We start from the raw sequence: 184,740 nt of genomic DNA on the forward strand, positions 1-184,740 counted from the left end.
GGCTTAGCCCAGGCAACAATACACCTTAAAAAGACGACATTCATTCGCTAGGTCCGAATGAATGTCGTCTTTTGGATATGTTTGTTTCCAATCTTCCGAGAAGGCCATGTTTTTCAGTGGCCTCCCTATATGGCTGGGGTTTTTGGTGTTATATATTGTGAAAAGGGGATATCGCCTTATTGCTTCTCTCTGCTGATCTCCAGAATATCGAGAAAAAAGACGAAAATCGGGATACCGAGAATAAGGCCCCAGACCCCTATATAATGCTCGGAGAACAGCAGCACGATAAAGGTGTAGAACATCGGCAGATTCATCTTGGAGGACATCAGCTTCGGATTCAGAAAATAACCTTCAATAACATGCAGTACCGCAATCAACGCCAGTACATAGAGTGTCATGGATAGCCCGCCAATATTATAACCGATGATGCACAGTGGGATCAGCGAGATCACAAAGCCGACAACCGGAATTAAGCTCAGCAGAAAAATCATAATAGACAGCGCAAAGAGGTAGGGAAAAGCAACAAAAATCAAACCGAGTATCCACAATCCGATAACCGTAAAGCACGTATTGAACAGCGCGATGAGAATCTGCGCTTCAATCACTTTTCCGAAGGATGAGATGAATTTTCTGCCAAAGTACTCCAACTCTACATAGAACCACGAAATCTTGCTTTCTCTCAGGCGGGAGGTAAAGCTGACAATCCGATTCTTCTCCAGGATGAACACAAGGCTCAGAATGGTTGCTAATACGAAGGTAGTGCCCCAATTGCTTATCTTCAGCACATATTCTATGCCCTGATTCATATAGGACTGATAGTTTAAATCCTTGAGCATATTGAAAATATACTGAGTAATCTCGTTCTTGGGAAGATCTTCAGGGGTTAAATTGCTCAGAAAATTGGTTAATTGCTTAATCTGCGTGTACACCTTAGGCAGGTATTTAACCAGGGCTAATACGATCATGCTGATCAGCGCAAGGTATAAAATAATAATAATTACCTTACTGTTCACCTTGACGTATTTACTGATTCGCTTGCTCAATAGGACCTGAAAGCTGTTCATCACATAAGCAATCAAAAATGTCAGCAACACCAGATTCAGCATGTCTCTAATACTGTACAATAGCAGTGTAATTAGCCCCAAAATCAAAAAACGCCGGACCGTTAAATTCGCGAAGTAACGCTTGAATACTTCCATTTTCCCTCTCCATTCGCTTACATCTAGACATTAATTATAGTCTACATTAATGAAAACACTTATAGCAACTCAAGTCGTGCTAATCCTGCGAAAATTTATGTTATTTGTCAGTTTCGCGGAGAAAATCTCGCTATATTTAGAGTAAGACTGGCTTCATGCTATAATATGGGAAATATTTCTGATAAAACTATTGGAGGGTATACCCTATGAGTAAAAATAAAATCATGTGCATCACCGGCGCTTCGTCCGGCATTGGCTTGGCAACTGCTTTATCCTTTACGCGTCAAGGCTGGACCGTATATGCCGGCACACGTCATTTAGCACGTGACCAACAGCAGTATGGAGAGGAAAAAAATCTTCATTGGGTAGAGCTGGAGGTATCAAAACCAGAAAGTATTAAACGGGTTATCGATCGTATTGAGCTTGAGCAGGGAACACTGGATGTGCTGTTCTGCAATGCCGGGTTCGGCTACCTTAGATCACTGGGACAAGCCCCTGTAGAGGACATCCAGCGTGTCTTCGACACTAATGTTTATGGAGTCATGCATACCATTCAGGCGGCGTTGCCCCTTATGCGCCAAACCGGATATGCGCATATTATTGCCACATCCAGCGTAGGCGGGTTGGTCGGTCAACCGATGAATGAGATCTATTGTGCCAGCAAGTTCGCACTTGAGGGTTTACTGGAAAGCCTGGCTACCTATTACAAGCCATTGTTCAATATTGACGTTACTTTACTTCAACCAGGGGCAATTGCCACCGAGTTCAACAAAACTGTTCTGGGCCATGTAGCTAGCACTGGCGGCATTCTGGACGATGAGTATAAACCTATATTGGATGCTTACACGGCGACCTTTCTTAAACGAAACGTTGAACCACAGACCTCCGAATCCGTTGCCAACGTGATGTGGGAATTAGTGCACATGGACACCAAGCCGCTGCGTATACGTACGTCCGAGCGGGCGGAGCAATTTGTAGCCCACAAAGTAAGTACAGACCCCACGGGTCTGGAAGGCGTGCTGAGCACGCGTAAGATTCAACTGAATCTCTAATCGATTTCTTCTGGTTATTCCCACGGAGCAGGTATCATTAGAATGCCTCAATGAATAGGCTAAATAATCAAATCTATTCAGGAGGCTTCCACATGACCACTGGGAATGAATATTCGAATAGCCAAGCTTGGCAGCCAGCTTATCCATATAATCGTCAACCCGCTAACTTCCCTTACTCTCATTACTTCCATCTCAATCGCTCGTATAATCAAGCCGAAAGAACGCAAATTGCGAATGGTTATGTCAATGGAAATATAGGCCAGGGACAAGGACTTAATCTGGAGACAGGCGGAGAGCTGGGTGGTAAACATGGCCTCGGCGCGAGCGCCGATGGGCATCTGGCTCACAATAGTGTGGGTGCACATGCCAATGGACACTTGGGCGCTAAATATGGGATCAACGCACAGGGCGGGGCTGATATCAACAGCAGTCATGGGGCCGGATTTAACGGTGAAGCACAGGTCGGTGGCAAGTACGGACTCGGCGCGAACGCCGACGGGCACTTAGGCATGAGCCAGGGGGTTGGCTTCAACACCGGTGCGCAGCTTGGCGGTGAGTACGGTCTTGGCGCTCAGGCTAAGGCCCAGTTGGGCGGCGGCCAAGGGGCTGGCTTCAACACTGGGGTACAGCTTGGGGGTGAACAGGGGCTCGGGGCTAATGTCGATGGGCACTTGGGATTCAAACAAGGAGTCGGCCTCAACACCGACATGCACCTCGGGGGTGAACAAGGGCTCGGGGCTAATGTCGATGGGCACTTGGGATTCAAACAAGGGGTCGGCTTCAACACCGGTGCGCACCTCGGGGGTGAACAAGGGCTCGGCGCTCAGGCTAAGGGCCAATTGGGCGGCGGCCAAGGGGTTGGGTTTGGAATCGGCGGCCATGTAGGAGGTCATGACGGGCAGCTAAACGTTAATTTTGGCAGTAAGAATAAAAAAGAGAACGCTTCGGAATAGCAGAAATTTAGTTCTAGATCACTTCGAAATCAGCGCTTAACGAATTCCAAATACCACATGGGGTGTCACAAAAGCCATAAAATGGCTGCTGGGACACCCCTTATCTTTAGGTTGTACGTTGTCATATTTTTTGCCATAGAATAAAAATTTACATATTCTTTTTTAATTTATTTAAAATTTTAACAAATAGAGATATCGGTCGATAATCAAGCATTAGATCATGATACAGGTCAATAAACCGCTTTCTTCGTTATGTTATGTATTTGCCATAAAACATAACACATTGTTATACTCCCTTCAATAACCGCTGCTTGATGTTATTTTAAATAACATGATGCAGCGGTAATACATACTTTGGGAGGTTTGCATCTATGGTATTATCCAAATCAATATGGTTGAAAACTGCTTTCGTTGCTGGTCTAGCTTTAACTTCGCTCTTTCCAACTGTCTCCATGTTACCGATCTCAAGTTCTTATGCAGCAGAGGTAGTCCAAGGAACAATCGTGTCTCCTACAACGGTAACCAAACTGCCCAAGGTACAGGTTATTGCGACTGGTGGTACGATCGCAGGTCAATCGGTTGATGAAACAAGCTTTCAAAATTACAAAGCGGGCACTTTATTAATGGAGGATATGGTAAAAGCCCTTCCCAATAAAGATCAAATCGCAGATGTATCCACCTTTCAATTTGGCAATAAGGGTTCCGGCTCCTATACCATGCAGCAATTATATGATCTTTCCTTAAAAGTGGATGAAGTGCTCGAAACACAGGATGGAGTGGTCGTAACTACGGGTACAGACACAATGGAAGAGATTGCTTATTTCCTTGATCTCACAGTAAGAAGTCCGAAACCCGTTGTTATTACTGGTTCAATGCGTCCTTGGACGGTTATTGGTAGTGACGCTCAGGCGAATTTATACAATGCCATTAAGCTGGCTGCAAGTGGAAAAACAAAATATTTCGGAACCGTTTTGATGCTGAATGATGAATTTCATGCAGCAAGGGAAGTTACAAAAACCAACGGCAACCGGACAGATACTTTTGAAACCCCTAAGCTGGGAATGCTGGGATATATCGACGAGAAGAATATTCGATTGTATCGTGCCAATGCCAGATCACTCATGAGTACAGATACATGGGCAACACCATTTGATTTGAAAAAAATCCCCTCAACTAGCTTGGCGAAGGTGGAAATTGCTTATGCTTATCAAGATGCTGGAGCCGGAGCAATCACAGGTTTAGTCGAGGAAGGCGCAAAGGGAATTGTTACTGCAGGCACAGGATCTGGGGGAGTATCCAAAGCTATGGGTGATGCTCGTACGAAGGCTTTTAAAGAGAAAGGTATTATCTTCGTTGCAACAACTCGGACGGGTTCGGGCAGTAATTACTCAACTGGTGATGGCATTATTGCTGGGGACAACTTGAACGCTGCGCATGCTCGTGTACTCCTTCTCTTAAGTCTTTCGTTCAGTAGCGATTTCAACACGATTAAAGGCTGGTTTGATACTTACGGCTCAGCTCAAATTGTCATTCCGGAAAAATAACTAAAAGTTGCAAGGAAGAAAAACAAGCACCTATGACCCTTTGAGGTCTGAATGCTTGTTTTTCTTTTGTTTTACCGAGACTTCTTCATTATGTTCCGAGACAGCTCTGAATCCTTTTGGCTCACCCTGGAACAGCAACTGATTGCTCTGGTGGAACTTTGTCATGTTGCGGGGAAAAGCACAGCCTGCGATCAGTTGGTCAATGTTCTCTTGTTCACCGGATGCTACCGCCGCACGCATATTCTGAATATAATTCAAGCCTGCATCGCGTCTTCTTCTAATCTCATTCATGCTACTCGTCGTCTCTCCATGCCCCGGGATCATCAAGGTAATGGGATGACGGGCCATTATGGGTTCAACCTTATGTAGAGTTCCCTCATATGAGACACTGCTGTCCTCAATATAAGGGAACTCTACATCTGACAAATAATCACCAGCGATGAACAAGCCAAGCGGCTCTATTAGCGTAAACATTCCATCGTTATTATGTCCCCGAGCGCTGTACCCCGTCAGTCGTATATCCCCAAAAGTCATCATCTGACCGTCTGCCTCCATAACATGATCCACTACTGGGTAGGTTATTTCATAAGGTCTTCTGAGATAGTAGCTATCATCGAACTCACGAATTTGCTCCAGAATGCTCTCTTGCTCTGCCGTGCTTTTGTCAGCGAATGCTCTGCTTGCAATAACCTCAGCCTCCGGGAAAGCACCATGGCCGATAATATGATCAAAGTCCGAGTGTGTAAATAAGAGTAGAAGCTTTCTGCCAGCACGAATTCCCTCTACATACTGGCGAATCCCCTCCACTTCACGGGGAAGCCAGCAGGGATCGACAACTAATACATAGTCCGAAGTTTCTACGACAAGCGAATTCGTCTCATACAGATCACTCTGAAATAAGGCAATGTACCCAGCCTTCCACTTCAACATCCTAATTCCCCTCACTTTCACTGCTAGTCTGAGCTTGGTTTAAACCCGCTTGCTGGAAAATTCGCAAAATACTCGCCTTCCTGAAGCCCGTCCACAAATTGCTGCAGCCAATTGTAATACTTAACGGCATGCTGCAGTTTATCTAAATCCCTCAGACAATATTGCCGCTCCTCCTCTGGAGTGTCCTCCGCGCTGGTTAGTTCCTCGAGCTCCGGCATGACGGAACTGAGCGCCTCCTTCATCACATCGATCTCCCGCTGCAGTTTCAGCGTGAAGAAATTCCTGAAGGTCTGGAAGAAATCCGTCTCCGCAACGTACAGATCCTTTCGCTCCCGTTTCTCGTCAAGCTTGGTAACCATCTTGGAGGACATCAACGAACGGACGCCATAGCTCATATTGCTTTTGCTCATATTCATGACCTTCTTCATTTCCTCGAGTGTCATCGGCTTATCCTCAAAAAACATAATCCCATAAAGCTGCCCGAACGAATAGTTCGCTCCATATAAGTCCATCGTCTGGGCAATGGCATCAATCATCGGACGCAGCAGCTGCTCCCGTGGAGATAAATCCGCGTTCTCTTCGCCAAAGGCGGCCTGTTTCAATCGTTGCACCTTCATTTCACTTAGTCTCTATCCTCTACTTTACACAGTGTACAAGCTTGTGCACACTATTCTAAAAATTTTACACAATCTCTTATCACTGTTTACGTCCTCTTGACCACATCACTGGCAGATGAGTGTACAATTTTTTTTGTACAGATGAGCTTTCCTCAGAATTATACCGCAAAACACAAAAGATGGAATGGGGTATCCAAGAAAAAATGACACGTTCGAAATTGATAGGCGGTTTGAAGCCTGTGCTCTTTACACTGCCGGCGATGATTCCGTTCGTTGTATTTTGGCTGGCGCCATTATTGTATGTTTTTTATCTCAGCTTTACAGAATGGGACTTCATGAGCCCGGAGAAAACCTTTGTGGGCCTAACTAATTATGTGGATCTTTTCAGCAACCCGGCCTTTTACAAAGCGCTTAGAGTAACTGTGCTGTTCTGTGCAGGAAGTGTGCTGCCGGTCATTATGATTGGACTGGGTTTAGCCCTGCTGATGAACAGCAAGCTTAAGGGAGCCGCCCTTTATCAGGTATTGTTATTCTCGCCTTGGGTTACCCCGACGGTTGCCGTCTCCATCGTCTGGTCCTGGATTTATGAACCTGATGTGGGCCTGGCCAATACCGTGCTTTCCTTTCTCGGTCTAGCAGAAATCGGCTGGCTGCATGATCCGAAGTGGGCCCTTGTCGGTGTGCTTATCGTGACGATCTGGAAATCGGTTGGTTGGGCGATGATCTTCTATCTGGTAGCGCTGCGCAATGTACCTACCGACCTGCTGGAAGCGGCTGGACTTGATGGAGCGAGCCCTTTTTACAAATTCATCCGCATCACGCTGCCGCTAATCTCACCCACTACACTATTTCTGTTCATTGTGCAGATTATTGGGGCGCTTCAGGCCTACGATCAGATTAACGTGCTTACTCAGGGAGGGCCTTCCGGTTCGACGCGCACCCTGCTCTATATGTATTATCAATCCGCCTTCGAGTCGTTCCAGATCGGAGAGGCTTCTACCGTCGCCATGGTCTTAGTGTTCATCTGCATGCTGCTGTCTGTGGTTTCGCTCGGAGTCAGTAAACGGACCACCCATTATCAGTAAAATTTACTTAAAGGAGGTCTTGGAATGAGTACAATCGTTGTAATCGGCAGACTGTCCCGCCATTTGTTTTTTGCGGTAATTGCACTCTTGATGGCCTTTCCCTTCTACTGGATGGTCACCAGCGCACTGAAAACAAATGATGAAATCTGGCAGTCCCCGCCCACGCTTTGGCCGAAGGTCCCGCTCTGGGGCAACTTCGCTGAAGCCTGGCATGAGGCGCCGTTCTTCAGATATATGGGCAACAGCATCTTCGTCGCCGTGTCCATCGTGCTGCTCCAGATCATCAATTCCGGCATGATGGCTTACGCGCTTACACACATGAAATTCCGCTTAAAAGGATTGTTCGCAGGTGTAATCATGTTCGGTTATATGGTTCCAGCTACCGCGGTCTACTTGCCCGGTTATCTCGTTCTGTCAGAGCTGCATCTGCTGGACTCCTACGCCGGATTGATCCTATCCAACTGCGTAAGTGTGTTCTCCATTTTCCTGATCAGACAAGCCTTCCTGCAGGTTCCACATGAAATGGTAGAAGCCGGAGAAGTGGATGGGTCATCCCATTTGCGAATTCTATGGACCATCATTGTACCGATCACGCGTTCTTCCTTTGCAGTGCTGGCCCTGATCACCTTCATTGACCAGTACAACAACTATTTCTGGCCGATGCTGATCACGAAGGATCCAAACCTGCAGTTGGTATCTGCCGGACTGCGTAGCTTTTTCGTGGAAGGAGGTGCTTACGGATTGAAATGGCCGCTAATCATGGCCGCCAGCGCCTTTACCATCGCCCCTCTGCTGCTTGTGTTTCTGCTGGCCCAGAAAACCATTATGGGAAGTGTCAATATGACCGCCGGATCAAGCAAAGGATGAGCTTACAGATATATGGGATAACAATATATGAATAAAGAGGAGAATGATGATGAACGTATTGAAGAGAGTGTCCGCTATGTCTTTAATTGCTGGCTTTACGGTGTTGACCGCTTGCGGTGGAAATTCCACTACAAATGTTACGGCCGCAAATGGAGCATCAACAGCACCATCTGCTTCAGCAGCTCCGACACAAAGCGTACCCGTAACCATTGAGTTCTGGTATGGACTCGGCGGCAAACTTGGTGAGAATATGGATGCGCTTATCCAGAAATTTAACGCTTCCCAACAGGAAGTCATCGTCAAAGGCATCGTACAGGCCGACTATACCGAAACTGAGCAGAAATTGCAGGCAGCTATTGCTACAGGACAAGTCCCTGCTGCTGTGCTCTCCTCTAATGTAGACTGGGCGCGCAAGGGCTATTTTGCTCCGATAGACGAGCTTATGACTCTGCAGCCGGATTTCAATAAGGATGATTTTGTCCAGACCTTTATGAATCAGGGGCAGGTGGATGGCAAGCAATATTTCCTCCCAATGTACGGAACTACACAGGTTATGTATTACCGCAAGGATGCTTTTGAGAAGAGCGGCATTGATCCGAGTACGCTGAAGACTTGGGAAGACTTGGCCGCTGCCGCTGAAAAAATGACCATTAAAGACGGTGGAAAAACAACGTTCTTCGGTTGGGAACCGATGTGGGGCTCCGGCAATATGATCGATGCCACACTTAGCAAGGGTGGCCACATTCTTAGCGAAGATGGCAAAGAAGTGCTGATCGACTCCCCTGAGTGGATTGAGACTTGGGATCTGTTCCGCAAATGGATTCACGAAGATAAAACGATGCAGATTCATTCCGGTGGACAAGGCTGGGAATATTGGTACAAAACAATTGATGACGTAATGAAAGGACAGGCCGCAGGCTACATCGGTTCCAGTGGAGATCAGGGAGATCTGGACTTCAGCATCGTATCCGCGATGGAACAACCGGGCTGGGCCGGGGTTGGCGAAGGAAAGCCGGTAGCTCAGGCTATTATGGCTGGTATCCCGTCTAAGGCAAGCGACGCTGAGAAGCAAGCAGCCATGAAATGGCTGACTTACTTCACGAACTCCGCGAACACCGCTTTCTGGTCCATTAACACTGGTTATATTTCCGTCCGTCAATCTGCATTGCAAGACCCTGCATTCGTCTCATTCAGCGAGAGCAATCCGCAGATTAAGATTCCACTGATGCAGGCAGCCCATGGTTCCGAGCCTTTCCAGGACCCTACTGGCGGCAAGATCAATGATGCCCTGACAATCGCAGCAGACAAGGTGCAGATCGAGAATATTCCGGCAGCAGAAGCCCTGAAGGAAGCCAAAGAAACGGCACAGGCGGCATTGGACAAATTAAAATAAAGGTGGGCGCTTATGTCTGAGCTTATCACTCCACAAGGAAGCTGCTCCGTATCCGCCATCCTGTTCGACAAGGACGGGACACTGCTCCAGTTTGTCTCTCTCTGGGGAAGCTGGGGTGAACGTTTCCTGGGCAAATTCGCTGAGATCATGGAGCAAAAGGGACTTGGTGAGCTTCCGAAAACACTGATTCCCTCCTTATTAGGAACCCTCCATGACGCACAGGGAAGCATCACCGATTATGACCGCAATGGTCCGCTGGCCATGGGCACGATGGATGATCTCTACGCCATCTTGTCCTGGCAAGCCTACTTGCAGGGATTATCCTGGGCAGAGTCCCTGGAGCTTGTCCATCTTTGCAGGCAAGTGGCAGACGCCATGCTGGAACAGCAGCGGCCGGTTCTTCCCCTGCCCGGTCTGCAGCGATTTCTGGACGATTGTGTTGGCCAGGGCATTCCGCTCGCGGTCGTAACCGCTGATGAAACCGCAGCGGCAGAGAAGCACCTGCAGTGGCTCGGCATTCGGCAATATTTCGCAGAAGTCATAGGCACGGACCTGGTGGAGCACGGCAAGCCGTTTCCAGATATGGTCCAGCTAGCCTGCGAGCGGCTGGGTATTGACCCTTCCCAGACCGCAGTGATCGGGGACACTAACGGCGATATGCGCATGGCCAAGGCGGCGGGTGCCGCTCTGGCCATCGGGCTTACGGGTACCCATAGCGATCCTGCACCACTCAGCATTCTCGCTGACGCAGATATCATCGTGCAATCTTATGATGAGCTGCGTATTGAAGCGGATGCTCTCAGGTAGTAGTGCTCCATAAAACTTAGCTTATGCTTACGAAGTAGTTTTGTACGAAGTAATTCAGGATGTAACGCTCACAAAACTTTTAGGAGGTCCGTTACTAATGAGCATGAACAGTGAAGAACAACCCCTGGTAACCTTTCAGATTATTACGGATACGCATGTAACTGCCGATCCTGAGCATGAGTACAACCTTAACTTTGAGCTGGCACTGCAGGACATTGCCGACCATGGTGAGGGAAGCAGCGGCATCATGCATATCGGAGATGTTACAGACCATGGTTTTCCTGAGGAATACGAAGAGATGGTGCGCATTGTAAATAAGTATAAAGCCAAGCTGCCGGATATTACCTTCACCTTAGGCAACCATGATGTGGGGCTTGGACACTGGGAGTCACGCCTGGCGCTTTATGAGGCGGAAACGGGGATGACCGGTCCCTATCATGATCATTGGATCGATGGATATCATTTTATTTTTCTGGGGACAGAACAAGGTCTGCGGACCTTCTGTAACCTGTCAATCGAACAGCTTCAATGGCTGGAACATAAACTTGAAGAGCAGTCTGCAGCGGATAAGCCAGTCTTCCTCTTCCTGCATCAGCCGCTCAAAGACACCGTAGCCGGTTCGCTAGAATCTCAGGGCTGGTATGGAGTCACACAAGATGAGGAATTAAAGTCCATTCTGGCCAAATATCCACAGACTCTTTTATTTACGGGACATACCCACTGGGAGCTTGAAGTAGATAATACAATGTTCCCTGGCCAAGGCGAGACCGCTACAATGTTCAACTCTGCCTCCGTCGCCTATCTTTGGACCAATGAGGATGAAGCTAAAATAGGTAGCCAAGGTTACTATGTAGAAGTCTACAGCAATAAGGTTGTTGTGCGGGGCAGAGACTTCAAGACCGGAACCTGGGTTGAAAGTGCTGAGTATGAGATTAGCTTTCCTGGTGTCGAAGAATCTCGTGGACTTCCTACGGTCTAAGCGACAGATCCTCTCGAAAAAATAGAAGATTGCCAAAAAAGATTGTTGCCGGCATCCTGCCGCTGCAGCAATCTTTTTTTCTTTATAAATCTTCTTTAGCAAAATCGGCTCAACCACAGGTTACTTGGAAGACTTTCTTCGATTTACTATATCATCTTTGAATAGGCTCAATCCGATACACTTCGGTTGCTCCTGTTGCGGTCTGAGATCCGCCATGTATCTGCCACCCGAACGACAGTGCAGCTTCCAGCCGATTCTTCTCGGCTATTGTTAATGCTGCCTCGGCAGCTTCTTTGCCTTCTTCGAGCTCTAGTGCTGCTTCTTTGCCAAGGGCAATCGAAATCCAGCTGCGAATGCCACGGATTGTATTGTACTTGATCTGATAACCCTCATGCACAGCCTGCTCGAATTCCTCCGGCTTCTCTGCCTGCAAAGCTGTCAGCCGCTTATAGTCAAAATGGTATTTACTCTCGTCAACGGGTAAGTCTCCTTCTGTCACTCTAAGCAGCATCTCCTCATCGGACCAGCCCAAGCCCCGCAAAGATTCCAACAATAACGCGTCGCGTTGGGACAGTTTAACCCGGTTCAATGTCTCCAACATCTTATTACCTCCCATAGTTCTAATCATGCAATCCGGTCGCCAAAAAAATAAGGGTTAGTCCAGTCCTTACGTAAATATATTGAATACAGATAAATAAATAAATCCGTACAATCCTGAGGACCGGAGGAATTTTATGATACCGATAGTTCATTGTGTAGGTGGACTGCGATGAGCGAGAACAAGCCACGTATACTGCTCGGCAGCCCTATTCACCAAAAACCGCTTATTCTGCGTCAATTTCTGGATTCCTTGCTCCGCTTGAAGCGGAATGACCTGGAGCTGGACTTCTATTTTATCGATGATAACGAGGATGAGCGATCCAGCCTGCTACTGCAGGAATTTAAAGAAACCCGCAACAATATTCTTCTCCATTCCTCCGGCTTCCGTGATACGTATATTCGAAATGACAGCACCCATTACTGGAACTCGGAGCTAGTCTGGAAAGTTGCCAACTTTAAAAACACGATTATCCGGCATGCTGAAACCTTCGGCTATGATTATCTATTCCTGATCGATTCCGACCTTATCCTTTACCCTGAAACTTTAGTCCATCTTGTATCGGCGGAAAAAGATATTATTTCGGAGGTCTTCTGGACCCGCTGGCAGCCGGAAAGCATGCTGCAGCCACAAGTATGGATGCATGACGAATACAATCAGTGGGAGCTGCTGCCGGGAGAACAGCTGCGCCCTGAGGAGATCCAAAGCAGATTCCATGAGTTTCTAGCCAAGCTACAGTTGCCAGGCATCTATGAAGTAGGCGGCCTGGGAGCCTGTACACTGATCAGCCGCCAGGCCATAATCTCTGGGATAAGCTATAACCCGATCAAGAATATCTCCTACTGGGGAGAAGATCGCCATTTCTGTATCCGCGCTGCTGCGCTAGGTATCCCGCTTTTTGTCGACACTTATTATCCCGCCCTGCATTTATACAGAGACAGCGATTTAAGCAAGGTGGAGGACTTCATCAAGCAGACAACAGCCAATAAGGCTCCTCTAGTGGAGTCTATGTCAGAGAGAGAGTCAGAGTTAGCGGAATCAAATTCCATATCGGTAGATCTGGCAACGGAAAAGCAGGGGGATATTCCCATAAAATCCGATCCCGGAACTATCCAAACCGTACCTAGAACCATAAAACGTCCCAAGCTTACTCTATCAATGGTCGTCAAGAACGAAAGCCCGCGTTTCCTGCGCCAGGTTCTGGAGGAACACCGCAAATATATCGATGAGGCAGTCATTATAGATGATGGCAGCACGGATGATACGGCAGCAGTCTGTTTAGAAGCCCTTCAAGGTATCCCCGTCCATCTTGTGCACAATACGCATTCCAAATTCAGCAATGAAATTGAGCTGCGCAAGCAGCAGTGGGAAGAAGTCCTGAAGACGAATCCGGAGTGGATTCTAAATCTGGACGGGGATGAGCTGTTTGAAGCGAGGTTTGCCCAAGAGATCCAATCCATGCTGCAGGAATCGCAGGTGGATTTATACTGCTTCCGTCTATACGACTTCTGGAACGAGGAATATTACCGGGAAGACACTTACTGGCGTTCCCATTTAAGCTACCGTCCATTTCTGCTCCGTTACCGCAAAGATTTTAATTATGTATGGAATGAATCTCCGCAGCATTGTGGGCGATTGCCGCAAAATATTTTCGAGCTCCCCCATCAGCTAAGTGACTTGCGCCTCAAGCACCTCGGTTGGTCCAAGGCTGAATTTCGGCTGGAGAAATATTTACGGTATATGCAGCTTGACCCCGATGGACAGTATGGCTGGAAGGAGCAATATCTCTCTATCCTTGAGGAACAGCCCCATTTGGTGCCTTGGGTAGAATAGCGCTCTTTTTTCCTCATGTACATTGGTAACGGAATGCTGGAGATCGGCGCGGGACAGCTGCGGGGATTGTAAGCGGGTATGCGTTTATTGCTCTAATACAGCCAGTTCTGGAGACGTGGCTTCACCCTTTTGAGGTCAACCCCCTAAAGCGAAATCCACTGCAGCATCGGCATGAATCTGCGTTGTATCAAAAATCTGTATTGCAGTATCTGCTTGTTTTATTAACAATGTAATTTCGGTACAGCCCAATATCACACCTTCCGCACCGTTCATAACCAGGTTATCCATAATCTCTAAATACTGTTTCTTGGAGGCTTCTTTTATTTCGCCTTTGCATAATTCATTGTAAATAATACGGTGGACACTTCCCCTCTCATCACTATCTGGAATAACCACCTCAACACCATATTTTTCATTGAGAATCTTTTTGAAGAAATCTCCTTCCATAGTGAATTTGGTTCCAAGGAGGCCTACCTTCTTCATTCCTTTTTTAATTACTTCCTGCCCTGTTACCTCTGCAATATGAAGAACTTTAATTCCCGCTGCTTGTTCAATTTCATTGGCCATTTTGTGCATGGTGTTAGTGCATATCACCACAAAGTCTGCTCCGCCACCTTTAAGTTTCTGAGCAATATTGATCATTATACGCGTCAATTCTTCCCAGTCTTCACTATGCTGTAATCTTTCTATCTCTTCAAAATCAACGGAGTACAAGAAGCATTTTGCAGAATGCAATCCACCCAATTTCTGCTTAACCCTTTCATTGATCATTTTATAATACTCAAGTGATGATTCCCAGCTCATGCCGCCTATCAGTCCTATGGTTTTCAAGCGAATCCTCTCCCTCTTACGATATTATATCGCGGTATTTATAATTTAAAAGAGTATCATAAGACTGAACATAAAAACTAGCAAGTCTCATAAATAAGAGACTTGCTAGTTTTTTTACCCCTATAACAAATCATTAGTGATTCATCTTCCTAAAAGCTTCCTTACACAGAACTAACCGCTTCAGCGCCAACATGCTTCGTAATAGAAACGGACAGCTCGCCGCCGGATTCGTCCACTTCCATGACCGAGCCCGCTTCCGCTTCACCGGCAATAAGCGCACGCGCCACACGAGTTTCCAGCGTGCGCTGAATGAACCGCTTCAGTGGTCTGGCACCGTAAACGGGATCAAAGCCTTCCTTGGCAATAAAGCGTACCGCAGCTTCGCTAAGCACAAGTCCCACTCCACGCTCTGTAAGGCGCAGACGTAATCCTTGCACCAGCTTAACGACGATCTGCTCTATTTCATGCAATGTCAGCGGTTTGAACATCACAATATCATCCACCCGGTTCAGAAACTCGGGACGGAAATGACCGCTTAGCTCCTGCATGACTCTCTCCTTGACCGCTTCCGTAAGCTCCCCATTATCATCGGTTCCTTGAATGAGATGTGGCGAGCCGATATTGGAGGTCATAATGATAATTGTATTCTTAAAATCGACCATCCGGCCCTGCGAATCGGTCAGCCGCCCATCATCGAGCAACTGCAGTAGAATATTAAATACATCGGGATGTGCTTTCTCCACTTCATCCAGCAGGACAACCGTGTAAGGCTGGCGCCGCACCGCTTCTGTGAGCTGACCGCCTTCCTCATAACCGACATACCCTGGAGGTGCACCGACCAAGCGGGATACGCTATGCTTCTCCATATACTCCGACATATCGATACGGATCATACCGTCCTCGCGGTCGAATAACGACACAGCAAGTGCCTTAGCCAGCTCCGTCTTGCCGACACCAGTCGGTCCCAGGAACAGGAACGAACCAATCGGCCGGTTCGGGTCCTTGATTCCGGCTCTGGCCCGAAGCACCGCATCGGCCACCAGGCCAACTGCTTCCTCCTGCCCCACGACACGCTCATGCAGCGTTTCTTCCAGCCGCAGCAGCTTGTTCCGCTCTCCCTCAACTAATCTGCTAACAGGAACTCCAGTCCAACGCGAGACGATATCGGCGATTTCTTCCTCAGTGACGGCTTCGCGCAATAGCCGCGTATCCTGATCCTGGAAGGCTGCCTCTTCCGCCGCCTTCACCTGCCGTTCCAGATCAGGAATAATGCCATAGCTAAGTTCGGCTGATTTATTGAGATCGTAGGCCTCCTGCGCATCCACCAGCTCTTTCTTGGCCTGCTCCAGCCGTTTCTTGAGCTCACGAATCCCTTGGATGACCGACTTCTCCTTCTCCCAGCGCGCTGTCATTCCGAGATGCTTCTCCTTCAGATCGGCAAGCTCCCGCTGGAGTGTTTCCAGACGGCGCTTGCTGGCTTCATCGGTTTCTTTTTTGAGTGCGGCTTCTTCGATCTCCATCTGCATCAGGCGGCGTGTCACTTCATCCATCTCGCCTGGCATGGAATCAATCTCCGTACGGATCATCGCGCAGGCCTCATCGATCAGGTCAATCGCCTTGTCCGGCAGGAAACGGTCTGTAATATAACGGTTGGACAATACACCTGCCGCCACGAGTGCACTGTCATGAATTTTGACGCCATGATACACCTCGAACCGCTCCTTGAGTCCGCGTAGAATCGAGATCGTATCCTCCACATCCGGCTCGCTTACAAGCACCTGCTGGAAGCGGCGTTCCAGCGCCGGGTCCTTCTCAATATATTTCCGGTATTCATCAAGGGTAGTCGCTCCGATACAGTGCAGCTCGCCGCGGGCCAGCATAGGTTTCAACATATTGCCCGCATCCATTGCGCCCTCTGTCTTACCGGCACCGACAATCGTATGCACCTCATCAATGAATAGAATAATTCGCCCATTACTCTCCTGTATTTCTTTCAGCACGGCCTGCAGCCGCTCTTCAAATTCCCCACGATATTTGGCCCCGGCCACAAGTGAACTCATATCCAGCGAAAAAATCGTCTTATCCTTCAGTCCCTCCGGCACGTCTTTACGGACAATCCGGTGAGCCAAACCTTCCACAATCGCCGTCTTCCCTACCCCCGGCTCCCCGATCAGCACCGGGTTGTTCTTGGTCTTGCGGGACAGGATACGAATGACGCGGCGAATCTCCGCGTCACGTCCAATGACCGGATCAATCTTCCCCGCCCGTACTTCCGCTACAAGATCACGTCCGTATTTCTCCAGCACCTCATAGGTGGCTTCCGGTTCCCTGCTAGTCACACGCTGGTGACCACGAATTTCCGCAAGCACGGACAGCAGTTTTTCCCTTGTCACGCCTCGGCTGGCAAACATCCCCCGCAGCTCGCGGTTCTCACTGCCTGAATCAGATACCATCGCCAGCACGGCATGCTCCACCGCGACGAACTCATCCTGCAGCTGTGCGGCTTCCTTCTCGGCCTGCTCCAGCACGCGAATCAGCGATGGGGAGGCATATCGCCGTACGGTTCCCGCACCTGACCCACTAATACTGGCTTTACGCAGCAGCAGTTCATCCGTACTCTGCAGCAGCTCTACTACTGGGATGTTCATCTTCTGCAACAGTCTTGGCAGCAAGCCCTCATGCTGCTGAAGTAAGGCCTTCAACAAATGGAGATTATCAATCTCCGGGTGGCCGCCGCTGGAGGCCAACGATTGTGCTGCAGCCACTGCCTCCTGCAGCTTTTGCGTTAATTTATTAAAATCCATTGCACTCAACACCTTTCTATAAAGATTCGATCGAAGATGGTTTATACTGCCGTGGCCTTGCGCCGTTGTGTACCTGGGCTTTGCCGTTTGGCGCCAGCGTGAAAGCTGCCGGATTCGGCAAGCTGGCGGTAAAGCTGTAAATCCGCTTCACTGGCAGGTCCAGGAATGACAATTTCAATGGCGAACAGAATATCACCCTTCGTGCCATTCTCGCGGTTCAACCCTTTGCCAGGTATCCGCAGCGTCTTGCCGCTCTGAATCCCTGCCGGAATCTTCAATTTCATGGTACTTCCATTCGGCAGCAGTACCTTGGCCTCTCCACCTAGCACCGCCTGCCAAGGAGCAATCTCCAGAATACCGTGCAGGTCGCTCTCTTGGATCTCATAAATTCCATGCGGCAAAATATGCAGGATAATCAGCAGAGCTTCGCCCTGTGCCACTCCATTTTTACCGTCTCCAGTTATATTAATGACCGCACTGTCTGTCGATCCAGCCGGAATACTGATATTCACATCCTTACCGCCAATCTGAACCCTTACACTTGCACCTGTATAAGCCTGTTCCAGCGAGATATCAAGCTGGGCTTGCATCGTACTGCGGGCTTCGCCCCAGGGGCTGCCCCCTTGACGCGCGTTACCGGCGCCTCCGGAGAAATCGAAGCCAGCCCGATCCGCCGATCCCCGGTTTCCGAAGAACATCCCGAACAGATCCTCTTCCGGGATGCCGGACCCACCGGAAGAATAACCTCCGCTCCGGCCTGCGCCGAAAGGGGAGCCATTGCCCCCACCTCCCGTTGCTTTTCCTCGACCAGCACCATATTGCTGCTCCTCGTCATAAACCTTACGCTTCTCCTCGTTACTCAGCACCTCATAGGCTTCCGCTGCTTGTTTGAACTGCTGCTCTGCTCCAGGTGCTTTATTCACATCGGGATGCCATTTTTTGGCAAGCTTCTGATAGGCCTTTTTAATCTCTTGCTTGGAAGCTCCTTTACTTACACCCAAAGCCTCATAGAAGCTTTTTACCGCCATTTGATTTCTCTCCCTTCATAAGATTTCATAGCCTATATAGCTGAACATAAGATTTTTCTGAATCGGCTTTAATCGTAACTGCGGTAAATGTTTGGACTTCCGGCCGCTGTTGTCTCCTGATTTCTTGATTTATTCCGCTCTTAGCGGATGAAATCCGGAGACAGCCTATGCTTTCGATGCGAGCTTTCCTACGGAAAGCTTTCAGGCGGTCGCTATCGCTCCTACAGTTCCAAAATTCCCCTTCATTACTTTTGCCTTTTCTTATGTTTTTTCGTTCATCTTATATAGCTAGTAATACTTATAATTATTTGTCCAAATTCTTCGAGAAAAGACGCATCATAGCCGGAATCCCCACTACAATGCGCCTTCTATAGTACTGCTATGTGAAAAGCCCGATGGTTACGCCGTGACTGCCTAGGATAAGTTGAACTTTCGACAACATGCCCAAAAGCTCTAAGGCTCCTGTTCATCACAAGCTCACCGGACTTATACTCCCTTATTCCTGCTGTGATTCCGAGGACCCGCCATCTTGAATTTCGATCCGTTTGCTTTGCAGTTTTTGCCGTTTGGGAACCTCTAGCGTGAGCAAACCGTCCTTCAAGGAAGCACGGATACCTTCCTCCGAAATATCCTGCACATAGAATCTCCGTACATATTCCCCGTAGCGGCGTTCTCGGCGCACAATCTGGTGCTCCTGATTCTCCTCAGTATCCTCTTCCTTGCGTACCGCTTTAATCGTCAAATAAGAATTGGCATAGTCAATGTCGATTTCTTCTTTCTTAAAGCCGGGAAGCTCGGCTTCGATCAGATAAGCCTGCTCACTCTCACGGATATCCGTTCTGAAGACAACCGTGGAGCTTTTGATCGGTGCAAAGAAATCATCATTGAATACTTCATTCAAAGACTTGGTGAGCACACCAAAAGCATCTTCTCTACCTTTTCCAAAAGGAACCAAATTAAACATTTTCCATTCTCCTCTCATTGACTTTGACTTTATTTGACCTTATGGCTTAATTATAGTCCTAATTATAGGGAATAACAAAGCCGATCCAAGTCCAAAAACGGCCGAATTCCGGCGTTTCTTTGCAGTTTCCTTAACAAATAATAGGATTTTTATTGATTTGACCTTATTTGACCTTTATAGCAAATATCGCGCCCGGTACTCATTCTCTAGCATGCTCATCATGATCACATCATGGTATTCATGATTGTAATACAGCATCTGCCGACGTACGCCTTCTCTAACAAAACCTACTTTTTCATAGACATGTACTGCTCGGTTATTATACGCGTAAACCTCCAATTCAATACGGTGCAAGTTTAAGATGCCAAACCCATAGTCCAGCAGCAATAACAGTGCTTCTTGTCCGTAACCCATACACTGGTGCTCCACCTTATCGATCGCTATCCGCAGATTTGCCGTCCGGTTACCCCGGTCCATATCCTGAATTGCTATATCGCCGATGACTTTATCGTTCTCCTCTAGCGCGATCAACAGCAGCACACTGGAATCATCCCCAGCCTTGCGCTCAATATAACGGGCAATTTGCTCCTTGGTATTATGCTTCTGCGTTCCCGTAAGCCAACGGGTCTCCTCGTCATAGAACATTTGGTAATACAGCTCGCTATCTTCCCCGTTAAGTGGACGCAGATAGACCCGTTCCCCCGTCAGCAATCTAGCATGTTTATCACTCATCTTCAATCTCCTCCATTTCATAACTTTCTCTATGGTATCGAATAACTGTATACTTTAAAATAGACAGAATCGTATAATTTCAAGTGACAGATGGAGCGGAGAACATGCTAATTGTCCCTAAGCTTGATCCAAATAGTGAAGTACCTTATTATATACAGCTTTATACTTTTTTCAAAAAAGAGATTATCAACGGCGGCCTGTTAAGCGGGACCCGCTTGCCTTCGATCCGAGTGATGGCCGCACAATTGCACATTAGTACTACTCCTGTAGAACTGGCATACCAACAGCTATTATCCGAAGGTTTTCTCACTAGCAAAGCCAAAAGTGGCTATTATGTTCAGCCTATTCAGACATTCAACGGAATCGCCGCACCCAGTGACCTTCGGTCCTCAAAACCTTATCCAATCACAGCCCGCGATTCTTATTCCTATGCCTATGACTTCCATATCTCCAAAAACGACTTCTCCAATTTCCCCCACAAAATATGGCGAAGCCTTTATCAGGAGCAGCTCTCCAACACCGATCTATTGCAGTATGGAGATCCGCAGGGGGAGCCTGCTTTAAGAGACAGCATCTCCACCTATTTAAGCCAATTCCGTGGACTGCGCTGTTCAGCTGAGCAAGTGGTCATCGGCGGTGATCAATATACAATCTGCTCTCTGCTTAGCTTAATGCTTCAGGGGAGGACTACAAGCCTCGGTTTTGAAGATCCCGGGTATCATTTATTGCCATCTACCTTTAAAAGAAATGGATTCGAAGTGAAAGCTATCCCGCTGCAGGAAGATGGACTTCATGTGGAAAGCTTGTATAGGAGTAAGGCCAATACTGTTTATGTCTCACCTTCCCACCAGTTCCCTAGAGGAATGACTATGCCGATTGCGAAACGTCTGGCACTGCTAGACTGGGCCCTAAACACAAACGGTTACATTATAGAAGATGATTATGATGGTGAATTCCGCTATCATGGCCGGCCGATCCCCTCCCTCCAAGGACTTATGGAGGACAGCCCAGTCATCTATATGGGCAGCTTCGCACAGTCGGTTTCACCCGCATTATGTATCCATTATATGATCCTGCCTAAGGCGCTACTGCCTATCTATCACGAACTAAAAAGTGAGCTGTATCTAGAACATTCTGCCTCAAGGCTGAATCAAATTGCCTTGCATTATTTTATCGAAAGGGGCTACTTTGAGAAGCATCTGCGGAGAATGCGCCTGCTCTATCAACGGAAGCATGATATCGTCCTTCAAGCCATCAAGCAGCATTTTAAGAATAAGGCAACGGTTAGCGGAAAAGACGCCGGATTTCACATCCTGCTAACCCTGGAGCATAACAACACAGCGGAACAGCTTGTGTCAGTTGCTAAGGCAGCAAGTATACGCATCACTCCCATGACCTTTACCTGGTGGAGTGAGCCTGAAAAAGATGCATTGGAGTTTATCTTGGGATTCGGAGGTATAGACGAAGATCAGATTGAGGAGGGCATTCGAACGTTGGCGGAAATATGGTTCCCTTAGGCTTAAGTAAGGTGTACTTAAAAGCAGGTTAGCCTAGCCTCGTGCTAGGCTAACCTGCGCATTCAGCTGTATTTGCCCAGCAATCTGGCAAGCATCCGCTTCATTTCATCCACCAGCTCCACTGGCTCTTTTACCAGGGCCTCGTCGCCTAGGCCGATGAGAAACTTCGCAAAAAATGGAAGATCACTCGTCGGAATATCCCCTTCAAGCCTACCGGTCCCGTCCTCAAGAATATGCAGTCTGGAGGGAGACCACAGCTCTGCCTCGCAGCGCTGCACACCTTCCTTACTTAACTCCACATTGAGCTTAAGCTGCTCCTCTTCCGGCTCCATTTTGAACAAATCTTCTCTATTCCCAAGATGGATCTGCCGCAGATCCAGTGGTTCTACGCGCGAGTCGTTATAGACCGCCGAATAGATTCGATCACAGCGAAACACTCTAATCTCGCCGCGTAGAAAGCAATAGGCAGGGCAATACCATAAGCCACTGCTTGCGTAGATACCGACAGGTTGAATAAGTCTGCTGGACCTTTGCCCCTTCGATTCATAATCGATAAGAAGCACTTTTTGCTCAATAGCCCCCTCTAGCAAGATAGACAAATAAGGAGATTCGGCTAGCCGTATCGGTGTGACAAAATCTACCCGGTTCTTCATTTCATCAATCCGATCCCGCACATCACCAGACAGGTTGTTATAAAATTTCCGGAGGGCTGAAGAAGATTCGGCCTTAAAGGGCAGAACTGCATAGTGGCGCAGCGCATGACTCGCAAAAAAAATAGCGACAGCTTCCTCCTCCGTAAAAGCGATGGGTGGCAGAATTCTTTCCTTCAACACCTGATATCCGCCGTGCGGACCCACTTCAGAGTATAAAGGAACTCCCAACTCACTAAGTTCTTGCAGATCTCTGAGGATTGTTCTTGAGGATACATTGAATTCACCGGCAAGCTCATTGACGGTGAATTTCCGCTTACGATTGACGACCATCATCATTTCAAGCAGTCGTTGCGATTTATTCATAGGTTCTACTCCATTATTAATTTATTCATGACAATAGTTGTCACTATTATAGGCTATAGTAGGAAATAAGCCCAGCAAAGACTTACAAATAGATACTAAAGGAGCGGTTAATATGACTTTACAATTAAATCCCTTTATCATGCTTGATGGAAATGCACAGGAAGCGATCTCCTTTTATGAAGTGGCGCTAAACGCCAAGGTTCTTTTTAAACAAACGGTGGGTGAAGGCCCGCAGAACCCCGATGCCCCACTATCAGCTGAGGAAAAGGGGCGTGTGGCACACTCCGTCCTAAAAGTTGGCGACTCAGACCTGTTTGTGTCTGATCTGTTTCCGGGCCAAGCCCTTCAAAGAGGGAACCAGATTACCATTTGTATCACGACCGATGAGCTCGCCAAATCACAGGCCTTCTATGACTCCTTGCAGCTGGGCGGACAAGTACTCATGCCACTAAGTGAGACCTATTTCAGCCCGGCTTACGGTATGGTCACAGACAAGTTCGGTGTAACCTTCCAGATCTTCACGAAGAAACGTTAAAAAAGTCTACATCGCTGTCACATACAGCTTAACCCTGGCGGACTGTATAGCTGCTATTTCACTTTCGAGGGGTGTGGGGGAACAGGAAGCGGACTCAGGAGGCACTATTGAAGCAAAGATAGGTGCTTTAGGAGAGGAATTGGGTCAATAGCGTCCCTGGAGTCCGTCAAAATCCCAAATCACCTGATTTCGAGCAAATAGGTGCTTCTCAGTCCGGTTCACCAACTTCAAAGAACAGATCAATACAACGCCCGCCACAAATAGAACGTGGCATAGGCCTCCCAACCTTGCCAACCCTCACCTAACTGCTGAAGCTCCGCCAAGTTCGGCTTTCTGTCCATTCCGGTGAGTACCTTTACAGCATTCTGCAGGCCCACATCCCCTACTGGAAATGAGGAGGCATCCCGCAGGCATCTCATCCGCACATATTGGGCCGTCCACGGCCCGATCCCACGGATCTTAACGAGTCTCGCTTCCGCTTCTTCGGGGGATGGCAGCTGCAGCAACTCTTCCCTGCTCAATTCGCCGCGAACCATCAAGCCAGCGACTGTAAGTATCGTCAGTGCTTTATTCCTTGTTAACTGCAATGCACATAACTCTTCCATAGTTACGCTCAGAAAAGCCTCCGGACGAGGGAAACGATAATACGTATGCCCTATCCATTCCATGGATTCCCCATATTCAGCGGTCAGACGCTGCTTCAGTCTATAGGCAAAGGTCAGGTTTACCTGCTGCCCGAGAATAGCCCAGCACAAAGCTTCAAACAGATCTGGGATGCCTACGATCCGCAGTCCATAAAAGCGCTCCGCCAGCGGACGTAATAACGGGTCTCTACTAGATAAGCTGTAGAAAGGTTCAAGATCACGGTCCAGATCAAACCATTCCCTAATATAGCGGGCCAGCTTCGCCTGGTCTTCTTGACTGGGAACAGCCCCTTGCAGTAAACTCACCTGCATGAAATTCCCCTCCGGGACCGTTAACCGGATTAATACCGGTACACCTCCTAGTTCGAAGAGACGGTTCACCCCTTCATGGTCGACGATATACAGACATTCCAGTGCAGAACGTTCCATATAATCGAGGCACACGGCAAAGTTAAAGGTCTCGGGCAGCGACAGCTCAAAAAGCAAATCGTTCATGTCCAGCAGCTCCCACATGTGTGATGCCTTCCAGCTCCAGCAGTTCCTGCTTGAGCTTCAATCCGCCACGGTAGCCGGTTAAAGTGCCATTCGCACCAATGACCCGGTGGCAGGGCAGAATGACTGGCAGCGGATTTTGTCCATTGGCAGCACCTACCGCCCGAACCGCCTGTGGTCTGCCGATCTGCTCAGCCAATTGTTTATAAGTACTAACAGCACCATAAGGAATATTGGCCAGTCCCAACCATACTTCCTTCTGGAATGGAGTTCCCCATAGATCCAAGGGAATATCCGCAAAGCTCACCGGCAATCCGGCAAAATAACTTTCCAGCAACGGAGTTACCCCTAGCTTCAGAAATACACTCTCATCTTCTATGATCTGATATACAGCGGTATAACGCTTAAGCCACGGTTCCGGTATTTGCTCATGATCCTGCTCAAAATCAAAAGAAAGGCGAACTAATCCTTGATCACTGGCCCATATGGTCCAAGGTCTACTCCCCATGTTCAGGGTATGTCGATATATGAGGGTCTGGCTCATGATTAGCTTCCTCCTTGAATTGAGTTCGATATCCCGTTGGCGTGAGACCTGTCTTCCGCATAAACCAGGCTGCAAAATGAGAGGCACCACGAATCCCGACTGCCTGCCCGATAGTGGAAATTGCAAGATCTGTATCCTTCAGAAGCTGCCGGACCTTCTCTAGTCGCACTCGATCGAGCTTGACTGCCGGAGAGTAGCCCGTCACCTGTTTGTACGTCTTTTGCAGGTGAAACGGACTCACCTTCAGTGATTCAGCGATAATCTCAAGTGTTAGATGCTCACTGTAACGGGCTTCCATAATAGCATCCGCCTGCACAGCTAATACTGCATCGGGGCGAAGACATCCGCCTTCCTCCGGTCTGCAGCGTTTGCAGGGACGAAAGCCTTCTCTGAGCGCAGCCTGTAGCGATGTATAAAAAGTAACATTACAGGCGTTTGGTGTTCTCGCCCGACAGGAAGGGCGACATACGATATGTGTAGTGAGCACAGCGGTATAATAAACACCATCATATGTGGATTCGCGCCGGACTACCGATTGATAGACTAGATCGAATAATGCTTGGTTCATCTATTAATCACCTCATACCGCCAGTATAAACGAATGCCTCTGCCGTATGCAGCCTTTTGGAATAAGAAGGCAAGATTACGACAGTCTGACGACAAAAGGACTGCCCTGATGACCCGATCGGTCGTCAAGACAGTCCTTTTTTTATAACACAGTGGCTTATAAAATTAATTGTTTACGTTGTTATGCGCTGTATATTATATTACAGCCTTTTTAATCGATACTTCCACAGGTTCAACCGGTGGTTTCTTTTTTCTCATATAATCGGAATAATATGCGGTGATAATAGGAACCAGAATGGCAGTTACTATTACGGATGCCGCAACCAAAGCAGTCGCTGCTTCTGCTGCAGGCAGAAATTCTGGTTTCATGTTAGCTACAAGCATAGGGTTAGCAACGGCAGCACCAGCGGTGCTGGAAGCAGCAATCCCGGCTGTACCATTACCTTTACCAATGAATTTATCAGCCAAAATCAGTGGAACACCAGTAATGATGATTACAACTACACCTAGCAGAATACCTAACAACCCGGTATCTACAATAACTCCCAGATCAATCGAGCAACCCAGAGCAAAACCAAAGAACGGAATAAGTGCTTGTGTGGCTTTGCCGAAATACTCACGAAGATCAGAATCAAGGTTACCTAGAATAAAGCCGATCAAGAACGGAAGTACAGCACCAATAAACAATTGCGGTTCAAATACGGCTACGCCCGTACTACCCAAAATAAGCATCGTTACCAATGGGCCTGATTCAAGCGACATTAAGACAAACGCACCGGACTCTTCTTTGGTGCCGTATTGCTGCATGATGGAAGCATATAACCCGCCGTTAGTCATATCCATTGCAGAAATGATGGCTAACACCGATAATCCGGCAAAAAATCCATTCTGCACTCCGCCCTCAGGTAGAAACTGTATAGCTATCATAGCAACGACCCAGGCAACCAAAATTTTGGTCAATACCAAGGTACCTGATTTTCGAAGTACGGTTCCGGTTGCTTTCACATTAATAGCAGCACCCATACAGAAGAACCATACAGCTAGGATAGGTACTGTCCCTGTCATCAAGCCTTTAGTAAAACCTCCGAAATAATCACTAGCACCAGGAACTGCAGTATGAATAATAGCTCCCAGAAACAGTGGTACAAGCATCATACCACCGGGAATTTTATCGATCGCTTTTTTAATTTTCATAATAGTTACCATACCTTTCATCATTAGATTATTTCCCTTTATGAAGGCGCAAGAAATCAGTCCCAGGAGGTTCGGCGCTCACGATCTAGTCCAATCCGTGAGAGAAGTTCCTGTGATCCTTCTTGTATGACCGCGCTTTCACACTACTTACGACTTAGCCCCAGCTCCGGAATCATCTTGGCGAACAGATCATCACTTTCCTTTAGTTGCTGAGCAAACGCCTTGCCATCCTTGACCAGTAAGCCTAGTCCGTTCATTTTCATATAATCTCTGAATTCTTTGTCCTCAGTTCCTTTGATAAAAGCACCGGCCAGAAGCTCTGCAATCTCATCCGGAGTATCCTTGGGTACAGCAAGTCCTCTCCATGTACCGGTAAAGTTCACGTGAATCCCGGTTTGCTCCTCTAATGTTGGAACGCCAGGCAACGCCTCAGAGCGCTTATCGGCATTAATCGCCAGTGTTCGAAGCTTTCCTTCATCCACATACTTCTTCACCTCGGCAGGACTTACAGGCACTGCATCCACAAAACCGTCCATCAGGGCAGATACTGCTGGTCCTGCTCCTTCAAAAGGAATATGTGCAAACTTCACACCTGTTTCCCGTTCCAATGTTACGGCAGCTAAATGCCAAATGCTCCCCGTCCCTGCGTTTCCCATTTTCAATTCACCTGGATGCGCTTTCGCAAAGTCAAGAAATTCATTTACGGTTTGCCATGGCGCTTCGGCTCTTACGGTAATGGCGGAAGGATCAAAATTGATTTGGGCAATAGGTTTGAATTTCTCATAGGTAATAGGAAGTAATCCCAGATGCGGAAGGATCGTTAGCTCAGCCGGGAGAAAAGTAACTGTATATCCATCTCCTTTGGCATTTGCACCCTCCATCAATCCAACGGAACCACCGCCGCCAGTCCGGTTCACGACTATGATCGGCTGTCTGAGAAATTCCTCCGTTGCTTTGGCTAAAGCTCTTGCTGTTAAATCTGTTCCACCGCCAGCTGCATAAGGTACGATCAGCGTAATCGGCTTCTTGGGGAAATCAGCGCTTTCACCACTCCGGTTGTGATCACCAGACATTCGCGTTCCGATCAGAATCAATAATAGAACCATAAACACGGATGCTACCCATAACCCTAGTTTTGTTGTTCGTTTCAAAACTATCCCTCTTCTCTCATTAACAGTGATCGAGCGATTGAACGAAAGAACATCCCGTCCGCACTCGCTGCTTCACCCCCAAGTCTTCAGCATCAGCTGCGCATTTTTTCACAGCTGTGAAATTTTTCTCAAACAAAGCATAGCGCACCTGGGGGTGGCGGGGCAATCGTATTATCTTATTCTGAATCGTCAGAAACGCTGGTTTGGCGCGGTTTTGGCTGATCTGCATACTCATTGGAATATTTGCTGCTCTCACGGAACTTGCCTGGGGTGATCGATTTATTTTTGCGGAAGGCACGGATAAAGCTGTTCTCATTCTGGTACCCCACAAGCAGGGCGATATCCGCCAGCTTCATATTGCTGTCCTGAAGCAACTCGCAGGCTTTATCAATTCTTAGGTTGGTTAAGTAGTCATAGACGGTCGTTCCGGTCTCTTCCTTGAAGATATTGCTCACTGAGGAAATGCCCATACTGACATGTGACGCGATATCCTGAAGTCCAATATTATGCTGCAGGTTATTCTCCATATATTGAATCATGCTCTGGGCGAGCTGATACTCCTTCGATTGTCGATGCTGCCCGAGCTCTTTCGACAGCTGTACAACAATGCTGCAGAGCATCTCTTCAATCTCTGACAAATCCATTGTAGTTACTTGATACCAAGTATAATCCGCAAGCTCGACGGGAAGTGAATGTCCACCCGCTACAGCAATATCCAACACTTCCTCTAGCAGATCGTCAACCATACGGAAGACCCGCTGCGGTTGTATGCCTTTCTTGCGGGTATCTGCTGCCCAGCGGTGTATCCATAGCAACCCTGCATCCATATCGGACGATTTAAGCGCATGAATCACTTCCAGCTTCCAAGAATCATCCATGGCCTGAGTATTCTCATCATGCAATTTAGCTGAATATTCTCGAACGCGTCCATATCCTTCATATAAGCGATGAGACAATGCCAGCTGGGCTTCGGTGTACGAACGTGTTACTTGCGCAATACTGGAAGCAGACCGACCGATCCCGATAGATACGGAGATTTTTAATAATTCCTGCAGCATTTCGACCAGTTTCGTTGCGTCTTCATGAAGAATAATGCTTGTCTGGCCCTTGGGCTGCAGCAGAACAACCAGACCGTCCTTCTGGGGGGCTGCCGTCACCGTGCGCCAGGAGGGTTCAAAATACTCGACCAAGATGTTATTCATCGCGTACTTCAGCAGCATCTGATCCTCCTCTATATAAGGTGCCGACCACTGCGCGTGACGGTCAATCGATACAATAATCGTCTCAAAAGGACCTGCCTCCCAGCCTAAGAAATAATGCTCCCATTTAGTCTCCGTCTCTTGTGTACCGATACTCCGGGTGATCAGATCGTGGACAAATTTGGAGCGCAGCTCCGGCATACTCCACTCTGCCACACGTGATTTACTCTGAAAATCTCCGACCAGCTTACCGATAACCGGTTCCAGATCATACAGATTTCCATGCCCGGCTGCCCTTTGATCTGGGGTTAGCAGTTTATTGATTCTTTTCAAAGGCCGGAAAGCCGCGAAATTATAGTAGTAAATAGCAGAACAGCCGACAATGATCGAGATCAAAGACAGCATAAGCATCATATTTCGGGCAATCGTTACGTTCTTAAGCAGCTGTTCCATTGGAACCAGTGAAATAAGCCTCCACCCGGTCACATTCGAAAAAGTCTGATTGGCCATATACGCCTGCCCCTCCACCTTCACATGGGCAAAAGGACTGACGTCGATTGAAGACAGCACTTCGTTCATTTCCGTCAGTGGAAACGGCAGATTCAGCTTGGGGTAGATCAGATCCCCATCGAGGTTATACACAAATTGATAGCTGGATAAATGGGTATACATCTTGGAGAACAGCCAGTCGTAATCCAGATCAATCAGGATCGCACCGGTGACTTGTCCATTCTGAACAATCGGTCTGGCCAGTGAGAGCAATTCTGTATTCCCAAGCTGTGAATCCGTGCCGGTATACAGCCTTCTTTTGATTAAGAGCGGCTTCTCTTTGATTTCCTCAATCCAGGTACTCCAGGCATAATCCGGTGCCAGCTCCCATGTTGCTTTATAACCATAACTACTCGATAGAATGGAATGATCCTTAAATTTGATCACACTTATCGCATGAATATCCGGTTCCGTAGCCAAGGTTCGCAAATAGGTCTGCGGTTCAGTTGAAATCTCTACATTATCCACGGTTTTGGCATTAATGTATTTAAGGACGGCTGGATGAAAAGACAGATCTACCGCCTTATTGTCCGATTCACGGAACGCCCGGTTGGTCACGTCCAGATTAATTTGCAGCAGCTCTATATTGGGCGTGTTCAGTTCTGAATCCAGCGCATCCCTGTACTCCCCATAGGAGAATAGACCAATCATAGTAATCAATAGAGACACACTGAGCGTAAGCATCAGAATCAGTCTCGTTTGTTTGTTTTTAAGCAGAAATTTTAATTTAAATCGCAGCATTATCGCAGCTTCATCCTTCCACATATCTTTAGTTCCAAAAGCCTAGCATAATCTTTTCACTCTTACTTCATTATGGAGCATATCATATCCTCTGAGAATATGGAGATTTAGTGATAAAAGCACGATAAGATAAATGATATAATAAAGGAACTAAATGAAGACTAATATATTCACAGGAGACCGATAACCATGCAACCAACCTATGCCATGGATGATGCCCAGTGGAATAAGCTCATTCAAGATGTGGCGTATTATTTCAATGATCTGACCCTCAAGCGTGGGTTTCAATATTATAAACAGAAGCGTGTACAACCGTTCAGGATGACTGAACCCCGGAAGATTAAGGCTCTGGTCGAAGGAAGCGACGATTATAGTGTATCCATTAATCTGGACGATTTCACCCTCAGCCGCTGCGACTGTCCCGTCTCAGGCCCTTGCAAGCATATGGCCGCTGTGCTGATGAATTATGCCGAACAACAAGAACGGTCTGTGCACAAGCTTGCTAACGCCACGGCGGCATCAGCCCTGCACATTCCTTCAGCCAGTCCGTCGCCTTCCCCAGCTGCAGCCTACAATAATCGTCAAGAGCAGCTAAAAGAGCAGGCCCGGCAACTCCCTGATCAGGGGATCGAGGAATGGCGGAACTATTTTGCAGCATGTCTGGCCCCACTGGCTCTGAACACCCGAAATCCACAATATGTAGAGCGGTCCTTGTCCTCAATAGCCAAGTTGAAGCCGCAGTTGAAGCCTGTAAGCGAGAAGCTGTTCAGTCTTCATACTCACCTCTATATACTAGAAGCCATAATTCATGCATCAGGAACCCCTGCAGGTATCTATAGCCCTTCACTGGGGTATTTCACCCATCTCGCTGTAACTGAACTGCAGGATGCCATAGCCCAGTTGTTAGTTGAGGAGTTGCCGCTGGCGGCAGAACCGGACCAGTGGCTGCGAATCTCTGATACCATAGCTTATCTGCGGCACGAGATGTTGACGGAAGCACGGGATCGCTTGCGGGAGCAGCCCCGTTTCTCGGTATGTTATGACCTGCTCTGGAGAAACTGGATTTCGCCCAATACCAGTGGCACAGAGCTTTATACAGAGGAAATTGCTCAGCTAGAGCAAGCAGAGGCCGAGCTTGGTGCTGCAATTTCTCGCAATGCACTCCTGCTTGCTAAGAGCCGGATGTATTTCTATCTATCTGAAGATCAGACCGCTATGACCCTGCTGAGAAGCGCGGCAGAGCGTCCCGGCCTTCATCCGGACGAGTTCATGAGCTTCCTGACTTCTCTTTTGGTTATGGGCGATTGGCCACGAATGGCCGCATGGCTCACCGAAATCGGCCCTTTACTAAACAGCCGTATCTATAATTTGCAGGGTTATTCCGACTACTGGGAGGAAGCGGTTCAACATCTTCCTGAAGTGGAGCCCCAAATGTGGAGTACGCTATCCCTTATGCTTCCTACCTCTCGTGAGATTTACGATGAGAAGCTGTTGGCCTACGGCAAATGGCAGGAATGGATGGATTATCAGCTGTCCATTGGTAAAGAGCCCTCTGATTTCCGCGTCAAGGATCTGCAGCCCTTGGAGAAAAATGCACCGGAGATTCTATTGCCCTTCTATCATCAGGCTGCAGAAAGATATGTGCTGGAGAAAAACAGGCACAGCTATAAATCAGCGGTTAAATTACTCAAACGATTAGCCAAACTATACAAAAAGATGAAGCGTGAGGAACGGTGGGGGCTATTTATGGCCTCTTTCACCCTTCGTCACAGCAGGCTTCGCGCTCTGCAGGAGGAGCTTCGGAAAGGAAAGCTGATACCATGAATATGCAGCTGCGCACTATTACCGTTCAACTTGCCCTAACTCCATATGGGGATGCACTGATCTTTGGAACCAATAACGGACACGAAGCTGTGCCTGGCCTTTATCTCAAGCAGCGGCTATTCGCCTGGCATGAGGACTCTTTTTACGGTACTGAGCTAACCGTTCAGAATGCCGAAGGGGTAGAACTCATCATTCTTCCCGCAGAGCAGGTGATTCCTTTCTTCTCAGCACGCAAGCTGCTGACGCATATCGATTGGAACTGGGAGGGCTCAGCCGCTCAATTGATGGAGCTGGCACCGTTGCTGAGCGCATCCCTTGAAGAGAAACTATATATTCCGAGCTTCACCGCCCATCAGGCAGGCAAGCTGCAATGGACTTGGGATGAAGAAGTCCTCCGACTGGCGGCGGAAGCCAGTGCGCAAGCGCAAGCTGCACACTTAGAGCTTAGCCTGAATAGCAGCTTTGCAGACGGCCTGCAGGCGGCATTCTCTGCGGCTGTGTTTCAGCGGCATTATGGAACAGAAGCCGAGACCGGCGATCTACGCAGCGAGTATCCGCTGCTATTCGAGCGCAGTGGGGCGGCAGGTATGGATGCCGCTTCCTGGCTTATGGCGATCGGCTGGAAGGCCGACACCGCGCCCTTCCGGCCCGCGCTGCAGCTGCTGGAGCCGGACGCGGATGCGGACGACTCGCATTGGCGGCTGCAGCTGCTGCTTCAGGACAAGCGCGATGCCTCCGCGCTTGTTCCGGTAAGGCTCGCCGATGACGGCGAGCCTCATGGCTTGTGGCCGACAGCATGGTCGGCCCACGTGCACGAGCGCGCCGCAGGCTGGCTTACGCGCCTGCGGGCAAGCATGCCGACCGAGCGCTTCGCGCCGGGCGGCGATGTGCTGGCCGAACCGCTGAGCGATGAAATCGCCTGGCGGTTCTTGACCGTGGACAGCCAGCTGCTGCTGGAAGCTGGCTGGCAAGTGCTGCTTCCGGCGTGGTGGGAGGCCGCCAGCCGGAAGAAACCGCGCCTGCGCGCCAAGGTCAGCTCCGGCGAAGGCAGTCGGGGTGGCCAGTCCCTATTCGGGCTGGATTCGCTGATCGACTTCGATTGGCGCATCTCCATCGGAGACGCTGACCTCTCCGAGGCAGAGTTCGCCGAACTCGTGGCCCGTGGACAACGACTCGTTCGGTTCAGAGGCCAATGGGTCCCGCTTGATCCCGCCCTGCTGGCTCAGATTCAAAGAGCCATGGCCGGCATGGACAAGTCGCAAGGCTTGTCCTTTCAGGATATTCTACAGCTGCATCTACTAGGCAGCGTTGATAAGGCCCAGAACGACAATGCCTCCGAGGAACAGCTTCTGGAGGATGCGACGCGCGTCCGTCTTGAGGTAGAACTGAATGAGCATTTAATCGGGCTCATCGCCCAGCTCGGTCAACGCTCCCAGTGGCCGAAGCCGGCAGTACCCGCCAGTTTACAGGCAGAGCTGCGGCCTTATCAGCATGAAGGGTATGCCTGGCTTGCTTTTCTGCGCCGCTTTGGTCTAGGCGCTTGTCTCGCGGATGATATGGGACTCGGCAAAACCGTCCAGCTGATCGCTTACCTGCTCCACCTAAAAGACCAGTCAGACATAGATCCGGCGCAGCGTGAGGCGGCGATACGTTCACATAGCGCTCCACCGGAATGGCCTTCACTGATCATCTGCCCTACCTCAGTGCTTGGCAACTGGGAGAAGGAATTGCAGCGCTTCGCCCCATCCCTGAACGTTATGCTCCACTATGGAAGCAGACGCCTCGATGCGGGCTTCTTCTATGGAGCCGCTGCGCAGGCCGATGTCGTCCTGACGTCTTATTCCACCGCAACGCTGGATCAGGAGCTGCTGAAAGAATTCACCTGGGCAACCGTATGCCTGGATGAAGCACAGAACATCAAGAATGCTCAGACCAAGCAGTCGGCCGCAGTGCGCAGCTTCCCGGCTCTACACCGGATTGCGCTGACGGGAACGCCTATCGAGAACCGGCTCTCGGAGCTGTGGTCGATCTACGACTTCATAACGCCGGGTTACCTAGGCAGCTCCAGAGCTTTTAATGAACGTTTCAGCAATGCCATTGAGAAGGAACATGATGTTAAACGTACAGAAGATCTACAAAGGTTAGTCAAACCGTTTATGCTGCGCCGCAAGAAAAAAGATCCAGCGATTCAGCTGGACCTGCCGGAGAAGAACGAGATGAAGACCTATATTCATCTGACGGCGGAGCAAGCTGCTCTTTATGATCAGACCGTGAACGGACTCATGGAACGTATGCAGAAGCTGGAAGGCATTGAACGCAAAGGAGCGATTCTAGCTGCATTGACCGGACTTAAACAGCTATGCGATCATCCGATGCTGCTCACGAAAGAAGCTCTTCCCGATACAGATGCCGAGAATAGACTCGACACCAGTGCGCTGATCGACCGTTCGGCCAAGCTAGAGCGACTACTGGCTATGGTGCGGGAGCTGCGCGAGGAGAACGAGCGCTGTCTTATTTTCACCCAATATATCGGTATGGGCAAAATGCTGCAGGCCGTCCTGCAGGAAGAACTTCAAGAACCGGTGCTATATTTGAACGGCAGCTCCTCCAAGGCCGCACGTGATCAGATGATTGAACGGTTCCAGGCCCCTTTCCCGTCTGCTGCGGAATCACTGCTGCCGTCTAAGGACTCAGCCTCCGACCAGCCGAATGTGTTTATCCTTTCCCTTAAGGCGGGCGGGGTCGGTCTGAATCTGACAGCAGCCAACCATGTCTTCCATTTCGACCGCTGGTGGAATCCGGCCGTCGAGAATCAGGCTACAGACCGCGCTTACCGCATGGGCCAGACCCGTGATGTACAGGTGCATAAGTTCATCTCGCTCGGTACACTGGAGGAACGAATTGATGAGATGCTGGAGAGCAAACAACAGCTCAGCGAAAATGTCATCGCCACCTCCGAGGGCTGGATTACCGAGTTGTCCACTGATGCGCTGAAAGATCTATTTACACTGCGGCGCGAGTGGATGGGGTAATCCCTTTCATCCAAATTTCGTACGCTCAAATTCGTAAAAGGAGCAAACTTATGAATACCCTAAAAGAAACGCCCAAAGTAGAAGGCCGTAACGTAATCAGCATCCTTGAAACCATAGATGTACAGAGTGGTGAGCGTACGGTTTTGGCCACATTTGATTCCCTGATTGAGGCTCCAAACTGGACTCGTGATGGTAGAAATCTTATTTATAATAGTCTCGGCCGGATCTATTCCTTTGACCTTGCCACTAAAGAGAGTGTGGTCATCGAGTCGGCCTATGTCGATCATTGCAACAACGACCATGTACTATCTCCCGACAATGCTCACCTTGCGGTAAGCCATCACACGCAAGAGGATGGACAGTCCCGGATTTATGTCTTCCCTCTGGAGGGTGGCAACCCAACCCTGATTACACCTCTGGCCCCTAGTTATCTTCACGGATGGTCGCCGGATGGCAGCAATTTGGCTTATTGTGCCGAGCGGAATGGCCAGTATGACATCTACACTATTCCTGTAAACGGCGGCGTTGAGGTTCAAATGACTGATACTCCCGGGTTGGATGACGGTCCAGAATACACACCAGATGGACAGCATATCTGGTTCAATTCCGTGCGTACAGGACTTATGCAGGTATGGCGGATGAACGCTGACGGCAGCGAACCGACGCAGATGACCTTTGATGAGAGCAACAACTGGTTCCCGCATGTATCTCCCGATAGTGAAAGCGTGGTTTATATCTCTTATCGAAAAGGGGACGTTGCTCCAGGCGACCACCCTGCGAATAAGAACGTTGAAGTGCGGGTGATGTCTAGTCATGGCGGTGAGTTTCGTACAATAGTGAAACTGTTCGGAGGACAGGGGACACTTAATGTGAATTCTTGGTCGCCTGACAGTATGCAATTGGCCTTTGTGAGCTATCAGCTAAAAGATTAATCAACCGCATAACCCATCCACCCAAGTGGAAATTCAACAAAAAGAAGCTGCAAGCAGCCATTAGGCTTACTTGCAGCTTTTAATCGATATAGGTTCGTACCCCTATCCTGGAGAATATCGTATACTTCGCACTCCTGTTATTCTCAATAGGCGGGTCCAGTCTTGTAGATAAGCTACGAATATACTCAAAATCCGGGTGCAGTGCCTCATCTGTAAAATAGGCAGAGGTTCTGCTGCCGGGTATCCTTTCTTCATTAAGAGAATCAATGATTCCCTGCGCCGTTGTGATCCCTATCCCATGTCCATAGAACAGATCATTGCCAAGTATAATCGCATTCTCGCCCTGCCACTCCGGCTTACTCGGCGCATGATCCGGGTTCTTGAAATAGACAACATCCCCTAAAGAAATCTCCGGCTTGCTATATGTAGCAATTAACCGCAGGTTGCTGTCATAGTTCCAATCCCATAAGAACAGATCTCTGAAATGCGTATTAAATGCCCGCTCACCAATGGATTCGATTGTGGCCCTATATAACACGACTACCATTGCCGTAGCGCATTCAAAAGCATATAGATGCCCGTTCTGATAAATATCGAGCACACCCACCGAGGGCAGAACATCATTATTCAGCTGGAGTCCTCCATTATTCGTACGTGTCCAAAACCGCGGATTACCACGAGAGCCCTTGAACGTTGCAAAGTCCGCATCGCTGGCATTCAAAGCCTTCGCCGATTCCATAATGTTGTTTCTCATATATTGCTCGAAATTCTGCGCTTCGGGTGAAGGATAATAATACGCCACCATACTTACCCCCTTTTTTAAAGTTATCTACTTTAAATATAGGTTATTGTACGTGTCAGATCCTCTGTTGGTGCAGAACGAAAAATAATATACGAGGTGAACGCATATGGAGTCGTCTATCAAAAAAAGGAGTTCTATATACATCTTTTTTTTGATTTAATTACATATTTTGTGATTTTATATATAATCTAAGAAACGTGTGAAGAATGAAAATGAATGTGAAATTAGTTTGCTTATTTATTTCGATCTTTATGTTTATGTCTGGGACACGGATATAAACCCGTCCTTCTCCAAAGGTTAATCAGCAGATAAACAACACCTGTCAGCAGCATGAGCAGCAATACCTTGTGCTTCAGCAAATGCTTGTACGCCAGCCGAACCCTACTCAAAAACAAAGGGTGTCCCAGCATCCATTTCTATGGCTGCGGGACACCCTCAACATACTAATTAAGGCAATAACATTACTTGTTTTACCGATAAATCTGATTAAGGATATAAGCATCAAAAGTAGAACCCCTGGATAATAGAATAATACTCCAGAAGAGGTGATAGCCGTGACCGAGCGTCAGCGTTAGCAGAAATCCATTACCGACATTGTTGAAGAACTGAACCTACCTAAAGGGATATTGAAAAAGTGATCGAAAAAGCACCGTTACCGGCTTTTAAAGCGCATTGAACATCACTTTTACGACAACGATACAATTTACGGCAGCCCAAAATTCACAAAGAAATTGCAGGAAGAAGGAATCGTTCCACAGCATTCTTAAACGAGAACTCGTCTTAATGAAGTCTACATCGTCATTACCACCTATTAAAGTTATTTACTAGACAGCATCGACAACTCTTCTATTAAACAGACATCAAACATTCACTATAGTGAGGAAGCATACTGTTGATATTTATCAACTTTCACAGTGATTATTGGTCTGCTTGAGAGAACATAAGATATCTCCCACCGATCATTTGATAATCAAATACTTCCGGTGCTTGTGGCTTTCCATCCTTATTATATACGGTTACCTGTTTATCTGTGATAAACAGCTCTCCCAACAGATCTTCATCAGAACAGGCATAGATCAGCATGCCCCCTATCTGATCGCCAACCTGGACGGTGGGGTCAGCAAGCAAAATAACGTTATCGTAAATCCCTATAGGTACAAGATAAGAACTAGTTATAGAATTAGGAATTCGTTCGGGTAGCACGGCCTTTAGCCGTTTCGACAACTCCGGTTCAGCTACGTATCTCTTCGCTTTAAGATCAATATAGCCAGTTTCCGGACCCGTTATCGTATATAGACGATTCTTAGTCAGAATAGATGTCTGCGGAGCCGCTCCTCGGTCCCCGAAACCCAGCTCCTGAACGGGGAAACTAACTACGCTAGACTCTTTATTCAGAGTATCGAAAGTGAGGATAATAACAGTGCCATCTATTTCGGGTTGAGTACCGTAAGCGGTGAAGAGCAGACGGATCTTATCGTTCTTCTGAATATCTCCATTAGCTAGATAGGTGTGTTTTCCCTGAAATTCGGCAATCTCATTGAGATCTAAGGAATAGGTTTCCCCTTTATATGGAATCTCGAACACAGATTGCTTTTCTCCATACTTTTCAACTATTGAAATCCCATTTAGAAAATAACGGTAACCGCCGTCTACGGGCGGGTTGGTTATTTTTTCTATATTGTAATGGGAGGGCTTCCCCAAAATCTCTATCCGGTCGTTCACAACAATGGAATCTCCCATCCAACTGAGTGGAAGTATGTTTTCTATCGGGTCATTAATCTCAGAGAATTTATACAATTCGTTTTGTACACTTAATTCAGCTTGTTTCAAATTCCAAGAACCCCACTTTGCAACGGACATCTGATTGTACGCGATAAAAGGAATATCCAAATCATTGGCTACATTGTTCGTACATGATGGTAGTATCCAGAGTATTGCCGATAAAGAAAATGCAATACAGATTCGCTTAACACGCATATGTTCTCTCCTCCTCCGAGATTACGCTAAAAAATAATACTACCTGAAATGAAAAATTCAGGCAGTATTATTAATAGCCTTTCAGTTTACTCTATTCATTATATTGCAGGCGCATAAAAAGTATTAGTAGAATCAAAACTGGCGAACGAGGCCTTTAATCGGTCATTAGTGTGCGCACTATATTGCATCGTGACAGTATCGTTCGCGACTACGAATAACACATGAGAATAGCCTGACATGGCGATGAAGCCGCCAGCTGCTGTAGTGCTTTTAGTAGCCACTTTGAAGTAGCCTTTCTTAAGCATATATTGTCTGAGTCCATTGCTGATGCTGTAGCCGGTATTTACCCATGCAGTGCTTTCTGGCTTCCACTCACTGTCGGTAGGAACTCCTCCCGCATAAATAGATTGGGAAACATAATTCGCGCAATCTACACCCCCACTCTCGGTGTGGAATGCATATTTCTTATTCCAGTAGCTGGTGTTATATCCTCCTCCAGATACCTCAGAGGTATATGTATTAGCATAATCTCTGGCAGCAATTCTGTTGTAGGATACTGCGGCAAGAGCTGATTTTAGCTCGGGAGTAGTGTTCAGCAACACTCGTGCCTCACTGACCAGTTCTTGTTTTCCTTCCGTGTTTAGCTGCTCTTCCGTTTGAGGTTTGAAATATTCGGCAGGAATATAATCGATATAATTCTGGAATTCCAGAGTGGAGTTATCGTAATTCACTTCACCATTGATAATCTCAGCTGTTAAACGAAAAGAATCGTTCTGGTCCGTGGAGGCTCCAATGTATTCCTGAAGCTCACTTATTTTTTCATCCAGAATACTGCTAGAAACTTCAACCATGGCTGGATTCACACTTCTTGATTGTTTGAAAGTTTCCATTTGCTGAGTCATCCCTTGAACATAGGGCAATTGTTTAACCGATGGGGCTCTCAGCGTCTTAGTCAATGAAATGTCGACATTAGCAACTAGTGTATTACTGGCAATATCCAAGTTAGTTATATTGCTATGGATACTATTAATAGTATAGTAAGAGTCATAGGCCTCTTTCACATAGTTTTCTACAAATTGCCTGATTTCCATGGATTCCGCATTTTTTTCAATAGATGTTAATACGTCGTTTGCAGATTCTGAATTGACCTTTACATATTCGGTACTTTCGCTGGCAAAAGCAATGGATGAGCCTAGCGTTAATACAGCCAATAGAGTTATTGCTGTTTTCTTCAACATTCTTCTTTTCTCCTCTTATACAGTAAATTCAATATATATTTATGTTAATATTATGTAAATATGTATATATATATTGTATTTACAATATAATCTCATCAAGATAGATAGGTCAATATATTTTTTGAAATAATTGTAAAATTCTCAAATTTTAATAGTTTTGAAATCGATGGGTGCTGTTGTGTTATTAAAATAAATTTCATAATCCAAAATCTTACTAGGCTTAAGATTTTGGAATGTCAATCAGACAGTATCTGCCAGATATTCGGGACACTGTCGCTATCAAGAGCATCTTCTTCATTTACAAATATCCCTTCTTTTTTAAATATAAATAAATATTAACATATTATTACAAAATATTTCCTTATTTCTGTGAATATTTGGTTAACATCCACCGTCTTATAAAGCTTTATGATTAAAAGAACCCAAATTATATCCGATTCCACTCGAGGTATTTGACATTTCCAGACCAGCCTGTACGCTATCCTCACCGTCTCCGGCAGGGAGCGCAAATCCGAATTGTTTACACTCAGTCTCGCTTTCCTAACCTGATGAACCGCAGCATAAGGAAAGAGACCATCGACTGAATATAGAGCAACTCCAAAACAGCCCTTAAAGGAGCACAAAAAATCCCCATCAGTGATTTGAACTGATGGGGATGTAATTGCATCTATAACGTAGTAGCCCTTCCGCTTATTCCCGGGCACCCTGAAACCACAGATTCAACTGCCCAGTCTCCTCCGTCAGGATATCCAGATAGATGGACGTGCGGTAGGCGGTATCCTTCAGGCTTTTGCCTGTAATCTCGGCAATCCGGTTTAGTCTGTACATCAGCGTGTTGGTGTGAATATGCAGAAAAGCTGCAGATTCCTTCAGATTGCTATTCAGTGATAAATAGACGGCAACCGTCTGGACAAAATCACTTTTATGTTCGCGGTCATGCTCCTTTAGCGGATAGAGCAACGGACTTTTACGGGTCCGGCTGCGCTTCTGCTCTATAATCAGTGGAAGGTACGCCCAAAAACCGATATCCTCGTACAGCAGCAAATCACGGGCATGATAAGGTAGCAGCTTCTTAAGCTCCAGAATAGAAACAGCTTCCCGGTAGGCAATGGCTGCTGAGGTATATCCCTCATAATGAAGGCTGCAGCCAGCAACCAGCAACCAGCCCTCGCTTGCATGCATATCCTTCATCAGCTTATGCATAAACGAGGACAGGACATCCGTTCCCTGGGCAGGAAAGATTGAAGAGAACAAAATAATTAGCCGATTATGCTCTGCCGTCTGAAACAGTAGCCGCAGCCCGGTCTGCGCCGCCATCGCTTGCTGAAATCTCAGTACAAAATGCTCATCGATCACCTTGTCACTCTCAAAGACACTGATATAATAGCTATCCGGCAAAAGAATCGACCAAGCTTCTGCATCCTGTTTGATGTTCAGCTCCGTGTCATAATGCGAAGTAAGCAGCTTCCAGAAAAAATCTTCCTGCGTTTTCTCCTGCTTCATTCTCCAGCCTCGTTGCTTCAGTAAGTAACGGCTGGCAATACCGGCGGCTTTCTCCACGATACTCTCCGCATGTCCCTCAGCGAGATTGCCAGTATCAACTACCCATATATAGCCAAGTATCTCCTTCTGATGCTTTATGCAGATCGCCAACCGGGGTCCGAGCCCTACCTCCAGCACGGCCGGAATCCGAATCGGATGCACGGAATTCTCCAGATCATGCATAACGCCTTTTTTACGCAAACCAATAATAACGGCATTCGGAACTTTTTTACCGATAATGGTTGAGATTCTTGCCGGATCACTCTCAAACTGATGAGAGCTGTATCCGATGACGTGGTGGTTGCTGTCCTCAATCGTTACCTGAGACTGAAGAGATTCACTTATGGTATCCGCCAAGGACTCCATGCTGTCAAAAAAACGATCAAAGGATGAATCTGTTCCTGTCAATGTCCCCACCCCAACCTGAGAAAATAGCCGAATCTTGTATTCATAAAGTGATTTCATTATATTACGCATCGCTAGGGCTGACTATAGGCCTTATTTTTTGAATTTGCTAGATAGGCTTCACCCTTTCCGATCTCTGAATTGACCCGGAGTCTGATCCGTATATTTACGAAACACTTTATAAAAGGTCCGCTGGTTCTCATACCCTACCGTTCTGGCAATAGTATCCAGCGACAAATTCTTCATGCAGGCCATCAGCGCCTTGGCTTTCTCTATCCGCACCTGATTGATATATTGCACGAAGGTATCTCCAGTCTCACGCTTAAACATCTGACCCAGGTACACCGGGTGCAAGTTCAGATATGCCGCCGCATCTGATAATGAAATATCTTTCATATAACTTTGCTCAATATAGGCTTTCAGCAGTTTAATATGTTCATTTTGCGAAGCGCCGTCACCTTCTAAAGGGTTGTCCTCCATCGGCTGCGCTTCTCGTTCTCGGATCAGTTCCAGAGCTGTTCTTCTAAGCACCTTCACCAGCTCGGCCTGGTTGATAGGCTTCAGCAGATACTCCACCACTTGCAGCTGAATGGCCTTGCGCGCGTAATCGAATACATCATGTCCTGTCAGAATGATGAAGCGCCTTACGTTCATCTGCTGCGCCCTCCGGATCAATTCCAGTCCGTCCATCTCTGGCATATGGATATCGGTAATTAATAGATCCGGATGGATCAATTCTATTCGTTCCAGCGCTTCAATCCCGTCATGAGCCAGAATGATTTGTCCAAACGCCGTCTTTTCTTCTTCAATCATGTCCCGCAAACCTTCCAGAATCACTGGTTCATCATCCACAATCATCAGCTTCAGCATATGCGTAATCCTCCTTCAACAGCAGTCTAAGGCAGCAGACGGTTCCTTCTCCGGGGGTACTCGTGATCGTAAGCGATGATTCGTTGCCAAAATAAGCTTTGACCCGTTCGGTTACATTACTGAGGCCTATGCCGGTAGTCTCGCGCTGCGGTTCATGATTGGGTTTGCTACCGTCCAGCATCCGTTGTAGAGAAATTACCTGATCCGCAGACATCCCCGAGCCGTTATCGGCTATCTCAATCCGTGCATATCCCTGTTCTCTTCCGAACCGGAGCGCAATCCATTTAGCGCCCCTCTTCCCGGAAAGCCCGTGAATCATACTGTTCTCCACCAGCGGCTGCAGAATAAACCTCGGACAAGGTAGCGCCAGAAACGCCTCATCTAACTGAACCTCCACCTCAAGGTCGCGCATCCGGATCTGATGTATCGCAATATAGGCGTTCACGTGATCCAATTCATCGCGAAGGGTCGTATGATCCGACTTAGACAGGCTGTAACGAAACAGATTACCTAAGGAAAAAGCCATTTCCGCCACCTTATAATCTTTGTTGGATCTGGCGAGCATCCGCATCGTTTCCAGTGTGTTGTATAGAAAATGGGGTTGAATCTGCGCTTGTAGCATTTTGAAGTCGGCTTCGTTTTTGAGCATTTCCACTTTCTGGACATGATTAACCAGTTCATCCATCCGGCTAATCATTTCATTATAGTTCGTAATCAGGAAGCCGATCTCATCTTTCCCGGCCTTGCCTTTCAGCGGGTTGTTCAGAAACTCCGGCTCCACTCTGCGCATATGCCGCGAGAGCCGAACAATCCGCTTGGTGACCGAAGATATGATCCAATAATACAGAATGGACAACAAGCTCAACAGGCCCAGACCCACAGCTACCCATAACTGCTTCACCCGTAGAAACTCGATGAGCGCCGTGCGTTTGTTCACTTCGATTACAGTTAGCCCGAGCCGGGAGATATGTACAGAATTAATCAACAGCCGGTCATGGTCCGCAAGGAATGTTCCCTCGGTTTCACTGCCAAGTGTCCGCGTAATAGACCGAATTTGATCCGTCGACAGCTTCGTATTTATGACAGGGTACACCACATCACCTTGACGGTCCAACATCATGACTGCGTTATCTGGATGAACCTGAGTCAAAGCCAACACCATATTATCCAGCAGCACCGGCTGAACACTGATCTGGACAATGCCGAGATCAGTAGTATAAGAATTACTGTACAGCTTATGGTAATAATTCAGCACTGGAGCAGCGGAGTCGAAAGAGTGTTTCCATAACCCCCGGTCCGGACGCAGCTGATTCACTTCACCTGGAGTCAGCAATTGTTCAATCTCCCGGTAATCCTGAAATCCGGGTGCTTGCAACATCCGTGTCTGGGTTTTGGGGTAAACGATCAGGTTTTTGACCAGCGGGTCCGCCAGATAAGCGAAGGAAAAAGCCGGGTTGATTTCTTTGAGATACGAGTAGATCAGATCCCGGTCATCAACAACCTCCCCCTGCAGAAAATCAATCAGTGCCGCATTATTCTGATATATAGATGTAAGCGATTCCATCTTTACCAAGCTGGAGTCCAGATTGGCTGCGGCCTGCTCAATATTCTGCTGATTTGCTAACTGATATTGAGTCAGAAGCTTGTCATACAGCTGGAAATAAATGAACAGGGAGAAGAACAAGAACGGAAGCACAATGAGGAGAACATAACCCAGGAACATTTTCGTGCTGATACGCATATTTGTAGTCTCCCTGCTGTCTGAAATCGATTGAAATTGAACGCAAGGAGCTCATACAGGGTTGGCAAGACCCCTCAAGGCCTCGCATTTCCTGTATGAGCTGTATGGGAAGTGTTACTTCGTCAAATTGTCATACTTTTCCTTGAGCGGGCCGTACTGTTCTGTTGCCCAATCTTCAAGCTTGCTCATGCCGATCTTCTCAGCCTTCTTGATCAGCTCGTCATAGGCCGCCTGCGCTTCGGCTTCTGTTTTGGACAGATAGATCCTCGTCACCTCCGTCTTCACCATATTATCGATGTTCGTACGGATAATCTGTTCAGGTGAATCCGTATCTGGATTAATCATACCAATCGCCGGGTTAAACGTAGTAATCTTGGAGTATTCCTCTCCTTGACGCGTCGTTTCCGAGCCTTCTTTATAGGAGGTCAACGCCATGCCCACACCCGTCTCAGTCGGTACACCCCACCAGTAGACACCCATTTTTTTCAATAGTTCAATATCATTAATATCATAGGTGAATTCCGGATACCCGGCTTCGTTCCAGGTCCAATCTTTGCCTTCCACGCCCCATTCTGCCGTTCTCCAGCCTTCCTCAGAGTACAGATACTTCAGAAATTTCACGGTCGCTTCCACATTCTTATTGCTCTTGGAGACGTACATTCCTAGCCCGCCGGTTCCCGAGCTCATAATGGAAGCATCCGGCCCAAGCGGCTCAGCTAACTGTACGAAGCTAATACCCTTGTCTTTGTTGTCCGCGTTCAGGCGTTCTGCGGCGGAATAGGTCCAAGTATATGCGAAGCCCTTCCCGGCGGCCATCATTTGTTCCGTCTCCGTCTCATTTTTATAGGCAAAATTCTCGGACATTACATACCCTTTGCGATACAGGCTGTTCATATATAGCATCGACTTGCGTACGGCGTCTTGTCTCAGATAGTACACAATCTTGCCGCTCTCGTCCACAAAACCTCCATATGCACCGAATTGTGCATCAAAATACGGTCTTTGCCAGTTCGGGTTAAGGATCAGCGGAGCCATCTCCGGATGCTTCTCTTTGACAGCGGCAAACACTTTATCGAGATCATCCAGCGACTTAATAGACGGATTACCGATCTCCTCCAGTATATCCTTGCGCATGGCCAGACCCGGCACCATCATATTGGCATATGGATTGGCCTTCCACTCAGATTCGGACGAGAAGTCATTGCGGATCGCGTAATAATTGCCGTCGCTGACTGTATTCACCAGCTCCTTGACAGAATCGAACTTCACATCCGGCGCATATTTAGGGAAAATCTCATTATACGGCAGACTCAGATTGGCATCCGACATCAGCTTGAAGTTGAACGAGATGACGATATCCGGCAGGTTCCCGGAAGCGACCATCAGCGCGAGCTGCTTGTCATCCGTAGCAACTGTGATTTTTGGTTTCACGCCGGTGGCCTTGGTGATCATTTCCGGAATTTCACCGGCCCAGTCCTGAAAAGGGTACCATGTCGCATCCACGAATACTGTCAACTCCACCGGCTTCTCGTCGGAGCCCGGGGTGTTCTTCCCGCCCGCTTCTCCGTTACCAGCCGCCGCGTTGCCACCGTTGTCCACACTTTGTCCGCATCCGGAGAGCACTCCTCCCACCAGCAACACCGCCAGGATCAGTATGGAGATCATTCGCAAGCTTTTACCCATCATTCATTCCTCCATTAATTTTATTTGAAGACCTTTGCGGACTACCCTTTGACCGAGCCAAGCATCATGCCGGAGACAAAGTATTTTTGCAAAAATGGATAGACCCCGAGAATTGGTACAATCGACACAACCATCGCCGTCGCCTGAATCGAGAAGGGTGTCACTTGGGACCTGGACATAGATGCCGCTGCGGCATCCCCCGTTGGTACCATCGATTGGTTGATTACCTGCATCATCCGGTAGGTAAGCGTCCGCAGATTCTCGTTCTGCACGAAATAGGCGGAATCTAGCCAGGAATTCCATTGCCCGGAACCAATAAACAGGCTCATCGTGGCAATCAGCGGCATGGAGACAGGCAGAACGATTTTGGCAAAAATCCGCAATTCACTCCCCCCGTCTATCCGCGCCGATTCCCCCAGTTCCTCCGGAATTTCCCGGAAAAAGGAAATCGAAATCAACAGGAAGAACAAATTCAGCATACCGGGGATAACATACACCCCGAAGGTATTGATCAGCCCCAGGCTTTTGAGCACGATATAAAAAGAAATCAGCCCGCCGGAGAAGTTCATCGCCACCACCACGATAAAAAAATACGTCTTGCGGAACATCAAATCACGCTTTGCAAGTCCATAGGCAACCATGCTGGTGAAGAACACCGCTAGCACTGTCCCCACCACCGTCCGTAGGATCGTAATCAGAAAGGCATTTACCCATTTCGGATCTTCAATAAAGTAGATATAATTCCCCAGTGTGAACTCCCGCGGCCATAAGTACATCCCGCCCATGGTGGTGTCAGACCCCGAGTTAAACGTAATCAGAAGAATATAATAGAACGGGTATAACGTGATAAATACAACAATTAACAGAATCATCGTAATCAAGGTGTCTAGAATCCAGTCCTCCGTCGTTCTTTTTCTGCGCATGCGTTCACCGCTCTTTCTGTCGGAATAATGACCTAGGCTAGAACAATCCGGTTCCCGAGAACCTCTTGGCGATATAGTTGCTGGTGAAGATCAGGAACACGGAAATGACCGACTGCATCAGATCAATCGCTGTGGCAAAAGAAAAACGCCCTTGCGCCAGGCCAACCGAGAAAGCATACGTCTGGATAATCTGCGACTTCTCGTTGTTGAGCGCGTTCCCGAGCAGCATTGATTGTTCGAAGTTCGACCCTACCAGCCCACCGCCCAGAATGCTGCCGATGGTCAGGATCAACACGACTATGCTTGCGCTTTTCAGCCCTGGCAAGGTAATATACAGAATCCGCTTGATCCGTCCCGCTCCGTCAATCTCCGCTGCCTCATACAGCGCCGGATCAATTCCAGCCAAGGCTGCCAGAAAGATTATCGTCCACCAGCCCGCCTCCTTCCAGATCGCCGTCATGACCGCCAGACCATAGAACGAATCGGGATCAGTCAGGATTTGCACCGGTTCCTTGATAATGTGCAATGACAGCATCAATTCATTGAAGATTCCATACCCAGAGGAAAAGAAAGCGTATGCAATTCCTGTAACCACAACCCAGGAAATGAAATGCGGCAGGTAGCTGACGGTCTGCACGAATCTTTTGAAGAAGACATGTTTGACCTCACTGAGCATAATCGCGAACAGAATCGGAATCGGATACGAGAAAATGACTTTCAACACACTAAGAATCAGCGTATTGCGTACCAGACTCGGGAAGTTGTAATCGTTAATCAGTTCCCTGAAATGCGTCAGTCCCGCCCAGGAGCTGGTGAAGATGCCTTCAATACCAGTTGAGATTTTGTAATTCTTGAACGCGATAATAATGCCGAACATCGGAATGTAACTGAAAATCAGCAGGAACAGAATCCCGAGACCTACGAACACATGAAAGGGAACCTGCTTGTGAAAACGCTTTAGAAAAGCTTCTTCTTGAATAATGTCCAACCCCTTAGCGGCTGAGGATGATAGATCGCCCTCGCTCTATAGCTCAATTATAGATTTGCCAAACCGCGAAGAAAACGGTCCATTTCCAATAAAGAGATGTCCGTTTTCAAGGTAGATATAGCTTAAGGTTCCTCTAACCAAAATAAAAACAAACCGAAGCGCAGGATTCATTACGCTCTGGTTTGTTTTATTTCCGCTTACTTTGAATGAATTCCCATTCCACTTTATAATGTGAACACCACTGAAACATCCGTTTCCGAACTAAGGGTTAATTGAATATATTTTCCGAATTCATCATATTGTACTTCCACTTCACTACCGTTAACCCGGACTTGAGTCCAAGGAATGCCCGCCCTGAATTGGATTGTATTCTCATTCACACTGGAGGTCAGTGTCACGTGTACCGTTTTGGCCGATAAATCCCAGGATAATACCTTCACCTCTATCCAGGTTCTTGCCATGAGTCCTTGCACAAACCCCGTTTTCCAATCGCAGGGTAGAGCCGGAAGAACCTCTATTTCGCCGGTATTCGAGAATAATAACGCTTCATTTATGGCTCCCACAGCGCCGAAAGAAGTATCAGTGCAGTAGGTGTTGCATCGTCTATTTGAATCATGATCTGTCATTAAAGAGTTATAATAACCGGTCTCCCTCATCATCGGGAGCAGTGAAGAGAGTACCCCGTCACCATTCTTCAGCCTAGCTTGAACCAGCGCCTTGTGCATCCAGCCGTGCCCTGCTGTATCATCCCCGATATTATATTGATCTCTGTTGGCAATCGCGGTCTTGGCAGCTCCCGCCAACCCCGGATTTTTTTGAGTTTCATATGCAGGCCATGCTGCATAGAGATGGCTCAAATGCCGATGGTTGTTATTCTCTGTATATTCATTCATGGCCCATTCACGTAATGCACCGTCTGAATCGTATTTATAATCCGGTAACAATTCAAGCAAAGCTTCCCATTGGGCAGTTGCAGTTTCATACCCTTTGCGTTTGACTGCCTTTTCCATGGCGATGACCATAAACAGACCATCCCGAGCGGCTGAAATATCCATGGTGGCATTAGCTGTGATCGTACTGTTATAACCTATGGGATGGTTCTCTGGCGAATACGTTGGGATAATCATATATTTTTCGCCTGGATTTAACGCTGTTTTGCCGCTCTGATGGCATGCATTGCCGTTGAGATCAGTGAAGTATTCCGGCGTGCAGATCTGTTTCCAGAAGTTAGCCTGCTTGGTAAGAAGGGGCAGCAGGATGTCCTTGGCTAGATCCAGATAATCCTTATCTATGAGTTGTGCAAATTCCTCATCGGTCAGGCCCCCATCTCTAACACTGAGAATCAGTTTCAGATCATGGATTCGCATGTTGTCATGAATGGGAATCCGTTGATTTCCATAACACTGCCAGTATTCATAGATGGGCAAGAGACACCAGCTTGCACCAGCGTTCCAGTATTCAAAAGGATAATCATTGTCATATTCCACATGCATCCCACGGTCGCCGTCAGAGTTTACGGAAACCTGCAGCGCATCATGCATCCCGTAAGCCATCCGCGCATTGTATTCAAAGTCGGGAGTATTCCTCAAGAAGAAAGTGATATACCCGAGCTGTGCTTGTGTTAAATGGCCTGTATTCATGGAGGCTACCTGCAAATTCACATTGGCATCAAGGGTATAGATGCCGCGCCAGCCAGGATTCCATTCCCCGGTCCACATTCCATACAAGCGAGGTGCGCTTGAACCGCTGCAGCAGATCATGGCATACCGCCCCTGGTTATACACCTGCTCCACAAAAGCATGATTGACTCTTGCCGGAGTTGCTCTTTGCGCATGGATCAGGGTTAGGTTGTCCGCATTCTTATATTGCTCATCACCCTTAATGCTGAAGCTCACTGCATTAAATTCTGCCGACTGTTTCTCAGCATGGGGTGCGCGGGCAGCGTCATAATCGAATTGACCGTCTGCATCTATATATTTTTGCGCAACTACATTTGTGCTTTGTAAGAGTTCGTCTACGATAGCGTATTGCGTCGTTGCTGCAAAATCTTCGATTCTACCCATATCATAAGTTCTGCTGGAGCGCGTGATTAAATATACAGCTTCGGCATCCTTAACCAGAACCGCAGGATTCTGTTCCTTGCCCACGTTCATTGATTCATGCATGTCAGCCATTAGCACTCTTTCCTTCGTGCCATTTACGACAAGAACCCGTGTTAGGCCTGCGTATCCTCCGTGGAACAGCTCGCTCCCTGGGCAGGACGGGTAATGAGCAACTTGCGCAAGATAATCTGCATTTGGGTCCACCAGCTTTTTATATTGGAGTGCCTCCACCTCGTTGTGACCAAGGAGTGCTCCGCTCATAGCAGAGATGTCATCGATGGAGATGATCATGTTAATCTTTACGCCCGTTGAAGATGAGGTGATCTTCGTAATCGAGACATTATCCTCTCGGGAAGTAAAGGATGTGCGTACCCACTCACCATACTCATCGGTGTAGCGCACACCCGTCTCCGCCGTTTCATAATTCGTCCATCTTTCATAACCGGATATGCTTCCTTTTTTTGTTATGTTATATCTGAGTTGATGTCCCGGATGATAACTGTAGTAAAAGGTTCTAACCCTTGTTGCTCCGTTAGCATCCGGGATCTTCCATTCATCATTTTGGTTGAAGACGTTCCATCTGGCATCAGAGAGCTGCTCGGTTAATTCTCCCGGAATCACTCTTGGATCTTTGGAAGGATAGTTAAACCACATATATTGAAAAATAAAACTGTCAGTAAACGGTGAGCCCGACGTGATATACCCGTTCTCGCCGTTTCCGCTAACCATACCCTCCCGCCACGCATTTCCGGGATTGGAAGCAGGAATTTCTGTGAAGCTGTTAGCATGATTTCCTTTCTTATACATACGTTTTGTTCCTGGGACCATAGTCATTTGGCATCCTCCTGATCTACTTGGGCTGCAACAATTAACGTTCCGTTCTACTCCCCATGTAATTGAATTTCAAGTATAATTATATCAATGCGAACTGAGATTCGTTATCCATAGAGATGACAATGATGTTGGTATGATGTCGCATTTTTACAGGGGGAGATTCCGTTAGTATGAAATTGCCCAACATAAACATTGGAAATATGGATGTCAAGCTGCACCTCGGAGGTATTGTACTGAACGTATTGTATGTCAAATTCGGTTATTTCCACAGTCCCATGCCAGAGCACAGCCACAGCCAAGGAAGCTATGAGCTTCATTATATTCCCAGCGGACGGGGCATCCTTATAGCGCAAGGCAATCGTTCTTCGATCACACCCGGTACGTTGTTTATGACCGGTCCGGATGTCGTTCATGAGCAGATCCCGGATCTGGAAGATCCCATGGCGGAATACTGCATCTTCTTCGAAATTTTGCCTAGTTATTCAATCCCCCCCATAAACAAGCGTTCCTTCGTGGAAGAGCCCGCTCTCTCGGAACTACTGTTGTCCCATCCCTTCTGGATCGGACAGGACAGTGGGAATATGATGGAATTGTTTGAAATGCTTGCCAGCGAACTGTCGTTCCAACAGGTCGGCGTTCATCATATGGCTACCAACATTCTTGAGATGATTATGATCCGATTGATAAGACATTATATAGAGGATCACTCCTCTATGCAGCCCATTCCTCTGAAGACACTTGACGATAGCAGACTGCTTACGATTGAGAATAGTTTCTTGTACAATTACGAGTCCGTTACACTTAAGCAGCTTGCGGACAAATTGGGGCTAAGCACCAGACAGACGGAGCGGATGGTGCATAAGCAATACGGTATACCTTTTAAAGATAAGAAGATGCAAGCGAGGATGGGGGCCGCTTCACGTCTTTTGATAACAACGAACATATCGATCAGTGCCATTGCAGCACAAGTGGGATTTACAACGTCGGAACAATTCAGTAATACTTTCAAGAAATATTTTGGAATGACAGCCACCCAATATAAGCATCTAAATACGATGAACCTAAGATTCACACCTCAATAGGACAAAAAAAAGAACAACCCATGATTGCTCATAAGGCTGTTCTCTAGTTAACCCCTCTAGTCTCTTCTATTCCTATTAGATCAGAGTGAACTCATGCTCTAAGGCTTGCTCTACCGTGTAGCACTCTTCCCCAAGAGCTTCTGCTACAGCTTGGCAAGTGATTTTTCCGTTGGCAATGTTAACGCCGCTTCTCAGACCTGTATCTTCTTGAATAGCCTTCAGTGCACCCTTATTGGCAATTTGCAGTGCGTAAGGAACCGTAACATTCGTTAAGGCCATCGTTGATGTTTTGGCAACAGCACCCGGCATATTCGCTACCGAATAATGCAGCACACCATGTTTCACGAATACTGGATTGTCATGGGTAGTTACACGATCAATGGTTTCTACAATCCCGCCTTGGTCAATGGCCACATCGACAATAACCGAGCCCGGCTTCATCGTCTTAACCATGGCTTCGGTCACCAGTTTCGGCGCTTTTGCACCGGGAATAAGTACTGCACCAACCAGCAGGTCCGCCTCGGCTACCACTTTAGCAATATTGAACGGATTGGAGATTAGTGTATTGATCTGTGCGCCAAAAATATCGTCCAGCTGACGTAAGCGATCTGCACTCAGGTCAACAATGGTAACATCTGCGCCCAGGCCAATCGCCATCTTGGCTGCATTAGTACCTACTACACCGCCACCAATGATGCTAACCTTGCCTCTGCTGACTCCAGGAACCCCGGAGAGAAGAATGCCTTGTCCGCCATAGTTCTTTTGCAGAAACTGAGCTCCCAGCTGCACAGACATCCGTCCGGCTACTTCGCTCATGGGTGTTAATAGCGGCAACGTACGTCCATGAACAACTGTTTCATAGCCAATCGCAAAGACGCCATTGTCTTTAAGGGCTGCGGCCAGTGCAGGTTCAGGAGCAAGATGCAGATAAGTGAACAAGATCAGACCTGGGCGGAAGTATTGATATTCACTTTCCAAAGGTTCTTTAACCTTCATCACCATTTCAGCAGAACTCCAGACCGTCGCTGCATCTTCAATCAACTTAGCTCCGGCTGCTGCATATTCTTCATTGATAAATCCGCTGCCTACACCGGCTCCGGCTTCAACTAGAACCTGGTGTCCTTCAGAAATAAGACTTAATACCCCAGCAGGTGTAATCGCTACACGATTTTCATTATTTTTAATTTCTTTAGGCACTCCGATAATCATTGTTAATCTCTCCTGTCTGATGTGTTTCTCTTATGTAAAGAATGATAACATATGAAATGACTTTTCTATTTGGTGAAAAATAAAAACTTTAGCTGTCATGATTGTGTTTTAACACAATGGAGCAGCGTCCAAGCTATAAAAAATCGCAACATCCCTTGTCACACCTAACATTAATCAGAAAACGAATAAAAAAAAGACACCCGCTACGGTGTCTGAATTGTTGAATACATCCCTGAGTTCATTCTTCATACACGTTATGTTTAGTGACATCAATCACCATTTAACAAGGATAGTACAGTTTGCAAGACCACATTCACGCCTTTTTCACAGTCCTCATACGAGGTTAGTTCTTCTTCACAATGGCTTTTTCCATTTACGCTGGGTACAAAGATCATCGCGGACGGCAGGAAACTGGCTACAAACTGGGCATCATGCCCTGCGCCGCTGGCGATGGTGCGATTGGAATACCCTAATGATTCAGTAGCTTGCTTAACTAAACTGCAAATTCCAGCATCAAACCACACGGTATCGCGGCCCCAAAGCTTGGTCTTGGTCACTTCACACTCCAGCAGCACTTCCGGCAAAGCTTGGATAATAGCTTCCACTTCACGGACAATATCCATGTCCTTATGTCGTGCTTCGATAGTAAAGATAACTTTATTCGGAATGACCGTGTGAATATTGGGAAGCACATTCATTCTGCCCATCGTGTAGACCAGTTCGGAATCCAGCAGCCCAAGCTTGCTGCGCAGCGCAGTGATAATATCCGTTGCCGCGAACAGGGCATCTTTACGCATCCCCATAGGCGTTGTACCCGCATGGTCCGATTCGCCCGTCACTTCAATCTCATAGCAGGCCATGCCGACAACACAATCGACCAGACCGATCGCTAACGCTTCTTTTTCCAACACTGGCCCTTGCTCGATATGAAGCTCCAGGTAAGCAGTAGCTTCTTTAATACGACTGTCGGCTTCCCCTGCATATCCACTTGCCAATAACGCTTCTGCAAAGGTAGTCCCTTCCGGGTCTTTCTTGCTCAGCATTGCCGCCTTATCGAACTTACCGGATAGGACGCCTGAGGCCATCATTGAAGGTTCGAAGCGGGCGCCCTCTTCATTGGTGAAATTCATAATCATCACTGGAAGCTGCGGCTTAATCCCTTGATCGACCAATGTGCGTACAACTTCCAAGCCAGCGATTACACCGAGCACACCGTCAAACCGGCCGCCCTTTTTCACCGTATCCAGATGTGAGCCAATCACAACCGGGGGCTTATCCTCTATACCCGCCAGTGTGGCATACATCGTTCCCATATCATCAACCTTCACTGTCATTCCCAGTTCTTCACAACAAGAACGAAAGTAATTCCGGACCTTAACATCTTCATCGCTCAGCGACAACCGGGTCACGCCATTCTTATCTGTACGACCAAAATCAGCAAAGGACTCAATCGTATTTTGTAGTCTCTCACCATTCACGAATATATTGTGCAAGTTGTGTCCCTCCCGTTCGTCTATTCACTGCTTTCTATATATGTTATACCAATAATTATTATTTTCACTTTACACAGTGTAATAATTTTTATTATTATTATGCACTTTGTGTTACAACAGGGCTTGGCTTGAGCTCCCAGTGTGTATTCAAATGAACTTTGATAGAATATGAAAGGTAATGGATAAAAATGTGGAAAGGAAGTAAAAAAATGAATAAAATTTTAACTAGTAGATTGGCTGAAGTGGAGATAAAGGCAGTTGGAGCAGAGGTCATAAGCTTTAAGAAGCTGGAGGACGGCTGTGAATATATCTGGAACGGAGATCCCACTTACTGGACAGGTCATTCTCCAATCCTGTTCCCTATCGTGTGCGCCGTCAACAACGGAGAGATCAAGATAGACGGCAATAGCTATAAAATGGGCAATCACGGCTTCGTGAGACATGATGAGTTCGAGTTAATTGAAGAAAGTGAGACGCTCGCCGTCTATCGCCACACCTATAATGAGACCACATTAGCTATCTACCCTTACAAGTTCAATCTGTATATCACTTACACGCTCCACGCCAATAAGCTTGAAATTAACTATAAGGTAGAAAATGTAGATGATAAGGATATCTTCTTCCAACTGGGCACCCACCCTGCCTTTAACTGCCCTATTGATGATCAAGGCCAAATCCAGGATTATTACCTGGAGTTCGAACAGGCCGAAACTCTGGAACGGCTATTCATGAATAAATCCAATCTGCTGATTAGTGGCAAGTCGGAAACGATGCTGAAGGATCATAACATCTTGCCCTTATCGCATGAAATGTTTCACGAGGGCGCGCTTGTCTTCAGAAATGTGAACTCCCAACAGATTGCTCTAAAGAGCAAACAATCTGCTAAAAGTGTTGTCCTGTCTTACGAGAACTTTCCTAATTTGGGCATTTGGCAGTTCAAAGATGCTCCGTTCATCTGTATAGAACCTTGGCATGGCATCGCTGATGAAGACACCTTCACAGGTGAGCTTCAGGACAAGGAAATGATGGTCCGTCTGAGCCCGGGAGATCGTTTTAAAAGCTCGCTTTCCATTGAAATAAATTGAATGTTTCAGAAAGAAGTAAACTAAAGTAGTATATACAATCTTTTGGCTCCAATAGTACTCTAAAGATAGCTTAAACTCCCAACGTAGTCATTATATTATTATTACGCTGGGAGGAATTGAATAAAGGAGTGGAGTCTATGCAAGGATTGTCAGTAGTTATCTGCACGAGGAATCGGGTAAAGGACCTGACACGGTGCATTCATTCTATGACTGATCAAAACATGAGCAAAGATTACAACATTGAAGTCATTATTGTAGACGATGGTGAAATACCAGGAGCTGTGCTTGATGAATATGAAGCTCTTTTAAACAAGAAGGGTTATTCGTTTGTCTATTACAGCAAGACTGATCATGGACTATGGCTTTCCAGAATTAAGGCCGTAGAGTTGGCTTCCATGGATACCATATTATTCCTCGATGATGACGTAGAAATCCCCGCTCATTACTTCTCAACCTTACTCCAGACTTATCTCGACTTTCCCGATTGCGCAGGTGTCGGCGGCGTGGCCATAGGGATGAGAAACAGCTTCTTCGGCACAATCCGCTGTCTTCTGTCCTTTCAACAGTCCTTATCGAGCGGAAAACTCTCCCTCAGCGGTCAAGCCGGGTCCATGTACAATTGGCATAAAGCCAGAAAAACCTTTCGCACAGAGTTTCAGCATGGCTGCAATATGTCCTTCAAGAAAGAAGCTATTAAGGATCTCGAACCCGTACCTTGGCTTAAGAGCTACAGTGTCGGTGAGGATATTTATATGTCCCGAGTAGCCCTTAAGAAAGGCAAGCTTTATATCAATCCCGACTTAAAGCTGCTGCATCACGAATCTTCCGCCTCTAGGGACAACCTTGAGGATGTCGCTTATACCAGAGTCGTTAATCATGTGCATTTGTTAAAAGACAAGAAGTCCGGGCCGCTCGGATATCTCGCATTATTATGGACGACCTTTTATCTTATTCTCAGGGAGCGTCCGAAGAAGAATTATCCGGCGATTAATGGCTACAAGAAAGGGCTCAAACAAATATTTTCAAAAGAGCTCGCTTAAACGATGAGCTTCATGCTGGGAGAGGAGTGCCCTAATGAGTCTAAGCATTGTGGTTCCTGTATACAACATCGAAAATTATGTTAAACCTATGTTGGATTCACTTCTGAATCAGAATGAGAAGCTATTCGAAATTGTGATCGTGGATGACGGTTCTACGGATCAGACGTACAACTTAGTGGCAGAGTTCATTTCGCAGCACCCGAGCCTTCGTTGCAGGATCATCAGAACTGACAATTATGGCGTGAGTGCGGCCCGGAATAACGGTTTAGCCGAATCAACCGGGACCTATGTGATGTTCCTGGATGGCGATGATTACATCGCTGATCATTTAGTGCAAACCATTTATCCCTATCTAAAGAAGCAAGAGCCCGATATTATCTGCTGGGGCTACAGTCTCGTAAGGGAAGACAATTCAACTATAGTAAGCTTTACTTCGCCTCCTAATGAAATGTCGGGGATTGCCGCCCTTGAGCATATATTTGTGAATAAAAGCTTGCGCATTTGGACGGGGAGCATCGCTTACAAGCGGACTTTCCTATTAGAGAATGAGATTAAGTATACGGAACGATGTGTGAACGGGGAAGATCAGGAGTTCATCTACAAGACATTGTCCAGAGCAGAGAAGGTCATTACTCTTGCTGAGGTGTTATCTTTTTATTTACAAAGAACCGCGTCTATTACCAATAGCTATAATGTCCAGAAATTCGACGTTGTGGCCGCCTTTAAGCGAGTGGATCAATATTTCAAAGCCCATTCCCACGGAGAATTAGAAACTTTCTCGAATTTATTGTTAAATCGCGAACTGACCGAGAACTACTTCTTTAATCTGAAGACCTGCCTATACGGAACTGAGGGCATAAGCATTCGTACTTTACTGCAGGATATTGAGCAGAAATACCCGGGTCTAAATGGGGAAATACAGCTCATTATGAAGCGTTACAGCGGAGACGATAAGCAGCTATCTATTCATATCAAGGCTTTCTTACTCTCACCACTTCTCTATCACAGATTAATTAACATGGACCGAAGCCTGCTTTATTTGAAAAGAAGAATAAAAACGGCGATTACGGTTCAAAAAAAACACGCTTAAGGGAATTGAACCAGAAAGGAGCTTGAGCCATGAAAAAAATGATGATATACGCCTATACCGAATTTAATCTGGGTGATGATTTATTCATTAAGGTCCTTTGTGAAAGATACCCGGATACACAATTTATAATTATGGCTCCCGGCAGGTATAAGCTCTCATTCAAGACCTTAAGCAACCTCAAGGTATATGCCACGGAATCCCTTATTCTACGGGGTATTAACTTCTTGTTCCGAAAAATAAAGATCCAGTATTTCGTGCAGAGATTTCTGGTGAACCAGTCTGACGGGATTGTACATATCGGCGGGTCCATTTTTATGCAAGGGGAGCATTGGGTGGAGTATCTGGAGAAAGCCGAAGGGCTCCGGAACAAAACCAAACCTTATTATCTGTTAGGTGCTAATTTTGGTCCCTATACAGATAACGAATATTACGATGAACACAAGAAGATTTTTCGGGAATACACTGATATTTGCTTTCGAGAACAAGTTTCCTATGATCTGTTTCAGGACCTAAGTAATGTTAGATTGGCTCCCGATATCATCTTTCAGCTAGACCCGCCCAAAGTTCAGCATGTAGAGGAGCAATACATCGTAATATCCGTGATTAAGCCATCGTCCAAGGGCTTGAGTGATTTTGACCAACTCTATTATGAAAAAATAAAAGAGATTACAATTCATTTCATCCAACAAGGCTATGCTGTTCATTTCATGTCATTTTGTGAGCATGAAGGAGATCAGGAGGCCATCGAACATATCGCCAATCTCATCCCTCAGGATGTTAGGAATAGAACCAAGGTGCATTTATATACAACGAATATCGAGGAAGTCCTGTCTGTGATCGCAGCGTCCTGCTTTGTGGTCGCCTCAAGGTTCCATGCTATGATTCTGGGTTGGGTATGTAATATCCCCGTCTTCCCCATTGCCTATAGCAAAAAAATGATCCATGTGATGAACGATGCCGACTTTAACGGTTTATATGCAGACTTCAATACTTTAGCGGCCTTGCAGCCGGAGCAGGTTTACGAGTGTATGCACACCAATGCCATCAATGTATCTCTGCAAGCCACCAACGCGGAGAGACATTTCGAGAAGCTGGACTTCTATTTATCACTTTCTAACAGGAGGAGTTATGAGAGCAAAACGGAGTATTCTTAACTTGTCCTTTGGTCTGGTGAGTCAGCTGATCACCATTCTCCTCGGTTTCTTCATTCCTAGACTGATCATGGTCAATTATGGCTCGGAAGCCAATGGATTAATCGCCTCCATAGGACAAATTATTAGTTATTTAGCACTGTTGGAGGCAGGTGTAGGGGCAGCTTCACTACAAGCCCTTTATAAACCGATTGCCGGGGATAACAAAGATAATATCAACTCTATTTTGGCGGCAACCTCAAGCTATTATAAGAGAACCGGTATTTATTATTTCTTTGCGGTAGTACTGCTCGCTGTCCTTTATCCGCTTATAGTCAACTCGGAGATTAGCGCATTTAGTATTATAGCTATCATTTTGCTGACCGGTATGGGCGGAGCCATCAACTATTATTTTCAAGGGAAATTCCGGATTCTACTCATCGCCGAAGGCAAAAGCTATGTGGAAACCGTGATCGTTACCGCCACCACTATTCTGAATAACGTTGTACGTATCATTTTATTAATGCAAGGCTTCAATATCATCGCTGTTCAGGCTTCCTTTTTCGTATTGACCTTGCTGCAAATCGTTGTGTTCTATTTCTATATGAAAAAGCATTACAAATGGATTAACCTGAAGCTCAAACCGGACTTTGCAGCGATCGGGCAGAAAAATTCAGTCATGATCCATGAAATATCCTACCTGGTGTTTAGAAATACCGACATGATCATCTTGACCTTCTTTACCAATCTGAAGATCGTCAGTATCTATGTCATGTACAATATGATCTTCACGATCGTGGATAACATCGTCCAGACCGTAAACGGCAGCGTGAAATCAGCGCTTGGACAAATCTATCATGAGAGTAAAACGGAATTCCTTAAATTCTATGATGCCTATGAGGTCTATTTTATGGGCCTGATCTTCTCTATCCTTACAGTCACTTATATTCTGATCATTCCGTTTATGCGATTGTACACAACTGGTGTAACTGATGTTAATTATATTGATTGGTGGTTACCGGTCCTATTCGTCACGATTAAATTGCTTACCAATGCCCGCACCTCTTCCAATAATGTCATAACCATTGCGGGGCATTTCAAGAAGACACAAACCCGCTCGATTCTGGAATCAGCCATTAACCTGAGCGCCTCACTCGTCTTTGTGGTGTTCATAGGTATTTATGGCGTATTGGTAGGCACCATTGTAGCTCTGCTCTACCGTTCCATCGATATTGTCATCTACGCTAGCAGAGTTCTGTTGAACCGTAGCCCTTGGGTTACTTTTCGCCGTTGGTTAACGAATGCCTTCATCTTTATTGGCATCATTCTGGTAACGACAGCGATGAACATCCACATCCATTCTTATGTGGGCATTATCCTCTGGGGGATGCTGTTAGGCATAGTCATCTTACCGGCCTATCTCCTTATCGCCTCCTTGCTGGAGAGAGAGGCATTCTTGTACTCCCTGGGCTATTTCAAAGCGTATAAAGATAAATTCAAAAGTAAATTCACCGCTGCTCCTAAAGTCAAAGGTTTATCGAAATAAAGCAAAGCTATCACTTAAAGGTACAGGAGGATTGTATATGGATCATAGTGAGCGTTTGCAGCAGACCTGTTACGAATTACTACAGCAACTCAATGACGATTTGAACAATTCGCGGCCCCAAGTGGTGGATTGCACTGAGGTCCTACATCGATGCCAGACCCTAATCCATAATGAAGCGAATCCACAGATCAAAGAAGTTCTAGCAACCTTGTCTGAGGTTATTGGAGCTTATTTTCAGGGGAGAATCGCGGAGAGCGCCCTACTGTACTATCTGTCAGAGCAGTTCAAGATCACAGACAAAGACATCCGGGTTTTGGCAAAAGGTCTCGTTGAATTACGAACCCTACCTGAAAATGGACTGCCGACGGCCAGTCCTTTAATCGCCTATCCCAAAATCAGCGTCATCATTACCACTTACAACCGCAAAGCTTTTCTCCATAAGGCCATAGAGAGCATTCTGCTTCAGGATTATCCCCACAAGGAGATCACCGTTATCGATGATTGTTCTACCGATGGCACGGATGTATTAATGAAGATTAGCTATGGGGATGAGCCGCGAGTCAATTACATGCGTAACGAAACCAATAGCGGTCCGGGCAATAATCGCCGAAAAGCCTTTGCGGCTCACGCTGACGGAGAATATATTCTTTTTCTGGACGATGATGACTATCTCATTGATATGAACTATTTAAGTAAAGCCGTAGAATTCCATCAGCATCATCCGGAAATATCCTTTGTGGCCGCTAATGTATTCCTGGAATATTCACAAAGCAAGCAGCTGAAAGTATCCAGTCTACAGCTTAGTGAGATTATTAGGAAACATGATTATTTCATGAATTTCGAACAAAAAGGCTATCCCAAACCCGCTTCCACGTTGACTACTATTTTCAAACGCGAAGCTTTAATACAAATGGACATTCTGAACATGAATATGGTGAATGACGCCTCCATTTATCTGCGCTCTCTCTTAATAGGAGATGCCGGTTTTATCGATGTCATTGCGGGGGTCTATCGAATCCATGGGAACAATATTACCTTTAATCTGAGTCAAGGCTTCTTGATCGAGAATCTCGAAGAAAAAATACTCATCAAAAATATGGCCATTGAACAATATGGCTACGGCAAGCAGGAAATGAACGAGTGGTTCAACCATAATGTGTATGATACCATTTCCTACTATTTGATGAATTCAGCTAAGACTCATACCGATTTTCAATACATGTACACTTGGGCCCATCATCATTGCCCCAATATCTATTATCAATTAAGAAGCGAGTTCCGGGTCAGATTTATGAAAAAGCAATTATTAAGAGTCTCCTTCGTTCGCTCTCTCCTAAACAGATCATAATATTTTTCTCTATTAGAACGGCACCCTCTTCGGTGCTGTTTTTAATATAAAACCTTATGATAGAAGAGTTTATACCTTACATAACCATCTATTCATATTTTTTGTAAATATTTTGAACTGGAATCTACCAATTTATTTTCATTTTTATATGGATTTTACATTTAACCAATGGTAAAATCTTCTTAATCTTTTTCCTACTAGCTTCGGTGGAATAATGGTAGATTCCTTGGGAAGGAGAATTCTACAACTATTGCACTAAACAGCTGAGAAGGAGTTTTTAAAAATCATATGCCGGAGGGGATTTTTTTGGAGTGGGGCAATCTATTACGTAAACTATCAATTCTTGCACTAGCCGTGGGAGTAACTAGCAGCGCAGTACCTGGAGGAGCTTCAGCAGCAAGCTCAGTACAACCGAAATTCACCAAGAGTGCATTATCACTGATACAACAACAGGAAACCTATATTTCGCCTCAGATCAATACGAAATCCACCAAGGACATTCGCGTTATCGTTCAATTAAGCGGACAACCGGCAGCTGTCGGCAAATATGCTGCCAAGCAAGGGATCTCTTCTCTGGCCTCTACAGCTACTGAAGCTGCAGCAAACAGCCAACAGACCGATGTGCTGCAGAAAGCCGCAACCGCTGGACTGGATCTCACAGTCAACTATAAGTACAACACAGTCCTAAATGGTTTCGAAGTTACGATTCCTGCGAATGAAATCCCCGAACTCGCTACAATAGCTGGAGTAACATCGATTTATGAGAACAGTACTTGGTTTCCTATTCCTATTGAGGAAGCGGATACTACACCCGTCGGAACTACAGCCAATGGCGAAGCTCCATTAAAGCAGATTGGTGCTAACTTGGCTTGGGAAGCAGGTTATACCGGAGCCGGCCTTAAAGTAGGCGTTATCGATACTGGGGTAGACTATAAGCATCCGGACATTGCCGCCGCATACAAGGGTGGCTATGATTCCTTCTATAATGACAATGATCCCTATGAAGAGGCTCCTGACGCTACAAAGGGTTTTGAGGGTACCTCTCATGGTACACATGTTTCTGGAACCATCATTGGACGAGCTACCAATCCAACCAGTGAAATTGTACAGAGGGGTGTAGCATACGGAGCGGATCTCTACGTTTATAAAGTGCTTGGCTATAATCCAGCCAACCCTGACTCTGCGTCTGGATCATCCGCACAGGTTATTGATGGCATCGAGCGCGCGATCAAAGATCATATGGATGTCATTAACCTTTCGCTTGGATCAGATGCAGAGAAAGATGTGAACTCTCCTGATGCCATCGCCATCAACAATGCAGTTCTATCAGGGGTGGTAGCGGTTATCGCAAACGGCAATGCCGGACCTGATTATTACACGCTCGGTTCGCCAGCTACTTCCCAGTTAGGAATCTCTGTTGGTGCAGTAACCAGCAAGATCGATAAATACTGGACGACTTTATCACCAACATTGCTCACCAAATCCAATGGAGAAACGGTCAGCAGCGTTACCTATGACACTTACAAAGTTAATATTATGGCTTGGGAGGCTACAACGGAAGAAGTGAATTTCACTAATCTTATCGGTGTTAACTCTCAGGATATTGTATATGTTGGATTAGGCGCTGACGAAGATTACACGAACAAGAACGTTACTAACAAAATCGTATTGGCTTCTCGCGGAACCCTGGCCTTCGATCTGAAGATCGCCAATGCCAAGAAATATAAGGCCAAAGCTCTCGTTATCTTTAACGGAAATGCGAAAAGCGATAATTCCAAAGAGGTTGATTTAGATAACAACATTCCCGGCCGCGACGATTATATTGACGTCGACTCGGGTGACAACTACGGTAATATCACTACCTTTGATATGAAGGGTACCGAAGGCCGCGCCTTGGCCAGAGCACTGGTTCAGAATAGCGGTACTCAATTGGAATCCACCTTCGGCGCAGAGTATAATCAAAGCCTCTTCCTTGGTGATACCCTGGCAGGCTTCAGTTCTGCCGGACCTAACGTAGACAGCAAACTGAGCATTAAACCAGACTTTGTTGCTCCAGGAGTAGGCATCCTGTCTACATGGCCTACCTATGGTAAATTTAACACGAACGCTAGTTACGACGAGGCCTATAAGCGGATTAGCGGAACCAGTATGGCCGCTCCTCATGTTGCTGGACTAGCACTCCTAATCAAACAGGCGCATCCGAATTGGACTCCCTTTGATATTCGTGCCGCTCTGGCGAACACAGCAGATGTTCTCCCTGGCGACGATAACGGCACTTATGATGTTTACCAACAGGGAGCTGGCCGTGTAAATGTAGCAAATGCTATTGATACAAATGCTTTATTACAATCGATTGAACCGATTACTATTCTAGACAAGAATTACAGCCCCACAAATGTAATCAACTATAACGATTCGGCCAACTTTGGTGTTATTGCACCGGGCGCTGCCGGAACAGAAAATCTGCAATTGAAGAATACTGGCAGTGCAGATTTAACCTATGCTGCGGCAATTGAATGGCATGGGGACACTCCTACTGGAATTACAGCTACTCTTGATCACAGCGTTGTTGCTGCTGCTGCGGGCAAGACTACACCTTTTATATTGAACTTGAATGTAGGTGAAGCTGCTGTAACAGGTTCCTCTTATGAAGGGCAAATCAACCTAACGGCGGTTGGTCAACCGACACTACATTTACCATTCTCTTTATATGTAGGAACAGAGTTGCCAGATAGCACAGTAGGTATTCAGGAGATTGCCTTGACTAACTCCATCATCCATCCCAAACTGGATACTCCTATTACGACCGATCTTAGCTATAAGCTAACGGCCGACAATGCGAATTATTACGAAATCGATCTCTATAACTTAAATGATGAGCTGATTGGCTTCATGGATATCGCAGAATCGGAAGGGGCTAGTTTCGAAACAGGAGTCTATAACTTCACGGGAATTGATGGCTCCTATTTCCCTTATGATGCTAAGGGCTACCCTGTGCTAGATAAGGAGGGCAACCCCGTTATAGCCCATCTTATTGATGGAATTTATAAAATAAATGTTTTTTATGCCCATATCACCCCTGCCAATAAGGTAACCAGTGCGTACAATGGGTTCACTTCTCTACGAGTAAGTAATGAAGCTACTCCTGCTGCTGGTGGCGGTAGTGGTGGCGGTAGCGGTGGCGGCGGTGGCGGTGGTTTGAGTCCTACACCAACAGCTTCTGCTACACCTGCACCAACAGTCAACAACTCCACCAGTTCTGTCATTGAACAAGGCTTCCAGCAAGCTCCCGTTGCGGCAGCTGCAGCCTCCAAAGACGGCGTCACTACAATCACTGTGACTGATAACGACCTGAAGGCAGCATTAGCTTCCGCTGCGAGCTCCAAGACAGCAGTTGTCATTACAGTTCCAACAATTAGTGACACTACAGCTAAACTTAGCCTTACTACAGATCAACTGAAACTGCTAGCAGCTATTCAACCGCAAAGCACGTTAATTATCAGTGTAGCCGGTTCCGCAGTTTCTCTGCCAGTCTCCTTGCTGGCTAACTTACCAGCCGGTACAGGTCTTGACCTGGTGATCAAAAAAGTTGCAGATCAAGCATCGAAATTCACTACCAGTGCTACAGGAGCAACTGTAGTTGGAACACCGGTATCCTTTGAGGCCAACTGGACTACAGCTTCCGGAAGCACAGCCTTGGAAATACCAAATGATGTCTTCATCAAACGATCCTTCACTATTCCGGGAGCCATTGAACCTAATACTACCGGTGTACTCTATGAAGAAGATGGAAAAATCACACCTGTCTCATCCGTATTCAAAGCACAGGCAGACGGAACGACCATTGTTACAGTCAACCGTCCTGGCTTCTCGGTATACGCTGCGGTAAGCCGCCCTGTAACCTTTACGGATATCGCTTCTTCAACGGCCGCTGCTGATATTACCGCGCTGGCCAACAAATTAATTATTGAAGGTACGTCAGCAACAACCTTCTCGCCGAAGAGCAATCTGACTCGTGCTGAGTTCACAGCATTGCTTGCCCGTTCACTTGGATTGCGTTCAGCTTCCACATCCAGCTTCACGGACGTGAAAGCATCCGACTGGTATGCGGCCGATGTAGCTGCTGCCTATGAAGCCGGATTGATTCTGGGAACAGGCAAGGGCAAATTCGCCCCTACTGCTAAAGTTACCCGCCAGGAACTTGCTGTTATTCTGGATCGAGCACTGAAATTGACGGGCGTTGAGCTCAAAGCCTCCAACCCATCCTTCAGTACCTATGCAGATGATGCCAAGATCGCCAGCTATGCTAAGGACAGTGTACACAGCTTGTCCGCTGCCGGCGTGATCAGCAGTAATGCAGGATTAAGTTTTAACCCTACAATAGCTGCTACTCGCGAAACGGTTGCTTCTGCACTTCGTCAATTGTTGAGCAAGACGGGTCTGATCGACTAATAAATTCTTATATTTGAACAAACAAACGCCCTTCCGCTTCCCAATTGGGAAATGGAAGGGCGTTTGTTATTTCAGCTTCTTATTTCAGCTTCTCATCCAGCAATTGGATTGCTTTCCTCAACAATTCCTTAGGAATCGCAGCATAGCTGTCACCCATATTCAGCTCACAGTAAGAGGATGCCTCGCCCGTTTCCCGTAATACTGGCACTAAGCCAATCCCCGTCTCCTCGTAAATAGCAGCCAGAATAGGCTCAAGCTCGCGCTTCGAACACTCAAAATGCACATGAAACATATTTGAGACAGGTTCCACAGGCAAGGTAGCAACAGCATGACACTGATTCATAAGTGCAGCAAGCTCCTTAGCAGCTTCATAATACTGTCCCATCTTATGTTCTCTTAAAGTGAAATAATAATCTGCGGTGAGGATGTACGGATACAAGCTAATTAAATCTCCACCATGACGACGTTTCCATATTTTTGATTTCTCTGTGAATTCCTTATTACCCGCCAGAATGGCTCCGGCAATTCCACCAATTCCTTTATAGAAGGAAATATACACACTATCAAAAAGCGCACAAATTTCTGCAGCAGACTTCCCATAATAGGGTAAAGTCTCAAAAAGTCTCGCCCCATCCAGATGCAGCATAATCCCTTGTTGACGGCAATACGCAGATATAGCTTCAAGCTCTGTGAAATCCGGAAGTTGCCCACCAATCTCACGCTGTGGCAGCTCAAGCAACAAGCAGGCAATCTCATCTTTCATATTCATGACATCAGCTAATGTAATCAGCTGGTTCTTGTCAGCGAGTAAAATAGGTTCAATACGATGCAGCTCCTTCAAGCCATCCTGTTCATGAATCTCTAGATGACATAAAGGATGATAAGCCACTTTCTTGGTGCCCTTTTGATCACACCATATTCTAAGAGCAACTTGCTGTGCCATCGTTCCACTTGGGAAGAATACTGCAGCTTCCTTTCCCAGAACCTTCGCCAACTTCGCTTGAAAATCCTCGATAAGTTTGCCCGTTCCATAGACATCACTTTCAGTATTTTCCTCCACACTTTCAAAGGCTTCCTTTAATACTTGAATATTTCTTTTGCCATTACCTGATACTCTATAAACAGTTCCATTAAATGCCTCTTGCAGTGACTTATTGCCGCTCATAAGACCCAACGCTCCCTTTAGCTACATTTAATTTCATTCTGGATAGAAAAAGTATATCATTTCTGCAACAAAAAGCAGATATTCATAAATTTAATGGATTGTTTCCTTGATCCAAGGTGAAATAATGTGACTGCTGTGCTACAATATTGGAATTGCAAAGGCAATCGCTTAGGGAGGTTTATTACAACACCATGCTTATTATTGGTATCGCCGGTGGGACCGGTTCCGGCAAGACGACGGTAGCTCGCTCCGTCATTAGCCGTCTTGGTTCAGACAAGGTAACATTTATATCTCAGGACAACTACTATAAGGACCATTCACACCTCAGCATGGACGAACGCGCATCCATCAATTACGATCACCCACTTGCCTTTGACACCGAACTGCTAATTGAGCACCTCAGCTGCCTAAAAAATGGTCAGTTGGCATACGCTCCGGTATATGACTTTACTGTCCATGCCCGTTCTACGGATCTTACGGTTGAGCTCAAGCCCAATAACATCGTTATTCTCGAAGGGCTGCATGTACTCTCTGATGAGAAATTGCGGGAGCACCTGAACATTAAAGTATTCGTTGATACTGACCCCGATGTGCGTATTCTCCGCCGGGTACTCCGGGACATCGAGGAACGTGGCCGTACGATCCGTTCAATCCACACGCAATATTTGACCACGGTAAAGCCGATGCACGAGGCGTTTATCGAGCCGTCGAAGAAATACGCTGATCTGATCATTCCTGAAGGTGGACAGAATCAGGTCGGAATAGAACTATTGTCCGTATTGACCGAGAAATACTTATCGGGCGATCAGCAGTGGACCAAAGCTTAAGCTAAAATTGTATAAAACAGGCTGTCCGAGATTTCTCGGCGGCTTTTTTTATTTTATTTAACGCTGCGTCATATGTTGCGCGACACAATACTTGACATATTCACCACAAAAAATTTCATATCAATTAAATTAATACAAAAAATTATAATTTCATGTCATATTACATGACAGAAAGCGCTTTATCTCATAAAATAACTATTGATTAATTTGGTGCCATCCTCTATGATAGTCATATCGGGTCGATTTGAAAATTAAAGCGTTTAAACTTTGTCGCTTATAATCCTACATAAAAGGCATGTCTACCGTATTTTTTAAAACAAAAGTTAAAGCGCTTATACTTTACTTGAGAGGTTGGTGTGTCCGTGAACCTTCGCGAAAGCCGGCGGCAGACTTTTTACATGTACATGTTCATTTCTCCTTGGATTATTGGCTTTCTAGCATTCGCCCTATATCCCATCTTGTCATCGTTGTATTTCAGCTTTACCGATTATGACATTATCCACCCGCCCAGGTTCATCGGATTAGCCAATTATACCGAGATGTTTCACAATGATTTATTTTGGAAATCGGTAACAGTCACCCTGCGTTATACCTTTATTAGTGTGCCGGTCCAATTGCTGTTGGCTCTCGGATTTGCCCTACTGCTCCACCAAACCATTCCACTCCGCGGCTTCTTCCGTACCGCTATGTATTTCCCAAGCATGGTGTCCGGCGTGGCCATGTCACTGCTATGGTATTGGATCTTCAACCCGCAGATTGGATTGTTTAATTACATTCTCTCCTGGTTCGGCATTCAAGGTCCAGCTTGGCTGATGAACCCGGACACTGCGCTGTATGCCCTGATTATCATGACCTTCTGGACAGCAGGCTCAGGCATGATTCTTTTTCTTGCAGGTCTGCAAAGCGTTCCAGCCAGTCTGATCGAAGCGGCTAACCTCGACGGGGCAGGTCGCTTCCGGATTTTCCTGAACATTACACTACCGATAATTTCGCCCGTGCTGCTCTTCCAGCTGATTATGGGCCTAATCGATTCCTTTCAGGTCTTTACCCAAGCGTTTGTCATGACCCAGGGCGGACCGAATTACTCCACCTGGTTCTATGTTTACAACCTGTACACTAGCGCCTTCAAGGAATACCGCGCAGGTTATTCGTCAGCCCTAGCCTGGGTGCTGCTAGTCGTCGTCATGTTGTTCACGGCCATCATTATGAAGCTATCGAAACGTTATGTTCACTACGAAGGAGGAGGCCACAAATGAGTATTCTCAAAGCCACCAGCTCTCGTCCTTCGGTTTCTAGACCTCGACCTAAAGTCGAACCGGTTAAGGTGTTCAGCTTCATTACTTTAGTTGTTACAACATTCCTGATGCTGCTGCCTTTGTTCTTCATGGTCTCCACCTCCCTGAAATCGAAGCGCGAGATGCTGAAATTCCCTCCAACTTTTTTGCCAGAGAGCTGGCAGTGGAGCAACTACAAGGACATTTTTGACACGCTGCAGTTTGGCACCATGTACATGAATAGTCTGATCATCGCTGGTTTGAGCGTCTTCGGCACGTTATTGTCCTCGGCGTTAGTCGCTTACGGCTTCGCCAGATATAGGGGCAAAGGCAATCAATTCTGGTTCATCCTGCTGCTGAGCACCATGATGCTGCCCTATCCGGCGATTATGATTCCGCAGTTTGTACTCTTTTCCAAAATGAACTGGATTGACACCTTCCTGCCCCTAGTCGTGCCCGCGTTCTTCGGATCAGCGTATAACATCTTTCTGCTGCGCCAATTCTTCACCACCTTGCCTGATGAACTGTTTGATGCCGGTCGGATTGACGGCTGCGGTGAGCTGCGAATGTGGCGCACGATTGCCCTCCCACTCTCCGGACCGGCACTCGCAACTGTCGCTATCTTTGCTTTTATATACAGCTGGAATGATCTGCTGACCCCCGTGCTTTACTTAAGCTCATCTGAGAAGTTTACACTTCCGGTTGGCATGGCGTCCCTTACCTCCTCGCGGTTTCGCATTCCGCCTTGGCATCTGCTGATGGTCGCATCCGTCTTGGCTATGGTTCCGATCGTCACCCTGTTCGCTGTCGCTCAGAAGCAGTTCGTAGAAGGTATTGTGCTCACAGGCATCAAGTAATGAACCACCGCTTACGTCTAGCGGCCGAATACACTTGAAATCATGGAGGAATGAGCGGATGAACAAGAATAGAAAGACTCTGGTAACTCTAATCGCAGCGACCACTCTTATTGTTACGACCTTGTCAGGCTGCAGCGGCGGGAAATCGGTGGGAAATATTGCAGGTGAAGCGAACGGTGGAACTGCTAATTCAGGCAGCAACAGCGAGCAGGTAACGATCACCCATTACACCATTGACTCCGAAGACCGCACATTTATCGAGAAGCTGATCCCGGAATTTGAGAAAGAGCACCCGAACATTAAGGTCAAAGTGGAAAAAGCCCCGTACGAGCAGTTTGACAGCAAGCTGCAGACCCTGATCGCCGGAGGCAAATCACCGGATGTGACCAGCCATTATGGCTACGGCGGATTTGCTGAATACTACAATAAAGATATGCTGTTTGATATGACCGATCTGATTAAGGAAGAAGGCTTCAAATCGTCGGACTATAACATTCCTGATGACCTGATGAAGATCTATACCGTAAAGGATCGTACCTACGGCATTCCAGTTAATATGTACGTTACCCTGATGCTGTATAACAAAGATATGTTCGATGCGGCACAATTGTCCTACCCGCCAAGCGATTATGAGGATAAGAATTGGACATTTGCTGCAATGGTCGAAGAAGCCAAGAAAATGACCGTAGTCTCCGATAATATCGCCAAAACACAATACGGTGTCGATTTCACTTGGGCAGAACGCGATATGCGGCCGTTGTATTTTGGAGCTGAGCCTTACTCCGAGGATACGTGGACTAACGGCGGTGTGCCCTCCGAGACCCATTTTGACTCTCCCGAAGTCATAGCCGCTTACCAGAAATTGTTTGATCTTATCTTCAAGGATAAGGTGTCTCCGAACTCTGAATGGAGCAAGAGTGTAGCGGGTCAGAATGGCGATCCTTTTGTCGCTGGCAAAATCGGCATGTCCATTGGTGGCTCCTGGAACCTGGCTGGCGCCAATGATTTTCCGTTCAAAATCGGCGTAGCCGCAGTGCCCTGGGGTGGCAATGATCAGGTGCGCAGTACGCTGTACGTCGATCCGCTGCTTATTCTGAAGGACTCCAAGCATCCGAAGGAAGCTTTTGAATGGATCAAATACCTGTTAACGACTGATGTCCAGGAGAAATCCATTGAACTGAGCGGCGGCAACCCTCCGGTCAACACCGAAGCGGCGGAAGTCTACTACAAACACTTTGAGGGCATTGATCCGGCAGATGTGAAAAAAGTGTACGAAGGTGCTATCAAATACGGCTATGAATCCTACAACCATTTGATCACCAACTACTCGCAAATTAATGACATGTTCATTAATGAGATGCAACCCGTCGAGACCGGACATAAGACGCTGGAAGAGGTCATGCCAGTAATTCAGAAGAAAGTAACCGAGATCATCAAACGATAATATACACAGAGGTTGTTGGATCGCATACCGTCCCTTAGGGGACGGTATTACCTGCTTGAAATCATACGTTTAGCGGACCCTCGGCCAACCCTGTATACTAAAGGTAGAATAGAAGTTCGGAAAATCTGCCGCAAGGAGCACTAGCGATGAAAGTGAGTATTTTTGATGTAGCCAAAAGATCTGGAATGTCCGTCGTTACCGTATCTCGGGTGCTAAACGGAGCTCCCTCGGTAAGAGAGAAGAACAGGCAGAAGGTTCTCGATGCGATGAAGGAACTGGATTATCGCCCGAATGCAGCTGCCCGCAGCCTGGCCAGCGGCAAGACCGGCATCATCGGTCTGATTGTCACGACACTGCAGGATTCCTTTTTTGATGCGGTGGTTAAAGAGCTGAATGAGGTGCTGGCCTTGCACGGATATTTTCTAGCTATATCCATATCCACAGGCATCGGTTCCGATGACAACCACTACCTTATTCAAGAGGATCGCGTGGACGGCTTGATCCTGCTCTCCCCAATGGAAGAAGACAATTATATTGTGGAATTAAAACGGCGGGGTATCCCCTACGTACTGATTGATAACCAGAAGCCTGAGAATGATACCTTCTCGGTCACGATAGACAATTTCAAAGGTGGGTACACGGCGGCCAGCCATCTATTGGAGCAGGGACACACCTCCATCGCCCATCTATGCGGACAGGAAATGTTCCGGAGTACGCGGGAGCGGCGCAGCGGATTCTTACAAGCGCTTCAGGAAAAGGAGCTGATCCCGTTTGAAATTGTGCACGGTGAGTTTGACATCGGAATGGGCTACAGCACCTGCAAACGCTGGCTGAAGCAGGGAACACTGCCGACCGCGGTATTTGCCGGTGATGACAACATTGCCTTGGGCGTTATTAACGCTTTGATGGAGGAAGGCATTCACGTGCCGGAACAAGTAGCCGTCGTCGGCTACGATGATTACTATATTGCTTCACAGCTTCATCCGCATCTGACCACTCTGCGCCAGCCTGCCGACAAGATCGCGCTCGCAGCCACGAATATGCTGCTTAGCCGCATCTCGGGCAAGATGAAGCGCGGGTCCAGCACACGGATTGACCCGGAACTTATCGTACGTGAATCTACCTCTACCAAGTAGAGCTATTACCTTTTTCATATTATATACATTAGGAGTGACGACCATTGACTTACTACTTGGGGATCGATGGGGGAGGAACCAAAACCTACGCTCTGCTGAGCGATGAATACGGCAATGTGCTTGGCACAGGCAGGAGCGGCAACGGCAACCACCAGACGGGTGGTGCTGAAGCCGCACACAGTATTCAGGAGGCTACGTTCGAGGCCTTAGCTGAAGCCGGACTCCAATTGGAGGACATCCAGCATGCCTACCTAGGACTTGCGGGTGCCGACCGTGAAGCGGATTATAACATTCTCCATCCGATGATACGCAAGATCGGGTTTACCCAATACACCATTAACTGTGACACCATCATCGGTCTGCGGGCCGGTACGAACCGTTCCTATGGTATCGCTCTCATCTGCGGCACAGGCACAAATGCAGCCGGTCGGAATCCACAGGGACAGCATTATCAATGCGGTGGTTTTGATTATATGTACGGCGATTTCGGCGGGGGCGGCTCCCTTAACATTGAAGTCTTCCGCTCGGTCATCCGCGCCTGGGATGGACGGGAGCAGCCCACCCTACTGACCGGACTGCTGCTGAAACTACTTGGTTATACGCGGGTTGATGTATTGTTCAACGATTTTCTCGATCATGGCAAACAAGTGCCCGTAGATGCTGCCCGCTTACTGTTCGAAGCGGCCGCCGAAGGTGATGCCGTAGCCCTGGAGATTCTGCAGCGACAAGGTGTGGAGCTGAGCAAGTCGGCAACGGCTGTTATACACAAACTAGGCATGGAGAAGGAAATCTTCGACGTAGTTCTGGCCGGAAGCCTGCTAACCCGAGGCGACCGTGGCTGGATTCGCCCACTGATCGAGCAGGCTGTACTTGCCGCCGCCCCTCAGGCAACGGTTGTTACCTTAACCACAGAGCCGGTAGTCGGTGCTGTATGGTCTGCCATGGAGTATGGTGGGATAAGTATTAGTGAAGAAGTATATGAGAAAATGCGGGTTTATCAGGATTTCGCAGCTATTAAACCAATGATTAAGACAGGAGTGATTGATCTTGACAACTAAACAAGGACTTAAGATTGCCGTCATCGGCGGAGGCTCTTCCTATACACCGGAATTGGTAGAGGGCTTCATTCTGCACTATAAGGAGCTCCCAGTTCGGGAGCTCTGGCTTGTCGATATTGAACCAGGACAACGCAAGCTGAATATTGTAGGTAATCTCGCTAAACGCATGGTGGAGAAATCGGGACTGCCGATTGAAATTCATCTGACGACCGACCGCCGCCAAGCCATTGCTGGTGCGGACTTCGTCAGTACACAGATCCGTGTAGGGATGCTGGATGCTCGTGCCCGTGACGAGTCTATCCCGCTCAAATATGGTGTTATCGGCCAAGAAACCACCGGTCCTGGTGGGATGATGAAGGCACTGCGCACGATTCCCGTAATCTTAGGTATCTGCCGCGATATCGAGGAGCTGGCCCCCAATGCTTGGCTGCTCAACTTCACCAATCCGGCAGGCATGGTCACCGAAGCAGTTCTGAGATATTCCACCGTAAAGAGCATCGGTCTGTGCAATGCTCCTATCGGTCTAATCAAGCAGGTATCGGCCAAATACAACGTCGCACCCGACCGCGTATATGCTGAATTTGTTGGCCTTAATCATCTGCACTGGATCACACGCATTGATGTTGAAGGTGAAGACAAGCTGGATGACATGCTGGCGGATACCACCAGCTATAGTGCCAAGAACGTTCCCGCTCGGGAGTGGAACCCCGAATTTCTGCAGTCTCTTCATGCCCTGCCTTCCTACTATTTGAAATATTTCTATATGACCGATGCCATGCTCGCAGAGCAGCTGGAAGCCTTCAAACAAGGCGAGAACCGGGCCGAGGTCGTCAAACGCGTGGAAGAAGAGCTGTTCGAGCTCTACAGTGATCCTGATTTGAAGGACAAACCGCAGCAGTTGGAGCAGCGCGGTGGTGCCTTTTACTCCGAGGCCGCAGTTAATCTGATGAGATCACTTTACAACGGCACGAACGATATCCAGACCCTCAATGTCGCCAACCGCGGCATCTTGGACTTTCTGCCTGACGATGCAAGCATTGAAGTCAACTGTGTGGTCACCAAGACCGGGCCCTTGGCCCTGCCGTTGACGAAGATCCCGCCTATGGCTAAGGGACTCATCCATGCCGTCAAAACTTACGAACAACTGGCAATTGACGCCGCTGTAACCGGCGACCGCAGTCTGGCCATCCAAGCCTTGGCCCATCATCCACTCGTCCCGTCCGTCGAGGTAGCAATTCTTATGCTGGATGAGATGCTGGAAGCCAATAAAGAGTATTTGCCGAATTTTTTCGGGCAAGTGGCTAGCGTTTAATTATTGATGATAGCATGAAATAAAAAGGAGCTGTCCCATAAGTAGATTTTCTATGACAGGAGACCGTTCTCTTCATTCTTAAAACCATAAAAAGCAAGCAAAGCAGCGATTCACCTGTTATTGGGGAATCGCTGCTTTGCGTTTTTGGTCATTGGTTGCTTGCTTCAGCAGATTGTGAGCAAGCGAAAGCCACCCGACCTGGGGCGTCACTTTCTCCATGCCGCGAAGCAGAAATCGCCGGAAGCCCCAGTTGCTCTTCAGTTGTCCAAACACACTCTCCGGTTCCGTCATTCTACGCACGGTCAAGGCGGGACCTTCCTCACTTCGTAGAATTTCCCGAGCCTGTTTCTGGTATCGCAGTTGTTCCAAACTAACGACCACTTCCCGATTCCCTGCCGCTTTTGTACACACTTCCCTCAGTGGACAACCTTCGCAACTTTCGCTGCGGTAATGACGTTTTCGAATTTCATATCCACTCTCTACGATTTCCTTGCTTTCTTTGCGGAAATGCAGCGTTTGTCCGGCTGGGCACATCCATGTATCCTCGGTTTCGGTGTACGTCCAGTTCTCAATCATTCCGACATTCTCTTTCCAAGCTTTACTCTTTTCTTTGTGATAGCTGCCGTATTTCACTACCGCCTGAATCTCTTTCTTTTCCAGATAGGCGTAGTTTTCTTCACTCCCATAGCCTGCATCTGGGTCTGTCTTGCTGAAGCTGTTCCGGTCACCGAGCAGTACTTGGTACTGTTCGTACTTCAACAGCCTGGGCAGCAAATCCTTGCGAAGCTTCCGAACGACTTTCTTCAGGAGCTTGTCTTTGGGTTTCTCTAATAACTGGGCTTCAAGCTTCTGTGTCACTTGTTCGAGTTTCTCACTGCTCAGCTCGGAAGACTCCCCGAGTTCAGGGAGGTCTCTTCCGAGGCACTCATGTTCTTCTTGGTCCTCTGCTGCTTCGATGTTCGCGAACAGGGCATGTACCTGTTCTTGCAATTTCACTTTATGCTTACTGACCGCTTTGCCCCAAACAAAGGTGTAGCGATTGGCGTTGGCCTCAATCTTAGTCCCGTCGATAAAGTAATGATCCAAAGAGATATATTTTTCGTCAGCCAGAAATTCGAGTACGGTGGTAAATACGGTTTGAAGGACGTCTTTCATCCGCTGGGAACGAAAACGGTTGATCGTGCGGAAGTCTGGACGTTGCCGTCCGGCCAGCCACATGAAGGGAATGTTTTCGCGTACCGCTTTGGCGATTTGTCGAGAGGAGTAGATGCGCTGTGTGTAGGCGTAGATGATGATTTTGGTGAGCATTTTGGGGTGGTAGCTGTCGCGGCCACCACCGGGATAGGCAGCGTCAAAGATGGCGTCGTCCAGCCGGTTAACGGCGGTATTGACGACACGAACGAGATGATTTTCTGGAATGTCGTCCTCTAAATCCATTGGCAAGCAAAGTGGGTCCATGGTATATTGAATGTACAAAAGAAACCTCTCCTTGATTTAAAATGGTTGGTCGCACTTCCATTTTACCAAAGAAAGGTTTCTTTTTTTATGATTTTTAGAAGGATTGTAGATACGATTCCCGCTTAAACAGCGGAGCGGACGGAACGATTGTGGAAAAGCGATAGCGTTCGCCTTGGTCTCCGGATTTTCACCGCTAAGGGGAATGAAAAAAATCTGGAGACCACAGCGATTGGAACAACGGTCCGTTCGCGGAGCGTCCTCACAAGCGCAACCGTCTATCTGACTCCAAAAAAAGAGCTGCCCCAAGCAGCCATTTCATGGCTTATGGGACAGCCTCTTTTTGAATATTATAGATTCTTGAGTAGCCGCGAAATCAACTGCAGGCTTATTTCAGAAATGAAATCGCCTGATGAGTCCGTCCCAGCTTGGCAATGGTTTCCTCATATTGGGTAGAAGCATAAGCAAAGAATAAGATATCAATCACCACCAGCTGAGCCAACCGAGAACTGGTTGCTCCACTTCGCAGCGTAGCTTCCGGTGCCAGCGGTGTATACAGCATCATATCCGCCAATTCAGATATCTTGTGGCTGCCAAATCGGGATAGACCAATGGACCGGACTCCATATTGCTTCGCCACTCGAAACAGCTGAACTACCTCTCTGGTGTTCCCGCTGTAAGAGACACCCATAAATAGCGCCTGAGGCGGAGCACTTGCCAGCGCCGCAGCGATGACATGCTCGTCCTGCAAGGCGAATGCCTGTTTACCGAGACGCAGCCACTTCTGAGCAGCATCGGCGGCCACGATTGCCGAAGCTCCGACACCATACATATAAATCACCGAGGCTTCGTCAAAGCTCCGCACCACTTGCTCGATCATCTCTGGCTGTACATGCAGCATGGTATCTTGAATCGCCTGCAGGCTGTTCGAGACCGTTTTGCGAATGACATTAGGCACTGTTTCTTCCGGCTCGATATCGTAATAACCTGGCATTTGCGGTTTGGCATTATCGACAGAGAGGCGGACCTTTAAATCCGGGAACCCCGTCAATCCAAGCGAACGGCACAGCCGGGTAATCGCAGCTGCACTCGTCCCCGCCTTCTCGGCGAGCGCATGAATGCTCAGCTTGGAGACTTCCTCAGGCTCGTCCAACATATAGCTGGCTGCCTTGCGCTCCGATTCCGGCAGCTGTGTCAGCATACTCTTCATTTGCACCACGATGCTTCCCGTCATTTCAATCCCCCTTCTCCATGCAAAAACGGGCGGTTAATCCCCGCCCGTTCTGACAGATAAGATTAGGCGGTGTGTTACAGGAACCTACCTAATCCGTAGCAGTTATTATTCTTCTTTATTATGCTCCACAAGCATCTGTTTTGTAAAACCGAAGAAGTAGGTTAGCACAAATCCGGCGATATAAGAGATCACTAATCCTGACAAGTACACTAGCACCGTAGCCCCAAAACCCATTGGACCCTTAAGAAGAGGAATCAAGACTAGTCCCGATGGGCCTATCGCCACAGTTCCGACAAACCGCTCCGTCATGGCGAACAGACCCAATAAGGCTCCACCAAAGCCACCGCCAAGGCAGGCCGTGATAAACGGTCGTCCGAGAGGCAAGCTTACTCCGTAAATCAGTGGCTCACCAATCCCAAGAAACCCAACCGGCAGCGCTCCCTTAATCATATTACGCAATCTTGAATTATGATTCAGCTTAACATAGATGGCAATAGCCGACCCAACCTGACCTGCTCCCGCCATCGCCAGAATGGGAAGCAGCGCCGTATATCCGACCTGGGTGATTAATTCTGCGTGAATAGGAATGAGCGCCTGATGTAGGCCGAACATGACCAGCGGCAGGAATAATGAGGCAAGCACGAACCCTGCCAAAGGACCACCATGTGCTAACAGCCAGATGGTAACGTCACCGATTCCTTGAGATATGATGCCGCTTACCGGCATTAAGAAGAATACCGTCAATAGACCCACGACAAGGAGCGAAAGTGTCGGTGTAACAATAATATCAATAGCAGCCGGAACCCGTTTACGAAGGTATTTCTCCAGAACCGACAGCAGTCCTGCCGCCAGAATCGCGCCAATAATCCCGCCCTGTCCTGCGTTCAGTTTAATCTCACCGAAGAAAGGATAGATATAAGAAATATTAGCCACCGCCGGGGCAACAATGATCGCAGCGACCGCTCCGCCGAGCGATGGTGTTCCACCAAATTCCTTGGCCGCATTAATACCGGCAAAAATCGTTAGATAACCGAAAAAGGCGGAGCCGATAACCCCAAGGATAGGCTGCAGGGTAACCACCCAATCCGCGGCATTCCCCGATGTAATCAGATTGTTCAGCAGTCCGGCAATCCCATTAATAATCCCTGCACCGACAAGGGCCGGAATCAGCGGGATAAAGATATTACCAATTTTACGCAAAAAGTTTTTAAATGGCGTGTTATTTTTCTTTTTCAATTCAGACTTGATATCAGTACTTTCCTGAATCTTCGTCCCTTCGCCCGAATCATTCACAGACCCTCTTTGGATCAGCTTCCCGAATTCTTCTGCCACCTTGCTAACGACACCCGGCCCGAGAATGATTTGATAGGTCTCGTCATCTACTACGCCGAGTACTCCCTCTACCTTCTTCAAACCAACCTCATCAATCTGGCCATGGTCTTTAATCGAGACACGCAGTCTAGTCATGCAATTCGTGAATTCTCCAACATTCCCGGTCCCACCAATAGAATTCAGGATCTCTTGGGCCATTACTTCATATTTGTTCATCATCTTAGCCTCCTGTGCTCACGTTTTGGAATTACTTACGCTTGTTGTACTGCCGGCCCGATAAAGCCTTTGCTTAGCTCCAATTTCTCTTGGGCTTCCGTATACGTACAGCCTGTCAGAATCATCAGAATAGCCAGCTTTGGCTTGCGCCCCGCCAATTCTAGGGTTGTCTCTGCCGTTGAGAGGTCACAAGAAGTCGCTTCCATAATAATCCGCTTGGCCCGTTCGACCAATTTCTCATTCGAGAGCTGAACATCAACCATTAAATTTCCATAGACCTTGCCGAGTCCAATCATCGCCGCTGTGGACAGCATGTTACACACCAGTTTCTGTGAGGTACCCGCCTTCAATCGGGTGGATCCGGTCAGCACTTCAGGCCCATTTTCAATTTCAATGCTGATGTCCGCCTTGTGGCTGATTTCCGCATCTTTGTTGCAGCTGATGCTGATCGTCACCGCTCCCAAGCTTCTTGCATAGCCAAGACCCCCGATCACATACGGTGTTCTTCCGCTGGCAGCAATTCCAACAACAGCATCTTTCGCCGTAAGATTAATGCTCTGTAAATCGGCAACTCCCAGTTCTTCCCGATCCTCTGCACCTTCCACCGCTTTGATAAAAGCATTGCTCCCGCCAGCAATCAGGCCCACAACCATCTCCGGAGAGGTTCCAAAAGTAGGAGGACATTCAACCGCATCCAGCAGTCCAATCCGCCCACTCGTACCGGCTCCCATATAAATAAGACGTCCTCCCTGGCGCAGTGACTCCGTAATGGCCGTAACCGCTTGCGCAATATTAGGGATTTGTTCTTTAACCGCCCCAGCTACTTTGGCATCCTCTTCATTCATCACGGTAAGCAGCTCCGTAACACTCATCTGATCCAAATGCATCGTGCGTTGATTTCTTCTTTCGGTCGTCAGGTTCTCTAACATATTGAAAAACTCCTTTGTTGTAATAAATTCTCTATACTCGTATTGTAGTGGTTTTGATATAATATTTCAACATATATTTATTTTTTTAAAATATTATATCATTACATGACGTGTCATATCACATAGTGATTGCTGTGTTTTAGATATCCTTAACCAAAGGCGCGCCAAAAAAACAGGCCAGCCAGAAATTCTGGCTGACCTGTTTATATAAGAAGGATGGTCAATTCAACAAGTTTAAATAACCTTGTGCTGAACCCACTTTTCCCCCCAGAAACGACGGAGGAAAATAGCGCCCCTGATTCCCCATTCGCAATTCATCGCTAACCAGACACCCAAGATGCCCATGTTAAGGACAATCCCCAGAATATACCCCAGCACTACGCGAAACAGCCACATAGACAGCATGGACACGATCGACGTAAACTTGGCATCTCCCGCCGCTCTAAGCGCCGAGGGTGTAATGAAGCTTACGGCCCACAGTGGGATTTGAGCTAACGTATTGATGAGCAGGATTAGGAAGATATCTCCCACAATGTCATCCGGTGGATGAAACAACGACACGAGCGGATAGAAAAAAGGCAAAACGAGTAGGCCCATAAAGACAAAAGAAGCTGAAGCCAACACGAGAAAGGATTTGGTGAATTTCCGGGCATCCTTAACATTTCTTTGTCCCATACATTGACCCACAACCGTGATCACTGTCAAAGACAGCGCATTGGCGGGAATTTGCATCACCCCAGCCAAGGAAGAGAGAATCGCATTAGTTGCAATAGCATAAGTACCTAAGCTAACAATGAAGATTTGGGTTAGGATTTTGCCACCATTAAAGAACATTTGCTCAGCCGCAAACGGTAAGCCGATAAACATTATTCTTTTGAGCATGGACCAGTTCAGCACCAGCATATCTCGGAGCCTTACTTGCAGATTGTTGTCCAGCCGCAGCAGATAAAAGATCGCGCAGCCCGCAGCCAAATATCTGGAGACATTTGCAGAAATTGCCATACCCAGCACACTCATATGCAAAACATTAATAAAGATGACGTTTAACAGCACATAAGTCAGATTCATAATCAGAGACAGCATCAGCGATGCTTTCATTCTCCCGATTCCACGCAGGGCACCACATACCGCCTCTACGACAGCTATACCCAGATAGGACAAGCAGCTCCCGATCAGATACGTTCGGGCATGAACCATGACATCCGGAGAAGCCGCTCCAAACAACAGATTTAATAACGAATTATGAAACACAATCCCGAATACACCGATGCAAATGGCCAGCAGCGAAACCGAGGATACGGTACCTGCGGTGGCTTTGGATACCATGGGATTGTTGCCACTGCCTTTGTACTGAGCTACAACAACTGTTCCACCTGTCGACACGGCAATAAACACACTTATGAGAAAAATATTCAGCGAGTCTATCATATTCACCGCGCTGATAGCCGCTACTCCGGATGAGCTAATCATAGCCGTATTCACGAGATTTAAGCCCACCAGAAACGCTTGATCAATTAAAAGAGGTATAAACAGCGCGATAATCTGGTGATAATCAATGGATTCTCCAGAAAAATATTTTTCAAGAAAACGTTGGCTCTGTTTAATATTTAAATTTGGCTCTAGCATACCTTCACTTCTTTATGTTTGACTTTGTCGTAATATTTAAATCAGACGATGCTGATACCATTTCTCGCCCAGGAAACGTTTGAAGAAGATTGCTCCCCTAATGCCCCATTCACAGTTCATCGCCAGCCACACTCCCAGGAGGCCCATATCCAGAACAATACCCAATACATATCCGAGCACTACGCGGAAGAGCCACATGGACAACATGGAGACCATCGAAGTGAACTTGGAATCCCCAGCCGCCCTGAGTCCTGAAGGCATAATGAAACTGAGGGACCAAAGCGGGATTTGGGAAAGCGCATTGATGAGTACAATCGTGAAGATCTCACCCACAATCTCCGCAGGCGGATGAAACAACGAAAGAATGGGATGAAACAAGGGCATAATCAGCAACGTCATCAGCACGAACGAAGCCGAGGACAGCAGCAGAAACGACTTAACGAACTTCCGCGCATCCTTGATATTCCGCCTTCCCATACATTGACCAACAACCGTAATCAGCGTCAACGAGAGCGCACCGGCAGGGACCTGCATGAGTCCGGCAAAAGTTGAAGCAATCGCATTGGCGGCAATTGCATATGTACCGAGACTGACAATGAAAATTTGGGTCAGAATTTTACCCCCATTGAAGAAAACCTGCTCCGCAGCAAAGGGCACACCGATAAACATTATTTTTTTGAGCATCGCTATTTTAATCATAAATAGATCGCGAAGGCGGATATGCAAGCTGGCGTCTAGACGGAACAAGTAATACAGAGCGCATATTGCACCCAAATACCGGGCCACATTTATCGAGATAGTCATGCCCAGCACACCCATATGCAGCAGTGTAATAAACACGATATTCAACACGACATAGGCCAAATTCATAATCAGTGACAGCATAAGCGACGCTCGGGTTCTGCCAATCCCACGCAGAGCACCGCATACCGCCTGAACCACGGCAATCCCCAGATAGGAAACTGAGCTCCCAATCAGATACGTCCGAGCATTGTCCATAACCTCCGGTGAAGCGGCTCCGAACAGCAGACTCAGCAGTGGATTATGAAATAATATCCCTATCAAACCGATGGCCAAAGCGATCAAAGATACGGAAGACACTGCCCCGGCAGTTGCATTGGATACCATAAGATCATTGCCGCTGCCCTTATACTGGGCTACAACCACTGTCCCCCCCGTTGCCACCGCGACAAATATACTAATCATAAAAATATTAAGCGAATCAATCATATTCACTGCACTGATCGCCGCCACGCCGGACGAGCTGATCATAGCCGTATTCACAAGATTCAGTCCCACTATAAAGGCCTGGTCGACCAAAATCGGGATAAAAAGCGCAACAATCTCACGGTAGTCCATAGATTCCCCAGAGAAATGTTTATTCAGAAAACGGCTGCTAGGCTTCACTTTTGCAATAACAGGCTCCATCTATATTCACTTCTTCTACATTGGATTTTGATGCATGAAAGAATAGCCATATAAACAGAAAAAGACCCTTCGGGCTAAAGAGCGACAGAAGAGCTTACCTTGCAAATATCAAATTGCGTATGCGGTCGAGAGGACTCGAACCTCCACGATATTGCTACCACACGGACCTGAACCGTGCGCGTCTGCCAATTCCGCCACGACCGCAAAGTATTAAGGTGAATATAATAACATACAAAACTGAATATAGCACGATTCCTTCGAAAGGACAATATGGGCTTTGGCATTATGATCGTAAAAGATAGATATGCTAAAGCACAAGCAGGACGTGATGATCTGAGTAATATAAAGTAAATAAACAACGAGGTGAGGTACGAATGGCAAATTCAACAAAAATCCGTAAGCGGGCAAAACAACTGCACGGCAAGCCAGTCTGCATCACGCTGCACGATGGACGTTCGTATGTAGGCTATATAAGCGGATTTGAAAAAAACGCTTTGATCCTCTCCAGACCAAGACCAAAAATGGGCAAGAACACTAAAAAGAGTTCCTCCGTTCGCTTGCAGAAAGCTGACGTCTCCGGATTTATGCCGTTACTCGGATCTCTTTTTGGAGGTTCCGGGGCTGGAGCTGCTGGAGGTGCAGGATTTGGCCCCTTCCGCTTCTTCGGAATGATACAGAAAGCTATGCCAGTGATGAGAATGGGCTACGGTATGATCAAGTCCATTCGACCTTTTCTGGGTGGGCTGAAGGGATTAATGGGATAACACGCTGCTTTGATCAAAAACGAAACTAGCCAGCCTCCATTAAATCGGAGACTGACTAGTTTTTTAGCTTATAAAGCTTTGAATGAAGGTAGATATTAGTTCACAGTAATAACTACTGGATCACTTGCTTCCTTTTGGCCTTCTTTCGCAATAATCTGAATAATTTGACCGGTGATTAAGGGATTAGATCCTATATCAAGTGAGAAGGAACCATCACTCATAACAAAAACCGATTCAATCACTTGATTGTTCTCATTCACTAGACAAATGGTCGTAGGAATACCATTAATTGCTCCGCCGTAAGTCCCCTTAATTTGCTTGGATTCTGTACTAACGGTACTTGTAACTACTGGCGCAACTGCTTTGGGAGCCGGTTGTATAGTAATGTACAGAGGATCACTCGGCAGCTTCCCTACCTCATCAGTAATGATATAAATTCGATCTCCGCCTCGTAGAATTGTAGACCACAAGCCTATTGACCATTGTCCAGTATTCATGTCTGAATATACACCTGTAAAAATTTGTCGGCCATCTTCATGGAACACTTTAATTACTGTGCTCTTAGCGGCTGTACCACTTAATCCGTCCGTGTATCCATAGACCTGATCATTATTGAGCACAGGCTGACTGGACTTCTCTATGGGTGCCGTTGCTGTAATTACAAGAGCATCACTTAATAATTTGCCTAGTGCGTCGGCTTTAATCATCAGTTTTGTCCCAGGTAACACAACTGGACGAGGATAAGAGGGCATCGGAAGAGTGAAAATCCCCAACTCATTGGCTTGATTGCCATAAATAAGCGTACCATCTTCATTGTATAAGTAAACCGTTGCATAAGGTTCTGTCATTCCAGAAAATTGATAATCTTCATCCGTATATATCGGTGTAGTAACCGTTGGTACTGAAGTGATCACGGTTGGAACTTTTGCTGTGAAAAGAAACGGTACACTTTCCTTCAACCCTGGAGCAATCGCAGTCAATTGGTATTGCCCGTTAGGCACAAGCTCCAGATAATGGAAAGTAACAACTTCATTAAATGCATAACCTTCTGCTATAACTACACCGTTCATATCTTTCAAATATAACTGAACAGAGGGGAGAGGAGGGATAGTCGCTTGAATATAAGTGTAGTCACTGTAAACATCCCCAACGATCGTAGGAGACGGTGTAATAGGCCTATTCGCTACAACCACTGCCGTGGGTTTACTAATGATCCTCTCGTATCCTTTAGCGGATAGATATAAAGTCTCTCCAGCGATGGGACGTGATGATAGTTGAAGGTCGAATTTACCTCCATATTCTTGCGCACCGGCTTTCCCTTCGCCTATGACCGTTCCATCGGATCGTTTAACGATAACCTTGGAATCCCCTTCTGCTTTACCCGTAATATACCAGTCATCTTCATAGAGTATTCCCTCTATAGTTGGTGAAGCTGTCTGTACATTAGGAGCCACTACTGTAACATATACAGAGTCACTTTTCCTCTTCCGATCGGCCTGCGCATAGACTACTAGTTTCTCACCGACACTTAGCGGGTGGTTATCATATAAATAAATCGAAAAATTGCTGCCTATATTATTATAGGATTGGCCTATCAAAGTTCCATCCATTTTTGTTACCGTTAGTTGATAGGAACTGTCCTCTATCGTTCCCCTAATATACTTACTGTCGTCATATACGACACTAGTTACAACTGGAGAGTTGGTCTTCGGCCGCTCCACCACGTTGACTTCAAACCGTTCACTTGTCCACCCGCTGTCCGCATACATAGTAACATACACTTTGTCATTGTCTTTTAGTACCAAGCCGGGATTATAATCAAACAGATTAAAGCTAAAGAACATATTAAATTTACCTTGCAAACTATTCAGTACCGTTCCATCCCCCAATTCCACTTTAACCGAGAAAGACTCTTTTAAATTCATAACACTGCCGTTAAGATATGCAATATCTGTGTAGATTTCTTTATCAACCTTTGACACAGGGGCTTTTTCTTTAATAATAATATCCGGGAGAGACAGGTCTTTTCCTGCTTCAATCGTGAATTCATCCGTATAATATCTTGTCATACCAATGAAAATATCAATAATATAAGTACCTGGAACAACATTATTGAATTTAAAGTTGCCACTTTGGTTTGTTGTGCTAGTGTACGTCCATGTTGATGCATGAACTCCCGTTAAATAAACAGTCATGTTATAAATAGGAACTGGTATTGTCTCGTTATAATCCAGATGAAATAATGAACCTGTTACGACGAGACTAGATTTAGGTACTATAATCGCTTCAGATAATACCACATTTGCATTTTTGTAAGATACGGAATATACAACTAACTGATCTTTCTCACTGCTACCGATGGATGGAAAAGTTAATTTCACCGTTGTCTTGTTTGCCGACAAGCTAACCAGAGTGACATCCACGTTCTGAAAATATCCATTATCAACCTTTTCTAACACTTTGAAATCTGAAGCTGCCGGGATATCTGATAAACTCTTATTGAACAAGACTTCAATAGTTCCGTTAGCCGCCACTATGCTAGTGACCGCTAAATCCGGACTTTCAGACCCTGGATTACCAGTACCGGCACTAGGATCTGGACTGCCGCCACCGCCACCGCCACCACCTGATCCGCCCCCCCCACCAGCTATAGGAGTAGTTGACGTTTTTATGTCTGATACTGCGGAATCCTTTGCATCGTCTGACAATATAATTCCATTAATCTTACCTTCGCCTGAAATAGTCGACTTACTCTTTAGTTCAAGCTTCTGGATGATTACATCTTTATTTAGGATAATGCTCGGAATCACTACATTTTCTTTAATGAATAAGCTATTTATTGTTCCTGAACGAACAGTAAATTCATTGACACTAGCATTTACGTTTATATTATTAAAGTTGCCTGCAATTGATATATTTCTCGCTGTTGTTTCTTTTGTTTCGGGAAGTACTGATAAATCTACAAACCCCTGTCCGGAAATATTATTCTCTTCGATGATGGCACTGGACAAAATTTGCGTGTCTTGTATATTTGTTGTGCCCTCTGCCACGATTCTGACCGCATTGTCTAATCTATTTACAGATACCGTTCCTAACTGGCTATCTTTGATATGAATACTATTCGTGCCGCCACCTTCAATACGAGTCACGCCATCTACTTGAACCTGATCAAGATAAGCATCACCATCGCCAATCTCTTTAGAAATAATCAGTTCTCCTAAAATATGCATGTTCTTAAGAGTGACATTAGAGGATTGAATAATCACATCACTATGCACAGTATTTATAGCAGTCTCACCAAAGACACCGGCTTTATCGTAAACGACCGTGCTTGCAGCTAGCGCTTTCTTAATCACCACTACGGACTCTGCACGAGTCATTTCGCGTTGAGGTTGAAACGTTCCATCCGGATTACTACTCATAATACCTTTATCCAGAAGATTGTTGATTGCCGACTTACTCCAAGAAGGAATGAGACTCGAATCTTTTACAGAAATTAAATCTGTAACATTCTTCAACTTTAATATCTTCGACAGAATGACTGCTGTTTCTTGTCTTGTTATTTGTTTATCGGGGCGGAAGGTATTATCGTTAAAACCACTAATATATCCTTGTGCGATAGCCTTTTGCACTTCTATGTATGCCCAGTTTGTTTGTTTTAAATCTTTAAAGCTAATTGAACTTTTATCAGAATACTTAAATACCCTGTTTACAAGTGCTACGAATTCACCTCTGGATATAACGTGTTCAGGTCGGAATGTATGATCTGGATATCCCGTTATCAAGCCTTTATCAAGCCAGTCCTGTATATCTGTTTCAGCCCAATGTCCCTTAATATCAGTCACTTGGTCTGTACTAGCGTAAATGTGAGCAAAGGGTAAGAGGATAAACAACATCACCGTTAAGCAAATATTTTTTAATATCCGATTCGTAAACAATAGATTTGGTCACTCCCTATTATAATTTAGTAAAACCATTTTCCGAATTTATTCAGTTGACCTCTCTCTCATTACTGTTTTAATTTGTAAATATTATACCATATACATTATTGTTAAATTTATGAATTCATGTAGCTGCAGATATTTTTTAATACTCGGGAATAAAAAAAGGTGCTCCGCGCTCATCCGAAGATGAAAGCAAAGCACCATAGGAATATCTAAAGAATTAAGACACTTGTTGCAGCGTACGGTAGATAATGACCGCCGCCTGAGCACGATTCGCTATGTCCTTTGGAGCAAATTTCGCGGCCTCTACTCCGCTAATAATTCCCAAATTAGTCAACTGCGCAACAGCTTCCATTGCGTAGGGGGCGATCTTAGATTTGTCTGCAAACTTGATCAGCGCAGCACTATTGTCAATCGGCTGCAGTTGTCCTTTCAGAGCGTTCGCAACCATAATAGCCATCTCTTCTCGGGTAATTTCACGCCCCGGTTCAAACTTGCCGTTCCCGGAGCCTTTTACAAAACCAGCCTTAACGGCAATAGCTATAGAATCCGTATACCAGACGTTTGATTTAACGTCACTAAACGCGCTTGCTGCGCCGGAATCGGTCAGATTCATGGCACGGACCAGCATGGTCACGAATTCTGCACGAGTTACGTTTTTAAGGGGTGCAAAGTCATTACCGTTAAACCCTTTAATGATACCTTTGGCCGTCAGAGAATCGATAGCCTCTTTTGCCCAAGCTACCTTACCCAGATCATTGAAGCTCGGAACCGGATTTCCAGTAGGGACTGGTGTAGCCGATGGTGCAGGTGTAGCACTCGGCGCTATAGTCGCACTAGCTGTCGGCGTCGGTGTTGGAGTCACAATGCCTTCTGGATTTCCTGAAGGTGTCGAAGTCGGTTGTTCCGTCAGATTATTGTTGATACGCCCTTCGATTCCCGCAGTAATCGCTCCGTAGTTAAACTTTTTCACAATATAAGCGTAGAATACATCCAGATCGATGGGCCCAGCTAAGGAAGCACTGGCTTCGGTCAAGACTTTGTAGTTATCTCCGCCTGCGGCCATGAAGTTGTTGACAACAGCCGTATAATTCTGGCTTGGGTTAATCGGTGTTCCGTCAGCCAATGTGAGACTGGCGAGACGTCCAGCAACCGGAAGATACATATTAGCGGTATATTTCAAGCCGGAGATTTGCAGTGTTTTGGTATCTGCAGTTCCGCTGGACGTAACATTCCATTGCTGCTGAAGAAGGGTTTTGATCTGCGCTCCGGTTAAGGTCAGTTTTACCAGAGTGTTGCCGAACGGTTGAATTTTGGCTAGATCGCCAAACGTAACGTTACCTTTCGGAAGATCCGCACGGATGCCGCCTGGATTCATGAACGCGAAATCGGCAGCACCTTTACCATCACCGAAATCTGCGCTAAGCATAGCATCGGCAATCAGATTGCCAAGAGCCGACTCTTTGATGTACGTGTCTGTACGAGTAATGGTGCCGTCTGTCGTGCCTACAGGATTGGTCAGCTCTGGGTGCTTTTCAAGATATTTGTTAACCAGAGCGACGGTATCCACATCAGGTGTTACCCCTTCCTGGAAGGTAGTTGTAACGACAGCTGACTTGCTCTTAACGTCACCCGTTACAGGATCAATCAGCAGCTTGATGTCCTCAAACGCAGTACCGTAGGAATATGCCTGCACAATCAACTTGCCATTCACAACACCGTTGGCCAACGCGTGGTTATCACCGGCAACAATAACATCCACCGGAGAGTTCGCTGGAAGCGCATTGGCCAGATCCGCCGCTTCTCCTGTTGTAACATCGGCTTTGGTTGAAGCTGGATCATGGGCCAGAACGATAATCGTCTCTACTCCCTTATCCTGAAGTTCCTTGGCATATTTCTCAACTGCTATGACTTCCTCCTCAGCGGTCAGGAATCGCACGCCTGCCGTACCGGCAGGAGATACCTTGCTCGGAGTACTCTTGGTTACGAGACCTATAAAGCCGATACTCACGCCACCCACTTCTTTAATTACATAAGGAGCAATGATGGGTTGGCCAGTCGCAATGCTAATCGCATTAGCATTGACGTAATCAAAGTTAGTCCCTACGTGAGTGACATTGCCGTCCTTCGGATCAACACCGCCATCAAGCTGTGTCATCAGCGCTGAGACACCTTGGTCAAACTCATGGTTCCCCAAGGAACCCACATCAAATCCCATCATATTCATCCACTCGATAGTAGGCTCATCACGCTCAAGCGATGATACAGGAGCCGATGCGCCTACGGAATCTCCATTATGGAAGAGCAGGGAATTATCGTATTTGGCACGAGTTTCTTTCAAATAAGTTGCTAGAATCGCCGCTGTGCCTGCAGGCTTATTACTAACTGTAGACACGGTGTCTAGTTGGCCATGGAAATCATTGATTCCGATCAGATGGACCTCCACTGGCAGTTTCAAATTATAAATACCGAAACCCTTAATATCTTTCTCACCGGTATCGCTCATATTTGCTGGCAGCACTTTGGCTGCATCGGGTGAAGAGGTAAAGGTAAGATTGACATTACTCAGAATAGGGGCCAGGGACCAGTTGCCATCCGCTGATGGATCAATGGTACCGACTTCACTGATGTAATCCATCAGCACCTGGCGGTTCTCATCCTGTGAATCCACTATCATCTCAGACCCCTTCACGCCTGGGAAGTTCCCCCCGCCACTAGCGCGGTAGTTGTTAGTCACAACGATGAAGTCCTGGTCTGGATCCAATGGCTTACCGTTGTAGGTTATTTGCTTCACACGACTCGATGAAGCATCATTAAGCGTACCGTTCGGATTATATTTCGCAGCCTTCGTCACGTCAATAGTGTATCTAATACCATCTATGACATCAAAGTTATATACTGCAAACGCCGAATTCAGCAGGCTTTGCGGTGCGGCGCTATTTTCATCTATAGTATTAAATGCACCCGCACTCATCTCCACCCATTCCTTAACGACAGAACCCTTAACCTTGATCGCCTTCAGCGTATTGTCGTAGAGATACAGATCACTTGCGCTCCTAATGGTCAGAGGTCCTTTCTCAATACTCGTATACTCGGAAGGGCCGTTACGTCCAGCTTTGAAAGGCGCGCCCACACTGAGGATCGGCGTATCCTTATACTGTGGAAGATTGGTATTAATATAATTCTGCACATACCACTTCTGTGCATTCGTAACGATCTGTACTGTAGGATCGTCCTGTACCAGAGCGAAATAGCTGTTCATCGGTGCCGTAGTAACTCCCAGCTGCTGACCCGTGTAGTCAACGGTAGCCTGATGATCTGCTGCTACAACAGCATCTACAGCCGGATCAGCAACCGCACCGGCAATGGAACGGGTTGAGGCGGTAGATTTCGCTTTATCCACCATCCACTTACCGTTATCCTGAACCAATTCAAGGTCAATCAGACCCAAATATCCACCACCATACCCAGCTTGTACAGCCGGAGTACCATTAATGTGCCCATATACATTGTCAACAACTGATTGACTGTTATTATACGGCAAGGTTGTGGAAGAATCTTTAAAGGAAGCATCTAGTGTGGCATTACTCCCTGTCGGGAACACCTTGTGTGTATGCGAGAACGTGATCGCATCGATACCCTCAACCTTACTTAGCGCGTTGATGTCATTCTCAGAACCATCTCCCTGCACCGCATTCACATCAAAGCCCGTATGAGCCATGACCACGATGATATCTGCACCCTCACTTTTCATAGCAGGAATGAATTTCGCTGCAGTTTCAGCAATATCCTTGGTAATCACCTTACCTTCCAGATTAACCTTGTCCCACTCCATAATCTGAGGGGTTACAAGGCCGAGCAGACCGACTTTAATATGATTTACCTGCCCTTTATTATCCTCTACCGTCTTATCAAGGATCACATAAGGCTTAAAAGCATTGATATCATTATCAGGATTGCCATCCTTATCATCGATATATATATTTGCGTTCACATATGGGAAGTTCGCATCGGTTTCCAACGGGTTGTTAACATTCCCTTTAACCGTACGATTCAAAAATTCCAAGCCATAATTAAATTCATGATTTCCATAAGTAGCTGCGTCGTAACCCATAACATTCATGGCCGCAATCATTGGATGAAGCTTGGATGTTGAATCCATTAAATCCGATTTTTTTGCGACATAAGTCCCGAGCGGAGTGCCTTGAATTAAATCCCCATTGTCAAGCAGGAGCGTGTTGAGCACTTCAGTCTTCGCATAAGTAACTAACGTAGCCGTTTTGTCGAGTCCTACGGTCGCCGAAGCCGCATTCTTAAAATAATCCCAACCCAAAACATTTGTGTGCACATCTGTAGTGCTCATTACTCTGAGCTTAGCGGTAGTCGGCGCGGCAGCATCGGCAGTTTCCGCACCCCCAACTGTACCTAGAACCACTCCACCCAGTACCTGAGCAGAGAGCACAGCCGTAACTAGCAACGAAGCGATCGGTTTATTCCATCTTGTCTTCCATCCCATAAAGTATAAATCCTCCCCGTTTTTAATAGTGCCGTCACATTATATCACACAAACGTGGGAAAAATATCAAATTTTAATTAAGTAATAGAGTTGCAAGTTAGATAAAACCACACTCAGCTAACATAAGCGTGGTTTTATCTATCGAAATCAATCTATAAATTCAAAAAAATTCAAAAAAAAGGGGGTGTCCCATAAGCCATGAAATGGCTGCTTGGGACGCTCCCTGTTTTTGGAGTCGGATAAACGGTTATGCTTGTGAGGACGCTCCGCGAACGGACCGTTGCTCCAATCGCTGTTGTGTCCAGATTTTTTGAATTCCCCTTAGCGGTGAAAATCCGGACACAAAGGCGACCGCTACCGCTTTTCCGCAATCAGTCCGTCCTCTCCGCTGGTTTCAGCGGAAAAATCACACTCAAAATCTTCATTAAAATCACAAAAAGAAATCGCCCTTTGGTAAAATGGAAGTACCAGCAACCATTTCAAAGGAGCGATTTCTTTGTACATTCAATATACCATGGACCAACTTTGCCTGCCAATGGATTTGGGACAGCCCCTTCCTGTTGCTTCAGTCAATAATAGTGAAGGTACGTTTACACTTTCCAGATATAGTCGATCTTTACAGGCTGTCCAGTACAGGAACAATGATCTCAACCATCGTGCCGAAGCCTGGTTTCTCTTGATACGCAAGCTATAGCCTTTTTCGTAAGTTAGCTTCAATCTTTTATGGGTATTGTAAAGCCCCACGTGCTCTGTGCGTTCTTCATCGGATAACAGGCGCTGTTCAATCTCATGCAGATTCTCCGGCAGAATACCGTTTCCATTGTCAATAACAATAATGGACAGCCGTTCCCTCTTCTGGACGATCTTCACTTTAATGAGTCCATGACCTTCTTTTTCCTTAATGCTGTGGTAGATACTGTTTTCTATTAAGGGCAGAAGTACCAGCTTTATCGTATATAATTTAGTGATTTCTTCATCGTATTCAAAAAATCAAATTTATCCTTATACCTCGTCTTCTGAATATTGACATAGCTGAGAGTGTTGGAAATTTCTGCTGCCCAGGTTACCGTTTCTGTAGGATTGCTAAACGAGTAGGACAATATATCAGATATATCCTCAACCATCTCGCTTACTTTGTTAGGCTTCCCGGTTAACGCTACGGATTCCCAGTATATAGAATGCAGCGTATTATAGAGAAAATGAGGATTAATCTGGGATTGCAGCGCGAGCAGTTCCATGACCTGAAGCCGGTACTTCTTCTCCAGCAGCTGTGTCCTAATATATCGATGCTCGATAAAGTGTGTAATCATATTGTGAATAATAGAGGAATATTCATCCTTCACTTTGCCCGGTGGCTTGAGAGGCATCAGTTGGGTTTATTATGAGGACGGAGGAGATAAATCATGAGAGAATTCAACAGCAAACCTAAAACCCTACTAAATTATGCTTTTTTGATCCTGGTTGGCCTCATCATGATTTATCCGCTAATATGGTTGTTTGCGTCATCCTTCAAAACCAATGCCGATATCTTCGGCTCCAGCAAGCTGCTGCCAAGTACCTATGTGTGGGATTCCTATCGTTTGGGCTGGCAAGGCACGGGGCAATACGGTTTCCAGGATTTCTTTATCAATACCTTGAAGCTGGTTATTCCCACCGTTGTATTCACTGTGATCTCCAGTGTTATTGTAGCTTATGGCTTTGCCAGATTTGATTTCACGTTCAAAACGATGCTGTTCTCCATCATGATCGCCACACTGATGCTGCCTAATGCATCAGTTATGATCCCACGGTACATTTTGTATAATAAGATGGGCTGGCTGGATACGTATCTGCCCTTTATCGTACCAGCCGCATTCGCAACAGGTGCATTCTTCGTTTATATGATGATCCAGTTCATTCGCGGTTCACCTCGTGATTTGGACGAAGCGGCCACGATTGAAGGCTGCAACTCGTTTACGGTGCTGACCCGGGTCTTGCTCCCTTTATGCAAGCCGGCGATCTTCTCTGTGGGCCTCTTCCAATTCATGTGGACCTGGAATGATTTCTTCAACTCCATCATCTATATCAGCAGCGTCAAGAAGTTTACCGTATCGCTCGGTCTCCGACTGTCCTTGGATACATCCTCAGCGGTATCCTGGAATCAGGTACTCGCGATGTCGGTTGTCAGCATTGTACCTTGTATTGTGTTGTTCTTCTTCACTCAGAAATACTTTGTGGAAGGCATATCCACAACCGGACTAAAGGGGTAACAGCCTTTTCAATTCATGAACTATACAAAGAGACCGCCCATTTATAAGGGGCGGTCTCTTTGTATATTCTGTTCCAGGGATTTTTTTCGATTCGGAAGCATTGTGTAGAGTACGAATAGTTACATATCCCGGCCATGTTGAGGATTATCATCTTTTAACAACATCAAAATTAACCTGGATCAGCAGCCAATTCTGCGGAAAAGGAAGCCCCAGCTTCCAGTAGCTGATTCCCCGCAAGCCCAGCTCCTTAATCAGATCGAACTTGGCCTGGATGGACCGGGCATCCTCAAACCATACCTTGTGCTGCTTGCCTGCATCATCCCAGTAATCAAAATGTGGTGCCTGGTCCTTATAATCATACTGGATTGCTGCATTTCGATTCCTCGCCAAATCAATCGCCGCTTGCGGACTAAGCGCCCTGGCATAAGCTCCGCCTGCGACAAAAGGCAGGGTCCAGTCATAGCCGTACAAGTTCTGCCCCATCATGATTTTTGCCGCCGGAATTTCGCTGATGGCATACTCCAATACCTGGCGAACAGGGCCAATCGGCGAAACCGCCATCGGTGGCCCTCCACTGTATCCCCACTCATATGTCATAATAATCACAAAATCGGCAACTTCACCGTGGACTTTATAATCATGCGCCTCATACCAGGCTCCAACCTGCGTGGCACTTGTCTTGGGGGCCAACGCGGTAGATAACAAGAACCCTTCCTGATGAATCCGGTCGGCCGCTTTCCGCAGGAATGTATTATAGGCTTCCCGGTCTGCAGGCTTCAAGAATTCCATATCGAAATGAATGTCCCGAAAGTTCAACTGCTTCGCCTGGCTAATGATATTCTCCAGCAAGCGGTTCTGAACAACCTGATCATTCAAAATAATGCTTCCAAGCTCCGAGCTGAACTGGGCATTCTCCAAGTTAGTCACGACCATCATCAGGGTTACCTGGTTTTGCCCAGTGATCGAAGCAAGATTATCCAATGGAGGTGCTTTTAAGGAACCGTCCCGCTGGATCTGGAAGCTGAATGGGGCCAGATAGGTAAGCTCCGGCGCAGCTTCTTCGGCGGCATTTTTTAAGCTTTGGGAGACCTCATCCCCTCTAGGCTCTATATAGGCATTTACTTCAGCAGTCCGTTTCGGTTTAGGCGGAATATATAGACGAAATCCAACCGTTAACGGTTGGTTCAGGGATAATCCATTGGCTTCAGCCAGCGTACCCGCGTTCACACCCCACCTTTGAGCGATACTATACAGGCTGTCCCCGGATCGAACCCAATAATACATCCCGATGATCGGAATAACCAATGTTTGTCCCACCACTAGCATGCCCGGTGCTGACAGTTGATTGGCTTCGGTAATATCATTCGCAGGTATCCCATAGGTAGTAGCAATGCCATATAGAGATTGACCGGGCTGTACAACATGAATTTGCATGTTCCCACCTCCTCCATTCGTTCACAAAACACGTATAAACAATTGAATATACATTATTTTATTCGGGGGATTGGTTGGTATGCTAAATGTGGTGGAATAGGGGAGCAGTATGAAGCTGGGGCTGCTCTATCCTAGAAACTACGATTACGCCGCATTAATGACATCCTTCAGTTACGCCACTTTGCAGTACTTCTCATTGGGAAAACGATTGCCGTGGTATAGCTACTCCAGAGGGACAAGCGACTTCGCTGCCACTTCAAAGGCCTGTTCGTCAACCGTACTCTCTTCCTCTGTAATGCATTTTCCTTCCATATCGTTAAGCTGCACCTTTCGTTCAATCCTGTCTTTTCCAAAAAACTTGATTTTTTCATTGGACTCGGCAATGCCCATCCGAGTCGAAATAATCATCCGGCCCACCGCCTATGGTTGGCACGTACACGGTATAACGTCCTGCAGGTATCTTTTACTTCACTCCATAATTTACATATAAAGTGAAGCAAGAAGTATGCCTAAACTCTCTTGATAGATTTGTTCAAGCTGCGATAAGGGAATTGGATTATTACCTTGCCCAACTTCAATCGTAAAACCTGGCCGTCCCCAATCCTGAATGAACCAATCCTTGAATCCGGCCGAACTGTCCGCATACCTAATCGGCTGATAACCACTCACTCTCGCAAACTCATTGACGATCACTTCAGATTCAGACGGCTCCAGCCCTTCAAAGCCCCAATAAATGACTCTCCCCTGTGTGTGAAAAGCTAATACGCGATTAAAATTTTGGTTTCTCGTCAAATTGGCTATCGCTTGCGATTCCGGCTCCGTAAGCGGTTCCGTCCCCGCATAATCACGGGGGGCTGGCGTGCGCGGCCCTCTTGCCGCTTCGCGTTCCCACAGTGCCGGAAACTGGTTATTTAAATCGATACCCCGAATGTTAGCCTTCCAGCCGCTAAAATCACTGCTTCCAACATTTATGGCAAGTACATTGCTGCGATAAGGCTCTTCGTCCGGTAGTCCGACCACAACCAGATTGACACCGTCAGGGTTAACCATCGGAACAAGCGATAACGTGGTCGTCTCATATAGAGGATTCATCTCAAGCCCGCGAATGCTGCCGTTATTCGTCAATGCCAGTAAGTATTCATTAAGAAAACGAATAAGTACCGGTGTTGTAATCCATTCATTAGCATGGAAGGAAGCGTTAGTATGCACCTGCTTCGGGCCGATACCGATACGAATTTCGGGAATTGTCTTACCCATGACCGAAGTGCCAATGGATTGGCGACGGATAAATGGGTAAATCTCTGCCAAGCGGTTAAGATCCTCAAGCATGTCACCATAATCATAAGGTCTTACTGTCTGGACCACTAGCTCAGTCACACGAACTGGGATACCAATCATTTGACCCACACGAAGAGAATTGACTTGGATAGATGGATTAAGCAGCAGCAAGCTATCTTGCGGTACACCGGCTGTCGAAGCTATCCTCCAGATCGTATCCCCGGGAACGATCTGGTATCCCCTTGTCACATAACCCGGTATTTCCACCGTCTGCCCCTGCATTAATGCTTGAGGATTGATGCTTCGATTGGAATCAAGCAGCAGCCGCAGCGGAATCTGAAACAGCTGACTGTATGCCCATATCGAGTCACCTCGGCGTACCGATATTTCCATGCTGTTACCCTCCTTAAGTTTTGCTCAACCACAATTGCAAAGATAAACCTAGCCCATAGCTTTATTGTATGTGGAGGATACGTGGAAACATTACAAAGGATGAACTGAAAAGGACAGGAAGGTCCGGATGGTCGGCTTTGACAAGAACGTATGTTCGGTATATACTTTTTCCTATGAAGGAGAGATCGCTGTGGATGTTATGGAAAAACTTCAAATTTTAACCGCTTCGGCCAAATATGATGTCGCTTGCACCTCCAGCGGTTCCAATCGTAATAATCAGGCCGGAGGCATCGGCAATACGGTCAGCATGGGGATATGCCACAGCTTCTCGGCAGACGGACGCTGCATTTCACTGCTTAAGGTGCTCATGACTAACCGCTGTGTATATGATTGCGCCTATTGCGTCAACCGCAAATCGAACCCTACGCGCCGGGCCACGTTTACGCCGGAGGAGTTAGCAGACCTTACCATTCAGTTCTACCGCCGCAATTACATTGAAGGCCTGTTTCTCAGCTCCGGTGTTATACGCAATCCGGATTATACGACCGAGCAAATGATTTCTGCCCTTGAACTACTGAGAAACGTCCACCAATTCAGAGGTTATATCCATGTCAAGGCAATTCCCGGCACTGATGATGTACTGTTATCCAGACTCGGACTGCTGGCTGACCGCATGAGTGTCAATATCGAGTTGCCTTCTAGGGAAAGCCTCGGACTGCTGGCTCCTGATAAAAGCAAAGACTCCATTCTGAAGCCGATGGCCCTTATTAAAGAGAAGATTAACGAGAATAGCTCCGATATTGTCAAATACAATCATGCTCCCCGCTTCGTTCCCGCCGGACAAAGCACGCAGATGATCGTGGGCGCATCACCCGATTCGGACTACAAGATTCTCACACTCACGGAAGGACTATACCGGAAGTACGGCTTGAAGCGCGTTTTTTTCTCCGCCTATACTCCTGTAGTAGAGCATTCGCTGCTGCCCTCTCTGGATACGAAACCACCGCTGTTGCGGGAACACAGGCTCTATCAGGCCGACTGGCTGTTGCGTTTCTATGGATTTCAGGCTAATGAATTGTTGGATGAAGCGGCTCCCAACTTTAATCCACTCCTTGATCCGAAATGCAGTTGGGCCTTGAACCACCGGGAGCAATTCCCGGTTGATATCAACCGTGTGCCGTATAATACGCTGCTGCGTGTGCCAGGCATAGGGGTGAAGAGCGCACAGCGGATTGTGGCCGCACGCCGGGCCGGAACGTTGGATTTCCCTGCTCTGAAGAAGCTCGGCGTCGTGCTCAAACGCGCCCAATTCTTCATTACCTGCAAAGGAAAACCACTAGAAGGTCTAAAGGTGGGAGAACATACCTTGCTGCGTTCACTCATGTCCGGACAGGAACTTTCCTTGATTCAACCGCAGTATGAACAGCTTTCCCTGTTCGACGACACCTATTTGTCAGCCTTGCCGAAGGCAGAAACAACGGGGCTTACGAAAGGAGGTTGGCCTGATGTTTAACACAGTCGCATTGGCATATACCTACGACGGGAGCTTTGAAGGCCTGCTATGCTGCGTGTTCGAGAGCTATACATGGAAGGAAATACCGCTTGCCATTCATTCTGAAGAGGATGGACAAGGCTTGCTACTGGAATCGAAATGGATTGACACCGATTGCACCAAAGCGGACCGAGTACTGAAGGCGATCCCATTCCGCATCTGCTCCGAGGCACTGGAACTGGTCCGCCTAGGGTTCTGGACATGCACGCCGGACAAGGAACTACTGCTGCTAAACTTTCTTCAGCTCGGCTTCACGCATGGCGCCAAGATTATGGATATGCTTGCCGACGATACGGTTAACGCCTTACTTAAGGCGGTTCAGCAATTGAAGCGAGAAAGCCATCATTATCTGGGTTTTGTGCGCTTTTCCATTTACGGTCCGGTCATGGCAGCGGTCATTGAGCCCCGCAGCTTTGTACTTCCCGTCATTCAGGATCATTTCTGCGACCGGTTCCGTGGCGAGAGCTTCTTAATTTACGACAAAACCCACGGAATGGCGCTTATCCACCAGCCCGGTAAACAAGCAATTATTCCACTTGATGAATGGACTCTGCCAGAGCCGGATTTGGCGGAAGGTAAATATCGCAGTCTCTGGGAGGGATTCTATGACGCTATTGCCATCCAAGAGCGCCGCAACGACGGGCTGCGTTCCTCGCTTATGCCCAAACGTTACTGGAAGCATCTTCCCGAAATGAATGGTAGCAGAACTGCCGTGTCGAGTACCAAAGTGAAGTTGGGCGAAAGCCGGCAACAGCTGGAAAACGGAGAGTTCCACGGCTCAATCTAAAAAGACACCCTTTCGGGTGTCTCATGAAGCCAAACTCATTCTACATTTACACTTGTTTGAATTCGATCCAGTCGATCTGCAAGCCTGGTTTGATGAAATCCAATTTCAATTCATATAGACCTGCTTCCAGCTCGATTTTCACAAGCTTCTGTCTGATCCATTTGCCTTCTGTCCCATTACTCTGTATGGTCGTCATCAATTGATCGTTCAAGGTCACATTACAAGCACTTTGCGCCAGTTCGGGTTCCTGAGACATAATGTTGACAATAATCCGGTATTGACCAGCCTGCTCCACTTTCATAAAGATCGATCCGACTGCAACAGGTTTAACCTGTGCATTGTGAGATAGCTCCTGCACTTGCTCCGGCGAAAGATTTGGATTGGCCTTGAAGGCAGCAACCGTTTCTTCAATTTTCTGTTCTCTGGAGAATACCGGTGCGTGCATGATGAACTCGCAGATGTTCATGGCGGAACGCTGGAGTTCTCCACGGGTTAGAGAACCATTTTCCAAGGATTCCAGCGTATTGTCATCATAAGCATTGATTTCCGCCCCATAGTTACTGACCACCATGTACAGATCGTTTTGGGCACGGACCATCCAGTTCATATATTTCCGATCTGCGGAGCCTCCATGGACAACATCGTTCATGATAGCCCACCAATCCGTCATTACGATACCTTTAAAGCCCCATTCTCCGCGAAGAATCGTGGTATTCATGTCATAGTTGGAAGCTGCCCAGTGCCCGTTGATCGGGTTATAGGAAGTCATGATCGAATTCGCGCCGCCCTGCTTCACGGCAATTTCAAAACCTTTAAGATAAATCTCCCGAAGGGCACGTTCGGACACGATAGCATCCACCTTACTGCGATATTTCTCCTGATTATTACAGGCGAAATGCTTCAGCGTGGCATTAGAGCCACCCTTCATAATGCCTCGTGTGCAGGCTGCGGCAAATATCCCCGAGATTAACGGATCTTCCGAAAAATACTCAAAGTTGCGTCCATTAAGCGGGCTGCGCCGGATATTCAGTCCAGGTCCAAGCAAAGCGTCCACATTGTTGCTGACTAATTCCCGGCCTTCCATAACATACAGCTCTTCGACCAGCTCCGCATTCCAAGTTGCTGCAAGCAAGGTACCAATAGGTACCTGAGTCGCTTTCTGCCCACTATCCATCCGAATTCCGGACGGGCCGTCTGCTGTAGCTGCCACCGGGATACCATAATTGAACAGCTGATCGCTGACTCCGCCGAAAGCTGAAGCCGTACCCGGTGTAACAAGCGGACTGCTCATGCCTTCTCCTCTAACGATAGTAGCCAGATCGTGATCGCTAAGCTGGGCGATGAAGGCCTCCATACCAACCTTTCCTTCGTGGACATCTCTTAACAAATAGCCCTGATTACCCGTCTGCTCAAGCGTTTCCGGTAGATTGTTCTCAATCCGTTCGGCCATAGAAACTTTGCGCGTCGCCACTTCTTCAGCGATGAGTTCGTACGAACCGTCTTCCTTCTGGACGCCCGGCTTCATTCTCGTAAAGCTTTCTGTCGGCGCCATGGCCTCTTGCAGCTGCTCCACGACTTGAAGAGCTTCTACGACATAACCACTTTTTCCTTCGAAGCTTATTTCTGCCAGAGCCTTAACACTGGTTCCCACAAAAAAGCGGTAAGTCCCTTCTTCCAGCACATAAGCGGAAGGATGGCCTGTCACACCGCTGTCATCGTAAGAGGCCATAGAATGGATAGGGAAACTTACGGTAAGACGCTGCGCTTCACCTGCCTGAAGGAGTTTTGTCTTCCCGAATGTAGCCAGAGCTTTAGCCGGCTGTCCCAGCTTTCCTTGCGGCGCTGCGTAATAGACCTGCACGACCTCTTTTCCTGCATAGGTGGTTCCCGTATTAGTTACGGTTACGTCGATTTGAGCGTATAGTTCTCCTGCTTTGGTGGTCAGTTTAGCTGCCTCAGGCTCGACTTTAAAGGAGGTATAAGATAATCCGTAACCAAATTCAAAGTGAACCTTATCCGGGCAAAATGTCTCGAAATAACGATATCCCACATAGATATCTTCCTCATACACGTTTTTAAATTCATTGCCGTAATTATGGGTCGATGGATAATCTTTGATGGAATAAGCGATCGTATCGGTTAATTTGCCACTTGGTGTCACTTCTCCAGCCAGCACGTCGGCAATCGCATTGCCCCCCTCCATGCCCCCCTGCCAAGAATAGATCACGCTAGAAATCGGGTGCACATAACTTTTATCGTTCAGCCAGCTCATATCAATAATATTCGATACATTCAGTACAACGACGGTTTGTTCAAAATAGGCCGTCACCTGCTTCAGCATCGCTATTTCTTCCGCCATTAATTGGTAGCTTCCCGGCTCATCCGCATTGTCCTGATCTTCTCCTGCCGTACGTCCGATCACAATGATCGCTTTGTCCGATTTGCTTCTGGCCTCCGACACCAGCTCGTCGCTTAAAGACATTTCCTTCTGATGCCATGGCTCTGCAGCCCAACCGCCTCCGCCATTATCAAATGGATTGAGCTCAATCCACTGTTCGTAGACGGCTGCTAGTTCTTCGTTGACTACAAGGTTCTTTTTACTGCGAAGACCGTCTAGCAGGTTGGTCGTATAAGATACATGGACACTCCCGCCCGAACCGGTACCACTGCGATAGTAATTCACTTGAGTTCTGCCAAAAATCGCAACGCCCTCTTCGTTTCGAAGCGGAAGTACCTGTCCTTCATTCTTTAACAACACCGCGCCTTCTGCGCCTACTGTTCGACTAAATTCAGCAAATCCTTCTAATGGAACTCCCAGACTCTGTGTACTCAATTTATTTCCTCCTGATTGTCATTTCCAGACCTATTACTCTTTCAAGAATTATAGCTATACGTTTAATATACAGGCACTGCTTCCGAAAAAGCAAAATCCACAACGTTTACAGTTGTGGATTTTTGCCGAATTTTCGAGAAATTCTAGACCACGGATTCCCTTTAGGGGGTACCCTCTTCACTAATTCCACTAAATCCCCGCTCTGAGAGCAAGGGTTTAAATATTTATTTACGACGGCGCTTCATCATGCGGTTATACATTACAAACGCGACAATGATCATGGCAAACATCGCAACACTGCTTGCCGAATCAGGCGCCATGCCAAACAAAACACAAAGGTTAGTAACCAAGCTTCTCGTTAGCAATGCGACCAGAATCAGCATTATCGGACGCCAAATGTTGTATCCTCTCATCCCAGCAACACTCCAATTCAATAACTATTAAATGCTATTATAGCACAGGTAGGAATGCGCATACATTTCAACTATTAATTTATACCCTCGAATATCGATTTCAACTTTTTAGTTTATTAGTAGAGGAAACAAAGAAAGACGACATTTCATTCGGAGAGAAAGAATGAACGTCGTCTTTTTTGCTGCTTCATTTTTAACTACAGTTATTTCAAACCTTTCCATACCCAGTTCTCTACTTCTGGCAAATCCAAACCTTCTTCACGGATGTATTCATTATGTTTCTTAACCATAGCATCCATTTCATCCACGATAGCTGTGTACTTGTCAGCATCCGGCAAGCTTAAAACAGCTTCCTTCACTAAGTCATAACGGTCCATCTGATTCAATACACGCATATCAAATGGCGTTGTGATGTCACCGTTCTCACGGTAGCCATGTACATGCAAGTTATGATTGTGGCGGTCAAAGAACAAATCTTTGATTAGACCTTCATAACCATGAAAAGCGAAGATAACGGGTTTATCATTTGTGAAATATTTCTCAAACTCAGCGTCAGAAAAACCACGCGGATCTAGTTTTTGACTTCTCAGTTTCAATAGATCAACCACGTTGATATAGCGAATCTTCAGTTCAGGCAACTTTTCATGCAGAATCGAGATCGCAGCTAAACTTTCCAAGGTTGGTTCTGTACCCGAAGAAGCAAATACGATATCAGGTTCTCCATCTTGATCTGTACTTGCCCAGTCAATGATCTTCAATCCTGTATCTACCAATTCTCTAGCTTCATCAGCACTAAACCATTGTGGACGTGGGTGTTTAGACGAAACAATCAGGTTGATTTTTTGACGGTCGTTTAAGATGGTGTCAAATACAGCTAGCAAGGTATTGGCATCGGACGGTAAATATTCACGGATAAATTCCGGTTTCTTGTCAGCCAAGTGACCGAGCAAACCTGGATCTTGATGTGTATACCCATTATGATCTTGTTGGAACACCGTTGAAGTTGCTACGACATTTAATGAAGGGATATCTGTACGCCATACTTGATCAGTGGCTTTACGTAACCACTTGAAATGTTGAGTAATCATAGAGTCAACCACACGCAGGAAGGCTTCGTAACTTGCAAAGAAACCATGACGACCTGTTAATACGTATCCTTCCAATAAACCTTCAGCTTGATGTTCGGATAATTGCGAATCAATAACCCGACCATAAGGAGCCATAAATTCATCGTTAGGTTCCTTAATTTGATCCAGCCACTGACGTTTGGTGACTTCAAAAACAGGACCTAAGCGGTTAGACAAGGTTTCATCTGGTCCGAAGATTCTGAAATTACGGTTATCTTCATTAAGAAGGATAACTTCTCTTAAGTATTTTCCTAAAACAGCCATATCTTGAGCAATGACTTTACCTGGAACGGAGTTATCAAGTGCATAGTTACGGAAATTCGGTAAGTGCAAGTCTTTAATAAGGTTGCCAGCATTCGTAACCGGGTTCATCCCCATACGTTTATTACCTGTAGGCAGGATTTCAGCAATTTCAGCTTTTAGACGACCATTGGCATCGAATAATTCTTCAGGTCTATAACTATTCATCCACTCTAATAAAGCGGGTGCATGTTTCATATTCTTTTGGTCAACCGGAATCGGCACTTGATGGGCACGGAATGAATTTTCATTTGGCACATTATCCCACTGCTTAGGACCAGTCCAGCCTTTAGGTGAACGGAAGATCAGCACTGGCCATGCCGGACGAGTGGTGTCATTGTTTTCACGTGCATTCTTTTGAATAGCTTCGATCTTTTCGATAATGGTATCCAGTACTTTTGCCATTTCCGGATGCATTTGATTAGGATCTTCACCTTCAACAAAATAGGGTTCCCAACCCATGCCTGTGAAGTATGCCGTTAATTCTTCTTTTGATTGACGAGACAGAATCGTTGGGTTACTAATCTTGAATCCATTTAAATGCAGGATTGGCAATACCGCACCATCCGTGATGGGATTGATAAATCTGTTGGAGAACCACGAAGCAGCTAAAGGTCCGGTTTCAGCCTCTCCATCACCAATAACTACAGCCGAAATCAAATTCGGATGATCTAAAATCGCTCCAACGCTATGAGAAAGGGAATACCCTAATTCGCCGCCTTCATGGATAGATCCAGGTGTTTCGGGAGCAGCATGTGAAGCAATACCCCCTGGAAACGAAAATTGTTTGAACAATTTTTTCATACCCGGGATATCCTGTGTAATTGTCGGATAGATTTCAGTGTACGTTCCATCGAGATATGAATTAGAAACCATGACCTGACCACCATGACCAGGGCCTTCAACGTAGAACATATCCAAATCATATTTATTAATTACACGATTTAGATGTGCATAAATAAAGTTTTGACCGGGAATGGTGCCCCAGTGTCCAATAGGCTTAACTTTTACGTCTGAATCTTTTAAGGGTTCTCTTAACAAAGGATTGTCTTTCAAATAAAGTTGGCCAACGGATAGGTAGTTGGTTGCACGCCAATAGGCATCTAGCGTTTCTAAGTAAGTTTTAGTTGAGTAATCCACATTCATCGTTGATAATCCCAATCTCATCCACTCCTAAATGATTTTTTCTATACTCTCTAATTAATACTTTCTAATTAATACTTTCAGCCTCATAAACATCATACCGCTGCGCAAATTTAATTCAACCTTTTTAACAATTGATACGGTCCAATCATGTGAAATTTTGAACAAAGTATGAAAACAGTAGTAAAAATTTATAAAATGAATCTGATATTGATAAATATGTTATCATATCCCATGTTGCTGAAGAGTGAAAATTAGCCCATATTATGAATTAGTATTCTTCAAAAGCATAAAAAAAGACTGGACAATTTCTCCAGTCTTAGCGTTAATGAACCGATACAAAGGTGTTGAATTTCAAATATTTGTAGTGGAAGCGCATATGAGAAAATTCAAAGGGAGTGCCATTATCCAAAAAGAAAATACCTTCCATGATGCCTACGGGTTCATTTTCTTGTAAATGTAACAATTCTTGATCATTTGACTCCGATGGCTCTGCAAAAATAGATAAAAAAGATTTGGTAACGGCCAGATTCCGCGATTCTTCCAAATAATGAAAAATGGAGCCTTCGATAATCGTCTCATTTAAATTTTGAACTATTTTAATCGGGATGTAGCCAGTTTCAATCATAAAGGGATCATCATCAAACAGCCGCAAACGAATGATTTTGTATACAAAATCATGGGGTTCCAAGAACAAGTCCCGCTGCAATTCTTCTGTTGGCCGAATGACCTCAAAATGTAATACTTTGATTTTCGGCTTTTTACCATTCATTTGGAAATTGTCAGTGACACCTAAATTAGAACCTTCATAGTTAAAGATGGATTCGTTTTTTATATATAATGGATTGATAAATGTCCCCGAGCCACGTTTCTTAAAGATGATGCCCGAACTTTCCATTTTGGTCAGCGCACGTTTAATTGAGCTACGGCTAACTTGGTAAGTTTCACTAAGACTACGTTCATCCGGCAATCTCATATCCGCAAACTTTCCCGCAAAGATTTTCATTTTAAGGTCATCAATAATCTGCTTATAGACAAATGTTGTCATGTAGTACTCCTTTTTCAGGTCTGCTATAACTTAAGTATTAAATATATCATAATAAACAAGATCAAAACACTCTATGATATCCTTTCAAATTAGGTTTGAAACCCCGATAATCTAATCACGTACTTACATACAAATGGAAATAATTATAATACCAAGGGGAAATACAAATTGGAGAAAAGAATTGTTATTAGTTTGATCATTGCTTTCGCGGCACTAACGGGCTGCAGCTCGGACAAAAACGCGTCAGAACCTGATGCCTCTTCAGCAGTTGCGCTGGCAGAATCACAGGCATCTGCTAGTCCTATAGAGGCGCCTACAGCAGCACCAAAAAAACTGTCTGCCACAGAAGCTGTAGCACTCGACTACGTCAATATCTTCGTAAATGGCTCGGACATGGAAGCCAAAAAGAACTTTGTTACCCAAAACGTCTATCCGGATGCCCAACCTGTGTTTCAGATGGCCCAAGCAATAGAAACCCCGGACAATCACAAACTCAAAAATCCTCAGGTTCTCGAATCAGTGGATTATTCAGACGAGAATGATTTGAAAGTTGAAGCTGTCTTAATACAAGGAGAGCAAGCTTCTAATCCCAAAAGCGAGTTAATTGTTCTCATCAGTGACAAGAAAGTTCTATGGGCGACAGATTCATCTGACCAAGAATCGTTTGGCGAGGCGAGAAGTGCCTTCAAGGAACCCATCCCGGAAGCTTCGTTATCTGTAGACGCACCGACTCCAAGTGATATGTTAAGTGAAATTCAAAATTTTGTGATCTCCGATGTGTGGAACGATGCCTTCGTTGACATCAGTTGGTATATTAGCAGTGGTACCAGCAGCACAGGAGAGAGTCTGGATGTCGACTTTACCGTCGAACAGTTGGCTAAGACAATGGACAAAAAGAAGGAATACGACAGCTACATGGCAGGCCTGGGTTCAGAGTACGACTCTCTTAAAAAAGTCTGGACGAAGCTTTCAACAGAAATTGATCGTCTATACGATTTCATCCAGAAAAATCCTCCCAAAGCCAACGATACCACCGCTAATTTTGATACCGGAATTTTCAATCAGTATAAGGACGCCTTTGATAAGGAAGTAGAGGCTGTGACAAAATAAAGAAGGCCATGCCGGAGACAGGTAAATGAATAGTTAAAATGAAAACAGCAGCCGGTTTGATGGCTGCTGTTTTTTTAATATGATCATTGTAGGTCCATAATTCCCGACAGCTTACTGTATGTTTGTAAGCTTCAATACCTTCATCAATTGGTACAATAGCAATGCACTTTCTTGACGCTCAGTTTTCTTACCCGTCTGGAAATGGAATGGACTGTTTGTCGGCAGTATCTCATTATCCAAGGCAATAACGTAATAGGATTTCACCCAATCTGGCAACTTCTCGGGTAACACTGTCGAAGAAGTTTTATTTACAGTTGTATCTAGTTCCCCATATTTCAGAGCGTTGACGAGCATAACAATCATCTCTTGATGTGTAATTTCTTGATTTGGACGGAAAGTACCGTCCGTAAAACCGTTAATCAGGCCAGCATCGACGGCTGCATTTACCTGCGATGCGTACCAAGCTCCATCCTTAACATCCTTAAAGCTTTTTGAGGCCTGCAGCGTTGGCAAAATACCTAAAGTACGATTAAGCATGGTTGCAAATTCAGCACGTGTTACAACCGATTCCGGCTTGAAGCTTCCGTCGGCATAACCGTTGATCACACTTCGGTTCGCTAAGGCTAAGATACTGTCGTTATACGGGTTGCTGTTATTCAAATCATTAAATTGGGCATGATTTTGAACAACGGTATATACTGAATTCCCCTTACGCTTCATTGTCACCTGCAGAATTCCATCCTTCCATTCCCAGGTGGTCGGAACCGGAACGTAGGTCTGTGTAACCGGATCAAAGGTTAAGCCTGTATAGACGGCGTTTGCTTCTTGGGTTACGTTGAAAGTCATCACATGACCGACATAATCAGAGAAACTGGAAAGGATGCGATCCTGGCCGCTTCCAGTCAACTTAACCTCATACTCCACAGGACCACCCAACGTAGTACTGGTAGATCCGCTCAGTTGAGCAGTCAATCTGACCTTGTAGTCGCTTGCTGCTTGGGAAATTGTAATGATAAGCTTCTGCTCCAAACCACTGTACCCGGAAACTGCCGAGGACAAGGAATTCACAGGAAGCTGAAGCTTGCCCGATGTTGATTCCAGAATAAGTACAGCATCCTTCGAGTTATTATTAATACTTATCAATGAACTTGAATCTATCTGGAATTGGCTGCTTTGAGCTGCCATTTTTTCATCCGCTTTGATAAGGATTACCGGATTTCTCTTAAACTCAGGATCATTTATTGCCTTTGAAATAAATGCAGTTGCCACTTCTGTCAAAGAAGAACGGGTCCCATCTGTGTTTTCTTTGATTGTGGTTACTACCTTGGCATCACCAGTAGAGACGGCACCCGTGCCGTCGCCAGTTCCTCCACCGCCGCCAGTTCCTCCACCGCCGCCAGTTCCTCCGCCGTCGCCATTCGTAACAGAAGGAATAACGACTAAAGTTCCCATACTTTCAATTCTATTGGCTGTTTGCCGGGTGATAAGGAGTTTGGTTCCCGGATCTCCAATGTTAGTAATCGTAATCGTAATTGAAGTCTTATTCGGATCAACGATCCCGTAACCTAGCAAGCGGGTTAGTTGCTCGTTGTAGATACGAATGATATCTCCAGCAACCAGGTTATTCACTACGATGTTATCCGCTTGCAGCTGGTATTTGTGTATAGTAATGGACGATACCGGGATATCCGGCGTCACTTTATCTTCAAATATTGCCCTGCTATAGAATGGCGATATGAAATCATCATTTTCCATGAACACACCGAATCCTAAGGCTTCCTCTGGCACAGCCTTTTGGGAAATAGTAAGAGAATAATTCTTTTGCCCACCATTTACAATGGCGAGCGCATCTCCAAGCGGACCTTCTTCACTAATGAGATATAAGGAATAACGAACACCTGGTAGTTCAACTGTTCCTGCTTTCCATGTCACTGTACCCGAAAATGTATTTATGTCCGGATTCGTATCTGTAGCTGCTACGTCAACAGGCAGATAACTCGGCGCATCATAGATGGGTACCGAAATATGAATATCCAGCGTTTCCTCACTGCCATAATTGTCATAACGGATCATCGGATACAGCCCAATACTTACAGCTCCTGCGGGCAGGGTCGAGTATGATATATCATAAACAAAGAGTGAATCGGTTGATAACTCTGTCTTCTTATAAATATATATTTGCTGAAGCTTATTTCCATTCTGATCAAGATAATATGCGGCATAACTCGATATCCCATCCTGGTCAGCCGGCGGTTCAAAGGACAAATATCCATCAATCTTGCCGAGGGTCAAACTTTCATCCACGAATACAGCATTAGAAGGCAGGCGGGCCTCATTCATGACTGTCTTCAGCTCTTCAAGGTTTTGAAATTTATATAATCGATTATTAGATGATACGAAAATGGTCTGGTCTGCATCCACATAAGCGTGTTGGATAAACATTGACAAATCATATTTTTTGGTGAAACTGTCTCTGTCGTAGACGGCATCATCACTGAATACAAGACTACCGCGCGCGTAAATAATTTGTTTCGGATAGGTCCCGTAGAGTAAGGACGTTTGATTCGCATCATATCTTAGATTTCCGTAGTATAAGTTGTTCTCATCGAGAAACATTTTGGAATTATAATAACCGCCTTGCAAGTTGTTCCTTTCAAGCACATTAAAATTTTGACTGTTATATTTATACAGGGAGAAACTATCTCCTCCATAGAGGATATCTTCATCCGTGTTCAAGGTGTAGCTGTAAGAATTATAGATTCCCGAGCTTTTTTCATTATAAACCGTATCCGTAACAGAGGTATAGACAGCTGATGTCACGCTGATGCCACTGTTAAATACCCCGCCTTTATACAAAATTCGATTATTATTATCAGGAAAGACATCCAACGGGTAGTGCTTTGTGGTGATTTTAGCAGTGCTTCCTTCTGACGGAATTCCGTCATTTAAATCCAGAACATTGATGTGGTTCTCACCCTTAAAGATGATATAAGCCTTGTTATTGAAGATTTTTATTCCACCTGGGTTGGAACCAATGAACATCTTTTTCACTACACTCATATCGTCCTTATGAATAACGACAAGTTCATTGGTACTTGCTACAATGGCATAGATATAAGGGGAATTGTCCGTAGTAGCCCAGTCTGTAATCGTTTGATCGCTTCTGATCGAATAAGAATCCGTGATGAATTGAGATGTGGTCTTCTGCGGTATCGTAAGATCGATGCGGGTAATACTTTTGGCATTATCGAACCAGTTCTCTTCACCTGCCAGATACGCATGACCGTTCGAATCGAGTAAGGCAAACCTTTTATTAGAAGGGAATCGAACCAATGGGGTATAAGTATCTTTATCGTACACCCCTTGCGTGGTAAGAACATAGGAATCTGATACATCCAATATTACAGATTCGAGATAGGAATAATCGTTAATATTTCTAGAGTAGGTGCCAGTGGTCTCCACCAAGTTCTCTTTATTAAACTGGTGTCCTCCAAAATATACGAATTGGTCATCAATAAATATATGTTCGAGTGATAAAGAAGGGCCCCCAATCTCCATATCGTCATCAATGTCTTGACTGAGTATGACTCCGGTCTCAGCGTTTATAGCCGTTATTCCGGCATAAGAAGACAATTCACCAATATAAAGCGTATTGGATGGCTCATCAACGGCTAGAGCTACGCCATTATATAAAAAGTTTCTGAATAAGAAGCTGCTCGTTCGAGTAACCTTGTCATATTTATAGACCCCTTCACTAGTCCCATAGAAAAGATAATTGGGCGTAGCAGCTACTGAATTAGGTACTCCTGTTGTTATTATCGTGTCCGAAACTTGTTGAGTTGCGAGGTTAACTGTCATGATCATAGTCGCTCCAGAGAGCACAATCTGCAATGACTGCCCATCTCTCGCAAGATAAGACGGGTTGGAACCCACATTCAGCGTTTTTTCGATCTTAAAATCACTAAGTCGGATAAAATAAAGATTATTTTCCGTACTAGAAATAGCATAGATATAACCCGCATCTTCATCCAACAGCCAGTCTGTCAAATTAGCCGGGAGTGCGAGCTCTAGAGACGCCGTTGATGAATCCGCATGGGCTGCTGGAACCATAACCCCCAATGAGTTAAACAGCAAAAACAATAGTAACAGTACAATTAAACTTTTCTTCCCCTTTTTCATGAACGGCTCCCCTTATATCTTTTTGATTTATACCAATTTTGATAATACTATACTATACCAATATTTTCTACCTCCTATTTAGAGGCCTAATACGCTGCACAAATAGGAGTTTGACCAGCGAAATTCCGTGGCAAGCTCCCATTCGTTATATCCCCTCTATAATCTTGGATCGATCTCTTTCTCTTTAGCAACTTCGAACAGCTGGTTTGCCGCTATTTGCTTGTAAGTTTCGTTCTCAGGTGTAATCTCGTTCAGCCTCACTTCAAGCATTTGCCGACCCAACCGGTGCTCATTTGCGGAAGTACGCAATTTGGAAGATACATTCTTCTGCTTCAACAGCTTTCCATACTTGTGTGGAAACTTATAGTCATACCCATAGATGATCGACAGGTAGCCGGGATTACGAACCTTCAGATAAGGCACCACACCCCACTGTTCTTGCTCCGGCTTAATAACAATGCCCTCCATTTGATTCTCTACGGTTAACCTTGAAAAATACTGTTCAGCCCTAATGTAGGCATCGCTTTCTCTCAAGTCGAGAACCAAACATTCGTCGTCATTCAAGAAACGGTACTGTTCGGAGGTTGTGCCATCAGGTACACGCTCTTCGCCATTCTCTAACACTTCTTTCAGAATTGTAAATGGCTTGTATGCCAATTCCGCATCACCCGCATACAACTCTAATTGCTGCTTGTATATACGGTAAGCTTCATCACGCTGGTTAAGGTCCACATAGGCCTCTCTTATCCCTCGGACATACTTAAAGTTCTGATACACATGAGATCCATAGTTGGTGCTAAGCGCCTCTTTCGACAGATGGTGCTGATCCTGTTCAAAACCGCTTGCTTCAAACTCCTGAACTAGCTTACCAAGTGCCTCCTCGAAGCCATTTTGTCTTAGGAAGTCGAGTTCAGTCTCCAGCGCCTTGCCAATCGGTCGGAACTGACGCTCAATTAGCCCGTCTCCAAGCGCCTTCCAGGGCAGAAGCTCCCCATCCAGAATAAGCACAGCTACACCTTGCTCAGTCATGTAGGTCCCAAATCTGTGAAGCAATTGTTCGTAGACGGGAGTCAAATCGACAGCCTGAATCTTATAACCATTACGGCTAACCGCATAACACTGCTCCAGCTTCCGATATAGATACACATTACAGCGTGAACCCATGTATTTGGGCTGCAGCACTACTTCTGATACGCCGCGTTCAGCAAAATAATGCAGACCTTTTCTCAGAGACTCGAGCTCTCCAGCAGCCTCATCCTTGTCCGCCGGAGACATCGTCCCGGAGATGAAATTGACTCGATTTTGTGAGCAATATTGCAGTCTGCGTACAGCCTCGTTATCAAGATCCTGTAAGGATACTATTTTCTCTTCTCGGAACAGGATCGGAAGTTCTTCCTGCAATGCTGTAAGATGTGACTTCTGATTTTTATAAAAAGGTCTAAACGAAATACGCACAGAACTCAGCACATTACCCTGCGCACACCCCGTATCGAGATGGACTTTATTCTTTATCCGAAAAGTCTGCTTGGCTGCAATATGCCCGAACAGATGGAAAGGGTGATTCCCCACCGCCTCCTGCTTTAGAAAATCAAGCTGTTCCTCAAAGGAGGCTTCACGATCCATCCGAAAGTTACGTTGGTGACGTAGGGAATTCGTATCCAGCTTGCCAATATATTTATTACGGCATGGGGCGTGCGTTACATAAAATGAAGGTCCTTGCATACCAATATAGCGGTAAAATGGCTTAGACAGCTCCACCAAGACTGAAAATTTATTAAAAAGCGCGGAATCCTCCTTGAGCACTTGGGTCGAATCAAAGTACGTACGCAGCAGTTCCGGATCAGTACCTTGAATCTCACCCTTTACGTACTTGTAGACAAAGTTCTCGTGATTGCCCATAACGAACAGGAAATGCTCACGGTTTTCATATAGAAACTCTATGGTCTCCCGTGTTTGCTTCCCCTTATCAATCCAGTCCCCTACAAGAATGATTTTCGTATCTCTGAGCTTATCCGTAAGCGTCAGCTTACCTTCGTCTACCCGGTATCCATAATTACGCAGCAGTCCCTGAAGCTCCTGAACACACTCGTGAACATCGCCAACCACAATAAATTCTTGGCCTTGCGGAAGTACTGTAGATCTATAATCCTCCCAATCCTGAACCCTCACCTGATAGTCCGGACTAGGTTGCCCTTTCTCTGTCAGGTAAAAATCCTTGGCGCGTACCTTATGAATTTTGTTGTAACCTTCCCGTGACAGAACTGGCAAAACGTCCTTTCTCAGCCGATTTAGATGGCTCGAAATCAATTTTTTTGAGCGTTCCGAGGCGTAGTAATCCTCCCGTTTGCGGTAATCGAACAGAATAACCTCTAAGTTGTAATTATTCTCTTGGGCAATTTCACGAACCTTACTACGGTAATCCTCAGCCAGTCCAATCGTATCCATTACCACAAACTCCGCATTAATGGGAAAAGATGTGACCAGCTTCAGCCTCTCAAACAATAGTTGAAAGGTATGCGAACTCGCCTCCAACATAACCTGATCATACTTATCGTAGTCATAGCCTAATATCTCCTGCCGGATTCCGTCAGAAGACAAATACTGAACATTCGTCCGTAAGCCCCTGGAGATATCCTCTAACTTAAGCTGCGGAATCAGCACTTCTTGGGCAAAAGTCGATTTTCCGCATTCCGTCGCCCCTACGAGCAGAAATATTGTATGTACACGGGTTTGAATTTCCACGTCTTACTCCCCCTTTCTTCGCACAATAGCGCATTGTGTCGTACGCATCTCGTCAACCCGGTCACCAACCATCAAATATTCAACCTCAACCGCTAAACCTTGAACCGTGTCCGTAAACCATTGCTGGAACGCTTCCTGTCCCATTTCCCATTTATGATCTTCATGCCGGAAACCTTCCAGCTCATAATACCGGTTGAAATCAGCATTGGGCGTCGTTACTATAAATTGGTCGTAATCGATACCCCTGCATACTTGATGGATAAGCTCTGCGGCTTCACCCTCGCTCATATGCTCGATGACTTCTGTTAGAATCACATCGACCTGCTCCCCATTGTACGACTCCAAAAAATGATCCAGAGAGCTGAAAGTAACAAGGTTCTCAATTTCCTTAGCTCTCGCTTTCCGATTCACGACCTCTAACAGCTCGTCGACCACATCAACGGCGTAATAGGTACTCTCCATTTTTCCGGCAAACGGAATGGCATAGAATCCTTCGCCGCACCCAATGTCCAGAATCGGCTTATTGAACGGAAGAACACTCGAAATATAACTACGCCGTTGCATTGCGGTACCTCCATACTCCAGCCCGATGGAATAGCGATCCGTTTGCTCAATGTAAACCTTATATTTCTTAAACCGCTCTCTGGAAGTCAGGAAATTCCTCGCAAATAAACTGCGTATATAAAATGGTGCATCAATGACAGTAAGGCTGCGAATATATTTATCCAAAATAGCTTCCGAAATATCTATATACTCATCTCCAAACATGGACAAGAACAAGGACAAGACACTCACAACATGTATGAGGTGATACAAGCTTTTATGTGTGGTAATGGTCAGTGAGTAGCTCTTATGGGCTTGAAGCTGCAAGGAAAAGGTATAGTCTTTCAAGTGCTTTTCAAAAAATGCAATATAATGTACCCGCTCCACATGCACCAAGTTGATGAAAAAGGAATGCTCATACCCTTCCTCGTCCCGGTTATCCTGCGCCTTGAAGGGTGTAGAAAAGAACTCATTGATCGCATTAAGCGGAAATTGAGGTGTGTTAAACCGCGAGACATTCAAATACTCAAAGCTCTCGCCTTCATTTTGCTTGTAGGATATCTCGTTATCTGCATCCTTAAAATAAATGTTATACGTCGCGTCATCCGAATACCAGCCGTAAGCCAACCCTTGGCGAACCGGACGAAGCTGCATACCTGTCACTGGATTTTTCTTAATTAAAAAAGTGAATTTTGGATTCGTAGATTTCAGTTGTACAATAGCCACTACCATCTTCCTCCTATCAATCTTTCTATTAGGTCAAGGTCCCCATACTTCCTGTAAAGCTTGCCGAAACAAAGCATCCAACTGCTGATCTCGTGAGTCTTCCTTAGCATTCAAAGACGCCGCTACCTTCTCAAATACTTGGAACTGCTCCTCTAAATAATCGTTAATCGCACTTAGTCGCGGCTCGTAGTCCAGTTCCTCACCAGCCTTTTTACGTAACAGCAATTGCTGTATCACCTGCCATAACTCCTCATCCTTGGGGATAAGCCGATCTACCAGCACATCGAACGCCATCGGCGGCATCTCCTCATACCGGTTAATCCATTCGCAGGCTAGAACAGGACGTAGCACATAAAAGTACTTCTTGATCTTGACCTGCTCGCCCTGCAAGTAATCATGGTAGTTCCCTTTAGCCATATTCAAATAATGATACATACAAGACTTGGGTGAAAATGTGTACGGTGAAATTCCTCTAAGCTTCTCGGCCACAGTATACTTCTCTTCATATTGAATGGGCGATTGCAGCCACTCCAGTAACGGAGGATTGGACTTGCGGAATAAATTTAACGCTTTTCGCAAATCCCAGCCATTGATATCCAGCCTGTCATTAATAGGTCGTTCAATGACATCCCGCTTATCGAAAATGGATAAGTACCATTCCGGTTTTTGAAGATATATAAATCGCACATCGTAATCGCTATCCTGCGACGGGAACCCCCAAGCTCGGCTGCCAGATTCACAGGCATACAATATTGTGACTTGCTCCTCTTGTTCAATGAGCGCTAGCTGCTCACGGATAACCTTATTTATATGTTCCATCGTTATCCCTCCAGATCAACTGCCTCATCCATATTGAACTCGGCTTCATGAATCTATCTTCGCTCATCTTCACCTTATCGAACAGGGTGGAAGTATGGCGGCAAATAAAAAATCTTCCATTTTCTTCAACTCGGCCGCTTGATATAATGAGTACTATAATTTGTAAAGGATTCGCTACATGCTGGAGGAATGCAAATGGCTCGGGAAAGTTTCGACAAGGAGATTCAATTTCTTCGCATGCTGGCTTTAGCTGGGGGCGCATACAGCAGACAACAATTCGCCGATCGTCTCGGCATTTCTGTACATACCTATGACAAAACATTGCGTAATCTCAAGGGAATGGTGAGCATCCTGCAACAAGGCCTTCCTGCAGAGCAAGGAACTGAACTTTCCGAGTGGCTCCGCTACAATTACTATGAATCTGCCGACCCGCTACTCCTTTTCTTGTTTCGTGCAAAGTCACTTAAGGAAACGGAAAGCATCCGACTTTCTTTACTATTAACAGCACTCCAGACGAAGGAGCTTACCGCTAAAGATTTACAGGATGTCTGCAGTGAGCAAATGCCAACCGATGGTCCACTGCCAGATGAAAAGACCATCCGAGGAGATCTGAAATACTTAGAGGAAGTAGGCGTTATTCTTCGCGTAAACGGAGGACGTCCATACCGGTACAGGGCTGCTAACGACCTGATCGACCAATTATCCGACGATGAACTCATGGATCTTTACGACTATGTTGATGTCATCGCCAATACGCAGATTCCGTCCGTGCAAGGCTATCTGCTGCGTGACACCTTAAAGAAGGTCTTACGAAAGCGAGGCTTTCATCCAGAAGCTGTGGAAACTCATCGTTATAAATATAATTACCATTCACGTATTCTTGACGAGGCGCATCTCTATACGATATTTGGCGCTATTCAGCAGCGAAAAATGCTCCATTTTCTTTATCTATCTCCTAAAAAGGGTAAGAACTACGCTTCTCAGAACACAAACCCCCTCTTTGAGCGGGAAACAAAGGGTGCTATAGAAACGGTTCTCCCCATTCGAGTCGTCTATGATCATCAATACGGACGATGGTATTTAATTGGACATCATTCACGTATGGGAATAATGAAATTTCGTATGGAGGGACTTACTCAGATTGAGGAAGCCGACGCTGTGGAAGAAGATGAGTTCGCCAAGAAACTAAGCAAAGTAGAAGAACAGTTGAAAACCAGTTGGGTTACGGATACCACGCGTATTATTAAAGTGGTCGCTAGATTTTATAGCCCCAATCGATCTGGCGCTAATTTTATCTTGGAGCGCGTTGAGGCGCAGGGACAGTGGGGAGTGATTACCGAAAACTCCGACTCTACGTTCCTTTACGAGATCATGGTGAACGGAATTTATGAAATTAAGCCCTGGTTACGGAGCTTCGGTTCGAGTTGCGAGATCTTAGAACCCGCTTGGCTTCGTAAGCAATTTATAGCGGAATGGAAGGAGATACAAACCTACTATGAATCCATTTGAGAAAATATTTAACTTTCAAATCATTTCCCGCCTCGACGAAATGGGTTCATTGGCTCTGACCTCCCAGGAACGATCATGGCTGAAAACGATGCTGGTGCACCCGGCTTCCACCGAGGCCTTTACTCCAACTACCTTAAGTAAATTGAACATCCTATTGGATGCGGAATCCTCAACAGAAGTGCAAGAGATCATTATTGAGAAAGCCAAAGGTCAGGAACGGCAGGTCTACCATCCTATGCTTCGCACACTTCGCCGAATAATCATGCAAGACCACGGAATCCTTCTTTCTTACCATATTAAGCATGGTGGAATTAAAAATAATCAGTCCGGTTTCCCCCACAAGCTGGAATACAACATGTTTAAGCGAGAATGGTATTTGCAATGGTACAATACTCGCCATCATTCTCTCATGTCTACTAAACTCAAAAACATCGTATCGGTCGAAGAAACATTGGTACCTCTCGATCGGGTTGAAGCCTTGAAGGTAATGTTGGAGCGCTTATTAGAGGAACGGAAAGATTATACATGGATTCAAGTCGTTCCGACCTTTAATGTTGAGTTGTCACGAATTCTATACGCCTTCTCCTGTTTTGAAAAGTCCGTGTCCTTTGATGAAGACTCGGGCATCTACCGAATCAAAGTCAACTATATGAGAGACGAAAGCGAATTCCTTCTGTCAAAAATCCGCTTCCTTGGGCTACGAGTAAAAATTATTGAGGGAGAGCACCTCAAGAGGCGCATGCGAGAATCTGCTTCCATGGCGCTAGCTCGGTATGCTGACTTGTAATCGTTCTGCCTGTTAACGGCTGAGGGAAGCTATCGGACTGTAGCCAAATCATCAAAAAAACAGACACCCCTCAAGGTGTCTGTTGCTTTATTCCACGTATACTTCTACGAATGTAGTGACGCTCCCTTTTTATAACTCTTCATGTGTTCTTGGGTCCTGCCCCCACAGCCGTCCATCCTCACTGCTGAACGCTGAGATTGCTTTCATTTCCGCTTCCGACAACTCGAAATCAAAAATATCCAGATTCTCAGCCTGGTGCTTTAACGAAGAAGCCTTCGGGATCGGAAGCGCTCCAAGTTGGATATGCCAACGCAAAATCGTTTGTGTATTCGTCTTGCCATGAGCCGCAGCAATTTCTCCAATCTTTTCATCTTTCAGCATGCTGTGACCGCGACCCAAGGGGCTCCACGATTCCGTTACGATGCCTAGTTCAGCATCTTTCGCACGCTGCTGCTCCTGATTATAAAAGGGATGGAGTTCAACCTGATTAATACTTGGGGTAACCCCTGTCTCCCGAATCAAGCGCTCGTTATACTCCGGCAGGAAGTTACAGACACCGATAGAACGGATATAGCCCCGCTTTTTTGCCTCAATCATCGCCTGCCAGGCTTCCACATATAAATCAATTCTCGGATTTGGCCAATGGATTAGATAAAGATCATAATAATCCAGACCTCCTCTATATAATGACTCCTCAATCGTTACAATCGCTTCCTGATAAGCTTGTCGACGCCCCGGCAGCTTCGAGCAGATCAACAGATCTTCTCTCGCTACAGAACTCTGACGGATAGCCTGTCCAACAGTCCCCTCATTCTCATAGTTGAACGCTGTATCAATCAGACGGTAGCCTGCATCCATCGCACTAGTGAGCACCTTCACTCCAGCTGCACCCTTAAATCCACCCGTTCCAAATCCCATGACTGGTAATTTCAAGCCATCGTTCAATACTCTTTCCGGAATGATCTGATTCAACTGAGTAACCTCCTTTAGCTTCTTCATCTTTAAGATAGCACCACTGCACCGCTTAAGCAAAAAGCCTGGCACCGGTTTCTTTTGGATAAATGCATAATCTATAATTTAAGAACTGAGCGCTCCCGAAGAATAACAGCTATCTGCTCAAAGGCACAATCACCTTTGGCAATATCTACAATAAATTCACGCCCAAGGTTATAACTTCATCCAGAAAAATTGAGAGACCGCCAGAATTAGCCCAATCACCACTTCATAAGTTCCTTAATCTGAGCAACCAGTTTCTTCGCGGCTTTGTGATGAGTGACTTTTGACGGGTGCCAATCGGCCGCGTATCCATCAGCTTCCAGTTGACCCTCAAACCTCATTGCAGCGATATTAGTATCGCCCGTTTCCTGTGTATAGTCGCTAACCGCCTGTTCGACATAAGGATATAACCTGTCTCCCATGATGCCCAACGTGCATAAGAGGACGGCATGAGAATTATTTTGTCTGACCAATTTAAGAAATTCCACATACCGCGAGGCATATTCCGCCTGTCTGTCAACATCATCCTTGGCATAAGAATCATCATTCGTCCCCAGATTAATGACGATCAGATCAGGCACAAACTCGTTGAAACCCCAGCTTATGGATTGAGGTTCCAGTATATTGTCAAATCTCCCCTCCGATTTGCCCACTTTTTCGTAGTAATCCGGAACGAGATGCGTGGTGAGTTTTTGATCGTTTTCCGTATAGCCTGTAATAATGCCATATCCGCTGTAAGAAACCATGCTGTAGTCAGCCTGAAGCTCTTGAGCCGTTTGATAAGCATAGGCTTTCGTGACATCTTCCGTAGCTGTGGAAAAGGGATGCAATTCATTTTCATCGTCAACCCCATAGCCGCAAGTAATGGAGTCGCCGATGAATTCAATTTTATGTACGTTTACCGGGGTGGGCTTAATTCCCCTGGTGGCATCGACGGTAATCCCTTCAATTCCGACCGTTGACATAGCCGCCTCCGATAATTTAATGAATCTCACCGTGACGTTCTCATCGGTATCGCTTTCGAAAACAGTATACGTTTTCAAAGATTGCTTTACTAGATCATCAATGACTCGTTTTCCGTTTACGTAAATGCCGATTCTGGCCTGATTCGTATGACTCGAGGCAATATGATCTCCCTTTACTGTAATTTCCGCTTTTTTACCATAGAATGAGAACTCCACTCCGCTACCGGACAAAGCCAGCCATAGTACTTCATTGTAGTAGTAGCTTCGCCCGATGATTTTTACATATGGATCTATTGCTTGGAAATCTCGCACTGCTTCCGCCATACTAAAACCCACCTTCTTCGCTATATACCAGTAACAGTAACAAAGACCCCGCATGTTTTCAATCAAACTCTTCCATTCTCTTTTAGCAGTCTCTAGAATGAAAAAAGACACCCTTAAAGGTGTCTTTCACTGATACTCCATATGGAGCGGAGGGATTCAACCCCCTATCCGAAGATAACAGCACATAAGATTCTACGAGTGTAGTTACTGATTTGACGTTACCTAAGATCGTGCCTTTATCGTAATTGTTGTTATTCAATCATGCTCTTCGTCGCCTGATACATATTCTCTACGTATTGATCGACTTCGTCTCTCGACATACGCAGGCGGTCCACAGAAGTGCCGTACCCGATTTCCTGTTTCCCCTCTTCCAGACCTTTAAAAATCCCATCCGTGAAGGCAGCCAATGGTTCTCCATGTCCATGCTGCCCCGTTCCGCCTAAGTCCGTATTCACCGCTGGAGGGGCAACTTCAATGACTTCCACAGACGTCTCCGAAAGCTGATGTCTGAGGCTCATGGTAAAGGAATGAAGCGCCGCCTTACTTGCCGAATAAATAGGAGCAATTGCAAACGGTGTAAAGGCCAGCCCGGACGTGACGTTAATGATCGCCGCCGCTTCTTTTGCGGCAAAATATGGAGCGAACAGCATAGAGAAGTGGATCGGCGCTTCGATATTGGTGGTGATCTCATTATTGAAATAACTCCAATTGTTCTTGGCATCGTCTTTAAGCACATTGAACCGCTGCTGAATTCCTGCATTGTTAATCAAGACATTCACTTCCGGATAATTTGCAGTCACCCATTCGAACAAAGCTATCCGCTCCGATTCACGATTCAAATCACTTACACGGGTAATGAGGCCAGGGAATTTCTCTTTCGCCTGTTCAAGTACCTCTTCACGCCGTCCACACACAATCACTTGATTCCCGGCATTTAAGAAACGCTCTGCAAAAGCCAGTCCTATTCCGGAACCGCCGCCTGTAATCAAAATCGTATTTCCTGTAAGTTTCATTGTTATTCCTCACTTTCATTATTTTTTTCTTGCATACGTTTGACATAACGGTCAATCTTCCAGTCGATTCCTCCAACGGCTTCGGTCATCAACGAAATTTCGGCCAGTACAGCCTGCTTGTGAGTCCTCATCATCTCCAGCCGGAGCGCCGTGGTGGTATCACCATCTACGACCCAATCAATATATTGCTTGATGCGGCTTATGGGCATATTCGTGTTTTTCAAACAAATCACTGTTCCAAGAAGCCCCAAATGATCTTCTGAAAATAATCGTCTACCCGCCTCATCACGCTCGATCTGGGGCAACAGCCCCTTTTTCTCATAATAACGCAGTGTCGATTCTGGAATATTGAATTCGGCTGCAACTTCACCAATGGAAAAATACTTCATCCGGAGGCCTCCCCGTTATATCTGTTGTTGTCGACAGAACTAGCATACGACTTAAACCGTGGTTTAAGTCAACAGAAAGTTGTTGTGACGTTACAGCAGCTTATAAAAGAGTAATAACACCATTTTCTAGAGAGGGTCTGTGAATTCATTCCCTCCTGAAATTCGGATTGTTTGTCACCGGTGAATCGTGTAACAGTTTGCTCTGGTTGCCGCCTGAATTGCATCCCGTTCGTCGGCTGACAGCAGTGTTTCGGCAGCGGAAACATTATTCCGAAGCTGTTCCAAGCTGCTCGCTCCTGGGATAGTAACAGTCACTCCAGGTTCATCTAGGACATACCGGATCGCGATCTGTGCCAGGGTATTCGTATCACCTACTAGCTCAATAATTCTTCGTCGAACTGCGGATAACTCCTCACGGCTATAATCTATATAGTCTCGTTCTGCCTTGTTCACCCCTCCAGACGTTAAGATGCCACCTGCAAGCGGACCACGTGCAATTAAGCCGATTTCATGCTCCATCAATTGTGGAAGCACCTCCTCCTCAGGACGTCGATCAAGCATACTGTACTGGCTCATCAAGCTTGTAATACTCGAGCGACGGACATATTCTCTAATGACATTCGGACGTATGGAGGATATCCCGTAATGGCGAATCAGTCCGTCTTGCTTTAGCTCCTCGAAGGCTTCAATAGTTTCCTCGATTGGATCCTCAATCGTTCCTCCATGCAGCTGATACAAATCGATATAATCAGTGCCAAGCCTTCTAAGGCTTTCCCTTACTGCCGATAGAATATATGCTTTGGAAGGGTCCCATATCCGATCCTCTTTGCCTGGTAGTCGACGATTACCAACTTTTGTTGCCACGATAACGTCGGAGCGATGGTGTTTGATTGCTTTGCCGAGAAGCTCCTCGTTTCGCCCATTATCATATAGGTCAGCAGTATCGAAAAAATTTATTCCAAGCTCTAACGCCTCTTGAATGATGGATACGGCCTTGGTTTCGTCAGTTCCAACAGACATACAGCCGAGACCAATCTCACTGACGTAAAGGTCCGAAATTCCTAAGCGATTTTGTTTCATTTACTTTTCCTCCTGTAAGCTTCTCATTTATTCTTTTCATGGTAGCTCCAAGTAGCCGTTTTCACTCAATCTTACAAGTATATCAAAGAAATAATAGGTTCCATAACTCTGCCAATTAGCGCATTGAGGCGTTTCAGGAAACGATCATAGCAAGCATTTAAACCTTATATACCCCTAAATAACCGCAAAATGAAAAAGGACACCCTCAAGGTGTCTTTTACTTTACATGTATGGAGCCGAGGGGATGCGTGCCGTTTACTCTCTAAGACCTATCAGACGGATTTCATTTAGCTCCTCTGCGGTTATTAATCCGGATTTGTACAGATTCATATACTCTTGAGAAACGCTTTGATTAAAAATCAATAAATCATCAGTATTAATCGTCACCGGTATTCCAAAATTATAAAGCTTGCGAATAGGATGGCTGTCGTAATTCTCCACCACACCAAGCATAATATTGCTTGTTGGGCAGACATTCAATTGAATATTGTGATCGGATAACCACCTCATAATCTGAGGTGAGCGGGCTGCCGCGATCCCATGATGAACCTCTTGGAGCCCCAACTCCTCAACGGCCTCCCTTACATCATCAGCAGTTCCGAATTCCCCCACGTGAGCTTTTAATACTAGACCCGCAGAGTTTGCAGCTCTGTAGATGGAATTGAAGCAAACAATAGGCTGAGCAAATTCATCACCGCAGATATCTATAGACCGGAACCACCGGAAAGCCAATATTTCATCCATCCGACCGTAAACATTATCGATATTGCAGCCCCGATCCAAGGCTAATTCCGGTAGAAACCGCGTTTTGGGAGCAAAGACGCGATGAAGATCGTCAATTATCCGCGAAAATGGTTCCATTCCTCCCAAAGAATCAATCTCATCGATCCCGAAGCTTAACACCAATCTTTCTATGTGATCCTCGGCCGCCTGAACAAAGGAAGCTTCGATACGTTTCAAATAGCCTTGGATACCGGGACAATGGCGTTTTACATGTTCAACATACCAGCTTTGCATTTCAAGCAATGATTGAAAGGGTTCTGTAGGCGGTTGAATGCTAACGTTAGCCCATTCGCCAATATATTGAATCGTCCCTCCACGTCCGGCGTGATTATGTAAATCGCTTTTCGGAATGGTTTGCAAATTCGTAAGAGATTCATTCCTCAAGCTATCCATAAATGTTTGTTTTATAGAGAACTGCTCAAGATCAGCTGACAACCTTAACAACTCCTTCGAGATATTGGAATGATATATGGACAATATTCCCACACCTTAAAATCACTGTCAATGCATTTTGCCGGTCGAGCGATATTAATCAGGATGTACTCATGGTGGGCCAGCACCCAGTGTTGCAAGGCACTGCAACCACCACATACCCTGGAATTACTCCAGAAACATGAAAAAGGACACCGATTAAGGTGTCTTCACTGTTACTCCATATGGAGCCGAGGGGATTCGACCCCTGTCCGAAGATAACGGCACATAAGCTTCTACGAGTGTAGTGAAAGTTTTGATGTCACCGAGTATCGCCCCATGGAAGAGTATCCATCTTGCATAGAACAGAATGGATATCATGGATCTTCGGTTTATTGAGATTTTGTATTAATTCGAATCTGATGGTTTTGATGCTTGACTGGAGGCTTTTCGAGTTCTTGATTTAAGGTATGACCTATTCCTGCGGCCGTTTTTATAACTGACTCTGTTACGCTCTGAATTACTTCTCCCACATTGTGCGCAGATTCAAAAATTGGATCTATGGTTTCGATTTTACCTTTTACATCTTTGGTAACTTGATTAGCCGTGTGAATGAGTTGAGAAGCTTCTCCAGTTAAGCCATGAATAGCATTTCTCACATCAACTAACGTCTTATTGGTTTCTGAGAGTGTGGTCATTCCTTTGCGTAGCGTTAGAATCAAAAAAACAACCAAAAAGATAAAAGCAACTGCCACCAAAGCAATACTAAGTTGGATAACCATACAACACCTCCTGTAGTTCCACTGTATGTACAACTTGTAGGCATCATTCCTAGTAGTGCTAACGAATTTTCTATCCATGAAAACCAACCTCAGAAACCACGTCACAACTGCCTTTTAACCGTTATTCATAGTTCAAAAGAATCGCCAAAATGAAAAAAAGCACCCCTCAAGGTGTCTTTCACTGTTACTCCATATGGAGCCGAGGGGTGGACTTGCAGAGCCACAATTCGGCGGGGGTTGCTGTTAGAACTGTACGTGCCGGTTAGCAAAGACGTTACAAATCCCTTGCTCTCGCATAACTGGCCCTAATTTGGACCAACTTAATACAAGTAAAATTCCAAAGCTCCCCTAGCCCACGTAGGAATCTCTTGTCTACAAAAGCTGATTTGTGAAAGTTTGATTTCTGCCACAACCTCAGGTTCACTGGTGTTGTCGATCATAGTGACTTCATCTGAAATCTCCAAGGCAGGCTTCAGGTTACTTAAAGATTGACCATATCTCCACCGGATATCTTCTTCCGCAATCCAGTGCCCTCCCTGTTCCACTCTTGAAGCTACCCGATCAATATGCATCTGCACATCCTGCAAACCAATATAATACATGACGACCTTATAACCTTTTTCCTTAGCTGTCTTCATATGACGTAAAACAAAACTTCCCGACAGAGTAGTTTCTATAGCGAAGTTTTCTTTTCGCCCGATTAACTCCCTTATTTGCTTTACAGCCTCTCGTCCAGCAGACAGGTCAGCACTTCTGGGATCTTCCGGGTTAATCTTTTTGGCAATCTGGTCAGGATCAATAATAGTTCCAACGTAATCCCTCATTTGAAGGCTGATTGTGCTTTTCCCGGCTCCATTAGTGCCAGCAAAAACAGTCATTACAGACTCTGGTTCAGTCATGGCTAGCAAGCTCAGTGCGATTTCCGGCTACATCATAAGTAATCTCGAATTTTTGCCCAGTGGCATCTTCACGTATCCGTTTGCCGTCTTTTATATAATAAATGGAGGCTCCAGCCTTTTTGGCCTCTGCGACTGCATGCTGATTAGCCTTTTTCAATAACCGTTGCAATTCTTCTCTTTGGGGCAGCATTAGGATAGCACCTCGCTCGGATTTCGATTTTTATTTATAATATTATAACACAATCCTTGCGGTTAAATAATTCGACCGTATAAGCTACTCAGGGTCTTCTTCTTCATTCATGTGTCCTAAATAGTCATTATACAAATCCATCATATCAAATCCAAAACCCCAGCCAATATCCTGACTGCTCTGCATCAATTCGTTGCATCGGTCTACAAACTTATCTTCTAATTGATTGTCCACAATGTACTTTAAGGCTTGTTGATATATGCTTGCTATCGTATGGTAGAATTTCTGATCAATGTCTCCATATGTAAGCGTGAAGTCCACTCCACATTCCACTGTAAAAACCATTATTTCCGCAATTTGCTCCTTGTTGTTTGAAATATTACTAAAGTCCTTTATTGCTTTCTTCATAACCGAGTATCGCAGAATCTCTCCCTTGTGGTGGCCGAATTCCTTCTCAATAATTTTCTTGTACTTGTCTAAGACCTCCTCTTGATCGGGAAATAACACCGAATAATAATGCTCTTGAATAATTGGGTATTTCTTGACCAAATTCAAGATTTCAGCTTCAAGCTCTTCCCTCGTGAGATTGTTTAAATACTTTTTAATGGTTGAGTTTCTTAATTTCAGCATTATTTTGATCTCCTTAATCCGGTTATAATTCCCAGCATTATTACTCTGCAGCTTACAAGGTATAATATAAATAAAACGTGAGGACCAATCAATGGACAATTTGGAGGACAAATATTGGAGAAACTAATGTTCACCAGTACTCTACCGTAGAGGACAAGCTCGCCATTTGTAAGAGTTATTTTCGCGGCTGAGAAGATGTATACCCGATACGCTGGAGTAACAAACAAGGTAAGTCCGGGTACTCCCCCTTCTGTGCAAATGAATGGACTTCCGTTTGCGAGAAACCCCGAGTGAAATGCTCGGTTTGCAAACACCAGAGCTTCATGCCCCTTACAAACGAAGTGCTGTCAGCCCATTTAGATGCACGGCAAGACCGAACGATTGGTATCTATCCAATGCTGCCGTGATGGAGCTATGTAAAAGCCTTGAAATCCCCACGCTGTTAGAGCGCTCGCGTTCCGGCAATGGGGGGCACATCTGGATTTTCTTCAGTCAAAATATTGAGGCGGCTACAGCCAGAAAATTTGGAATGACCCTGCTAAGTTTGACCATGAACAAAAGATATCAGATCGGCATGGAATCCTATGACCGCCTGTTTCCCAATCAGGACACGCTGCCCAAAGGCGGATTCGGGAACCCCATTGCTCTACCCCTACAAGGTGGACCGCGCAAACAAGGAAATAGCAGCTTTATTAATGAATACTTCGAACCCTATACTGACCAATGGAGTGTATTATCCGGGCTTGGCAAGATGAACGAAGACGAAGTGAGGCAATTTATATACAAATATGGGGAGCGTGGGCTTTTTAACAATGACAGTATTACAGCGGGATCAGACCACGAAGCAGATGGATTGACCTTGTTACAAGAGAACCAGACTCAGATAAAAGAGGTTCTGATGGAATCTTTACCTGCTGAAATACAGGTCCTGCATTCGGATCGTCTTTATATCCTCAAGTCTGGACTTCCTTCAAGTGCAATTCATGCCCTGATCAAAATAGCTTCCTTCTCCAATCCCGATTTTTATAAAGCTCAAGCGATGCGGCTCTCCACCTACGGTAAACCCCGTGTCATCTCATGCGCAGAGGATATGGGGAATTATGTAGTTCTTCCAAGGGGATGCCTGCAGGATGTGTTATCCTTTTTCAAGCAAAATCAGGTCAAAATATCACTTGAGGATCAACGATCGTCTGGAACTTCAATAGAGGCAGAGTTCACCGGTACGCTGACCACTCTTCAGGATACAGCAGCCAGAGCGATTTTAAACCAGGATATAGGCATTCTCTCGGCGGCAACCGCGTTCGGTAAAACTGTCGTAGCAGCCAGCGTCATCGCTTCAAGAAAGACAAATTCCCTTATTCTGGTGCACCGCCGGGAGCTTATGGAACAATGGCAGGAACGTTTGCAAACCTTTCTTGAAGTTCCTAAACAAGCAATCGGTATGATCGGTGGCGGCAAAAATAAACGAACCGGCATTATCGACATCGCTGTCATTCAGAGCCTCAACTATAAAGGGAATGTTAAACCCTTCTTAGGTGAATACGGACAAGTCATTGTGGATGAGTGCCGTCACGTATCCGCCTACAGCTTCGAACAGGTTCTGCGGGAAGTCAGAGCAAAGTATGTATTTGGCTTAACGGCCACACCTAAACGGCAGGACGGACAAGAAGCAATTGTACGGTTCCAGCTTGGACCTGTGCTATTAAAGGTGGATGCCAAAACCCTAAGCAGCTCCAGAGGATTTTCATTAAGGGTTGTTCCCCGGTATACCCATTTTCAGATCAAGCCAGGAGAAAAGGCTTCTGGTATTCAGGATATCTATCAGCAGCTTGTAGATAATGAGGAGCGAAACACGCTTATTTTTGACGATTTACTTACCTGCCTGGATGAAGGCCGCTCTCGCTGCTGCTGGTTGAACGGACCGCTCATGCTGAATATTTTGCAGAGAGATTGCATGCTTTTGCCAAAAACGTAATTGTGCTTAGAGGCGGAATGGGAAAAAAGCAGAGAGAGGCTCTCCGTGCCCAAATCGCCTATTCCAGACGATCAAGAACGGGTAGTTATCGCTACCGGCAAGCTGATTGGTGAAGGCTTCGATGATGCTAGACTGGACACCTTGTTTCTTGTCCATCCCATCTCTTGGTCAGGCACCTTGCAGTAATATGCCGGCCGCTTGCACCGAAGTCATGCGAATAAAGAAGAAGTGAAAATATATGATTATATTGACCTTCAGGTTCCTATGTTAATGGGGATGTTCAAGAAAAGAGTGAAGGGATATCGGAAGATGGGGTATAGGGGGGCGGAGTTGTAGAAAAGTATGTAAAAATAGAACAGGCGTGTTGAACCCCTTTCCCAAAAAGGGTCTTAGTGCCTTGCTGGGAAAGGGATTCTGGAAACTGAGGGGTGGACGTGCAGAGCCACAATTCGGCGGAGGTTGCTGCTGGAATTGTACGAGATAGCCGTTTAGCAAACGTTAGTTTTCAATTGCATTTCTCCAGTGTCAATCACAGCCCCTGCTTGTTTCAAAAAGTTAAAACCCAGGATGCCGTCGATTTCCATGCCATAATCCATGTTCCCGATTTTAACTTGAAAATCCTTAAGTATTGCTTCATCGACTATAATCGAGTCCAGGTATTTGGTGTACACATACTCCACACCACCTACACCCCTATAATATCAACGATATCATTTCCTTCAGGGACCATACCTATTTCTTGTACAATATCCGCATTCAAAAGTGTGCTGGCAGAACCTGTGTCAAGCAATACCTTCTCCAGCTTTAATTCTCTCCCTCTAAACACAACTGTCATGCTTACAAAGGGAAGCCCATAGCTTTCTGTTATGTTCATCTTGGCCCTTTGATCCCCACATATCGTTCTCGCGCCACAACCTCAGGAAGGGAAGTGTGAAAAAAACAATACTCGCGATGTGGAGCTTGATGGTGCAACTCACTGTACCGTTTCAATGCTTTGGTAGAGTTCTCATAGGAGTCGATTACAGACATCTCTTCAATAAAACGCTGGCCTTCCTTGGAATAGGCTTTAGTCGCCTCAAGAACGACCCATTCATTCGGAAAACGCTCCTGAACTTCATCCCATCGAATCTTGGACACCTCCGGTTAGATGATTACAGTTATTATAGCATATCGTGTATTAACTTCTAAACCAGAGTCAGACCTCCGCCCGATCTCTGGAGCTCTTTTATAAAGCGGTATCCTTCCAGAATTCCAACCACAAAAGCTTCCTCTTCTTCGAGACCCTGTTCTGTGCTCATAGCCTCCTCCATGAATCCGTACAATTCACGTTGATTCTCGTTTAAACTACTGTGTAGGCGTTTGATTGCATAAGATGACTCTTCGTTGGCTTTCCTGATATGAGGATTGTTAGAACGTATTCCCCATATTTCAAGATGTCTTCTAGCGGCTACCTCACTCAGTATTTCTCTCATTCCATCTAGATAGGCACTTTCTAGCGCTTCATATTCAGACATCGTTTCTCTTTTCTTCGGAAAATGCTTTCCCACTGTATCCATCTTTACCATTGATATATGAAAAGCTCCCATTCCGTATTCCTCCTTTCAAATCTACTAATAGTGTTTCCTATTTGCTAGATTTAAAACAGCAGGAATATCAGAAAATCCTCTATAAAAAGAACATGCGTTCTTGATTTTCATTAATAATTCTGCTAATTTAACAATAGAACATTACCGAATAGAGATGTTACATCAAGATAACACCAGAAGTAGGTAGAGTTTAATATGATCTTAAACTTAAAATTAGGAGGGAACTACTAGTGGCCAAATTTTATTACTACAACAAAAATACGGATAACAAGGGTAATCACGAGGTTCACACAGAAGACTGTTCCTATATTCCCAATTCATCCAATCGAATTTTAATTGGTTACGAAAATATTTGTCAATCTGCCATTCAACGAGTTAAAAAAGATACAAACAAATTAAATTATGATGGTTGCTACTTCTGCTGTAATGAGTGTCACAAAGGCTAATCCCCCTGCTAGTATGCTTCTCAATTACATGAGAGATATAAAACGTATCTATTCCAGCAAAATATCTCCTTTTACTCCACGAAAAAATCGACCAATTAAGGTCGCCTTTTCTGATACTCCATATGGAGCCGAGGGGTGGCTTGGCAAATCCACAATTCGTCCCCGTGTGATGCTTAGGATGTTCGGGGAGGTCGCATAGGTCTTAGGGATCTCTCTCGTCCTCACTTCGACCCAATCCTAATTATTATACTAACCACCAAATTGTCTTAAATGATGGTCTAGATGTTTATAAATCACTTTACCCCATTGCTCAGGAGTTATTTTTCCGAAAAAAGGATGTGGATGGGATGAACATTTCTCCGGACCGTTACTTTGGAAAGTTAAAATCCTTTGTTTCAGTTTTTCTTTTTCCGTCTCAAAATCTTTGTTATCTGAAATAAGTATGGTCGGAATTGTTGACATATTGTGTGGTATAGGCTTGTCATTATAAGAAATAGGTTTCACAAACCTTCCTATTAACCTTCCTAGCCAAGATCTAGGCGGAAAGGAATTTCCCATTGGGATGTCTTGAAACGATGAGCAATGAGCCAACATTTGCGCAGCATTCATTGTTCCCCATTGTGGTTTCGAATTTGGACTTAATTTCTCGATACGGTTCAGTATTTCTACTGTATGCAATTTACTGTAGATAGTCTCCATTAGTACCTCCCCCCCGTTAAAATTAATTATATTTACGACTCCTTTTACCATCATTAATCACTTATTCTCATCATCATTTTTTTCTTCAGTATTAATGCTTTGCCAATTTCCATTACTAAAGAAGTTTACCTCCTTCTCCAGAATTCGCCCGACATTCTCAAGAGCATCTGCTATTTTACTCAATTGCTCTGGGTCGAGTTTGGTAATTAAATATCGGTTCCATTCATCACTTTTTTCGTAGATAATACCCAGCACTTCTGCACCTTTCGGAGTAAGTTCAACTAGCTTTGTACGTCGATCAGTCTGGTGGTCCTTATAGATAGCCAGCCCTTCATTTACTAATACGTCGGCAACACGTTGCACGCTCTGACGCGCATGTCCCATATCACGAGCGATCTTTGCCACCGTTTGGGGTTTAGATCCAATACGGCCAAGAATCTGCCACCTGGCACTGCTTTGATCAATTGAAGACGTGATAATGTCCCCGGAACGCATTAGTAATCCATTAATTTGGAATATATTCAGTGAAAATCTGCTTATTGGATCCTCTGGTTTGTCTATTGTATTCATGAGTGTATCATAACAATTTGACAGTATGCTGTCAATATATTAGGCTTTAGAAAAGTAGTTTTAAGAAGTAATAGTAAAAATCATAAGGTAGCAAATGAGGCACGGAAGGCGAAAACACAGGCCGAAGGGGAGCGCATTTAACACTGGTTACGTGGAAGACAAAGTCTCCTATCTCCGTATAGCATCAGTAAAACTCACTCTATCCATTAACTGCAAGCCCTAGAAACAGCTTAGTGATAAGCCTCTTAACCGCCACGCATAGTCCAAAACAGCCGCTGAAATGAAAAAAGACACCCCTTAAGGCGTCTTCTCTGTTACTCCATATGGAGCCGAGGGGATTCGAATCCCGTCCGAAGATACAGATACATAAGCTTCTACGAGTGTAGTGACAGATTTGATGTCACCATGGAGACTCCCTGTCACAGGATTCCCTTCGGGTCAGCCTGATTATCTTCTTCAGCTCACCCCAGGCGGAGATGAGACAGCGTATCCCACTACTTGTTAGCCCCTAGCCCTGTCACATGGACGATGCAGAGTAGAAGCACGCGCACAGTTTCTTAGGCTGCGAAAGCGTAGTTGTTTTGTGTTTTGCCGTTTAATAGGCTTTAGCGTTGATGATACTTGACATCATCAAACAGGCAACATATTAAAGCTTGATAGACTTGATTTCACCTTCACTAAGCCCTGTCGCCTTCGCTACAGCTGCATAATCCATCCCCATTGCCAGCAAATTGCGAGCTACTTGAAGCTTACCCTCAATAATCCCAGCAGACTTCGCCCCTTCAACCATGGACGCTTCATCATGCAAATACTTCTGTCTGGCCTCATACAATCGTCTAGCGTCCGAATCCTGACTCAGATATTGCAGGGTATCCATGGCCTTTTCCAAACTCGGTTCATTCATCTTCAGCACCTCCCATTGTGATGTATCGGCACCTTTCAGAAACAGTAACCAATTGATCAGTCCGCCTTCAGACGGAACACTATGTTCATCTAGCTTCGGCAACTCCAAGAAATGAACCTCGATGTCGTCAATTAAAGATATTCCCGTCCGGTCTTCACGCAGATGGAATACATTATGATATTGCTCATTCTTCAGGAACGCATAGTTTAAAATGTTAATCGTCACACATTTCTTCAACTCTAGATATTTGTCACCTTCACTGAGTTGGCTGGCATACCGTTTACTCCAATAAAAGAGCGTACGTTTCGCTATATCGTACTTATTAAACAACTGCATTTCTATATCAATTAGTTTACCTTCTGCGGTCTTGGCGTAAACATCAAAGATGGATTGTTTGTCGAGTGGATCATCTTTATCCGTATAGGGATTCATCAGGATGATCTCAGTCAGCGGCGGCTCTCCAGCTTCCGTAAAAATGCGGTTAAGAAACGCCAGTAGCACATCCTTATTGTTTTCGCTGCCAAATATCCGTTTGAATACAAAATCTACACGCGGGTCTAGCAAATCCATCGGCATCAGCTCCATTCATTATTATTATAGCATTTATCAATGGCTTTGAACCTTGTAAAGAGGCGTAAAACCGCTCAGATGAATCCGGTTTCGTTTGAAGCTTTGTAGGCTTTAGAGAATTAGTTTCAACGAATCATACTACGGATGAATCTTTCCATTCAACCCATGGTTGAAAAATTACCTATATACTCATCTTGGGATAACTGGTATTTCTATTTCAAGCTCTTATAATAAAAGTAACGACGTCGTAATCCAATTTCAGGAGCTGTAAATATGTTGAGCAATGAAAAAGTTGGAACCAGGATTTCAACTCTCCGTAAAGAAAAACAATTATCGCAAGAACAATTGGCTGAACAATTAAATGTCAGTGCCCAAGCAGTTTCCAAATGGGAGACGGGAAAATCTTTGCCCGAAACAGCCACTCTTCCTTTGCTTTCTGCTGTTTTAGGTCATTCGATTGACAGTATTTTGATGCCTCAGCAATTGGTTGTTCTCTATGCTGCTTACACAGATGGTCATGAAAATCATGACGTTACTCATTTTATTAACCAGTTCGTTATCGGCAATCATTTGGCATTAACCGTAAATGAACAGACTTTTCCCAGTTGTATAAATAGTAGTCGAATAAAACTGCTGTTGATCAAATATCAGATACCTTCCGGGACTTATACTACTTATGTTTTGCAGGATAGCCTACTGGTAATTGACCTCAAAACTGAGGGTTATGCGGTACAGCCACGGGAACTGGAGTTTGTATTTGCTTCCTACGGCAATGAACAGATAAACAGAAATGTCTTAGGTAAAATGAAACATTATCAATATTTTAAGTGGGAGCATTTCACCGCCAATCACGAACTGTTCCCAAGCCTTATCGAAAACAATGGAAACGATTATCTTTCGCTTGTTTATATAAACACCACAGGTATACATGCAATAAGCTGCCCGGAAGGAGATAGAATTCATTATACACCCGACCGAACCCATCTTTTTAGAAGCGATGCCTTGAATGATCACTATATTGTAGAGAACGTAGGACGTCTGGGTTTTGGTCAAGGAATGGATTGCTCCTGGGCAGGTGCTCTTTATCTTTCACTAAAAACCATGGGACAAGAGACGACCTATGAAACGGTGATGGGTGTTTCCGGAGCGTGCTGGAGAATCGCTTTCACCCCCATTTGGGATTATAGCTCTGCAGATGGACTTGTGGCTTACGACTATGCCAGCCTGGCATTCAAAGCTTACGGACTTCAAGTTAGCTGGGCAGACCGCATTCCCCCAGAGCAACGTAAATTGGAGAAGCAGGCGGTTATGGCTAGCATTAGAAAACATCAATTGCCGATCGCCATCAATCTTCGTGTCGCTCCCGAATGGGGTGTCATCACAGGTTACATCGATGGTGGAAACACTTTGCTGTGCCGCAGCTATTTTGACGAAGAAACATTCATAGAACTCAAAGACGACCCGGAATTCCGGGAGCACATGAAAATGAGTAAAGGATATCTGAACGTGGATCAATGGCCATACCTCCTCATTCGTTTTAACGGCGAATCGGTTAAGCCATCCACTCTGGATAGTCTTTATGCTTCGCTTCAGGTCAAATTGGACTCCATGAAGGCCCGAGAAAGTAGAGGATATACACTGGGTTATCAAGGCTTGCAAGAATGGCAGGAAGGCTTGCTGGACGAACAGTGGTATCAACTTGCGGACGATCAAGATTTTTCCCGGAGGCTCGGCGTCAATCACTTTTGCTTAATGGCTCTGACCGATGCCAGAAGAAGTGCGGCAGATTACTTAAACCATTCGTGCTTATCCATGGGAACTTCCCCCACTACCGAATATTTAAGCCAAATGACGGCGGTCTACAAAGAGATGTATTCCCAACTTCAAAATTTCCAAAACAGTCTGACCAACCCGAATTTTGCGGCAACCTTTATTAGTTCCCCCAAACAAGCCTGGACAAAGGAACAACGACAGCTACAAGCCGATTTATTTCAATCCATTATTGCCCTGGAGCATCGTGGAGATAAGTTAGCCAAGAGAATCTTGGAAGTTAGATGAAATTAATAAGAGAGTTGAGAAGGAGCTGGCATCTTAGCTCCTTTTTTTGTCAATGTGGGTATTCGAACCTTGCGGATAGCTTAACTGGTTACGTGGAGGCCTATACCTCCTATCAACGTATAGGCTCAGTAAAACTCACTATATCCATTAACAGCAAGCCTCAGAAACCGCGTACTGGCAAGCTTTTTAACCACCACGTATAGCCCAAAACATCCGCTAAAATGAAAAAAGACACCAATTAAGGTGTCTTTCACTGATACTCCATATGGAGCCGAGGGGATTCGAACCCCTGTCCGAAGATAACGGCACATAAGCTTCTACGAGTGTAGTGACAGATTTGATGTCACCCTGGAGACTCCCTGTCACAGGATTCCCTTCGGGTCAGCCTGATTATCTTCTTCAGCTCACCCCAGGCGGAGATGAGACAGCGTATTCCACTACTTGTTAGCCCCTAGCCCTGTCACATGGACGATGCAGAGTAGAAGCACGCGCACAGTTTCTTAGGCTGCGAAAGCGTAGTTGTTTTGTGTTTTGCCGTTTAATAGGCTTTAGCGTTGATAAAGCGGACGCGTCCCCACTACTCGCTACTCATGCTCGAACTACCCCCGTCGAATCCAAGAGCGGCCCCTCAATTAGTAAGGGCTTCTTCGGATCAAGCGGATCGATCAAGCTTACGAAAGATCCAATCCACAGCTTTCCTCTTGCGAAGTAGCTGTTCAGAAGCAAAGCAGTATGCTTTTACTTATTCAGTATAGCACATTTATCAATACTTTAACACGAGGCTTACAGGAAGTGAAGGGTGAATCTGGAACTTGAGCTTTGTGTGAACCCGGCTTATCTGGCGATCTTTTGCTTATCGCGCAGCACACGCTGGATGTCACGCTCAGCATCACGTTTCGCTGCAGTATCACGTTTGTCATACTCTTTCTTACCTCTACCTAGACCGATCAACAGCTTGGCATACCCGTTACGCACGTAAATCTTGAGCGGCACGATAGTAAAACCATCTCTCTTGGACAACCCAAGCAGCTTGTGAATTTGCACCTTGTGCATCAACAGTTTACGGGTCCGCGTGGGATCATCGGGATTAGAACGATTGCCCTGCGCAAACGGACTGATGTGCATATTGTGAATCTGGATCTCACCGTTACGGATGGTGGCAAAAGCATCGCCAATGTTAGCGCGCCCTAGTCGCAACGACTTAATCTCTGTACCTGTTAGCACCAAACCTGCTTCATAGGTGTCCTCGATAAAATAATCATGGGAGGCCTTTTTGTTCTGGGCTAATACTTTCCCGTCGACTTTTTTACCCATGAGAATCACTCCTCGAATCATATTTCAAAGGGTCTTCCTGACAGAACGTCAGATCTTTATTGTATCAAAAGCTATCTATGGAACGCAAGGAAGTACAAGTTAAGTCTTTGATTCCTTCCTCAATCTATCTCGTCCATATAATTAAAAACAAGCGCTGTTATACCCACAGCGGGTTAACAGCGCTTGTTAATGATCTTTAACGCTATTCGCTAACTGAGTCTTAACTCAGTTTATTTCTTATTTCTATGGCGGGAACCAGGTCCGGCTTCGTTACCTTCGGTCCGCTTAGCAGATACCTGATCAGAGGTCTCGACATTGCCAGGAGTTACCGACTGGCCGATGAATACACCGCCCTTAGCCTTCTTCTTCCGACGGCCTTTTCCTTCAGGAGCCGTGATACTGCCCTCTACAGCTGTCGGGTTAGGGCCACGGTCTTCGCGGCTGCGGAACTTGGTGCTGCCGTCCACACCTTTAGCTTCACCTTCTGAACTGTCCGTGTTGCTGCTAGCTGGACCGCCGTAGCCACCTTTGCCTGAGCCAAAAGCGAAGCTGACACCGCCACGAGCTGCGGCTTGCGCGCCGTATTTGTCAAAGCCGCGGTCACGTCCTCCGCCGCTGCGTTCGCGCGGCGCACCTTTGGCGCCGCCGCTTTCGCCTCTTCGCGGTGCGCCCGCTTTTGCAATCGGCGCCGCTGCTGGCCGGCTCACGTCCTCGCCGGCACCGCTCTTGCGCTTGCGCTTGCTGCGCGCGCTCGGCGCAGCAACGCCTGCGGCTGCGCCCACACCGGCCGCTGCGCGCGGCCCTTCACCGACGCGTGTACCTGCGTCGGCAACTCTGCCCGCCGCGCCAATAGCGCCGCCGGGCTTGCCTTTACCGCCGCGGCCCTTGCCGCCACCGCTGCCAGCTTTACCTGCGGCTGGCTTCGCGAAGCCGCCGCCTTGTGAACGGCCGCCTTTGCCTGGACGGCCGCTTCCGAAACCGCCGCTGCGGCGTTCGCCCATGGCGCGCGGCAACATGCCGACCAACTCGAAATCGATCGTATGGTCGTCCATATTTACCTTAGCGACGCGGATCTTCACCTCGTCACCAATGCGGAACACCTTCGAGGTGCGCTCGCCGATGAGCGCCATATGAGCTTCGTCGAAGTGGTAATAATCGTCGCTCAGCGCGCTGAGACGAATAAGTCCTTCGACGGTATTTTCCAGCTCAATGAACATCCCAAAGCTGGTCACACTGCTGATCATGGCGTCGAACTCCTCGCCAACCTTATCCTTCATGAACTCAGCCTTCTTAAGCTGCTCTGTATCCCGTTCCGCCTCTACCGCCACGCGCTCACGTTCCGAAGATTGCTGAGCAATGTCAGGCATCCGGCTAGCCAAATACTCCTGGCGCTTCGGAGTCAGCGTTCCTCCGCCCATAATCACCTCACGCATAACGCGGTGAATGACCAGATCGGGATAACGGCGAATCGGCGAAGTGAAGTGGGAATAGAATTCCGCAGCAAGTCCAAAATGGCCCGTGCTCTCTGCATCATATTTTGCCTGCTTCATAGAACGCAACATCATCGTACTGATGACGGTTTGTTCCTTCGTTCCCTTAATCTGCTCAAGCAGATCTTGCAGTGCGCGCGGGTGTATCGAATTGCCCCGACCTTTGACATGATGTCCAAAATTGGCGGCAAATGCCATGAAGTTTTGCAGCTTCTCAGGGTCCGGATCTTCGTGAATCCGGTAGAGGAACGGTACCTTCAGCCAGTGGAAATGTTCAGCAACCGTCTCATTGGCAGCAAGCATGAATTCTTCAATAATCTGTTCTGCAACTGAACGATCACGCTTGACAATATCAACAGCTTTACCGGTCTCATCAACAATGATTTTACTTTCTTCAAAGTCAAAATCAACTGCTCCCCGTCGCATCCGTGCCTCACGCAGCTTCATTGCCAGCTCTTTCATCAAGCGGAAATCGGCAATTAGCGGGCTGTAGCGTTCAAGCAATTCTGGGTCTTCATCCTCAACAATTTTGCGGACATTAGAATAGGTCATGCGCTCTTTAGTGCGAATCACACTCGAAAAGACATCATGCTTCACAACCTTCATATGCTCGTCAAATTCCATTTCACATGACATCGTCAATCGATCGACCTGCGGATTCAAACTGCAGATCCCGTTCGATAGGCGGTGCGGCAGCATCGGAATAACGCGGTCTACCAAATACACACTACAACCGCGAGCATAAGCTTCATTGTCCAGTGCGGAGCTCTCAGGCACATAATAGCCAACGTCAGCGATATGTACACCCAGCTTGTAATGACCATTCTCCAATCGTTCCACATTAACCGCATCATCCAGATCCTTAGCATCCTCACCATCAATGGTGACAATATTCAGTCCGCGCAAATCGCGCCGTCCCTGCTGAATGATCTCTTCGTCAGTAATGGAATCTGGAGCGTTCTCAGCTTCGGCCATTACTTCTTCTGGGAATGCTTCTGGCAGCTGATGTTTTCGGATAATAGACAAAATATCAATACCCGGGTCATCCTTATGCCCGAGAATCTCAATAATCTCTCCTTCAGCGGCTGCATGGCCCTCCGGATAATTCACAATACGAACAACAACCTTTTCTCCATCAACAGCACCTTTGAAAGATTGCTTAGGAATAAAAATATCGCGGTTAATCCGCTTGTCATCCGGCAGCACGAAGCCATAGGTCTCTAGACTTTGGAATACACCAACTGTCTGCAGTACACCTCTTTTAACAATCCGAACAACTTCGCCTTCCATACGCCCACCCGAGGGGCTCTTAGAACTGACGCGTGCAAGCACGATATCGCCATTCATGGCACCCTTTAAATCGTTAGCATTAATATAAACATCAGGATGCTCCCGATCGTCCGGTATAAGAAAAGCAAAACCTTTTGCATGTGCCTGCAATCGTCCGCGCAATAAATCCATCCGTTCCGGCACACCGTAACGTCCACCTTGGTTCAGAATCAGTCTTCCATCCTGTTCCACTGCAATTAGCAATTCTTCGAACGCTTTTAATCCCGTGCTATCCTCCAGAGCGAAATGGCTCACCAGTTCGTTATAAGTCATCGGTTTGTAAGCAATTTCGCGCATAAAATCAAGTAATATTTCCTGTGTTATCATGTTCGTCACCTCGGCCCTCCGCAGCTTTACACCGCTGGCATATATGTATGTTTGTCCTTTTTCGCAAAAATCTTGCATGTAATATTTACCTCTATATACTTCATACCCTAGTATACACGAAATCAATCCTTGGCATCCCTATAACTGTCATCTAAAGGTTAACGCAATACTAAATCCTCAGAGGAAATTCAGCATGGTGCAGGGAATCTAAATAATAAGTTAAATTTTTCCTTATCTTCGAACAAAAAAAGCCTTCGCTCCATTCCATTCAGAAGAGAGCAAAGGCTTACTGTAGAAATTTAGTCAATAAACACGGCTGCAAGGATCGACATAATAAAGAATCCAGCTGCCAGTCCAACAGTTACACGTTGCAGAACAAGATCCATACCGCGTGCTTTCGTTTTACCAAAGAGATGCTCAGCACCGCCGGAGATGGCACCGGAAAGACCTGCACTTTTCCCTTTTTGCAGAAGAACGACCACAATCAGACCCACGGAAAAAATCAGGAGCACAATTTTCAAAAACATATCCATTCACTTCCACCTCCTACATCTAAGCATCACTATCTATGGCAAATTAGGTTTCACGATTCATAAACAGTATTCTTATCTTATCATAGCAAAGCGGCTAACACAACTATATAAGCAAAAGACCTGCCGATAACGGCAGGTCTTTTGTCTCCTCCTCAAGAAGAGAGATTATCTTTTGAGGTTGTAGAAAGATTTCATGCCGTTGTATTGAGCCAATTCGCCCAGTTCATCTTCGATACGAAGCAATTGGTTGTATTTAGCGATACGGTCTGTACGGGAAGGAGCACCAGTCTTGATTTGGCCGGCATTGGTAGCCACGGCGATATCAGCGATTGTGCTATCTTCGGATTCACCGGAACGGTGGGAGATAACTGCAGTGTAACCTGCACGTTTTGCCATTTCGATAGCATCAAAAGTTTCAGTCAACGTACCAATTTGGTTAACCTTAACCAAGATGGAGTTACCGATGCCTTCTTCGATACCTTTGTTCAGGCGTTCAGTGTTAGTTACGAACAAGTCATCACCAACGAGTTGGATTTTGTGGCCCAATTTCTCAGTAAGTAATTTCCAACCTTCCCAGTCATCTTCGGAGCAACCATCTTCAATGGTGATGATTGGGTATTTATCAACCCATGATGAAAGCAGGTCAACAAACTCAGCAGAGGTGTAAGATTTTCCTTCGCCTTCCAAGTGGTATTTACCGTCTTTATAGAACTCAGTGGAGGCAACGTCCATACCCAGGAATACGTCAACGCCTGCTTTGTAGCCGGCTTTTTCGATAGCTTCCATGATTGTGGACAATGCTTCTTCGTTAGATGTGAAGTTAGGAGCGAATCCGCCTTCGTCACCAACAGCAGTGTTCAAGCCTTTAGCTTGCAGAACAGCTTTCAGAGCGTGGAAGATTTCTGCGCCTGTACGCAAAGCTTCTTTGAAGCTAGGTGCGCCAATTGGCAGAACCATGAACTCTTGTACGTCAACGTTATTGTCAGCATGTGCGCCGCCGTTAACGATGTTCATCATTGGAACTGGAAGCTGTTTAGCATTGAATCCGCCCAGGTATACATACAATGGCACATCCAGAGCAGCTGCTGCAGCACGTGCTACGGCCATGGATACAGCCAGGATTGCGTTAGCGCCCAGCTTAGCTTTGTTAGGAGTACCATCAAGAGTGATCATCAATTTGTCGATGCCCAGTTGATCAAGAGCGTCCATACCGATAACTTCAGGAGCAATCAGTTCGTTTACGTTCTCAACAGCTTTCAGAACACCTTTACCGAGGTAACGGGATTTGTCGCCATCACGAAGCTCTACAGCTTCATGAGCGCCAGTGGAAGCGCCGGAAGGAACGATAGCGCGGCCTTTAGCACCGGATTCAAGATAAACATCAACCTCAACTGTAGGGTTACCGCGGGAGTCAAGAACCTCGCGTGCGTACACATCAGAAATAATAGTCATGTAATTTAATCTCCTTTTTAACAATGGTTTTGTATTAATGGTTGAACTATTTTACTTGCGGCTGACGATCATGGATTGTCCGGTCATTTCCGCAGGTTGCGGAAGTCCCATCAGATCCAGAATAGTTGGGGCTACATCCGCGAGGATGCCCTTATCGCGCAGCACTACATTTTCATCGGTTAGGATGAATGGAACTGGATTCGTTGTATGAGCCGTGAATGGGCGACCGTCTTCGTCAAATACCATATCAGCATTGCCGTGGTCAGCGATTATAATCACTACGCCACCTTTGGCAACAACAGCGTCTACTACCATACCTACACACTCATCTGTTACTTCTACAGCCCTAATAGTAGGTTCCAGCATGCCGGAGTGTCCAACCATGTCAGGATTAGCGAAGTTAAGGATAATGGCATCTTGTCTTTCAGCTTCGATCTCGGCTACGCAGGCCGCAGCCACCTCGTATGCACTCATCTCAGGCTGTAAGTCATAGGTTGCCACTTTGGGCGAGTTAATTAGGATACGTGTTTCGCCAGGAAGTTCATGATCACGTCCACCGCTGAAGAAGAAGGTTACATGCGGATACTTCTCAGTTTCCGCTATACGCAACTGCTTCTTGTTCTGCTGTACAAGCACTTCACCTAAGGTATTGTCCAGGTTCTTCGGTGAATAGGCAACGAAGCCTTTCACCGTTTCGCTGAATGTGGTCAGGCATACGAAGTGTAAATTGTGTGGGAACAAGGGCCCACGGTCGAATCCTATGAAATCCTGGTTAGTGAACACTTGCGACAGCTGGATCGCACGGTCTGGACGGAAGTTGAGGAAGATGACAGAATCGCCACTCTCTACCGACGTTACAGGCTTGCCTTCGCTGTCTACAATAACGCTTGGTTCTACGAATTCATCAAACACAGAGTTCTGGTACGATCCAGTGATGGCTTGCAGCGCATCTGTGTATTTCGGGCCTTCGCCATAAACCATGGCACGATAGGCCTTCTCTACACGTTCCCAGCGTTTGTCACGGTCCATCGCATAATAGCGTCCGGATACCGTAGCAATTGTACCCACGCCGACTTCCTCAATCTTAGCCATAAGTTCCTGAACGAACTTTTGACCACTATCGGGAGGTACGTCGCGGCCATCCATGAAAGCATGGATATACACTTCATGCATATCTTCTTTCTTGGCAAGATCCAGCATGGCGAACAGATGCTTAATATGACTGTGCACTCCGCCGTCTGATACAAGCGCATATAAGTGGAGCTTTTTACCTGTTGATTTAGCGTGTCTTACCGCTGCAACCAATGTTTCGTTGTCAAAAAACTCCCCGTCGCGGATAGACTTATCGATGCGGGTCAAATCCTGATATACGATCCGGCCAGCGCCAATATTTAAGTGTCCCACTTCGGAGTTACCCATTTGCCCTTCAGGCAAACCAACAGCCTCGCCGCAAGCAGTAAGGGTGGTATTGGGATATTGTTGCAGGTAACGGTCATAATTAGGCTTGTTGGCTTGAGCAACAGCGTTGCCTTCAGTCGTTCCGCGCAAACCGAAACCATCCATGATAATTAAAGCTACGGGTCTTGGTGCTGACATAACTTACTTCGCCCCCTCAACCAATGAAACGAAGGAAGCAGGCTGCAAGCTGGCGCCGCCGACAAGTGCACCGTCGATGTCGCTTTGACCCATATACTCAGTAACGTTCTCAGGCTTCACGCTGCCGCCGTATTGGATACGAACCGCATCAGCTGTTGCATCATCATACAGATCTTTTACAAGACTGCGGATATATGCAATAACTTCGTTAGCATCTTGTGAAGTTGAAGATTTACCTGTGCCAATGGCCCAGATAGGCTCGTAAGCAATGACTACTGTAGCCGCTTGTTCGGCAGTTACACCGGCAAATGCGCCTTCAGTTTGTACTTTACATACAGCTTTAGTCTGATCTGCTTCACGTTCTTCAAGCTTCTCGCCTACACATACGATAGGAGTGATACCGTGACGGAATGCTGCATGCAGCTTCTTGTTCACAATTTCATCTGTTTCGCCAAAATAAGCACGACGCTCAGAGTGACCGATGATTACATAATCCACGCCAAGATCACTCAGCATTACGCCGCTAATCTCGCCAGTGTAAGCACCATTATCTTCGAAATGCAGGTTCTGTGCGCCAATCTTGATCTTTGTACCTTTTGCCGCTGCTACCAATGCTGGCAGGTTAGTAAATGGAGCGCAGATAACAGTCTCTACGCCTTCTACTTCTGCTTGGCCTTTGATTTCGGCGAAAAAGCTTTCCGCTTCTGGAATAGTCTTAAACATCTTCCAGTTGCCAGCGATTATTGGTGTTCTCATGACTTGGTTTGCCTCCTTAATAACGTCTTACTTGTCGTTCAGTGCTTCTACACCTGGAAGCGCCTTGCCTTCCATGAACTCGAGTGATGCGCCACCGCCTGTGGAGATATGATCCATTTGTTCAGCCAGGTGGAATTTTTCTGCTGCAGCTGCGGAGTCACCGCCACCGATAACAGTGTAACCTTCAGTTGTTGCACAAGCTTGAGCTACGGCCAGCGTACCTTCCGCGAAGATATCGATTTCGAACACGCCCATAGGTCCGTTCCAGACAACTAGCTTGGAATTTTTGATAATGTCAGCATAAATTGCGCGAGTCTTAGGACCAATATCAAGACCCATCCATCCTGCAGGGATTTCATTGAATGGAACAATTTTAGTGTTGGCATCCGCACCAAATTTGTCAGCAACGACAACGTCTACTGGAAGCACAAAGTTTTTGCCAAGCGCTTTTGCTTTCTCGATGAATCCAAGAGCGGCATCAATTTTGCTGTTATCTACGAGTGATTCACCAATTTCGAAGCCTTGAGCCTTGGTGAAAGTGTAAGATAGACCGCCACCGATCAGCACGTTGTCAGCCAAAGTCAACAGGTGATCAATTACATCAATCTTGTCTTTAACCTTGGAACCGCCAATGATAGCTGTGAAGGGACGTTCTGGGTTAGTAAGAGCTTTACCTAGAACGGATAATTCTTTCTCCATCAATAGACCGGATACAGCGGGCAGGAAATGAGCGATACCTTCTGTCGATGCATGTGCACGGTGAGCCGCGCCAAAAGCATCATTGACGAATAGGTCAGCCAGTTCAGATAACTGCTTAGCGAATTCAGGATCGTTTTTTTCTTCACCAGGGTAGAAACGAACGTTCTCAAGAACGAGTACATCGCCTTCACCAAGCTCAGCAACTTGTGCTTTTACAGCATCGCCAATAGCTTCGTCAGCTTTTGCTACCGGTTGGCCAAGTAGCTCAGACAGACGCACTGCAGCAGGTGTAAGACGCATGGAATCAACAAATTGGCCATTTGGACGTCCCAGATGACTCGCCAAAATAACCTTTGCACCATGTTCGATCAAATATTTAATGGTTGGAAGCGTCTCACGGATACGTGTATCATCTGTAATTTTTCCATCTTCCAAAGGCACATTAAAATCTACACGCATAAATACGCGTTTACCCTTTACTTCTACATCACGGACACTCTTTTTGTTCATAATTATTTCCTCCACACCCAAAATTGTTTCAATCCCGAATCCAAGGAATATCTTTCCATTTAGAAAGAGCGGAAACAAGGAAAGTCTGTTTCCGCTCTATAGTTGATACTTATAGTAAGTCGGTCTTATTTAGCAAGTTTTGCAAAGTGTTCCAAAGTACGAATCAATTGTGCAGTGTAGGACATTTCATTGTCATACCAAGCAACTGTCTTAACCAGCTGTTTGTCGCCAACAGTCATAACTTTAGTTTGTGTAGCATCAAACAGGGAACCGAAAGTCATACCTTTAACATCGGAAGATACGATTTCATCTTCAGTGTAGCCGTAAGTATCAACATCGGAAGCTGCTTTCATTGCTGCATTGATTTCTTCTACAGTAACTGGTTTTTCAAGAACTGTAATAAGCTCAGTCAGGGAACCTGTAGCTACTGGAACACGTTGAGCTGCACCGTCCAATTTGCCTTTAAGTTCTGGAATTACCAAGCCGATTGCTTTAGCAGCACCGGTAGTGTTAGGGATAATGTTCTCAGCCGCTGCGCGAGCACGACGGAAGTCTCCTTTAGCGTGCGGAGCATCCAAAGTGTTTTGGTCGCCAGTGTAAGCATGAATTGTAGTCATCAAACCTTGAACGATACCGTAGTTGTCTTGTAGAACTTTTGCCATAGGAGCCAGGCAGTTTGTTGTGCAAGATGCGCCGGAAATAACAGTCTCAGTACCATCAAGAATATCATGGTTAACATTGTAAACGACAGTTTTCATGTCGCCAGTAGCTGGAGCGGAGATTACTACTTTCTTAGCTCCACCTTTCAAATGTTTCTCAGCTGCTTCTTTAGTAGTGAAGAAACCAGTACATTCAAGTACGATATCAACGCCGAGCTCGCCCCAAGGCAATTCTTCAGGGTTGCGGTTTGCAAGAACCTTAACTTCTTTACCGTTTACTTTGAAGAATCCGTCATGAACTTCAACATCACCCTTGAAAGTACCTTGAGTTGTATCATATTTAAGCAAATGAGCAAGCATCTTAGCGTCAGTCAAGTCATTGATTGCTACCACTTCGATACCTTCCACATTTTGAATACGGCGGAATGCAAGGCGTCCAATACGTCCAAAACCATTAATACCAACTTTTACAGTCATTAAATAGTTCCTCCTAGAATTCATTTTATTTATTCAAGACAAGCCGTGAAGCTTGTCAAGACAACAATGTTAAGTATAATGCAAAACGACCTTCGGCGCTCCCCATATTATGGAATCTATAGGGTTAGTTGTAAATGTCGATCGATTTCTTTACCGATTTCTACAGCTGCGGCTTCGTCCGTAACCAGAATATCCTCCTGCCCAAAACGCAGCATGGCATGAATAGCTTTGGCCTTGCGTTTGCCTCCAGCAATACCGACTACAATTTCTGTCCGAATAATATCCTCCAGGCGCAATCCCATGGTAAGCATTGTGTGTACAACCTCACCATCTTCATTAAAGTAATAGCCAAATGATTCAGCTACTGCTCCTTCTTCCTGGATCTCGGAGACTGTTGCTTCATCGAGCTTGCGGCGTCGGGTCATTTCAATGGCATCCCCGATCCCGTGTACAATAATACGCGAACTGCGGATGATTTGTACAATCTCGCCAATATTGGAGTCTAAAGCCAGGGATTGAAAAGCATCCTCAGCAAGCAAATCAGGCACATGCAGCAGCCTATAATTCGCTCCGACCCGTTTGGCCATTGTTGAGGCAATGGTGTTCGCTTGAATCTCCATGCTTTCTCCCAAACCGCCGCGCGCCGGTACGAACCAGGCGTTCTTATAGTATAGGGATAGTGGCGGTGTCAGCTGATCGGCCATTTCGGCCAGCGTCGAACCACCCGTAACGGCGACTGTATCGTCTGAACGCAACTCGCCTAGCAATGCCTTGGCGCCTGCGCGCCCAAGCTCACGTTTTGTGAACGGTGATGTTTCACAATCACCCGGCACAACGATTACTTTGTTCAGACCATACGTTGTTCGAATCTTCTCTTCCAGATCATCCAGACCGAATAGGCTCTTGGCGATCGGCTCCAGTAAGTCAAGCAGTCCGCGCCCGGCATCGCTAACGCGCATACCCACGCTCTCGATCTCTATAAGCCCTTGCGATTTCAGAAGATCTGTCTCGGCACGCAGTACCCGCTCTGTCATATCCAGCGAAGCAGCCAGCGTTCTACGGCCAATAATATCGGACAACATGATCTGATGAAGAATCGTATACCGTCTCTTAAGGGTTTCCATGAGATCAGGCAAAAGCTGCTTTTGAATTTCTAATAAGTTACGCATGCTTTCACTCCTGCTATTACTCTATTCCCTTGTTCATGGTCTCAAAACGTCCCGGGCTAACTTTTTAAGTCCCACCCTCATTCTAACTAAATTTCACACGAAGTGCAAGTCTTCCGAGAGTAGAATTCGCAACCTCTTTTCATCTTATACATGCAGAGCAACATGAAATGGCCTCTCGAGGTATGGACTAAGACATAATACCTTGTCCTATTCACCTGAAGCATTGAACGTTATTATTACTCCATTGCTTTTACACTATAATTATAGTATAATGAATTCTATTGCGCCCGTGGTCCAATGGATATGACGGAGGCCTCCGAAGCCTTAGATCCAAGTTCGATTCTTGGCGGGCGCACCATATTTTACACTTTATACATGCAATTAACAGCAGTTATACTACTGTTTAACCAAAGAGCCACTTGCTGGCTCTTTTTTTTATCTATAAGTTTGACTTTCTTTGACTTTTTGTTTGAATTTGTTTATCATGTGGTTAACACGGTAATAGTAAAAATAAATACATTCGAATATCTAATTTCAAGGAGGTTTTCCACGTGAGTTATATTCCTATGGTAGTAGAACAGAGCAACCGCGGTGAGCGTGCTTATGACATCTATTCCCGCCTACTGAAGGACCGCATCATTTTCCTCGGAACGGAGGTTAATGACGTGGTGGCCAATTCCATCATCGCACAAATGCTGTTTCTGGCTGCCGAGGATCCTGAGAAGGACATTCACCTATATGTGAACAGCCCAGGCGGATCCATTACTGCGGGTATGGCTATTTTTGATACAATGCAGTACATCAAACCGGATGTTTCCACGATCTGTGTGGGTATGGCCGCTTCCATGGGAGCATTCCTGCTAAATGCCGGTGCTAAAGGCAAACGTTTCGCGTTGCCAAACAGTGAAATTATGATTCATCAGCCTCTCGGTGGTGCTCAAGGCCAAGCTTCGGACATCGAAATTCGTGCACGCCGTATCCTTAAGCTGCGCGACAAGCTGAATGGTATTCTGGCTGAACGTACAGGCCAACCGCTAGAGAAGATTGAGAAAGATACAGACCGCGATTACTTCATGAGTGCTGCTGATGCTGCCGCTTATGGTATCGTCGATAAAGTTATTGAGAAAACACTGCCTACCGGCGTGTAAGCTATATCTATATAAACGAAGAGGCTGTCCCCTACCATTAATATGGATAGGGGACAGCCTCTTCGTTTTGCGTATAAGCCACTAAGTTTCAGCCCAGCATGCCATAACCTAACGCGTTTAACCGATCAGCAATGACGCGATAACCCCGCCCATTGGGATGTAAATGGTCAATCGACAGCAGTCCGCGCTCATTTCCGGAGAATTCACTATAGATAGAGGCAAAGCCACAGATCCGGTTGCTATACTGCGAGGCATACCTGTTGAATTGCTGTACCCATTCTGTTGCTTGAGACATTTGGGGATATGGGTTGTATAAACCCACAATTCGTATGATGTAAGGCTCGCGACTTCCCGATTTCAGCTGTTGCAGTGTAGTCATAATTTCAGCAAAGTTCTGTTTGCACTCCTCTAAGGCTCTGCGCAGCACTCTGGATGGATCTCTTTGCCCAGCTGTCGATTTAGCTGCACGGATTAGATCATTGCCTCCAATAGACAGTGTTATCAATTCAGCTCCCTGGAGTGCTTGACGGTAAACGGGGTTACCGCGTAGACGCTGCTCCAGCCCAGCTGTGGTCAAGCCATTGACTCCCAGGTTTGTGGAGACCACATTAGAACGAAGCCTCCCCTCTGCCATACTGCGGTATACTGGAACGAAACCATTCCCCGGCAAGGCTCCAAAGCCTGTCGTCAAGGAGTCCCCAATCGCGGTATACTGATAACTCACAGCTCTCCCCCCTTGTTCATACGCTAGCTTATCTATTCAGCATATGAAATGCGGGTAAATCTGGGAACGGGGTGATGTCCCCAGCCCGCATTAGCGGAGAGACAACATTTTACTCCGCCTTATTTAAGGGCAGCGAATGGACTACTTCCATCCGGCAGCAATTCCTTGAAGGCAAACTCATATTGAGGGAACCCTGAAGCATAGGCTGTATATTCATAAAGCTGGAAGAAAACTACCAGTTTCCCGTCCTTCACATAATAGTTCTTCTCTGTATTGAGTCCGTTGAAGCCGCCTAGGTAGCCGCCCTCTGCCTTAATCAGCTTGGACAGCTTGGTATTGAGGTCTTTCTTATAATTAGGGTTGGCCTTCAGCAAATCCCCGATTAAAAGGCGTTTTCCATCCTTCAGAGAGAACGTAAACGCATTGCGGTAAGTCATGCCGTGAGCACCCCCAAGATAGCTGTACTGGTTAGTAATTAGGCTCAGAATACCATCCTCGTTGTAAGTGATCACATAGCCTCCATCGAATTCATAGGGCCGTTCGTCTGCAGATTTATTCGCAATCTCCTTCTCCGCTTCCATCGCAAACTTGGTAAAGGTCTGTTTGATCGTGTCGTTGATCGTTTGCTGCGCATTGGCATTCGCCAATCCGCTGAACTGCGGGTAATCCAGCTTGATCGGAGCGTCCTTACGGTCTTTGACAATACTCTCCGTCGTTATAATAATCGTATTCTGCGGTTTGCTGATTATATTCAACCGACCTGTAGCCGCACTCCAGTCTCCTTTGTACCCCAGGAAATCGCTGAGCAATTCAAACGGAACGAAGATCCGGTTGTTGATGTTTTTCGCCTGATACTCGTTAATATAAAAGTTATTGACGGAGATTGAAGTCTCGTAATCCGTTACCGTCAGCTTAACCTTCGATGTCCCTTTACCGTTTGTGTAGGCTTTCTCCAGCTTATCATAGCTCAGAGGCATTCCGAGCGAATCGCGCAAAAAAGTGACCGGAACCCATACTTTCCCCTCACTGACAATCCCCGTCTGCTGGGTGATTCTCCCGTTCACCTTCAGTACAACCTGAGAATCGCTAGCTTTCACTGGAGACGTAGCAGTTGCCGCTGCAGCCTGACTGGTCCCTGCAGGCAAAAGCCCTCCGCTTAGCAGCAACCCTGCCGCCATGATGCCCACACCGATTCTACGGGCCTGTTTCTTCTTGATGTTATTCATACGATTATCCCCTTCCGCTGGTACGATGATAGACTTGATATGATATTCAGAATATCGGAGAAACAATCTACTTACCGATCTCATTCCACCCTTCTCATTATAGAGAAGAAAGGAACTACGGTTGTTACAACGCTCCTTACAGTTTCTTAGTATTTCATTAGCTATTTCAAGAATCTTATTACATTTCTTTAAACATAATGAGACAATTTCCCCTTCACTGTAAAAAAAAGAGGCACTCCTCCGCTGTTAAGCGGAAGATTACCTCCAGAATTTCGGTACATAGAAGTCGCATTCAAAAGAATGCTTATTTCAATTCATACGTTACGCTAAGCTGGGTTGTAACCTTAACTTCTCCCGGTTCAACGGAAGTGCTGCCAGCAGAATCTGCTGCGCCCATTAGTTTCTCAGCCTGTGCCGCATAAACAGGGTTATTGCCGTCTTCATTTTGGGTGACCGTAACCACTTGACCCAAACTGCGTTTAGCTGCCTTGGCGATAGCCGCCGCTTTTACATCGGCATTGGCCATCGCTTTTTCAATGACCTGGGTTTCAAGTGTAGAAGGATCTTCTACAGCGAAACTCGCATTGCCAATATTATTTGCTCCTGCTGCAGAAGCAGCATCCAGCAATTGTCCAACCTTGGTCAAGTCGCGATAAGCTACAACTAGTGTATGGTGCGCGTTGTAACCCTTAACCTGTTGACCTTCTTTTTCTGAATACGTGTAATTCGGCTGTACGGAGAACTGCGTGCTCTGAATGTCTTTATCGGCAATGCCCCATGTCGTCTTCAGCAGTGTGTTCACCTTCTGGATTAGAGCACCATTGGTTTTCTGTGCTTCTTGTGCGGTTGTAGCCGTTGTATCCACCCCGATGGACAAATACACGATATCCGGCTTAATGGACACCTCACCTTTACCGATTACACTCACAATGTTTTTTTGCACATCCTCAGCATACGCCTTTTCAGGCCCTTGAAATGCCCCGCTCAGACCCATTCCCCCTATCAATAAGCTTCCCACAAGCAGCACCGATCCGACTGTTTTAACCAATCCCTTCACGATTGCCAACCCCTTTCATCCTCTTAATCATTTGGTACCCTCTAGACGAGACAGCTTGGCAAAAGTTGCATAGTTTTCCCATTAACAAAAAATATTTTGTATAATTACTAGTTAGGTCTCGATCCAGAATCGGTGAATGACATTGCCATCTTCCTCGACGTACGAATTATCTTCCACGCCGCCATTTTTACGGATGGTTTTCTCCGAAGCGATATTTATGGCATCACAAACAACGAGGGCCTTTTCAATTCCTAGTTCCTTAGTTTTATGTAAAGCTTGCCCTAGTAACGCACTGGCATATCCCTTTTGTCTTGCGGAAGGACGGATGCCATATCCGATATGCCCACCGCTATATAACAGCTTCTCGTTCAGGCGATGTCTGATATTGACCGCACCCACTACACTGGTTGTATCCGCGGTAACTAACCAATAGGTAGTGCTTGGCACCCAGCCCTCGGGAATATTTGCAGCTTGCTCGTTATCCCGTAAATATTGGACCATTGCTGCGAAATCAGAGGGGTCCCTGCCAATCACCCATGGGATCATATCCTCTCCACTTTCTTTCCATTCTTCATAGAATGGCAAATAAAGCTCTTCCAGGTCTACACTCGGCTGCATTAAGATCACTTTTGTGTGCATTTTATCCTCCTACAACTGATTTACTTCGTACAAAGCTGCTTCGAAATCATGTGGTTGTATGAAAAAAAGCCCACAAGGGGCTTTTGGTCATTACGAAAAAGAAAGGCTTTACAAAAATTACTGGTTCTCAAGCTCTTCCTTGCTAACGAGACTTGTCAAAGCGGTTACAGCTTGGTCTGCATCGGCGCCATCCGCGCTAATATAAATCTCCGTGCCGGAACTGATCGCCAGGCTCATAATACCCATGATGCTTTTGGCGTTTACTTTTTTATCGTCTTTTTCCACGAAAATCTCCGACGAAAACTTGTTAGCTTCTTGCACAAACAATGCTGCCGGCCGTGCATGGAGCCCCGTCTTTAACCGTACAACTACCGGGTGCTTTGTCATGAAACGCTTACCCCCTATTTGAGATCTGCCCAAAAATTTTCACATTAAATTTTATAATATTATATCATTATAACTTAATCCACACTAGAACAAAAATAAATCAGCTACCCCGCACCTTGTCCGCCAGTTCATCAATTTTGCGCAGTCGGTGGTTTACCCCTGATTTGCTGACCGTACCTCTCAGCATTTCTCCAACTTCTTTAAGGTTGATATCCGGATTGGCCAACCTGACTTCTGCGACTTCCCGCAGTTTATCCGGCAAGGTGTCCAGTCCCACCTCCCTCTGCAACAGCTTGATATTCTCAATCTGCCGCACTGCCGCACTAATCGTCTTGTTCAAATTCGCGGTTTCACAGTTAACGAGACGGTTAACCGAATTCCGCATGTCGCGCATGATGCGCACATCCTCAAACTTGAACAACGCCTGATGCGCCCCAATAAGACTTAAGAACTCAATGATCTTTTCGCCTTCCTTAATGTATAGAATAAAACCCTTCTTACGCTCGATACACCGAGCATTCAGGTGAAACTCACCTGCCAGATCTACAAGCGCCTTACAGTGCTCCTCATACATAGAGGATATCTCTAGATGATAGGAGGAACCCTCGGGGTTGTTAACTGAGCCACCCGCCATGAAAGCGCCGCGCAAGTATGCACGTTTGCAGCAGTTCTTGCCAACAATCTCGTTATCGATACCATCCGTGAAATTAAAGCCCTCGGAAACGATTCGGAGATCATTTAGTATCTCCTGTACGCGAGTCGGAATCCGGACGATATAAACGTTATTCTTCTTCAACCGCATTTTTTTACGCACAAGTAGCTCAATGTGAACCTGGTAATATTTCTTAAGTAAAGAATATACCCGCCTTGCAATCGCGGCGTTCTCTGTCGAAATGTCGAGAACAACCTTTTTGCTTGAAAGCTGCACAGATCCGTTCATCCGGATCAGTGCTGACATTTCGGCCTTCTCACAGCAAGGCTGGCTCTCTACCATCGTCAGTTCTTTTTTGGTAAGGGCCGCAAAAGACAAGGGTCTCACCTCTTTCTTGATATTACTCCCTGTGGGGTAATCTTGATATCCAGTCCTGTACAAGCTGATAAATGTGATGACTAAGCTTATCCGTATCATGCCTTAAATAAGTACGAAATAACACTAGTTTATCAGCTATCACCTTATACCCATTGCCATCCAGCGCTTCCTGATCCAGCACCACCGGGCGAGCGCCCTTCTCCGCATATTTACTCTGTACTTGTTCCGGGATTTCACCATCGTTAACAATTACATAATCGAACAAATGCAGCCCAATATGATCGTATACAGCCTGAAGGTGATCACTCACCGTATAATTATCCGTTTCACCGGGTTGAGTCATTACGTTGCAGACAAAAATCTTGATGGCATTGGAGGACACTACGGCCTCGGCCAGCTTGGGCACTAGCAGGTTCGGAAGGATACTGGTGTATAGACTTCCTGGACCCAGCAGGATTGCATCTGCCTTCTGGATAGCCTCAAGTGCTTCAGGCAGCGGTTCCACATCTGCCGGCTCCAAAAACACACGCTTAATGACGCCGCCTGCCTCTGGAATCTTAGACTCACCGGTAATAATGGTGCCGTCTGCCATTTCAGCGTGCAGGACTACGGCTTCTCCAGCCGCTGGTAGCACCCGGCCGCGAACAGCAAATAGACGGCTGAGTTCCCGGACAGCGGTGACAAAATCACCGGATATATCTGTAAGTGCAGCGAGGATCAGATTGCCAAGACTATGGCCTGCCAGTCCTTCACCGCCGTTGCTAAAACGATATCTCATGATTTCCGCCATTAATGGCTCTACATCCGCCATAGCTGTGAGTACGTTGCGGATATCGCCTGGTGGCGGCATTTGCAGTTCACTGCGCAGAATGCCGGAGCTGCCCCCATCATCTGCAACAGTAACTATAGCTGTGATGTCCAGCGGCTTTTCTTTTAAGCCCCGAAGCATGACAGATAGCCCGGTACCTCCGCCCATAACGACGATACGCGGGCGCGGAATTTGTTCTTCAGCCACTATTGACCCCTTCTCTCGTTAGTGCCGATCACGCTCGGAATCCCGGTGACTGACTGTTACAGATTCCGTCTCGCTGACGCCTAGCATTTTACCCAAGTATTCAGAAATAGCTACAGACCGGTGTTTGCCGCCAGTGCAGCCAATACCGATTATAATCTGGGATTTGCCTTCTTTACGATATTGAGGAATAAGAAAATGAAGCATATCTAACAGTTTGGTCAGGAATACCTGCGTCTCGGGCCATTTCATTACATAATCATAGACATCGATATCCTGGCCTGTTTTGGGCCGCAGGTGATCCACATAGTGCGGATTAGGCAAAAAACGGACATCGAACACGAGGTCAGCATCAATGGGAATACCATACTTGAATCCGAACGAAGTAATGTTGACGGAGAGCGTGCTTTTTCCAAGATGGGAAAACCGGGATACAATCTTCTCCTTAAGCTGCGCTGGCTTCATGCTGCTTGTATCCAGACACAGGGTAGCCGAATCCTTCAAATCCTCAAGCATTTTGCGTTCCAGACGGATGCCGTCAAGCGGCATCCCTTTGGGTGCAAGCGGATGATGTCGCCGACTTTCCTTGTAGCGTTGGACAAGCACAGAATCCGTAGCATCCAAGAAAAGAATTTCACAACCAATCGTAGACTCATCCTTGATGTAGGCAAGTGATTCCGCTAGGGCGGTGAAGAACTCCCGTCCCCGAAGGTCAATTACAAGGGCTACCTTAGCAATCTTACCCTTTGATTGCTCAATCAACTCTGCGAACTTGGGAATGAGTACTGGCGGCAGATTATCTACACAGAAGAAACCAAGATCCTCTAGACTCTGCACAGCAATAGTCTTCCCCGCGCCTGACATTCCCGTAATAATGATCAGGGTGGCCCCAGCCGAAGGAGTACCCTCCAATTCGGTCATCAAAGCATCCCCTCCCTAGGTTATAGTATATGAATAATTTCTGCCTGTTAAGAACGTATCAGCAGGCCAGCAGCACCAACAATACCAGCATCATTGCCGAGCTCTGCAGGAATAATTGTAACACCCGTCTGAAGCGGAGCCGGTGTTAGCTTGGCAAACACGCGACGAACTTCATTAAATAGAATATCGCCAGCTTTGGATACGCCTCCGCCAACGATGAATACCTCAGGATTAAGTACTGCAGCGACTGCAGCCATCGATTTACCCAGATAGAACGCTGCCCGGTTGATGATACGAATCGCCACTTCATCGCCCGCCTTCGCCGCATCGAACACTTCTTTTGCAGCAATCTTCTCTACGGATGAGAGAGAGGTACGGTCGCCGCGCCCTACAGCATCATTTGCCATGCGGATAATCCCGGTAGCGGAGGAAACGGTTTCCAAACAGCCCATGTTGCCACAGCCGCACTGGATGGCTTCCAAATCCGGCACTACAGTAATATGCCCCAATTCACCGGCTAGACCGGCAAAGCCCTGATAGATTTTACCGTTAATTATAATTCCACCACCAACGCCAGTTCCCAAGGTGTAGCAGACGCAATTCTCTACGCCGCGCCCTGCACCACTCCATGCTTCACCTAGTGCCGCCACATTGGCGTCATTGTCTATTTTGACAGGCTTGTTTAATCGACCCTCCAGAATGGAACGAATCGGTACGTCTCTAAATCCTATGTTAGGCGCAAGAATAATAATTCCTTCACGGATATTTGTGAACCCAGCCAAGCCCGCCCCTACACCAGCCAGCTGTTCCCAAGAGTATGGAGAATCCTCCACGATTTGACGCACATACTTCTCGATATTATCGATGACGGTATCGACGCCATCTTGGGTTCCTGTAGGTCCTTCGTAAGTATGCAGCAGTTGTCCCTCGGCATTGCAGATCCCAACCTTTATTGTGGTTCCACCCAAATCCACGCCAACGTAGATATTTTCAGACATGTAACAAGCCACCTTTTTCTATGCTAAAATAGTTAATCGTACGTATCCACTATAATAGAACCCCTCCCTGCGGTCAAGGATAGACGATACACCCGGGCATATCTCTACTGCATTGAATAAATCTTGTCCCTCTCGTACATCAAAAACTCCCCTACGCTGAGTAAGAGAGTCCTTTTGAAAAATTTAAGAGATTTGCTAAGAAGACACAGTTGATATAAATAGTGTTAATCCGACAAAATACGTTTCTGTCCTTCTAGCGCACGGATCGGAGCAATATTCTGCGTAAATTCCAAGGTGCCCATATAGCGGCCTGCCTCATCCCGTACAGCAAAGTAACGAATATAGATAAATTTATCCTTCATCGCAATCCAGAAGTCCTCTGCATCCTTGCGTCCGGCCTTGAAATCCTCCAGCAGCTTCTCTACAACATGTACACTTTGCGGCGGGTGACAGTTCTGGACTGTGCGGCCAATGACGGCTTTGGTCCGGGCAAAAATACGCTCTTTGCCGTGGGAGAAATAACGAACAACATCATTCTCATCAATAAAGGTTAGATCAACTGGTAGATGATTCATAACTGCCTCCAGCTGTTGCATGGAGAGAAGCCCCGTCTCAAAGCGAATAAAGCCTTGTGGTGCTGCTTCTGTTTCTTCGGATTCTTCCTTCTGATCCCCTGAAGTCGCACCTTCTGGTTCGGCGACACGCACCGGAATCCATTCCTGCTCCGGTGCGGTCAAACAGAAACCTATCTCATCACTTTCACGTGCGATTTTGACCCATTCATCCTCTGTTAGCTTATCCAGCGCCATAGGTAGAAGAATATTCTCTTCCTTAAAGATCATCTCGTTCACTTCTGTAATGATAAGCGCAAGCGCATCATTTATCTCTGCTTGTTCTCCTTGATAATTACTCAGAAGCGTCTTGGCCCCTTTTATCATGTTGCGAATGTTATCATCGACGCCCCACATCACTTTAGTCGGTCCGTAGATACCGTATTTCTCTAGATAAGGGAATACCAGATTTTCTTTGCGGCTATAGTGCTTATCGAGGTCCAGCAGCAGGCTCAAATCTTCCAGTAGCTTAAAAATAATCTCCTCACTAGCGTTCTTCTGGAACTTATCCGCGTGCAGTTCGAGACGGAAATTGACCAGCCGTTCGATTTCGCGGTTCTCAAGCTTAAAGGTGTGCACAGGGTGACCCGGCTGTTCTTCTGGTGTGCTGGAACGGTGAATGGCCTCAATTGAACCTTTGAAGATTGCTGTGTGCACCGAGCAAAGGCGTTGCACCTCCTCAACGGGGATACCCTCTTCTGTCATTAGGGAATGCTCCATAGCAGAGATTTCCGCTACTGTTACATCTCCTACAGCCTCTGCAAACCGCGCCTTTACTTCTTCTACACTTTTACCTGCATGCAGTTCCTTAATAATCTCTCTCAGCATAGCCTGACGGCGTGTTTGTTCTGGTACATCAACCTCACGGTTATTTATCAGTTCGCTCATTATAATTTCTCCTCTTGTCGAAGTCTTGTAAATACGTTGCTCTATTCAAGTACCTTGAAGCCGTGTTGTTGAAAAGTCAGCCTGGCGGTATCCTTGTCTATTTTCTTCAGCTTGAAGCCTTTGGATAAGGTCATGAAGCGGCCTGCGGTCTGAAGCATACCGGGCTTTACAATATCGTGAAAACCCAGTTCCACCATAATATCGATCACTTCAGGATGCCGATCCACCAAATCAAATATGGATTCATCCATCTTCAGCACTTTTTCCATGTGCGCCACTCCTTATTGAGAACTCTTCTCAACAACAGATTAGCATAGGCCAAATAGGATCATTGTGATTCCAGTCACAAACTTAAAAAAGTTACATAGGATCTCATCAACTTGTGAGAAGACTGCGTGCAATTTAGGTACCCGTTTAAATTTCCCACGACAAAAAATAAGCCGTGATTCCTTAAGTTAAAGGATTCACGGCTTATTAAATTTTCAAAACCGAACTATTTATCGAGTGATTCGCTCCAGTCATGTACCATTGTACCCTCAAGGTATTTCTCGGCATCCATAGCCGCCATGCAACCTGTACCTGCTGCGGAAATGGCCTGACGATATCGAGTGTCCTGCACATCGCCGCAAGCGAATATACCTGGAATATTCGTCTCTGTGGTGCCGGGAGTTACCACGATGTAACCATTAGCATCAGTGGTAATTTGTCCCTCCAAAAAAGACGTGTTCGGCGTATGCCCAATAGCGACAAATACACCATCTGCTTCAACTAGCTCATTCTGGCCTGTCACATTGTTATGAACTGTCAGCCCTTTAACACCCTTATCGTCAGTGGTCACCTCAAGCGGTGTGCGGTCTAGCGCCCAAACTACCTTGCTGTTACCGCGCGCGCGGTCCTGCATGATCTTCGAAGCACGCAGTTCCGGACGGCGATGAACCAAGGTAACGCTGGAAGCGAACCTTGTCAGGAAGCTAGCTTCCTCCATTGCGGAGTCGCCTCCTCCAACCACGACAATTTTTTTGCCGCGGAAGAAGAATCCGTCGCAAGTCGCACAGGTGCTGACTCCACGTCCTACGTTCTCTTGTTCACCCGGTATTCCTAAATATCGGGCAGAAGCACCGGTTGAGATAATCACTGACTCCGCTTCAAGCACACCGAGTCCATCCACTGTTACTTTAAATGGACGCTCAGAGAAATCCACTGAATCCACCCAGCCACTCTTAAATTCAGCACCAAAACGTTCCGCCTGTTTGCGCATACTGTCCATCAGATCTGGGCCAAGAATCCCATCCGGAAAGCCCGGGAAATTCTCCACTTCTGTCGTCGTTGTCAGTTGTCCACCCGGCTGTAAACCTTCAATCACCAATGGGCTTAGATTGGCACGTGCCAAATAGATAGCAGCTGTCAGCCCAGCCGGACCTGTTCCGATTACAATCGTTTTGTACATAACAGTGGCCTCCTATAGGATAGGGTTTATTTTGGAATAACATCAAGATAAGAGAAACTCGATTCAGCATTCATATGGGTGATCATCACTTAGTCTTTATATATTTTCGGTAAACGGAGACAAGCTGTTGTTCATATTATCCTGAATCTGGCATTCATCATCGATCCGCCTAGCATAACGGCTTACCATCGAGGTGGAAACACCATAACGCTGAGCCACTTCACGGTACGTGACCGGCTGACGGTGCAGCTTGGCCGTTAAGTACTCCAATGCGGCACACCAGCCTCCGGCATGGCGGATAAAGGGAACATCCGGATAAAGGCTGCTCACAAACTGCTTCCACAGCAGTTCAGCGTCCTTCTTCTGGGCTGCATCGTACCTCCGATCCATCATACCAAGCGTCTGATCGATCACTCTTTGCCAGTCCTCTTTCCATTCCGGCTGTCCTTTATGTCGCAGAACAGAGGCTTCCTTCTCTTCCATAAGCGGAATCGCCTCTTCGGAGCCACTGCCGATTAGACGCTGCAGACTGAGTAGCGCTGCCTCCTGCAACTTATCCTCCTGTAGAGGCTGCTGTTCCAAAAGTCCCTGCAGAATTTCGGACATCTCTTCATCTTCGATCCACCGGAGAGCTTCTGTAACCTGCAGCTTCGTGTTAGCATCCCCGTAACGCAGAGCCCAGAAGAACGAGGAACGCAGCAAAGGATTATTAGCCACTTCTTCCGTGAAGCTGCCTTTATTATCCTTCCACAGCTTTAACTGCTCTTGAAAAGGCAACTGGTAGTTGTAACTGATTGGTGGCAGCGTTTTGCCATCTCCCTGTGCTTGCTGCAGCTGTGCCAAGAAAAAGCGTGGAACGACCGACTCCGGGTCCAGCTTAATCGCTTGCTGCCAGCAGCGCCGGGCCTCAGTATACAGCCCACTGTTACTGGCCGCAGCCGCACAATAGTGATAAAGCGCCGCGTCTCCGCCGACCTCTTCATCCTTCAATAGACGGCGAAAATGACCATAGGCAATTCTATGACGTCCCAGAATCCCCATCGTCGTAGCCAGCTTAAACACATGCTCCTGATGAAAAGGAACGATCGCTTCAAGCATAAGCAGCAATTTGTCCAATTGCTCCCGTCCAGCTTCATATTGCAGAAAAATCGCCATATTACACAGTGCATGCAGGTTTCCAGAATCCTGCTTCAGCACCTCCATAATACACTCCTTAGCTTTGGTGAAACGACCCATATAGAAATATGCAAGAGCCAGATTATTATGCGCCGCCAAAAAGTCCGGTGTGTTCGTAACGATTTCCTCAAGCAGATTGATGGCTTGTGTAAACTTCCCTTCCTCTAGAAGAGTTCGGGCCCGTTCATGCTCTATTACACCTTCCCGGCTCTTAATCCGGATCAGTGGAGCGGGACGATCAAGCTCATACTGCAGCAATTCCATCAGTTCCTCTGACTCAGCCAGAAACTCACCGTTAGCATCTTCTTCAAGATACGTAACCAGCGAACGTTCCGCCTCTTCAAAGCTTTCCATATTAGCGAAGTTATTAGCCATATAGAAATGGCATTCCGTCATTGCAGGATCAATATTCTCCAGAACATGGGTCAAAATCTCGTTAGAGGCTTCATAATCCCCCATCTCTGACAAGACACCTGCTATGTTACAATGATTGACTGGATTCTCCGGTTCATATTCTACTGCTTTGCGGAAATTCTTTAATGCCTTATCATATTGAAAGCGGTCCAGTGACCGGACGGCTCTTTCAAAGAAAAAATTGGCATCCAGAGTGACGGGAATTACATTGCCGTTATTCACATCGTTCTCTGAAGTTTTCTCAATCATGGAAGCAAGACACCTCCCTTGTAAACTTGCTTATCCTCACGAAAAACAGGAGGGCGGCGCCATGTGGCACACCGGAGCTCCGAACTTAATTGTTCTCCGTTACCCTTTAGGGTCCGGCTGTTCTTCACACAGTATACCACATGTGATAGGGGGATTCTCAAGTTGGGAACTTAGTCGTTGCGCAGAAAAACTAGAAAGAGAAAGGCATGCAAGATAAACATTCTGGAAACAAAAAAGACGCGGAAACTAAATTCCCGCGTCTCTGAATAGTTTGTCAATCGAACCGCCTTCGATAATGATACGTGTCGTCTCAGCCAGCATCGGCGCAACAGACAAAACGGTGAACCGGCTCGAATGATCATCCGGCAAGGCTATAGAGTCAGTTACAATCACTTCCTGAATGTAGGGGTGATTCATCTTTTCCAGCGCAGGTCCAGAGAATAGTCCATGAGTAGCACAGATAATACTATTCTTCGCGCCTCTTTCCTTCAGACCCTCTACCACGTTTACAATCGTCGTGCCTGTATCGATTAAGTCCTCAATAATAATAGGGGTACGTCCCTCCACATCACCAATCACATGCGTGATTACAGATTCATTGTGGGCTGGCCGCTTTTTGATCATAATAGCAAAAGGTGAATCAAGCTTGCTCGCAAGCTTCTCAGCCATGGATGCACGTCCAGCATCAGGTGAGACAATTACAGGATTAGTAATTCCCTGCACCTTCAAATATCCGCTGATCAGATCTAAAGCCGTCAAATGATCGACCGGAATATTAAAGAAACCCTGAATCGCTGCAGCATGCAGATCGATGGTAATGATCCGGCTTGCGCCTGCTGTTGTAAGCACATCAGCGACCATTTTCGCCGAAATGGGTTCGCGCGGCGCAGATTTACGCTCCTGCCGAGCATAACCATAATAAGGAATAATAATATTGACTGTACGGGCTGATGCACGTTTTGCGGCATCGATCATAACAAGCAGTTCTACGAATAGCTCATTAATGGGGTGGGAGAGGGATTGCACCAAAAATACGTCGCAGTTCCGGATGCTCTCTTCGTAGTGCACGTAAATCTCGCCGCTCATGAACCGGGTCAGTTTAATCTGGCCCAATTCCACACCAAGCCGTTCCGCAATATCAGCAGCCAACTTTGGATTCGACGAACCGGAAAAAATACGCAATTGATGATGATGCATAGCGCCCTCCTGCGGGATATAATTTATAGTTCAAATGAAACGGATGACCGCCGGCGGCCTTCAAATATGGCCAATTCACGAAAGCCTGTATGCCAGAGCAACCTGCGAGCCTCCTGCAGACCCTCACCCAGCTTAAGCGGGTCATGGGCATCTGAACCAAGTGTAAGTGGGATTCCAAGCGTTAGCGCATCCTGTAATACATGTTCCGCCGGGAACATCTCTGCACATGGCTTGGACAGTCCTGAAGCATTTAGCTCCATGGCGATGCCGCTGTCAGCTATAGCCTGCAGAGTCTCAAGCTCCAGCTTATTGACCTCAGCTTTACCCTCGGGTGTCTGCGGACCATAGCCAAAACGTTTGATAACATCCATATGTCCTATAATATCATATAATCCGGATAACGCCGACTTCTGTACGGCATCGTAATAACGCCGATAGACTTCCATAACATCTTTGCCTTCCCAGCCATGAACCTGCCGGTAATCCGTAATATCCCACTCACCAAGAAAGTGAACAGAGCCAATCAGATAATCCCAGGGATAGGGCGATAACAGCTCACGAATCTGCTCCTCATAGCCTTCAATATAATCAGCTTCCAGCCCCACACGCAGCTCAATAATACCGCGATAGCGTTCCTTAAGCGTCAGACATTCTTCTACATAACGAGGCAGTTCATAGAGCGGCATGGCCATCTCAGGGTAATACGTAGCTGGATCTACATGAATGAGCGGCAAATGATCGGACAACCCCAGTTGCTGAAGTCCGAGCTCAATTCCGCGCTGTACGTACTCCTCTAGCTTTCCAATGGCATGTCCACAGCGCTCATGGTGGGTATGATAATCGATATGCATGCGAGGCCTCCTCCTAGTCGCGGCGTGGCCGTTCGTGGCGGGCACTCAGCTCCTGCATAATCTCGTCCAGCGGAAGCTTGCGTTCCTGTAGCAGCACCAGCAAATGATAGATCAGGTCGCTGACCTCCAGGCGCAGCTCGGCATTGTCTTTATTTTTGGCGGCTATGATCGTTTCGGAGGCTTCCTCGCCCACTTTCTTCAAGATCTTATCCACGCCTTTATCAAAAAGATAAGTCGTATACGCGCCTTCCGGACGGTCGGCCTCGCGCTCAGCGATGACACGTTCCAGCTCACCCAATACAGCGAAGCGATCGCCATCCGTAAGACCGGCTGCAACACGGTCAACTTCAGCTTTATTTGCAGTTTTAGAAACTGCTGCAGTATTCAGCAAGGGAATCTCACGAAAGAAACATGACGTAGCCCCTGTATGACAAGCTGGCCCTTCAGGTATAACCTTCACGAGCAGCGTATCCGTATCACAATCATAATGTATGGAAGTAATAGCCTGTGTATTGCCTGAGGTACCGCCTTTATGCCATAACTCGCTTCGCGAGCGGCTCCAGAACCAGGTCTGTCCGTTTTCCAGCGAGAGACGTAGCGATTCTTCGTTCATATAAGCGAACATTAATACTTCCAGACTATTCTCATCCTGCACAATAGCAGGCAGTAGTCCCGCTTCATTCCACCGTATGCCCTCGACGATCTCTTGTTGACTCAGGGCTCTATTTTCTTGCTCTTGACTCATCGGATCTCCACCCCTTTTTGCTTCAAATCTGCCTTTAGATCGTTAATGGTAATCTCTTTATAATGAAAAATGGTCGCCGCTAATCCGGCATCCGCCTTTCCTTTCGTAAATACATCGTAAAAATGCTCTATCTGGCCTGCTCCGCCGGAGGCAATAACAGGAATACTAAGCAAGTCGCAGACTGCCGAAGTCAGCGCCAGATCAAAACCGTCCTTCGTCCCATCGGCATCCATGCTGGTGAGCAGAATCTCGCCTGCACCCAGCCTTTCAGCTTCTTTGGCCCAGGTCAATGCACGGATACCGGTCGGCTTTCGTCCGCCATGGGTATACACTTCCCATTCGCCGAATGCTTCATTATATTTGGCATCAATCGCCACCACAATACACTGGGAGCCAAAACGGCGGGCCCCCTCCAGGATAAGCTGCGGATTGTTAATCGCCGCTGTGTTAATCCCTATTTTATCTGCTCCCGCACGTAAGATCCGCTTCATATCCTCGGGAGTCGATATCCCTCCACCAACCGTGAACGGAATCGCAATTTCACCCGCTGTCTGCCGTACTACTTCAACCATTGTAGCGCGGCCTTCCACCGAGGCAGAGATATCCAGGAAGACAAGCTCGTCTGCCCCTTCGTGGTCATACAGCGCCGCCAGTTCTACCGGGTCTCCGGCATCACGCAGATTCACAAAATTAACACCCTTGACGACACGACCGTCCTTAACATCCAGACAGGGTATGATACGTTTTGCTAGCATAATAATGGGCTCCTTTCCGTGGGTTTTGACCTTAAAACCTTTTTCGATCCCCCTAAATCCCCCTTAGCCAAGGGGGACCCCAAGGGCCCCGGCCCTCTGGACACCCGGATATTTGTCGTGGGTGGAACTTGGGCGCTCCTTGGTAACGATGTGCTAATGATCGCTAACCCCTACGGGGCGCTTCGACGGTTGTGCACCTGTAAGGGCAACCCAAAACCAAAAACAAAAGCAAAAGCAAAACACTCGTGTTCCACGGTTATTACCCCTGACGGGACGGCGGCTTTGCACCGCCTGTGAAAAAAATGAAGACTGAACACCGTGTGCTAACTCTACAATTGGCCCAGCGCCCGCAGCGCCTCGCCTAGTTTTATATTACCGGTATATAAGGCTTTGCCGACAATAGCACCGCCGATACCACTGCTGCTATGTATGTTCAGGCGCAGCAGGTCGTCCAGGCTAGTTACGCCGCCGGAGGCGATTACGGTTTTGCCGCTGGTTTTGGCCATCGACAGGATGCCCTCAACGTTTGGCCCTTGCATCATACCATCGCGGGAAATGTCGGTGTAGATGAACGTTTCCGCACCTTTTGCCGCCAGCTCCTTCGCAAGGTCTTCTGCCCGGATCTCCGAGGTGTTCAACCAGCCATGTGTAGCTACGTAACCGTTCCGAGCATCAATGCCGATGGCTACTTTGTCACCGTATTTGGCCAGCACGGCTTCCGTGAATTCATGGTCATTGATGGCTGCAGTCCCAATAATGACCCGGCTTACACCCAGTCCCAGCAGCTTCTCTACATCAGCTAGTGTACGGAGGCCGCCTCCAACCTGAACCGGAACATTTGCGTTCGCAGCAATAGCACCGATAATAGCATCATTGACGGGATAACCAGCCTTGGCACCATCCAGATCAACCAGATGAATGAAGGCTCCACCCTGCTCTTCCCATGAACGAGCCACCATCAGCGGACTGTCATTGTAAATGGTTTCCTGATCGTAATCCCCTTGCATTAATCTGACGCATTTCCCATCCCGGATATCAATCGCCGGATATACAATAAAAGATGACATGTGGCGCTCCCCGCTTTCGTTACTACATATTTATAACGCGGCTTACGCCGATTCTCTCTTAAGTTTCAAAAAATTACTTAGCAGCTGCATGCCCAGCTCCCCACTTTTCTCGGGATGGAACTGCATGCCGAACACGTTGCCTTGTCCAACTATTGCTGTTACCGGGTGTCCATACTCCGTGACAGCTAGGAGATCGCTCTCCCGCTCTACGAGCACGTGATAGGAGTGAACAAAATATACATGCCCCTCTACAAGCCCTTTCAGCAGTGGACTGTCCGGCTGCTGAAAGATCAGCTTGTTCCAGCCCATATGCGGCACCTTATAGCCGTCTCTAGGTGCAAAGCGCACCACCGAACCTGGCAGCATGTCCAGTCCCGTATGTGTACCATACTCTTCACCGCTGCTGAACAGCAGCTGCATCCCCAGACAAATACCGAGTACTGGCTGTCCCGTGGCAGCGGCCTGCCGAACGACTACGTCCAAGCCGCTCGCTCGCAACTGCTCCATCGCATCGCCGAATGCACCCACACCCGGCAGAATGACGCTATCGGCAGCTAGTATACGCTCAGCATCACCCGTCACCAGACTTTCATAGCCGAGGCGCTCCACCGCCTTGCTGACACTATGCAGATTGCCCATGCCATAATCGACGATTGCGACGCTCATGCTACAGCACTCCCTTCGTAGAAGGCACACCCTTTACCCGAGGATCAATCAGTGTCGCTTCGTCCAGCGCACGTCCAAGCGCTTTAAAGATCGCTTCAATCATATGATGTGTGTTGGAGCCGTAATGTACGATAACATGCAGTGTAATCCGTGCTTCCAGCGCGAATTTCCACAGAAATTCATGCACAAGCTCTGTAGAGAAACTGCCCACCTGCTGTGAAGGATACGTAGCCCGATATTCAAAATGAGGTCGGTTGCTGATATCAATGATCACCTGTGCTAACGCTTCATCCATGGGAACAAATACACTTGCATAGCGCTTAATTCCTTTTTTATCACCCAGTGATTCACGCAGCGCATGCCCTAGACAAATGCCGATATCCTCAACCGTGTGATGATCATCAATCTCGATGTCGCCGCGTGCCTGTAGGTTCAAATCGAACTGACCGTGCTTCGTGAACAGGTCCAGCATATGATTCAGGAAAGGAATATCCGTCTCCAACTCTGAAACTCCAGTTCCGTCTACAGAGAGAGTAAGCTTGATATCGGTCTCATTCGTTTTGCGGTTCACTCTGGCCTGGCGTATAAATTCTTCATTATTGTTCTCCATTACCATCTCCACCTTTCTCTTCGTTCTCCAGCCTAATCTCTATGGCCCGTGCGTGGCCTTCCAGACCCTCGCGGCGTGCCAGCTCTATAATGGTCTTCCCATCACGCAATAGTGCTTCCTTGCTGTAATAGATCAGACTTGATTTCTTAATAAAATCATCCACGTCCACCGGTGAGGAGAAGCGCGCTGTACCATTAGTCGGTATAATGTGGTTCGGTCCGGCAAAATAATCACCAACTGGCTCCGAGCTGTAGGCTCCAAGGAATATCGCTCCGGCATTCTCAATGCTGCCTACAAGGCTCATCGGGTCTAGGGTAACAATCTCAAGATGTTCTGGCGCCAACCTGTTTACTACGCTGATGCCTTCCTCCATAGATTCCACGACGATGATTGCCCCGTAATTCTCTACGGAAGCGCGGGCGATGGCCTGACGCGGCAATAGCTGAAGCTGCAGCTCTACCTCAGCCGCTACAGCGTCCGCCAGACTCTGCGAAGGTGTGACAAGAATAGCGGAAGCCATCTCGTCATGCTCGGCCTGGGAGAGCAAGTCAGCCGCAACATAGGATGGAATTGCCGTGTCATCGGCCAGCACAACAATCTCGCTGGGTCCGGCAATGCTGTCGATATCGACGACTCCATAGACCTCGCGTTTAGCTAGCGCGACGTATATGTTGCCTGGTCCGCATATTTTATCAACAGGTGCTATGCTCTCTGTCCCAAAGGCCAGAGCCGCGATCGCCTGTGCTCCGCCAACGCGGTACATTTCGTTCACGCCTGCTTCCGCTGCGGCAACGAGAATGTAAGGGTCAATCCCTTCCGTACCGCCAGTTGATGGCGGTGTCACCATAACAATCTCCGGTACACCGGCGATCTGGGCCGGAATCACATTCATTAACACAGAGGAGGGATACGCCGCCTTACCACCGGGAACGTATACGCCAACCCGCTTCAAGGGTCGAATGATCTGTCCCAGAATCGTGCCATCCGGCTGCATATCCATCCAGGAATTGCGTTTCTGTCTGGCATGGAAAGCACGGATATTGGCTGCCGCCGCACGGATAGCCAATACGAAAGACTCCTCTACCTTGCTATATGCGGCCTGGAGCTCTTCTGGAGTGACCCTTAGCTGTCCCGGCTCCAGCAGAGCACCATCGAAACGCTCAGTGTAGCGGAGAAGCGCCGTGTCCCCTTCTTTTTTGATAGCGGCCACAATTTCCTTCACGGCCTTGTTCTGCTCTGGCGTTCCGTACTCCACTTCCCGCTGCAGTTTAAATTCTTTGCTTGATTGGACCTTCACCGCTGGTTCCTCCTTAAACATGCCTTAACGATTACTTCCACCTATCGACAAACCCGGTTCTACGATAACCGCCTGCAGGCGGTCACATAGCAGTTGTATTTCTTTGTTCTTCATTCGGTAGCTCACGCGATTCGCCACAAGCCGGCTCGTAATCTCGAATATGCTCTTCATTTCCACCAATCCGTTATCCCGCAGCGTTTGTCCGGTTTCGACCATATCCACGATACGATCAGCCAGACCGATAAGCGGAGCAAGCTCAATCGAGCCATTCAGTTTAATAACCTCAACCTGCTGCCCCTGCTCCCGAAAGTACCGGGAGGCCACGTTCGGATATTTTGTCGCTACGCGCTGTTGGATGCCTGGCTGCCAATTGGGCAGACCAATAATGGACATTCGGCAACGTGCGATGCCGAGATCGAGCAGCTCATACACGTCACGATCCTCCTCCAGCAAGACATCCTTACCGACAATCCCAATATCGGCCACGCCATACTCTACATATGTAGGTACATCCACCGGCTTCGCCAGTATAAACTCCATTCCCGCTTCAGGCAGTGAAATCACCAGCTTGCGTGAGGCTTCGCCGTCTGGGGGAATCGGAAGACCTGCCAGCCGAAACAGCTCGGCAGCTTTATTGTAAATCCGGCCTTTAGGCATGGCCACCTTCAATATCTGCGCCATTTTAAGTACCCTCCATTTTCAGTGCGAAATTTCGCTTTAACCTCTATTATTCTTCTATGGTTATCAGCCGTGCTCACTTACAAAAGACACGAACGTGTAAATTTCTCCATAACGCTCACCCTCTGCTTCAATCGTATCCGTAGTAAGGCGCTTCACCATCTTAAGATCCTCTGGTCCTGTTGCCAGTCTGGTGATGACTGAATGTCCCTCCAACCGCAAGCGCATGGCTTCCTGCAGCCCTTCTTTGCGCCGGGGAATATCATATTGGATTAGTATAGGAAGCTCTTCCGCTTCGATCGCTCCAGTCACTCCGTCAAGAATACGGTTTGTCTTCAGAGAGAATCCTGTAGAAGGAATAGGTCGCCCGAACTGCTGCAGTAGATTATCGTATCGTCCGCCGCTGCATACGGGAAAACCAAGCTCTGAGGCATAGCCCTCAAAGGTCATACCTGTGTAATATGAAAAGTCCCCAATCATGGTCAGATCGATCATTACATGTTGGGATACTCCGTAGGACACCAATACTTCCCATACCTTACAAAGATGCTCGATAGAGACGCGGGCTAATGGATGATCGCTTAGTTCGAGCGCCTGTCCACAAATTTCTTTCCCCCCCCGTAGCCGCAGCAACCCATTCAGTTCATTCTTTTGGGCATCCGACAGGTTCAAGCGGCGGATGCTCTCTCGGAAGGAGACATAGTCACGACTCAAAAGATGACTCTTTAGATCCTCTTGCGCCTCCGGCAAGCCGGGAAGTGCTTCTTGGAATAGTCCGTTCAGGAAGCCCACATGCCCCATCGCGATTTTAAAAGATTTCACACCCGCTGCCTGCAGCGAAGAAATAGCTAGCGCAACCACTTCAGCATCCGCCTCAGGCGAGTCGTCGCCCACCAGCTCAACACCGGTCTGGAAGAACTCCGCTTCCCGACCCGCTTCTGCCTCAATCGCACGGAAGACGTTAGCGTGGTAGGACAACCGTAGCGGAAGCGGCTCATCCTTCAATAATGAAGAGACGACCCGTGCAACCGGTGCAGTCATTTCCGAGCGAAGCACCAACGCCTGCCCGCGATTGTTGAGTAATTTATACAACTTCTGATCTGATGTAGAACTAGCCACACCGACCGTATCGTAGTATTCCAGTGTAGGGGTCATAATTTGCCGGTAGCCCCAGCGGCTCATACAGTGAAGTACATCGTTCTCAATCTTGCGCAGCTTCGCTACCGCATGCGGCAGATAGTCACGCACGCCAGTCGGCTTTTCGAATCCCTTCGGTTTGGACATCTTCTTCTAGTCACCTCATCGAATAATATCGGATTTATATGTTCATACTATCATTTTACTTTACTATGGTAAAGTGGTAGCAAATTAAAGCGTTTGAAACATCGTACCATGGACCGTTCTTTTTCGTCAATTGATCTCACTATATCAGAATATCATTGATTCCCACATTTATTAAATATATCTGATCTTCTTACCACTTTCCTAATTAGTCTTTGCAAATTTAAGCGAGCAGGAGTAAGATGAATATAAAGTTGTATACAAGTATACAACAATGGAATACGAGATTATTTGAGGAGTGAAAAGCGAAATGAAACTGGGTATGATTGGTCTTGGAAAAATGGGTTATAATCTGGTATTGAACTTGCTTGGACACGGGCATGAAATAATGGTGAGCGATATTAATCCGGAACGAGGCGCGGAGCTCGCTAAACATGGAGCGATTCCAGTCGCTACTATAGAAGAGTTGGTTGCTGGGCTACAGCGCCCCAGAATCGTATGGATCATGGTTCCAGCCGGACCTGTAGTAGAAGGGGTTATCGACACTCTTGCTAGTCTGCTGGATGAAGGCGACATTATTATTGAAGGCGGGAATTCTCATTACAAAGAGTCCATCGCTCGTGGAGAACGGCTCGGCGCACTGGGGATTCACTTCTTTGATGCGGGTACGTCCGGTGGAACCGAAGGAGCAGAACATGGTGCCTGCTTCATGATCGGCGGGAATCGCGAGATTTTTACGGAAATTGAGCCCCTCTTTCGTGATCTGGCAGTGGATCAGGGTTATCTGTACGCTGGAAACAACGGTAGTGGTCATTTCCTGAAGATGATTCATAACGGTATTGAATACGGGATGATGCAATCGATAGCTGAGGGCTTTGAGCTTCTAGAGAAGAGCAGCTTTGATTTCAATTACGAGGACGTAGCCCGCGTATGGTCGAGCGGCTCTGTGATCCGCGGATGGCTAATGGAACTCACACAGAATGCTTTTTCCAAAGATCCGAAGCTATCCGGTATAAAGGGTGTCATGCAGAGCTCCGGCGAAGGAAAATGGACCGTAGAGACTGCCCTTGAGTTAGAAGCCAGTACACCGATTATCGCCCTCTCCCTGCTGATGAGGTACCGTTCAATGGAGGAAAATACTTTTCATGGAAAAGTTGTAGCAGCGCTCCGCAATGAATTTGGCGGTCACGCCATTGTACCAGAGAACTAATCTACTCCAAGGTTCATGAGGGTACAGCCAGGTCGAAGACTCTTTATACCGATGGAACCGCAAAGACATTGTATGCTAAAATCGATGAAGAACAATATTTATAGTATACAAACCAATCGCGTTTTAGAGGAGTCGTGTTATGATGCAATACCCTACCGCCTGGCTGCAAGGAGCCTCTCTTGGGGAATCAATCGCCTGCGAACTCAGGCTGCAAATTATAAATGAAAAGATTAAACCCGGGGAGATCCTCTCCGAGAATCGTATTGCCGCAGAATTCGGTACTAGCCGCTCCCCTGTTCGGGAAGCACTAAAATCGTTATCTATAGAGGGATTGATCCGCCTCGAGCGCATGGGGGCCGTTGTCATCGGGTTGAACTTGAAGGATGTTGAGGAACTCTATGACGTACGGTATCTTATCGAAAGCTTCGCCCAGCAGAAACTTGTGGAAGGGAACCATGCGTCACTGATTTCACGACTTGAGCAGAGTATCGACAAAATGAAGCTTGCTATTAAGTATAATAACTTCGTTGATTTTGCTTATCAGGATTTTTCTTTTCATGAAGCCATCATCACCGAAGCTAATCACACCCGGATATTACATTTGTGGAACAGCATTCGTCATATTGTGATGACGGTGATTCTAATTACAACTGAAAAAGGATTTGAAAGTGGCGAGGAACGGATGAATTGGGTCGCGGAGAAACATCGAACGATTATCGAGGGACTCCATTCTGGGAATGTGGAAACCATCCGCAAGGTCGTTCAGGAGTATTTCGCTGATTCCGGAGAAACACTCATTCGCAGCTTGCCTTAAGGGGCAGGCGTATCGTTTGTATTCAAAATTAGGTGTCGGAACGGGACGACTGAATAATTAGTTCGACCGTTTCCGCTACATTGCGAAGGAAGGCTGACGGCATGAGTATACACTATATGATTGGTGTTGATATTGGTACAACAAGTACAAAGGCAGTCCTGTTTCAGGAGAATGGAAGCATTATGGCTCAAGCCGATGAAGGTTACCCGCTTCATAAGCCTTCACCGTCTATAGCCGAGCAGGACCCTGAGCAAATTCTGCATGCGGTCATTGGCACGATCTCAAGAGTGGTACAGCAAAGCGGAATTACGCCAGCGAATATTATGTTTGTCTCCTTCAGCTCCGCCATGCACAGTGTTATCGCTATAGATCATGCCGGTAAGCCCCTTACCCAGTGTATTACATGGGCAGATAACCGTAGTGCTGAATGTGCTCGGCACTTGAAGAACGAGTTGAACGGACATGAACTTTATATGCGTACCGGAACACCGATCCATCCGATGTCTCCTATTACCAAGCTAATGTGGCTCCGGCAGGACCACCCGGACCTTTTCCATAAAACCGCTAAATTTATTTCCATAAAAGAATATGTTTTTGCCAAACTGTTCGGCGAATACGTTGTGGACCACTCTATTGCATCTTCTACAGGAATGCTGAATCTAGAGAAATTAGATTGGGATACAGAGGCTTTGGAGATTGCCGGTATTACTAGCGACCAGCTCTCCAGACTCGTTCCGACTACTTATATCATGCAGGGCTTGTTGCCTGGAATGGGAGAACAGCTTGCATTGCTTCCTGCCACCAAATTTGTAATAGGAGCAAGCGATGGCGTTCTCTCCAACCTCGGGGTTGGAGCGATTGAACCGGGCGTCATTGCCGCTACAATCGGCACCAGCGGTGCCATCCGCACCGTTGTAGACCGTCCGATGGTAGATCCAAAAGGGCGCATTTTTTGTTATGCATTAACAGAGAAGCATTGGGTTATCGGAGGTCCGGTCAATAATGGGGGAATATTATTTCGTTGGGTACGCGATGAATTCGCAGCGTCTGAGGTGGAGACAGCGAAGCGGCTCGGTATTGATCCTTATGATGTGCTGACTCGGATCGCTGAACAGGTATCCCCAGGAAGTGACGGACTGCTATTCCATCCTTACCTGACGGGTGAACGTGCGCCACTGTGGAACCCCGATGCACGGGGCTCCTTCTTCGGACTCACAATGAGTCACCGCAAGGAGCATATGATACGCTCTGTGCTGGAGGGCGTTATTTTCAATATGTATACGGTCTTACTGGCAATGGAAGAAATTATCGGGCGGCCAACCAAAATACTGGCAACAGGTGGCTTTGCCCGCTCCTCCCTGTGGCGGCAAATGATGGCTGACATCTTTAATCAGGAGGTTGTGGTCCCGGAGAGCTTCGAAAGCTCCTGCCTCGGTGCAGTCGTACTCGGACTTTACGCTACAGACCGTACAGAGTCCTTCGACATCGTGTTTGATATGATTGGCTCTACCCATCAACATCGCCCCATAGAGGCTCATGCCAACGTGTACCAACAGCTGCTGCCCATCTACATTTCCGTTTACCGCAGTCTAGAGAGTCAATATCAGGCCATCGCTGAATTTCAACGGGAGCAAGCCGGAGAATAAAGTTCTTCCAAAAATTCAAAAACGCCGACCATCCCCAGCCTGGGGATGGTCGGCGTTTTTGAATTTTCTGTTCATCTGAAACTTGCTACCCTGTGTGTTTGACTTCTGATTTAGGCTTCTGTGGTGCAGAGCCGAAGATAATCCAGGCAGGCTTTACATATCGGAAGGCTATGGCAACTACGAGCCAAGAGCCCAACAGGGCGACCAGCCAGCCACCGACAATCGCCGCAGTATAAGCGAAAGAACCACCGTGAAACGGCAATCTTCTATAGAAATACAACAGTGCAGGATGCAGCAGATAAATACCAAACGAACAGGCACCAATCGAGACTAACAGTCTCGTCAGCAGACTACGGCCTGCACCATATAATAAAAAGGAAATTTGCATCAGCACGATACAGGAGAGCAGCGCATGAATATTCGAGAAAGCTTCATACCAAAGACTATTAATGACCGTCTTCTTCGTATAATTGTTAAACCACAGCTCCACATGAATCACTCCTGCAGCAATCCACAACAACCACAGCGCAATCCATACAGAAGCTTTACCGGAGCGCCAGCCTTCACGTGTTGGGATAAGCCATTTCTTTAGAGAAGAGTAATACACTGCCACCGCCGCACCAAGCAGAAAATACGAGAAATAGGTGATCGCCAAGCTCCCCTTAGACAGCTGCCAATAGCCATGGGTAACCATATATTTATTCAGCAACACAAACCCCCACTGCAGCAGCAGTCCGATCAAAGGCGCCCAGGCGGCAAGACGGCGGACCTTTTGTAGACACCACAGCATCAAGGGAAACAGAACATAAAATTGAATGATGATGATGACATAATACAGATGCGTGTATGCTGTTCCCGTCCATAAATACTTACCAAGCTTGGCAGCAAGTTCTGCTGGAGGTAAACCCCAGGTATGACCTGCCGTCATCTTCATTACGAAATAAAACAATGAGAACATTACATATGGCACAATAATATAAATTAGCCTTCGGCTATAGAACTTCCCCAGTGTCTTTCCACCAAGTGGGCGGTCAATGTAATTATAGAACAGGACGAACCCGCTTAAGAACACAAATGAAGGTACCGCAAACTGGCTGAACTTATTAACGAACAAGAACGGGTGAAACATTGAGGTATCGAGCGTCTCTGCTAACGTGCGTGAGGTAGCATGAATAGCCAACACTGCAAAGATAGCGATAGCCCGATAAATATCAAGCTGTGGAATTCTTTCTTTTTGTCCCATCTTCTCTCCTCCTATCAACGCCAAAAACCCTGCAGAGACTTGCGCTAACGCACGCAATATTTAACTGCAGAGCAGAGATTTTATTCACAACTCTTCCGTTCCATCCTCCGCTGAAGAGGGCCGTAGCACGCGCAGCGGATTCCCACCCACAAAGGAGCCGGCTGCCACATCCTTATGCACTACAGAACCTGCAGCGACAACCGCCCAATCTCCAATGGTAACCCCAGGAAGAATGGTGGTATTAGCACCGATCAGCACATTTTCCCCGATTATCACTTCACCGAGGCGATATTCCTTAATTAGATACTCATGTGCCAGAATTGTCGTATTATAGCCAATAATCGAATTCTCACCAACCGTTATCTTTTCCGGAAAAAAAACATCTACCATCGCCATTAACCCAAATGCCGTATGCTTTCCGACCTTCATGCCGAGGATTCGGCGGTAAATCCAGTTTTTGAGCGGAAGGATCGGACAATAGCGGGCAATCTGGATAAAAATAAAATTGCGTACACCTTTCCACGGACTAACCGTGCGATAAATGTACCACAGCGAGTTATGCCCTTCTACTGGATAGCGGGTTACGTTTCTCACGATTCATTCGTCCCTTGCTCCACGATACCGTATATATCCCTCATGTCATGAATAATATAGTCCGGTTCATACTTGCGCAGCATTTCTTCTCCTTTGAGCGACCACGAAACCGCCGCCACGCGAACACCAGCCGCCTTGGCCGACTGTATATCCACTACACTATCGCCAATCATCAGTGTTTTGCGGGGATCAACACCAAGGTTGCGAACTGCAGTCAATACAGGCTCAGGATGAGGCTTAGGCTCGGTAACATCCGTAACCGTCACAATCGTATCCATATACTTAAGCAGATCGAACATTTCCAGCGCTTTGATTGTTGTCGGGCGGATTTTGGTAGTTACAATTCCCATCTTTATTCCACGCCGTGAAAGCTCCTCCAACGTCTCATTCACATACGGGAAGGAGCGGATAAGCTCATCATGATGCTCATTATTATAAGAACGGTACGATTTCTCCAGAATGCTTACATCCTCAAGACCAGAGAATACTCTCATCTGCTGCTGAAGCGTAGTCCCCATATGTGGAATCATCTGCTCCCGACTGAGGGGCGTTAGGGCATTCTGCTTCAGGGCATACATGAATGAACTAATGATCAGCTCGTTCGTATCGACAATCGTTCCATCCAGATCAAAAAGAACGCATTCTATCATCAGGGTTTATTGCTCCTTTTTATCCTCAGCCACAGGTTGTGCCTGCTCAGGTTGTCCATCTTGCGTTGCCTTCTTCGGCGTATTCACTGCACTTTCCGGAACTACAGTATCTGCAGCAATCGGCTTACTGCACACGATAGGATCAGAATAATGTGCTTTAGTCGGACCTGTCGTCCGGCGGATAATGATATATACAATTGCAGCAATGATGATTAGTAGAGCCAGCAGCTGTGAAATACGTATATTTCCGTAAGCTGGATCCAGATAACCTTGCTTAAAGCCAAACCAGGTCATAGGCGTCCATAACTTATTCATGAGCGTTGCCAGACCACTGCTTCCGTTAAAGCCCAAGCTGTCCGTACGCAAGGCTTCAATAAAGAACCGTCCAATAGAGTACCAGATGAAATAAGAAAGGAATATTTCACCGGCACGCACAAATTTTTGACGACGCAGCACTAACAGTAGAGCGATACCCAGTAAGCTCCACAGAGATTCATACAGGAACGTCGGGTGATGAAAGGCATCCCCTATGTACATTTGATTAACAATGAAGTCAGGCAGATGCAGCTTATTACGTAGAAAAGATTCCTCGACAACCCCGCCGTATGCTTCCTGGTTAACAAAATTACCCCAGCGTCCAATCATTTGCCCAGCCAACAGCCCTGGTGCACAAATATCAATAATCCGCCAGAACGGATATCCTTTATATCGGTAAAATATAATTGCGCAAATAACGGCCCCAATCAACGCCCCATAAATGGCAATACCACCATTCCAGATCTTAAAGACATCCATTAAGTTATTCTTATATTGATCCCATGAAAAAGCAACATAGTATATGCGTGCGCTTATAATTGACGAAGGCACACCTATCAACAGCATGTCCATGAAAAATTCCTGCGGAATGCCAAACCTTTTACCTTCATAGATGGCCAGAAATAAACCCACTAGTGCGCCTAAACCTAATATCAAGCCATACCAGTGAACTGGCAGTGATCCAATGGAGAATACAATTGGATCTATTGCTAATGGAAACATATATCTCACGCTCCTAATCCAGATCATCCATGTCTTCAGAAATGGTAGCTGTAAGTTTATTGGTGAATTGCAGAGCTGCATTAAAGCCCATTTGCTTCAAGCGATAATTCATGGCTGCCACTTCTATAATAACTGCAAGGTTACGTCCTGGACGAACCGGAATCGTTACAAGTGGGATATCCGTATCAATAATCTTCGTTGTTTCCTCATCCAGCCCGAGGCGGTCATACTGCTTGTCCTGCTGCCACGCTTCCAGTCTGACGACAAGCGTAATACGCTTATGATTACGGATGGCTCCCGCACCAAAGAGCGTCATCACATTAATGATACCTACACCGCGGATTTCCAAAAGATGACGAATTAGCTCTGGAGCAGTACCATGCAGCTGACTATCAGAAGTTTGACGAATTTCCACCGCATCATCGGCGATCAACCGATGACCTCGTTTAACAAGCTCTAATGCTGTCTCGCTCTTACCAATTCCGCTGCTGCCGGTAATTAGCATACCCACGCCATACACATCGCATAGTACTCCATGAATGGTTGCTGAGGGAGCCAATTTGCCTTCTAGAAAGCTTGTTAACTTACTGGAGAAAATAGTTGTAGCCATCGAACTGCGCAGCACTGGCAAGCTTTTCTCATTACTGATATCTATTAGCTCCTGCGGCACTTCCAAACTACGTGTAATGACGATACAAGGTGTATTATCATTACAGATCCCCAGAATACGACTCTTCCGCTCTGCTTCAGGCAGCATAGAAAAAAACGCCAACTCTGTCTTGCCCAACAGTTGCACACGTTCTTCCGGATAATATTCAAAGTAACCGGCCATTTCCAGTCCGGGGCGATTCAGGTCGTCAACCGTAATGGGCCTTTTCAGTCCTTCTTGTCCGGAGATAACCTCTAATTGAAAATGTTGTACCAATTCTGATACTTTTACTTTCTTAGCCATGTATATTCGCCCTTTCGTCACCTGCGGTTTGTTGCCCGCTTCCCCAAGTCCGGTTAGCAGTCATTTCCATTCCAGCCGGAGGTAATTCTCCTGCTATCTTAATTGATAACGCTTATGAATGCAATCTTAATACCCATCCATTTCGAGTCGTAATAGACAAAAAAGCCACCCTTTCGGGCGGCTTTCTCAAAGGAGAGAAGACACGTATATCTTATCCCAGCAAAATGTTAAGTTCGGACTCTTTATCAAAGAGGTGAATTTTGTTCATGTCAATTGCCAGCTTTGGCTTGCTGCCTTCACGAGTAGTGGAACGTCCATCTACACGGGCAATTACAGTAGTATTGCCAAGTCCGCTCAAGTAAAGGAGCATTTCATGGCCCAGGTTTTCAGTAACATCAACCAATGAAGTGAAGATTGTATTCGGTGAAGCTTCCAGGAATACTGGTTCTTCATGAATATCTTCAGGACGAACGCCCATGATCACTTCTTTGCCGATGTAACCTTTAGAGCGCAACATTGTAGCTTTGCCGCCTGGTACTTCAACATCAAGATTTTGAGCAACGAAACGAACAGCACCACTCACGTCAGACAAAGTACCACTGATAAAGTTCATAGTCGGGGATCCGATGAATCCAGCCACGAACAAATTAGTTGGTTCATTGTACAGTTCTTCTGGAGAAGCCGCTTGTTGAATAATACCATCATACATAACTACGATGCGATCACCCATTGTCATTGCTTCTGTTTGGTCATGTGTTACATAGATACAAGTAGTTTCAAGGCGCTTAACCAGTTTAGTGATTTCAGCACGCATTTGACCACGAAGTTTAGCATCCAAGTTGGACAAAGGCTCATCCATCAAGAAGACTTGTGGATCACGAACGATTGCACGTCCCAAAGCGACACGTTGGCGTTGACCACCGGAAAGTGCTTTTGGTTTACGTTCAAGCAAATGCTCGATATCGAGAATCTTAGCCGCATCGCGCACTTTTTTGTCGATCTCATCTTTCTTGACTTTACGCAGTTTCAAACCGAAGGCCATGTTCTGATACACGCTCATATGCGGGTACAAGGCATAGGATTGGAATACCATCGCGATATCGCGGTCTTTAGGAGCAACGTCATTGACAACACGGTCGCCAATGTACATTTTACCTTCAGTAATTTCTTCCAAACCAGCGATCATACGCAATGTTGTGGATTTACCACAACCGGAAGGTCCAACCAAAACTAGAAATTCCTTATCTTTAATATCAAGATTGATATCGATTACTGTTGCTTTATCAGAACCCGGGTATTTTTTGAAAATATGCTCTAAACGTACGCCTGCCATTGTATTTCCCCCTCGAGTCAATTAATTAATTTTTTTAAAACCAATTCATTTCTTATACGTTTATCTTACCCCACTAGTGCCTAACTGGCTATTTGTAACGTTCACAAAAAACCTATTTCCTTTTCGTCACTTTATACAATAGCATGGTCAGCTTAACAATGGCAGCGTCTCCAAAGCTACGTACATCCGCTCCTGTTTCTTGCTTTATCTTGTCTAAACGGTACAACAGCGTATTGCGGTGTATATACAATTTTTTAGCCGTCTCACTAACATTGCAGTCCATCTGAAAAAAAGTCTCCAAGGTCAGCAGCATCTCTCTATCCGCAAGCACAGAGGTATAATCTCCAATCTGACTGAGCAGCTGCTTACGGCGAGCATCAGGGATGCTGTTTACCAGACGCTCCAAATGGAGTTCCCACGGCAAATGAATGTAGTCACCAACTTGGAAAATGCGGCCCAATATTATGGTTTCTCTTAGCAGCGCCACCGAGCCAGTCAATCCTTTAACCGGTACTATAGGTGGTGCAACCGCCAAATGGAACACACCCACCCATTCACTGGCAATCAGCTCATGCAGACCCATACAAGTCTGTGACAGCAGATCGTCCTCGCTCTCTTCCTCATCATCCTTATCTTCACCGTCAGTGAGTAGCTCCTTACGAGCCAATATTAGCCACTCCTTCTCCTGCAGAGGGATCAGCAGAATATCATTCTCAAAATAACTACGCAACAACTTCATTAGCGACCGGTAGGTGATCTGGGGGCTATGTAAATTCTCACTAATCAGCAGAAACGGAACCATGTCCCCAAACAACCGTCCTTTTAAAGCCACATCATCAGGAATTTCTGCATCGTCCTTCTCCTGCTCCAACTGTGAATTTAACCAACTGCTAAGCTGCCGAGCCTCCACTTCCCCTTCTTCTCTAAGTCCTGTCGCTTTGAGAGCAACTGAGAAATTTCTTGCTGCATAGTTCACTAACTGCACTTCCAGAGGTGTAAGTCCCTCCATTTCCACCCATACTGCCGTCGTACGCCCCTCATCCTCATACAGAGGAACCCAAAGAGATCCCTCGTGAATGATGGGCTGATCCTGTCCTTCTGACCCTATACCAAAAAGGGAAGCTGATTGCTGCCTCCCTAACTGCTTGATTCCGGCTTTTTTTCCGGTGAGTTGCTCCAACTTTTGTCGCAATGTCTCGCTATCCATCGTCACCCTACTCCACCACTTTTGCTCTTTTCGACTATTTTATCATATTTCCCGATAATTTGCGGACTTGCCGTAAAACCACGAATGATTCTCCAACATTCTTACGCTTTGCTCATCATAGAATATTCCAGAGGTTACCTTTGCAAAACACAAAAAAGCCACCACCCTAAGGTGATGACTTTTTGCGTTAGTGATGAGCCATGAAGGATTCGAACCTTCGACACCCTGATTAAAAGTCAGGTGCTCTACCAACTGAGCTAATGGCTCATAAAACTGGTGGAGGATGATGGATTCGAACCACCGAACACTTACGTGAGCAGATTTACAGTCTGATGCGTTTGGCCGCTTCGCTAATCCTCCAAGAAAAAAGGTGGCTCGGAACGGAATCGAACCGCTGACACGAGGATTTTCAGTCCTCTGCTCTACCGACTGAGCTACCGAGCCATAAAATTACATGAAAATAAAGCGGAAATTTCATACCGTTCCACTTCATTTGTGGAAAAAATGGCGGAACCGACGGGATTCGAACCCGCGATCTCCTGCGTGACAGGCAGGCATGTTAGGCCAACTACACCACGGTTCCGCATTGGTAATAAATGGTGCCGGCGAGAGGACTTGAACCCCCAACCTACTGATTACAAGTCAGTTGCTCTACCAGTTGAGCTACACCGGCACGGTGTCAAAAGTATTCCAAACAATAAAGATGGTGGAGGCTGAGGGGTTCGAACCCCCGACCCTCTGCTTGTAAGGCAGATGCTCTCCCAGCTGAGCTAAGCCTCCGGGTATGTATGGTAGCGGCGAAGGGGATCGAACCCCCGACCTCACGGGTATGAACCGTACGCTCTAGCCAGCTGAGCTACACCGCCACACTTATATATTTATGGAATTGAAATGGCGGAGAGAGAGGGATTCGAACCCTCGCACCGCTTTCGCAATCTAACCCCTTAGCAGAGGGTCCCCTTATAGCCACTTGGGTATCTCTCCATACAAGTTCCATAAATAAAATACACAGGAATTTGACTCCCTGAAAACTGAATCCGAATCGAATTTGCGTTTCTTGCTTGTTTGTGGATAAGCCCTCGACCGATTAGTATTGGTCAGCTCCATGCATTGCTGCACTTCCACCTCCAACCTATCTACCTCGTCGTCTTCAAGGGGTCTTACTAATTGGGAAAT

Annotated in this window: 149 protein-coding genes, 10 tRNA genes, 1 rRNA gene, 2 other RNA genes and 2 pseudogenes; 45 read left to right on the forward strand and 119 right to left on the reverse strand. The window is 46.5% G+C overall.

The genetic code is table 11. The features are described 5' to 3' along the window. Positions 1 to 176: 176 nt before the first annotated feature. Positions 177 to 1,199 (reverse strand): AI-2E family transporter, encoded by a 1,023-nt coding sequence (locus GJB61_RS26655; RefSeq protein WP_154122085.1) that lies wholly within the window; start codon positions 1,197 to 1,199, stop codon positions 177 to 179. Between the two features lie 206 nt (positions 1,200 to 1,405). On the opposite strand from GJB61_RS26655, the gene GJB61_RS26660 reads away from it, so the two are divergent. The 3 genes from GJB61_RS26660 to GJB61_RS26670 all read left to right on the forward strand — a co-directional run bounded on the left by GJB61_RS26660 (position 1,406) and on the right by GJB61_RS26670 (position 4,748). Then, the gene (locus tag GJB61_RS26660; protein WP_154122086.1) at positions 1,406 to 2,251 is read left to right on the forward strand and encodes an SDR family oxidoreductase; all 846 of its coding nucleotides are present in this window, start codon (positions 1,406 to 1,408) and stop codon (positions 2,249 to 2,251) included. Between the two features lie 92 nt (positions 2,252 to 2,343). Next, positions 2,344 to 3,204, forward strand: a complete 861-nt coding sequence (locus GJB61_RS26665; protein WP_154122087.1) for a hypothetical protein — start codon at positions 2,344 to 2,346, stop codon at positions 3,202 to 3,204. A 371-nt stretch (positions 3,205 to 3,575) separates the two neighbouring features. Further along, positions 3,576 to 4,748 (forward strand): asparaginase, encoded by a 1,173-nt coding sequence (locus GJB61_RS26670; protein ID WP_154122088.1) that lies wholly within the window; start codon positions 3,576 to 3,578, stop codon positions 4,746 to 4,748. Positions 4,749 to 4,778: 30 nt separating this feature from the next. Here GJB61_RS26670 and GJB61_RS26675 read toward each other — a convergent pair whose 3' ends face one another. Both GJB61_RS26675 and GJB61_RS26680 read right to left on the reverse strand, forming a co-directional pair. After that, positions 4,779 to 5,678, reverse strand: coding sequence for an MBL fold metallo-hydrolase (locus tag GJB61_RS26675; protein ID WP_154122089.1), 900 nt, complete (start codon positions 5,676 to 5,678; stop codon positions 4,779 to 4,781). Between the two features lie 23 nt (positions 5,679 to 5,701). Then, positions 5,702 to 6,295: a GbsR/MarR family transcriptional regulator gene (locus GJB61_RS26680; RefSeq protein ID WP_195724488.1), complete on the reverse strand. Its 594-nt coding sequence runs from the start codon at positions 6,293 to 6,295 to the stop codon at positions 5,702 to 5,704. 203 nt (positions 6,296 to 6,498) lie between these two features. On the opposite strand from GJB61_RS26680, the gene GJB61_RS26685 reads away from it, so the two are divergent. The 5 genes from GJB61_RS26685 (at position 6,499) to GJB61_RS26705 (ending at position 11,426) form a co-directional block, all read left to right on the forward strand. Next, positions 6,499 to 7,380, forward strand: coding sequence for a carbohydrate ABC transporter permease (locus tag GJB61_RS26685; RefSeq protein ID WP_229522466.1), 882 nt, complete (start codon positions 6,499 to 6,501; stop codon positions 7,378 to 7,380). Between the two features lie 24 nt (positions 7,381 to 7,404). After that, a complete protein-coding gene (locus tag GJB61_RS26690; protein WP_154122091.1) occupies positions 7,405 to 8,247 on the forward strand; it encodes a carbohydrate ABC transporter permease in 843 nt (280 codons plus the stop codon). A 49-nt stretch (positions 8,248 to 8,296) separates the two neighbouring features. Further along, entirely contained in the window at positions 8,297 to 9,640 is a 1,344-nt protein-coding gene (locus GJB61_RS26695; RefSeq protein WP_195724494.1) for an ABC transporter substrate-binding protein, read from the forward strand. Between the two features lie 12 nt (positions 9,641 to 9,652). After that, a complete protein-coding gene (locus tag GJB61_RS26700) occupies positions 9,653 to 10,447 on the forward strand; it encodes an HAD family hydrolase (RefSeq protein ID WP_154122092.1) in 795 nt (264 codons plus the stop codon). Positions 10,448 to 10,544: 97 nt separating this feature from the next. Beyond that, positions 10,545 to 11,426: a metallophosphoesterase family protein gene (locus GJB61_RS26705; RefSeq protein WP_420819774.1), complete on the forward strand. Its 882-nt coding sequence runs from the start codon at positions 10,545 to 10,547 to the stop codon at positions 11,424 to 11,426. A gap of 151 nt (positions 11,427 to 11,577) precedes the next feature. On the opposite strand, the gene GJB61_RS26710 is transcribed toward GJB61_RS26705, so the two are convergent. Then, positions 11,578 to 12,027: a hypothetical protein gene (locus GJB61_RS26710; RefSeq protein ID WP_154122093.1), complete on the reverse strand. Its 450-nt coding sequence runs from the start codon at positions 12,025 to 12,027 to the stop codon at positions 11,578 to 11,580. A 168-nt stretch (positions 12,028 to 12,195) separates the two neighbouring features. On the opposite strand from GJB61_RS26710, the gene GJB61_RS26715 reads away from it, so the two are divergent. After that, entirely contained in the window at positions 12,196 to 13,857 is a 1,662-nt protein-coding gene (locus GJB61_RS26715) for a glycosyltransferase (protein ID WP_154122094.1), read from the forward strand. 135 nt (positions 13,858 to 13,992) lie between these two features. Here the strand turns inward: GJB61_RS26715 and GJB61_RS26720 are convergent, their stop codons facing one another. From GJB61_RS26720 to GJB61_RS26740, 5 genes are all read right to left on the reverse strand, one after another. Next, on the reverse strand, positions 13,993 to 14,688 hold the full coding sequence (locus GJB61_RS26720) for an aspartate/glutamate racemase family protein (RefSeq protein WP_154122095.1): 696 nt from the start codon (positions 14,686 to 14,688) through the stop codon (positions 13,993 to 13,995). A 161-nt stretch (positions 14,689 to 14,849) separates the two neighbouring features. Continuing rightward, the gene (clpB, locus tag GJB61_RS26725) at positions 14,850 to 17,492 is read right to left on the reverse strand and encodes an ATP-dependent chaperone ClpB (protein WP_154122096.1); all 2,643 of its coding nucleotides are present in this window, start codon (positions 17,490 to 17,492) and stop codon (positions 14,850 to 14,852) included. A gap of 41 nt (positions 17,493 to 17,533) precedes the next feature. Continuing rightward, complete coding sequence (locus tag GJB61_RS26730) at positions 17,534 to 18,520, reverse strand: DnaJ C-terminal domain-containing protein (RefSeq protein ID WP_154122097.1); 987 nt, start codon at positions 18,518 to 18,520, stop codon at positions 17,534 to 17,536. Positions 18,521 to 19,016: 496 nt separating this feature from the next. Beyond that, positions 19,017 to 19,484 (reverse strand): Hsp20/alpha crystallin family protein, encoded by a 468-nt coding sequence (locus GJB61_RS26735; RefSeq protein ID WP_154122098.1) that lies wholly within the window; start codon positions 19,482 to 19,484, stop codon positions 19,017 to 19,019. Positions 19,485 to 19,658: 174 nt separating this feature from the next. After that, positions 19,659 to 20,216, reverse strand: a complete 558-nt coding sequence (locus GJB61_RS26740) for a GNAT family N-acetyltransferase (RefSeq protein ID WP_229522467.1) — start codon at positions 20,214 to 20,216, stop codon at positions 19,659 to 19,661. A gap of 104 nt (positions 20,217 to 20,320) precedes the next feature. On the opposite strand from GJB61_RS26740, the gene pdxR reads away from it, so the two are divergent. Further along, on the forward strand, positions 20,321 to 21,733 hold the full coding sequence (pdxR, locus tag GJB61_RS26745) for a MocR-like pyridoxine biosynthesis transcription factor PdxR (protein WP_154122100.1): 1,413 nt from the start codon (positions 20,321 to 20,323) through the stop codon (positions 21,731 to 21,733). A gap of 62 nt (positions 21,734 to 21,795) precedes the next feature. Here the strand turns inward: pdxR and GJB61_RS26750 are convergent, their stop codons facing one another. Beyond that, positions 21,796 to 22,749 carry a helix-turn-helix transcriptional regulator gene (locus GJB61_RS26750; RefSeq protein ID WP_154122101.1) on the reverse strand — a complete coding sequence of 318 codons (954 nt, stop codon included), beginning with the start codon at positions 22,747 to 22,749 and terminating at the stop codon, positions 21,796 to 21,798. 112 nt (positions 22,750 to 22,861) lie between these two features. On the opposite strand from GJB61_RS26750, the gene GJB61_RS26755 reads away from it, so the two are divergent. Then, entirely contained in the window at positions 22,862 to 23,284 is a 423-nt protein-coding gene (locus GJB61_RS26755) for a VOC family protein (protein ID WP_154122102.1), read from the forward strand. 239 nt (positions 23,285 to 23,523) lie between these two features. Here the strand turns inward: GJB61_RS26755 and GJB61_RS26760 are convergent, their stop codons facing one another. The 6 genes from GJB61_RS26760 to GJB61_RS26785 form a co-directional block, all read right to left on the reverse strand. Beyond that, positions 23,524 to 24,423, reverse strand: a complete 900-nt coding sequence (locus GJB61_RS26760) for a DNA-3-methyladenine glycosylase family protein (RefSeq protein WP_154122103.1) — start codon at positions 24,421 to 24,423, stop codon at positions 23,524 to 23,526. Beyond that, a complete protein-coding gene (locus GJB61_RS26765) occupies positions 24,404 to 24,964 on the reverse strand; it encodes a methylated-DNA--[protein]-cysteine S-methyltransferase (protein WP_154122104.1) in 561 nt (186 codons plus the stop codon). Before GJB61_RS26765 ends, GJB61_RS26760 begins: the two co-directional genes overlap by 20 nt. Then, on the reverse strand, positions 24,918 to 25,532 hold the full coding sequence (locus GJB61_RS26770) for an Ada metal-binding domain-containing protein (RefSeq protein ID WP_154122105.1): 615 nt from the start codon (positions 25,530 to 25,532) through the stop codon (positions 24,918 to 24,920). The genes GJB61_RS26765 and GJB61_RS26770 overlap by 47 nt, the downstream gene beginning before the upstream one ends. A 194-nt stretch (positions 25,533 to 25,726) precedes the next feature. Next, positions 25,727 to 26,725 carry a 2-keto-3-deoxygluconate transporter gene (gene kdgT, locus GJB61_RS26775; RefSeq protein ID WP_154122213.1) on the reverse strand — a complete coding sequence of 333 codons (999 nt, stop codon included), beginning with the start codon at positions 26,723 to 26,725 and terminating at the stop codon, positions 25,727 to 25,729. Positions 26,726 to 26,868: 143 nt separating this feature from the next. Next, complete coding sequence (locus GJB61_RS26780) at positions 26,869 to 27,798, reverse strand: tripartite tricarboxylate transporter substrate binding protein (RefSeq protein ID WP_229522477.1); 930 nt, start codon at positions 27,796 to 27,798, stop codon at positions 26,869 to 26,871. A 254-nt stretch (positions 27,799 to 28,052) separates the two neighbouring features. Beyond that, positions 28,053 to 30,365: a helix-turn-helix domain-containing protein gene (locus GJB61_RS26785; RefSeq protein ID WP_154122106.1), complete on the reverse strand. Its 2,313-nt coding sequence runs from the start codon at positions 30,363 to 30,365 to the stop codon at positions 28,053 to 28,055. 189 nt (positions 30,366 to 30,554) lie between these two features. On the opposite strand from GJB61_RS26785, the gene GJB61_RS26790 reads away from it, so the two are divergent. From GJB61_RS26790 to GJB61_RS26800, 3 genes are read left to right on the forward strand one after another with little or no spacing between them, the layout of a single operon-like run. Then, positions 30,555 to 32,189 (forward strand): SWIM zinc finger family protein, encoded by a 1,635-nt coding sequence (locus GJB61_RS26790; protein ID WP_154122107.1) that lies wholly within the window; start codon positions 30,555 to 30,557, stop codon positions 32,187 to 32,189. Further along, positions 32,186 to 35,221: a DEAD/DEAH box helicase gene (locus tag GJB61_RS26795; protein WP_154122108.1), complete on the forward strand. Its 3,036-nt coding sequence runs from the start codon at positions 32,186 to 32,188 to the stop codon at positions 35,219 to 35,221. The genes GJB61_RS26790 and GJB61_RS26795 overlap by 4 nt, the downstream gene beginning before the upstream one ends. 50 nt (positions 35,222 to 35,271) lie before the next feature. Then, positions 35,272 to 36,153, forward strand: a complete 882-nt coding sequence (locus GJB61_RS26800; protein WP_154122109.1) for a TolB family protein — start codon at positions 35,272 to 35,274, stop codon at positions 36,151 to 36,153. Between the two features lie 79 nt (positions 36,154 to 36,232). On the opposite strand, the gene GJB61_RS26805 is transcribed toward GJB61_RS26800, so the two are convergent. The 10 genes from GJB61_RS26805 to GJB61_RS26850 form a co-directional block, all read right to left on the reverse strand. Further along, the gene (locus GJB61_RS26805; RefSeq protein WP_154122110.1) at positions 36,233 to 36,958 is read right to left on the reverse strand and encodes a protein-glutamine gamma-glutamyltransferase; all 726 of its coding nucleotides are present in this window, start codon (positions 36,956 to 36,958) and stop codon (positions 36,233 to 36,235) included. 915 nt (positions 36,959 to 37,873) lie between these two features. Further along, entirely contained in the window at positions 37,874 to 38,932 is a 1,059-nt protein-coding gene (locus GJB61_RS26810; RefSeq protein ID WP_154122111.1) for a hypothetical protein, read from the reverse strand. Between the two features lie 98 nt (positions 38,933 to 39,030). Continuing rightward, complete coding sequence (locus GJB61_RS26815; protein ID WP_154122112.1) at positions 39,031 to 40,170, reverse strand: amidase domain-containing protein; 1,140 nt, start codon at positions 40,168 to 40,170, stop codon at positions 39,031 to 39,033. Between the two features lie 690 nt (positions 40,171 to 40,860). Further along, positions 40,861 to 42,177, reverse strand: coding sequence for a PucR family transcriptional regulator (locus tag GJB61_RS26820; RefSeq protein ID WP_195724489.1), 1,317 nt, complete (start codon positions 42,175 to 42,177; stop codon positions 40,861 to 40,863). Positions 42,178 to 42,237: 60 nt separating this feature from the next. Further along, on the reverse strand, positions 42,238 to 42,987 hold the full coding sequence (locus tag GJB61_RS26825; protein WP_154122114.1) for a response regulator: 750 nt from the start codon (positions 42,985 to 42,987) through the stop codon (positions 42,238 to 42,240). Next, complete coding sequence (locus tag GJB61_RS26830) at positions 42,962 to 44,728, reverse strand: sensor histidine kinase (protein WP_154122115.1); 1,767 nt, start codon at positions 44,726 to 44,728, stop codon at positions 42,962 to 42,964. The genes GJB61_RS26825 and GJB61_RS26830 overlap by 26 nt, the downstream gene beginning before the upstream one ends. Positions 44,729 to 44,842: 114 nt before the next feature. Then, on the reverse strand, positions 44,843 to 46,414 hold the full coding sequence (locus tag GJB61_RS26835) for an extracellular solute-binding protein (protein ID WP_154122116.1): 1,572 nt from the start codon (positions 46,412 to 46,414) through the stop codon (positions 44,843 to 44,845). Positions 46,415 to 46,452: 38 nt separating this feature from the next. Next, a complete protein-coding gene (locus tag GJB61_RS26840; RefSeq protein WP_154122117.1) occupies positions 46,453 to 47,334 on the reverse strand; it encodes a carbohydrate ABC transporter permease in 882 nt (293 codons plus the stop codon). Positions 47,335 to 47,371: 37 nt separating this feature from the next. Further along, positions 47,372 to 48,316: an ABC transporter permease gene (locus tag GJB61_RS26845; RefSeq protein ID WP_420819775.1), complete on the reverse strand. Its 945-nt coding sequence runs from the start codon at positions 48,314 to 48,316 to the stop codon at positions 47,372 to 47,374. Between the two features lie 230 nt (positions 48,317 to 48,546). Next, positions 48,547 to 51,258, reverse strand: coding sequence for a glycosyl hydrolase family 95 catalytic domain-containing protein (locus GJB61_RS26850; RefSeq protein WP_154122118.1), 2,712 nt, complete (start codon positions 51,256 to 51,258; stop codon positions 48,547 to 48,549). A 170-nt stretch (positions 51,259 to 51,428) separates the two neighbouring features. Between GJB61_RS26850 and GJB61_RS26855 the strand changes: the two genes are divergently transcribed. Then, the gene (locus tag GJB61_RS26855; RefSeq protein ID WP_154122119.1) at positions 51,429 to 52,340 is read left to right on the forward strand and encodes a helix-turn-helix transcriptional regulator; all 912 of its coding nucleotides are present in this window, start codon (positions 51,429 to 51,431) and stop codon (positions 52,338 to 52,340) included. Positions 52,341 to 52,415: 75 nt separating this feature from the next. Here GJB61_RS26855 and ald read toward each other — a convergent pair whose 3' ends face one another. Together ald and GJB61_RS26865 are read right to left on the reverse strand one after the other, a co-directional pair. Next, positions 52,416 to 53,549: an alanine dehydrogenase gene (ald, locus tag GJB61_RS26860; protein ID WP_154122120.1), complete on the reverse strand. Its 1,134-nt coding sequence runs from the start codon at positions 53,547 to 53,549 to the stop codon at positions 52,416 to 52,418. Positions 53,550 to 53,818: 269 nt separating this feature from the next. Continuing rightward, positions 53,819 to 55,042 (reverse strand): Zn-dependent hydrolase, encoded by a 1,224-nt coding sequence (locus GJB61_RS26865; protein WP_154122121.1) that lies wholly within the window; start codon positions 55,040 to 55,042, stop codon positions 53,819 to 53,821. Between the two features lie 209 nt (positions 55,043 to 55,251). Here GJB61_RS26865 and GJB61_RS26870 point away from each other — a divergent pair, with 209 nt between their 5' ends. From GJB61_RS26870 to GJB61_RS26900, 7 genes are all read left to right on the forward strand, one after another. Further along, positions 55,252 to 56,127, forward strand: a complete 876-nt coding sequence (locus tag GJB61_RS26870) for an aldose 1-epimerase family protein (RefSeq protein ID WP_154122122.1) — start codon at positions 55,252 to 55,254, stop codon at positions 56,125 to 56,127. A gap of 137 nt (positions 56,128 to 56,264) precedes the next feature. Next, positions 56,265 to 57,167, forward strand: a complete 903-nt coding sequence (locus GJB61_RS26875) for a glycosyltransferase family 2 protein (RefSeq protein ID WP_154122123.1) — start codon at positions 56,265 to 56,267, stop codon at positions 57,165 to 57,167. A gap of 34 nt (positions 57,168 to 57,201) precedes the next feature. After that, positions 57,202 to 58,257, forward strand: coding sequence for a glycosyltransferase family 2 protein (locus tag GJB61_RS26880; RefSeq protein WP_154122124.1), 1,056 nt, complete (start codon positions 57,202 to 57,204; stop codon positions 58,255 to 58,257). Between the two features lie 29 nt (positions 58,258 to 58,286). After that, positions 58,287 to 59,411 (forward strand): polysaccharide pyruvyl transferase family protein, encoded by a 1,125-nt coding sequence (locus tag GJB61_RS26885; RefSeq protein WP_154122125.1) that lies wholly within the window; start codon positions 58,287 to 58,289, stop codon positions 59,409 to 59,411. Next, on the forward strand, positions 59,386 to 60,933 hold the full coding sequence (locus tag GJB61_RS26890) for an MATE family efflux transporter (protein ID WP_154122126.1): 1,548 nt from the start codon (positions 59,386 to 59,388) through the stop codon (positions 60,931 to 60,933). The genes GJB61_RS26885 and GJB61_RS26890 overlap by 26 nt, the downstream gene beginning before the upstream one ends. A 37-nt stretch (positions 60,934 to 60,970) precedes the next feature. After that, positions 60,971 to 62,281: a glycosyltransferase family 2 protein gene (locus GJB61_RS26895; protein WP_154122127.1), complete on the forward strand. Its 1,311-nt coding sequence runs from the start codon at positions 60,971 to 60,973 to the stop codon at positions 62,279 to 62,281. A 288-nt stretch (positions 62,282 to 62,569) separates the two neighbouring features. Next, on the forward strand, positions 62,570 to 66,733 hold the full coding sequence (locus GJB61_RS26900) for a S8 family serine peptidase (protein WP_154122128.1): 4,164 nt from the start codon (positions 62,570 to 62,572) through the stop codon (positions 66,731 to 66,733). Positions 66,734 to 66,812: 79 nt separating this feature from the next. On the opposite strand, the gene GJB61_RS26905 is transcribed toward GJB61_RS26900, so the two are convergent. Continuing rightward, a complete protein-coding gene (locus tag GJB61_RS26905) occupies positions 66,813 to 67,898 on the reverse strand; it encodes a threonine aldolase family protein (protein WP_154122129.1) in 1,086 nt (361 codons plus the stop codon). Between the two features lie 191 nt (positions 67,899 to 68,089). On the opposite strand from GJB61_RS26905, the gene udk reads away from it, so the two are divergent. From udk to GJB61_RS26940, 7 genes are all read left to right on the forward strand, one after another. Further along, on the forward strand, positions 68,090 to 68,725 hold the full coding sequence (gene udk, locus GJB61_RS26910; RefSeq protein ID WP_154122130.1) for a uridine kinase: 636 nt from the start codon (positions 68,090 to 68,092) through the stop codon (positions 68,723 to 68,725). A gap of 356 nt (positions 68,726 to 69,081) precedes the next feature. Beyond that, complete coding sequence (locus GJB61_RS26915; protein WP_338116150.1) at positions 69,082 to 69,981, forward strand: carbohydrate ABC transporter permease; 900 nt, start codon at positions 69,082 to 69,084, stop codon at positions 69,979 to 69,981. Further along, the gene (locus GJB61_RS26920; protein WP_154122131.1) at positions 69,978 to 70,856 is read left to right on the forward strand and encodes a carbohydrate ABC transporter permease; all 879 of its coding nucleotides are present in this window, start codon (positions 69,978 to 69,980) and stop codon (positions 70,854 to 70,856) included. The genes GJB61_RS26915 and GJB61_RS26920 overlap by 4 nt, the downstream gene beginning before the upstream one ends. A 58-nt stretch (positions 70,857 to 70,914) precedes the next feature. Continuing rightward, entirely contained in the window at positions 70,915 to 72,300 is a 1,386-nt protein-coding gene (locus GJB61_RS26925) for an ABC transporter substrate-binding protein (protein ID WP_154122132.1), read from the forward strand. A gap of 146 nt (positions 72,301 to 72,446) precedes the next feature. After that, on the forward strand, positions 72,447 to 73,436 hold the full coding sequence (locus tag GJB61_RS26930) for a LacI family DNA-binding transcriptional regulator (RefSeq protein ID WP_154122133.1): 990 nt from the start codon (positions 72,447 to 72,449) through the stop codon (positions 73,434 to 73,436). A 44-nt stretch (positions 73,437 to 73,480) separates the two neighbouring features. Further along, positions 73,481 to 74,494 (forward strand): N-acetylglucosamine kinase, encoded by a 1,014-nt coding sequence (locus GJB61_RS26935; protein ID WP_154122134.1) that lies wholly within the window; start codon positions 73,481 to 73,483, stop codon positions 74,492 to 74,494. Further along, entirely contained in the window at positions 74,484 to 75,806 is a 1,323-nt protein-coding gene (locus tag GJB61_RS26940) for a 6-phospho-beta-glucosidase (protein ID WP_154122135.1), read from the forward strand. The genes GJB61_RS26935 and GJB61_RS26940 overlap by 11 nt, the downstream gene beginning before the upstream one ends. A 117-nt stretch (positions 75,807 to 75,923) precedes the next feature. Here GJB61_RS26940 and GJB61_RS26945 read toward each other — a convergent pair whose 3' ends face one another. The 7 genes from GJB61_RS26945 to GJB61_RS26975 form a co-directional block, all read right to left on the reverse strand. After that, a complete protein-coding gene (locus GJB61_RS26945; RefSeq protein ID WP_154122136.1) occupies positions 75,924 to 77,282 on the reverse strand; it encodes a transposase in 1,359 nt (452 codons plus the stop codon). A gap of 367 nt (positions 77,283 to 77,649) precedes the next feature. Further along, positions 77,650 to 78,495, reverse strand: coding sequence for a MurR/RpiR family transcriptional regulator (locus tag GJB61_RS26950; RefSeq protein WP_154122137.1), 846 nt, complete (start codon positions 78,493 to 78,495; stop codon positions 77,650 to 77,652). 105 nt (positions 78,496 to 78,600) lie between these two features. Then, the gene (locus GJB61_RS26955) at positions 78,601 to 80,043 is read right to left on the reverse strand and encodes a PTS transporter subunit EIIC (protein WP_154122217.1); all 1,443 of its coding nucleotides are present in this window, start codon (positions 80,041 to 80,043) and stop codon (positions 78,601 to 78,603) included. Between the two features lie 35 nt (positions 80,044 to 80,078). After that, complete coding sequence (murQ, locus tag GJB61_RS26960; RefSeq protein ID WP_154122138.1) at positions 80,079 to 80,972, reverse strand: N-acetylmuramic acid 6-phosphate etherase; 894 nt, start codon at positions 80,970 to 80,972, stop codon at positions 80,079 to 80,081. A 234-nt stretch (positions 80,973 to 81,206) separates the two neighbouring features. Then, entirely contained in the window at positions 81,207 to 82,598 is a 1,392-nt protein-coding gene (locus GJB61_RS26965; protein ID WP_154122139.1) for an MATE family efflux transporter, read from the reverse strand. A gap of 36 nt (positions 82,599 to 82,634) precedes the next feature. After that, positions 82,635 to 84,026 (reverse strand): MATE family efflux transporter, encoded by a 1,392-nt coding sequence (locus tag GJB61_RS26970; protein ID WP_154122140.1) that lies wholly within the window; start codon positions 84,024 to 84,026, stop codon positions 82,635 to 82,637. 120 nt (positions 84,027 to 84,146) lie between these two features. Next, a tRNA-Leu gene (locus GJB61_RS26975) sits at positions 84,147 to 84,230 on the reverse strand. A gap of 170 nt (positions 84,231 to 84,400) precedes the next feature. Here GJB61_RS26975 and GJB61_RS26980 point away from each other — a divergent pair. Beyond that, positions 84,401 to 84,790: a hypothetical protein gene (locus GJB61_RS26980; RefSeq protein WP_154122141.1), complete on the forward strand. Its 390-nt coding sequence runs from the start codon at positions 84,401 to 84,403 to the stop codon at positions 84,788 to 84,790. 95 nt (positions 84,791 to 84,885) lie between these two features. On the opposite strand, the gene GJB61_RS26985 is transcribed toward GJB61_RS26980, so the two are convergent. The 5 genes from GJB61_RS26985 to GJB61_RS31980 all read right to left on the reverse strand — a co-directional run bounded on the left by GJB61_RS26985 (position 84,886) and on the right by GJB61_RS31980 (position 94,560). Beyond that, entirely contained in the window at positions 84,886 to 88,728 is a 3,843-nt protein-coding gene (locus tag GJB61_RS26985; RefSeq protein WP_154122142.1) for an S-layer homology domain-containing protein, read from the reverse strand. 226 nt (positions 88,729 to 88,954) lie between these two features. Beyond that, positions 88,955 to 93,250, reverse strand: coding sequence for a bifunctional 2',3'-cyclic-nucleotide 2'-phosphodiesterase/3'-nucleotidase (locus GJB61_RS26990; protein WP_154122143.1), 4,296 nt, complete (start codon positions 93,248 to 93,250; stop codon positions 88,955 to 88,957). A gap of 354 nt (positions 93,251 to 93,604) precedes the next feature. After that, a complete protein-coding gene (locus GJB61_RS31970) occupies positions 93,605 to 93,754 on the reverse strand; it encodes a hypothetical protein (protein WP_229522470.1) in 150 nt (49 codons plus the stop codon). Next, positions 93,755 to 94,219 (reverse strand): sensor histidine kinase, encoded by a 465-nt coding sequence (locus tag GJB61_RS31975; protein WP_338116158.1) that lies wholly within the window; start codon positions 94,217 to 94,219, stop codon positions 93,755 to 93,757. Next, positions 94,198 to 94,560, reverse strand: a complete 363-nt coding sequence (locus GJB61_RS31980) for a histidine kinase (RefSeq protein ID WP_229522471.1) — start codon at positions 94,558 to 94,560, stop codon at positions 94,198 to 94,200. Before GJB61_RS31980 ends, GJB61_RS31975 begins: the two co-directional genes overlap by 22 nt. A 93-nt stretch (positions 94,561 to 94,653) precedes the next feature. On the opposite strand from GJB61_RS31980, the gene GJB61_RS27000 reads away from it, so the two are divergent. After that, positions 94,654 to 95,499 carry a carbohydrate ABC transporter permease gene (locus GJB61_RS27000; RefSeq protein ID WP_154122144.1) on the forward strand — a complete coding sequence of 282 codons (846 nt, stop codon included), beginning with the start codon at positions 94,654 to 94,656 and terminating at the stop codon, positions 95,497 to 95,499. Positions 95,500 to 95,646: 147 nt separating this feature from the next. Here GJB61_RS27000 and GJB61_RS27005 read toward each other — a convergent pair whose 3' ends face one another. From GJB61_RS27005 to GJB61_RS27015, 3 genes are all read right to left on the reverse strand, one after another. Further along, positions 95,647 to 96,933, reverse strand: a complete 1,287-nt coding sequence (locus GJB61_RS27005) for a glycoside hydrolase family 18 protein (protein ID WP_154122145.1) — start codon at positions 96,931 to 96,933, stop codon at positions 95,647 to 95,649. Between the two features lie 222 nt (positions 96,934 to 97,155). After that, positions 97,156 to 97,341, reverse strand: a complete 186-nt coding sequence (locus GJB61_RS27010; protein ID WP_154122146.1) for a hypothetical protein — start codon at positions 97,339 to 97,341, stop codon at positions 97,156 to 97,158. A 72-nt stretch (positions 97,342 to 97,413) separates the two neighbouring features. Then, the gene (locus GJB61_RS27015; protein WP_154122147.1) at positions 97,414 to 98,604 is read right to left on the reverse strand and encodes a M14 family metallopeptidase; all 1,191 of its coding nucleotides are present in this window, start codon (positions 98,602 to 98,604) and stop codon (positions 97,414 to 97,416) included. Positions 98,605 to 98,803: 199 nt separating this feature from the next. Between GJB61_RS27015 and GJB61_RS27020 the strand changes: the two genes are divergently transcribed. Both GJB61_RS27020 and GJB61_RS27025 read left to right on the forward strand, forming a co-directional pair. Beyond that, entirely contained in the window at positions 98,804 to 100,117 is a 1,314-nt protein-coding gene (locus tag GJB61_RS27020; protein ID WP_229522479.1) for a putative DNA modification/repair radical SAM protein, read from the forward strand. Then, entirely contained in the window at positions 100,110 to 100,943 is an 834-nt protein-coding gene (locus GJB61_RS27025; RefSeq protein WP_154122149.1) for a TIGR03915 family putative DNA repair protein, read from the forward strand. The genes GJB61_RS27020 and GJB61_RS27025 overlap by 8 nt, the downstream gene beginning before the upstream one ends. Before the next feature lie 46 nt (positions 100,944 to 100,989). On the opposite strand, the gene GJB61_RS27030 is transcribed toward GJB61_RS27025, so the two are convergent. The 4 genes from GJB61_RS27030 to GJB61_RS27045 form a co-directional block, all read right to left on the reverse strand. Beyond that, the gene (locus GJB61_RS27030) at positions 100,990 to 103,776 is read right to left on the reverse strand and encodes a glycoside hydrolase family 3 C-terminal domain-containing protein (protein ID WP_154122150.1); all 2,787 of its coding nucleotides are present in this window, start codon (positions 103,774 to 103,776) and stop codon (positions 100,990 to 100,992) included. Positions 103,777 to 104,000: 224 nt separating this feature from the next. Next, entirely contained in the window at positions 104,001 to 104,189 is a 189-nt protein-coding gene (locus GJB61_RS27035) for a hypothetical protein (protein WP_154122151.1), read from the reverse strand. Positions 104,190 to 104,392: 203 nt separating this feature from the next. Beyond that, positions 104,393 to 106,762, reverse strand: a complete 2,370-nt coding sequence (locus GJB61_RS27040; RefSeq protein ID WP_154122218.1) for a phosphoketolase family protein — start codon at positions 106,760 to 106,762, stop codon at positions 104,393 to 104,395. Between the two features lie 322 nt (positions 106,763 to 107,084). Then, positions 107,085 to 107,807, reverse strand: coding sequence for a GntR family transcriptional regulator (locus GJB61_RS27045; protein ID WP_154122152.1), 723 nt, complete (start codon positions 107,805 to 107,807; stop codon positions 107,085 to 107,087). 168 nt (positions 107,808 to 107,975) lie between these two features. Here GJB61_RS27045 and GJB61_RS27050 point away from each other — a divergent pair, with 168 nt between their 5' ends. After that, entirely contained in the window at positions 107,976 to 108,917 is a 942-nt protein-coding gene (locus GJB61_RS27050) for a hypothetical protein (protein WP_154122153.1), read from the forward strand. A gap of 111 nt (positions 108,918 to 109,028) precedes the next feature. On the opposite strand, the gene GJB61_RS27055 is transcribed toward GJB61_RS27050, so the two are convergent. The 4 genes from GJB61_RS27055 to GJB61_RS27070 all read right to left on the reverse strand — a co-directional run bounded on the left by GJB61_RS27055 (position 109,029) and on the right by GJB61_RS27070 (position 117,926). Beyond that, the gene (locus GJB61_RS27055) at positions 109,029 to 113,096 is read right to left on the reverse strand and encodes an S-layer homology domain-containing protein (RefSeq protein WP_154122154.1); all 4,068 of its coding nucleotides are present in this window, start codon (positions 113,094 to 113,096) and stop codon (positions 109,029 to 109,031) included. A 156-nt stretch (positions 113,097 to 113,252) separates the two neighbouring features. Continuing rightward, the gene (locus tag GJB61_RS27060; protein WP_338116151.1) at positions 113,253 to 115,838 is read right to left on the reverse strand and encodes a metallophosphoesterase; all 2,586 of its coding nucleotides are present in this window, start codon (positions 115,836 to 115,838) and stop codon (positions 113,253 to 113,255) included. 3 nt (positions 115,839 to 115,841) lie between these two features. Beyond that, positions 115,842 to 117,107, reverse strand: coding sequence for a methyltransferase domain-containing protein (locus GJB61_RS27065; protein ID WP_338116152.1), 1,266 nt, complete (start codon positions 117,105 to 117,107; stop codon positions 115,842 to 115,844). Between the two features lie 33 nt (positions 117,108 to 117,140). Next, a complete protein-coding gene (locus GJB61_RS27070; RefSeq protein ID WP_154122156.1) occupies positions 117,141 to 117,926 on the reverse strand; it encodes a nucleotidyltransferase domain-containing protein in 786 nt (261 codons plus the stop codon). A gap of 195 nt (positions 117,927 to 118,121) precedes the next feature. Here GJB61_RS27070 and GJB61_RS27075 point away from each other — a divergent pair, with 195 nt between their 5' ends. Continuing rightward, a complete protein-coding gene (locus tag GJB61_RS27075) occupies positions 118,122 to 119,435 on the forward strand; it encodes a helix-turn-helix transcriptional regulator (protein WP_154122157.1) in 1,314 nt (437 codons plus the stop codon). Next, positions 119,422 to 120,222 (forward strand): WYL domain-containing protein, encoded by an 801-nt coding sequence (locus GJB61_RS27080; protein WP_154122158.1) that lies wholly within the window; start codon positions 119,422 to 119,424, stop codon positions 120,220 to 120,222. The genes GJB61_RS27075 and GJB61_RS27080 overlap by 14 nt, the downstream gene beginning before the upstream one ends. Positions 120,223 to 120,351: 129 nt before the next feature. On the opposite strand, the gene GJB61_RS27085 is transcribed toward GJB61_RS27080, so the two are convergent. The 10 genes from GJB61_RS27085 to GJB61_RS27130 form a co-directional block, all read right to left on the reverse strand. Then, entirely contained in the window at positions 120,352 to 121,194 is an 843-nt protein-coding gene (locus GJB61_RS27085; protein WP_195724490.1) for an aldo/keto reductase, read from the reverse strand. 242 nt (positions 121,195 to 121,436) lie between these two features. Further along, positions 121,437 to 122,507 (reverse strand): SGNH/GDSL hydrolase family protein, encoded by a 1,071-nt coding sequence (locus tag GJB61_RS27090; RefSeq protein ID WP_154122160.1) that lies wholly within the window; start codon positions 122,505 to 122,507, stop codon positions 121,437 to 121,439. Positions 122,508 to 122,758: 251 nt separating this feature from the next. Next, positions 122,759 to 123,520 (reverse strand): SDR family oxidoreductase, encoded by a 762-nt coding sequence (locus tag GJB61_RS27095; protein WP_154122161.1) that lies wholly within the window; start codon positions 123,518 to 123,520, stop codon positions 122,759 to 122,761. A 2-nt stretch (positions 123,521 to 123,522) separates the two neighbouring features. Then, positions 123,523 to 123,909: a MerR family transcriptional regulator gene (locus GJB61_RS27100; RefSeq protein ID WP_154122162.1), complete on the reverse strand. Its 387-nt coding sequence runs from the start codon at positions 123,907 to 123,909 to the stop codon at positions 123,523 to 123,525. A gap of 174 nt (positions 123,910 to 124,083) precedes the next feature. Then, positions 124,084 to 124,989: an aldo/keto reductase gene (locus tag GJB61_RS27105; RefSeq protein WP_154122163.1), complete on the reverse strand. Its 906-nt coding sequence runs from the start codon at positions 124,987 to 124,989 to the stop codon at positions 124,084 to 124,086. A gap of 255 nt (positions 124,990 to 125,244) precedes the next feature. After that, a complete protein-coding gene (locus GJB61_RS27110) occupies positions 125,245 to 126,207 on the reverse strand; it encodes an amidohydrolase family protein (RefSeq protein WP_154122164.1) in 963 nt (320 codons plus the stop codon). A 368-nt stretch (positions 126,208 to 126,575) separates the two neighbouring features. Continuing rightward, entirely contained in the window at positions 126,576 to 126,965 is a 390-nt protein-coding gene (locus GJB61_RS27115; RefSeq protein ID WP_195724491.1) for a DUF948 domain-containing protein, read from the reverse strand. Between the two features lie 320 nt (positions 126,966 to 127,285). After that, the gene (locus GJB61_RS27120; protein WP_154122166.1) at positions 127,286 to 127,864 is read right to left on the reverse strand and encodes an ATPase; all 579 of its coding nucleotides are present in this window, start codon (positions 127,862 to 127,864) and stop codon (positions 127,286 to 127,288) included. Then, positions 127,857 to 128,054: a hypothetical protein gene (locus GJB61_RS27125; RefSeq protein ID WP_154122167.1), complete on the reverse strand. Its 198-nt coding sequence runs from the start codon at positions 128,052 to 128,054 to the stop codon at positions 127,857 to 127,859. The genes GJB61_RS27120 and GJB61_RS27125 overlap by 8 nt, the downstream gene beginning before the upstream one ends. A gap of 84 nt (positions 128,055 to 128,138) precedes the next feature. After that, the gene (locus tag GJB61_RS27130) at positions 128,139 to 128,684 is read right to left on the reverse strand and encodes a DUF6155 family protein (protein WP_154122168.1); all 546 of its coding nucleotides are present in this window, start codon (positions 128,682 to 128,684) and stop codon (positions 128,139 to 128,141) included. A 206-nt stretch (positions 128,685 to 128,890) separates the two neighbouring features. On the opposite strand from GJB61_RS27130, the pseudogene GJB61_RS32615 reads away from it, so the two are divergent. The 3 genes and pseudogenes from GJB61_RS32615 to GJB61_RS31985 all read left to right on the forward strand — a co-directional run. Continuing rightward, positions 128,891 to 129,399: pseudogene (locus GJB61_RS32615) on the forward strand (TOTE conflict system archaeo-eukaryotic primase domain-containing protein); the annotation flags it as partial. Between the two features lie 375 nt (positions 129,400 to 129,774). Further along, positions 129,775 to 130,659: a DEAD/DEAH box helicase family protein gene (locus GJB61_RS32620; RefSeq protein ID WP_420819776.1), complete on the forward strand. Its 885-nt coding sequence runs from the start codon at positions 129,775 to 129,777 to the stop codon at positions 130,657 to 130,659. 45 nt (positions 130,660 to 130,704) lie between these two features. Next, the gene (locus GJB61_RS31985; RefSeq protein WP_229522473.1) at positions 130,705 to 130,845 is read left to right on the forward strand and encodes a hypothetical protein; all 141 of its coding nucleotides are present in this window, start codon (positions 130,705 to 130,707) and stop codon (positions 130,843 to 130,845) included. A 302-nt stretch (positions 130,846 to 131,147) separates the two neighbouring features. On the opposite strand, the gene GJB61_RS31990 is transcribed toward GJB61_RS31985, so the two are convergent. From GJB61_RS31990 to GJB61_RS27170, 8 genes and pseudogenes are all read right to left on the reverse strand, one after another. Next, entirely contained in the window at positions 131,148 to 131,330 is a 183-nt protein-coding gene (locus GJB61_RS31990; RefSeq protein ID WP_229522474.1) for a hypothetical protein, read from the reverse strand. A gap of 14 nt (positions 131,331 to 131,344) precedes the next feature. Further along, positions 131,345 to 131,533, reverse strand: a complete 189-nt coding sequence (locus GJB61_RS31995) for a hypothetical protein (RefSeq protein ID WP_229522475.1) — start codon at positions 131,531 to 131,533, stop codon at positions 131,345 to 131,347. Next, positions 131,530 to 131,796, reverse strand: a complete 267-nt coding sequence (locus GJB61_RS27150) for a hypothetical protein (protein WP_229522476.1) — start codon at positions 131,794 to 131,796, stop codon at positions 131,530 to 131,532. Before GJB61_RS27150 ends, GJB61_RS31995 begins: the two co-directional genes overlap by 4 nt. Positions 131,797 to 131,843: 47 nt before the next feature. After that, positions 131,844 to 132,245: a DUF6809 family protein gene (locus GJB61_RS27155; protein ID WP_154122170.1), complete on the reverse strand. Its 402-nt coding sequence runs from the start codon at positions 132,243 to 132,245 to the stop codon at positions 131,844 to 131,846. 695 nt (positions 132,246 to 132,940) lie between these two features. Beyond that, positions 132,941 to 133,390 (reverse strand): DUF1569 domain-containing protein, encoded by a 450-nt coding sequence (locus GJB61_RS27160; RefSeq protein WP_154122171.1) that lies wholly within the window; start codon positions 133,388 to 133,390, stop codon positions 132,941 to 132,943. Positions 133,391 to 133,447: 57 nt separating this feature from the next. Then, entirely contained in the window at positions 133,448 to 133,960 is a 513-nt protein-coding gene (locus GJB61_RS27165; protein ID WP_154122172.1) for a MarR family winged helix-turn-helix transcriptional regulator, read from the reverse strand. A gap of 321 nt (positions 133,961 to 134,281) precedes the next feature. Then, positions 134,282 to 134,666: a transfer-messenger RNA gene (gene ssrA / locus GJB61_RS32685) on the reverse strand. Positions 134,667 to 134,675: 9 nt separating this feature from the next. Beyond that, positions 134,676 to 135,449: pseudogene (locus GJB61_RS27170) on the reverse strand (Rpn family recombination-promoting nuclease/putative transposase); the annotation flags it as partial. 258 nt (positions 135,450 to 135,707) lie between these two features. Here GJB61_RS27170 and GJB61_RS27175 point away from each other — a divergent pair. Continuing rightward, complete coding sequence (locus tag GJB61_RS27175; RefSeq protein ID WP_154122174.1) at positions 135,708 to 137,492, forward strand: helix-turn-helix domain-containing protein; 1,785 nt, start codon at positions 135,708 to 135,710, stop codon at positions 137,490 to 137,492. Between the two features lie 263 nt (positions 137,493 to 137,755). Here the strand turns inward: GJB61_RS27175 and ssrA (GJB61_RS27180) are convergent. The 10 genes from ssrA (GJB61_RS27180) to GJB61_RS27225 all read right to left on the reverse strand — a co-directional run bounded on the left by ssrA (GJB61_RS27180) (position 137,756) and on the right by GJB61_RS27225 (position 149,803). Next, positions 137,756 to 138,120, reverse strand: a transfer-messenger RNA (tmRNA) gene (ssrA, locus tag GJB61_RS27180). Positions 138,121 to 138,326: 206 nt separating this feature from the next. Then, entirely contained in the window at positions 138,327 to 138,806 is a 480-nt protein-coding gene (smpB, locus tag GJB61_RS27185; RefSeq protein WP_154122175.1) for an SsrA-binding protein SmpB, read from the reverse strand. A gap of 230 nt (positions 138,807 to 139,036) precedes the next feature. Then, positions 139,037 to 141,952, reverse strand: coding sequence for a ribonuclease R (rnr, locus tag GJB61_RS27190; RefSeq protein WP_154122220.1), 2,916 nt, complete (start codon positions 141,950 to 141,952; stop codon positions 139,037 to 139,039). Between the two features lie 299 nt (positions 141,953 to 142,251). Continuing rightward, positions 142,252 to 142,485, reverse strand: coding sequence for a preprotein translocase subunit SecG (gene secG / locus GJB61_RS27195; RefSeq protein ID WP_154122176.1), 234 nt, complete (start codon positions 142,483 to 142,485; stop codon positions 142,252 to 142,254). A 165-nt stretch (positions 142,486 to 142,650) separates the two neighbouring features. After that, positions 142,651 to 143,937: a phosphopyruvate hydratase gene (gene eno / locus GJB61_RS27200; protein ID WP_154122177.1), complete on the reverse strand. Its 1,287-nt coding sequence runs from the start codon at positions 143,935 to 143,937 to the stop codon at positions 142,651 to 142,653. Between the two features lie 51 nt (positions 143,938 to 143,988). Then, positions 143,989 to 145,533, reverse strand: coding sequence for a 2,3-bisphosphoglycerate-independent phosphoglycerate mutase (gene gpmI, locus GJB61_RS27205; RefSeq protein WP_154122178.1), 1,545 nt, complete (start codon positions 145,531 to 145,533; stop codon positions 143,989 to 143,991). Between the two features lie 3 nt (positions 145,534 to 145,536). After that, the gene (gene tpiA / locus GJB61_RS27210; RefSeq protein WP_154122179.1) at positions 145,537 to 146,289 is read right to left on the reverse strand and encodes a triose-phosphate isomerase; all 753 of its coding nucleotides are present in this window, start codon (positions 146,287 to 146,289) and stop codon (positions 145,537 to 145,539) included. A gap of 27 nt (positions 146,290 to 146,316) precedes the next feature. After that, positions 146,317 to 147,498 carry a phosphoglycerate kinase gene (locus tag GJB61_RS27215; RefSeq protein ID WP_154122180.1) on the reverse strand — a complete coding sequence of 394 codons (1,182 nt, stop codon included), beginning with the start codon at positions 147,496 to 147,498 and terminating at the stop codon, positions 146,317 to 146,319. Between the two features lie 125 nt (positions 147,499 to 147,623). After that, positions 147,624 to 148,634, reverse strand: a complete 1,011-nt coding sequence (gap, locus tag GJB61_RS27220) for a type I glyceraldehyde-3-phosphate dehydrogenase (RefSeq protein ID WP_154122181.1) — start codon at positions 148,632 to 148,634, stop codon at positions 147,624 to 147,626. Between the two features lie 116 nt (positions 148,635 to 148,750). Continuing rightward, on the reverse strand, positions 148,751 to 149,803 hold the full coding sequence (locus tag GJB61_RS27225) for a sugar-binding transcriptional regulator (protein ID WP_154122182.1): 1,053 nt from the start codon (positions 149,801 to 149,803) through the stop codon (positions 148,751 to 148,753). A gap of 283 nt (positions 149,804 to 150,086) precedes the next feature. Here GJB61_RS27225 and GJB61_RS27230 point away from each other — a divergent pair. Together GJB61_RS27230 and clpP are read left to right on the forward strand one after the other, a co-directional pair. Further along, a tRNA-Arg gene (locus GJB61_RS27230) sits at positions 150,087 to 150,161 on the forward strand. A gap of 193 nt (positions 150,162 to 150,354) precedes the next feature. Continuing rightward, positions 150,355 to 150,951, forward strand: a complete 597-nt coding sequence (clpP, locus tag GJB61_RS27235; RefSeq protein ID WP_338116153.1) for an ATP-dependent Clp endopeptidase proteolytic subunit ClpP — start codon at positions 150,355 to 150,357, stop codon at positions 150,949 to 150,951. Between the two features lie 88 nt (positions 150,952 to 151,039). Here clpP and GJB61_RS27240 read toward each other — a convergent pair whose 3' ends face one another. From GJB61_RS27240 to GJB61_RS27350, 23 genes are all read right to left on the reverse strand, one after another. Further along, positions 151,040 to 151,675 carry a GDSL-type esterase/lipase family protein gene (locus GJB61_RS27240; RefSeq protein ID WP_338116154.1) on the reverse strand — a complete coding sequence of 212 codons (636 nt, stop codon included), beginning with the start codon at positions 151,673 to 151,675 and terminating at the stop codon, positions 151,040 to 151,042. A 119-nt stretch (positions 151,676 to 151,794) separates the two neighbouring features. Then, on the reverse strand, positions 151,795 to 152,901 hold the full coding sequence (locus tag GJB61_RS27245; RefSeq protein WP_195724493.1) for a PdaC/SigV domain-containing protein: 1,107 nt from the start codon (positions 152,899 to 152,901) through the stop codon (positions 151,795 to 151,797). A gap of 304 nt (positions 152,902 to 153,205) precedes the next feature. Then, the gene (locus tag GJB61_RS27250; RefSeq protein ID WP_338116159.1) at positions 153,206 to 153,958 is read right to left on the reverse strand and encodes an SIMPL domain-containing protein; all 753 of its coding nucleotides are present in this window, start codon (positions 153,956 to 153,958) and stop codon (positions 153,206 to 153,208) included. A 111-nt stretch (positions 153,959 to 154,069) separates the two neighbouring features. Then, entirely contained in the window at positions 154,070 to 154,597 is a 528-nt protein-coding gene (locus GJB61_RS27255) for a GNAT family N-acetyltransferase (protein ID WP_154122185.1), read from the reverse strand. 117 nt (positions 154,598 to 154,714) lie between these two features. Further along, positions 154,715 to 154,984 (reverse strand): HPr family phosphocarrier protein, encoded by a 270-nt coding sequence (locus GJB61_RS27260; protein WP_019914358.1) that lies wholly within the window; start codon positions 154,982 to 154,984, stop codon positions 154,715 to 154,717. Between the two features lie 100 nt (positions 154,985 to 155,084). Continuing rightward, a complete protein-coding gene (gene whiA, locus GJB61_RS27265; protein ID WP_154122186.1) occupies positions 155,085 to 156,014 on the reverse strand; it encodes a DNA-binding protein WhiA in 930 nt (309 codons plus the stop codon). A 22-nt stretch (positions 156,015 to 156,036) separates the two neighbouring features. Further along, positions 156,037 to 156,990: a gluconeogenesis factor YvcK family protein gene (locus GJB61_RS27270; RefSeq protein WP_154122223.1), complete on the reverse strand. Its 954-nt coding sequence runs from the start codon at positions 156,988 to 156,990 to the stop codon at positions 156,037 to 156,039. Positions 156,991 to 157,047: 57 nt separating this feature from the next. Further along, positions 157,048 to 157,947 (reverse strand): RNase adapter RapZ, encoded by a 900-nt coding sequence (gene rapZ, locus GJB61_RS27275; protein WP_154122224.1) that lies wholly within the window; start codon positions 157,945 to 157,947, stop codon positions 157,048 to 157,050. Between the two features lie 47 nt (positions 157,948 to 157,994). Then, on the reverse strand, positions 157,995 to 158,945 hold the full coding sequence (locus tag GJB61_RS27280) for an ROK family glucokinase (protein ID WP_154122187.1): 951 nt from the start codon (positions 158,943 to 158,945) through the stop codon (positions 157,995 to 157,997). Between the two features lie 224 nt (positions 158,946 to 159,169). After that, positions 159,170 to 160,444 (reverse strand): DUF438 domain-containing protein, encoded by a 1,275-nt coding sequence (locus GJB61_RS27285; protein ID WP_154122188.1) that lies wholly within the window; start codon positions 160,442 to 160,444, stop codon positions 159,170 to 159,172. Between the two features lie 41 nt (positions 160,445 to 160,485). Continuing rightward, on the reverse strand, positions 160,486 to 160,713 hold the full coding sequence (locus GJB61_RS27290) for a DUF1858 domain-containing protein (protein ID WP_154122189.1): 228 nt from the start codon (positions 160,711 to 160,713) through the stop codon (positions 160,486 to 160,488). Positions 160,714 to 160,937: 224 nt separating this feature from the next. Further along, positions 160,938 to 161,891 (reverse strand): thioredoxin-disulfide reductase, encoded by a 954-nt coding sequence (trxB, locus tag GJB61_RS27295; RefSeq protein ID WP_154122190.1) that lies wholly within the window; start codon positions 161,889 to 161,891, stop codon positions 160,938 to 160,940. A gap of 96 nt (positions 161,892 to 161,987) precedes the next feature. Further along, a complete protein-coding gene (locus tag GJB61_RS27300; protein ID WP_154122191.1) occupies positions 161,988 to 163,730 on the reverse strand; it encodes a tetratricopeptide repeat protein in 1,743 nt (580 codons plus the stop codon). A gap of 246 nt (positions 163,731 to 163,976) precedes the next feature. Further along, on the reverse strand, positions 163,977 to 164,927 hold the full coding sequence (locus tag GJB61_RS27305; RefSeq protein ID WP_154122192.1) for a ribose-phosphate diphosphokinase: 951 nt from the start codon (positions 164,925 to 164,927) through the stop codon (positions 163,977 to 163,979). A 23-nt stretch (positions 164,928 to 164,950) separates the two neighbouring features. Next, on the reverse strand, positions 164,951 to 165,778 hold the full coding sequence (gene hisJ / locus GJB61_RS27310; protein WP_154122193.1) for a histidinol-phosphatase HisJ: 828 nt from the start codon (positions 165,776 to 165,778) through the stop codon (positions 164,951 to 164,953). A gap of 13 nt (positions 165,779 to 165,791) precedes the next feature. Then, positions 165,792 to 166,523: a bifunctional phosphoribosyl-AMP cyclohydrolase/phosphoribosyl-ATP diphosphatase HisIE gene (gene hisIE, locus GJB61_RS27315; protein WP_154122194.1), complete on the reverse strand. Its 732-nt coding sequence runs from the start codon at positions 166,521 to 166,523 to the stop codon at positions 165,792 to 165,794. After that, a complete protein-coding gene (hisF, locus tag GJB61_RS27320; protein ID WP_154122195.1) occupies positions 166,520 to 167,278 on the reverse strand; it encodes an imidazole glycerol phosphate synthase subunit HisF in 759 nt (252 codons plus the stop codon). Before hisF ends, hisIE begins: the two co-directional genes overlap by 4 nt. Before the next feature lie 329 nt (positions 167,279 to 167,607). Then, positions 167,608 to 168,345, reverse strand: coding sequence for a 1-(5-phosphoribosyl)-5-[(5-phosphoribosylamino)methylideneamino]imidazole-4-carboxamide isomerase (gene hisA, locus GJB61_RS27325; protein WP_154122196.1), 738 nt, complete (start codon positions 168,343 to 168,345; stop codon positions 167,608 to 167,610). Positions 168,346 to 168,387: 42 nt separating this feature from the next. Continuing rightward, the gene (hisH, locus tag GJB61_RS27330; protein WP_154122197.1) at positions 168,388 to 169,011 is read right to left on the reverse strand and encodes an imidazole glycerol phosphate synthase subunit HisH; all 624 of its coding nucleotides are present in this window, start codon (positions 169,009 to 169,011) and stop codon (positions 168,388 to 168,390) included. Between the two features lies 1 nt (position 169,012). Then, positions 169,013 to 169,627, reverse strand: coding sequence for an imidazoleglycerol-phosphate dehydratase HisB (gene hisB, locus GJB61_RS27335; RefSeq protein ID WP_420819777.1), 615 nt, complete (start codon positions 169,625 to 169,627; stop codon positions 169,013 to 169,015). Then, complete coding sequence (hisD, locus tag GJB61_RS27340) at positions 169,608 to 170,918, reverse strand: histidinol dehydrogenase (protein ID WP_338116155.1); 1,311 nt, start codon at positions 170,916 to 170,918, stop codon at positions 169,608 to 169,610. The genes hisB and hisD overlap by 20 nt, the downstream gene beginning before the upstream one ends. A 24-nt stretch (positions 170,919 to 170,942) precedes the next feature. After that, positions 170,943 to 171,599: an ATP phosphoribosyltransferase gene (gene hisG / locus GJB61_RS27345; protein ID WP_154122200.1), complete on the reverse strand. Its 657-nt coding sequence runs from the start codon at positions 171,597 to 171,599 to the stop codon at positions 170,943 to 170,945. A 63-nt stretch (positions 171,600 to 171,662) separates the two neighbouring features. Continuing rightward, positions 171,663 to 172,880, reverse strand: a complete 1,218-nt coding sequence (locus GJB61_RS27350; RefSeq protein WP_154122201.1) for an ATP phosphoribosyltransferase regulatory subunit — start codon at positions 172,878 to 172,880, stop codon at positions 171,663 to 171,665. Between the two features lie 307 nt (positions 172,881 to 173,187). Here GJB61_RS27350 and gnd point away from each other — a divergent pair, with 307 nt between their 5' ends. From gnd to gntK, 3 genes are all read left to right on the forward strand, one after another. Continuing rightward, entirely contained in the window at positions 173,188 to 174,087 is a 900-nt protein-coding gene (gene gnd, locus GJB61_RS27355) for a phosphogluconate dehydrogenase (NAD(+)-dependent, decarboxylating) (protein WP_154122202.1), read from the forward strand. Positions 174,088 to 174,229: 142 nt separating this feature from the next. After that, positions 174,230 to 174,901 carry a GntR family transcriptional regulator gene (locus GJB61_RS27360; protein ID WP_154122225.1) on the forward strand — a complete coding sequence of 224 codons (672 nt, stop codon included), beginning with the start codon at positions 174,230 to 174,232 and terminating at the stop codon, positions 174,899 to 174,901. Between the two features lie 101 nt (positions 174,902 to 175,002). Next, the gene (gntK, locus tag GJB61_RS27365) at positions 175,003 to 176,547 is read left to right on the forward strand and encodes a gluconokinase (RefSeq protein ID WP_154122203.1); all 1,545 of its coding nucleotides are present in this window, start codon (positions 175,003 to 175,005) and stop codon (positions 176,545 to 176,547) included. Between the two features lie 85 nt (positions 176,548 to 176,632). On the opposite strand, the gene GJB61_RS27370 is transcribed toward gntK, so the two are convergent. The 16 genes from GJB61_RS27370 to GJB61_RS27445 form a co-directional block, all read right to left on the reverse strand. Next, on the reverse strand, positions 176,633 to 177,790 hold the full coding sequence (locus GJB61_RS27370; protein WP_154122204.1) for an acyltransferase: 1,158 nt from the start codon (positions 177,788 to 177,790) through the stop codon (positions 176,633 to 176,635). An 84-nt stretch (positions 177,791 to 177,874) separates the two neighbouring features. Continuing rightward, the gene (locus GJB61_RS27375; protein ID WP_338116156.1) at positions 177,875 to 178,384 is read right to left on the reverse strand and encodes an acyltransferase; all 510 of its coding nucleotides are present in this window, start codon (positions 178,382 to 178,384) and stop codon (positions 177,875 to 177,877) included. Continuing rightward, complete coding sequence (gene ppaX, locus GJB61_RS27380; RefSeq protein ID WP_154122205.1) at positions 178,381 to 179,034, reverse strand: pyrophosphatase PpaX; 654 nt, start codon at positions 179,032 to 179,034, stop codon at positions 178,381 to 178,383. The genes GJB61_RS27375 and ppaX overlap by 4 nt, the downstream gene beginning before the upstream one ends. 6 nt (positions 179,035 to 179,040) lie before the next feature. Continuing rightward, complete coding sequence (gene lgt / locus GJB61_RS27385) at positions 179,041 to 180,072, reverse strand: prolipoprotein diacylglyceryl transferase (RefSeq protein ID WP_154122206.1); 1,032 nt, start codon at positions 180,070 to 180,072, stop codon at positions 179,041 to 179,043. Positions 180,073 to 180,085: 13 nt separating this feature from the next. Next, positions 180,086 to 181,024: an HPr(Ser) kinase/phosphatase gene (gene hprK, locus GJB61_RS27390; protein WP_154122207.1), complete on the reverse strand. Its 939-nt coding sequence runs from the start codon at positions 181,022 to 181,024 to the stop codon at positions 180,086 to 180,088. Positions 181,025 to 181,235: 211 nt separating this feature from the next. Then, complete coding sequence (locus GJB61_RS27395; protein ID WP_154122208.1) at positions 181,236 to 182,357, reverse strand: ABC transporter ATP-binding protein; 1,122 nt, start codon at positions 182,355 to 182,357, stop codon at positions 181,236 to 181,238. Between the two features lie 112 nt (positions 182,358 to 182,469). Next, positions 182,470 to 183,564 carry a PucR family transcriptional regulator gene (locus GJB61_RS27400; RefSeq protein WP_154122209.1) on the reverse strand — a complete coding sequence of 365 codons (1,095 nt, stop codon included), beginning with the start codon at positions 183,562 to 183,564 and terminating at the stop codon, positions 182,470 to 182,472. Between the two features lie 194 nt (positions 183,565 to 183,758). Beyond that, positions 183,759 to 183,831 (reverse strand) — tRNA-Lys (locus GJB61_RS27405). Positions 183,832 to 183,838: 7 nt separating this feature from the next. After that, positions 183,839 to 183,924: transfer RNA gene (locus GJB61_RS27410), tRNA-Tyr, on the reverse strand. Between the two features lie 11 nt (positions 183,925 to 183,935). Beyond that, a tRNA-Phe gene (locus GJB61_RS27415) sits at positions 183,936 to 184,008 on the reverse strand. 61 nt (positions 184,009 to 184,069) lie between these two features. Next, a tRNA-Asp gene (locus GJB61_RS27420) sits at positions 184,070 to 184,147 on the reverse strand. A 14-nt stretch (positions 184,148 to 184,161) separates the two neighbouring features. Continuing rightward, a tRNA-Thr gene (locus GJB61_RS27425) sits at positions 184,162 to 184,237 on the reverse strand. Positions 184,238 to 184,268: 31 nt separating this feature from the next. Next, positions 184,269 to 184,344: transfer RNA gene (locus tag GJB61_RS27430), tRNA-Val, on the reverse strand. A 9-nt stretch (positions 184,345 to 184,353) separates the two neighbouring features. Beyond that, positions 184,354 to 184,430 (reverse strand) — tRNA-Met (locus GJB61_RS27435). 26 nt (positions 184,431 to 184,456) lie between these two features. Beyond that, a tRNA-Ser gene (locus GJB61_RS27440) sits at positions 184,457 to 184,548 on the reverse strand. Positions 184,549 to 184,631: 83 nt separating this feature from the next. Next, positions 184,632 to 184,740 (reverse strand): 23S ribosomal RNA (locus tag GJB61_RS27445); the annotation flags it as partial.

Source organism: Paenibacillus monticola, from assembly GCF_009664975.1.
Classification (GTDB): domain Bacteria; phylum Bacillota; class Bacilli; order Paenibacillales; family Paenibacillaceae; genus Paenibacillus_AQ; species Paenibacillus_AQ monticola.

What these genes read in the sequence shown, in the direction of transcription:
- GJB61_RS27070 (WP_154122156.1), bottom strand. Translation starts at nt 117,926, where the DNA reads ATGGAACATATAAATAAGGTTATCCGTGAGCAGCTAGCGCTCATTGAA.
- GJB61_RS26810 (WP_154122111.1), bottom strand. Translation starts at nt 38,932, where the DNA reads ATGCGTGTTAAGCGAATCTGTATTGCATTTTCTTTATCGGCAATACTC.
- kdgT (WP_154122213.1), bottom strand. Translation starts at nt 26,725, where the DNA reads ATGAAAATTAAAAAAGCGATCGATAAAATTCCCGGTGGTATGATGCTT.
- rapZ (WP_154122224.1), bottom strand. Translation starts at nt 157,947, where the DNA reads ATGACCGAATTGGAGGGTACTCCTTCGGCTGGGGCCACCCTGATCATT.
- udk (WP_154122130.1), top strand. Translation starts at nt 68,090, where the DNA reads ATGCTTATTATTGGTATCGCCGGTGGGACCGGTTCCGGCAAGACGACG.
- GJB61_RS26830 (WP_154122115.1), bottom strand. Translation starts at nt 44,728, where the DNA reads ATGCGTATCAGCACGAAAATGTTCCTGGGTTATGTTCTCCTCATTGTG.
- ppaX (WP_154122205.1), bottom strand. Translation starts at nt 179,034, where the DNA reads ATGATAGAATGCGTTCTTTTTGATCTGGATGGAACGATTGTCGATACG.
- GJB61_RS26715 (WP_154122094.1), top strand. Translation starts at nt 12,196, where the DNA reads ATGAGCGAGAACAAGCCACGTATACTGCTCGGCAGCCCTATTCACCAA.
- GJB61_RS26815 (WP_154122112.1), bottom strand. Translation starts at nt 40,170, where the DNA reads ATGTTGAAGAAAACAGCAATAACTCTATTGGCTGTATTAACGCTAGGC.
- GJB61_RS27165 (WP_154122172.1), bottom strand. Translation starts at nt 133,960, where the DNA reads ATGAATACAATAGACAAACCAGAGGATCCAATAAGCAGATTTTCACTG.
- GJB61_RS26885 (WP_154122125.1), top strand. Translation starts at nt 58,287, where the DNA reads ATGAAAAAAATGATGATATACGCCTATACCGAATTTAATCTGGGTGAT.
- GJB61_RS26695 (WP_195724494.1), top strand. Translation starts at nt 8,297, where the DNA reads ATGAACGTATTGAAGAGAGTGTCCGCTATGTCTTTAATTGCTGGCTTT.
- GJB61_RS27260 (WP_019914358.1), bottom strand. Translation starts at nt 154,984, where the DNA reads ATGACAAAGCACCCGGTAGTTGTACGGTTAAAGACGGGGCTCCATGCA.
- GJB61_RS27175 (WP_154122174.1), top strand. Translation starts at nt 135,708, where the DNA reads ATGTTGAGCAATGAAAAAGTTGGAACCAGGATTTCAACTCTCCGTAAA.
- GJB61_RS26955 (WP_154122217.1), bottom strand. Translation starts at nt 80,043, where the DNA reads ATGAACAAATATGAAGTAATGGCCCAAGAGATCCTGAATTCTATTGGT.
- GJB61_RS26740 (WP_229522467.1), bottom strand. Translation starts at nt 20,216, where the DNA reads ATGAGTGATAAACATGCTAGATTGCTGACGGGGGAACGGGTCTATCTG.
- GJB61_RS26965 (WP_154122139.1), bottom strand. Translation starts at nt 82,598, where the DNA reads ATGCTAGAGCCAAATTTAAATATTAAACAGAGCCAACGTTTTCTTGAA.
- hisB (WP_420819777.1), bottom strand. Translation starts at nt 169,627, where the DNA reads ATGGTAATGGAGAACAATAATGAAGAATTTATACGCCAGGCCAGAGTG.
- GJB61_RS26760 (WP_154122103.1), bottom strand. Translation starts at nt 24,423, where the DNA reads ATGAACGATTTGCTTTTTGAGCTGTCGCTGCCCGAGACCTTTAACTTT.
- gntK (WP_154122203.1), top strand. Translation starts at nt 175,003, where the DNA reads ATGAGTATACACTATATGATTGGTGTTGATATTGGTACAACAAGTACA.
- GJB61_RS27290 (WP_154122189.1), bottom strand. Translation starts at nt 160,713, where the DNA reads ATGGAAAAAGTGCTGAAGATGGATGAATCCATATTTGATTTGGTGGAT.
- GJB61_RS26700 (WP_154122092.1), top strand. Translation starts at nt 9,653, where the DNA reads ATGTCTGAGCTTATCACTCCACAAGGAAGCTGCTCCGTATCCGCCATC.
- GJB61_RS27350 (WP_154122201.1), bottom strand. Translation starts at nt 172,880, where the DNA reads ATGTCCAAACCGAAGGGATTCGAAAAGCCGACTGGCGTGCGTGACTAT.
- GJB61_RS26875 (WP_154122123.1), top strand. Translation starts at nt 56,265, where the DNA reads ATGCAAGGATTGTCAGTAGTTATCTGCACGAGGAATCGGGTAAAGGAC.
- GJB61_RS26835 (WP_154122116.1), bottom strand. Translation starts at nt 46,414, where the DNA reads ATGATGGGTAAAAGCTTGCGAATGATCTCCATACTGATCCTGGCGGTG.
- secG (WP_154122176.1), bottom strand. Translation starts at nt 142,485, where the DNA reads ATGGATATGTTTTTGAAAATTGTGCTCCTGATTTTTTCCGTGGGTCTG.
- gap (WP_154122181.1), bottom strand. Translation starts at nt 148,634, where the DNA reads ATGACTGTAAAAGTTGGTATTAATGGTTTTGGACGTATTGGACGCCTT.
- hisH (WP_154122197.1), bottom strand. Translation starts at nt 169,011, where the DNA reads ATGAGCGTCGCAATCGTCGATTATGGCATGGGCAATCTGCATAGTGTC.
- GJB61_RS26895 (WP_154122127.1), top strand. Translation starts at nt 60,971, where the DNA reads ATGGATCATAGTGAGCGTTTGCAGCAGACCTGTTACGAATTACTACAG.
- GJB61_RS26675 (WP_154122089.1), bottom strand. Translation starts at nt 5,678, where the DNA reads ATGTTGAAGTGGAAGGCTGGGTACATTGCCTTATTTCAGAGTGATCTG.
- gpmI (WP_154122178.1), bottom strand. Translation starts at nt 145,533, where the DNA reads ATGTCAGCACCAAGACCCGTAGCTTTAATTATCATGGATGGTTTCGGT.
- GJB61_RS27270 (WP_154122223.1), bottom strand. Translation starts at nt 156,990, where the DNA reads ATGGGCGGAGGTACCGGGCTATCTGTCATGCTTCGGGGCTTAAAAGAA.
- GJB61_RS27115 (WP_195724491.1), bottom strand. Translation starts at nt 126,965, where the DNA reads ATGGTTATCCAACTTAGTATTGCTTTGGTGGCAGTTGCTTTTATCTTT.
- GJB61_RS26735 (WP_154122098.1), bottom strand. Translation starts at nt 19,484, where the DNA reads ATGTTTAATTTGGTTCCTTTTGGAAAAGGTAGAGAAGATGCTTTTGGT.
- GJB61_RS27035 (WP_154122151.1), bottom strand. Translation starts at nt 104,189, where the DNA reads ATGAGAGGATACAACATTTGGCGTCCGATAATGCTGATTCTGGTCGCA.
- GJB61_RS26990 (WP_154122143.1), bottom strand. Translation starts at nt 93,250, where the DNA reads ATGGGATGGAAGACAAGATGGAATAAACCGATCGCTTCGTTGCTAGTT.
- GJB61_RS27370 (WP_154122204.1), bottom strand. Translation starts at nt 177,790, where the DNA reads ATGGGACAAAAAGAAAGAATTCCACAGCTTGATATTTATCGGGCTATC.
- GJB61_RS27300 (WP_154122191.1), bottom strand. Translation starts at nt 163,730, where the DNA reads ATGATTGAGAAAACTTCAGAGAACGATGTGAATAACGGCAATGTAATT.
- GJB61_RS26855 (WP_154122119.1), top strand. Translation starts at nt 51,429, where the DNA reads ATGAAATTGCCCAACATAAACATTGGAAATATGGATGTCAAGCTGCAC.
- hprK (WP_154122207.1), bottom strand. Translation starts at nt 181,024, where the DNA reads ATGGCTAAGAAAGTAAAAGTATCAGAATTGGTACAACATTTTCAATTA.
- GJB61_RS27215 (WP_154122180.1), bottom strand. Translation starts at nt 147,498, where the DNA reads ATGAACAAAAAGAGTGTCCGTGATGTAGAAGTAAAGGGTAAACGCGTA.
- GJB61_RS26900 (WP_154122128.1), top strand. Translation starts at nt 62,570, where the DNA reads ATGCCGGAGGGGATTTTTTTGGAGTGGGGCAATCTATTACGTAAACTA.
- GJB61_RS26795 (WP_154122108.1), top strand. Translation starts at nt 32,186, where the DNA reads ATGAATATGCAGCTGCGCACTATTACCGTTCAACTTGCCCTAACTCCA.
- tpiA (WP_154122179.1), bottom strand. Translation starts at nt 146,289, where the DNA reads ATGAGAACACCAATAATCGCTGGCAACTGGAAGATGTTTAAGACTATT.
- GJB61_RS27105 (WP_154122163.1), bottom strand. Translation starts at nt 124,989, where the DNA reads ATGAAACAAAATCGCTTAGGAATTTCGGACCTTTACGTCAGTGAGATT.
- GJB61_RS27000 (WP_154122144.1), top strand. Translation starts at nt 94,654, where the DNA reads ATGAGAGAATTCAACAGCAAACCTAAAACCCTACTAAATTATGCTTTT.
- GJB61_RS27305 (WP_154122192.1), bottom strand. Translation starts at nt 164,927, where the DNA reads ATGCATCATCATCAATTGCGTATTTTTTCCGGTTCGTCGAATCCAAAG.
- GJB61_RS26660 (WP_154122086.1), top strand. Translation starts at nt 1,406, where the DNA reads ATGAGTAAAAATAAAATCATGTGCATCACCGGCGCTTCGTCCGGCATT.
- ald (WP_154122120.1), bottom strand. Translation starts at nt 53,549, where the DNA reads ATGATTATCGGAGTGCCTAAAGAAATTAAAAATAATGAAAATCGTGTA.
- GJB61_RS26980 (WP_154122141.1), top strand. Translation starts at nt 84,401, where the DNA reads ATGGCAAATTCAACAAAAATCCGTAAGCGGGCAAAACAACTGCACGGC.
- GJB61_RS27285 (WP_154122188.1), bottom strand. Translation starts at nt 160,444, where the DNA reads ATGAGCGAACTGATAAATAACCGTGAGGTTGATGTACCAGAACAAACA.
- GJB61_RS26770 (WP_154122105.1), bottom strand. Translation starts at nt 25,532, where the DNA reads ATGAACCAAGCATTATTCGATCTAGTCTATCAATCGGTAGTCCGGCGC.
- GJB61_RS27155 (WP_154122170.1), bottom strand. Translation starts at nt 132,245, where the DNA reads ATGGGAGCTTTTCATATATCAATGGTAAAGATGGATACAGTGGGAAAG.
- GJB61_RS27020 (WP_229522479.1), top strand. Translation starts at nt 98,804, where the DNA reads ATGGAAAAACTTCAAATTTTAACCGCTTCGGCCAAATATGATGTCGCT.
- GJB61_RS27090 (WP_154122160.1), bottom strand. Translation starts at nt 122,507, where the DNA reads ATGGCGGAAGCAGTGCGAGATTTCCAAGCAATAGATCCATATGTAAAA.
- GJB61_RS27045 (WP_154122152.1), bottom strand. Translation starts at nt 107,807, where the DNA reads ATGACAACATTTGTCTATAAGCAGATTATTGATGACCTTAAAATGAAA.
- GJB61_RS26765 (WP_154122104.1), bottom strand. Translation starts at nt 24,964, where the DNA reads ATGAGCCAGACCCTCATATATCGACATACCCTGAACATGGGGAGTAGA.
- GJB61_RS27280 (WP_154122187.1), bottom strand. Translation starts at nt 158,945, where the DNA reads ATGTCTGAAAATATCTACGTTGGCGTGGATTTGGGTGGAACCACAATA.
- GJB61_RS26730 (WP_154122097.1), bottom strand. Translation starts at nt 18,520, where the DNA reads ATGGCGGTAAAAAGCTTCTATGAGGCTTTGGGTGTAAGTAAAGGAGCT.
- GJB61_RS26925 (WP_154122132.1), top strand. Translation starts at nt 70,915, where the DNA reads ATGAACAAGAATAGAAAGACTCTGGTAACTCTAATCGCAGCGACCACT.
- GJB61_RS32620 (WP_420819776.1), top strand. Translation starts at nt 129,775, where the DNA reads ATGGGGAATTATGTAGTTCTTCCAAGGGGATGCCTGCAGGATGTGTTA.
- GJB61_RS27025 (WP_154122149.1), top strand. Translation starts at nt 100,110, where the DNA reads ATGTTTAACACAGTCGCATTGGCATATACCTACGACGGGAGCTTTGAA.
- GJB61_RS26920 (WP_154122131.1), top strand. Translation starts at nt 69,978, where the DNA reads ATGAGTATTCTCAAAGCCACCAGCTCTCGTCCTTCGGTTTCTAGACCT.
- GJB61_RS27245 (WP_195724493.1), bottom strand. Translation starts at nt 152,901, where the DNA reads ATGAATAACATCAAGAAGAAACAGGCCCGTAGAATCGGTGTGGGCATC.
- lgt (WP_154122206.1), bottom strand. Translation starts at nt 180,072, where the DNA reads ATGTTTCCATTAGCAATAGATCCAATTGTATTCTCCATTGGATCACTG.
- GJB61_RS27125 (WP_154122167.1), bottom strand. Translation starts at nt 128,054, where the DNA reads ATGCTGCCCCAAAGAGAAGAATTGCAACGGTTATTGAAAAAGGCTAAT.
- GJB61_RS27010 (WP_154122146.1), bottom strand. Translation starts at nt 97,341, where the DNA reads ATGATTATTTCGACTCGGATGGGCATTGCCGAGTCCAATGAAAAAATC.
- GJB61_RS26710 (WP_154122093.1), bottom strand. Translation starts at nt 12,027, where the DNA reads ATGTTGGAGACATTGAACCGGGTTAAACTGTCCCAACGCGACGCGTTA.
- GJB61_RS27080 (WP_154122158.1), top strand. Translation starts at nt 119,422, where the DNA reads ATGAATCCATTTGAGAAAATATTTAACTTTCAAATCATTTCCCGCCTC.
- GJB61_RS26755 (WP_154122102.1), top strand. Translation starts at nt 22,862, where the DNA reads ATGACTTTACAATTAAATCCCTTTATCATGCTTGATGGAAATGCACAG.
- GJB61_RS26805 (WP_154122110.1), bottom strand. Translation starts at nt 36,958, where the DNA reads ATGGTGGCGTATTATTATCCTTCACCCGAAGCGCAGAATTTCGAGCAA.
- trxB (WP_154122190.1), bottom strand. Translation starts at nt 161,891, where the DNA reads ATGTACAAAACGATTGTAATCGGAACAGGTCCGGCTGGGCTGACAGCT.
- smpB (WP_154122175.1), bottom strand. Translation starts at nt 138,806, where the DNA reads ATGGGTAAAAAAGTCGACGGGAAAGTATTAGCCCAGAACAAAAAGGCC.
- GJB61_RS26930 (WP_154122133.1), top strand. Translation starts at nt 72,447, where the DNA reads ATGAAAGTGAGTATTTTTGATGTAGCCAAAAGATCTGGAATGTCCGTC.
- GJB61_RS27120 (WP_154122166.1), bottom strand. Translation starts at nt 127,864, where the DNA reads ATGACTGAACCAGAGTCTGTAATGACTGTTTTTGCTGGCACTAATGGA.
- hisF (WP_154122195.1), bottom strand. Translation starts at nt 167,278, where the DNA reads ATGCTAGCAAAACGTATCATACCCTGTCTGGATGTTAAGGACGGTCGT.
- GJB61_RS27005 (WP_154122145.1), bottom strand. Translation starts at nt 96,933, where the DNA reads ATGCAAATTCATGTTGTACAGCCCGGTCAATCTCTATATGGCATTGCT.
- gnd (WP_154122202.1), top strand. Translation starts at nt 173,188, where the DNA reads ATGAAACTGGGTATGATTGGTCTTGGAAAAATGGGTTATAATCTGGTA.
- GJB61_RS26685 (WP_229522466.1), top strand. Translation starts at nt 6,499, where the DNA reads ATGACACGTTCGAAATTGATAGGCGGTTTGAAGCCTGTGCTCTTTACA.
- GJB61_RS26820 (WP_195724489.1), bottom strand. Translation starts at nt 42,177, where the DNA reads ATGAAATCACTTTATGAATACAAGATTCGGCTATTTTCTCAGGTTGGG.
- GJB61_RS27040 (WP_154122218.1), bottom strand. Translation starts at nt 106,762, where the DNA reads ATGAATGTGGATTACTCAACTAAAACTTACTTAGAAACGCTAGATGCC.
- GJB61_RS27255 (WP_154122185.1), bottom strand. Translation starts at nt 154,597, where the DNA reads ATGCACACAAAAGTGATCTTAATGCAGCCGAGTGTAGACCTGGAAGAG.
- GJB61_RS26950 (WP_154122137.1), bottom strand. Translation starts at nt 78,495, where the DNA reads ATGACGGGAAGCATCGTGGTGCAAATGAAGAGTATGCTGACACAGCTG.
- GJB61_RS27400 (WP_154122209.1), bottom strand. Translation starts at nt 183,564, where the DNA reads ATGGATAGCGAGACATTGCGACAAAAGTTGGAGCAACTCACCGGAAAA.
- GJB61_RS26880 (WP_154122124.1), top strand. Translation starts at nt 57,202, where the DNA reads ATGAGTCTAAGCATTGTGGTTCCTGTATACAACATCGAAAATTATGTT.
- GJB61_RS31970 (WP_229522470.1), bottom strand. Translation starts at nt 93,754, where the DNA reads ATGTACAAAGAAATCGCTCCTTTGAAATGGTTGCTGGTACTTCCATTT.
- GJB61_RS27360 (WP_154122225.1), top strand. Translation starts at nt 174,230, where the DNA reads ATGCAATACCCTACCGCCTGGCTGCAAGGAGCCTCTCTTGGGGAATCA.
- murQ (WP_154122138.1), bottom strand. Translation starts at nt 80,972, where the DNA reads ATGTTAGAGAACCTGACGACCGAAAGAAGAAATCAACGCACGATGCAT.
- GJB61_RS26655 (WP_154122085.1), bottom strand. Translation starts at nt 1,199, where the DNA reads ATGGAAGTATTCAAGCGTTACTTCGCGAATTTAACGGTCCGGCGTTTT.
- GJB61_RS26825 (WP_154122114.1), bottom strand. Translation starts at nt 42,987, where the DNA reads ATGCTGAAGCTGATGATTGTGGATGATGAACCAGTGATTCTGGAAGGT.
- GJB61_RS27395 (WP_154122208.1), bottom strand. Translation starts at nt 182,357, where the DNA reads ATGGCAGGCGTACGTTTAGAGCATATTTTCAAAAAATACCCGGGTTCT.
- GJB61_RS27075 (WP_154122157.1), top strand. Translation starts at nt 118,122, where the DNA reads ATGGCTCGGGAAAGTTTCGACAAGGAGATTCAATTTCTTCGCATGCTG.
- GJB61_RS31980 (WP_229522471.1), bottom strand. Translation starts at nt 94,560, where the DNA reads ATGATTACACACTTTATCGAGCATCGATATATTAGGACACAGCTGCTG.
- GJB61_RS27160 (WP_154122171.1), bottom strand. Translation starts at nt 133,390, where the DNA reads ATGGAGACTATCTACAGTAAATTGCATACAGTAGAAATACTGAACCGT.
- rnr (WP_154122220.1), bottom strand. Translation starts at nt 141,952, where the DNA reads ATGATAACACAGGAAATATTACTTGATTTTATGCGCGAAATTGCTTAC.
- GJB61_RS27055 (WP_154122154.1), bottom strand. Translation starts at nt 113,096, where the DNA reads ATGAAAAAGGGGAAGAAAAGTTTAATTGTACTGTTACTATTGTTTTTG.
- GJB61_RS26890 (WP_154122126.1), top strand. Translation starts at nt 59,386, where the DNA reads ATGAGAGCAAAACGGAGTATTCTTAACTTGTCCTTTGGTCTGGTGAGT.
- GJB61_RS26750 (WP_154122101.1), bottom strand. Translation starts at nt 22,749, where the DNA reads ATGAATAAATCGCAACGACTGCTTGAAATGATGATGGTCGTCAATCGT.
- GJB61_RS27095 (WP_154122161.1), bottom strand. Translation starts at nt 123,520, where the DNA reads ATGAAACTTACAGGAAATACGATTTTGATTACAGGCGGCGGTTCCGGA.
- GJB61_RS26840 (WP_154122117.1), bottom strand. Translation starts at nt 47,334, where the DNA reads ATGCGCAGAAAAAGAACGACGGAGGACTGGATTCTAGACACCTTGATT.
- GJB61_RS26970 (WP_154122140.1), bottom strand. Translation starts at nt 84,026, where the DNA reads ATGGAGCCTGTTATTGCAAAAGTGAAGCCTAGCAGCCGTTTTCTGAAT.
- hisG (WP_154122200.1), bottom strand. Translation starts at nt 171,599, where the DNA reads ATGGCGCAGATATTGAAGGTGGCCATGCCTAAAGGCCGGATTTACAAT.
- clpB (WP_154122096.1), bottom strand. Translation starts at nt 17,492, where the DNA reads ATGGATTTTAATAAATTAACGCAAAAGCTGCAGGAGGCAGTGGCTGCA.
- GJB61_RS27015 (WP_154122147.1), bottom strand. Translation starts at nt 98,604, where the DNA reads ATGGAAATATCGGTACGCCGAGGTGACTCGATATGGGCATACAGTCAG.
- hisJ (WP_154122193.1), bottom strand. Translation starts at nt 165,778, where the DNA reads ATGCATATCGATTATCATACCCACCATGAGCGCTGTGGACATGCCATT.
- GJB61_RS26850 (WP_154122118.1), bottom strand. Translation starts at nt 51,258, where the DNA reads ATGACTATGGTCCCAGGAACAAAACGTATGTATAAGAAAGGAAATCAT.
- GJB61_RS26780 (WP_229522477.1), bottom strand. Translation starts at nt 27,798, where the DNA reads ATGTCTGGTGATCACAACCGGAGTGGTGAAAGCGCTGATTTCCCCAAG.
- GJB61_RS26705 (WP_420819774.1), top strand. Translation starts at nt 10,545, where the DNA reads ATGAGCATGAACAGTGAAGAACAACCCCTGGTAACCTTTCAGATTATT.
- GJB61_RS26790 (WP_154122107.1), top strand. Translation starts at nt 30,555, where the DNA reads ATGCAACCAACCTATGCCATGGATGATGCCCAGTGGAATAAGCTCATT.
- eno (WP_154122177.1), bottom strand. Translation starts at nt 143,937, where the DNA reads ATGACTATTATTTCTGATGTGTACGCACGCGAGGTTCTTGACTCCCGC.
- hisIE (WP_154122194.1), bottom strand. Translation starts at nt 166,523, where the DNA reads ATGAGTCAAGAGCAAGAAAATAGAGCCCTGAGTCAACAAGAGATCGTC.
- GJB61_RS26870 (WP_154122122.1), top strand. Translation starts at nt 55,252, where the DNA reads ATGAATAAAATTTTAACTAGTAGATTGGCTGAAGTGGAGATAAAGGCA.
- GJB61_RS26690 (WP_154122091.1), top strand. Translation starts at nt 7,405, where the DNA reads ATGAGTACAATCGTTGTAATCGGCAGACTGTCCCGCCATTTGTTTTTT.
- GJB61_RS27225 (WP_154122182.1), bottom strand. Translation starts at nt 149,803, where the DNA reads ATGCGTAACTTATTAGAAATTCAAAAGCAGCTTTTGCCTGATCTCATG.
- GJB61_RS27130 (WP_154122168.1), bottom strand. Translation starts at nt 128,684, where the DNA reads ATGCTGAAATTAAGAAACTCAACCATTAAAAAGTATTTAAACAATCTC.
- GJB61_RS31995 (WP_229522475.1), bottom strand. Translation starts at nt 131,533, where the DNA reads ATGAACATAACAGAAAGCTATGGGCTTCCCTTTGTAAGCATGACAGTT.
- GJB61_RS26785 (WP_154122106.1), bottom strand. Translation starts at nt 30,365, where the DNA reads ATGCTGCGATTTAAATTAAAATTTCTGCTTAAAAACAAACAAACGAGA.
- GJB61_RS26665 (WP_154122087.1), top strand. Translation starts at nt 2,344, where the DNA reads ATGACCACTGGGAATGAATATTCGAATAGCCAAGCTTGGCAGCCAGCT.
- hisA (WP_154122196.1), bottom strand. Translation starts at nt 168,345, where the DNA reads ATGTCATCTTTTATTGTATATCCGGCGATTGATATCCGGGATGGGAAA.
- GJB61_RS26800 (WP_154122109.1), top strand. Translation starts at nt 35,272, where the DNA reads ATGAATACCCTAAAAGAAACGCCCAAAGTAGAAGGCCGTAACGTAATC.
- GJB61_RS26905 (WP_154122129.1), bottom strand. Translation starts at nt 67,898, where the DNA reads ATGAGCGGCAATAAGTCACTGCAAGAGGCATTTAATGGAACTGTTTAT.
- GJB61_RS26680 (WP_195724488.1), bottom strand. Translation starts at nt 6,295, where the DNA reads ATGAAGGTGCAACGATTGAAACAGGCCGCCTTTGGCGAAGAGAACGCG.
- GJB61_RS26670 (WP_154122088.1), top strand. Translation starts at nt 3,576, where the DNA reads ATGGTATTATCCAAATCAATATGGTTGAAAACTGCTTTCGTTGCTGGT.
- pdxR (WP_154122100.1), top strand. Translation starts at nt 20,321, where the DNA reads ATGCTAATTGTCCCTAAGCTTGATCCAAATAGTGAAGTACCTTATTAT.
- GJB61_RS27100 (WP_154122162.1), bottom strand. Translation starts at nt 123,909, where the DNA reads ATGAAGTATTTTTCCATTGGTGAAGTTGCAGCCGAATTCAATATTCCA.